Annotated in this window: 185 protein-coding genes and 6 tRNA genes (1 of these 191 running past the window's edge); 133 read left to right on the forward strand and 58 right to left on the reverse strand. The window is 38.7% G+C overall.

The annotated features are described in order from the left end of the window. The 5 genes from ZA06_RS10125 to ZA06_RS10145 form a co-directional block, all read right to left on the reverse strand. On the reverse strand, positions 1 to 310 hold the 5' portion of the coding sequence (locus ZA06_RS10125) for a lycopene cyclase domain-containing protein (protein WP_053977358.1). Its footprint begins 398 nt before the window's first position; the window shows 310 of its 708 coding nt (coding positions 1–310); its start codon is at positions 308 to 310; its stop codon lies off the left edge, out of view. Then, positions 310 to 768 carry a sterol desaturase family protein gene (locus ZA06_RS10130; RefSeq protein ID WP_053977359.1) on the reverse strand — a complete coding sequence of 153 codons (459 nt, stop codon included), beginning with the start codon at positions 766 to 768 and terminating at the stop codon, positions 310 to 312. The genes ZA06_RS10125 and ZA06_RS10130 overlap by 1 nt, the downstream gene beginning before the upstream one ends. An 11-nt stretch (positions 769 to 779) precedes the next feature. Then, on the reverse strand, positions 780 to 1,616 hold the full coding sequence (locus tag ZA06_RS10135) for a phytoene/squalene synthase family protein (protein WP_053977360.1): 837 nt from the start codon (positions 1,614 to 1,616) through the stop codon (positions 780 to 782). Continuing rightward, positions 1,613 to 3,082, reverse strand: coding sequence for a phytoene desaturase family protein (locus ZA06_RS10140; protein ID WP_053977361.1), 1,470 nt, complete (start codon positions 3,080 to 3,082; stop codon positions 1,613 to 1,615). Before ZA06_RS10140 ends, ZA06_RS10135 begins: the two co-directional genes overlap by 4 nt. Positions 3,083 to 3,198: 116 nt before the next feature. After that, the gene (locus ZA06_RS10145; RefSeq protein WP_053977362.1) at positions 3,199 to 4,224 is read right to left on the reverse strand and encodes a fasciclin domain-containing protein; all 1,026 of its coding nucleotides are present in this window, start codon (positions 4,222 to 4,224) and stop codon (positions 3,199 to 3,201) included. 161 nt (positions 4,225 to 4,385) lie between these two features. Here ZA06_RS10145 and ZA06_RS10150 point away from each other — a divergent pair, with 161 nt between their 5' ends. Further along, a complete protein-coding gene (locus ZA06_RS10150; protein ID WP_053977363.1) occupies positions 4,386 to 5,273 on the forward strand; it encodes a MerR family transcriptional regulator in 888 nt (295 codons plus the stop codon). 6 nt (positions 5,274 to 5,279) lie between these two features. Here the strand turns inward: ZA06_RS10150 and ZA06_RS10155 are convergent, their stop codons facing one another. Together ZA06_RS10155 and ZA06_RS10160 are read right to left on the reverse strand one after the other, a co-directional pair. Next, positions 5,280 to 5,723 carry a hypothetical protein gene (locus ZA06_RS10155; RefSeq protein WP_157503218.1) on the reverse strand — a complete coding sequence of 148 codons (444 nt, stop codon included), beginning with the start codon at positions 5,721 to 5,723 and terminating at the stop codon, positions 5,280 to 5,282. A gap of 54 nt (positions 5,724 to 5,777) precedes the next feature. Continuing rightward, positions 5,778 to 6,326 (reverse strand): dihydrofolate reductase family protein, encoded by a 549-nt coding sequence (locus tag ZA06_RS10160; RefSeq protein ID WP_053977365.1) that lies wholly within the window; start codon positions 6,324 to 6,326, stop codon positions 5,778 to 5,780. Positions 6,327 to 6,500: 174 nt separating this feature from the next. On the opposite strand from ZA06_RS10160, the gene ZA06_RS10165 reads away from it, so the two are divergent. Beyond that, a complete protein-coding gene (locus tag ZA06_RS10165; RefSeq protein WP_157503220.1) occupies positions 6,501 to 7,697 on the forward strand; it encodes a T9SS type A sorting domain-containing protein in 1,197 nt (398 codons plus the stop codon). Positions 7,698 to 7,701: 4 nt separating this feature from the next. On the opposite strand, the gene hutF is transcribed toward ZA06_RS10165, so the two are convergent. Next, positions 7,702 to 9,078 carry a formimidoylglutamate deiminase gene (gene hutF, locus ZA06_RS10170; RefSeq protein ID WP_053977367.1) on the reverse strand — a complete coding sequence of 459 codons (1,377 nt, stop codon included), beginning with the start codon at positions 9,076 to 9,078 and terminating at the stop codon, positions 7,702 to 7,704. After that, a complete protein-coding gene (locus tag ZA06_RS10175) occupies positions 9,078 to 9,986 on the reverse strand; it encodes an N-formylglutamate amidohydrolase (protein WP_240472238.1) in 909 nt (302 codons plus the stop codon). The genes hutF and ZA06_RS10175 overlap by 1 nt, the downstream gene beginning before the upstream one ends. On the opposite strand from ZA06_RS10175, the gene era reads away from it, so the two are divergent. The 4 genes from era (at position 9,981) to ZA06_RS10195 (ending at position 13,071) form a co-directional block, all read left to right on the forward strand. Next, positions 9,981 to 10,862 (forward strand): GTPase Era, encoded by an 882-nt coding sequence (gene era / locus ZA06_RS10180; protein ID WP_053977368.1) that lies wholly within the window; start codon positions 9,981 to 9,983, stop codon positions 10,860 to 10,862. The genes ZA06_RS10175 and era overlap by 6 nt on opposite strands. A 107-nt stretch (positions 10,863 to 10,969) precedes the next feature. Further along, positions 10,970 to 12,277, forward strand: coding sequence for a ribosome biogenesis GTPase Der (der, locus tag ZA06_RS10185; RefSeq protein WP_053977369.1), 1,308 nt, complete (start codon positions 10,970 to 10,972; stop codon positions 12,275 to 12,277). Positions 12,278 to 12,407: 130 nt separating this feature from the next. Then, the gene (locus ZA06_RS10190; RefSeq protein WP_053977370.1) at positions 12,408 to 12,881 is read left to right on the forward strand and encodes a hypothetical protein; all 474 of its coding nucleotides are present in this window, start codon (positions 12,408 to 12,410) and stop codon (positions 12,879 to 12,881) included. Then, a complete protein-coding gene (locus ZA06_RS10195) occupies positions 12,871 to 13,071 on the forward strand; it encodes a helix-turn-helix transcriptional regulator (RefSeq protein ID WP_053977371.1) in 201 nt (66 codons plus the stop codon). The genes ZA06_RS10190 and ZA06_RS10195 overlap by 11 nt, the downstream gene beginning before the upstream one ends. A gap of 81 nt (positions 13,072 to 13,152) precedes the next feature. Here ZA06_RS10195 and ZA06_RS10200 read toward each other — a convergent pair whose 3' ends face one another. The 5 genes from ZA06_RS10200 to ZA06_RS10220 are packed head-to-tail and all read right to left on the reverse strand — an operon-like array spanning position 13,153 to position 16,348. Next, on the reverse strand, positions 13,153 to 13,983 hold the full coding sequence (locus tag ZA06_RS10200; RefSeq protein WP_082332003.1) for a TPM domain-containing protein: 831 nt from the start codon (positions 13,981 to 13,983) through the stop codon (positions 13,153 to 13,155). Further along, a complete protein-coding gene (locus ZA06_RS10205; RefSeq protein WP_053977372.1) occupies positions 13,983 to 14,423 on the reverse strand; it encodes a TPM domain-containing protein in 441 nt (146 codons plus the stop codon). The genes ZA06_RS10200 and ZA06_RS10205 overlap by 1 nt, the downstream gene beginning before the upstream one ends. Before the next feature lie 6 nt (positions 14,424 to 14,429). Then, on the reverse strand, positions 14,430 to 15,029 hold the full coding sequence (locus tag ZA06_RS10210) for a LemA family protein (protein ID WP_053977373.1): 600 nt from the start codon (positions 15,027 to 15,029) through the stop codon (positions 14,430 to 14,432). An 11-nt stretch (positions 15,030 to 15,040) separates the two neighbouring features. Beyond that, a complete protein-coding gene (locus ZA06_RS10215; RefSeq protein ID WP_053977374.1) occupies positions 15,041 to 15,370 on the reverse strand; it encodes a MerR family transcriptional regulator in 330 nt (109 codons plus the stop codon). A 6-nt stretch (positions 15,371 to 15,376) separates the two neighbouring features. Continuing rightward, positions 15,377 to 16,348, reverse strand: coding sequence for a M23 family metallopeptidase (locus tag ZA06_RS10220; RefSeq protein WP_053977375.1), 972 nt, complete (start codon positions 16,346 to 16,348; stop codon positions 15,377 to 15,379). A gap of 230 nt (positions 16,349 to 16,578) precedes the next feature. Between ZA06_RS10220 and alaS the strand changes: the two genes are divergently transcribed. Then, complete coding sequence (gene alaS, locus ZA06_RS10225) at positions 16,579 to 19,191, forward strand: alanine--tRNA ligase (protein WP_053977376.1); 2,613 nt, start codon at positions 16,579 to 16,581, stop codon at positions 19,189 to 19,191. Between the two features lie 4 nt (positions 19,192 to 19,195). Then, the gene (locus ZA06_RS10230) at positions 19,196 to 20,146 is read left to right on the forward strand and encodes a GSCFA domain-containing protein (RefSeq protein WP_053977377.1); all 951 of its coding nucleotides are present in this window, start codon (positions 19,196 to 19,198) and stop codon (positions 20,144 to 20,146) included. Positions 20,147 to 20,253: 107 nt separating this feature from the next. Here the strand turns inward: ZA06_RS10230 and ZA06_RS10235 are convergent, their stop codons facing one another. The 3 genes from ZA06_RS10235 to ZA06_RS10245 form a co-directional block, all read right to left on the reverse strand. Beyond that, positions 20,254 to 20,568, reverse strand: coding sequence for a rhodanese-like domain-containing protein (locus ZA06_RS10235; RefSeq protein ID WP_053977378.1), 315 nt, complete (start codon positions 20,566 to 20,568; stop codon positions 20,254 to 20,256). 402 nt (positions 20,569 to 20,970) lie between these two features. Then, positions 20,971 to 21,426: a pantetheine-phosphate adenylyltransferase gene (gene coaD, locus ZA06_RS10240; protein WP_053977379.1), complete on the reverse strand. Its 456-nt coding sequence runs from the start codon at positions 21,424 to 21,426 to the stop codon at positions 20,971 to 20,973. Between the two features lie 42 nt (positions 21,427 to 21,468). Then, on the reverse strand, positions 21,469 to 22,455 hold the full coding sequence (locus ZA06_RS10245; RefSeq protein ID WP_053977380.1) for a D-alanine--D-alanine ligase: 987 nt from the start codon (positions 22,453 to 22,455) through the stop codon (positions 21,469 to 21,471). Between the two features lie 149 nt (positions 22,456 to 22,604). Here ZA06_RS10245 and ZA06_RS10250 point away from each other — a divergent pair, with 149 nt between their 5' ends. The 4 genes from ZA06_RS10250 to yaaA all read left to right on the forward strand — a co-directional run bounded on the left by ZA06_RS10250 (position 22,605) and on the right by yaaA (position 25,511). After that, positions 22,605 to 23,162 carry a PASTA domain-containing protein gene (locus tag ZA06_RS10250; protein WP_053977381.1) on the forward strand — a complete coding sequence of 186 codons (558 nt, stop codon included), beginning with the start codon at positions 22,605 to 22,607 and terminating at the stop codon, positions 23,160 to 23,162. Between the two features lie 6 nt (positions 23,163 to 23,168). After that, the gene (locus tag ZA06_RS10255; RefSeq protein ID WP_053977382.1) at positions 23,169 to 24,215 is read left to right on the forward strand and encodes an RluA family pseudouridine synthase; all 1,047 of its coding nucleotides are present in this window, start codon (positions 23,169 to 23,171) and stop codon (positions 24,213 to 24,215) included. Positions 24,216 to 24,281: 66 nt separating this feature from the next. After that, on the forward strand, positions 24,282 to 24,650 hold the full coding sequence (locus ZA06_RS10260; protein ID WP_168155216.1) for a VOC family protein: 369 nt from the start codon (positions 24,282 to 24,284) through the stop codon (positions 24,648 to 24,650). Positions 24,651 to 24,752: 102 nt separating this feature from the next. Further along, positions 24,753 to 25,511, forward strand: coding sequence for a peroxide stress protein YaaA (yaaA, locus tag ZA06_RS10265; protein WP_053977383.1), 759 nt, complete (start codon positions 24,753 to 24,755; stop codon positions 25,509 to 25,511). Position 25,512: 1 nt separating this feature from the next. Here yaaA and ZA06_RS16785 read toward each other — a convergent pair whose 3' ends face one another. Further along, entirely contained in the window at positions 25,513 to 25,644 is a 132-nt protein-coding gene (locus tag ZA06_RS16785) for a 30S ribosomal protein THX (RefSeq protein ID WP_082332004.1), read from the reverse strand. A gap of 66 nt (positions 25,645 to 25,710) precedes the next feature. Between ZA06_RS16785 and ZA06_RS10270 the strand changes: the two genes are divergently transcribed. The 3 genes from ZA06_RS10270 to ZA06_RS10280 all read left to right on the forward strand — a co-directional run bounded on the left by ZA06_RS10270 (position 25,711) and on the right by ZA06_RS10280 (position 28,035). Further along, positions 25,711 to 26,379, forward strand: coding sequence for a uracil-DNA glycosylase family protein (locus ZA06_RS10270; RefSeq protein ID WP_053977384.1), 669 nt, complete (start codon positions 25,711 to 25,713; stop codon positions 26,377 to 26,379). A gap of 118 nt (positions 26,380 to 26,497) precedes the next feature. Then, positions 26,498 to 27,802, forward strand: a complete 1,305-nt coding sequence (locus ZA06_RS10275) for a DEAD/DEAH box helicase (protein WP_053977385.1) — start codon at positions 26,498 to 26,500, stop codon at positions 27,800 to 27,802. 11 nt (positions 27,803 to 27,813) lie between these two features. Beyond that, a complete protein-coding gene (locus tag ZA06_RS10280; protein ID WP_053977386.1) occupies positions 27,814 to 28,035 on the forward strand; it encodes a VF530 family protein in 222 nt (73 codons plus the stop codon). 14 nt (positions 28,036 to 28,049) lie between these two features. Here ZA06_RS10280 and ZA06_RS10285 read toward each other — a convergent pair whose 3' ends face one another. Beyond that, on the reverse strand, positions 28,050 to 28,748 hold the full coding sequence (locus ZA06_RS10285) for a class I SAM-dependent methyltransferase (RefSeq protein ID WP_053977387.1): 699 nt from the start codon (positions 28,746 to 28,748) through the stop codon (positions 28,050 to 28,052). Positions 28,749 to 28,811: 63 nt separating this feature from the next. Between ZA06_RS10285 and ZA06_RS10290 the strand changes: the two genes are divergently transcribed. The 3 genes from ZA06_RS10290 (at position 28,812) to ZA06_RS10300 (ending at position 31,083) form a co-directional block, all read left to right on the forward strand. Continuing rightward, entirely contained in the window at positions 28,812 to 29,306 is a 495-nt protein-coding gene (locus tag ZA06_RS10290; protein WP_053977388.1) for a YkgJ family cysteine cluster protein, read from the forward strand. A 66-nt stretch (positions 29,307 to 29,372) separates the two neighbouring features. Further along, positions 29,373 to 30,218, forward strand: a complete 846-nt coding sequence (locus tag ZA06_RS10295) for a sterol desaturase family protein (protein WP_053977389.1) — start codon at positions 29,373 to 29,375, stop codon at positions 30,216 to 30,218. Beyond that, the gene (locus tag ZA06_RS10300; protein WP_240472239.1) at positions 30,205 to 31,083 is read left to right on the forward strand and encodes a glycerophosphodiester phosphodiesterase family protein; all 879 of its coding nucleotides are present in this window, start codon (positions 30,205 to 30,207) and stop codon (positions 31,081 to 31,083) included. The genes ZA06_RS10295 and ZA06_RS10300 overlap by 14 nt, the downstream gene beginning before the upstream one ends. Positions 31,084 to 31,086: 3 nt before the next feature. Here the strand turns inward: ZA06_RS10300 and ZA06_RS10305 are convergent, their stop codons facing one another. After that, a complete protein-coding gene (locus ZA06_RS10305) occupies positions 31,087 to 32,334 on the reverse strand; it encodes an exo-beta-N-acetylmuramidase NamZ family protein (RefSeq protein ID WP_053977390.1) in 1,248 nt (415 codons plus the stop codon). A 9-nt stretch (positions 32,335 to 32,343) separates the two neighbouring features. Between ZA06_RS10305 and ZA06_RS10310 the strand changes: the two genes are divergently transcribed. From ZA06_RS10310 to ZA06_RS10445, 28 genes are all read left to right on the forward strand, one after another. Continuing rightward, complete coding sequence (locus tag ZA06_RS10310) at positions 32,344 to 33,582, forward strand: ABC transporter permease (RefSeq protein ID WP_053977391.1); 1,239 nt, start codon at positions 32,344 to 32,346, stop codon at positions 33,580 to 33,582. 59 nt (positions 33,583 to 33,641) lie between these two features. Beyond that, on the forward strand, positions 33,642 to 34,622 hold the full coding sequence (locus tag ZA06_RS10315) for a PLP-dependent cysteine synthase family protein (protein ID WP_053977392.1): 981 nt from the start codon (positions 33,642 to 33,644) through the stop codon (positions 34,620 to 34,622). 71 nt (positions 34,623 to 34,693) lie between these two features. Continuing rightward, a complete protein-coding gene (locus ZA06_RS10320; protein ID WP_053977393.1) occupies positions 34,694 to 35,965 on the forward strand; it encodes a DUF2851 family protein in 1,272 nt (423 codons plus the stop codon). Between the two features lie 96 nt (positions 35,966 to 36,061). Beyond that, positions 36,062 to 37,288 carry a S8 family serine peptidase gene (locus tag ZA06_RS10325; protein WP_205625708.1) on the forward strand — a complete coding sequence of 409 codons (1,227 nt, stop codon included), beginning with the start codon at positions 36,062 to 36,064 and terminating at the stop codon, positions 37,286 to 37,288. Between the two features lie 78 nt (positions 37,289 to 37,366). Further along, a complete protein-coding gene (locus ZA06_RS10330) occupies positions 37,367 to 37,594 on the forward strand; it encodes a PspC domain-containing protein (RefSeq protein ID WP_053977394.1) in 228 nt (75 codons plus the stop codon). A 3-nt stretch (positions 37,595 to 37,597) separates the two neighbouring features. After that, a complete protein-coding gene (locus ZA06_RS10335) occupies positions 37,598 to 38,620 on the forward strand; it encodes a potassium channel family protein (RefSeq protein WP_053977395.1) in 1,023 nt (340 codons plus the stop codon). 106 nt (positions 38,621 to 38,726) lie between these two features. After that, on the forward strand, positions 38,727 to 40,352 hold the full coding sequence (locus tag ZA06_RS10340; RefSeq protein ID WP_053977396.1) for an alanine/glycine:cation symporter family protein: 1,626 nt from the start codon (positions 38,727 to 38,729) through the stop codon (positions 40,350 to 40,352). An 11-nt stretch (positions 40,353 to 40,363) separates the two neighbouring features. Beyond that, the gene (locus ZA06_RS10345) at positions 40,364 to 41,230 is read left to right on the forward strand and encodes a ComEA family DNA-binding protein (protein WP_053977397.1); all 867 of its coding nucleotides are present in this window, start codon (positions 40,364 to 40,366) and stop codon (positions 41,228 to 41,230) included. Between the two features lie 18 nt (positions 41,231 to 41,248). Beyond that, a complete protein-coding gene (locus ZA06_RS10350; protein WP_053977398.1) occupies positions 41,249 to 42,415 on the forward strand; it encodes an acyl-CoA dehydrogenase family protein in 1,167 nt (388 codons plus the stop codon). 6 nt (positions 42,416 to 42,421) lie between these two features. Continuing rightward, positions 42,422 to 43,840: a carboxypeptidase-like regulatory domain-containing protein gene (locus ZA06_RS10355; protein ID WP_053977399.1), complete on the forward strand. Its 1,419-nt coding sequence runs from the start codon at positions 42,422 to 42,424 to the stop codon at positions 43,838 to 43,840. 88 nt (positions 43,841 to 43,928) lie between these two features. After that, positions 43,929 to 44,123 (forward strand): 30S ribosomal protein S21, encoded by a 195-nt coding sequence (gene rpsU, locus ZA06_RS10360; RefSeq protein WP_053977400.1) that lies wholly within the window; start codon positions 43,929 to 43,931, stop codon positions 44,121 to 44,123. Positions 44,124 to 44,230: 107 nt separating this feature from the next. Then, a complete protein-coding gene (locus ZA06_RS10365) occupies positions 44,231 to 45,127 on the forward strand; it encodes a tyrosine-type recombinase/integrase (RefSeq protein WP_053977401.1) in 897 nt (298 codons plus the stop codon). Positions 45,128 to 45,268: 141 nt separating this feature from the next. Next, positions 45,269 to 45,571 (forward strand): ribosome hibernation-promoting factor, HPF/YfiA family, encoded by a 303-nt coding sequence (gene hpf, locus ZA06_RS10370; protein ID WP_053977402.1) that lies wholly within the window; start codon positions 45,269 to 45,271, stop codon positions 45,569 to 45,571. Between the two features lie 100 nt (positions 45,572 to 45,671). After that, positions 45,672 to 45,745 (forward strand) — tRNA-Thr (locus tag ZA06_RS10375). Between the two features lie 44 nt (positions 45,746 to 45,789). Beyond that, positions 45,790 to 45,871 (forward strand) — tRNA-Tyr (locus tag ZA06_RS10380). Between the two features lie 29 nt (positions 45,872 to 45,900). Beyond that, positions 45,901 to 45,973, forward strand: a tRNA-Gly gene (locus ZA06_RS10385). A gap of 11 nt (positions 45,974 to 45,984) precedes the next feature. Then, a tRNA-Thr gene (locus ZA06_RS10390) sits at positions 45,985 to 46,056 on the forward strand. Between the two features lie 58 nt (positions 46,057 to 46,114). Next, the gene (tuf, locus tag ZA06_RS10395) at positions 46,115 to 47,302 is read left to right on the forward strand and encodes an elongation factor Tu (RefSeq protein WP_053977403.1); all 1,188 of its coding nucleotides are present in this window, start codon (positions 46,115 to 46,117) and stop codon (positions 47,300 to 47,302) included. A 65-nt stretch (positions 47,303 to 47,367) separates the two neighbouring features. After that, a tRNA-Trp gene (locus ZA06_RS10400) sits at positions 47,368 to 47,440 on the forward strand. Positions 47,441 to 47,509: 69 nt separating this feature from the next. Continuing rightward, entirely contained in the window at positions 47,510 to 47,704 is a 195-nt protein-coding gene (gene secE / locus ZA06_RS10405) for a preprotein translocase subunit SecE (RefSeq protein ID WP_053977404.1), read from the forward strand. Between the two features lie 11 nt (positions 47,705 to 47,715). Further along, the gene (nusG, locus tag ZA06_RS10410) at positions 47,716 to 48,273 is read left to right on the forward strand and encodes a transcription termination/antitermination protein NusG (protein WP_053977405.1); all 558 of its coding nucleotides are present in this window, start codon (positions 47,716 to 47,718) and stop codon (positions 48,271 to 48,273) included. A gap of 72 nt (positions 48,274 to 48,345) precedes the next feature. After that, on the forward strand, positions 48,346 to 48,786 hold the full coding sequence (rplK, locus tag ZA06_RS10415) for a 50S ribosomal protein L11 (RefSeq protein WP_053977406.1): 441 nt from the start codon (positions 48,346 to 48,348) through the stop codon (positions 48,784 to 48,786). 11 nt (positions 48,787 to 48,797) lie between these two features. Further along, a complete protein-coding gene (gene rplA, locus ZA06_RS10420; RefSeq protein ID WP_053977407.1) occupies positions 48,798 to 49,487 on the forward strand; it encodes a 50S ribosomal protein L1 in 690 nt (229 codons plus the stop codon). 19 nt (positions 49,488 to 49,506) lie between these two features. After that, positions 49,507 to 50,028, forward strand: coding sequence for a 50S ribosomal protein L10 (gene rplJ / locus ZA06_RS10425; RefSeq protein ID WP_053977408.1), 522 nt, complete (start codon positions 49,507 to 49,509; stop codon positions 50,026 to 50,028). 60 nt (positions 50,029 to 50,088) lie between these two features. Next, entirely contained in the window at positions 50,089 to 50,466 is a 378-nt protein-coding gene (gene rplL / locus ZA06_RS10430) for a 50S ribosomal protein L7/L12 (protein WP_053977409.1), read from the forward strand. Positions 50,467 to 50,588: 122 nt separating this feature from the next. Beyond that, positions 50,589 to 54,401 (forward strand): DNA-directed RNA polymerase subunit beta, encoded by a 3,813-nt coding sequence (rpoB, locus tag ZA06_RS10435; protein WP_053977410.1) that lies wholly within the window; start codon positions 50,589 to 50,591, stop codon positions 54,399 to 54,401. 66 nt (positions 54,402 to 54,467) lie between these two features. Next, positions 54,468 to 58,769 (forward strand): DNA-directed RNA polymerase subunit beta', encoded by a 4,302-nt coding sequence (rpoC, locus tag ZA06_RS10440; protein ID WP_053977411.1) that lies wholly within the window; start codon positions 54,468 to 54,470, stop codon positions 58,767 to 58,769. A gap of 57 nt (positions 58,770 to 58,826) precedes the next feature. Further along, entirely contained in the window at positions 58,827 to 59,144 is a 318-nt protein-coding gene (locus ZA06_RS10445; RefSeq protein ID WP_053977412.1) for a DUF3467 domain-containing protein, read from the forward strand. Positions 59,145 to 59,203: 59 nt separating this feature from the next. Here the strand turns inward: ZA06_RS10445 and ZA06_RS10450 are convergent, their stop codons facing one another. Together ZA06_RS10450 and ZA06_RS10455 are read right to left on the reverse strand one after the other, a co-directional pair. Further along, positions 59,204 to 59,434 carry a (4Fe-4S)-binding protein gene (locus ZA06_RS10450; RefSeq protein ID WP_053977413.1) on the reverse strand — a complete coding sequence of 77 codons (231 nt, stop codon included), beginning with the start codon at positions 59,432 to 59,434 and terminating at the stop codon, positions 59,204 to 59,206. Positions 59,435 to 59,583: 149 nt separating this feature from the next. Then, entirely contained in the window at positions 59,584 to 61,173 is a 1,590-nt protein-coding gene (locus ZA06_RS10455) for a peptide chain release factor 3 (RefSeq protein ID WP_053977414.1), read from the reverse strand. 237 nt (positions 61,174 to 61,410) lie between these two features. On the opposite strand from ZA06_RS10455, the gene idi reads away from it, so the two are divergent. The 5 genes from idi to ZA06_RS10480 all read left to right on the forward strand — a co-directional run bounded on the left by idi (position 61,411) and on the right by ZA06_RS10480 (position 63,815). After that, entirely contained in the window at positions 61,411 to 61,935 is a 525-nt protein-coding gene (gene idi / locus ZA06_RS10460; RefSeq protein ID WP_053977415.1) for an isopentenyl-diphosphate Delta-isomerase, read from the forward strand. Then, positions 61,932 to 62,342: a 6-pyruvoyl trahydropterin synthase family protein gene (locus ZA06_RS10465; protein WP_053977416.1), complete on the forward strand. Its 411-nt coding sequence runs from the start codon at positions 61,932 to 61,934 to the stop codon at positions 62,340 to 62,342. The genes idi and ZA06_RS10465 overlap by 4 nt, the downstream gene beginning before the upstream one ends. A gap of 3 nt (positions 62,343 to 62,345) precedes the next feature. Continuing rightward, the gene (locus tag ZA06_RS10470) at positions 62,346 to 63,317 is read left to right on the forward strand and encodes a type I phosphomannose isomerase catalytic subunit (RefSeq protein WP_053977417.1); all 972 of its coding nucleotides are present in this window, start codon (positions 62,346 to 62,348) and stop codon (positions 63,315 to 63,317) included. Between the two features lie 96 nt (positions 63,318 to 63,413). Then, positions 63,414 to 63,683, forward strand: a complete 270-nt coding sequence (locus ZA06_RS10475) for a hypothetical protein (protein WP_053977418.1) — start codon at positions 63,414 to 63,416, stop codon at positions 63,681 to 63,683. 58 nt (positions 63,684 to 63,741) lie between these two features. Next, a tRNA-Thr gene (locus ZA06_RS10480) sits at positions 63,742 to 63,815 on the forward strand. Between the two features lie 45 nt (positions 63,816 to 63,860). Here the strand turns inward: ZA06_RS10480 and ZA06_RS10485 are convergent. The 10 genes from ZA06_RS10485 to ZA06_RS10525 form a co-directional block, all read right to left on the reverse strand. Further along, the gene (locus ZA06_RS10485; protein ID WP_053977419.1) at positions 63,861 to 66,170 is read right to left on the reverse strand and encodes a transglycosylase domain-containing protein; all 2,310 of its coding nucleotides are present in this window, start codon (positions 66,168 to 66,170) and stop codon (positions 63,861 to 63,863) included. Between the two features lie 111 nt (positions 66,171 to 66,281). Further along, positions 66,282 to 67,010: a DUF4369 domain-containing protein gene (locus ZA06_RS10490; protein ID WP_053977420.1), complete on the reverse strand. Its 729-nt coding sequence runs from the start codon at positions 67,008 to 67,010 to the stop codon at positions 66,282 to 66,284. 48 nt (positions 67,011 to 67,058) lie between these two features. Next, positions 67,059 to 68,273 carry a DUF819 family protein gene (locus tag ZA06_RS10495; protein WP_053977540.1) on the reverse strand — a complete coding sequence of 405 codons (1,215 nt, stop codon included), beginning with the start codon at positions 68,271 to 68,273 and terminating at the stop codon, positions 67,059 to 67,061. 552 nt (positions 68,274 to 68,825) lie between these two features. After that, on the reverse strand, positions 68,826 to 69,011 hold the full coding sequence (locus ZA06_RS10500; protein WP_053977421.1) for an Arc family DNA-binding protein: 186 nt from the start codon (positions 69,009 to 69,011) through the stop codon (positions 68,826 to 68,828). Further along, a complete protein-coding gene (locus ZA06_RS10505) occupies positions 69,004 to 69,531 on the reverse strand; it encodes a hypothetical protein (protein ID WP_053977422.1) in 528 nt (175 codons plus the stop codon). Before ZA06_RS10505 ends, ZA06_RS10500 begins: the two co-directional genes overlap by 8 nt. A 39-nt stretch (positions 69,532 to 69,570) precedes the next feature. Then, complete coding sequence (locus ZA06_RS16930; RefSeq protein WP_157503222.1) at positions 69,571 to 69,729, reverse strand: DUF4177 domain-containing protein; 159 nt, start codon at positions 69,727 to 69,729, stop codon at positions 69,571 to 69,573. 1 nt (position 69,730) lies between these two features. Beyond that, positions 69,731 to 70,591: an SPFH domain-containing protein gene (locus ZA06_RS10510; RefSeq protein WP_053977423.1), complete on the reverse strand. Its 861-nt coding sequence runs from the start codon at positions 70,589 to 70,591 to the stop codon at positions 69,731 to 69,733. Between the two features lie 196 nt (positions 70,592 to 70,787). Then, positions 70,788 to 71,516 (reverse strand): outer membrane beta-barrel protein, encoded by a 729-nt coding sequence (locus ZA06_RS10515; protein WP_157503224.1) that lies wholly within the window; start codon positions 71,514 to 71,516, stop codon positions 70,788 to 70,790. 142 nt (positions 71,517 to 71,658) lie between these two features. Then, positions 71,659 to 72,540: an alpha/beta hydrolase gene (locus ZA06_RS10520; protein WP_240472240.1), complete on the reverse strand. Its 882-nt coding sequence runs from the start codon at positions 72,538 to 72,540 to the stop codon at positions 71,659 to 71,661. Positions 72,541 to 72,976: 436 nt separating this feature from the next. Next, positions 72,977 to 73,576 carry an alpha-ketoglutarate-dependent dioxygenase AlkB family protein gene (locus ZA06_RS10525; RefSeq protein ID WP_053977426.1) on the reverse strand — a complete coding sequence of 200 codons (600 nt, stop codon included), beginning with the start codon at positions 73,574 to 73,576 and terminating at the stop codon, positions 72,977 to 72,979. Between the two features lie 31 nt (positions 73,577 to 73,607). On the opposite strand from ZA06_RS10525, the gene ZA06_RS10530 reads away from it, so the two are divergent. Next, positions 73,608 to 74,288, forward strand: coding sequence for a M15 family metallopeptidase (locus tag ZA06_RS10530; RefSeq protein WP_053977427.1), 681 nt, complete (start codon positions 73,608 to 73,610; stop codon positions 74,286 to 74,288). A 9-nt stretch (positions 74,289 to 74,297) separates the two neighbouring features. On the opposite strand, the gene ZA06_RS10535 is transcribed toward ZA06_RS10530, so the two are convergent. The 3 genes from ZA06_RS10535 to ZA06_RS10545 form a co-directional block, all read right to left on the reverse strand. After that, positions 74,298 to 75,287 (reverse strand): peptidase associated/transthyretin-like domain-containing protein, encoded by a 990-nt coding sequence (locus ZA06_RS10535; RefSeq protein ID WP_053977428.1) that lies wholly within the window; start codon positions 75,285 to 75,287, stop codon positions 74,298 to 74,300. After that, positions 75,287 to 77,086 (reverse strand): DUF885 domain-containing protein, encoded by a 1,800-nt coding sequence (locus tag ZA06_RS10540; protein ID WP_053977429.1) that lies wholly within the window; start codon positions 77,084 to 77,086, stop codon positions 75,287 to 75,289. The genes ZA06_RS10535 and ZA06_RS10540 overlap by 1 nt, the downstream gene beginning before the upstream one ends. 124 nt (positions 77,087 to 77,210) lie before the next feature. Then, positions 77,211 to 77,552, reverse strand: a complete 342-nt coding sequence (locus tag ZA06_RS10545; RefSeq protein ID WP_053977430.1) for a DUF6249 domain-containing protein — start codon at positions 77,550 to 77,552, stop codon at positions 77,211 to 77,213. Positions 77,553 to 77,694: 142 nt separating this feature from the next. Here ZA06_RS10545 and ZA06_RS10550 point away from each other — a divergent pair, with 142 nt between their 5' ends. Together ZA06_RS10550 and ZA06_RS10555 are read left to right on the forward strand one after the other, a co-directional pair. Then, complete coding sequence (locus ZA06_RS10550; protein WP_053977431.1) at positions 77,695 to 78,273, forward strand: RNA polymerase sigma factor; 579 nt, start codon at positions 77,695 to 77,697, stop codon at positions 78,271 to 78,273. Next, positions 78,263 to 78,673, forward strand: a complete 411-nt coding sequence (locus tag ZA06_RS10555) for a hypothetical protein (RefSeq protein WP_053977432.1) — start codon at positions 78,263 to 78,265, stop codon at positions 78,671 to 78,673. Before ZA06_RS10550 ends, ZA06_RS10555 begins: the two co-directional genes overlap by 11 nt. Here the strand turns inward: ZA06_RS10555 and ZA06_RS10560 are convergent, their stop codons facing one another. The 6 genes from ZA06_RS10560 to htpG all read right to left on the reverse strand — a co-directional run bounded on the left by ZA06_RS10560 (position 78,674) and on the right by htpG (position 85,181). Continuing rightward, entirely contained in the window at positions 78,674 to 79,540 is an 867-nt protein-coding gene (locus ZA06_RS10560) for an alpha/beta hydrolase (protein WP_053977433.1), read from the reverse strand. It abuts the gene before it with no gap. 21 nt (positions 79,541 to 79,561) lie between these two features. Beyond that, positions 79,562 to 80,803, reverse strand: a complete 1,242-nt coding sequence (locus ZA06_RS10565) for a DEAD/DEAH box helicase (protein ID WP_053977434.1) — start codon at positions 80,801 to 80,803, stop codon at positions 79,562 to 79,564. A gap of 137 nt (positions 80,804 to 80,940) precedes the next feature. Continuing rightward, on the reverse strand, positions 80,941 to 81,315 hold the full coding sequence (locus tag ZA06_RS10570; protein WP_053977435.1) for a hypothetical protein: 375 nt from the start codon (positions 81,313 to 81,315) through the stop codon (positions 80,941 to 80,943). Between the two features lie 87 nt (positions 81,316 to 81,402). After that, entirely contained in the window at positions 81,403 to 82,404 is a 1,002-nt protein-coding gene (locus ZA06_RS10575) for a transglutaminase domain-containing protein (RefSeq protein ID WP_053977436.1), read from the reverse strand. A gap of 15 nt (positions 82,405 to 82,419) precedes the next feature. Continuing rightward, positions 82,420 to 83,100 (reverse strand): carboxypeptidase-like regulatory domain-containing protein, encoded by a 681-nt coding sequence (locus ZA06_RS10580; RefSeq protein ID WP_053977437.1) that lies wholly within the window; start codon positions 83,098 to 83,100, stop codon positions 82,420 to 82,422. 173 nt (positions 83,101 to 83,273) lie between these two features. Next, positions 83,274 to 85,181, reverse strand: coding sequence for a molecular chaperone HtpG (gene htpG / locus ZA06_RS10585; protein WP_053977438.1), 1,908 nt, complete (start codon positions 85,179 to 85,181; stop codon positions 83,274 to 83,276). A gap of 235 nt (positions 85,182 to 85,416) precedes the next feature. Between htpG and ZA06_RS10590 the strand changes: the two genes are divergently transcribed. After that, on the forward strand, positions 85,417 to 86,427 hold the full coding sequence (locus ZA06_RS10590) for a 3-oxoacyl-ACP synthase III family protein (protein WP_053977439.1): 1,011 nt from the start codon (positions 85,417 to 85,419) through the stop codon (positions 86,425 to 86,427). A 644-nt stretch (positions 86,428 to 87,071) separates the two neighbouring features. On the opposite strand, the gene ZA06_RS10595 is transcribed toward ZA06_RS10590, so the two are convergent. After that, on the reverse strand, positions 87,072 to 89,456 hold the full coding sequence (locus ZA06_RS10595) for a TonB-dependent receptor domain-containing protein (protein ID WP_053977440.1): 2,385 nt from the start codon (positions 89,454 to 89,456) through the stop codon (positions 87,072 to 87,074). Between the two features lie 98 nt (positions 89,457 to 89,554). Here ZA06_RS10595 and ZA06_RS10600 point away from each other — a divergent pair, with 98 nt between their 5' ends. Next, positions 89,555 to 89,917: a CoA-binding protein gene (locus ZA06_RS10600; protein WP_053977441.1), complete on the forward strand. Its 363-nt coding sequence runs from the start codon at positions 89,555 to 89,557 to the stop codon at positions 89,915 to 89,917. Here the strand turns inward: ZA06_RS10600 and ZA06_RS10605 are convergent. Continuing rightward, complete coding sequence (locus tag ZA06_RS10605) at positions 89,888 to 91,336, reverse strand: sodium:solute symporter (RefSeq protein WP_053977442.1); 1,449 nt, start codon at positions 91,334 to 91,336, stop codon at positions 89,888 to 89,890. The genes ZA06_RS10600 and ZA06_RS10605 overlap by 30 nt on opposite strands. 126 nt (positions 91,337 to 91,462) lie before the next feature. Between ZA06_RS10605 and recR the strand changes: the two genes are divergently transcribed. From recR to ZA06_RS10675, 15 genes are all read left to right on the forward strand, one after another. Then, on the forward strand, positions 91,463 to 92,080 hold the full coding sequence (gene recR / locus ZA06_RS10610; RefSeq protein ID WP_053977443.1) for a recombination mediator RecR: 618 nt from the start codon (positions 91,463 to 91,465) through the stop codon (positions 92,078 to 92,080). Between the two features lie 10 nt (positions 92,081 to 92,090). Next, positions 92,091 to 93,197 carry a glycosyltransferase family 2 protein gene (locus ZA06_RS10615; RefSeq protein WP_053977444.1) on the forward strand — a complete coding sequence of 369 codons (1,107 nt, stop codon included), beginning with the start codon at positions 92,091 to 92,093 and terminating at the stop codon, positions 93,195 to 93,197. 80 nt (positions 93,198 to 93,277) lie between these two features. Further along, positions 93,278 to 94,621, forward strand: coding sequence for a dihydrolipoamide acetyltransferase family protein (locus ZA06_RS10620; protein ID WP_053977445.1), 1,344 nt, complete (start codon positions 93,278 to 93,280; stop codon positions 94,619 to 94,621). Positions 94,622 to 94,793: 172 nt separating this feature from the next. After that, on the forward strand, positions 94,794 to 96,605 hold the full coding sequence (locus ZA06_RS10625; protein WP_053977446.1) for a hypothetical protein: 1,812 nt from the start codon (positions 94,794 to 94,796) through the stop codon (positions 96,603 to 96,605). Positions 96,606 to 96,652: 47 nt separating this feature from the next. Beyond that, on the forward strand, positions 96,653 to 97,591 hold the full coding sequence (gene nadA / locus ZA06_RS10630; RefSeq protein ID WP_053977447.1) for a quinolinate synthase NadA: 939 nt from the start codon (positions 96,653 to 96,655) through the stop codon (positions 97,589 to 97,591). Positions 97,592 to 97,616: 25 nt separating this feature from the next. Next, on the forward strand, positions 97,617 to 99,170 hold the full coding sequence (gene nadB, locus ZA06_RS10635; protein ID WP_053977448.1) for an L-aspartate oxidase: 1,554 nt from the start codon (positions 97,617 to 97,619) through the stop codon (positions 99,168 to 99,170). An 84-nt stretch (positions 99,171 to 99,254) separates the two neighbouring features. Then, a complete protein-coding gene (locus tag ZA06_RS10640; RefSeq protein WP_053977449.1) occupies positions 99,255 to 100,031 on the forward strand; it encodes a 3'-5' exonuclease in 777 nt (258 codons plus the stop codon). Positions 100,032 to 100,060: 29 nt separating this feature from the next. Further along, the gene (locus ZA06_RS10645) at positions 100,061 to 100,672 is read left to right on the forward strand and encodes a fumarylacetoacetate hydrolase family protein (RefSeq protein ID WP_053977450.1); all 612 of its coding nucleotides are present in this window, start codon (positions 100,061 to 100,063) and stop codon (positions 100,670 to 100,672) included. Beyond that, the gene (locus tag ZA06_RS10650) at positions 100,673 to 101,014 is read left to right on the forward strand and encodes a hypothetical protein (protein WP_053977451.1); all 342 of its coding nucleotides are present in this window, start codon (positions 100,673 to 100,675) and stop codon (positions 101,012 to 101,014) included. Then, the gene (locus ZA06_RS10655; RefSeq protein WP_053977452.1) at positions 101,014 to 102,264 is read left to right on the forward strand and encodes a competence/damage-inducible protein A; all 1,251 of its coding nucleotides are present in this window, start codon (positions 101,014 to 101,016) and stop codon (positions 102,262 to 102,264) included. The genes ZA06_RS10650 and ZA06_RS10655 overlap by 1 nt, the downstream gene beginning before the upstream one ends. 88 nt (positions 102,265 to 102,352) lie before the next feature. Next, entirely contained in the window at positions 102,353 to 102,589 is a 237-nt protein-coding gene (gene rpmB / locus ZA06_RS10660) for a 50S ribosomal protein L28 (protein ID WP_053977453.1), read from the forward strand. A 26-nt stretch (positions 102,590 to 102,615) separates the two neighbouring features. Continuing rightward, the gene (gene rpmG, locus ZA06_RS10665; protein WP_031444791.1) at positions 102,616 to 102,798 is read left to right on the forward strand and encodes a 50S ribosomal protein L33; all 183 of its coding nucleotides are present in this window, start codon (positions 102,616 to 102,618) and stop codon (positions 102,796 to 102,798) included. Between the two features lie 9 nt (positions 102,799 to 102,807). Next, complete coding sequence (locus ZA06_RS16790; protein ID WP_076663445.1) at positions 102,808 to 102,960, forward strand: DUF4295 domain-containing protein; 153 nt, start codon at positions 102,808 to 102,810, stop codon at positions 102,958 to 102,960. Between the two features lie 167 nt (positions 102,961 to 103,127). Continuing rightward, the gene (gene ftsY, locus ZA06_RS10670) at positions 103,128 to 104,084 is read left to right on the forward strand and encodes a signal recognition particle-docking protein FtsY (RefSeq protein ID WP_053977454.1); all 957 of its coding nucleotides are present in this window, start codon (positions 103,128 to 103,130) and stop codon (positions 104,082 to 104,084) included. A gap of 84 nt (positions 104,085 to 104,168) precedes the next feature. Next, on the forward strand, positions 104,169 to 105,815 hold the full coding sequence (locus tag ZA06_RS10675) for an amidase family protein (RefSeq protein WP_053977455.1): 1,647 nt from the start codon (positions 104,169 to 104,171) through the stop codon (positions 105,813 to 105,815). Here ZA06_RS10675 and ZA06_RS10680 read toward each other — a convergent pair. Further along, the gene (locus ZA06_RS10680; RefSeq protein ID WP_053977456.1) at positions 105,812 to 106,891 is read right to left on the reverse strand and encodes a serine hydrolase domain-containing protein; all 1,080 of its coding nucleotides are present in this window, start codon (positions 106,889 to 106,891) and stop codon (positions 105,812 to 105,814) included. The genes ZA06_RS10675 and ZA06_RS10680 overlap by 4 nt on opposite strands. Before the next feature lie 119 nt (positions 106,892 to 107,010). Between ZA06_RS10680 and rimO the strand changes: the two genes are divergently transcribed. Further along, a complete protein-coding gene (gene rimO / locus ZA06_RS10685) occupies positions 107,011 to 108,315 on the forward strand; it encodes a 30S ribosomal protein S12 methylthiotransferase RimO (RefSeq protein WP_053977457.1) in 1,305 nt (434 codons plus the stop codon). Between the two features lie 49 nt (positions 108,316 to 108,364). Here rimO and ZA06_RS10690 read toward each other — a convergent pair whose 3' ends face one another. Then, positions 108,365 to 110,863: a M14 metallopeptidase family protein gene (locus tag ZA06_RS10690; protein ID WP_053977458.1), complete on the reverse strand. Its 2,499-nt coding sequence runs from the start codon at positions 110,861 to 110,863 to the stop codon at positions 108,365 to 108,367. 112 nt (positions 110,864 to 110,975) lie between these two features. On the opposite strand from ZA06_RS10690, the gene bshC reads away from it, so the two are divergent. From bshC to ZA06_RS10715, 5 genes are all read left to right on the forward strand, one after another. Beyond that, entirely contained in the window at positions 110,976 to 112,580 is a 1,605-nt protein-coding gene (bshC, locus tag ZA06_RS10695; RefSeq protein ID WP_053977459.1) for a bacillithiol biosynthesis cysteine-adding enzyme BshC, read from the forward strand. Positions 112,581 to 112,583: 3 nt separating this feature from the next. Further along, positions 112,584 to 113,954 carry a pyridoxal phosphate-dependent decarboxylase family protein gene (locus ZA06_RS10700; protein WP_053977460.1) on the forward strand — a complete coding sequence of 457 codons (1,371 nt, stop codon included), beginning with the start codon at positions 112,584 to 112,586 and terminating at the stop codon, positions 113,952 to 113,954. Positions 113,955 to 114,005: 51 nt separating this feature from the next. Further along, positions 114,006 to 115,541 (forward strand): glutamine-hydrolyzing GMP synthase, encoded by a 1,536-nt coding sequence (gene guaA, locus ZA06_RS10705; RefSeq protein ID WP_053977461.1) that lies wholly within the window; start codon positions 114,006 to 114,008, stop codon positions 115,539 to 115,541. A gap of 49 nt (positions 115,542 to 115,590) precedes the next feature. Further along, on the forward strand, positions 115,591 to 117,504 hold the full coding sequence (locus ZA06_RS10710; RefSeq protein ID WP_053977462.1) for a PBP1 and LysM peptidoglycan-binding domain-containing protein: 1,914 nt from the start codon (positions 115,591 to 115,593) through the stop codon (positions 117,502 to 117,504). 157 nt (positions 117,505 to 117,661) lie between these two features. Beyond that, on the forward strand, positions 117,662 to 117,892 hold the full coding sequence (locus ZA06_RS10715; RefSeq protein WP_053977541.1) for a DUF3820 family protein: 231 nt from the start codon (positions 117,662 to 117,664) through the stop codon (positions 117,890 to 117,892). A 5-nt stretch (positions 117,893 to 117,897) separates the two neighbouring features. Here the strand turns inward: ZA06_RS10715 and ZA06_RS10720 are convergent, their stop codons facing one another. Then, a complete protein-coding gene (locus ZA06_RS10720) occupies positions 117,898 to 118,194 on the reverse strand; it encodes a chaperone modulator CbpM (protein ID WP_053977463.1) in 297 nt (98 codons plus the stop codon). A gap of 2 nt (positions 118,195 to 118,196) precedes the next feature. Next, positions 118,197 to 119,093 carry a DnaJ C-terminal domain-containing protein gene (locus ZA06_RS10725; RefSeq protein ID WP_053977464.1) on the reverse strand — a complete coding sequence of 299 codons (897 nt, stop codon included), beginning with the start codon at positions 119,091 to 119,093 and terminating at the stop codon, positions 118,197 to 118,199. Between the two features lie 226 nt (positions 119,094 to 119,319). Here ZA06_RS10725 and ZA06_RS10730 point away from each other — a divergent pair, with 226 nt between their 5' ends. The 9 genes from ZA06_RS10730 to ZA06_RS10770 all read left to right on the forward strand — a co-directional run bounded on the left by ZA06_RS10730 (position 119,320) and on the right by ZA06_RS10770 (position 130,179). Next, on the forward strand, positions 119,320 to 120,960 hold the full coding sequence (locus ZA06_RS10730) for a CTP synthase (protein WP_053977465.1): 1,641 nt from the start codon (positions 119,320 to 119,322) through the stop codon (positions 120,958 to 120,960). 78 nt (positions 120,961 to 121,038) lie between these two features. Continuing rightward, the gene (gene yidC, locus ZA06_RS10735; protein ID WP_053977466.1) at positions 121,039 to 122,940 is read left to right on the forward strand and encodes a membrane protein insertase YidC; all 1,902 of its coding nucleotides are present in this window, start codon (positions 121,039 to 121,041) and stop codon (positions 122,938 to 122,940) included. 117 nt (positions 122,941 to 123,057) lie between these two features. Further along, entirely contained in the window at positions 123,058 to 123,762 is a 705-nt protein-coding gene (locus ZA06_RS10740; protein ID WP_082332006.1) for a toxin-antitoxin system YwqK family antitoxin, read from the forward strand. A 106-nt stretch (positions 123,763 to 123,868) separates the two neighbouring features. Then, entirely contained in the window at positions 123,869 to 125,056 is a 1,188-nt protein-coding gene (gene mnmA, locus ZA06_RS10745; RefSeq protein WP_053977467.1) for a tRNA 2-thiouridine(34) synthase MnmA, read from the forward strand. Positions 125,057 to 125,087: 31 nt separating this feature from the next. After that, positions 125,088 to 126,704 (forward strand): S8 family serine peptidase, encoded by a 1,617-nt coding sequence (locus tag ZA06_RS10750; protein WP_053977468.1) that lies wholly within the window; start codon positions 125,088 to 125,090, stop codon positions 126,702 to 126,704. Beyond that, on the forward strand, positions 126,705 to 127,652 hold the full coding sequence (locus ZA06_RS10755; protein WP_053977469.1) for an NAD(P)H-dependent flavin oxidoreductase: 948 nt from the start codon (positions 126,705 to 126,707) through the stop codon (positions 127,650 to 127,652). It begins immediately after the preceding gene. A 338-nt stretch (positions 127,653 to 127,990) separates the two neighbouring features. After that, entirely contained in the window at positions 127,991 to 129,376 is a 1,386-nt protein-coding gene (locus tag ZA06_RS10760) for an MATE family efflux transporter (RefSeq protein WP_053977470.1), read from the forward strand. A gap of 6 nt (positions 129,377 to 129,382) precedes the next feature. After that, on the forward strand, positions 129,383 to 129,610 hold the full coding sequence (locus ZA06_RS10765) for a hypothetical protein (RefSeq protein ID WP_053977471.1): 228 nt from the start codon (positions 129,383 to 129,385) through the stop codon (positions 129,608 to 129,610). 2 nt (positions 129,611 to 129,612) lie between these two features. Then, entirely contained in the window at positions 129,613 to 130,179 is a 567-nt protein-coding gene (locus tag ZA06_RS10770; protein WP_053977472.1) for a phosphatase PAP2 family protein, read from the forward strand. Here ZA06_RS10770 and ZA06_RS10775 read toward each other — a convergent pair. The 3 genes from ZA06_RS10775 to ZA06_RS10785 are packed head-to-tail and all read right to left on the reverse strand — an operon-like array spanning position 130,166 to position 133,129. Next, entirely contained in the window at positions 130,166 to 131,800 is a 1,635-nt protein-coding gene (locus ZA06_RS10775) for an ArnT family glycosyltransferase (RefSeq protein ID WP_053977473.1), read from the reverse strand. The genes ZA06_RS10770 and ZA06_RS10775 overlap by 14 nt on opposite strands. Further along, complete coding sequence (locus ZA06_RS10780) at positions 131,778 to 132,416, reverse strand: lipid-A-disaccharide synthase N-terminal domain-containing protein (protein ID WP_053977474.1); 639 nt, start codon at positions 132,414 to 132,416, stop codon at positions 131,778 to 131,780. Before ZA06_RS10780 ends, ZA06_RS10775 begins: the two co-directional genes overlap by 23 nt. Further along, positions 132,413 to 133,129 (reverse strand): glycosyltransferase family 2 protein, encoded by a 717-nt coding sequence (locus tag ZA06_RS10785; RefSeq protein ID WP_053977475.1) that lies wholly within the window; start codon positions 133,127 to 133,129, stop codon positions 132,413 to 132,415. Before ZA06_RS10785 ends, ZA06_RS10780 begins: the two co-directional genes overlap by 4 nt. Positions 133,130 to 133,229: 100 nt before the next feature. Here ZA06_RS10785 and ZA06_RS10790 point away from each other — a divergent pair, with 100 nt between their 5' ends. Next, positions 133,230 to 134,171 carry an NAD-dependent epimerase/dehydratase family protein gene (locus tag ZA06_RS10790; protein WP_053977476.1) on the forward strand — a complete coding sequence of 314 codons (942 nt, stop codon included), beginning with the start codon at positions 133,230 to 133,232 and terminating at the stop codon, positions 134,169 to 134,171. A 101-nt stretch (positions 134,172 to 134,272) separates the two neighbouring features. On the opposite strand, the gene ZA06_RS10795 is transcribed toward ZA06_RS10790, so the two are convergent. Beyond that, entirely contained in the window at positions 134,273 to 134,848 is a 576-nt protein-coding gene (locus ZA06_RS10795; protein WP_053977477.1) for a DUF2911 domain-containing protein, read from the reverse strand. 291 nt (positions 134,849 to 135,139) lie between these two features. Between ZA06_RS10795 and ZA06_RS10800 the strand changes: the two genes are divergently transcribed. The 4 genes from ZA06_RS10800 to ZA06_RS10815 all read left to right on the forward strand — a co-directional run bounded on the left by ZA06_RS10800 (position 135,140) and on the right by ZA06_RS10815 (position 138,629). Further along, entirely contained in the window at positions 135,140 to 135,691 is a 552-nt protein-coding gene (locus tag ZA06_RS10800) for an RNA polymerase sigma factor (protein ID WP_053977478.1), read from the forward strand. Beyond that, positions 135,675 to 136,247: a hypothetical protein gene (locus tag ZA06_RS10805; RefSeq protein WP_053977479.1), complete on the forward strand. Its 573-nt coding sequence runs from the start codon at positions 135,675 to 135,677 to the stop codon at positions 136,245 to 136,247. The genes ZA06_RS10800 and ZA06_RS10805 overlap by 17 nt, the downstream gene beginning before the upstream one ends. 3 nt (positions 136,248 to 136,250) lie before the next feature. After that, positions 136,251 to 137,876, forward strand: a complete 1,626-nt coding sequence (locus ZA06_RS10810) for a hypothetical protein (protein WP_205625709.1) — start codon at positions 136,251 to 136,253, stop codon at positions 137,874 to 137,876. 63 nt (positions 137,877 to 137,939) lie between these two features. Continuing rightward, entirely contained in the window at positions 137,940 to 138,629 is a 690-nt protein-coding gene (locus tag ZA06_RS10815; RefSeq protein WP_053977481.1) for a peptidoglycan DD-metalloendopeptidase family protein, read from the forward strand. Here ZA06_RS10815 and ZA06_RS10820 read toward each other — a convergent pair. From ZA06_RS10820 to ZA06_RS10850, 7 genes are all read right to left on the reverse strand, one after another. Further along, a complete protein-coding gene (locus tag ZA06_RS10820; RefSeq protein WP_053977482.1) occupies positions 138,607 to 139,629 on the reverse strand; it encodes an SMP-30/gluconolactonase/LRE family protein in 1,023 nt (340 codons plus the stop codon). The genes ZA06_RS10815 and ZA06_RS10820 overlap by 23 nt on opposite strands. 164 nt (positions 139,630 to 139,793) lie before the next feature. Beyond that, a complete protein-coding gene (gene secA / locus ZA06_RS10825; RefSeq protein ID WP_053977483.1) occupies positions 139,794 to 143,147 on the reverse strand; it encodes a preprotein translocase subunit SecA in 3,354 nt (1,117 codons plus the stop codon). A gap of 176 nt (positions 143,148 to 143,323) precedes the next feature. Continuing rightward, positions 143,324 to 143,545: a DUF2795 domain-containing protein gene (locus tag ZA06_RS10830; protein WP_010177336.1), complete on the reverse strand. Its 222-nt coding sequence runs from the start codon at positions 143,543 to 143,545 to the stop codon at positions 143,324 to 143,326. Between the two features lie 171 nt (positions 143,546 to 143,716). Further along, on the reverse strand, positions 143,717 to 144,292 hold the full coding sequence (locus ZA06_RS10835) for a cob(I)yrinic acid a,c-diamide adenosyltransferase (RefSeq protein WP_053977484.1): 576 nt from the start codon (positions 144,290 to 144,292) through the stop codon (positions 143,717 to 143,719). Positions 144,293 to 144,368: 76 nt separating this feature from the next. Then, the gene (locus ZA06_RS10840) at positions 144,369 to 145,055 is read right to left on the reverse strand and encodes an ABC transporter ATP-binding protein (RefSeq protein WP_053977485.1); all 687 of its coding nucleotides are present in this window, start codon (positions 145,053 to 145,055) and stop codon (positions 144,369 to 144,371) included. A gap of 84 nt (positions 145,056 to 145,139) precedes the next feature. Beyond that, positions 145,140 to 145,997 (reverse strand): O-methyltransferase, encoded by an 858-nt coding sequence (locus ZA06_RS10845; RefSeq protein WP_316931777.1) that lies wholly within the window; start codon positions 145,995 to 145,997, stop codon positions 145,140 to 145,142. Further along, the gene (locus ZA06_RS10850) at positions 145,963 to 147,834 is read right to left on the reverse strand and encodes an ABC-F family ATP-binding cassette domain-containing protein (RefSeq protein ID WP_053977487.1); all 1,872 of its coding nucleotides are present in this window, start codon (positions 147,832 to 147,834) and stop codon (positions 145,963 to 145,965) included. The genes ZA06_RS10845 and ZA06_RS10850 overlap by 35 nt, the downstream gene beginning before the upstream one ends. Positions 147,835 to 147,936: 102 nt before the next feature. Between ZA06_RS10850 and ZA06_RS10855 the strand changes: the two genes are divergently transcribed. From ZA06_RS10855 to ZA06_RS11060, 42 genes are all read left to right on the forward strand, one after another. Further along, positions 147,937 to 148,731, forward strand: coding sequence for a polysaccharide biosynthesis/export family protein (locus ZA06_RS10855; RefSeq protein ID WP_053977488.1), 795 nt, complete (start codon positions 147,937 to 147,939; stop codon positions 148,729 to 148,731). Between the two features lie 3 nt (positions 148,732 to 148,734). Beyond that, positions 148,735 to 151,212: a polysaccharide biosynthesis tyrosine autokinase gene (locus ZA06_RS10860; protein WP_053977489.1), complete on the forward strand. Its 2,478-nt coding sequence runs from the start codon at positions 148,735 to 148,737 to the stop codon at positions 151,210 to 151,212. Continuing rightward, on the forward strand, positions 151,213 to 151,806 hold the full coding sequence (locus ZA06_RS10865; RefSeq protein WP_240472242.1) for a sugar transferase: 594 nt from the start codon (positions 151,213 to 151,215) through the stop codon (positions 151,804 to 151,806). Then, a complete protein-coding gene (locus ZA06_RS10870; RefSeq protein ID WP_053977491.1) occupies positions 151,803 to 153,095 on the forward strand; it encodes a nucleotide sugar dehydrogenase in 1,293 nt (430 codons plus the stop codon). The genes ZA06_RS10865 and ZA06_RS10870 overlap by 4 nt, the downstream gene beginning before the upstream one ends. A 346-nt stretch (positions 153,096 to 153,441) precedes the next feature. Next, positions 153,442 to 154,206, forward strand: coding sequence for a glycosyltransferase family 2 protein (locus tag ZA06_RS10875; protein ID WP_082332007.1), 765 nt, complete (start codon positions 153,442 to 153,444; stop codon positions 154,204 to 154,206). An 87-nt stretch (positions 154,207 to 154,293) separates the two neighbouring features. Next, positions 154,294 to 155,259: an SDR family oxidoreductase gene (locus tag ZA06_RS10880; RefSeq protein WP_053977493.1), complete on the forward strand. Its 966-nt coding sequence runs from the start codon at positions 154,294 to 154,296 to the stop codon at positions 155,257 to 155,259. Between the two features lie 441 nt (positions 155,260 to 155,700). Then, a complete protein-coding gene (locus ZA06_RS10885; RefSeq protein ID WP_168155219.1) occupies positions 155,701 to 156,540 on the forward strand; it encodes an ABC transporter permease in 840 nt (279 codons plus the stop codon). A gap of 119 nt (positions 156,541 to 156,659) precedes the next feature. Next, positions 156,660 to 157,010, forward strand: coding sequence for a four helix bundle protein (locus tag ZA06_RS10890; protein WP_053977495.1), 351 nt, complete (start codon positions 156,660 to 156,662; stop codon positions 157,008 to 157,010). Between the two features lie 165 nt (positions 157,011 to 157,175). Then, on the forward strand, positions 157,176 to 158,381 hold the full coding sequence (locus ZA06_RS10895; RefSeq protein WP_053977496.1) for an ABC transporter ATP-binding protein: 1,206 nt from the start codon (positions 157,176 to 157,178) through the stop codon (positions 158,379 to 158,381). Continuing rightward, on the forward strand, positions 158,374 to 159,186 hold the full coding sequence (locus tag ZA06_RS10900) for a sulfotransferase domain-containing protein (RefSeq protein ID WP_157503226.1): 813 nt from the start codon (positions 158,374 to 158,376) through the stop codon (positions 159,184 to 159,186). Before ZA06_RS10895 ends, ZA06_RS10900 begins: the two co-directional genes overlap by 8 nt. Further along, on the forward strand, positions 159,186 to 159,929 hold the full coding sequence (locus ZA06_RS10905) for a class I SAM-dependent methyltransferase (protein ID WP_053977498.1): 744 nt from the start codon (positions 159,186 to 159,188) through the stop codon (positions 159,927 to 159,929). Before ZA06_RS10900 ends, ZA06_RS10905 begins: the two co-directional genes overlap by 1 nt. 2 nt (positions 159,930 to 159,931) lie before the next feature. Beyond that, positions 159,932 to 161,278: a capsular polysaccharide export protein, LipB/KpsS family gene (locus ZA06_RS10910; RefSeq protein WP_053977499.1), complete on the forward strand. Its 1,347-nt coding sequence runs from the start codon at positions 159,932 to 159,934 to the stop codon at positions 161,276 to 161,278. Next, positions 161,275 to 162,414 carry a glycosyltransferase family 4 protein gene (locus tag ZA06_RS10915; RefSeq protein WP_053977500.1) on the forward strand — a complete coding sequence of 380 codons (1,140 nt, stop codon included), beginning with the start codon at positions 161,275 to 161,277 and terminating at the stop codon, positions 162,412 to 162,414. Before ZA06_RS10910 ends, ZA06_RS10915 begins: the two co-directional genes overlap by 4 nt. Further along, on the forward strand, positions 162,411 to 163,283 hold the full coding sequence (locus ZA06_RS10920; protein WP_053977501.1) for a glycosyltransferase family 2 protein: 873 nt from the start codon (positions 162,411 to 162,413) through the stop codon (positions 163,281 to 163,283). The genes ZA06_RS10915 and ZA06_RS10920 overlap by 4 nt, the downstream gene beginning before the upstream one ends. A gap of 9 nt (positions 163,284 to 163,292) precedes the next feature. Beyond that, positions 163,293 to 164,288: a glycosyltransferase family 2 protein gene (locus tag ZA06_RS10925; RefSeq protein WP_053977502.1), complete on the forward strand. Its 996-nt coding sequence runs from the start codon at positions 163,293 to 163,295 to the stop codon at positions 164,286 to 164,288. Between the two features lie 16 nt (positions 164,289 to 164,304). After that, positions 164,305 to 165,504, forward strand: coding sequence for a glycosyltransferase (locus ZA06_RS10930; RefSeq protein WP_053977503.1), 1,200 nt, complete (start codon positions 164,305 to 164,307; stop codon positions 165,502 to 165,504). 62 nt (positions 165,505 to 165,566) lie between these two features. Continuing rightward, a complete protein-coding gene (locus ZA06_RS10935) occupies positions 165,567 to 166,526 on the forward strand; it encodes a glycosyltransferase family 2 protein (RefSeq protein ID WP_168155220.1) in 960 nt (319 codons plus the stop codon). Positions 166,527 to 166,674: 148 nt separating this feature from the next. After that, entirely contained in the window at positions 166,675 to 167,412 is a 738-nt protein-coding gene (locus ZA06_RS10940) for a class I SAM-dependent methyltransferase (RefSeq protein ID WP_053977505.1), read from the forward strand. A 30-nt stretch (positions 167,413 to 167,442) separates the two neighbouring features. Next, a complete protein-coding gene (locus ZA06_RS10945; RefSeq protein WP_168155221.1) occupies positions 167,443 to 168,543 on the forward strand; it encodes a polysaccharide pyruvyl transferase family protein in 1,101 nt (366 codons plus the stop codon). A 1-nt stretch (position 168,544) separates the two neighbouring features. Then, complete coding sequence (locus ZA06_RS10950) at positions 168,545 to 169,690, forward strand: glycosyltransferase family 4 protein (protein WP_053977507.1); 1,146 nt, start codon at positions 168,545 to 168,547, stop codon at positions 169,688 to 169,690. 11 nt (positions 169,691 to 169,701) lie between these two features. Next, positions 169,702 to 170,739, forward strand: coding sequence for a glycosyltransferase family 4 protein (locus ZA06_RS10955; RefSeq protein WP_157503230.1), 1,038 nt, complete (start codon positions 169,702 to 169,704; stop codon positions 170,737 to 170,739). Between the two features lie 73 nt (positions 170,740 to 170,812). Then, on the forward strand, positions 170,813 to 172,204 hold the full coding sequence (locus tag ZA06_RS10960) for an asparagine synthase-related protein (protein ID WP_053977543.1): 1,392 nt from the start codon (positions 170,813 to 170,815) through the stop codon (positions 172,202 to 172,204). Then, entirely contained in the window at positions 172,201 to 173,193 is a 993-nt protein-coding gene (locus ZA06_RS10965; protein WP_053977509.1) for a glycosyltransferase family 2 protein, read from the forward strand. Before ZA06_RS10960 ends, ZA06_RS10965 begins: the two co-directional genes overlap by 4 nt. Then, on the forward strand, positions 173,193 to 173,768 hold the full coding sequence (locus ZA06_RS10970; RefSeq protein ID WP_205625710.1) for a serine acetyltransferase: 576 nt from the start codon (positions 173,193 to 173,195) through the stop codon (positions 173,766 to 173,768). The genes ZA06_RS10965 and ZA06_RS10970 overlap by 1 nt, the downstream gene beginning before the upstream one ends. After that, complete coding sequence (locus ZA06_RS10975; protein ID WP_053977511.1) at positions 173,761 to 174,867, forward strand: glycosyltransferase; 1,107 nt, start codon at positions 173,761 to 173,763, stop codon at positions 174,865 to 174,867. Before ZA06_RS10970 ends, ZA06_RS10975 begins: the two co-directional genes overlap by 8 nt. Beyond that, positions 174,854 to 175,708: a sulfotransferase domain-containing protein gene (locus ZA06_RS10980; RefSeq protein WP_053977512.1), complete on the forward strand. Its 855-nt coding sequence runs from the start codon at positions 174,854 to 174,856 to the stop codon at positions 175,706 to 175,708. Before ZA06_RS10975 ends, ZA06_RS10980 begins: the two co-directional genes overlap by 14 nt. Next, a complete protein-coding gene (locus ZA06_RS10985) occupies positions 175,695 to 176,711 on the forward strand; it encodes a sulfotransferase family protein (protein ID WP_053977513.1) in 1,017 nt (338 codons plus the stop codon). The genes ZA06_RS10980 and ZA06_RS10985 overlap by 14 nt, the downstream gene beginning before the upstream one ends. 9 nt (positions 176,712 to 176,720) lie before the next feature. Beyond that, positions 176,721 to 178,157, forward strand: a complete 1,437-nt coding sequence (locus ZA06_RS10990; RefSeq protein ID WP_053977514.1) for an MBOAT family O-acyltransferase — start codon at positions 176,721 to 176,723, stop codon at positions 178,155 to 178,157. An 11-nt stretch (positions 178,158 to 178,168) separates the two neighbouring features. Next, on the forward strand, positions 178,169 to 179,089 hold the full coding sequence (locus tag ZA06_RS10995) for a hypothetical protein (RefSeq protein ID WP_053977515.1): 921 nt from the start codon (positions 178,169 to 178,171) through the stop codon (positions 179,087 to 179,089). A 15-nt stretch (positions 179,090 to 179,104) separates the two neighbouring features. Then, positions 179,105 to 180,532 carry an MBOAT family O-acyltransferase gene (locus ZA06_RS11000; protein WP_053977516.1) on the forward strand — a complete coding sequence of 476 codons (1,428 nt, stop codon included), beginning with the start codon at positions 179,105 to 179,107 and terminating at the stop codon, positions 180,530 to 180,532. Further along, a complete protein-coding gene (locus ZA06_RS11005; protein WP_053977517.1) occupies positions 180,533 to 181,459 on the forward strand; it encodes a hypothetical protein in 927 nt (308 codons plus the stop codon). 176 nt (positions 181,460 to 181,635) lie between these two features. Beyond that, positions 181,636 to 182,811: a glycosyltransferase gene (locus ZA06_RS11010; protein WP_053977518.1), complete on the forward strand. Its 1,176-nt coding sequence runs from the start codon at positions 181,636 to 181,638 to the stop codon at positions 182,809 to 182,811. Positions 182,812 to 182,956: 145 nt separating this feature from the next. Beyond that, the gene (locus ZA06_RS11015; RefSeq protein WP_053977519.1) at positions 182,957 to 184,174 is read left to right on the forward strand and encodes a glycosyltransferase; all 1,218 of its coding nucleotides are present in this window, start codon (positions 182,957 to 182,959) and stop codon (positions 184,172 to 184,174) included. Between the two features lie 115 nt (positions 184,175 to 184,289). After that, positions 184,290 to 185,033 (forward strand): class I SAM-dependent methyltransferase, encoded by a 744-nt coding sequence (locus tag ZA06_RS11020; protein ID WP_053977520.1) that lies wholly within the window; start codon positions 184,290 to 184,292, stop codon positions 185,031 to 185,033. Then, positions 185,026 to 185,895, forward strand: coding sequence for a sulfotransferase (locus ZA06_RS11025; protein ID WP_053977521.1), 870 nt, complete (start codon positions 185,026 to 185,028; stop codon positions 185,893 to 185,895). The genes ZA06_RS11020 and ZA06_RS11025 overlap by 8 nt, the downstream gene beginning before the upstream one ends. Positions 185,896 to 185,966: 71 nt before the next feature. Further along, the gene (locus ZA06_RS11030; protein ID WP_240472243.1) at positions 185,967 to 187,223 is read left to right on the forward strand and encodes a glycosyltransferase family 2 protein; all 1,257 of its coding nucleotides are present in this window, start codon (positions 185,967 to 185,969) and stop codon (positions 187,221 to 187,223) included. Between the two features lie 203 nt (positions 187,224 to 187,426). Further along, positions 187,427 to 188,503: a glycosyltransferase family 4 protein gene (locus tag ZA06_RS11035; RefSeq protein ID WP_053977523.1), complete on the forward strand. Its 1,077-nt coding sequence runs from the start codon at positions 187,427 to 187,429 to the stop codon at positions 188,501 to 188,503. Between the two features lie 165 nt (positions 188,504 to 188,668). Further along, positions 188,669 to 189,829 carry a glycosyltransferase gene (locus ZA06_RS11040; RefSeq protein WP_053977524.1) on the forward strand — a complete coding sequence of 387 codons (1,161 nt, stop codon included), beginning with the start codon at positions 188,669 to 188,671 and terminating at the stop codon, positions 189,827 to 189,829. Between the two features lie 117 nt (positions 189,830 to 189,946). Then, positions 189,947 to 190,750: a transglutaminase-like domain-containing protein gene (locus ZA06_RS11045; RefSeq protein ID WP_053977525.1), complete on the forward strand. Its 804-nt coding sequence runs from the start codon at positions 189,947 to 189,949 to the stop codon at positions 190,748 to 190,750. A 67-nt stretch (positions 190,751 to 190,817) separates the two neighbouring features. Continuing rightward, positions 190,818 to 192,182: an O-antigen ligase family protein gene (locus tag ZA06_RS11050; RefSeq protein WP_240472244.1), complete on the forward strand. Its 1,365-nt coding sequence runs from the start codon at positions 190,818 to 190,820 to the stop codon at positions 192,180 to 192,182. After that, positions 192,133 to 193,146 (forward strand): glycosyltransferase family 4 protein, encoded by a 1,014-nt coding sequence (locus tag ZA06_RS11055; protein WP_053977526.1) that lies wholly within the window; start codon positions 192,133 to 192,135, stop codon positions 193,144 to 193,146. Before ZA06_RS11050 ends, ZA06_RS11055 begins: the two co-directional genes overlap by 50 nt. Positions 193,147 to 193,202: 56 nt before the next feature. Beyond that, entirely contained in the window at positions 193,203 to 194,603 is a 1,401-nt protein-coding gene (locus ZA06_RS11060; RefSeq protein ID WP_053977527.1) for a sugar transferase, read from the forward strand. Positions 194,604 to 195,562 lie beyond the last annotated feature (959 nt).

The following is a 195,562-nucleotide window of genomic DNA, read 5'->3' on the forward strand; positions in this document are numbered from 1 at the left end:
GATTCCTTGCAACCAGTGAGTTTAGGGCGAAATAAGTAAATACGCAGGCAAAGGGAATACAGATGAAAAATAGGATTTCTTCAATAGGTAAATCGGCAATATTTATTATTAGTAAATAGTCGCTGTTAAATCCCCAAACGCCAATATTGGTGAAATACCAATCCCAGATTAAAAATAATAAGGTCACAATTACATTGCCTTTAAAAAAGGCTTTCCAATCTTTATAAAAAGGATATTTCCTGTAGAAGCTGGCAATAAGAGGAATAAGGATACAGGTAAAATTTACAAGTAGATAGGTGTAGGGCTTCATTATGCTTTGAACTGTTTATGAAACTTTTTAGGAACCCATAGCATTCCGAAGCACTCACCGTCTTCCTTGTCCAAATGTTTGTGATGTACTTTATGGGCTTTTCGTAGCCCAATGAGGTATTTATTCTTAATATTCTTGAACCATTTAAAGCGTTGGTGGATTAAAACATCATGGATTAAGAAGTAAGCAATGCCATAGAAAAAAATGCCCAATCCAATAAAGAACATAAAGTTTAATTTTGGAACGGCACCAAAATAGAAAAGCGCTATACTGGGGATGGCAAAAATGATGAAAAATGCATCGTTTTTTTCAAATACATGAGGGTATTTAGGTTGGTGGTGATCTTCATGGAGATACCATAAAAATCCATGCATGATATATTTATGGGTAAACCACGTAACCAATTCCATAAAGGAGAATGTGAGAACGGTAATTGCTATGTACAATAGAATTTCCATACCAATATGTTTTATATAAAGTTTAATTTAAAGCGTATGTAAGCCTTTGTTAAGATAAGAATTTTTAAAGGGTTGGAGATTCTAATGCGTTCATTTAATATATGTTTAGAATCCAATCTCTTTAATTTCTTCAATAAATTTAAATAATATTTATAGGCCAAATACACGCCCAATCTACTTTCAAGGGGCAACACCACAATACCTTTGAAGGCTTCACGAAAATCATTTTCAATATCTTCAATAATGTCTTTTTTGTTGAGTTCAGATAAGGAATTGTTGTTTACATTAGGAAAGTAGGAGCGACCTAGTATTTCCATATCGTCTTTAAAATCCCTTAAGAAATTGACCTTTTGAAACGCCGAACCCAAGTATTGTGCTGGTGTTTTTAAAAGCTGAAACATGTCTTCGTCATTATTGGTGAAAACCCTTAGACACATAAGTCCAACTACATCGGCGGATCCATAAATATAATTTTCGTAGGCTTCTTTGGTGGTATAGTCTTTTATTTTTAAATCCATTTCCATTCGCTTCAAGAAATCATCGGCATAAGTATGCAGGTCATATTTCCACGCTACTTCTTGAAAGGCGTTTAATATTGGGTTCAAACTAATTTTTCGCTCTATGGCTTTTTTGTATTCCTCTTTAAACTCTTCAAATAACACCTCTTGATCGTACTCGTGAAAGGAATCCACAATTTCATCGGCATAGCGTACAAATCCATAGATGGCATAAATGGCAGGTCTAATGGAAGGCGCAAAAAGTTTAATGCCCATGGAAAAGGAAGTGCTGTACTCTTGGGTTACAATTTTGCTGCATTTGAGGCTAGAAGTATCAAAAAGTGCTTTCATAGTTTGGTGTGTTTTTGAATCAGTTCACTAACAATTTTTCCTGAAATAAGAGAAGGTGGTACTCCGGGGCCCGGTACGGTAAGCTGTCCGCAGAAATAGAGGTTGTTAACTTTTTTGCTTTTTAATTTAGGGCGTAATACATGGGTTTGCATGAGGGTGTTTGCCAAGCCATAAGCATTCCCTTTATAGGCATTATAGTCCTCTTTGAAATTGTTGATACAGTAGGATTCCTTAAAAAGAATATGGTCAAAAAGTGGTTGGTCCGTTAGGTGTTCCAAACGCTCTATAATTTGCTTGAAGTAATGATTTCTAATAAGTTCATTGTCTTCTAAATCTGGTGCTAATGGAATTAAGAAAATGCCAGCCTCTTTACCTTCGGGAGCAGTTGTGGCATCTGTAATACTAGGGAAACTTGCATAAAAGAGAGGATTGTCAGGCCATTCTTTGGTGTTGTATATGGTTTTTGCATGATTCTCAAAATCACTGTCAAAACAAAGAGTATGATGAGAGACGTTGCTAAGTTTTTTGTCGAAACCTACGTAAAACAATAGCGCTGAAGGGGCGAAGGTTTTCTTGTTCCAGTAGGCTTCCGAATATTGTCTGTACTGTTGTGGTAGCAAGGTTTCGGTATGATGGTAATCGGCGCCGCTTAAGAGGATGTCGCAAACATATTCTTTGGAATTTGTTTTGACAGAGGTCACGGAATTCTTTTCAATATTTATTGATTCCACCGGGCTATTGGTGAGTATGTTCACTCCTAGGCTTTCGGCTAAATCTTTCATAGCTTTAACCACCATATACATGCCGCCTTCAGGATGCCAAGTTCCCAATTTAAAGTCGGCATAGTTCATGAAATTGTAAAAGGATGGAGTGTTGCTGGGTTTGGCACCTAGGAACAGCACGGGGAATTCTAATATTTGCTGCAGCTTTTCATCTTTTACATAGTGGGAAATATCCTTTTTGATACTGGTAGCAAATCGATTTAATTTAGTGACAGTTTTTAGAGTCACAATTTCAGCAACGGATTCTCCTGGTTGATATACCAAATCCTTAATGGCAAGGTTGTAGTTGTCTTCAGACTTATCTATAAACTTTTGTAAGGAGTTGCCACTTTGGGGTTCTATGTTTTCGAAAGTTGCTTTAATACCTTCAAAATCGGCCGAAATTGAAACGCTATCTTTTGGTCCAAAATATATTTGATAGGCTGGATCCAATTTTTTTAGGTTGTAGAAATTGGAAGGATGCGTATTGAAATCTTCAAAAAAACGTTCAAAAACATCTGGCATCCAATAGAAGGTTGGACCAATATCAAACGTAAAGCCATCACGCTTTAGCTGTCGGGCTCGTCCCCCAACCGTGTCGTTTTTCTCCAGAATAGAAACGTCAAAACCAGCCTGAGCCAAGTAACAGCTGGCAGAAAGGGATGAAAATCCTGAGCCTATAATAATTATTTTCTTCTTGGCCATCTTATTAAAGTTAGTGTTTTTTTCTTACATACAAAACCGGTAACCATTTGTAGATTACCGGTTTCCAACCAATTAACCAACCAACGTAAAAACGTACATCATGAGTACGTGCTATATTAATTAGGCAATAGTACTTGGTCAATAATGTGGATTACACCATTGCTAGCAGTTATATCTGCTGCTGTCACAGAAGCCGCTGCTCCTGTTTCATCAATAATGAATACACCCCCATCCAAATCGACCGTAAGCATACCGCCTTGAGCTGTTTCAACCATTTGTCCATCCGTTAAATCTGTAGAAAACACTGCGGCGCCTGCAACTACATGATAGGTGAGCACAGTTGCTAGTAGTGCTTTCTCTTCTTCGGTGTCAAAATCTTCTAAACTATTATAGTCTGGTCCTAAAGTTTCCAATAGGACTGCAAAGGCATCGTTTGTTGGTGCGAATACCGTAAATGGACCATCTGTTTGAAGCAATTCTACCAATCCTGCATCTGCTTGTATCAATGCGTCTACTAAAAGGCTTAGATTTTCGTTTCCAAGAGCAATTTCAACTATGTTTTCTTCATTGATAGCATCAATTATTTCTTGAGGGAGCAATACTTTATCTATAATATGTATTACACCATTGGTAGCTTCCACATTCGCTGTAATAACATTGGCCTCTGTGGAAGTGGCGTCACTTATGGAAACCCCTCCATCTATATTAACGGTGATACTTTCTCCCTGTAGGGTAGTTATGGTTTGTCCGTCGGATAAATCGGATGACATTGCTGCTGCTCCGGCAATCACATGATATTGAAGGATTGTTCCTAATAACTCACGTTCTTCTTCGGTGTCGAAATCGGAAAGTGAATTAAAATTGTCCAAGGACCCTAACAGGTCTGAAAATGCGTCATTTGTTGGTGCGAATACTGTAAAAGGCCCATCTCCACTTAAGGCACCGATTAAGTCGGAGTCGGCATTCTGATCTGCAACGGTAAGTGCTGACACCAAACTACTTAAATCGTCATTTGAGGCCGCTGTTTGAACAATGTTTAAGGTTGGTCCTGAGGGGATGTCGTTAGAGTCGTCATCATCACTGCAGGAGGTGTTGAAGGTCACTAAGAAAATAAGTGTAGCAAATTGAAGTATTTTTTTCATGTCTAACAATATTTTGATTAATGTTATACAAATATATGTAAAATATTTTAATTGTCTAACTTTGGTTTAAAATAAGTTTTACATTTTCAAATTGGTATTTTTCAGGGTTTTAAGTTTTTTCTCATAAATTTTAATTAAGTTTGTTACATAAATTACTTGAAATGGGGAGCTATTCAATGGCACAGGTGGTGTCAATTACGGGGATTAAATCGCATACATTACGCAAGTGGGAGAGTAGATATAGTTTTTTAACTCCCATGAGAACTGAGACGAATATTCGGTATTACACTGAAGAACAGTTGAAGGCACTTTTGAATATTGGAATTTTAACCAGGAACGGATATAGAATTTCTCAAATAGACAAAATGTCGCCAGAGGCTATCTATGAAGCGGTTTCACAGACCATGACATCTGGTTCAAAGGAAGACGAAATAAACGCCTTGATTGTTGCCATGATTAATTTTAACGAAGCTGAGTTTGATAAGATATTCAAATCTGAGATTGTTAAAGCAGGATTAGTTTCTACCATTACGAACTTAATTTACCCATTCCTTAGGCAGGTTGGAGTTTTGTGGGGCAGTAATAAAGTCATGCCCGCTCAGGAGCATTTCATTTCAAATTTAATCCGTAGGAAGATGTTCCATTCTGTGGAACTCTTGGCTCCATGTAATAAGAACGCTCCCAAGATGGTCTTGTTTTTGTCGGAAGGCGAATGTCATGAAATAGCTTTGTTATTGGCTTATTACATCACAAGAAGTTCTGGTTGGAATGTGTTTTATCTAGGGCAGAGTGTACCTTATGAAAACTTAGAAAAGGTGGTAAATGCTGTGAAGCCAGATTTGTTGATGACCATATATACTTCCAATGATTTGGAGAGAACAGAAGGCAGTATTCAAACCATCCTTGAAATGACAGATATTCCTTTGGTGGTTTCTGGTGGTCCTGTGATTACAGAAAATCAGGTGGAAGCTTTAGGTCAAAATGCTTCGTATCTCAAGGGACCAGGAGATTTAGTACAATTTTTACAAAACTTCCAGGTTGAAGCTTAATTCCTTCTAGTAGGTATATAATATTTGGTCTCCCGAATTAACAATATTGAGGTACACTTGAGTACCTTCTACTTGAAGATCGGAAACATCGAAGGAAATTGTCTTGGAGATGACGGCATCGCAAAGCTCAAGGTTTAAAAGCGAAAGTCGAAGGTTTCTTTGAGGAGGATCGGATTCAAGGATGGCTCCTGAGTCAATAAGCTTAAGATCCCAAGTACTGCCATCGCATCCGCTAGAGTAAAAACTAATTTGCAAACAAGCATTATCAATTTCTAAGCTCTCAATAATCAAAGGATCGGCCGCTGCGTTTACGAATTCATCAGAACTTAATATCGTTTCTTGGTCGCAATTGGAAGGTGTTTCACTATTGTCATCATCGTCATTGCAGTTGGAAATCATCCCAAATACAAAAACAAAAGAAAATAGGATTATCGAGAAATTACGTTTCATGATTCTTTTTGTTTAAGATGTAAACTTAGCTAATTGGTTGCGTTACTTTAATGCCTATTTTTTTAGCCTTTTATAATGATTTTGTGAAAGGCTATTGGTAAATCTTTTCGAGCTTAGGCATTCAAATTGTAAGGATTTGTCCAAGCTAGAAAATAAGGGGATGCCGTCTCCCAATAAAATTGGGATGGTTGTAATGATGAGCTCATCAATTAAATCTTCTCTTAAAAAGCTTTGAATGAGTTTTCCGCCGTCTATGTAAAGACTGTGTATGTCTTTTTCATGGAGCTGCTTTAAGGCATCTTTCACCGTACCCCGTAACAATTGAACATTCGTTTGGTATAACTTGGGAATGGCTTCTAAAGTATTACTGATTACAAATACAGGGACTTTATAGGGCCATGGAATATCAAAACTGCAGACGGTATCAAAGGTATTTCGACCCATAACAATGGCATCGGTTTCGGCCATAAATGCTTCGTAGCCCATATCGTCGTTCTCGGGGTTCGGAATACTTTCCAACCATTCAATCCCTCCGTTTTTGTCGGCTATATAGCCATCCAAACTTGTGGCAATATAAACTCGGTTTTTTTTAGGTGTGTCCATTATTGAAGTTTAATTTTCTGAAAGATATAGGATTTGGATGAATATGATGGTTGAAGGAAAGAACAATTGTTAACAAGTTGGTTTTAAAGTGTTGATTTTGAGTTATTTAAAGCGTTTAAAATCAATACTTTTGAAATTATTGATTGGATGGTGTGTGTTATGGGATTTAAAAAGTTGATTAAATTAGCAATTGTTTTTTTATGGTTTGGACAGGTTTTCGGACAAACAGGTTGGACAGAACCGTTGGCTAATAATTATGATTCTGAAGCCATACAAAATGATGGCAGTTGTACTTATGATGAAACTATTCTAATTCCTGAAAGTAGTGTCTCGTTGGAGGAGTCCATGAGAGAAACCTCTGGGTTGATATATTGGATGAATTCCTTATGGACGCATAATGATAGTGCCGATTCAAATTTGTATCAAATTAATCCCGCAAACGGTCATCTCTTATCAAGTGTCGCTTTAAATTCTGTTGAGAATATCGACTGGGAAGATATCGCTCAGGATGAAAATTATGTGTATTTGGGGGATTTTGGAAACAATCTACATGGTAACCGCACTGACCTTAGAATTATTAGGATTGAAAAGGCTTCTTTGGTACGAAAGCTTCCCCAATTGGATTTTATTAATTTTTCCTATTCAGATCAAACTGATTTTACCTCGCAAGAATTTAATAACACCGACTACGATTGCGAGGCTTTAATTGTTTATGGCGATGCTATTTTTCTGTTCACCAAGGAATGGGTAAGTCATAGAACCAAACTTTATAAACTGCCCAAAACACCCGGTACTTATGTGGCACAATTGGAAGATAGTTATGATGTACAAGGTATGATAACGGGTGCTGAAGTGAATGAAGATACCATTGTACTTTCGGGTTACAATGATTTGGTAATGCCTTTTCTGTTCCTGTTGTATGATTTTGATGAGGAAGACTTTTTTGGAGGCAATAAGCGTAAGTTGGAATTAAGTTTATTTTTACATCAGGTGGAGGGCATCGCAACTTCAAATGGCTTGAATTATTATATCACCAACGAGCAGGTTGCCATTTTGGGAATTGATCCACAGTTACATTCACTGGATCTTACACCTTACTTAGAAAATTCAACTTTGGGTTTGGATAGCCCTAATGTGAAAAACAATTTGGAGATTGTGCCCAATCCAGGAACGTCTAAAGTTGAAGTCATGGGGTTGGAAAATGATTACCCCATCACATTCCAAATTGTAGATATGATGGGGCAAGTACTTCAAAAAGGAGAGTTGGAATTACAACAACCCTTTATTGATATTTCCGAATTGAGTGTGGGGGTCTACGTGCTAATGTTTCCTAAAGCAAATAACCAGTCCCTACTCTTGGTCAAGAAGTAGTCAATTATAATCTGGAGCCAAGTTCCTTCATGGTGTTGACAAAACTAGATGATATGTCTTCTAAATTGTTATGAATACCTTGTTTTGCAACCCATTTTCCATTGATGATCGTTCCTGAAATATTCGATACATCACTTGTGTACACAAAGGTATTGCAAAGGTGTTTTGTTGAAGCCGTGGCGACTAATGGTGATTTTGCATCCATAACTACCGCATCAAAAGATTTCCCTACTTTAAAAAAATTGTCTAGATGTTCTCCCATGGCTCTTTTTCCAGCTTTCCAAGCCATTTCAATAGCGTTAAATCCGCTATCTCCGGAATTGGGTTGGAAATAGGTATTGCGTTTATGGGTGGTTAAACGTTGTCCATAGTCTAAAATACGGAGTTCCTCAAAGGGGTTCAATCCTACGTGGCTGTCGGTACCAATACTCCATTGACCGTTCAAATTTTTAAAATCGTTGAATCGGAAAAGACCATCACCCAAATTGCCTTCCGTGGAAGGACAAAGTACTACATTGGCTTTTGTTTGGGCAATGCCGGCAACTTCACGATCGTTTAAATGCGTAGCATGTACCAAGTGGAAATTTTCGGTCATTGAGCAATTATCCAATAGCCATTCTACAGGGCGTTTTCCGTGAAATGCCATGCAATCCTCAATTTCTTTCAATTGCTCAGACACATGAATGTGAAAAGGCAAATCGTTGTTGTAATCTTTGCAAACACTTATAATATCATTTGGGTCTACAGCTCTTAAGGAGTGAATGCCTATTCCTAAGGACGCATTTTTGTATGTTTTGGTAGCTTGGTTGGAGCTTTCCAAAAGTTTGTAATAGTCTTCAATAGTTGGAGAAATAAAGCGTTTTTGTTTGTCTTCAGCAGGTGTTCCAAAGCCACCTTTTTGATAAAACATTGGCACCAAAGTAATGTTGATGCCTGCTCTTTCGGCCGCAGCAATAAGTCGCTCACCATGTTCTGCCAAATTGGAATAAGGCATACCATTGATGTCGTGATGTAAATAGTGAAACTCTGCAACGGCGGTATACCCGTGACGAACCATTTCGGCATACAACATCGCTGCAATATCTTCTAAATGTTGAGGGGACATACTTAGGGCCAAATTGTACATAGCCGTTCTCCAGCTCCAAAAATCGTCAGGGACTCCGGTGCCTTCATGGAGCTCGGCCAAACCCGCCATGGCATATTGAAAGGCGTGGGAGTGGGCGTTTTGAAATCCAGGTAGGGCATAACCGTTCACGTTTTCTCCTTCTGCAGTAGCTTCGGAAGAAATGGATTCAATAATTCCTTGGTCATTAACCGTGACAGCTGCATTTTCAAGCCAACCTTCAATGGTCAATAATCCTTTAAAAATATATGTGGGCATTAGAGTGTGTTTATAAGATTTTCAAATAATAGTTTTAAGGTTGCTCTTGTGGCATTGGCGCGTTCTTCATGGTAAGCAGTTTCGCTATCGTCCATGTAGTTGGTCTTGGCCATTTCCAATTGAAGCGCGTGAATGTTATTGGCAGGATTTCCAAAGGAACGAGTAATGTGCCCACCTTTAAAAGGGTGGTTATGCTCCAAATCTTTATTGGCGGTTCTCAAGGCACTCATTGTAGCTTCTATGATAGTTTTGGAAGCTGAGGTTTCATCATTGTCACCCAAAATCAAATCGGGGAAAGCTTCTTTTCTGATTCCAGGAACCACTTTTCTGATGGAATGGGCATCAAATAAAAGGGCTCTTCCAAATTTTTGCTTCGTGTCTTCCAGTAAATCCGCTATTTTTTGATGATAAGGGCGATAGTAGTTTTCAATTCTATAGGCGATGTCTTCCTGTGTAGGTAATTCATCTCTGTATAGAGGATCTCCATTGAAATTGGTAGTGGTCACTAACCCCGTAATTACGCGGCCATCATTATAAAGCGGAATGCTTTCCGGTGTTCTGTTGAGGTCAATGACCCAACGACTGTAGTTGGCCGTAATCATGGTAATGCCCATGGCAGGAGCAAAGTCGTATAATTTGTCAATAAACCAATCGGTATCATCTGGATTATTGACTTTTTCTGGATATAATTTTGAGGCAATAGCTTCTGGAAAAAATGTTCCGGAGTGTGGCGAACTAATGATGATAGGAACCCGCTCCGCCGTAGGTTCAATAATATTATAAAGTGTCATAAAAATGAGATCGTTGTCATTTGGAGATACAAAAATACAAGTAATGGCGGAATTTGGCGAAATAAACAGTGGAAGGTCGTAACTTTGCCAAATAATTATTACATTGATAAGATGCATAAAGCAGGTTTTGTAAATATCATAGGAAATCCAAATGTGGGGAAGTCTACCCTCATGAATGCCTTTATAGGAGAGAAATTGTCAATTATCACTTCCAAGGCGCAAACTACAAGACACCGTATTTTGGGGATTGTAAATGGGGAAGATTTTCAGGTGGTGTTGTCGGACACGCCGGGAATCATTAAACCTGCCTATGAGTTGCAGGAATCCATGATGGATTTTGTGAAGTCCGCTTTCGAAGATGCCGATGTGCTTTTGTATATGGTGGAAATTGGAGAGCGCGAATTGAAGGATGAAGCGTTTTTCAAAAAAATTCAATCGTCAAGCATTCCTGTATTGTTATTACTGAACAAAATCGATAAGTCCGATCAAGGGCAATTGGAAGAGCAGGTGCAATTGTGGGCCGAAAAGGTGCCAAATGCGGAAATCTATCCTATTTCGGCATTGGAAGGTTTTCAGGTGAAGGAGGTCTTTGATCGTATCATTGAATTGTTGCCAGAATCACCACCGTTTTATCCAAAGGATCAGTTGACTGATAAGCCGGAACGTTTCTTTGTGAATGAAACCATTCGTGAGAAAATTTTACTTCACTATAAAAAAGAAGTGCCTTATGCCGTTGAAATTGATACAGAAGAATTCTTCGAAGATGAGGATATCATCAGGATGCGTTCTGTAATCATGGTAGAGCGCGATACCCAAAAAGGAATTATCATTGGGCATAAAGGATCGGCGCTTAAGCGAGTGGGTATAGAGGCAAGAAAGGATTTGGAGAAGTTTTTCGGGAAACAGGTACATCTGGAATTGTATGTGAAAGTGAATAAAAACTGGAGGACTAATCAAAAGCAGCTCAAGCGTTTTGGATATAATCAGAAATAAATAAACAGCACTTTAGGGTGCTTTTTTTTATAGTTTTAAAAACCTACAAAATATCATAGCAAAAACTGTTAATTTAATAGTATCTTTGCAAACTTAAATTTTTACAAATGAGTAATATAGTAGCCATAGTAGGACGTCCAAATGTTGGAAAATCAACGTTTTTTAATCGTCTGATTCAGCGTAGAGAAGCTATTGTTGATGCCGTAAGTGGTGTGACAAGAGATAGGCATTATGGAAAAACGGATTGGAACGGTAGAGAGTTTTCGCTAATCGACACTGGTGGTTACGTTGTAGGGAGTGATGATATTTTTGAGGCTGAAATTGACAGACAGGTAGAATTGGCCATTGATGAGGCTGATGCTATCATTTTCATGGTTGATGTAGAATCTGGAATTACGGGGATGGATGAAGACGTGGCCAATTTGTTGCGTCGTGTGGACAAGCCTGTGTTTTTAGCCGTAAATAAAGTTGATAATAACAAGCGCGCCGAAGATGCTGTTGAGTTTTATGCTCTAGGTTTAGGCGACTATTATACTATTGCCAGTATCAACGGTAGCGGAACTGGAGATTTGTTGGATGCTGTTGTAGCAGCGCTTCCTGAAAAGGAAGAAGTGGTAGAGGAAAATGAGTTGCCGCGTTTTGCTGTGGTTGGAAGACCAAATGCGGGAAAGTCGTCGTTTATCAATGCTTTGATAGGCGAGGATCGTTATATCGTAACCGATATTGCTGGAACTACCAGAGATGCTATTGATACCAAATACAACCGTTTTGGTTTTGAATTTAACTTGGTGGATACCGCTGGTATTAGAAGAAAATCCAAGGTTAAGGAAGATTTGGAGTTTTATTCGGTGATGCGAAGTATTCGTGCTATTGAGCATTGCGATGTGTGTTTATTGGTATTGGATGCTACAAGAGGATTTGACGGGCAGGTGCAAAATATCTTTTGGTTGGCAGAACGCAACCGTAAAGGAATCGTGATCTTGGTTAACAAGTGGGATTTGGTTGAAAAGGACACTAAAACAGTCAAAGAATTTGAGCGTGTTATCAGAAAGGAAATAGAACCTTTTACTGATGTGCCAATTGTGTTCATTTCTGTTTTGAACAAACAACGTATTTTTAAAGCCATTGAAACGGCGGTTGAGGTTTATAACAACCGCTCCAAAAAAATCAAAACAAGTAAGCTGAATGAAGTGTTGTTGCCAATTATAGAGCACACACCACCTCCTGCTTACAAAGGAAAATATGTTAAGATTAAATACATCATGCAGTTGCCAACGCCGCAACCGCAATTTGCATTTTTCTGTAACTTACCGCAATATGTAAAGCCTCCTTACAAACGCTTTTTGGAAAATCAGCTGCGTGAGCATTTCGATTTTCATGGGGTGCCGGTAACGGTTTACATGCGTAAAAAATAACAAGTTTTTAGCGTTATAGATTAATTTACACCGAATTAAGGTGTAAATTATTTTGGACTTAATGTCAATTATATTTTACTTTTTGATAAAAATAATTTACATTTATGATGTAATTTTAAATAATTAAGTCATGGAAGCAAATTATTTATTGCCTCATCGGTTTAAAACCATAGGCTGGATCCTGTTAATTGTCGGCCTTATTATCGGGGCTGTGTTATTGTGGTTTGGATATGAATCAAATCTATTAACGGTCAAAGTACTTTCTATCTACAATGAGGATTCTATTCTTAATGAGACTAAAGGCTTTTTTAAATTGGTTGATAATAGTATTGTCGATGAATTGGCGGCATTAATGATTATTGTCGGAGGCTTGTTTGTGGGCTTTTCAAGAGAAACGATTGAGGATGAATTCATCTATAAATTAAGAAGTGAATCTTTGGTATGGGCTGTTGTTTTTAATTTCGTCATCTTGATTCTTGCCATATTGTTTGTCTACAATTTTACTTTTTTTCACGTGCTGGTGTTCAATATGTTTACACCGCTAATCTTTTTTATTGTTCGCTTTAATTTCCTAAAGCATAAATCGGTGGATTATGAAGAATAACATCAAAGTAGAACGAGCAAGGCATAACATGACCCAATCCGATTTGGCTAGAGCCATAGGTGTGAGCAGGCAGTCTATTAATGCCATAGAGCAAAGTAAATATGTGCCTTCTGCGGTATTGGCCCTTAAAATTGCAAAACTGTTTAAAGTGCCTTTTGAGGAATTGTTCTTTTTGGAAGAAGGTGAATAGTTAATTCTGAACTAGAAACAAACAAGCAGCCTTTTGGCTGCTTATTTTATTTATAGTAAAAATGTTTTTATAATTGGAAAACTACCAGCTACCTCCAGCACCACCTCCGGAGAAGCCTCCTCCTCCAAAACCGCCGCCAAAGCCACCGCCTCCTCCGAAGCCGCCACCACCAAAACCTCCTCCAGAACCAAAGCCACCACCGCCACGGTAATTGCCTCGACCCATTTGACTCAAGATAATGGCATCCCAAATATCAAAGCCGCCACGGTTGCCTGGACCACGTCCAGAGCCTCCGCCTCCCCGTCTGTTTTTTGAGATAGCAATCAAGAAAATGATAAAAATAAGAAGCATGAAAAGGATAAAGCCAAAGGGAATTTCTTCACCTGTGTCCTGCTGTCGGGTACCTTTAAATTCCCCATTTAAGGCCATAAAAATGGCGTCGCTACCTTTATCAAGACCACTGTAATAATCTCCTTTTTTGAATTCAGGGATAATGATGTTTCTCGTGATTTCTCCAACGACCCCTGCCGTTAGCATAGGCTCGACGCCATAGCCTGGGGAAATCCAAATTTTACGATCGTCACGTGCCAACAGAATAAATACCCCATTGTCCTCCTTCGCTTGTCCAATACCCCATTCATGACCCCATCTAGGAGCCAATAATCCAATGTTTTCTCCTTTGGTAGTAGCAATGATAGCGACGACTATTTGGGTGGATGTGGTGTCGGAATATTTGACGAGTTTACGTTCTAGGTTGCTTTTTTGATTAGGCGACAAAAGGTTGACATAATCATAGACACTGGTTTGAAACTCTGGCTTTGGAGGAATATCGAATTGAGCGAAGGTTGTTAAAGTACAAAATACACTCAATAATAGACCAAGGCTGATATGTTTGATTTTGAGAAGCTTCACTATCCTCGGGATATTTCGTTAGGTAATTCGTTAATATCATCGTCCTCAACCGGAAAGTGAACTTTCAGTTCGTGGCCGGCTTTTAGGATGCCATCTATAATTCCTTGCTTAAAATTTCCTTCTTTAAATCTGGATTGTATGGCGTCTCGTGTAGTGTCCCAAAAATTTTCGGGCACTACCGCATCAATGCCTTTATCTCCGCAAATAACGAAGTTGTGGTCGTCTACAGCAACATACAGAAGTACCCCGTTGCTTAGTTTGGTGTTGTCCATTTTTAGAAGGTGAAAGACTTCCTTGGCGCGTTCGAAAGGTGTTTCGTCCTTTGAACTACGTTCTATATGCACACGGATTTCGCCCGAGGTATGGTCTTCAGCAGTCCTAATGGCCTCAATAATATCCTGTTCCTCTTCAGCACTAAGGAAATCTTCAATATTGGACATAGCGATTTATTTAAAGTCGAATTCTACATCCACTGGCTTTTCAGCACCTGGTTCGGCGTCAAAGTATGGCTTGCCTTCAAAGTTAAACCAACCAGCCAAGATGGAATTTGGGAATTTCTTTACGTGGTTGTTATAAGGCTTAATGGCTTCATTATAGCGTGTCCTTGCCGTTTGAATGGTGTTTTCAGTACTGGCCAATTCGTCCTGTAACTTCAGGAAGTTTTGGTTGGCTTTCAAGTCTGGATAGCGTTCAACCGCCACCAATAATCGTGAAAGGGCACTGCTCAAGCCTCCTTGGGCTGCATTGAACTGCTCCAATTGCTCAGGTGTAATGTTGGTAGGGTCAATGGTTGTTGAGGTTGCCTTGGCACGTGCCTCAATAACATCTGTAAGGGTTCCTCGTTCAAAATCGGCAGCACCCTGTACTGTTTTTACCAAATTGCCAATAAGGTCATTTCGACGTTGATAGGCTGTTTGTACATTTCCCCAGGCTTCAGCTACATTTTCGTTAAGTTGTATGGCAGTATTGTTAAATCCTACTGCCCAATTGTAAAGGCCAAAACCAATTACGGCTATAATAATTACCGGAATAAGCCACTTTTTCATAATAGTGTGTTTTAAAGTTGATTTTTGATTTTTATTAGTTGGGCTTTGATACCCTCTAATTTACTAATTATTTCAAAGGTACTCAGGGATTTTTGACGTTCTTCTTTCAAATGGGTTTTGGCGCCTTCCAATGTAAAGCCGCGTTCTTTCACCAAATGGTAGATAAACTTGAGGTTATTGATGTCTTCAGGGGTGAATTTACGGTTGCCCTTGGCATTCTTTTTAGGCTTAATAACATCGAATTCCTTTTCCCAAAATCTAATTAAAGAGGCATTTACATTGAAAGCTTTGGCGACTTCACCTATACTGTAGTAGCGCTTTTCAGGAAGATTGATATGCATAATATATTAATCTAAAGATTGGTTTTCCAAAGAGGCTTTCTCCAGAAGTTTGTTGTATTCTTCTGCAGACAAGTTACCATAATAGAAGTTGATAGGGTTGATACGGTCATCATCCTTAAACACTTCATAATGTAGGTGGGGCGCTTCAGACCTTCCGGTACTTCCCACAAATCCTATCAAATCACCACGTTTTACCTTTTGGTTTTTGCGAACGTTGTATTTGTAAAGGTGGGCATATAGGCTTACATAGCCATAGCCGTGGTCTATTCTAATATGGTTTCCATATCCGGTTGAGCGGTTATCCGCACGTATTACAACACCATCTCCCGCAGCATAAATAGGAGTTCCTCTAGGAGCGGTAAAGTCCATTCCAAAGTGGAACTTACGCACTTTGGTAAAAGGATCGGTACGATAACCGTAACCTGAGGCCATACGCGTTAAATCGGAATTGTTGATAGGTTGTATGGCAGGAATAGAAGCTAAAAGCTTTTCTTTATCGGCCGCCAATTCGGCAATTTCATCCAAAGACTTTGATTGTACTACGATCCGCTTTTGAAGCATATCCATGCGTTGACTGGTTTCTTTTATCAACTTGGAATTGTCAAAACCTTCAAGGCCTTTATAGCGGTTGACCCCTCCAAAACCTGCTTTGCGCTGTTCATCCGGGATTGGGTTGGCTTCAAAATATAAGCGGTAAATGGTATTGTCGCGCTCTTCAACATTGGCAAGTACCTTTTCGGTTTCGTCCATTTTTTTGTTCAGAAGCTGAAATTGTAACTGCATATTTTGCAATTCGCGGGTAAGCGCACGTTCCTTTGGCGATTGAAAAAATTGGGAAGCGATAAAGTTTGAGATGAATCCAAAAAGGCCAGCAGCCAAAAGAAACACAAGGGCGTACTTAAAGGTTGTACGTTTTTTGCGCTCTATCTTACGGTACGAAAGGGTTTCTGGATCGTAATAATATTTTACCTTACTCATGTCGCAATTTATAGTATTTTTGCAGTTGAAAAATGCCCCTTCATGGAGCATTTTTATTAAGGAACGAACAAACCTACAAAAATATTTCCATTGTAAAATTATAAAAACAATTGCGAATATTTTCAGACGGTGAGCCTCAGGGCCTTAATTTAACAATATATTTGCAAGTAGTGTCACGGCCATTTTGTGGGCTGGACTGAATTAAAAAATAAGATTATCAATTTACATACATGAAATCTCAAGATATCCGTTCGAAGTTTTTAAGTTTTTTCGAAAATAAACAACATGCCATCGTGCCCTCTGCTCCCATGGTTTTAAAGGATGACCCTACCTTGATGTTTGTCAATGCCGGAATGGTGCCTTTTAAGGAATACTTTTTGGGAAATGCCAAAGTGAAGGAGTCCCGTATAGCCGATTCGCAAAAATGTTTACGTGTATCTGGTAAACACAACGATTTGGAAGAGGTAGGATACGATACGTATCACCATACCTTGTTTGAAATGTTGGGAAACTGGAGTTTTGGAGATTATTTCAAGAAAGAAGCCATTGCTTGGGCTTGGGAACTGCTTACAGAGGAATTTGGGGTTGATAAGGACATCTTGTATGTAACCGTTTTTGAAGGAAGCGAGGACGACAATTTGCCGATGGACCAGGAAGCTTACGATTTCTGGAAAGCCATTGTTCCTGAAGACCGCATTTTAATGGGGAATAAAAAGGATAATTTCTGGGAAATGGGAGATCAAGGGCCATGCGGACCTTGTAGTGAAATCCATGTTGATATTCGTTCGGCAGAAGAGAAAGCAAAAGTGTCAGGAAGAGACTTAGTGAATATGGACCATCCACAAGTGGTGGAAATCTGGAACCTGGTGTTCATGCAGTACAACCGTAAGGCCAATGGTAGCTTGGAAAACTTGCCGAACAAACACATCGATACGGGAATGGGCTTTGAGCGTTTGTGTATGGTATTGCAAAACGTACAGTCCAATTACGATACTGATGTGTTCACTCCAATAATTAAAGAGATTGAAACGGTTACAGATAAAGCTTATGGTAAAGATGAAAAGATAGATGTTGCTATTCGTGTGATTGCCGATCACGTGAGAGCCGTGGCCTTTTCCATTGCCGATGGACAGTTGCCTAGCAATACAGGAGCAGGGTATGTAATTAGAAGAATTTTACGTCGTGCTATTCGCTACGGATTCACCTTTTTAGAGCAGAAAGAACCATTTATATATAAATTGGCCGAAACGTTGAGCCATCAAATGGGAGAGGCTTTCCCAGAAATTAAGGCTCAAAAACAACTGGTTTACAACGTGATTCGTGAGGAAGAACAATCTTTCTTAAGAACTTTGGAGCAAGGATTATTGCTGTTGGATAAGGTTGTAGAAGAAACCAAAGGAGATGTGGTGTCAGGAGCTAAAGCTTTTGAATTGTATGATACCTTTGGATTTCCATTGGATTTAACCCAATTGATTGCCCGTGAAAAGGGATATAGCATTGATGAGGCTGGTTTTGCCGCCGAAATGGAAAAACAAAAAAGTCGTTCCAGAGCCGCTTCTACAGTAGAGGCTTCAGATTGGGTGATTTTATTGGAAGACGAAGCTGAGGAGTTCATTGGATATGATACGCTGAGTGCTGATGTAAGATTGACGCGTTATAGAAAAGTTACTACCAAAAAAGATGGAGAGCAATACCAATTGGTATTCAATATGACGCCGTTTTATCCAGAAGGAGGAGGTCAAGTTGGAGATCAAGGATATATTGAAACTCCTAATGGTGATGTTATTTACGTAACCGATACCAAAAAGGAAAATAGCTTAATTATCCATTACGCAAAGACGCTTCCAAAGCATTTAGATGCCACTTTTAAAGCGGTTGTAGATGCAGAATTGAGACAGCTATCTGCTTCCAATCACACAGCAACTCACTTGCTGCACCAAGCATTGCGTACTGTGTTGGGAACTCATGTAGAGCAAAAAGGGTCTTTGGTAAGCCCAAAATATTTACGATTCGACTTTTCGCATTTTGCGAAGGTAGACAGAGAGCAGTTGGATGCTATTGAAGAATTTGTAAACGCGCGTATTCAGGAGAATCTTAAGTTAGAAGAAAAACGAAACATTCCAATGCAGCAGGCTATCGATGAAGGAGCTATTGCCTTATTTGGTGAAAAGTATGGTGATGCCGTACGTGCCATTCGTTTTGGGAAATCTATGGAGCTTTGTGGTGGTACGCACGTAGCGCAAACAGGCGATATTTGGTATTTCAAGATTAATTCGGAAAGCGCTGTAGCGGCAGGTGTACGTCGTATTGAGGCGATTACCAATGTAGCGGTGAAAAACTATTTTGTGGATGTGGATAAGGATTTTGATACCTTAAAGCAAACACTTAAAAATCCGAAGTCAACGGTGAAAGCTGTAGAAGGTTTGTTGGAAGAAAATACTGCCCTTAAAAAACAGATTGAACAATTACTAAAAGATAAAGCCAAGAACCTAAAAGGAGATTTGATGAATGAGCTTAAAGAGGTGAATGGTATTCAGTTTCTGGCTAAGGAAGTTGATTTGGATGCAGCCGGAATTAAGGATGTGTCTTTTGAATTAGGTGGGCAATTTGATAATTTGTTCCTATTGTTTGCAACAAAACAGGAGGGTAAAGCCTTATTGTCTTGCTATATTTCCAAGGAAATCGTTGCCGATAAAGGCTTAAACGCAGGGCAAATTGTTAGAGAACTTGGAAAGCATATCCAAGGTGGTGGTGGTGGACAACCATTTTTTGCTACTGCGGGAGGAAAGAATCCTGATGGTATTGCAGCAGCTTTGGAAGCTGCCGCGGAGTACCTGAACTAGATATATGAAACTACAAACAGAAATACCTTTAAAACCCCAACAGCACAATCTGATAGATTACAACTCTAGATTGATTCTGTTGGGGTCTTGTTTTGTTGAAAATATAGGGGAGAAGTTAGCGTATTATAAATTCCAGAATTCCTTAAATCCTTTTGGAATTCTGTTCCATCCTTTGGCAATTGAAAGTTTGCTGCTCAACGCTATTAATGACAAAGAATACACAGATGAAGATGTGTTTTTTCATAATGAGCAATGGCATTGTTATGCAGCACATTCCAAATTGAGTGCCTCTTCAAAGGACGATTTGTTACAAAATTTGAACCTAGCTATTCAACAAACAAAACAAGCTCTTGAAGTATCCTCTCATATTGTCATTACACTTGGAACCGCTTGGGTATACCGCTTGATAGAAAGTGATGAAGTGGTAGTCAATTGCCATAAGGTACCTCAAAAGAAATTTAGTAAAGAATTATTGTCAATAGATGCTATTGCTGAATCGTTGCAGGCAATGGTGGCTTTGGCTAAAAGTGTGAATCCAAAAGTGTCCGTTATTTTTACAGTGTCCCCTGTAAGACATTTAAAGGATGGCTTTGTAGAAAATACTCAAAGTAAGGCGCATTTGATAAGTGCGGTGCATCAAGTGGTAGAGCCAAGAAGGCAGACCTGCTATTTTCCTTCATATGAAATTTTGATGGATGAATTGCGCGATTACCGATTTTATGCAGAAGATATGGTGCATCCTAATCCTACAGCTATCAACTATGTGTGGGAGCGGTTTAAGAAGGTGTGGTTGGATGACAGTACAGGAGCCACAATGAAGACTGTAGATACGGTTCAAAAAGGAATGTTGCACCGGCCTTTCAATCCAAATTCGGAAGCACATCAAGGGTTTTTAAAGGTTCTTAAAGAAAAAAAGGAAGAACTTGTGGCTCAGTATCCTTTTATGGAATTTTAAATGGTTTTGAAAAATACATAATAAAAAAAAGCCCGAGTCAATCATCCCTCGGGCTTTTCCATCAATCAAAATCATTTATCAAACATGTAATCAATCAAGTTTTCTTTTTATACAAGGTCCAATTTTCTGCTCAAGTTCAACCAGCCTCCACCGTTGACAACTTCAATACCATGACTTTTTAAAACACTTGCCGCAGAACCAGAACGCATACCACTAGCGCAACAGGTAATAATTGGTTTGTTTAGTTTTTTGATGTCCTTAACTTTGGTAGCTATTTGAGGTAGCGGGATGTTTTTAGATCCTGGAATGGCACCGCCATTGTATTCTCCAACGCTTCTTACATCAATAATTATTGCTCCATTTTCATAAAGCGATTTTAATTCATCAGATTTATTTCCGAATAGCATATCTAGTATTCCCATAATCATATTTGTTTTGTGCAAAGTAACGCATAGTTTTTCATCGAGAAGGTAACTAAGGTTACATCAGTTGCTTGAAAATGAAAATATTACAAGATGCGTTTTGATGTGTAATATTCTCTTATCGAGAGAATTGTATGGCTTTTAAAATGCGTTTATTGGGAGAATTAACCAATTTTATCGGTGAACTGCAATATTCGATTTGTAGGATTACGCTTAATCTTTTTTAATTGCTTCTCGTCGAAAAAACTTAAGGTTGAGGGGATTATGTTATATATTAGTATTGCTATTAATCAATTTTTTAAAAAGGCGTCAGTTATACTTTTTGCGTGGCAAGAATGATCTGATGCTTTTTTTTGTTCCAAATCCAAAACCAACCAGCTAAATTTTTTTAAGTGTATTTGGTTACTTCAGTTTCACGCTGTCTGGTACCAAAACTGTGTAATCTCCATGATTTCTAATGACGTCTCTTACAATAGATGAAGAGATGAAGGAGGTTCTTGCCGAAGTAAGTAAAAATACCGTTTCTATTCTCGAAAGTTTTCTATTGGTATGGGCAATGGCCTTTTCAAATTCAAAATCGGCTGGGTTGCGAAGGCCTCTCAAAATAAATTGCGCATCTATTTCTTTTGAAAAATCAATCGTGAGACCTTCATAGGTAACTACTTTTACTTTTGGCTCGTCTTTAAAAGCTTCCTCAATAAACTGCTTGCGTTCTTCCAGTGAAAACATATAGGACTTATCGGAATTGATTCCTATGGCTACGACTACTTCGTCAAAAAGTTTGACACCTCTTAGAATAATGTCGTAGTGTCCAAGGGTAATTGGATCAAAAGAACCAGGGAAAATTGCGCGTCTCATTACAGTTGTTAAGCGGTTACAGCATCAAAGATACTTAATAATTTAAGAGTGTTGGGTTTTAAGGCTTTCCTCAATGGCATTTTCAAACAGTTCGCCTAAGCTGATACCTGCGACAGCGGCTTGTTGCGGCAAGATACTGGCTTTGGTAAGGCCTGGCACTGTGTTGACTTCCAAAAGGTGTGGTTCTCCGTCTTTAAAGATATATTCACTTCGACTAAAGCCTTTCATCTTCAGAATTTCGTATACTTTTTTGGCTAGGGTTCGTACTTTTTCGGCCTGTTCTTCCGATAGGCGGGCCGGGGTAATTTCCTGAGATTCGCCAAGATATTTGGCTTTGTAGTCAAAAAAGTCGTTGTTGCTAACTATTTCGGTAATAGGAAGTACGGTAACCTCACCTTTATAGGTAATCACTCCAACAGATACTTCAGTACCATCCAAAAAGGATTCAATGATAACTTCATCATCTTCCTTAAAGGCAACTTCAAGCGCGTTTTGGAATTCCTTTTTTTTGTACACTTTGCTCACCCCAAAGCTACTACCTGCTTTATTGGCCTTTACAAAGCAGGGAAGCCCAACCTTGGCTATTATTTCATCTTCATTTACAGAGTCTCCTTGATTGAGGTAATAGGAGGTGGCGGTTTTAATTCCGTAAGGTTTTAGGGTGCTAAGGCAGTCTCGTTTGTTAAAGGTAAGGGCTGCTTGGTACATGCCACAACTTGTATGTGGAATTTTCAACAACTCCAAATACCCTTGCATATAGCCATCTTCTCCAGGGGTGCCATGAATGGCATTGAACACACAATCAAACTGGATTTTTTTTCCTTCAACCATTATGCTGAAGTCATTTTTATCCACAGGAAATTCCGTGTTGTTTTCGTCAACATACATCCATTTGTCCTTAAAGATGTGGATGCGGTAAGCCGTGTAAAGTTCTGGGTTCAAGGTTTCGTAAACCACTTGACCACTCTTAAGGGATATTTCATATTCGCTGGAATATCCGCCCATTATAATGGCAATATGTTTCTTCATGATAGTACCCCGAAGGGAAGGAAATTCTTTATAAATAATCTTTAAACGCTCATAGAACGTATGTAATATTAGGAAAGCTAAATTAGCATATTAAAGGAAAAGAAAAAACCTTTGAGTTTTATATATTTGCCCTAACTTAAAATCATTACATGAGTCTTGTAAAGTTTCTTACCAGTAAAGTTTTTTTAAAACAATTAGCACTAGCCTTAGCCGTAATATTTTTGATGTGTTTTTTAATCTTGCAATGGTTGAAAAGTACCACCAATCACGGTGAATTTATTGAAGTACCTGAGTTGAAGGGGAAAACTTTGGAGACTGTTGAGATCCAATTGAATGATCGCAGTTTGCGTATGGAAATTCAGGATTCGGCCAATTACAATCCAGATTACCCAAAATATTCGGTAATTGAACAATATCCATTGGCAGGTACACAGGTAAAGGAAAACCGAAAGATTTATGTAATATTGAACCCATCTGGTTACCGTAAGGTCGCTGTGCCGGATATTGTAAGACGTACGTTTCGTCAAGCCAAACCTACTTTGGAAGCTTTAGGGTTTGAAGTTGGAAAGATTAGGTATGTGGACGATTTGGGTAAAGATGAAGTAATTGATGTAGAATTTGAGGGACAACCTCTTAAAGCAGGAGACATGTTGCCATTGACTTCCAAGATTGACTTGGTGTTGGGTAACGGAAACAGGGCAGAATAAAAGATTATGACAGACCAATATACGCCTATAGACGAGAATGATGATGAGTTGTATGAGCACCACGCGTTTACTGTAAAAACTGGCCAACAACCTCTTCGCATCGATAAATATTTGATGAATTTTATTGAGAATGCCACTCGTAATAAAATTCAATCTGCCGCGAAAAATGGGAATATTCACGTCAACGATGTGCCTGTAAAAGCCAATTACAAAGTGAAGCCTTTAGATAGGATTCGTGTGTTGTTTGAGTATCCTCCCTATGAGGAACTTTTAACACCAGAGAACATTCCTTTGGATATTGTATTTGAAGACGATCAGCTGTTGGTTGTCAATAAACCTGCTGGTTTGGTAGTGCATCCTGGGCATGGGAATTATTCGGGGACTTTAATCAATGCCCTTATTTATCATTTTGAAAACTTGCCAAACAATTCCAGTAACCGTCCTGGATTGGTTCACCGCATCGATAAAGACACCAGTGGTTTGTTGGTCGTGGCCAAGACAGAAGAGGCTATGGCTCATTTAACGAAGCAATTTTTTGACAAAACCAGTGAGCGTGAATATGTCGCTTTGGTTTGGGGAAATGTGGAAGAAGATGAAGGCACTATTGAGGGTAATATTGGTAGACATCCGAAAAACCGTTTACAGAATACAGTTTTTGAAGGAGAGGATGAAGACAAGGGAAAACCAGCGGTAACCCATTATAAAGTGTTGGAGCGTTTCGGCTATGTAACCTTGATTTCCTGTAAGTTGGAAACAGGCCGTACTCACCAAATTCGTGTGCATATGAAACACATTGGGCACACCCTTTTTAATGACGAACGCTATGGTGGCGAACGTATTTTGAAAGGGACTACATTCACAAAATACAAACAGTTTGTAGAAAACTGTTTTAAGGTGCTTCCTAGGCAGGCTTTGCATGCTAAAACGCTGGGTTTTAGTCATCCAACGACTGGGGAGTTCATGCATTTCAATGCTGAAACTCCAGAAGATATGCTTCAATGTATTGAAAAATGGAGGGTTTATGCCAAACACCAAAATTTGGATATTGAATAGGTTCCTTCGGTAAATTAATAGATCTTTTTTAGTAAATTCATAGGGTAATTCAAACCAATTATCCGTATGAAATTGTATAACCTTGTGCCAATGCTGTATACTGAAGATGTGGAAGCCACAATTCAGTTTTATACAAGTCAATTGGGCTTTGTTTGTGATGCCTTTGACGAGGCCACAAAATGGGCCTCCATACACCGGGACGGTGTAGAATTGATTCTTACCAAACCAAATGATATGGTGCCCTTCAATAAAGCTGAGTTTACGGGGTCTTTTTACATAAGGACGGTAAACGTAGATACACTTTGGCAAACGGTTAAAGACAATGTAGAGGTATGCTATCCCATAGATAATTTCCAGTGCAGTATGCGCGAATTTGCCATTTACGACAACAACGGTTATGTATTGCAGTTTGGGGAGGAATTGACACTAAACTAATGCTTATAATTACTTTTGCTTATACTATTATAGAAAATATAAAATCCCAAAATTGAAAAATAGATATGGTAATTGTAATTTTGGGACAACAAAAACCAAAGCATGAAATTAGTTATATCACCTGCAAAATCATTAGACCTTGAAAGTCAACTGCCTACGCGACAATTCACAGAAGCCTGTTTCCTGAAACAAGCAGAACGCCTAAACAAATTATTGAAGAAGAAATCGGCTAAAAGCTTATCTCAGCTGATGAAGATTTCCGATAATTTAGGTCAGTTGAATTATGAGCGTAACCAAGAATGGGAATTACCGTTTACAGTTGAGAACGCAAGACCGTCGGTGTATGCTTTTAGCGGTGATGTATACAGAGGATTGGATGCCTATACCATTCCTCAGGATAAAATAGAAAAACTTCAAAATACGGTTCGCATTCTTTCGGGATTGTACGGAATTTTAAAGCCTTTGGATTTAATGCAGCCTTATCGTTTGGAGATGGGTACAAAATTTCCTGTAGGTAAGAACAAAAACCTATACGAATTCTGGAAGAAGGAAATCACTCAAGCTTTGAATGATGAATTAGAAGAGGGTGAATTGTTTGTAAATCTTGCCAGCAACGAATATTTTAAGGCCATTGATACCAAAGCTCTAAAAGTGCCTGTAATTACTTGTACATTCAAGGATTTCAAAAATGGAGAATACAAAATGATCATGACCTTTGCAAAATTGGCCAGAGGGTACATGACGCGTTACATTATCGATACCGATGCCAAGACCTTGGATGATTTAAAAGGCTTCAATTATGAAGGCTATGGGTATAGTGAAGCCATGTCATTTGAAACTGAATTGGTATTCACCAGATAGGCTAACCCCTGGCTTTTTTGTTTACATTGATTTTATCCTCGGTTTTTTGACGTTTCTTGATTTTAGGACGCAGGACACCGTGGGTGCCTCGATGGATTTTGCCTCGTTTGGTTTTCAGGTCACCTTTTCCCATAATATTCAGATTTTAAGGTTAATGGATTTTCTTTTATATTACAATAAAAACCTCTGAAAAGCAAATTTGTTTCTGCACCAGCATCCATACCCACCGTTCATTTTCGAAGATACTACCAAGCTCATTGTAGGCACGTTGCCGCCACCACGCTTTTCCATGGGTGAGTTGTTGGAAAAGGATGTTGATTTTTGTTACGGCAGTTATTACAACTCTTTGTGGTTGTATATAGATGCGATTCATAATTTGAATCTTCGTTATGACAATTCCCGTGCAGCTGTAGAAGAGCGCAAGCAGTTCTTGCATAAACACAAAATAGGGGTTTGCGATATAGTGGAAAGTGCCCAACGGGAAAAAATAGACGCTTCAGATTTGGGTATGACCAATATCAAATTGAGGGATGTAATTGGCTATCTACAAAAATATCCCAATATCAACACATTATTGTTTACAGGAGGCAATAGCAAGAACGGCCCAGAATATTTCTTCAGAAGGCATTGCAAGGAATACGGTATTAAACTACAGCCTGTAGAAACCGAAGTGCCACGCATCCATTCATTTCAATTAAAAGATAAAAATGAAGAAGTTCGGGAGATTAAGACGGTTTCCTTGACTTCAGCATCGGGATCGGCCAACAGAGCTATTGGGAGTATGCCTCTTTATCAACAACTCAAAGCTAAAAATCCAGACTTTACCACTTTCGATTTTAGGGTGCTGCAGTATCGCGAGTTTTTTTAGGATTTATATTCTTTACCAAATTCTTGTAGAGGAATAGCATTGTAAAAATTAGCGTACCTTTGCGGCTTGTTAAAAAGAATGACGCTACACTATAGATTGTCATTTCCAAACAATTTATATGTCATTTAAAGCACTCGGGCTAACAGAAGCCATCTTAAAAGCGGTAGATAAAAAAGGGTATACCGAACCGTCTCCAATTCAACAAAAAGCAATTCCATCCATTTTAGAAGGGAAAGATGTCTTGGCATCGGCACAAACCGGAACCGGAAAAACCGCAGGGTTTACTTTGCCAATGTTACACTTATTGTCTCAAGAGGCTCCTTTAAGAAATCGCCCAATTCGTGCCTTGGTGTTGACGCCTACGCGGGAATTGGCGGCTCAAGTACATGACAACGTGAAGGAGTATAGCACGTTTCTTGATATTAAATCTGCAGTTATTTTTGGAGGGGTTAACCAAAATCCACAAGTGGCAACCTTAAGAAAAGGAGTTGACGTATTGATTGCTACTCCAGGGAGATTGATGGACTTGCACAATCAAAAGTTGTTGTCTTTGGCTAAAGTGGAATTCTTTGTATTGGATGAAGCTGACCGAATGTTGGACATGGGGTTTTTACGCGATATTGAAAAAATCATGAAAATGATTCCTGCCAAGCGTCAAAACTTATTGTTTTCGGCTACCTTTTCCAAGGACATCAAAAAGCTGGCCCATAGTATTTTGAGCCATCCTGTTCAAGTGGAGGCAACCCCTGAAAATTCAACAGCCGAAGCGATTAATCAAAAAGTCTATCGCGTTGCCAAAGGCAAAAAAACAGGCTTGATCATAAAGTTGATTAGTGAAGGCAACTGGAAACAGGTCTTGGTCTTTACTCGTACCAAGCATGGCGCCAACAAACTTACCAAAAAGATGATCTCTAGTGGCATTACGGCAGCGGCAATCCACGGCAATAAAAGTCAAGGTGCCCGTACCAAAGCTTTGGCAGGCTTTAAGGATGGAAGCATCAATGTGTTGGTGGCAACGGATATTGCTGCCCGCGGATTGGACATTCCTTTATTGCCGCATGTGGTGAATTTTGAACTGCCCAACATTTCTGAAGATTATGTACATCGTATAGGAAGAACTGGTAGAGCTGGTGCTAGTGGTGAAGCCATTTCTTTGGTAAGCGCCGATGAAACCACCTATTTGAAGGATATAGAAAAGTTGGTGGGAGAGAAGATTCCTGTGGAAATATTGGAAGGCTTCGAGCCTGATCCCAATGCGTCTACAGAGCCCATAAAACCAGGGCAAGGGAATAGAAATCAGAAATCACGCCGACCAAAAACTGGCCAAGCGAATTCTAAAAGTGAAGGATCAAAGAATACCACATCCAAAAATAAAAAGCCAAAACGTTATAGAGGAAGACGATCTAACGAGCCTCGTAACTAATTTTTGAAATCATGGAGCAGCCCAATAACCCATTACACGGCATCACCTTAAAACAAATGGTGACTGAACTTCACGAACATTATGGTTGGGAGTACATGGGGTATATGGTCAATATTCGCTGCTTTACACATAATCCTTCCATTAAATCCAGTTTGACATTCCTTAGACGAACACCTTGGGCTAGGACTAAAGTGGAGGAATTGTATTTGGAAATGTTGCAGAATAGGAGATAAAGCTTTGAATATGATTACAGGCTAAGCCTTGCCAAATAATCAAAGTGGGCTCCTTCCTTTACGAGTTCACATTTTAGTCCAACAGAAGTGCAGGCAGTGTAGAGCGTATTGAAGTCAAGGTACAGCCATTTCATTGGAAGTTCTTCTTCTCCTTTATAGCTTAAAAAGTAATCCAGTTCGCCGTAATAATTGGCATTGGTGTCAATCCACAAACCACCATCTTCGTCTTCATACATGTATTTGATATCTGAAGAGTCGATTAAAATTTGCCCATTTGGATTCAATAGGGACTTTAAATGGTTTAGGTAGGTAGCTACTTGGGAAAGTTCTTGGAAGATTCCAGTGCCGTTCATCAAAAGCAAAATGGTATCGAATGTTTGGGCTTCTTCCAGAACGGGAAGAACTTCAGCATTTATAACACCTCTATCTTTGGCAACGGTAACGGCTCCTTCAGAAATATCGATGGCTTTAACTTTTAGTCCTTTTTCCTGTAAATACAGACTATGGCTGCCTGCACCGCAACCTACATCCAAGACCTTTCCTTTGGCAAGTTGAAGTGCCTTTTGTTCCAATTTGGGCATGTCCTTATAACTTCTAAAAAGATAGGGAAGCGGCAGTTCATCTTCCTCCGAAATATTGGTAGAGGTTTTCAAATCTTCCGTGTAATTACCTTGGTGGTAATCCAAAAGGGCTTGTCCAAATAAATCTTTCATGGCAGTACTGTTAATAGTTGGGTGCTTGGTGATGGTATCTTAGGAGTTTCTTATTTTTGCAGCATGGAAGACATCATCAAAAATCTACCAAAACAGGCCAAAGATAAACATAAGGAAAACAAAACCTTCTTTGCCAAGCTTAAAAAAAAACCACCTAAGCAATTGGACTATATCATGCAGGAGTTGCACGAGGAAGAGTTTCAGCGTACCAATTGTTTGGAATGTGCCAATTGCTGCAAAACTACGGGACCTTTGTTTACGGATAAGGATGTGGATAGGATTGCAAAGCATTTCCGTATGAAACCATCCAAATTTATCGATGAATTTTTAAGGGTAGATGAGGATAATGACTACGTGTTGCAAAGTGTGCCTTGTACGTTTTTGGGAGCAGACAATTATTGTTCGATTTATGAAGTAAGGCCCAAAGCTTGCAGGGAATATCCTCATACCGATAGAAAAAAGTTTCAGCAAATCTCCAATCTCACGTTAAAGAACGTGGCCATTTGCCCAGCGGCTTTCAATATTGTGGAAGAAATGAAAAAGCGTATTAAGCTTTAGGCGATTCTCAACAAAAGGAAGTTTAGGAGAACGCATTTTTAGTATCTTTAGTCAAAACTTTTCTCCTTGGAATCTATTATTGATTACTTCGAAACCATCCCTTCGCTCCACCGAAGCATTATTTTGGTTGGAGGGATTGCCTTTTTTTGGATGTTGGAGGGCGCTGCGCCTTTATTTCAATTCAAGTACCACAAATGGCGACATGCCATCCCCAATTTGTTTTTTACGTTAACTACGGCTTTGGTCAATTTATTTTTGGCCTTTTTGTTGTTCAAAACAGCCAATTGGGTCCAAGAGCATAACTTCGGAATTCTGAATTGGCTGCCAGAGATGCCGCTTTGGTTGTATGCGCTTTTGGGAGTGTTGTTGCTGGATTTCTTTGGTGCCTATTTGGCTCATTATGTAGAACACAAAGTAAAACCCTTGTGGATGGTGCATCTCGTTCACCACACCGACCATAATGTTGATACCACTACGGCCAACCGTCACCATCCCATAGAAAGTGTCATTCGGTTTGTGTTTACCTTGTTTGGGGTGGTGGTCATTGGTACTCCCATTGCTTTGGTGTTTATTTACCAATCGCTTTCGGTGGTGTTTACCCAATGGACACATGCTAATATTAAAATGCCCAAACGTTTGGATACATTCTTAAGTTATTTTTTTGTGTCTCCAGATATGCATAAGGTCCACCACCATTATATGTTGCCTTATACGGATTCCAATTATGGAAATATTTTTTCTATTTGGGACCGTTTGTTAGGGACTTATATGGAGTTGGATAGAGATAAATTGGTGTACGGCGTGGATGTATTTCCAAATGAAGAGGAGAATGGCAATTTGGGAAATTTGTTGACACAACCTTTTCAGAAATATAAAAAGCCCACAATTTTACCAGTCAATGAAGATTTATAAAGCCGCATGTTATTTCTTACTTATCGCAATTATGACCAATTGTAATTCCAAACAGTTTATCTGGGTGCAGGGCCACAGAGGCTGCAGGGGGATGCTTCCCGAAAATTCACTGCCAGCATTTCAAAGAGCCGTAGAGGTTGGTGTGCAAACTTTGGAAATGGATGTGGTGGTGTCCAAGGACCGAAAGGTCGTGGTGTCCCATGAGCCTTTTATCAGTAGGTTTTATTGTTTGGATCCCTTTAGCAATGAAATTCCCCTTGTAGATGATATGGCATATAACCTTTATGAAATGACCTATGATTCCATAAGGCAATTCGATTGTGGGAGCAAACAACATCCAAGATTTCCGGAGCAACAAAATATGCGAACTTTTAAGCCGCTTATGACAGAAGTGTTTGATTTGGCGGATAGTTTAAATAAGCATATTGCCTATAATATTGAGTTGAAAGCAAGACCGGATTATGATGTGCTGTACACTCCAGAGCCAGCAGATTTTGTGCAATTGGTGTTGACGGATATTGAAGAAAAGCAGGTGTTTGAGCGTTGCAACTTACAGTCCTTTGACGTGAGAATTCTAGAAGAAGTGAAAAAACAAGCGCCCGAAATGTCCGTCGCGCTTTTGGTAGATGAAACGGAATCCATTGAAGAGAAACTTAAAGAACTCAGTTTTCAACCAGAAATCATCAGTCCGTATTTTGAACTTCTTTCAGCGGAAACTGTAGCTAATTATCAAGCTTTGGGCTATAAAATCATTCCGTGGACGGTTAATGAAACCGCCCACATCCAAAGAATGATTGATTATAGGGTCAACAGTATTATTACTGATTATCCGTTACGTGCGCTTCAACTTTTAAATCGGGAATAGTCCTTACTTATAAATAAGATAAGGCTGGCGCATTTGGTCGTAGGCTTTTAGACCACGCACCCAAGTTTTTTTGATTTCGTCTGCCGTGTGGCGCTTTTCAATTTGCTTTTGTAAGGTTTTGGTTCCTGCCAATTTGGTGAAAAAGTCGTTGAAAAAGATAGGTTTATCTATCGTGTTTTGGTAGGCATTAATCAAATAATTCAAATCTAAACGCGCTAAGGTTGGAGAGTCACTTAGGTTTTCCCCATAGCATAACATCCCTTTATGCTTAGGTTGTTTGGAGCCAGCATTGGGTTGTGGTAAAAACTTAAATGTGTATATGCTTTTATCTAAATATGGACTTCCGTAGATTTCGAATGGTTTAGGAGTCCCACGTCCAGCACTTACATTGGTGCCCTCAAAAAAGCAAAGACTAGGGTATAGGTTAATGGCTTTATCGGAAGGTAAGTTTGGAGACGGCGCAATGGGAAGACTATAGCTTCTTTGATGGGCATAATTCTGAACCGGAATTACCGCCAAATCACACGTAACTCCATTGTCCAGCCAATGTTCGCCATTGATCATTTTGGCATATTCCCCAATGGTCATTCCGTGTACCACCGGTACAGGGTGCATGCCTACAAAACTTTTGTATTCCTTTTCTAAAATAGGGCCGTCTATATAATGTCCGTTAGGGTTAGGGCGATCCAAAATCAGCACAGGGATGTTTTGTTCGGCACAAGCTTCCATGACATAATGTAAGGTTGAGATGTAGGTGTAAAAGCGAGCCCCCACATCTTGGATGTCAAATATCACTAAATCTAAACCTTCCAATTGAGTTGCTGATGGCTTTTTGTTGCTTCCATAAAGAGAAATGATTGGTAATTTGGTTTTGGAATCGATGCCGTCTTTTACATGTTCTCCGGCATCGGCAGTGCCTCTAAAACCATGCTCGGGTGCAAATACTTTTACAACATTTGTTTTTAAGGCAACTAAAGAATCCACCAAATGGGTGTAACCTTTTTTATGAAAGATCACAGAGGTTTGATTGGCCACAATCCCAATTTTTTTTCCTTGTAATAAAGGTAAGTAGGCTTCGGTTTGGTTGGCGCCAACTGCAATGGGAGCATCAAGGTCAACTTCCTTGGAGGTATAACTAAAGTCTGAAAAATTGGAAGCGTTGGCACCAGCTTCGGAAGTGGCAATGTTTCCACATGAAAACGCTATTAAAACAAATAATAAAACTGTATTTTTGAAAACGGTTAATCGCATAAAAGTATTTTGAATTACGAATTTTTCTTAGCTAAACGCATTATTGGCAGTAAAGCGTATAAAAGTAGTGTTTCGGCCCCAATTATAAAAATTGGCATTACCGCCATAGCCATAGGAATAATAGTTATGCTTATTGCCGTGGCCACTGGGTTGGGCCTTCAAAAAAAGATACGCGATAAAGTTGTGGCCTTTAATGGGCACGTCACCATTTCCAACTATGATACCAATGTCTCTGATGAGTCAGAAATACCGGTATCTTTAAATCAAGAGTTTTATCCCGAATTTAAAGGAATAGAGGGCATTTCGCATGTACAAGGCGTGGCCAAGAAGTTTGGGGTCATCCGCACCGAAACCGATTTTGAAGGGGTGGTGTTGAAAGGTGTAGGGCAGGATTACAATTGGAAATATATCCAGGATTTTTTAGTTGAAGGACGTTTGCCAGAATTTGGTGAGCAGATGGGGAATGAGGTGTTGATATCTCAATACATTGCCAATAGGTTAAAGTTTGAGGTAGGAGATTCTTTTCAGATGGTGTTTGGAAAGGAGGATGCCAATCAAATTCCAAATATCAGAAAGTTTACGGTGGTAGGAATTTATAATTCCGGGTTTCAGGATTTTGACAAGACCTTTATTATTGGTGACTTGAAGCAGGTTCAAAGGCTTAACAAATGGCAATCAGATCAAGTTGGAAATTTTGAGGTATTTATTGATGATTTTGATAAAATTGAAGAAAAGGGACTAGAGATTTATGAGGCAACACCTTCCAACCTTAATGCGGAAACCATTACCGAGAAATACATTTCAATTTTTGAATGGATAAATATTTTCGACAATAATACCTATGGGGTTATTGGAATCATGATTATCGTGGCGGGGATCAATATGATTACGGCGCTCTTGGTATTGATTTTGGAACGTACTCAAATGATAGGTATTCTAAAAGCTTTAGGAAGTTCCAATTGGAGCATTCGAAAAGTGTTTCTCTACAACGCTACATACCTAGTAGGTTTGGGATTATTCTGGGGAAATTTAATTGGGCTGTCACTTTTGGCTATCCAATATTATTTTGGTGTTTTGCAATTCCCAAACCCTGAACAATACTATATGACGACCATTCCAGTTTACGTGAGTTTTAAAAATATATTGTTGTTGAATATAGGTTGCTTCTTGGCCTGTATGCTCATGTTGTTGGTGCCTTCATATATTGTTACTAGAATTTCTCCAGTCAAAGCCATCAGGTTCGAATAATTAGAAGAAGGTGACATCTTTAACTTTTGCCATTTGTTTATTTATGGTAATTTTAAAGCATGGACTACGCAGAAAATATCTTAGGAACCATTGGGAACACCCCTATGGTGAAACTCAATAAACTTACCGCAGAATTGCCTTGTTTGGTATTGGCGAAATACGAAACATTCAACCCGGGAAATTCTGTAAAGGACCGAATGGCCTTAACGATGATAGAAGATGCCGAAGCAGATGGAAGACTGCAGCCTGGAGGCACTATTATTGAAGGAACTTCCGGAAATACAGGAATGGGATTGGCACTAGCAGCCATTGTAAAAGGTTACAAATGTATTTTTGTCATCAACGACAAACAGTCCAAGGAAAAAATGGATGTACTTAGGGCGATGGGAGCAGAAGTAGTAGTGTGCCCAACAGCTGTGGCTCCTGACGATCCCCAAAGTTATTATTCCGTAGCGAAGAGGTTGGCAAAGGAAATTCCAAATTCGTGGTATGTCAATCAATATGATAATCCTAGTAATACCAAAGCACATTACGAAAGTACAGGACCTGAAATCTGGAAACAGACGGATGGGAAAGTAACCCATTTTGTGGTGGGAGTAGGTACTGGAGGAACAATCTCAGGTGTAGGGCGTTATTTAAAGGAGCAAAATCCCAATATTAAGGTCTGGGGAATTGATACCTATGGCAGTGTTTTTAAAAAATATCATGAAACGGGTATTTTTGATGAGAAGGAAATCTATCCTTACGTCACAGAAGGAATAGGGGAAGATATTCTACCAAAAAATGTAGACTTTAGTATTATTGATGGATTTACCAAAGTCACCGATAAGGATGCAGCCATTTACACCCAATTATTGGCAAAAGAAGAAGGAATGTTTCTCGGGAATTCTGCTGGAGCAGCCGTAAAAGGACTGCTACAGTTGAAGGAGCATTTTACCAAGGATGATGTGGTAGTGGTACTGTTTCATGACCATGGAAGCCGCTATGTGGGGAAAATGTACAATAATGACTGGATGAGGAAAATGGGGTATATTGAGTAAAGAATGTAAGATTATTTTCTTGTGTTTGTTTTTCAGAGTGTTGCGTTGTAAATATTTCTTATTTTTAAGAGATGCAAGAAGATTTTCTACATTATCTCTGGAAATATAAAATCCGCAAGGCACAGAACCTGAAAATCACTTCCGGGGAAACTGTGGCCCCATTGCATGTAGGGCAGCATAATACAGATTCCGGCCCCGATTTTTTCAATGCACAGATTAAAATTGGGGAGCAGTTGTGGGCGGGTAATGTTGAGGTGCATGTAAAATCTTCCGATTGGTATGTACATGGACATGAACAGGACCAAGCTTACGACAATGTGATTTTACATGTGGTATGGGAACATGATACCGAAATTTTCAGAAAAGATAATTCCGAAATTCCCACTTTGCAATTAAAGGACACAGTAGACAAAATGTTGCTGAACACCTATTCCGAACTATATTCCAAAGGGAATAAATGGATTTATTGTGAAGACAATCTGTCCAAAATTGATCGGTTTGTTTTAAACAATTGGTTGGAGCGTCTATATATAGAACGTTTGGAGCAGAAGCACCAAACTATTGAGAAATTGCTTTCAAATTCCAAAAATGATTGGGAGGCTGTATTGTTCAAAATGTTGGCCAAAAACTTTGGATTGAAAGTCAATGGCGACGCATTTTTCAGTTTGGCACTGTCAGTTGATTTTTCCGTAGTCAGAAAATTGCAGAGCAACCAATTTGGATTGGAAGCACTTTTCTTTGGGCAGTGCGGTTGGTTGGACAGTGAATTGGAAGATGTTTACTATTTGAAACTTCAAAATGAGTATGGATTTCTGAAGCGGAAATTTCAGCTTTCCAATGTGTCTGTTTTAGCACCGCAATTTTTTAGGTTGCGGCCACCAAATTTTCCGACTATCAGATTATCGCAGTTGGCAAGTCTATATGCAAATGAAAAGCAATTGTTTTCAAAACTTATGGAACTCAACTCCCTTGAAGATTATTATAAGGTTTTGGATTGTGAAACGTCACTGTATTGGGAAACCCACTATTCTTTTGGCAAAAGCTCCAAGCCGTCTAAAAAACGATTGACCAAAACCTTCGTCGACTTACTTCTTATCAATACTATTATCCCAATAAAATTTGCCCATTGCAAAGCCAATGGAAAGGAGATTGATAATGTGGTGCAATTGGCGCAACAGATTCATGCAGAAAGTAATAGTTTGCTTTCTGCCTTTGCCAATTTGGGGATAAAATGTCAAAACGCGCTACAATCCCAAGCCTTAATTCAGTTAAAGAGGAACTATTGTGAAAGGCAAAAGTGTCTTGACTGTGCGATTGGCGCCAATATTCTACAGTTGGTCTAATAGCTTAATGTTTTAAGAATTTATTTTCTTCGTTTTCGGCTTAAAAATTTAAATTGTTAAATAAATTAACATTTGAATGAATAAAAATTAAAAAAGATGGAGCTAAAATCAATTATTAAGTATTCTTTAATGGGGACTTTAGGTTTGACAATTTTTAATTGTCAACCAGATTCAACCGATCAAGTAGATGAAGAAATAGAAACGGTGTCTTTTATGGAGTCAAAAGTGATTCCTGGAAGTTATATTGTAGTGTATAATAACGCCAACCAAAGAATGGCACCTTTGCCAAAGGTGAAAACACTTCAGGAATATACCTCGCAAATGAATGGGTTAAAACGTTCGTTTTTAAATGAGTTTGAAGCAATAGGGTTGGAGGATTCCAATATTACTGCAACCTTTGGCCATGCTGTAAATGGTTTTGCTGCCAATTTATCTGAAGCCCAATTACAAAATTTACAGAACGATCCAAGAGTTTTGAGGATTGAGCAAAATTTCACCATGAGCATTTCTCCCTATAAAGGAAAACCAGGAGGAGGAAATACAGGGACTAGCGATACACAACAAATACCTTACGGAACTACTAGAGTTGGTGGTGGAAACACAGCTTCAAGCCATACGGCATGGGTTATTGATTCGGGTATAGATTTGGACCATCCCGATTTGAACGTGGATGTTTCTAGAAGTGTCTCGTTCTTATCTGGTTCTGGGGCAAACAGTGCCGATGATCAAAATGGTCATGGAACCCATGTGGCAGGAACCATTGCAGCTTTGGATAATAATTTTGGTTCTGTAGGTGTTGCACCTGGGACAACGGTTGTGGCGGTTCGTGTATTGGACCGTCGCGGAAGTGGCAGTTTGTCAGGAGTTATTGCGGGTGTGGATTATGTTAAGGCTGAAGGAGAAGCAGGTGATGTTGCCAATATGAGTTTGGGCGGAGGTGTATCTCAGATTTTGGATAATGCGGTTATTGCGGCAGCAGCAGAATCGGGTGTGAAGTTTGTGTTGGCGGCAGGAAATGAATCAAACAATGCCGATAGTCATTCACCAGCAAGAGCCAATGGAGCTAATATCTATACCATTTCGGCTATGGATTCTGATGATAATTGGGCGTACTTTTCAAACTACGGCAATCCTCCAGTAGATTATTGTGCGCCTGGAGTAGGTGTTTATTCTACATGGAAAAATGGTGGTTATAATAGCATAAGCGGAACTTCCATGGCGGCACCACATGCAGCAGGAGTTTTATTGTTAGGTAATCCTTCCGCAGATGGAACCGTTAACGGTGATCCAGATGGGAATGCAGATGCTATAATTCATCTCTAAACGGAATATATAGTTTTAAAAAGCCACTTTTTCGAAAGTGGCTTTTTTTTGTAATTTAAAATCATCAAATTTGTTTTAATGAATATATTCTACAAGATATTACTGCATTTTCAGAAACACGGCTATTATGTGTGTCAACGTATTGCCGACCGTTTGGGGATTAGGGCCAAAGTGGTAAGGACGTCCTTTATTTACTTGACCTTTGTAACCCTTGGTTTTGGTTTTGCCCTGTATTTGATTCTTTCCTTTTTAATGCGTGTCAAGGACTTACTCTATACCAAACGTTCTTCGGTTTTTGATCTATAATATATGAACAGCACCTTACTTCGTCTTTCCAAATCCAAAACAACCATCGCTATATTGCTGTTGGCTTTTTTGGTCTTTTCGGGAATGATTGGGTTTAGAATCATTTCTGGTTATAATTGGATTGATGCCCTCTACATGACGGTTATTACCATTACTACGGTGGGGTTTGGAGAGGTGCGTCCGTTGGATGATCAATCCAAAATTTTTACGGTGTTTTTGATTTTGACGAGCATAGTAATTGTGGGGTATGTAATAAGTGTATTGACAGAGTATTTGCTAAGCCAAAATAGTTTTGAAGAATTAAAACAAAAGAATATGCAAAAGCGAATTGACCAACTTCAGGACCATATCATTATATGTGGGTATGGCCGAAACGGGACACAGGCGGCCAAAAAGTTGATAGCGTACAATAAGCCATTTGTAGTCGTTGAGCAGAATAAGGAACTTATTGATAAGTTTGAAAGTGAACTGGTAAATTTCATTCACGGGAATGCCAATGAAGATGAGGTGCTCCACAGGGCAGGTATTAATAGAGCAAGCACGTTGATTTCGGCGTTGCCAAATGATGCCGATAATTTGTTTGTGGTACTTTCCGCGAGGCAAATTAATAAGAACTTGAGAATCATTAGTAGGGCTTCACAGGAGACAACCTATAATAAATTGAAATTGGCAGGGGCAGACAATGTCATTCTTCCCGATAAAATTGGAGGGGACCATATGGCTTCCTTGGTCGTGGTTCCAGATTTGATTGAGTTTATAGACAACCTTTCCATCGTAGGAAGGTCGCATGTGAATATTGAAGAAATTGAAGTGGCAAAGCTTTGCAGTGATGCCGATGAAAAGACCATTCGAGATTTGGATTTGCGCAATAAAACGGGATGCAATATCATCGGGTTTAAAAATGGCGCCGGGGAATATATTGTAAATCCAGAGGCTGAAATGAAGTTGGGAGTTAACTCCAAGATCATTGTTTTAGGGCGTCCGGAGCAGATTCAAAAACTGAATTCGGTCTACAATATCAGGTAGTTAATTTTTGATTTTAACAACCAAGGCTTTATTAGTTCAATTTTTTTTAGCATCTTGGCGACCCTAACAATAATTAATTAAGAAATAACTAAATTTAAAATTCCATATGAAGAAATATCTTCTATCGTTACTTTCAGTTTTATTACCAATTTTAACTTTTGCCCAAGAGTCAACTTCCGAAAAAATCGATGCCTTTTTTAAGGACTATACCGGATGGTTTGTAGAGTGGATTTTCAAGGAAATTCCCTTTTCAGAGACCTACAGTATTCCGTGGGTGCTTATTGTGTTGATAGGAGGTGCTATATATTTTACCGTTTATTTCAAATTCATAAATATTACAGGTTTCCGTACGGCAATTAGAGTGGTACAGGGGAAATATGAAGATATCGAAAAGCATGGAGCCGATACTTTGTATGGGGATGTGACGCCTAACGATCATGAAAATATCATTGAAACCTTAAGGGATGATAGTGCGGAAGGAGAAGTGTCCCACTTCCAGGCCCTTACAGCTGCACTTTCTGCCACTGTAGGTTTGGGAAATATTGCTGGTGTGGCCGTAGCCTTGTCTATCGGTGGTCCAGGGGCAACCTTTTGGATGATTATGGCTGGACTTTTAGGGATGGCTTCTAAATTTGCAGAATGTACCTTAGGGGTGAAGTATAGAGACGTTGGAAAAGATGGAACCGTTTACGGAGGACCAATGTACTACTTGACGAAAGGTCTTAAGGAAAAAGGAATGGCTGGCTTTGGAAAGATATTGGCAGTTTTATTTGCTGTATTTGTAATTGGTGGTTCTTTTGGAGGAGGAAACATGTTCCAAGCCAATCAAGCGGCAGCTCAATTTATTAAGTTGTTTGAATTGCAAGACGTTTCCAATGCTGGTATGTACTTTGGTATTGTAATGGCGGTTATTGTAGCCGTAGTGATTATTGGAGGAATCAAAAGAATTGCTTCTGTAACGGAAAAAATTGTACCGTTCATGGCTGGGATTTATGTGTTGGCAGCCTTGATTATTTTAGGAGCTAACTTCACACTTATCGATGATGCTTTTGCGTTGATTTATGATGGAGCCTTTTCAGGACTGGGAATCGCGGGAGGTCTTGTAGGAGTGATGATCCAAGGGATTCGTCGTGGTGCATTTTCCAATGAAGCAGGTGTTGGTTCGGCAGCTATTGCTCACTCGGCAGTAAGAACTAAGTATCCAGCCTCTGAAGGAATTGTAGCGCTTTTGGAACCATTTGTAGATACCGTGGTTATCTGTACTATGACTGCTTTGGTGATTGTAATTACTAATTTCAATGGGCAATTTATGGAATACGGAGTGCCAATTAAGGAAGGTGTAGAGTTAACAGCCATTGCGTTTGACTCTGTGATTCCTCATTTCTCTGTTGTGTTGACCTTAGCAGTAATCCTATTTGCATTTTCTACTATGATTTCTTGGTCTTACTACGGAATGCAAGGTTGGGTGTTTTTGTTTGGGAAAGGAAAAACATCAGATTTAGTATATAAGATTTTATTCTTGTTTTTTGTGGTTGTAGGATCGTCCATCAGCCTTGGAGCTGTTATTGATTTCTCCGACGCCATGATTTTTGCCATGGTAGTACCAAACATTATTGGTGTGGTAATCTTGGCTCCAATTATTCGTAGAGAGCTAGGGAAATATATGGAAGCCATCGAGGTGAAACATGATGCATTGGAAGAAGGTGCAAAGGATTTGACCGAGCATATGTAAAAACAAATCAAATGAAAAATATAAAATCCCATTTCGTGTTTACCAAACAACAACGGAATGGGATTTTGTCTTTATTGAGCCTAATTGTTATTCTTCAATTGGTGTATTTCTTTGTAGATTTTCCAAGGAAGGAAATTGATTTTGACAATGAAAGTCTTGAGAAATTTCAAAAGGAGATCGATTTTCTTAAAGCTGTTGAAATCGAAAAACGCCAACCAAAAATCTTTCCATTCAACCCAAACTTTATTACGGATTACAAAGGCTATACTTTAGGGATGAGCAATGAAGAAATTGACAGATTACTTCATTTTAGGGAACAAGGGAAATGGGTGAATTCCAAAGAGGAATTCCAACAGGTCACAATGGTTTCAGATTCATTGTTGAATGCTATGGCGCCTTATTTTAAATTCCCAGATTGGGTGACGAATACTTCTGAAGCAAAACCGAAATCCAATAAAGTAAATTCTCCAATAACAAAAATAGATTTAAATAAGGCGAGTCAAGAGGATTTAAGGAAAGTGAACGGTATTGGAGAAGTGCTTTCCAAACGGATCATGGATTATAGAAAAACATTGTCTTCAGGCTTTATATCGATGGTACAGTTGCAGGAGGTATATGGTCTGTCACCTGAGGTCATCGAGCGCATGTCCGAACTATTTTTTGTGAAGGAACCGGAGAATTTAAGTAAGGTAAAGTTGAACACAGCTTCCCGAGATGAGCTGGTGACCATTAAGTATATTGACTATGAAATTGCCCATAAAATCATTGAAGAACGGACGCTTCGAGAGGGGTTTAAATCGCTGGAGGAATTAACAAAAGTAAAAGACTTTCCGGTTCATCGGTTTGAGATAATTAAGCTATATTTGACGCTTAATTAACTCTAGAATACTATATTTATGAATAGCATGTACTTCACTGAAGAACATCAGCTTTTTCGCGAAAGCCTTAAGGAATTTTTAAAAAAAGAAGTCGTACCACATATAGATAAATGGGAAAAAACCGGAACTATAGAACGGTTTATTTGGGAGAAGTTTGGCGAGATGGGATACCTTGGATTGCCTTATCCTGAGGCCTATGGAGGACTTGATTTAGATTTGTTTTATACCGTGATTCTTTTGGAAGAATTACAGAAAGTGAATTCAGGAGGATTTGCTGCAGCCATTTGGGCGCACACCTATTTGGCCATGACGCATTTGAATAAAGAAGGCAACCACGATATTAAAAAGAGATATTTGGAACCTAGTATTGCTGGAACCAAAATTGGAGCCCTTTGTGTAAGTGAGCCTTTTGGAGGAAGTGATGTGGCAGGAATGCGAACTACAGCGGTTAAAGAAGGAGATTCTTATGTAATTAACGGCTCAAAAACATTTATCACCAATGGTTATTACTGTGACTATATGGTGGTGGCTGCCAAGACAAACCCAGAATTGGGGAATAAAGGTATTAGTATGTTTGTGATTGATAAGGATACCCCAGGAATCTCTGCTTCTAAATTGGATAAATTGGGATGGAGAGCTTCAGATACTGCGGAAATTGCTTTTGACAATGTGGTGGTGCCAGCTTCTAATTTAATGGGAGAAGAAGGTAAAGGATTCCCTTATATCATGCAGCACTTTGCTTTGGAAAGATTGATTATGGGAGTGAACGCCCACGCTAGAGCAGAGTATGCTTTGGAGTATGCGCTTCAATATATGTCTGAAAGAAAAACTTTCGGTAAATCCATAGATCAATACCAAGCCTTAAGACACAAGTATGCCGATATGTACAGTTTTATGGAATTGTGCAAGGAGTACAATTATTCTGTAGCCAATAGACTGAATAAAGGAGAGTATGTGGTTAAGGAAGCGACCATTTCCAAACTGCAATCTACCAAGATGGCGGATGAGGTAATCTATGGTTGTTTGCAGTTTTTAGGTGGGTATGGTTATATGGAAGATTATCCACTGGCTCGCCTGTTAAGAGATAGTAGGCTAGGGCCTATTGGAGGAGGTACTTCCGAAATTCTTCGTGAGATCATTTCCAAAATGGTAATCGATAAAAAAGATTATAAACCAGCAACTTAATATTTTATGAGAAGTCCCCATTTTAAGGTTCTATTTGCTATGGCTATCGGCTTTTGTGTTATGCCTTCCTTTGCGCAAAAGGAGCTCAAAAATAAAATTGTGGATTTTGCAACATTGATGCCTGTAGAAAGTGCCAGTATCTATGTTCAAAACACAACAATTGGTACGGTAAGTAACGCCGATGGAAAGTTTGTCCTTTTGGTTCCTAACGAGTTTGCAAAGGACACCTTGGTAATATCTTCCATTGGGTATAAGAGTTATAAAGTGCCAGTTGGTGAATTTGACAACAGCATGGAAATTTATTTGGAGGAAGATATTGCTTCCTTGGATGAGATTCTTTTGGTGGCTGAAACAAGACCAGAAACAGGAAACGAAATTGTGGAGCGGGCCTTGGAGAAATTGGGGGACAATTTCCCTGAGGAACCATATGTTCAAAAAGGTTTTTTAAGACATAAGGAACGAAACAAAAAGGAATTCAAGTGGCTCATAGAAAGCGCTATTACCCTGTACGATTCCAGTTTTACTTCCGATGCCGACGTAAACTTAAAGATTAATGTAGATGAAATGCGCAAGAGTTATGATTTGCGCGATGTAGATAGTTTGTTGGCCTATACAGCTTATTTGAAGCAGGAAAAGAAGCTTAGAAACCTAAGGGCTAAAAACCTAAGACGCGATACCATTGCAACGGCTTCCTTGGTTAAAGCTATAAAATGGAATGATAGAAGGACCAATGGTTTGGAGCATTTGTTTCAGGGGAAATTGAATTTACTTAGAAACACTAATTCCAATAAAGCACTTTTTGGTGATCACATGTTAGAAAACCATCAATTTGAATTGGATACTGTTTTGGTGGATAATGGTAGAAAGATTTATAAAATTAAGATTGATGCTAGTACCGATTTTGTGAATCTGGAAACACCTGGAATTTATAACGACGGTTATGTGGCCAATGGTTGGATTTACATTTATTGGGACAATTACGCGGTGAAGAAAATAGAATACGAATTGGTAGCGTCTTCCCCTCAGCAAAAGAGTAGAAGTAAAAATTTGTTCGGGACACAGGTAAACCATAAGTTGGTAATGACCTATATGGAGTATAATGATAAAATGTATCCTAGTTACATTTATTATGAAACTCCAAAATTGGTCAATGTGGGCGCAAAGGTTTCTTCCAAAGATGAAAATGAAGCTTACGATCCAAATGAACGCTATTATTATTCGGTACAGGAAATCCTATTTACGGAGATTATTGTAGATCCAGAAGCGATTGCATTGGAAGTTCAGAAGGATTGGAATCCGGATATCTTTTCTGTGAAACAATATAACAAGGAATTTTGGAAAACCTATAACACCTTGTTGGAGAGTGAAGAAGATGAACAATTGATTCAGGATTTAACGAAAAGGTCGTCTTTATATAAGGAGTAAATATTTTTTTTCATTTTAGTTGCAATTAATGGATTACTTCTTATATTTGCCAACCGAAAAATTCTAAAAGAGAGGAGGTTAAGACACTATGTTAATTATACCAATTAAAGAAGGAGAAAATATAGATAGAGCGCTAAAACGTTACAAGCGTAAATTTGATAAAACAGGTACAAAGCGTGCATTGCAAACTAGAAAGCAGTTTACTAAGCCATCAGTAGAGCGTAGAGCTCAAATTCAAAAAGCTCAATATATCCAGACTCTTAGAGATCTAGAAAACATCTAAGAATTAATATATTCTTAATTAAAATCCTGCAATCGCAGGATTTTTTTTTGCCGTTACTTAAGTAAATAATACTTTGTAATTTTAATGATATTCATTCCATAGAGAATATGTCCATAATAGCTTTTACAGATTACCTACTGCACGAAAAGAAATATGCCCTACTTACTATAAAGGCATATTCTAAAGATTTGGGAGACTTTCAAGAATTTATCGCTTCGGAATACGGAGAACAGTCGTTACAGGATTTAGAGTATCGACAAATACGAACCTGGATTGTTTTCTTGGTAGAAAAGGGAATAAGTAACCGCAGTATCAATAGAAAGGTATCGTCCTTGAATTCCTATTATAAGTTTATGGTGAAGATAGGGGAGATGGAAAGTAATCCATTGGCTAAACATAAGGCGCTAAAAGCTCCAAAAAAGGTACAGGTTCCTTTTTCCGAAGACGAGATGAATTCGGTAATCACGGCACTGCAATGCGAAACCGATTTTGAAGGTCTGCGTGACCGTTTGATCATAGAGCTGTTTTATGCAACTGGTGTAAGGAGGATTGAATTGGTACAGTTGAAGGTGGCTGATTTGGATTTAGCTAATAAAACGTTAAAAGTTCTAGGGAAGCGAAATAAAGAGCGTATCATCCCGTTAATAGATTCTGTGGTGCAAACAACCAAGCAGTACCTTGAGGTAAGAAGTTCTTTAGATAATATTGTGGATGAAACGTTTCTTTTTTTGACAAAAAAAGGTGTGAAAATTTACGAAACTCTTGTTTACAGAATTATAAATGATTATTTTAGTAGGGCATCTACAAAAGTAAAAAGGAGCCCTCACATATTGCGGCACTCGTTTGCCACACATTTACTAAGTCAAGGTGCAAATATGAATGCAGTAAAAGAACTTCTTGGGCATTCCAGTCTTGCAGCAACACAGGTTTATACCCACAACAGTATAAACGAGTTGAAAAAGGTGTATTCAAACGCACATCCAAGAAGTAAAAAACACGAATAGATAATTGTTCAATGTCTAACCATTAAGAATGAAGGATTGCATCCATACCTATAGCAGAATTTAATTTTTTAAATAGGAATTTGAAAAATTAAATTTTTTTTATGGGCAGCGGTCTTACATTCTTTTTAAATTTTTAAACATATGAAAGTAAACACACAGTCAGTCAACTTTAATGCAGACAAAAAGTTGATAGCGTTTATCCAAAAGAGAATGGATAAATTAGATTTATTTTATGACAGGGTTATCCAGTCTGACGTATTTCTGAAAGTGGAAAATACTAGTGCTAAGGAGAATAAAATCTTCGAGGCCAGGGTAAGTGTTCCCGGAGATAGTCTTGTCGTTAAAAAACAATGCAAGACATTTGAAGAAGGGGCCGATAGTGCCGTTTCATCCTTGGAGCGCCAACTCAAAAAGCGAAAAGAAAAATTAAGAACACATATATGACAAAATTTTTCAAAAAATGTTTTGAATAAAGAAATAAATATATACATTTGCAGTCCGTTAGAAATAGCGGACTTTTTTGTTGTACAAAAAGGCATCAAAAGCCGATATAGCTCAGCTGGCTAGAGCAGCTGATTTGTAATCAGCAGGTCGTGGGTTCGAGTCCCTCTATCGGCTCAAGTTCTTTAAGAGAAATGATCTAAAATATTGTAAAAACCATTGGGGAGATACTCAAGCGGCCAACGAGGGCAGACTGTAAATCTGCTGACTATGTCTTCGCAGGTTCGAATCCTGCTCTCCCCACTTTTTTACTCTATTTAAATTTTTAAAAAGCGGGAGTAGCTCAGTTGGTAGAGCGTCAGCCTTCCAAGCTGAATGTCGCCGGTTCGAACCCGGTCTCCCGCTCTTTTTAAAAAGCCGGTGTAGCTCAGGGGTAGAGCGTTTCCTTGGTAAGGAAGAGGTCACGGGTTCAAATCCCGTCATTGGCTCATATTACAGTGAATTAAATTTGAACACTAATATAAATTAAGATTAAATAAATTAAACATGGCAAAGGGAACTTTTGATCGTTCGAAACCACACTTAAACATTGGTACTATCGGACACGTAGATCACGGTAAAACAACTTTAACTGCCGCTATTACAAAAGTATTAGCTGATGCGGGTTTATCTGAAGCAAGATCATTCGATCAAATTGATAACGCTCCGGAAGAGAAGGAAAGAGGTATTACAATTAATACATCTCACGTAGAGTATCAGACTGCAAATCGTCACTACGCACACGTAGATTGTCCTGGTCACGCCGATTACGTAAAGAACATGGTAACTGGTGCTGCGCAAATGGATGGTGCTATCTTGGTGGTTGCTGCAACAGATGGTCCTATGCCTCAAACTCGTGAGCACATCCTTTTAGGTCGTCAGGTAGGTATTCCTCGTATCGTTGTTTTCATGAACAAAGTTGATATGGTTGATGATGAGGAGCTTTTAGAGTTAGTAGAAATGGAAATCAGAGATTTGTTGTCTTTCTATGAGTATGATGGAGATAACGGTCCTGTAATTGCTGGTTCTGCTCTTGGTGCACTTAACGGTGAGCAAAAGTGGGTTGATACAGTAATGGAATTGATGGAAGCTGTTGATGCTTGGATTGAAGAGCCAGTACGTGATATGGATAAGCCATTCTTGATGCCTATCGAAGACGTATTCTCTATTACAGGTCGTGGTACTGTTGCAACTGGACGTATCGAAACTGGTGTTGCTAAAACTGGAGATCCTGTAGAGATCATCGGTATGGGAGCTGAGAAATTGACTTCTACTATTACTGGTATCGAGATGTTCCGTCAAATCTTGGATAGAGGTGAGGCTGGAGATAACGCAGGTATCTTATTAAGAGGTATCGATAAAAACCAAATCTCTAGAGGTATGGTAATCGTTAAGCCAGGTTCTGTAACTCCACATAAAAAATTCAAAGCTGAGGTTTATATCCTTAAGAAAGAAGAAGGTGGACGTCACACTCCATTCCACAACAACTACCGTCCACAGTTCTACGTACGTACAACTGACGTAACAGGAAACATTAGCCTTCCTGATGGAGTTGAGATGGTAATGCCTGGAGATAACCTTACTATTACTGTAGAATTGATCCAACCAATCGCGATGAACGTAGGTTTACGTTTCGCTATCCGTGAAGGTGGACGTACAGTAGGTGCTGGTCAGGTAACTGAAATCTTAGACTAATAATATTTATAGTTTATAAATTAAGGTGTCTTGTACATTTTAGCAAGACGCCTTGATTTATATTTACGGGTTTAGCTCAGTTGGTAGAGCACTGGTCTCCAAAACCAGGTGTCGTGAGTTCGAGTCTCGCAACCCGTGCAAATTTTTAGATTACATTTTTTTAACGTAAGTTGCGAGTTTGTAATCTGATAAAAACTTTTAAGTCAAATGGCAGGAATTGTTAATTATATAAAGGAATCCTTTGAGGAATTAAAGAATAATGTGTCATGGCCTACTTGGGCAGAAGCGCAAAGCTTAACTGTTCTTGTGGCTGTTTTCTCTATTGTTTTTGCATTGGCTATTTGGGGAGTGGATACTGTTTTTAGTAAAGTTATTAAACAATATTTTGATTTAATCAGCTAAAACACTTTTGAATGTCTGAGACAAACACAAATAAGAAATGGTACGTTGTTAGAGCCGTAAGTGGTCAAGAAAACAAAATCAAAACCTACATCGAGAATGAAATTACGAGATTGGGTCTTGAGGATTTTGTTGACCAAGTATTGGTTCCTACAGAAAAGGTGATTCAAATACGTAACGGGAAAAAGATACACAAGGAACGTGTGTATTTTCCTGGTTATATAATGATTCAAGCTAATTTAAGTGGAGAAATTCCACACATCATCAAATCCATTACCAACGTAATTGGATTTTTAGGTGAAACAAAGGGAGGTGATCCGGTGCCTTTAAGGCAATCTGAGGTAAACAGAATGTTAGGTAAAGTGGATGAGCTTACGGTAGATGCCGATGCTAATGTAGCAATCCCTTACACCATTGGTGAGACAGTAAAAGTAATTGACGGTCCATTTAATGGATTTGATGGTACTATCGAAAAGATCAATGAAGAGAAGCGTAAACTTGAGGTTATGGTGCGAATTTTTGGAAGAAAAACACCATTGGAGTTGAGTTATATGCAAGTGGAAAAAGTTTAATAATTGTTACCAGATATATCGTATGTCTTTTTGCTTCCATATTAAGAGACATGCAAAACTAAATTTATTAAAATGGCAAAAGAATTAAGTAAAGTAGTTAAATTACAAGTTCGGGGAGGTGCTGCGAATCCGTCGCCACCAGTTGGACCCGCTTTAGGTGCTGCTGGAGTTAATATCATGGAGTTCTGTAAGCAATTTAATGCGAGAACCCAAGATAAAGCTGGTAAAGTATTACCAGTAGTTATCTCTGTTTACAAAGACAAATCTTTTGATTTTGTAATCAAAACTCCTCCAGCTGCTGTACAATTAATGGAAGCGGCCAAAGTAAAAAAAGGATCTGGAGAACCGAACAGAAAGAAAGTAGCTAAAATAACTTGGGATCAAGTTAGAGCTATTGCAGAGGACAAAATGCAAGACTTGAATGCATTTACAATTGAGTCTGCTATGACAATGGTTGCAGGTACTGCAAGATCAATGGGAATCACTGTTAAAGGCGGGGAAGCTCCTAACTAAAAATTTTTGAAATGGCAAGATTAACAAGAAAGCAAAAAGAAGCAAGAGCTAAAGTTGAGAAAAACAAACTTTATTCTCTTGAGGAAGCTTCAAACTTATTAAAGGAAATTACTTATACTAAATTTGATGCTTCTGTAGATATCGCTGTTCGTTTAGGAGTAGACCCACGTAAAGCTAACCAAATGGTTAGAGGTGTAGTTTCTCTTCCTCACGGAACAGGTAAAGATATGAAAGTATTGGCCTTGGTAACTCCTGACAAAGAAGCTGAAGCTAAAGAAGCTGGAGCTGATTATGTAGGTTTAGACGAGTACCTACAAAAGATCAAGGACGGTTGGACAGACGTAGACGTTATCGTTACAATGCCTAGCATTATGGGTAAATTAGGTCCATTAGGTAGAATTTTGGGACCTAGAGGTTTAATGCCTAACCCTAAAACTGGTACCGTAACTATGGATGTGGCTAAAGCTGTTAGTGAAGTAAAAGCAGGTAAGATTGATTTCAAAGTAGACAAAACTGGTATCGTTCACGCTCCAATCGGGAAGGCGTCTTTTAGCGCTGACAAATTGGTAGGTAACGCACAGGAATTACTTTCTACATTGATGAAATTGAAGCCTACTGCAGCTAAAGGTACTTACGTGAAAAGTATTTTCATTTCTAGTACTATGAGTCCAAGTATTGCAGTAGATACAAAAATAAACTAAGTAGTTAAACTTTTATATTATGACAAGAGAAGAAAAATCACAAGTTATTGAAGAGTTGACTGCTCAGTTAGCAGAGAATCCAAATATTTATTTAGCAGATATTTCTGGATTAAATGCAGGAAACACTTCAGAGTTACGTCGTGCATGTTTTAAAGCAAACGTACAATTAGCTGTAGTAAAGAATACATTATTGGCTAAAGCCATGGAAGCTTCTGAGAAAGATTTTGGAGAGCTGCCAGGTGTACTTAAAGGAAATACGTCAATTTTGTTTTCTGAAACAGGAAACGCGCCAGCAAAGGTTATTAAAGCCTTCCGTAAAAAATCTGAAAAGCCGTTGCTTAAAGGAGCTTTTATTGAAGAAGCAATTTATGTTGGGGACGATCAATTAGATGCATTGGTTGACATCAAATCTAGAGAAGAGCTTATTGGGGATATCGTGGCATTGCTACAATCGCCAGCTAAGAACGTTGTGTCAGCTCTTAAGTCTGGAGGCGGTACATTGGCCGGTATCATCAAGACGTTATCCGAGAAAGAAGGATAATCCAAATAAGTACGCACTTAAACAAATATATTTTTAAAAATTTTATTAAAACGATAGAAAATGGCAGATTTAAAAGATTTCGCAGAACAATTAGTTAATTTAACAGTTAAAGAAGTAAACGAATTAGCTACAATATTAAAAGACGAGTACGGTATTGAGCCAGCTGCTGCTGCTGTAGCAGTTGCTGCAGGTGGAGCTGCTGCAGGTGGAGACGCTGCAGAAGAGCAAACTGAATTCGACGTAATCCTTAAAGCAGCTGGTGCTTCTAAATTAGCAGTTGTTAAATTGGTTAAAGAATTAACTGGTTTAGGATTGAAAGAAGCTAAAGAATTAGTTGACGGTGCACCTAGCACAGTTAAAGAAGCTGTATCTAAAGATGAAGCAGAAGCTTTAAAAGCTTCATTGGAAGAAGCTGGAGCTGAGGTTGAGCTTAAGTAAGCTTAACTAACCTACAAAATATGGTTTAGGTCTAGAGGTAACCTCTAAGACCTAAACCCTTTTGTGTATATAACTGTTATATACATCCTTTATATTATTTTTAATCAAAATCTCGTTCATCGATGTTAGCAAAAACAGCTGAAAGATTAAATTTCTCTTCTATTGTAAATAGAACGGAATATCCCGATTTCTTGGATATTCAAATAAAGTCCTTTCAGGATTTTTTCCAGTTAGAAACAAAATCGGAAGAAAGAGGGAATGAAGGTCTATACAACACCTTCATGGAAAATTTCCCAATCACAGACACGCGAAACCAATTCGTCTTGGAATTTTTGGATTATTTTATCGATCCACCAAGATACACAATTGAGGAATGTATTGAAAGAGGTTTAACATACAGTGTACCATTAAAGGCAAGGCTTAAATTGTACTGTACAGACCCTGAACATGAGGATTTCGAGACCATTGTCCAGGATGTGTACTTAGGAACTATTCCTTACATGACACCTAGTGGTACCTTTTGTATAAACGGTGCTGAACGTGTTGTAGTTTCTCAATTACACCGTTCTCCTGGTGTATTCTTCAGCCAATCTTTCCATGCAAATGGAACCAAATTATATTCAGCAAGAGTTATTCCATTTAAAGGATCATGGATTGAATTTGCTACAGATATCAATCAAGTAATGTATGCCTACATTGATAGGAAGAAAAAATTACCTGTAACCACATTGTTTAGAGCTATTGGTTTTGAACGAGACAAAGATATTCTTGAAATATTTGACCTTGCTGAAGAGGTTAAAGTTTCCAAATCAGGTTTAAAGAAAGTTTTAGGACGTAAGTTAGCCGCTCGTGTATTGAATACTTGGCACGAAGATTTCGTAGATGAGGATACAGGAGAGGTGGTATCTATCGAGCGTAACGAAATAGTATTGGATCGTGACACTATTATCGATAAGGATAACATTGAGGAAATCCTTGATGCAGGTGTTAAGACCGTACTTTTACACAAAGAAAATGCACAGCAAGGAGATTATGCCATTATTCATAATACCCTTCAAAAAGACCCTACAAACTCTGAAAAAGAAGCTGTAGAACATATCTATCGTCAATTACGTAATGCCGAGCCGCCAGATGAGGAAACTGCTAGAGGTATTATTGAAAAATTGTTCTTTAGTGACCAACGTTACTCTTTAGGAGAAGTTGGACGTTATAGAATGAATAAAAAATTAGGTTTGGATATTGGAATGGACAAGCAAGTGCTTACCAAAGAAGATATCATTACCATTATTAAATATTTAATCGAGCTTATCAACTCTAAAGCAGAGATTGATGATATCGATCACTTGTCTAACCGTCGTGTGCGTACGGTAGGAGAGCAGTTGTCAGCCCAATTTGGTGTTGGTTTGGCGCGTATGGCTCGTACTATCCGTGAGCGTATGAACGTTAGGGACAATGAGGTATTTACCCCTATCGATTTGATCAACGCGAAGACTTTATCTTCTGTAATCAACTCGTTCTTTGGTACAAACCAGTTGTCTCAATTTATGGACCAAACCAACCCATTGGCAGAGATCACGCATAAGCGTCGTCTTTCGGCATTAGGGCCCGGTGGTCTTTCTAGAGAGCGTGCCGGATTCGAGGTTCGTGACGTTCACTACACGCATTATGGACGTCTTTGTCCTATTGAAACTCCAGAAGGGCCAAACATTGGTTTGATTTCTTCATTGTCAGTTTACGCCAAGGTAAACTCCATGGGATTCATCGAAACTCCTTACCGCGAGGTTAAAGAAGGTTTGGTGGACATCAAAGGAGAGCCAATCTATTTAAGTGCGGAGGAAGAAGAAGAGAAATTGATTGCTCAGGCAACTGTTAAGGTGGATGACGAAGGAAAGATTTTACACGATAAGGTAATTGCCAGAATGGAAGGTGATTTCCCTGTAATTGAACCGGAAAATGTACACTATACAGACGTAGCGCCTAACCAAATTGCATCTATTTCTGCATCTTTAATTCCATTCTTGGAGCATGATGATGCGAACCGTGCCTTGATGGGATCTAACATGATGCGTCAAGCAGTACCATTATTACGTCCTCAAGCACCTATTGTTGGAACTGGATTAGAGCGTCAAGTAGCTTCAGATTCTAGGGTATTGATCAATGCAGAAGGAGCTGGTACAGTTGAGTATGTAGATGCCAATGAAATCGTAATCAGATACGAGCGTACTGAAGAAGAAGCTATGGTAAGTTTTGATAGCGATACTAAAACTTATCCATTAATTAAATTTAGAAAAACTAACCAAGGTACATCTATTAACCTTAAGCCAATTGTAACTAAAGGAGACAAGGTTAAGAAAGGACAAGTACTTTGTGAAGGATATGCAACAGAAAATGGAGAGCTTGCATTAGGTAGAAATATGAAAGTGGCCTTCATGCCATGGAAAGGGTACAACTTCGAGGATGCGATTGTGATTTCTGAGAAAGTAGTACGCGATGATATTTTTACATCTATCCACATCGATGAGTATTCGTTGGAAGTTAGAGATACCAAATTGGGTAACGAAGAGTTGACCAATGATATCCCTAACGTATCGGAAGAGGCTACTAAAGACCTTGACGAAAACGGTATGATTCGTATTGGTGCAGAGATCAAGCCAGGAGATATTCTTATTGGTAAGATTACACCAAAAGGAGAAAGCGATCCTACTCCAGAAGAAAAATTATTGAGAGCAATCTTTGGTGACAAAGCTGGAGATGTTAAAGATGCATCTTTGAAAGCTTCACCTTCGTTACATGGTGTTGTTATCGACAAGAAGTTGTTCTCTAGAGCTATAAAAGACAAACGTAAGAGAGCTAAGGACAAGGAGGATATCGATGCACTAGAAAGCGTTTACTACAGAAAGTTCGATGAACTTAAAGATGTATTGGTTGAAAAATTATTCAACATTGTAAACGGAAAAACTGCACAAGGTATCTTTAATGATCTTGGTGAAGAAATTATTCCTAAAGGGAAAAAGTATACCCTTAAGATGTTAAATGCTGTAGACGACTATACGCACTTAACTTCAGGAACATGGACTACAGATGATCACTTAAATGAACTTGTAGCGGATTTGATCCACAATTACAAAATCAAAGAAAATGATTTACAAGGATCTTTACGTCGCGAGAAATTTACAATCTCTGTTGGAGATGAGTTACCATCTGGTATCATAAAACTAGCTAAGGTTTATGTTGCTAAAAAACGTAAACTTAAAGTAGGTGATAAAATGGCGGGACGTCACGGTAACAAAGGTATTGTTGCACGTATCGTTCGTCAGGAAGATATGCCATTCTTGGAAGACGGAACTCCAGTTGATATCGTGTTGAACCCACTAGGGGTACCATCACGTATGAACATCGGGCAGATTTATGAAACGGTTCTTGGATGGGCTGGTCAAAAATTAGGTCGTACTTATGCAACCCCTATTTTTGACGGTGCAACTCTAGACCAGATCAATGAACTTACCGATGAGGCGGGAATCCCAAGATTTGGACACACTTACTTATATGATGGTGGAACAGGAGATCGTTTTGACCAACCTGCAACTGTAGGGGTTATCTACATGATCAAACTAGGCCACATGATCGACGATAAGATGCACGCACGTTCTATCGGGCCATACTCATTGATTACGCAACAGCCACTTGGAGGTAAGGCTCAGTTTGGAGGTCAGCGTTTCGGAGAGATGGAGGTATGGGCACTTGAGGCTTATGGAGCATCAAGCACACTACGTGAAATCTTAACAGTAAAATCTGATGACGTTATAGGTAGAGCTAAAACTTACGAGGCAATCGTAAAAGGAGAGCCGATGCCAGAACCAGGACTACCTGAATCTTTCAACGTATTAATGCACGAATTGAAAGGATTAGGTTTAGATATTAGATTAGAAGAATAAAAAAGTTTACAGTATTCCGGTAAGTGAGTATCACTTACCGGAAACTGATAAAGACTACAAAGTATTATGGCTAGAAAACAAGATAAGAATACAGTACAGAGATTTAATAAAATCTCGATTGGTTTAGCATCGCCAGAGTCTATATTGGCGGCATCTCGTGGTGAGGTTCTGAAACCTGAAACTATTAATTATCGAACTCATAAACCAGAAAGAGATGGTTTATTCTGTGAGCGTATTTTTGGTCCCGTTAAGGATTTTGAATGTGCTTGTGGTAAATATAAAAGAATCCGTTACAAAGGAATTGTTTGTGATAGATGTGGTGTTGAAGTAACAGAAAAGAAAGTACGTAGAGATAGAGTAGGACACATTAACCTTGTTGTGCCAGTAGCACATATTTGGTATTTCCGTTCTCTTCCAAATAAAATTGGTTACCTATTAGGATTGCCATCCAAGAAATTGGACATGATCATCTATTACGAGCGTTATGTGGTAATTCAACCAGGTAATGCAAAAGGAGTAGAAGGTGACCCATTACAAAAATTGGATTTCTTGACAGAAGAGGAATACTTAACCATTTTGGAATCCCTTCCACAAGAAAACCAATATTTGGACGATACAGATCCTAACAAATTCATCGCTAAAATGGGAGCCGAGTGTTTGATCGAGCTTTTAGCGAGAATTGATTTGGATGAATTGTCTTATGACCTACGTCACAAAGCCAACAACGAAACTTCTAAACAACGTAAAACCGAAGCGTTAAAACGTTTACAGGTTGTTGAGGCGTTTAGAGATTCCAATGCTAACCGTGAAAACAGACCAGAGTGGATGATCATGAAGGCTATTCCTGTTATTCCACCAGAATTACGTCCATTGGTGCCATTGGATGGAGGTCGTTTTGCAACGTCAGATTTGAATGATTTGTACCGTCGTGTAATCATCCGTAACAACCGTTTGAAGAGATTGGTAGAAATCAAGGCTCCAGAAGTAATCTTACGTAATGAAAAACGTATGTTACAAGAGTCTGTAGATTCATTGTTCGATAACACACGTAAGTCGTCTGCTGTGAAAACAGATTCTAACAGACCACTTAAGTCATTGTCTGATTCCTTAAAAGGTAAGCAAGGACGTTTCCGTCAAAACTTACTTGGTAAGCGTGTTGATTACTCTGCACGTTCGGTAATTGTTGTTGGACCAGAATTGAAATTATTCGAATGTGGATTGCCAAAGAACATGGCAGCGGAATTATACAAGCCTTTTATCATCAGAAAATTGATTGAAAGAGGTATTGTTAAGACTGTAAAATCTGCTAAGAAAATTATAGATAGAAAAGAGCCAGTTGTGTGGGACATCTTGGAAAACGTATTAAAAGGACATCCAGTACTTTTGAACCGTGCTCCTACGCTTCACAGACTTGGTATCCAAGCTTTCCAGCCTAAGTTGATCGAAGGTAAAGCTATCCAGTTACACCCATTGGTATGTACGGCGTTTAACGCGGATTTCGATGGTGACCAGATGGCGGTACACTTACCATTAGGACCAGAGGCTATTTTGGAAGCGCAATTGTTGATGTTGGCATCACACAATATCTTGAACCCTGCTAACGGATCTCCGGTAACCGTACCTTCTCAGGATATGGTACTTGGTCTTTACTACATGACCAAGGAGCGTTTAACTACCGAAGATGTAACGGTTAAAGGTGAAGGATTGACATTCTACTCTCCAGACGAGGTAACTATCGCTTACAACGAGAAAAGAGTAGACTTGAATGCCCGTATCAAGGTAAGAACAAAAGACTTTAATGAGGCAGGTGAATTGACCACCCAAATCATTCAAACTACTGTTGGACGTGTACTTTTCAACGAAAAAGTACCAGCTGCAGCAGGGTATATTAACCAAGTTTTGACTAAGAAATCGCTTAGAGATATTATTGGTAACATTCTTAAAGTTACTAGTGTACCTGAAACAGCAGCTTTCTTGGACGACATCAAAGGTTTAGGATATAGGTTCGCATTCCAAGGAGGATTGTCTTTCAGTTTAGGTGATATTATTATCCCTGCTGAAAAACACAGCATGATCGATAAAGCCAATACTTTGGTAGATGGTATCATGGCCAACTATAACATGGGACTTATTACTAACAACGAACGTTACAACCAGGTAATTGATATTTGGACGTCTACGAATGCTGAATTGACAGAGTTGTCTATGAAGCGGATCCGTGAGGACCAACAAGGATTTAACTCTGTGTACATGATGCTTGATTCTGGAGCTCGTGGATCGAAAGAGCAGATTCGTCAGTTGACCGGTATGCGTGGTTTGATGGCAAAACCTAAGAAATCCAATGCTGGAGGTGGTGAAATTATTGAAAACCCAATTCTTTCTAACTTTAAGGAAGGACTTTCAATTTTGGAATACTTTATCTCTACGCACGGTGCTCGTAAAGGTCTTGCGGATACCGCTCTTAAAACGGCCGATGCGGGTTACTTGACGCGTCGTTTGGTAGACGTTTCTCAAGATGTTATCATTTACAGTGAAGACTGTGGTACATTAAGAGGTATTGAAGTAGCGGCCTTGAAGAAAAACGAGGAGGTTGTTGAGAAACTTGAAGATAGAATTGTTGGTCGTACTTCATTGAACGATGTTTACGATCCTATTACAGAAGAATTATTGGTAAAAGCTGGAGAGCATATCGATGAGCCTATCGCTAGAGCAATCGAGAACTCTGCGCTTGAAACTATAGAAGTACGTTCACCATTAAGTTGTGAGGCTAAACAAGGAATTTGTGCTAAGTGTTACGGTAGAAACCTTGCCACTGGTAAAATTGTACAAAGAGGTGAAGCCGTTGGTGTTGTAGCAGCGCAGTCTATTGGAGAGCCTGGTACACAGTTAACATTGCGTACCTTCCACGTAGGGGGTATTGCAGGTAACATCTCTGAGGAGAACAAGTTAATCGTGAAGTACGACGGTATTGCAGAAATCGAAGATTTAAAAACTGTTAAGACCGTTGATAATGAAGGTAAGGAAGTAGATGTTGTTATTTCCAGAACTTCAGAAATGAAACTTGTAGATGCCAAAACAGGTATCACTTTAAGTACAAACAACATTCCTTACGGATCGTTTGTATATGTAAACAGTGGAGATGCTGTTAAGAAAGGTGATGTAATCTGTTCTTGGGACCCTTATAACGGTGTAATTATTTCAGAATTTGCCGGTAAGGTACGTTATGAAAACATCGAGCAAGGTATGACTTATCAAGTTGAGATCGATGAGCAAACAGGATTCCAAGAAAAAGTAATTTCTGAATCTAGAAACAAGAAATTGATTCCAACACTTCATATTGAAGATTCAAAAGGTGAAACTATCCGTTCATACAACTTACCGGTAGGTGCTCACTTGATGATTGACAATGGAGAGAAGATTAGTGTAGGTAAGATTTTGGTTAAGATTCCTCGTAAATCTGCTAAGGCAGGGGATATTACAGGAGGTCTTCCACGTGTAACCGAGTTGTTCGAAGCTCGTAACCCGTCTAACCCAGCTGTAGTAACTGAGATTGATGGTGTGGTATCCTTCGGTAAGATTAAGAGAGGTAACCGTGAAATCATTATCGAGTCTAAACTTGGAGAGGTTAAGAAATACTTAGTGAAGTTATCTAACCAAATCCTTGTTCAGGAGAACGATTACGTTAAAGCTGGTATGCCATTGTCTGACGGATCGATCACGCCTACAGATATCTTGAACATTAAAGGACCATCTGCAGTACAACAATACTTGGTGAACGAAGTTCAGGAAGTATACCGTTTACAAGGGGTGAAAATCAACGATAAGCACTTTGAGGTGGTCGTAAGACAAATGATGCGTAAAGTTCAGATTATTGATTCTGGAGATACTATCTTCTTAGAAAACCAATTGGTACACAAATCTGACTTTATTGAAGAAAACGACAAGATCTTCGGAATGAAAGTAGTAGAGGACGCAGGAGATTCTGCGAAATTGAAGGCAGGTCAAATCGTGACGCTTCGTCAGTTAAGAGATGAAAATTCTATCTTGAGAAGAGAGGATAAAGCTTTAGTATCGGCTAGAGATGCTAGTCCAGCTACAGCTACTCCAATCCTACAAGGTATTACGAGAGCCTCTCTACAGACTAAGTCATTTATCTCTGCGGCATCGTTCCAGGAAACTACAAAAGTTCTTAACGAAGCAGCAGTAAGTGCAAAAATTGATGCTCTTGAAGGCTTGAAAGAAAACGTAATTGTTGGACATAGAATTCCAGCCGGTACAGGTGTTAGACGATACGATAGTATTATCGTAGGATCTAAAGAGGAGTTCAATGAAATGATGAAAGCCAAAGAAGAAATGAATTATAACTAAAAAGAATTCCCGCGTAAGCGGGATTCTTTTTTTACATTAATTTGAATAACATAACATATGGCAGACGAAGAAAAGAAAAGGAAACAAGGACAGATCAATATTGAATTGGATGAAAAAATTGCTGAAGGAACTTATTCCAACTTGGCAATCATTAACCATTCAGTTTCAGAATTTGTTGTTGATTTTGTTAGTATAATGCCTGGAACTCCAAAAAGTAAGGTGAAGTCTAGAATTATTTTGACTCCACAGCACGCCAAAAGACTATTAAAGGCATTGGGGGATAATGTTCATAGATTTGAGCAAGCTCATGGTGAGATAAAAGATTATGAGCAACCACCAATTCCATTAAATTTTGGACCAACGGGACAAGCATAAAAGAAAAAGCCTTTGATGATTATCAAAGGCTTTTTTTATGGTATTGAATTGAAAGTTTTTTAAGCAAACTCTGCAACTTTTGCTTTATAGCTTAAGGCCCCAGAAGGACACTTTTCAATTTGTTTAATGATTTTTTCACTTGGAGCTCCATCCAAATCAACCCAAGGAATAACAGAATGCCTGAAGACACTTGAAAGTTCTTTGGCACATCGTTCTGAGTTGATACATTGGCAAGGATCGAAAGATACAGTAATGTCTCCATTACTGAATTGGTTAGCTTGGATTTTCATAAGTAGACGATTTTGGGGTTATCTTCACAGGTTGAAATTATCAAAATGCCGAATCTTTCAACAATATTTTCGATAAGCGACAACAAATAAGTGGCAAACCCTTTCGTTTGTATTTAATTTCTTACTAAAACGATTGAAATGTTAATTTATTACTTGAATTCTGAAGTAAAGTGGAACTTAATTGACGGGTACTTTTGCTGTGTCATTTGCAATGAAAATGCTGAATCAGCCAAAAATACAAGTTGTCCTTGCTTGTCTTTAGCCAAGTAGCGTTGCTTCACACGTAAAAATTCTTTGTACTCTTCATTTTTGACATCTTCAGGATCTACCCAACAAGCCTTAAAAACATTTAGGTTTTCGTAGGTACATTTGGCTCCGTATTCGTGCTCTAATCTGTATTGGATTACTTCATATTGAAGGGCTCCAACAGTACCGATTACTTTACGTCCATTGAGTTCCAGTGTAAATAACTGAGCAACCCCTTCGTCCATCAATTGGTCAATTCCTTTGAATAATTGTTTCGACTTTAATGGGTCTGCATTATTGATGTATCTAAAGTGTTCCGGAGAGAAACTTGGAATTCCTTTGTAATTGATGGTTTCACCTTCGGTAAGCGTATCTCCAATTTTAAAGTTACCCGTATCATGAAGTCCAACAATATCACCAGGGTAGGAGATATCTACGATTTCCTTTTTCTCTGCAAAAAAGGCATTTGGACTTGAGAATTTCAATTTCTTGTTATTTCTAACGTGAAGATAAGGCGCATTACGTTTAAATTCTCCGGATACAATTTTAATGAATGCCAAACGGTCACGGTGGTTGGGGTCCATATTGGCATGGATTTTAAATACAAAACCGGTAAATTTTGATTCATCTGGATTTACCAAACGCTCTTCACTTTGTTTTGGTCTTGGAGAAGGCGCTATATCCACAAAGCAATCCAACAATTCCCTTACTCCAAAATTGTTCAAGGCAGAACCAAAGAATACAGGTTGTTGTTGACCACTTAAATAATCCTCCTTACTGAATTCAGGATAGATACCCTGTACCAATTCTATTTCCTCTCTAAGGGTATCCGCTGCTTTATCACCTACCAATTTGTTCAGTTCTGGCGATTCCAAATCGGAAATCTCGATAGTTTCCTCAATATTCTTTCTGCTATCGCCGCTAAATAGGTTGATGTTCTTTTCCCAAATGTTGTAGATACCTTTAAAGTCATACCCCATACCAATTGGGAAACTCAATGGTACTACACTTAAGCCTAATTTTTGTTCGATTTCATCCAAAAGATCGAAGGCATCTTTTCCTTCACGGTCCAATTTATTGATAAACACAATCATTGGAATGTTTCGCATTCTACAAACCTCTACCAGTTTTTCGGTTTGCTCCTCAACTCCTTTGGCTACATCAACTACAACAATAACACTATCCACAGCGGTCAAGGTTCTAAAAGTGTCTTCGGCAAAGTCCTTGTGACCTGGTGTATCCAAGATATTCACTTTTATACCATTGTACTCAAAAGCAAGTACAGAAGTAGCTACAGAAATCCCTCTTTGGCGTTCAATTTCCATAAAGTCACTAGTAGCTCCTTTTTTTATTTTATTGCTTTTTACGGCACCGGCCTCTTGAATGGCCCCACCAAAAAGCAAGAGTTTTTCTGTTAAAGTAGTCTTTCCGGCATCAGGGTGAGAAATGATACCAAACGTACGTCTTCTTTTGATTTCGTCTTTAAAATTCATGCGCTTAAATTGGACGGCAAATATACGTCTTCTTCAGGCATGTTACAATTAAGGATTCCACTTTTTAAACGCTTCACTTGCAGAGGATATAGTATAAACGTTACTTTTTGATGACTTATGTATAATTAACTTTAATCAATTTCACTTAAAAGTATTCAACTTTGTTTTTGTGATTTTTCAGGCAACAATTAGGGTAAGGATTATGTTCATTTGAAATTTGATTGGTATTTTTACGGTATGATTGAAGAACAAGTCATTTTAGTTAATGAAAACGATGAGCAAATTGGTACAATGGCCAAGATGGAAGCTCACGAAAAAGCATTGTTGCACAGGGCATTTTCTGTGTTTGTGTTCAATGATAAAAATGAATTGATGGTGCAGCAACGTGCACTTCATAAATATCACTCACCAGGGTTGTGGACCAATACCTGCTGCAGTCACCAACGTGTTGGGGAAACCAATATTCAAGCGGGGAAAAGACGATTGCAGGAGGAAATGGGCTTTGTAACTGATTTGAAAGATACCATTTCCTTCATTTATAAAGCACCTTTTGACAATGGGCTTACAGAACATGAATATGACCATATATTGGTGGGACATTACAATGAAGAACCTGAAATAAACCCAGACGAAGTAGCTGCTTGGAAATGGATGGGATTGGAAGAAGTAAAGACCGATATGGTCACACACCCAGAAGTTTATACGGCGTGGTTTAAGATTATTTTTGAAAAATTCTACCAACATATAAATATTTCAAAATGATAGTCACTGTAAGTAGGAGGGCCCATTTTAATGCGGCACATCGGCTTTATCGGAAAGATTGGTCGGACGAGCAAAACTTAGAGGTATTTGGAAAATGCAGTAATCCCAATTACCATGGTCACAACTACGAATTATCAGTGAGCGTCACGGGACGGATCGATAAAGAAACAGGCTATGTTATAGACCTTAGGGTCTTAAAGAATATTATTAGGGAAGAAGTGGAGGAACCTTTTGATCATAAAAACTTGAATTTGGAGGTCGAAGAATTTAAGGACCTAAATCCCACTGCCGAAAATATTGTGGTGGTGATCTATAACAAACTCAAGGCCCGATTGGACTCCAAACTCGATTTGGAAGTTACCTTATATGAAACGCAACGAAATTATGTAACCTACTCAGGACAGTAAGGCATGAACGAATTATTATACCCCATAAAATTTGACCCCATTTTGAAAGATAAAATTTGGGGAGGTGAAAAACTTAAAAAAGTACTGCATAAAAAAGGAACTTCAAAAAATGTAGGTGAGAGCTGGGAAATTAGTGATGTGGAAGGAGACACTTCAGTAGTGGCTAATGGAGCCTTAAAAAGTAAAACCTTAAAGCAATTATTACATACTTACAAGGATAAGCTTATAGGGCTAAACAATTATAAAATCTTTGGTGATAAATTTCCCTTGCTTATCAAGTTCATCGATGCCAGGGAAGATTTGTCCATCCAATTGCACCCCAATGATGAATTGGCTCTAAAGCGCCATAATTCATTCGGTAAAACCGAAATGTGGTATGTCATGCAGGCAGATCAAGGCGCTAATCTTATTGTTGGTTTCAACCAAAAGGTAACTCCAGAGATGTACTTAAAGCATCTAGAAAAAAAGACCTTGACCAAAATATTGAACTTCGATAGAGTAGGCACAGGAGATACTTATTTTATTGAAGTAGGGCGTTTACATGCCATTGGGGCAGGGGTGCTTTTGGCAGAAATACAACAAACCAGCGATGTTACTTATCGGGTGTATGATTGGGATAGGGTAGACAGCAATGGTAACGGAAGGGAGTTGCACAACGATTTGGCAATTGATGCGATAGATTTTGATATGCCAGACAACTTTAGGGTAGAGTATCCTACTGATGCAAACAAATCTAATGAAATGGTAAGCTGCCCATATTTTACTACCAATTATTTAAAAGTAGATTCCAAACTTGAAAAGAAGAACACTCACGATTCTTTTATTATTTACATGTGTGTGGAAGGAAAAGCTACCATAGAAACTGAAGGGGCTAAGGAAACCTTGGTGAAAGGTGAAACCGTATTGATGCCATATGCTATTGATACGTTTACTATAGATGCCAAGGATGCCACACTTTTGGAAGTTTACGTTTAAAACTGCAAAGCCTTTACTAAGCTTTGTATTTAGAGGAAGGACCTCACTTTATTTCAATTAATTACTTACTTTTGTAGCAAATTAAAATTACAAATTATGGCAAATGTTAGAAACCTAAAAAAGGACATTAACTACGTTTTAGGTGATATTATTGAGGCTGTGTATGTATGGGAATATAACAATACAGACAAGGACACAAAGAAGAGCGAAGCAATTATTGACGAAGCAATTGAAAAATTTGATGCTTTAATTGCAAAGGTGAATGACAAGAATGTAGAAGACAAAAAAGCTCATTTTAAGTCGATTAACCAAGAGCTGGAAGAAAGCGCAGAAACACTGATTGAAAAAATTAACGCTTTAGGATAATTTCTTTTAAAAAAATGTTTGCAAATATAGTTTTCAGGATTATATTTGCACTCGCTTTGCCGATATAGCTCAGCTGGCTAGAGCAGCTGATTTGTAATCAGCAGGTCGTGGGTTCGAGTCCCTCTATCGGCTCTAAAAAGCCTCTCAGTTTTGAGAGGCTTTTTTTATGCTTTTTAATTAATTATCCTTTTTGCGCTTCAGCCATGAAAAAATCCCTTTTTTCTTTTTCTTCTTAAATTCTCTTTGGTCCTTTTTGTTGCCAAGTAAACGTTGTAAAAAGTTGTCTTCTTGGACAGGTGGACAATCTAAACTCGCCAAGACCTCAAAGGAAGGAGATTCAAAGCGAGCTCTGGTATAACGGTTGAACCTAGAATCTTGGTTAAGCAGTTTTAAGTAATTGGCAAAAATGGGTAATGCCGAATTGGCGCCTTGACCCATTCGGGTACTTTGAAACCCAATTTGCTGGTTGTCGTTTCCAACCCAGGTAATGGTGACCAAGTTTGGCATTAGGCCAACAAACCAACCGTCCTTATTGTCCTGGGTGGTTCCGGTTTTTCCTGCTAAATCATTTCTGAATTTATAAGAAGTGCGCAAGCGCTGTGCAGTACCTTCGTTAACCGTAGCTTTCAAGAATTCCAACATGATTTGTCTAGTATTGTCGCTAAAGGCCTTATCTGCAGTTTTTGGACTTTTATAGAGGTCTTCGTAACTGGCAATGACATTACCATTCTTATCTTCAATTTTAGTGATAAATATGGGCGTTGACGGTAGGCTATTGTTGACATAACTGGAATAGGCTTTGGCCAGTTCCAATAATCTAAGATTTGAAGAACCCAAGGCAATGGAAGGCACATTTTCAATTTCAGAAGCAATTCCCATTTTATGGGCCATGGAGATCACATGATCGATACCCGTTTCGTACAATACTTTTACGGCAATGGTGTTGACAGAATTGCTTAAAGCCTTTTGAAGCGAATAGTTAAGGTTTTCGTCTTCTTCTTTTGAGGCGTTTGTAGGCGTCCAATTGTCCACATCGGTATAGGTAATGGCTTTTAAAGGGAAATAAGTACATGGAACCATACCGTTTTCAAGTGCGGCCGTATAGACAATAGGTTTAAAAGTAGAACCAACCTGCCGTTTACTTTGGGCCACGTGGTCGTACTTAAAAAAACTATAATCGATTCCTCCTACATAAGCCTTGATAGCTCCTGTTTTTGCTTCTACAGAAACCATTCCTGTGTTTAGAAATTTGGAGAAGTATTCTAAACTATCCAATGTGGATAGAGAGACAATACTGTTGTCATTCCATGAAAAAAGTTCCGTGGATTTTTTCTTGTTTAAAGAGTCTTGAATAGCTTTTTCATCCAAACCTAAATTTTTTAAACGCTTGTAAGTTGGTAACCTTTTTTTGGCAGCAAGAAAAGCAGATTTGTTCTTTAACCAAGGAGCATTGTTCCCATAAGCTTTTTCAAATTGCTTCTGAAGGTTTTTCATATGCTCTTTCATGGCTCTTTCAGCATATTGTTGCATGGTATTGTCCAAAGTAGTATACACCTTAAGGCCGTCATGGAAAATATTATAGGGTTCTCCATTGGAGTTTCTAAACTGTTTTTGTTTGAGAATAAAGTCCAACTGTTTTTTTACTTCAGCCCTAAAATAGGGAGCTAAACCTTGATTGGGAGCGTAATACTGATAATCTAAGTTAATGGGAGTTTCAGTAATGTTGTCAACGCTAGATTGTGGAAGATAGTCGTATTTTACCATCTGGTTGAGCACAACATTCCTTCTTTCCATCGAATTTTCAGGGAATAACCTAGGGTTATAGCTGTTATTTGCTTTTAAAGAACCAATAAGTGTAGCTGCTTCCAAAAGGTTTAAATCCTTGGCGTGTTTATTAAAGAATTTTTGAGAGGCACTTTCAATACCATAAGTATTGTCCGGAAAGGGAACAGTGTTAAGGTACAGTGTCAGGATTTCCTCTTTGGAATATAGATCCTCAATTCTTTTGGCCACGATACTTTCCCTTATTTTATTTACCACAATACTTATGGCGCCATAATCTTGTCTCCCAAACAAATTTTTAGCCAATTGTAAAGTGATGGTACTACCGCCTCCCGAAGATTTATCGGCCATTAGAATGGTTTTGAAAAAGACTCTTAAAAGACTTTTGTTGTCAATTCCATGATGCTCGTAAAACCTTGAATCCTCTGTAGCGATGAGGGCATCGATAAGGTGTTGCGGAAATTCGGTAAAAGGAATGGATTGCCTGTCGTACACATATAACTTGCCAATAAGTTTGTTGTTGCTGTCAAGTAGCTGAGTTGCTTGGCTTTGTTTGAGACTAGAGAGTTTATTTTTGCTTGGAATTTCTCCCCAAGCACCAAAGTAAATACTGTAATAAAAGCAAATTAGAAGAGCTGTTAGAAGTAGTAGACCATAACCAATTCGTTTTCCCCATTTTCGTAAGCGTTCCTTGTTCAAAATCATAAAATTAACTTCTCTACAAGGTAACGAAATTATTACAGAAGTATTATGTCATTACTGTAAACAAGAAAGCCAGCATATTGCTGGCTTTTTTGTTGATGATAGATTCGAAATTTATTGTTGAGCGTTTTCTGTATCTGTAGTAACAGTTGTGGAATCTGCTTTTCTAACTTCTATTTTAGCTTTTAATTTTTTACCATAAAGAGATGTTTTGATGTTATCATTTAGAGCATCGTAAATGGTTTCTAAGTATTTAACCGATGTATTTGGGATTTCCGTTAGGGCTAAATATGGAGATACTTCACTGTCTTTATGGTTTACAGCAAAGTTAATCGTATACAAATATTTACGTTTTATAAGCGTGTTGTATTGAGTTTCGAAATCAAAGCTGGTAGAATCATTGCTTTTTTCCGATTCGAAATGTTCTTTGATCAAATCCAAATTCTTGTTATTGAACTTAGACATCATCAATAGGTATTCCTCCAAAACCTCCTGTTGTTTCGATCCCTTGATAGAGGCATCAAAATTAAAGTTCTTTAGGGTTGTGTTGATTTCAGTAATACCCTTGTCCGCAAAAAAAGAAATGTAACGATCGTCATTGTCATTTTTGTTCAGTTTTATTGACAAAACTTGAGGTTCATTTAAGCTGCTGTGCAACTGAAATTCGGGATTGCCATTTACGACAACCGAATCTACAACTACAAAAGTTGAATCCTGCTGCTGCTCAAGGTAAACGGTTCCTTTTTTTAAACCGTCAACACGAACTTTAACTGTTAAATCGTGAGAATCCGTTCCACAGGAAATTGCCAAAAAGGCAAGGGCTACTATTAATGCGTTCTTCATTTTAAAAAATTATTGGATGGCAAATATCTTATAAAAAAAAATTAAAAACTAACCGGCCGAAGCGATTCTCATCAACTCGGCACATAGGAGGGCTCCATAGGTTCCCACCACATAACCAAATACTGCTAAAAGGGCACCAACCGTTGCAAGGGAAGGGTGGAAAGCAGCGGCCACAACAGGCGCCGATGCGGCACCTCCAACATTCGCTTGGCTTCCAACAGCCATGAAAAAGTAAGGAGCTCTAATAAGTTTGGCAACTAAAATAAGCAGGCCAGCATGGATGGTCATCCAAACCAAACCAATTAAAATTAATCCTGGATTTTCAAAAATTTTGCCAAGGTCCATTTTCATTCCGATAGTGGCTACCAAAACGTAGATGAATACACTTCCTATTTTGCTGGCACCAGCACCTTCGTAATTCTTAGCTTTGGTAAATGACAATAAAATACCAATTAATGTAGCTATGGAAATCAACCAGAAAAACTGACTTCCAAAAGAGGAAAGGGCACTTTTTGGGTTGCTTACAGCTTCAAAATTGTCTGATAAAAACGTCGAAATTTTATCCGCAGAAAAATGAGCAATTCCAACTGCTGTAAAGGCAAACATCAAAATAACGATTAGGTCTGTGAGTGTTGGGTTTCTGGTAATCTTTTCACTGAAATTTTGAACTTTTTCCTGTAGTTTGTCAATGGCGCTGTTATCAGCTTTTAGCCAATTGTCAATTTTGTTTCGCTTGCCAATTCCCAATAACAGGACTGCCATCCAAATATTGGCCACAACAATATCTACCAATACCATACCTCCGTAAAGTTCTTGGTTGAATTCATAGATTTCCAACATAGCTGCCTGGTTAGCACCACCCCCAATCCAGCTTCCGGCCAAAGTGGCTAAACCTCTCCAAACCGCATCGTGGCCAACGCCACCAACTGTTTCTGGAGAGAAGGTAGAAATAATTAAAATAGCAATTGGACCACCAATTACAATACCAATGGTACCCGTAAAGAACATCATCAAAGCTTTCCAACCTAAATTGAAAACGGCTTTAAGGTCAATGCTAATGGTCAATAAAACTAAGGACGCTGGCAGTAAATAGCGACTGGCTACATAATAAGTTTTGGAAACGTCGGCAGAGATTAATCCGAAGGAGTTGAAGACTGCAGGAATAAGATAACACATTAACAAGCCTGGGACATATTTATAAAATACTGGCCAGAATCCCTTTTTTTGCGATTCGGTGTAGAACACAAATCCTAGTGCTAACATTAGTAATCCCAATACAATGGCGTCATTTTTAAACAATACAAATTTATTGACGGTACTATTTTCTATTTTGGAAGCTACTTGAACAACGTTGCCTGCATGGTCAAATTGAGCTTTGTCAATAGTAAGTAGCTGCGCGTCTTTATAACGTCCTTGCGTGTGCGCTTTTATGTTGAATAAAGCTTGTTTTTTGGCTATAGCGACTGGAGCATTTCCTGAATATTTTATGATATAGCTTCCATTGTTATCAGAAAAACTTAAGGAACCTTGGGATAGTTTTTTGTTGAGAATAACTTGCTCCAGTTTTAGGGCTGAATCCGTAGGCGTGATGGTTAAAGAGAAATTACTGAAGTTAATAGAGTCTACTGCAACAGGTATTTCAAAATCTTCTGAGTAAGCGCTTTCGGGTTTGCCAACATAAACGGTTTGTGCATGGCTGTTTTGGATTGAAAAAAACATTGATAAACAGCTAATGACGCAATAAATAAAATATCTCATGGGTAAGTGAATTGAGTTGCAAAAGTGACAAAATTATTCCATAAAAAAAAGCGACCTCTAAGTGTCGCTTTCTTCATTTGAATCTGTATTCTTTTTTGGTGCTCTATTGTGGTTTTTAAGACTTTGCATCAGCATCCATTCAATTTGGCCATTGGTGCTTCTGAACTCATCCGAAGCCCATTTTTCAATGGCCTTGAGCATCTCTTCATTAATCCGTAATGCAAAAGCTTTCTTTTTAGACATAATTTTCTTCTATAAATTCTGGATTATATGTTTCTGATTTAAACTTCTTTAAGGTATCATAAAATTCATTGGCCTTTGAGGTACTTATAAGAAGTGGCTTTTTGGCATCATAAATAATCTTTACAACTTTGTCTGTTCCAGTTGTGGTTATAACATCTTCTTTTGAAAATAGGTTCCATTTGGCAACGGCATAACCTCCATTAAGGCTTGAATAGTTTTCAATTTGAAAATCTGTAACTTGTTTTAATTGTATGGTTTTCCATTTTCTACAAAAGGGAGGGTAGCGGTAATGGATGCCTTCTTTGTTAATCTTTGTGTAAATTACAGATTTTTGAATAAAAAGAATGATAAGTAAATTTATGATTAAAATAGAGCCAATATCAAAAAGTGTACTGTCTAAATCGGCTATTCCTTTTTTATATTTTTTGAATAGGAATAGAGTGGCTACCATAAAATCTACTACAAGAAAGATGTAAATCCAGTTGCCTATTTGTTGTTTTTCAAAAAACTCCTTTTCCATATTTGCTTTGTATAAAAGGTACTTCTTAAAGAAGTGATTTTATCTAAATTTTTCACGCTCAAAAACTATGGTTGTCATGGATGCATTAATGTGTATCACCTTCCAACCTTCACGAGCGTGTTGGTTGAGGTGGTCCTCAAGTTTTTGGCTAGGATTTCGTAGTCCTATAGATCTAGAGCTTACTTTGTATTCTTTCATATTAATGATTTAGGGTTCCTGTATTTAATACTGGAGAAGCATCTTTGTCGCCACAAAGAACAACCATGAGGTTGCTAACCATAGCGGCTTTGCGTTCTTCATCCAATTCTACAATTTCTTTTTTGTTGAGTTCTTCCAAGGCCATTTCCACCATGCTTACCGCTCCTTCCACAATTTTATGTCTGGCCGCAACAATGGCAGTAGCTTGTTGGCGTTTTAACATGGCATTTGCAATTTCTTGGGCATAGGCTAGATAACCAATTCTTGCTTCCAAGACTTCTATACCGGCGATGGAAAGACGTTCGTCAATCTCTTTTTCAAGAGCATTACTAACTTCGTTTACACTGGAACGTAATGTAATGTCTTCGTCATGACCTTCGTCTGCAAAATTGTCATAGGGGTACATACTTGCCAGCTTTCTTACAGCGGCATCGGTTTGCACTCTTACAAAGTTCTCATAATTGTCTACATCAAATGCGGCTTTGTAGGTGTCCTGTACACGCCAAACCAATATGGTGCTAATCATTACTGGATTCCCCAATTTGTCATTTACCTTAAGACGTTCGCTATCAAAATTACTAGCTCTAAGTGATATTTTCTTTTTGGTATAAAAGGGATTCACCCAATAGAAACCATTCTTTTTTACAGAACCTTTGTATTCTCCAAACAGCAATAAAACTCTAGAGTTATTAGGTTGAACCATTATAAAACCTAAAGCAATTGGGATAGCCAAAATTATGGCAAATACAAACCAAGGGGTTTGGAATACAGCGAAAGTCGCAATACCTCCAAAAAATAGGACAAGAAATAGAAACAGCATAAGATAGCCATTGGCAGGAACGATAATTTTTTCTTCTTTCATCTTTGATTGATTTATAGTGATATTAAAATGATATCATAAAGATATGTGAAAATTTAATCATGACAAAATTGTTTTTGGTATGACTATTGGAAATTATGCAATCGTAATAGTAATATTACATTTGGTTGGTTAATTAGTTGAAATGAAAAGCACCCTTTTTAGAGGGTGCTTTTCTTCATTTATATAGGGAGATAATTTAATTATAAGGACAATGGCATTTGTTGCTCTTGAATAGGTTTGAGAAAAAGCCATCGAGATCATCGGGGTTGGTACGGAAAATATCTATAAAAACACTTAAACGTAGCATGTTGGGTTTATAGGATCTTAGATCTGCTAAGTTGACTCCGTAATCACTATAAACAATGTCCAGTAATTCTTCTTGTGTTTCTTTCATCCCTTGCTCGTACCTTAGGTCTACTCCAAATCTACCAAAACGTACCATAACCCCAAAACTGAAGTTTACCGTGGTTGTATCCAAATCTGGACCTCCATCACTATAGGACGTTACTTGAACGCCATCAAGTGTGGTGTCATTATAAAAATTGAATCCAGGTCCAAGATAAATAGACACAGGATCAAAAATTTCAAAACCGACCAAAACGGGCACTTCTATTCTTGAGGTTTTCCAGTAAGCTTTTTTATCTGGAAACTCATAACTGTTTTTGGAGGACAAATAAACTATTTCAGGTCTTAGAAAGAACTTGCCATATTCAGCAATAAAATAACCTCCAAACTGATAACCTAATTCCTTGTTTGGGGAGAATAATTCATCAGGGTGACCTGTTTGAAATGATCCTCCTCTAGAATTGATATCGCCTATAGTGTAGTAATTTAATCCCCCTTTGGCTCCTATGGCAAATTCCTGGGCTTTGGAGGAATATATTCCCAATAGGCAAGTGACAAGTAGTAAAATTGTTGCTCGCATTGTTAATTAGTGGGATTGGTAATACTATTAAAACTAATTTAACACAACTATACGTACACAATTTATTCGATTAGCAACCTTATTTTTCGTTAATCTTGTTAAAATATTTGAAAATGAATATTTTAACATGAATGTGTCTAGGTTAATTTGATTTTATAAAAGCCGAAATACTTTCCACTAAATCTTGAGAAATAGGAAGAGAGGTATCATTGTAAGTTTTAAAATTTTCAAGTTCGTTGTCATCCACTTCTATAAATACATGATTCATTTTATCTATGATTTTCAATTGGGCATTTGGCGCAGCACTTTTCAATAGCCCCGCATCTGCCTCGGAAATTTGTAAATCATTGGTGCCATTTAGAATTAAGATAGGCATGTCCAGCATAGCAATACTAGCTTGTGGATCATATCGCATCCAATTAATCATAAAGGGCTGGATGTCTAAATTGAAAATGGAGTTTAGGGCAGGGGAGTACTCTGTAGTGGTTTGACCAGACTTTAAGATATCGATAACTCTGTTGCTTTCTTCAGAAAATTGAGGTGCGCTTTTAGCAATCTGCTCTTTTAAAACTTCATCGATACCTTTACCTGGTCCTGCCAACGAGATAAACCCATTGGCATTGTCTTTGGCTGCCAACATGCCTATAAGGCTACCTTGGCTATGTCCTATGATGTAAATCTTGGAAAAGGCCTTTTTCTTTTTGAAATATTGTAGTACATCCGAGGCATCAGTTACAAAGTCGTCAAACATGATTTCTTCGTCTAACTTTCCAGTTTGTAATAATTTAACCGAACGCTTGTCATATCTAAATGTAGCAATACCCTCTTTGGTTAAAGCTTCAGCCAATTTTTTTAGTGAATTGTTTTTAGCAAAATTTTGATTTCCATTTCTATCTGTTGGACCAGATCCAGCAATTAAAATTGCCAATGGCGGTTTTTGAATGCCGTTGGGTATTAATAAGGTGCCATCAATAATTTCATTTACAGAGATATTTTCAGAGATGAAATTTGCTTCCTGTGCCATTAAACTAAAGTTGACACAAACAAAACAGGTTAAAAGGAAAAAAATAGATTTCATAGCTGGTCCTTGGTTTATTTTCAAATTTAAACAAAAGTACCCATCATTCTATTTGGGAAACGCTTTCTCTGTTAAATTGTTGCTTTTTCAGATGAGAAAATTGAAAATTTCAAGATGCATTTTGTCGGTAAAACGTGTGTTTTTGTCTTTAAATGTTAAAATTATGTGTATTTCATCGATTTATTATGTATTTTAATCGATGGAATAAAATATTGTTTTACATTTGAAGTGTACTAGAAATTTAGTTTTTAGTTCAATGGATTAATTAATTAATATTTGCATTATGTTGTTGGCTTTAGAGACCCTAAATCTACACATGTAAAACAGCAAATTAGGAAAACCGAGATTGAGGGATCTCGGTTTTTTCTTTTTATAGGGTTTTTTAAATCAACTTTCTAAACGTTAAATTGATTCTTGGGTCAACCTTTCGTTTCGTTTTTGCAATTTGATGCAACCAATGTTTCTGCATAGCGCCTTTCATAATCAATAAACTTCCGTGCTGTAATAGCACTTTATGTCGCTCATTTTTTAATTGACGATGTTTAAAATGAAAATAGCGCTCTTCACCAAAACTTAGCGAAGCAATCACAGGATGGATGCCTAATGAAGCCTCATTGTCCGCATGCCAACCATTACTGTCATTGCCATTTCTGTAGAGGTTTAAAAGCACGGAGTTAAAATGATGTTGGGTTTCCTCTTCAACCTTAGTTTTGATTTCCAAAAGATCTTTGGAGAACGGATTAGGATGCATCGTAATACCTGAATAGCTGTAAGGTGTATTGCTTTCACCATATAAAGCAGTTAATCTTGGTTGTTGATAGGTTTTTCCGAATACTTTTATTTCATCCTGCTGCCATTTAATATCATCCAAAAGCCTTTCAAAGTAATAAGAAGCTTCTTGGTTTGAGAAGAAATTTGCGATGTAAATAAGTTCTGCATCAGGTAATTTCCAAACCAGTTTTTCCTCAGAAAATAAATCCATAGCCTTAAATTTTCTAAATTAGCTTAACATTATGAAGAACAAAATACTGATAATACTATTTATAATAGTAAGTCTTGCTTTTAAATTACAGGAGACAAATACCTTGCCCGAAGGTTTTGTTTATGCCGATTCTGTTATTCCAGATATTGAGGTGGAACTTCGATACTATAGCTCCCATAATTTTGTTGGAGATACCATTACAGGTTATCAAGCCAATAGGTTGATATTGACCAAACAGGCAGCAGAAGCCTTGAAGTTGGTGCAAGATGATCTGCAACAGCAAAACTTGTGCTTAAAGGTGTATGATGGTTACAGGCCACAACGAGCTGTTAATCATTTTATGGAATGGGCACGTAATTTGACGGACACGATTAAAAAACAAGAATTCTATCCTAATGTCAATAAGAAATATTTATTTCGTGATGGCTATATTGCGACGCGTTCTGGACACAGTAGGGGGAGTACCTTGGACCTTACCATTGTAGATGCCGAAACTTTAGAGCCATTGGACATGGGAAGTCCTTACGATTTTTTTGGAATACCTTCTTGGGTATCTTATGAAGGGATTACTAAAGAACAAAAGGAAAATCGGCAATTACTGCAAAAGGTTATGAATAAGCATAACTTTAGGAGTTATTCAAAGGAGTGGTGGCATTTTACCTTGCGTTGGGAGCCATTTCCAGACACTTATTTCGATTTTCCTGTGAAGTAAATGTACTTTCTAATCCTCTTTAAAAACTTTGTAAGTTACTCCAATACCGTAATTGGTAAGGTTGGATTTTAATAGGGAGGATTCTATCCCACTTCCTTTTTCAAACCGAACCCATTCATTATCATTTAGGAATACCCGCTTTATGTAAGTGTTGTTTTCTGCAATTTCATCTGTGAATGGTAACAGCGGTCTAAAATTGGTTGGGATTTTTAAAACACCATCCCTAGACTTTACTTCTTTGTATTTTTTGTTAGGAAGTAATTTTCCGTTTTTATCGGTATAACCCAATACTTGAAGCGATACAAAAAAACCATTGTCGGGGATATCCAATTCATGTTCGGTTACATCAAGTTCAAAAACATCGCCGTGTTTTTCGGTTGCTACAAAAACGATGTTTTCATAGGTGAGTACGTCTCCAGGAAAACCTTCCTTATTCTCGTAAAATTTTACTTTAAAAAGTGTCGAAAAAGGATGTTTGTCGGCATTGGCCTTTTTACGCTTTTCCCAGTCTTTGGATTCCAAAGTAATTGGGAAATGAATGGTAGCTATTTCTTTGTCTTGAGAGGTTTCATTTGGGAAAAATACGGCAATTTCAGATTCTATGGTTGGTAACCAACATTTATAATAATCATCGTCCAAATAGGGTTTTTGAGTTTCCTTTTTGAATTTTCGGTCCTCTTTTGGCGCATTTACATTTAAAACCACTTCTTCCAATTGGTCAATATGAGGTTCTAAAAGCAAGATTTTGGGAAGATTTTCAGTAGAAACTCCTAAGTCCTTATATCCTAAGGCCGAAATGAAAAGAGAATCAATATCCGGATATAGCTTTTTGGTGAAAATGAACATGCCTACATCATCAGCAAAAATACCGTTGCCATTCCCGAAGGAAATAGTGGCGTATGGAATGGGTTCATTTGTGCTTCCATCCTTGATGGTGGTTTGGGCAATTGCCAAACCACCACAAAATAGGATGCTTATATAGAATAAGATGTGTCGCATTATTTATTAGCGTTTATCCAAGTATTTATTTTGGTTTCCAAATAGGCCAATGGCATATTTCCAGACTCCAATACTTGGTTGTGGAATTCAGAAATACTGAATTTTTCACCTAGTTCCTTTTCTGCTTTGGCTCTCAATTCCAAAATCTTCAACTGACCAATTTTGTATGAAAGTGCTTGTCCCGGAATGGCCATGTAGCGCTCCACTTCAGAGATGATGCTTGATTCACTTTCTGCTTCATTCTCCAAGGAATATTGAATAGCCTGCTCTCTTGACCAGCCTTTAGTATGAATTCCTGTATCGACTACCAATCGGATAGCGCGGTGCATTTCGGCACTTAACATTCCAAAATATTGGTAGGGATCTGAGTAAAGTCCTAATTCTTTTCCAAGGGATTCCGTGTACAAAGCCCATCCTTCGCCATAGGCACTGTAATATAAGGTTTTTCTAAAGCTCGGTAACTCTTCATTTTCCTGTTGCAATGAAATTTGGTAATGGTGCCCTGGAATGGCTTCGTGTAGGAATAATGATTCGTCCATAAAGTTGTTGTATTCTGTAGCATTTGGAACTGGTACATAAAAAATACCAGGCCTTGTTCCGTCAACAGAACCTGGACTGTATTCTGCACTTGCCGAAGCTTCCCTGAATGCCTCAGTACGTCTTACTTCAAAAGGGGTTTTTGGTTTTAAATCGAACAATTTCTCCAATTGCGGTTGCATTGTTGCATGGATATTGTTGAAGTGATCAATCACTTGTTGTGCCTCTGTATAAGGCATCAGTTCTTTATTGTTTCTCACAAAATCAAAGAAACTTTTTAGGTCTCCTTCATAACCAACTTGAGCCTTCACTTTTTCCATTTCAGAAGAAATACGAGCAACTTCACTCAATCCCAGTTGGTGAATTTCATCCGCCGTCATGTTGGTCGTAGTGTACTGCTTAATCGCAAAAGCATAGTAATCTAGTCCAGTTGGAATTTCTGAAATACCACTTGTAGTCCTTCCAGCTTCCAAATAGTCTTTGCTCATATAATCCAACAACTTTTTGTTGGCAGGCACTATTTTAGTTTCGATAAGGTTTTTATAGGCTTCAGTCAATTTGGTTTTGTCTTCCTCTGTAAAATCTTCAGGGAAATTTTTAATAGGAAGGAAAAACAAATGCTCTTCGGTGGTAGCGCTGGTTAGGGCTTCCAATTGAGGAAGCACTTTTGTGATCAATGATTTTGGAAGGGTATAGCCTTTGGAAACGCCTTCCTTCATTTTTTCTTCTGCAGAGGCCATCCATTCCAAATAACCCTCTACACGAAGTAACCAGTTATTGTAGTCTTCTACAGTATTGAAGGGTTGCGAACCAGCACCACTGGCCAATTGGCCAATCATTAAAGGTAGGGACCAAAATTGATTGATAGGCATTAAGTCTTCTCTAAACGTAAGGCGTTCCAAATTGATATCGCATTCCCAATTTAGGATGGCTTTTGAAAGTTGTTGGCTCTCGTTTAATTGAGCATCCTGGAATGCATTTACTTGCTCTTTATAGTTGGTATAATGAGCTTTCGTTTTTGCCATAAAGTCATCCGATAGCATGTTCGGGAGCAAATCGTTGTATCTGTTGTCTCCCTCGGCAGTGGCATTTAAAGGATTCAGTTGCAAGGCATCTTGATAATAAGCTTCCAATACTTTGTCAAATTCGGCATTGGGCATATTCGCATTGATTGTTTGAGAATCTGTTTCGGTGGGTTTGGTCTCATTTTTACAAGCAATAAACGTTGCAATTAGACCAGCAGCTATTAATAATTTCTTCATTAAAACAATAAAATTTTATTTAAAGTTTTAAAGATACGGATTCCATACAGTTTCTAAAGCATAAAAAAACTGCCATCGACGAATGGCAGTTAACGGTGTTGAGGTAATAAATTAGGCTTGTAATTTATTCCTTATCCAAATTTTGAGTCATTTTAAAACCTATGAATAGGCCAATTCCTGCCATTAAGAAGATGGTTCCTGGCATGGCGATATCTTCGTCTATTCCTATAGATACCAATATCTGTGAGACAAAAATGCCGACACCAATACTCATTAGTAAAAGTGCTAGGTTTAAAATGATGACTTTCCAAATGGGGGCCGTGTGCTGTCTGCCCATTGCAAAAATGCTGGCATCCGCGCCTTTTTCAATTAAGGCCAAACGTTCTTTGTTTCTGGTGGATAAAAAAAGGTAGATTACCCCGAAAACGGCCAAGAAAAAGCTAATAGGTATTAATATTTCTTCCATGATACTTGTTTTTTAATTGATTACTTTTAATATGTTTTTATCTTATGACGATACGTTTTCCATTGAGGTTACAAAAAGATGGAAAAAAAATTTATAGAAAAAGTTGTAACCTCAAATGTTATCGAGTCGTCCTATTTGTCACATGGCCATCGAAGAGCATATAATCATCAACCAAATTATTGAAGGGGACACTAGTGCATTTTCCACATTGGTAGACCGTTACAAGGATATGGTCTTTACTTTGGCGCTTAGAATGTTGAAAAATAGGGAAGAAGCAGAGGAAGTGGCTCAGGATACTTTTATAAAGGTGTATAAATCCTTGACGAAGTTTAAAGGAGATTCTAAATTGTCGACTTGGATTTATAAAGTGGCCTACAACAGTTGTTTGGACAGCATTAAAAAGAACAAAAAATATCAGGCAAATGTACCTGTAGATGACATCACAATGCCCCAAATAAAAACATTGGACAATGCTTTGGATGGTATTTTGGAATCGGAAAAATCTCAGCTTATCCAAGATTGTTTAAAGCAGCTTCCTAGTGAGGATAGTTTTTTGTTGACCTTGTTTTATTTTGAAGAACAGAGTTTGGAGGAAATCTCTAAAGTGGTTGGCATTACTCCCAATAATGTCAAAGTGAAATTATTTAGAAGCCGAAAAAAGTTGGCTTCCATATTAAAAGCACAATTAGAACCTGAAATGATAGCGCGTTATGAAAAGTGAACACGATAAAGAGTTAGAGCAATTGGTTGAAAAGTTCATGGAGAATTCTCAAACCGAATCACCGTCGTTTGAGTTTACTTCAAAAGTGATGCAGGAAATTAATCAGTTATCTGTGTCAAAAAGCATCGCCTACAAACCTTTGATATCAAAAACAGTGTGGTGGCTGCTTTCGGCTGGTTTATGCGCTTTGGTGCTTTATATTGCATTTATTGCACCTTCCCAGTCAAAAGGATTGGGATTAACTCTTCCTTTGGGAAATTTAAAAATCCCTAATTTGAATGTGTTTTCGGGAATTAAATTTTCACAGTCTACAATGTATGGAATGGCTATGTTGGCGCTAATGGTGATGGTACAAATCCCTTTATTAAAACATTATTTCAACAGCCGACTTAAAGTGTAATTATTCTTCCTTTTTAAAAATGGTTTGAAGGCCTTTGTAGGCGGCTAAATGTAAAATGTCTGCATGGTTTTGTTCTTCGAATAATTCAAAATTGGTGGTGATGGCGCTATTTTCGCTACCCTGTAAAAGAGTGAATAAGGCTTTGGCTTCACGTTTCATAACGTCATCTTCTTGTCCTCCTACCGCAATGAAAATATTCTTTGCTACTTTGTAATTAGCATGGATGATAGCTGGCTGTTTTTTCAAAATAGCTTCTTCATCCCACCAAAGACTTGGACTTACAATAAGATAATTATTGAAGAGATGAGGTTTGGTGAATAAAATTTCGGTAGCCAAAAGTCCTCCTAAGGATTGACCAATAATGGTCTTGGTTCTGGTGGTTCTGTAGCTTTTTTCAATGTAAGGCTGTAATTCCATCTCAATGAAATTGATGAATTTTTCAGAACCTCCTGCCGTTGGGAAATTTTGTGAATGGTCTGCTACACTAGGAGGAAACGTGAAATCGCGTTTTCTATCTATGTTGGCAATACCTACAACGATGGATTCAGGAACCATGTCGATCCATAAAAAAGAGGCAAACTGCACCAGTCCTGAAATATGGATAAAATCTTCATCCCTTGCTCCGTCCAAAAGGTAAATTACGGGGTAATCTTTATGTGTTGCCTTTGAATAGCTGTTAGGTAAATAGACGTTGATAACACGGTCTTCGTCCAAAACAGAAGAATACATGGTAACCTGATCTCCAATTTCGAAGGGTATGGTAACGGCCATTTCACTTGGCTGAGTGTCGTGATGCAACAAGTCAATTTGAGCAAAACCTTGTGTTGTAAATACGGAAATAATTAAAAATATACCGAAGTATTTCATTGTTTGATTGAGGATTAACTATTAATACCAGCGTTTCTTTTTCTTTTTGGAACCTTCTCCTTTTCTCCCTTTTTTATGCTTGCTGCCTGTTTTTTTTGAGCGATGAACCTCTGGCTTTGCTTTAGGATCTAAAGGATAGGGATGATCTTCCTCTACTGGTATTTGTACATTAATTAATTGTTGAATGGATTTAATATATGTTTTTTCGTCGGCGGAACAAAGGGAATAGGCGTGGCCAATATTACCAGCTCTACCTGTTCTTCCTATTCTGTGCACATAGGTTTCTGGCACATTTGGTAAATCAAAATTGATGACTGCATCCAGTTCATTAATGTCAATTCCACGTGCGGCAACATCTGTGGCGATTAAAATGTTTACATAGCCATTTTTGAACTTCTTCAAAGCTTCCTGTCTGTCATTTTGAGTCTTATCTCCGTGAAGGGTTTCAACTTTATAACCATTTTTGAGAAGGGTCTGCTCCAGTTTGTCCACACCAAATTTGGTACGTCTAAAAATTAGAATACTCCCTTTGATGGTGTTACGAAGCAAGTGCAAACAAAGTTCAATTTTATTGCGTTTAGGAACATAGTAAAGGACTTGGCTGATATCTTTCGCCGCGGACGAAGTAGGCGTTACTTCAATGCGTTGTGGTGATTTTAAAATGGTATTGGCCAACTGTTCCACCTTAAATGGCATGGTGGCCGAAAACAGCAAAATCTGTTTGTCCTCAGGACACAGGCGTTCTATTTTCTTCACGTCATCAATAAATCCCATGTCTAGCATTAAATCGGCTTCATCCAAAACCAAGGTCTCAACATAATCCAAATTAATGACGTCCTGTTTATGAAGGTCCAGTAAGCGCCCAGGGGTTGCAATTAAAATATCCACACCTTTGTTGAGCACATCAATTTGTGGTTCGATGCCCGTACCTCCGTAAATTACGGTAGATCTAAGATTGGTGTACGTGCTGTAAGTTTTAAAGTTTTCACCAATTTGAATGGCTAATTCCCTTGTAGGACTTACAATCAAAGCTCTTATTTTTTTGCCTTTTTTAGGCGCATCCTGCTTGTCAAACAACAGTTGCAGTATGGGAAGTGCAAACGCCGCTGTTTTTCCGGTTCCCGTTTGTGCAGAGGCTATTAGGTCGTTTCCTTCCAATACAACAGGAATGGTTTTTTCCTGAATAAGGGTAGGATCGTTATAACCAGCTTCGGCGATGGCTCTTAAAAGGGGTTTGTTGAGATTTAAGTCTTTAAATGACATAAGGTTTTATTTACAGCAAATATAGGGCAAAAGTTAGAGCTTAGCCCTGTTTTGTGAATGGATTAACGAATGAAATATGCCATGGATGAACGAGATGTTTTAAGGGAGATACATGGGGCTATGTATCTGCAATCAGTTTAATCCGATTTTTTATTAAAGTGGGGAGAGATGTCTTTATCTACGGCGGTTACAAAGTATTTGGTGTCGCCCCAAAATGCTAAGGTTGTGTAGCGTTCAATATAAGTTACCTTCACATAATTGCCCTGAAGTTCATTGAGTTTCTGAATGACATCCTTGTCCTTGTCCAGAACAGAAAACTTAAATATTTCTGCGCCACTAATCCCTTGGCTGATTTCTCCTTCCCAAGTTTTAAAAACAACACCTTTGTTGCTCACTTTAATGAGTTCTCCAGATCGGGTGCCTTCACTATAGGGCACATAATATACAAAGGCAAAGTAGGCTGCCAAAAGCAGCACTAAACTGATGATGAAAATGGTTAGAATTTTTTTCATATTGGAAAAGATAAAGACTTACGTAAGATTAAAAATACTAGTTTTTTTGTTGATATACAATTTCTTACGTTTGGCTATTGCAGGTTTTTACCTTGTGACTTCAATAGTGTAAGTCGCCACAATGTCCTTTCCGATTTTTAGATGAGCGTCATAAATTCCTTTGTGGTTAAAGTTGGTTTTAAAGGAAATGTACCCGTTTTGGTTTTTAAGGTCGTAAATTTTTAAAGTCTGTTCCTGTGAGCTGGTAAAATAGACCAGTGAAATATTGTTGTTTGTAATTTCCTTGGGGCTTTTAAAGCTGAAGTTGAGGTCTTCCTCTTTTTTTATGGACGTATTTAAATTACTCGGAGTTACCGATTGTATTTGGTGCTGAAATGTTTCTCCATAAACTATAGGAGAAGAGGTGAAATCTTCTCGAGATACGGTGTCTGTCAATACCCATTGTTGGTCAACAGGAAAGTGGTTTTTTGCAAACAAAATCGGGTCGGTTAAAAAGTACCCATCGTTATAATCTTTTACAAAAGTATAGCCCATCGTGTAGCCACTGGACCAAGTGGCATCACACAAATACCATTTGCCGTTTAGGTTTACAGCATTCCAAGAATGGTTGGTCATTTCCAGTTCCTCAACATTGGAGTTAACAGTCCTGCCATAACCGTCAATAATTTTACATTCAATATTTGCCAAAAAACAAAGTTCCTTAATTAAATAGGCATAACCAGTACACATGGTTTTTTTGTGCTTCAATAACTTTTTAAAGGCAATTTTTTTGTACTCTTCATTCCACATGGAATAAGCTGCGCTATCACCATGCATTTTTTTGCGCTTTCTGTCAACTTTGGTGTGTTGATTGCTGTCTCCATTGATATTGTGGCATACCCAAAAGTAAATAGCTCTAAATTTTTCAACGTCGGTGGAAAGATTTGCAGTAAGTTGATGGGCAAGCAAGCCAAGGTTTTTCAAATCTGCTCCTTGTTGAAGTTTAGCCGTATTATCTGCCTTTGTGAAATCGATATGGGCAAAATCCGATAGTTGAGCTTTAGAGCTATTTATATAGAAAATTGAAATTAAAAGAACTAGGTGTTTCATATAAAGCAGATTGGGCTAACGTCTTTTTGATTTATAAGCTTTTTTTACGGCCACTTTGCCTAAAATCATGCATTCAGTCATTGACATGTTTACTTTTAAGGTTACGTTAGAAGTTGTTTGGTCATCGGTAATTACCAACTTCTGCGATTCCATGCCCACATAACTGAACACTAAAACATCTCCTTTTTTTAGTTTGATGGGGAATTCAAAATTGCCATCAAAATCTGTGCTAATGCCTATAGAGGTGCCTTGCAATACCACATTCACTCCTGGTAATGGCGCTTCATTGTCAGACACAGTTCCCTTTACTACAAAAGTCTTTTGAAACGACGAATCCTGGATTTTGGAAGGAGGGTTTTTCGAAGTTGTAGTTCTTGGCTGAATGGTTTGTGACTGTGCAGAGTTGAGTGCAAATAAGGATAAAAAGACAAAGGCCAATCCATTTAAAAGGTGAGATGTTCTTTTGATTGGGATTGTAGGTTGGTGGGCCGTCAATTGCGAGCTTTTGAATCTGCCACAAACGTTTTGGGTTGTATTGTTTTTGAAATAATCTGTGATTTCTTGGGAGTCCATTCTAGTGAAATCTACCACCTCTGTTTTGCAGGACTTGCAAAATCCGCCGTTGCAGGTAGGAGAAAATTCATTGTAGTTTTCTTGACAGGGATTTTCAATGCTTAAGTTGAATTGCTTGTTCATGATGTTAGATTTAAAAGTTAATACTTCAAACCTACTAGGCAATCCATGATTTTAAAAAGAGAACTTAGTAAATGGGACTGTTTATTGAGTAAACGGTGTTTTTTGAAAAGGGTATAAAAACAAAAACCTCCCTGTAAGTGCAGGAAGGTTTTGCAAATATTATATAATTACTATTATTTGATCATTTGGTAGCTTCGTTTGATGAAGTTAGTAAGTTCTTCACCTTTTAGAAGTCCTTGTGACAATCTTGCCAAATCCAAGCTTTGGTTGATCAAACGCTCTTGTTCATCTTTAGCTTCGGTATCCAAAATTTGGCCTACCAATTCAGAGTTGGTATTTACCACCAAATTGTACATTTCTGGCATATTGCCCATTCCAAACATACCGCCACCAGTAGCTTGCATCTCTTTCATACGGCGCATGAACTCTGGTTGTGTAATCATGAATGGAGCAGCATCACTATCCATAGCTTCCAATTGCACCATGAATTTTTCTGCTGGAATCGTTTCTTTCAACAAGGTGTCTAAAGCAGTTTTTTGCTCTTCAGAAAGTTTAGAGATTTTTGTGTCTTCTTTCTTGATCAAGTTGTCAATATGGTCTGCATCTACACGTGAGAATGAAATGTTCTCTTTAGAGGTTTCCAACTTTTGCATCAAGTGGCTCACGATTGGAGAATCCAATAACAATACCTCGTAACCTTTGGCTTTGGCGCTTTCAATATAACTGTGTTGCTCGTCTTTGTTGGAAGCATAAAGAATCACTGTTTTATTGTCCTTATCCGTTTGGTTGTCCTTGATTTTATCAATCAATTCTTGGTAAGTGTAGTAAGTGCCATCCACGGTTGGGTACAAAGCAAAAGCTTCTGCTTTTTCAAAGAATTTTTCCTCAGAAAGCATTCCGTACTCAATCACAATCTTGATATCATCCCATTTTTTCTCAAAGTCTTCACGGTTGTTGTTGAACAATGATTTCAACTTATCAGCCACCTTACGGGTGATGTATGATGAAATCTTTTTCACCGCACCGTCTGCCTGTAAATAACTACGTGACACGTTCAATGGAATGTCTGGAGAATCGATAACCCCTTTCAACATCGTTAAGAATTCAGGAACAATTCCTTCTACATTGTCCGTAACAAACACTTGGTTTTGGTACAATTGGATTTTATCCTTTTGAATACTTAAATCGTTGGTCATTTTAGGGAAATACAAAATCCCAGTTAGGTTGAACGGATAGTCAACATTTAAATGGATATGGAATAAAGGCTCCTCAAATTGCATTGGATACAATTCTCTGTAGAAGTCTTTATAATCCTGGTCTTCCAAATCGGTTGGCTGCTTGGTCCAAGCTGGATTTGGATTGTTGATGATGTTGTCTACAGTAATTTGTTTGTGAGGCTCTGTAGTTTCCTTGCCGTCTTTATCGGTAGTTGTTTTAGGCGTGAAATCTGGATCGTTTACTTCCTTGGTTCCAAACTTAATTGGAATAGGCATAAACTTGTTGTATTTCAACAATAACTCTCTAATTCTGGATTCTTCCAAGAATTCGGTTGAATCGTCTGCAATATGAAGAATGATTTCTGTACCTCTTTCCGTTTTGTCATGAGGCTCCATTGTAAATTGAGGCGATCCGTCACAAGTCCAATGAGCAGCAGGCTCATCTTTAAATGATTTTGTGATGATCTCAACTTTCTCGGCTACCATAAAGGCAGAGTAGAACCCAAGACCGAAATGCCCAATGATTCCAGAGTCTTTTGCTGAATCTTTGTATTTGTCCAAAAACTCTTCGGCACCAGAAAAAGCCACTTCGTTAATGTACTTTTCAACCTCTTCGGCTGTCATACCAAGACCTTGATCTATAATGTGAAGTTTCTTGGCATCTTTATCAATTTTTACTTCAATTTGTGGGTTGCCATATTCAACTTTCGCTTCACCAATATTGGTAAGATGTTTAAGTTTTAGGGTAGCGTCCGTCGCATTACTGATTAACTCGCGTAAAAAGATTTCGTGATCGCTGTATAAGAATTTTTTGATCAACGGAAAGATGTTTTCAACCGAAACATTAATATTTCCTTTTGCCATGATATCTAAATTTTATGTTTTTACAATTTTCTTGGAACAGGACAAAAAAAGTACCAAGACCAAAAAGATGACAAACTGACATTGTTAATAGGAAATAATGCCTATGTGCGGAAGAAATCTTTTAGGGGTTTAGTTTAATAAAGATGGAATAATGATTAAATTTACACCTTGTTTTTTGTCATTTATTCAAAAATGGCAGTGAAGCAGTTCGATTTGATTAAAATAATAAGGATTTATGTACAATTCAAAAATAGTTGGTTTAGGTTATTATGTGCCCGATAATGTGGTGACTAATGACGATTTATCCGAAATGATGGATACCAACGACGCCTGGATTCAAGAGCGTACAGGTATTAAGGAACGTCGTTGGGTTGAAGACAAAACAGGAGATACCACCTCCACAATGGGTGTTAAAGCGGCTGAAATAGCCATAGAACGTGCCGGAATAGATAAAAACGATATCGATTTTATTGTATTTGCCACATTGAGCCCAGATTACTATTTTCCTGGACCTGGGGTTGCCGTTCAAAAAGCTTTGGGCATTAAAACTGTGGGGGCCTTGGATATTAGAAACCAATGTTCGGGATTTGTATATGGAATTTCCATTGCCGATCAATATATCAAAACAGGGATGTATAAAAACGTTTTGGTGATTGGTAGTGAGGTGCATTCAAGAGGTTTGGATAAAACCACTAGGGGAAGAGGCGTTTCTGTAATTTTTGGAGATGGAGCTGGAGCTGCCGTATTGAGTAGAGAAGAAGATCCAACAAAAGGAATATTGTCCACCCATTTACATTCTGAAGGGGAGCATGCTGAAGAATTGAGCTTGATTGCCCCAGGGATGGGAAAACGTTGGGTAAGCGACATTTTAAGGGACAACGATCCGGACGATGTTAGTTATATGCCACATATGAACGGGCAGTTTGTATTCAAAAATGCCGTAGTTCGTTTTAGTGAAGTGATTATGGAGGGATTGATGAAGAATAACCTGCAGGTTTCCGATATTGATATGTTGATTCCACATCAGGCCAATTTGAGGATTTCACAGTTCATCCAGAATAAATTTAAGTTGAATGACGACCAGGTGTTCAACAACATTCAAAGTTACGGAAACACGACAGCAGCTTCCATTCCTATTGCTTTAACCGAAGCTTGGGAACAAAACAAAATTAAGGAAGGTGATTTAGTCGTGTTGGCCGCTTTTGGAAGTGGCTTTACTTGGGGAAGTGTGGTTATTAAATGGTAATCACTTTTCAATAACATTAATGACCATTCATAAAATAAAAAGCCCGTGATTGAGAATCACGGGCTTTTCAGCTATTAACCAACCTTACTAACACTAAAACTATAAAAATACTTCTGTTGATTAACTTTAAAACTTATCACTACACTATAGACGTTGAAATTTCAATTTTATTTCATTAATTAACACTTTTAACGTTAATTAACATTTAAGCTAAAACCCAGGGCCTAAGCACCTGGGTTTTTAAAATCCAACATTTACCAAATCAACGAATTGTAATTGATGAAGGCTAATTCAAATTAATTAAAATCAGTTGAGGAGCTGTGTATAAAAAAGACGGTTTTGAAAATGGTTTGTTACAGTTTTTGGAAGAAAAAAAGACCCCAAAAAATTGAGGTCTTCGAGGTTGATTATTCCTTGGGTTTTTCAATTGATGAAGGCTAATTCAAATCAATTTAAACATGCAGAAGTAATCGATTACAAAGATACCCTTGGATTTGGAGAAAATTAACACATTCTTAAAATAATAACATTATTTTAACAATAGCGAAAACCCGAGGCCTAAGACCTCGGGTTTTCTTATTTAGTAACCAAACATTAACACTAACCATCAACTATTGTATGGGTTACTAAATATGTCATTTTTGTTACATGAATCCACCGCTACCTTGGGTTTCATTATTGTCTCTTTGTTTTCTATTTAAAGCTTTGTATTTACCTCCTCCAAAACGATAAGTAAGGCCTATACGCCATTGGTTACTTTCCCAGTTAAATTCACCTTCGCTAGGGAAAGGTCTGTCGCGTTCAAAAGCAAATTTCATGGTGTTGAAAATGTCATTGTAGCTAAAGCTGAAGGTAGCTCTGTCATCTTCCAAGAAGCTATAACGTAATCCTGTATTTACCATCACCATAGGTTTTCTTTTGTGCTGAAGGTTTTCATCTTGTCCGCGGTACGTTCCAAAAAGCGAAAAGCTCAAGCTTTTAGTCGCTTTAAAGTTGTTGTTCATACGTAAATTGAAGGTGGAATTTTTGATTTCCAGATTTTCCTGCTCCACCACACCTCTTACGGTCTTAAAATAATATTCGACACTGGCATTAAAATTCCACCATTTAGTTGGTCTGTAATTACTGGAAGCTTCAAAACCAAAAGCATTATTGCGGTCAAAATTGTCATAGGTTAATATCACACGATCTCCTGCAGGGTCTTCCGGGTCCATAAATACAGAACGATTGATTTCATCGTTGATAATTCTGTAGAAAGTCCCCGCAGTAATATTACCGCCTTTCACATTTTTGGTAAGATTCAATTCTAAGGAATTGGTAAACTGTTGTCTCAGTTCCGGGTTTCCAATAGAGGTTACCCTAGGCGAACTCCATTCCCTGATCGGGTTGATTTGTCCTAGTCCAGGTCTGTCCACACGTCTGCTATAGCTTAATTGTAAAGATGTTTTTTCTGAAGTGTTATAGGTTAAAAATGCAGAAGGATAAATGCTGAATTGCTCGTCATTGAAAGTTGAGGTTTCTTGCGTAACTTGTTCAAAAATGGCTTCCACTTCATATTGCTCAATCCTTGCACCTACTTGATAGGACCACTTGTCAAAAGTTTGCCCATAAGTAGTGTAGAAGGAATAAATGCTTCGGTTGTATTCGTAATCAGAATCGTAAAGATTGGCATTGGTGGTGTTGTAAAAATTATCGGCATTGTTGGCTCTATATTCTGCACCAATTTCCAACTTAGAGGTTTCCGAAAGTGGATTCACATAATCCAAATTGATCAAAGTATTATCGCGTTTGTTGTTTACAAGGTCTCGGTAAGAACTATTGTCTGTAAAAGAGAAGTCGGCAATTTCATCACTGTCAAAAGTGCTGTAATCTACTTCCAAACTAATGTTGTGACCTTCTTTTTTAAAATCGTGCTTAAAGGCTGCATTATATGAGGAAGTGGTGTTTTCATTTTCATTGTCTAAATACTGACGGAAATTTGGATTGTCATTCAGAAGATAAATAATGTCTGTACTGTTACTTCTCTTTCCGTCGTAAAGGTTTTGATTGGTATACACCGAAAACACATTGTTGTCATTTATGTAATAGTCAATCCCAAGTTTATACAGATGAGATTTGTTGTTGTTCCAGTTCTTGAAAATTTGTTCGGTATTGTCATCAAATCGGTCTATTTTTCCACCGCCGGTACTCTTACCAATGTTGTTTCCATAGTTGCCATAGAAGTTAAGTTTACCGTTTCGGTAGTTCATGTCTATAGAACTATTAAAGTTTGGACTGATTTCTTTAGCAAAGCCAACGTTGAGGTTTCCGTTGAATCCCACATTGGCATTTTTGTGTAGTATGATATTGATGATACCACTCATTCCTTCAGGGTTATATTTTGCCGAAGGATTGGTGATCAATTCCACACTTTTAATGGATGTGGAAGGAATTTGCTTGAGCAATTGTGCCGCCGGAACGTTGGTAGGTTTCCCGTCCAACAGAACACGTACATTTTCATTGCCTCGAAGGCTAATGTCTCCACTTTGACTGTCTACGGTAACTGAGGGAAGGTTGTTCATGATTTCAGAAGCAGACGCTCCTGTGGTGGTAAGGTCTTTTCCTATGGTAATGACTTTTCTGTCTACCTTTTGTTGCACAGAAGACACTTCGGCTACCACGGTAACTTCATCCAAGCTGGCAATGTCTTCTTCCAGTAAAATGTTTCCTAAGTCTATTTTATGCTTACCATTGCCAATAACCAATGGTTTTGATACGGTTTTGTAACCCATATATTGAATGTTGATTACATTTTTTCCTTCTGGAATGTGTTTGATTTCGAAGTAACCTTGGTCATCGGTAATTCCGCCAGTAATGGTTTCTCCTGCTTCGTTTTTAATAATTATATTTACGTAGGGTAATGCTTGGTTCAGGTTGGCATCTATCACTGTTCCTGTAACCGAACCGTCCCTTGGTGCGCTTTCTGAATCGGTTTTTGCGTATAGCGTTGACAATGATAGAAATGCAATAAAAAGTAAAATGTGTTTCATCAAAAAATATGTAAGTTAGCGTGATAATGTTTGGAGGATAGACGTCCCCAAAAGTGATGTGTTACTTAATTTAACACACCTTAACACCTTTTTAACAGATGAACAAAAAGACCCTAGTTTTTGGAGCTTCCTTGAATCCTTCCCGATATTCCAATTTTGCCATAGGAAGATTGTTGGCTCACGGCCATGAAGTAGTAGCCTATGGAATTAAAAAGGGAAGCGTTGCTGGTGTTGATATTGATGATGAATTGTTGAATTATGATCATGTTGATACCGTGACATTATACCTCAATCCGCCACGGCAAACCGCGTATTATGACTATCTGGTGTCCTTAAGTCCAAAACGTATTATTTTTAATCCAGGGACAGAGAACCCTGAGTTTTACAAAATTTTGGAGGCTAATGCTATCGCTTATGAGGTGGCTTGCACTTTAGTTTTGCTTTCTACGAATCAGTATTAATCCTAGAAATGTGAAAAGACCATTGATTATTAAAATTTCAAAACCTATTTGGTAACCACCTAACAGCTCTTCAGAATAGGTGTTTAATAGGTAAGAAACTATTGGAGAAACTATGGCTACAATCCAAACTAATTTGTCTTTGATTTGGAATTTGGTATAGATTCCAAAAGCAAACAATCCTAGAAGTGGGCCATAAGTATAGCCTGCTGCGGTAAACAATTCCCAAATTACAGAAACATCCGTAAAGAGAACATCAAAGATGAGGATGACAATTATAAGTACGATACTGGTCCCTATATGCACTCTTTTTCTGGTCTTTTTTTGTTGTTCCTGCGGTTTTTTGTCCAATTCAATAATGTCAATACAGAAGGAAGTAGTCAAAGCTGTCAAGGCAGAATCTGCACTGGAGTAGGCGGCTGCAATAAGTCCCAATAAAAAGAAGGCAGAAGTCATGATGCCTATTTCTGGAAGCATGGCAATGGTAGGGAACAAATCGTCCTTTTTTGCTGTAATACCATATTGTTGGGCATACTGAGTCAATAAAAGCCCTAAAACCAGAAATAGAATGTTTACAAAAATCAATACAATACTAAAGGAAATCATGTTTTTTTGAGCTTCCTTTAGGTTTTTACAGGTTAGGTTTTTCTGCATCATATCTTGGTCCAATCCCGTCATGGTGATGGTAATGAACATTCCCGCCAAAAAGCTCTTAAAAAAGTATTGAGGATCATTAATGTTTTCAAAGAAAAACGTCTTGCTCAAGGAGCTTTCGCTTACGGTTGTATACACATCAGTAAAACTGTGAAGATCTAAGGCAGAAGCTAAAAAAGTAATGGTCACCACTACGGAAACCAACATGAAAAAGGTCTGTAGTGTATCCGTAAATATGATGGTTTTAATGCCGCCTTTAAAAGTGTATAGCCAAATTAGGGCTATGGTAATTACCACGGTAACGGCGAAAGGAATGCCGAATTCATTAAAAATAAGTAACTGAAGCACTTTGGCTACCAAAAACAATCTAAAGGCAGCACCAACCGTCCTGGAAACCAAAAAAGCCACCGAACCTGTTTTGTAGCTTATAATTCCAAAGCGGGTTTTTAAATAGGTGTAAATGGAGGTGAGGTTCAGTTTGTAATAAATAGGTAATAGAATATAAGCAATGGCCAAATAGCCCAAAAAGTAGCCGAACACGACCTGTAAATACCCAAATTGTTTGGTTTCTACCGCTCCTGGAACAGAGATGAACGTGACCCCAGATAGAGAAGCACCAATCATTCCAAAAGCCACCAAATACCATGGCGCCGATTTATTCGCTTTAAAAAAGGCTTCGTTGCTGTCTTCCTTTCCAGTGAAAAATGAAATAAGGATTAATACTACAAAATAACCTAGAATTAAAAGCGCAATGGTAACCGGGGTCATAGGTGAGAATTTAGGATGATTTTAAAAATCAGAATGTTACTTTTCAATTGTTATGGTAGACAATAATAAGTAATTTAATAAGAACCCCATAATTAAATAGTCCGTAAATTATAGTAAATTCGCAGCATGGAATTTTCTTCAAAACTTCTGGAAAAAGCAGTTAATGAAATGTCCCAGTTGCCTGGGGTTGGCAAGCGTACGGCCTTAAGATTGGTCCTGCATTTGTTAGGGCAACCGCAGGAACGCACCCAATTGCTTTCGGAAGCACTGAGCACCATGCGCAACGAAATTAAATTTTGTAAAAGTTGCCATAATATTAGCGATACAGAACTTTGTGAAATTTGTTCCAACCCAAATAGAATGGAAGATGTTGTTTGCGTGGTGGAAGATATTAGGGATGTCATGGCTATAGAAAATACCAGCTCGTTTAAAGGTTTGTATCATGTGCTGGGAGGCAAGATTTCTCCCATGGATGGTGTAGGTCCAAACGATCTTAATATTGAATCGCTTGTAGAAAAAGTAAAGGAGGGCAAAATAAAGGAACTTATTTTTGCGTTAGGCTCTACGATGGAAGGAGACACAACCAACTTTTATATTTACAAACAAATTCAGGACTTCAATATTGTAACCTCTACCATTGCCCGAGGCATCTCGGTTGGTAATGAACTCGAGTATACCGATGAGATTACCTTAGGAAGAAGTATCATCAACAGAATTCCTTTTGAGGTGTCCTTAAAGTCCTAGTCTCTTTTTAGTGAAATTATCCGTTGTCATATTAAATTATAACGTCCGTTATTTTTTGGAGCTTTGCCTAAGAAGTGTCGTTGAAGCTACTAAAGGCATCGAGTCGGAAATTATTGTTGTTGACAATCATTCTGCCGATGACAGTTGTGAAATGGTCAAGGCACTGTTTCCCGAAGTTATTTTAATAGAAAATAAGGATAACGTCGGTTTTTCCAAAGGAAACAATCAGGCGGTTCGTAGTGCGAAAGGGGAATATCTCTGCATTTTAAATCCAGATACTGTATTGCCAGAAGATGTTTTTGTACAATTGTTGGCTTTTGCAGATGCAAGGGAAAATGTCGGGATTGTAGGCTGTAGATTGGTGGACGGTACAGGCCATTTTCTTCCCGAAAGTAAACGCAACATTCCAACCCCATATGTCTCTTTAAAAAAGGTGACAGGATTTACAAAGGAATACTATGCTAATCAATTGGGCGAACATGAGATAGGCAAAATTCCGGTATTTGTTGGGGCTTTTATGTTGATTAAAAGAGCAGTTTATAATGAAGTGCAAGGTTTTGATGAGGACTATTTTATGTATGGTGAAGATGTGGATTTGTCCTACAAAGTCCTTGAAGCAGGCTATAATAACTACTATAAAGGTACCATCACAGCAATTCATTATAAAGGTGAAAGCACCTTAAAAGATGCCGTTTACGCCCGCCGATTTTACGGGGCCATGCAAATTTTCTACAAGAAACATTTTAAAAAGAACATCCTATTCAACCTAGCCGTTTGGTTGGGAATCCGGATGGCTTATGTGGCCAGTAGAGAACCTAAACCAGCCAATCCAAAGGTAAATCATTACATATTGGTTTCTGATAAAATGGCAGAAGGCTTGGAGAAAGCACTGGCCAAAAAAGTTTCCGTCGTTGATGAGATACAGCAAGTGAAACCGCACACTGAAATAATATTTGACGCTAACCTATTGAGTTTTAAAAAAATCATTCAGTATATGTGCGACAATCAAATAAATAGAAACGCAAAATTTAAAATTCTTTCAAAAAACTCTACCTTTATCCTCGGAAGTAACAGCTCAAAAAACAGAGGAAAAGTGATTTTGTTAGAACAGAATTAATTGAAAAAATCTTAAAGAACACATTGATTTTTTATTAATTTTGCAGACGAAAAATAAAAACAGATCTTTTCATTATAGATATGGCAAAATTTGAATTAAAGCTCCCTAAGATGGGGGAAAGTGTTGCGGAAGCAACAATAACATCATGGCTAAAAGAGGTAGGAGATACTATCGAGATGGATGAAGCGGTTTTGGAAATTGCTACAGACAAGGTAGATAGTGAAGTGCCTAGTGAGGTTGATGGCGTTTTGGTTGAAAAGCTATTCAATGTAGATGATGTAGTTCAAGTAGGGCAAACAATAGCTATTATTGAGACGGATGCCGATGTTGCAGATACTCAAGCTGCACCACAGGCAGAACCGGTGAAGGAGGAAGTTGAAGCAGAACCAGCTGCTGTGGCCCAAGTAGCAGAAACGGTACAGGCTGCACAAGAAGCTGTAGCGCCTGTAGTATCTACAGAAGGTAGATTTTATTCGCCATTGGTGAGAAACATTGCCAAAGAAGAAGGTATCAGCCAAGCTGAACTTGATAAAATCTCAGGAACAGGAAAAGAAGGTCGTGTGACCAAAAATGATATTTTAGCCTACCTTGAAAACAGAGGTAGCCAACCAGTTCAGGATGCGGTAGCGACACCACAACCAGCTAAAGTTGACGTTCCTCAAGTTAATGGAACCCAGCAAGCCAAGCCTGCAGCAGCTCCTGTTGTGGCTAGTGGTGAAGACGAGATCATCGAAATGAGCCGTATGGGGAAATTGATTGCACACCATATGGTGGAATCGGTACAGACTTCCGCTCACGTACAAAGTTTTATAGAAGCCGATGTTACCAATATCTGGAACTGGCGTAAAAAAGTTAAAGACGGATTCGCAAAACGAGAAGGTGAAAACTTGACCTTTACTCCAATCTTTATGGAAGCTATAGCCAAGGCGCTTAAAGATTTCCCTATGATGAACATTTCGGTTCAAGGAGATAAAATCATCAAGAAAAAGCATATCAATTTAGGGATGGCGGCGGCCTTGCCAGATGGTAACCTAATTGTACCAGTAATCAAGGATGCCGATCAGTTGAACTTGGTTGGAATGACCAAAAAGGTAAACGACTTGGCTAATAGAGCTAGAGTTAATAAACTGAAACCAGATGAAATCCAAGGAGGAACTTACACAGTGACCAATGTGGGAACATTTGGTAGCATTATGGGAACACCAATTATCAATCAGCCGCAAGTAGGGATTTTGGCCTTAGGTGCTATTAGAAAAGTGCCTGCGGTAGTAGAAACTCCAGAAGGTGATTTCATTGGAATTCGTTACAGAATGTTCTTGTCACATTCATATGACCATAGAGTAGTGAATGGTGCACTGGGAGGACAATTTGTAAAAGCTGTTAAAGATTATTTAGAAGCTTGGGATGTAAATAGAGATATTTAATCCTTAAAGCCTATAATATATAAAGCCTTAACTTTTCAGTTAAGGCTTTTTTTGTGCTCTAATTCTACGTAAAAATGCATCGTCCTGCAAGGATACTTATATGACATATATCATAATTCTTGCAAGTTCAAATCGATACATTTGAGGTTTGCAATTTTAAAAACAACATAGAATGAATAATAAAGCGCATTCATTTCATATTCCGGTTATGGGGATTGGCTTTACAATCGATTCACCTTTAAAGGTAGCGCAATATGGCATTGATTCCGTGATTTCTTTGGTAGACGATATGCTTATTGAGAAATTACGAAAAATGTACAGCGAAACTTTTGAGTTGCCTTATCAGGAAATTACCAATAAGGTAGACGATTTTCGGGCAAAGCGCATTACCTCATACCTTAATTTGATAAATGAAGTAGTCGATCAAAAAATAGAAGCTGTGAAGCAAGCAGCTCTTGACACGGGGGATAGTTTTAAGGCCTATCTCGATATGCTGCCTTCCAATGCTCACCTTAGAGAAGAGTTTAAAAAGCTTACAGAAAAAGGCGAAGGACTATCGGAGCTAAAGTCTTGGTTAAACCAACATTTGGTAAAGGGAAGTATTGATGTGAACATCATGACTAAGGTTGATAAGGACAATTACAACAAAGATGAAAAACTCCCTGTGGCCTATAATGATGCACATGCCGCCTTGCGTGGTTTTGCCAATAGTAACTTAAATGGTTCTGTAGTGCTTTCGGCAGGGATGAATCCTCGCTTGTATGCCTATATGAGTGAGTTTGATGATTTTTATCCAACTTCAGAAGGGACTTTTAAAAAGCGAATCATTTTAAAGGTAAGCGATTACCGTTCGGCATTGATTCAAGGGAAATTCTTGGCCAAAAAAGGACTTTGGGTATCTGAATATAGAATTGAATCTGGATTGAACTGTGGAGGTCACGCCTTTGCCACCGATGGGTATTTGTTGGGACCAGTATTGGCAGAGTTCAAGGAGAAACGCGAGGAACTGAGAGTGTCTATTGAAGAAGTTTTGAACAAGGAATTGGAGGCTCAAAATAGAGCGATTTCAAAGGAACCTTTGCAAATAAAAATCACGGCTCAAGGTGGAGTGGGAACTCACGAGGAACACGAATTGTTGTTGGATGCCTATCAGTTGGATTCTGTAGGATGGGGAAGTCCATTTTTATTGGTTCCGGAAGCAACAACCGTAGATGAAAAGACTTTGGAGAAATTGGCTTCCGCCCAAGAAAAGGATTTGTATTTAAGCGATATTTCTCCATTGGGAGTGCCTTTCAATAATCTTAAGGAAAACACCAAAGATTTAGAGCGTGATGCTTTGATTGATAAAGGAAGACCAGGTAGTTCCTGTCCTAAAAAATATGTGGCCTTGAACAAGGAATTTAAGGAAACAGGGGTGTGTACTGCGTCTCGGGAATATCAGCATTTCAAAATTAAAGCCTTGGATGCTCAAAATCTTTCAAAAGAAGCTTATCAATTGGAATTGAACAAGATTACCGAAAAATCATGCACTTGTGTAGGTTTGGGGACTTCGGCCTTGTTGAAATATAATTTGGATACCAAGAAGGAAGGTGAAGGCGTGTCTATTTGCCCAGGGCCAAATATGGCTTATTATTCCAAAGTGATGAGTTTGAAAACAATGGTGGATCACATCTACGGACGTGACAATGTAATTTCTAGAACCGATCGTCCAAACATGTTCATTAAGGAATTGTATATCTATATCGATTACCTGAAAAATAAATTGGAAACGGCTAAAGTTGAAATGACCAAAAAGGAACAGAAATATTTGGCAACGTTTGCAGAGAATTTAAAGTCAGGAATTGCGTATTACAACAATTTCTTTTTGGAACTGAAACATAATTTTGAAGACAGTAAAAACGAAATTTTTAATATGCTCAACCAAGGAGAACTGCTTTTGAACAATTTGCAGTTGGAAATTGCCAATGTTGAGGTTAAAAATTAGGGAGATGATCTGTTGATTTAGAATTTGTGAATGAAAATGGTGAAGTTATGAGTGAGACAATAGATTTAGTAAAAGAGATAAATCGCCTAAAGAAGGAAAAGAATGCTGTAATCTTGGCACATTATTATCAGGTGCCGGAAATACAAGATATAGCCGATTATGTAGGAGACAGTTTGGGATTGTCCCAAAAAGCCGCCGAGACAGATGCCGATATTATTGTGTTTGCTGGGGTGCATTTTATGGCAGAAACAGCCAAAATATTAAACCCAAACAAAACAGTGGTTTTGCCAGATTTAAATGCGGGGTGTTCCTTAGCCGATTCTTGCCCGCCTGAAAGTTTTGACGCCTTTATTAAGCAGCATCCTAACCATGTGGTGATTACTTATGTCAACTGTTCAGCGGAAATCAAAGCTTTGAGTGACATTGTGTGTACGTCTTCAAATGCTTTGAAAATAGTGGAGTCTATCCCCAAGGAAACGCCCATTATTTTTGCACCCGATAAGAATCTTGGTCGCTATATCATGAAGGAAACAGGAAGGGATTTGTTGCTTTGGGATGGTAGTTGTGTGGTACACGAAGCTTTTTCGATGGATAAATTGATCGAGCTGCATAAAAAGCATCCGGACTATAAAATTATTGCACACCCAGAGTCGGAGTCTCATATTTTGGATACGGCCACCTACATCGGGTCCACTGCTGGGATAATTAATTTCGTGAAGGAGCATCCAAACGAAAAATTTATTGTGGCTACCGAAGTTGGAATTCTTCATAAAATGCAAGAGGAAATTCCAACAGCCAAGTTGATTCCAGCACCAGCCTTGGAAGATAATACCTGTGCTTGCAGCGAATGCCATTTTATGAAAATGAATACCATGCAAAAACTGTATGATTGTTTGTTGAACGAGTCGCCACAAATTGAAGTGCCCGGAAATATTGTTGAACGTGCCTTGCTACCAATAGAGCGCATGTTGGAACTGTCTAAATAAATGTTGTTTAATCTCGAGTGAAATTATGATGACCGCAGATTATTTGGTGATTGGTTCTGGAGTTGCAGGATTGACCTTTTCCGTGAAGATTGCTGAGAAGTTTCCTGATAGGAATGTTATTATTGTAACCAAAGCCAATGAAGAAGAATCTAACACCAAGTATGCCCAAGGAGGTGTTGCCATTGTGTTGGATAAGCAAAAGGATTCATTTAAAAAGCACATAAAGGATACTTTAATTGCCGGGGACGGACTCTGTGAGGAAGATGTAGTTAAGATGGTTGTCGAGGAAGGTCCGAAGCGCATGGAAGAATTGTTGCTTTGGGGCGCCAATTTTGATTTGGATGCCAAAGGAAAATTCGATTTGGGAAAGGAAGGAGGGCATTCCGAATATCGAGTGGTACACCATAAGGATATAACAGGCTATGAAATTGAGCGCGCCTTGTTAAAGCGGGCGCATCAATTGGCCAATATTTCTATTCTGCCTCATCATTTTGCAATAGATTTAATTACCAATCATCATATAGAGGGAGCAGATCTAGAAGAGCTGAAATGCTACGGTGCATATGTGTTCAATCAAAAAACAGGGGAGATTTCAACCATAAAAGCGAATAGTACCTTACTAGCTTCGGGAGGTATTGGGTATGTGTATGGCCATACCACCAACCCTATTATTGCTACAGGTGATGGCATTGCCATGGCCTATCGTGCTAAGGCGCGCATTAAGGATATGGAGTTTGTGCAGTTTCACCCAACGGCATTGTATGGTGCCAAAGGGGAGTCTTCTTTTTTGATATCGGAAGCTGTTAGGGGCTTTGGTGCTTACCTAAGAAATAAGGATGGTGAACGTTTTATGTTGAAGTATGATGAGCGTGCCGAATTGGCCTCAAGGGACATTGTATCGCAAAGCATCGATAGCGAATTGAAAAAATCGGGGGAGTCCCATGTGTTCTTGGATTGCACCCATTTGGATTTCGAAGGTTTTGTCAAGCATTTTCCAAATATCTATCAAAAGTGTTTGGATAGTCATATCGACATCAAAACCGATTGGATTCCTGTGGTGCCGGCATCGCATTACTTGTGTGGAGGCATTCAAGTGGATAAATTAGGAAAAACTACAATTGACAATTTGTTTGCCTGTGGGGAATGTTCCAGAACAGGTCTGCATGGTGCTAATCGATTGGCTTCAAATTCTTTGTTGGAAGCCTTGGTGTATGCACATAACATTTTCAAATATCACGAAACACATGAAAGTGTTCCTGCTAATGTTGACATTCCAGATTGGGATGACAAAGGCACAAGCATCACCAAAGAGCATGTTTTAATTCAGCATAACTTAAAAGAGTTACAGGCATTGATGCACAATTATGTGGGGATTGTAAGAAGTAATGAGCGCTTGGAAAGAGCTAAAAAACGCTTGGATCTCATCCATAGGGAAGTGGAGGATTTTTATAAAGCATCAAAAATTACGACCTCGCTTTGTGAACTTCGGAATATGATTAATGTGGCACATTTAATCGTGAGCCAGTCTTTGGAACGGACAGAAAACAAAGGCGGTTATTTTAATATTGATAATGTGTAGGTTTCAATCAGACCTTATAAAAAAGCCTTAATTTAGTTTAAGGCTTTTTTTATTCTCGTTATCTTAGCCCAAAATTTGATAAAAATGAATCTTAATCTTACAAAACCAATTTGCTTTTTTGATCTGGAAACCACTGGAGTAAATATTTCAAAAGATAGAATTGTTGAAATTTCCATTTTAAAGGTATACCCAGACGGAAAGGAAGAAAGCAATACTTGGTTGGTAAATCCAGAAATGCCTATTCCGCCAGAAGTAACCGCAATCCATGGGGTGTCTGATGAAGATGTCGCAGACAAGCCTACATTTAAGGAATTGGCAAAAGAGATTCATAACATTATCAAGGATTCCGATTTGGGAGGTTTCAACTCCAATAGATTTGATATTCCATTATTGGCAGAGGAAATGCTTCGTGCCGAAATGGATTTTGATATGAAAAGCCGTGTCGCTATTGATGTGCAAACCATTTATCACAAAATGGAACAGCGTACCTTGTCGGCAGCCTACCAATTTTACTGCAACAAAAATTTGGACGGGGCACATAGCGCAGAGGCTGATACCAATGCTACTTACGAAGTATTGAAAGCTCAGGTGGCGAAGTATGACGAGTTGGAAAATGATGCTAAGTTTTTGGCGGAATTCAGCTCCAGAAAGAAATTTGCCGACTTTGCAGGCTTTATAGCTTTCAATAAAGAGGAAGAGGAATGCTTTACCTTTGGAAAGCACAAAGGAAAGCGTGTTCAAGATGTATTGAATGATGAACCGGGATATTTTGGTTGGTTGTTGAATGCCGATTTTCCTTTGTACACCAAAAAAGTGCTCACCGCCATTAAATTGAGAGCGTTTAATAATAAATTGGACTAATTAGTTGTATTGCTAATTGTTTTAGGACTATGAAACTTATCTGCATAGGTAGAAATTACACAGAGCACATCGAGGAGCTTGAAAATGAAAGGCCAGAAGAACCGGTTGTATTTCTGAAGCCCGATACTGCCATATTATTAAAGAAACAACCGTTTTTTATCCCAGATTTTTCAAACGATGTACACCACGAAGTGGAAGTTTTGGTACGAATCAATAAGGTTGGGAAGTATATCGATAAGAAATTTGCCCATAAATATTATGATCAAATTGGTTTAGGAATCGATTTTACGGCAAGAGATCTTCAAGCAAAGTTAAAGGCTAAAGGACTTCCTTGGGAAAAAGCAAAATCTTTTGATGGAGCAGCAGTAATAGGCAATTGGTTGCCGAAAACTAATTTTGAAGATGTGAACAACATTAACTTTACTTTGGAGAAAAATGATGAGCTTGTGCAACAGGGGAATACCAATTTGATGCTTTGGAAAATTGATGAAATCATCGAATATGTCTCAAAATATTTCACTTTAAAGATAGGAGATATTATCTTTACAGGAACGCCTGCCGGAGTAGGCAAGGTAAATGCAAATGACAAATTGGTTGGGGCTATAGAAGGGACCCCTTTGTTTTCAATAACTGTAAAATAAATGGAACAGCATTATAAATTATATAGAGTAAGAGAGTTGGCCGATAACGACGAGGATTTTATCGTGGCTTTGGTGGCAGCTTTCTTGGAAGAAGTACCCGAGGATGCGGCAAGATTAAAAGAAGCCGTAGCAGAGAAGGATTATTTTAATACCTATCAAGCGGCCCATAAAATGAAACCAACCATAGATCTGTTCGAACTTGGTGTTTTGGAAGATTTGATCGTGGTTCAGGATTGGGGGAAATTTGAGAAGAAAGAAGAAGACGTTTCGGATAAATTGGACCTTGTGCTAACAGCCATCGAAAATGCATCCGAAGAATTAAAAAAGGATTATAACCTATAATGCAAGCCGAAATCATTACAATTGGCGATGAGATTCTCATAGGTCAAATTGTAGATACAAATTCAGCATTTATCAGTAAGGCCCTAAATAAAATTGGGGTCTCTGTGTATCAGATCACTTCTGTTCAGGATGATAAGGAGCATATTTTGAAGGCCTTTAAGGAGGCTGAAGACAATGCCGATATCATTATAGTTACTGGAGGTTTGGGACCTACCAAAGACGATATCACCAAGAAAACCATCGCAGAATATTTTAACGATACGCTAGTGCAGAACCAAGAGGTGTTGGCGCATATCAAATACCTTTGGGAGCATTATATCAAGAAACCTTTGGTGCAGGTTAATATCGATCAGGCTTTGGTGCCCTCAAAAGCACAGGTTTTGATGAACGTTAACGGAACTGCTCCAGGCATGTGGATGGAAAGGGATGGAAAAGTATTCGTTTCATTACCTGGGGTGCCGTTTGAAATGGAAGCTTTGATTGAAAATGAGGTCATTCCTAAACTCCAAAAGGCATTTAAATTCCCATATATCAAACATAAAACCATTCTAACCTATGGCATGGGCGAAAGCAATTTGGCTGCCCGTATAGAAGACTGGGAAGACAATCTGCCAAAGTTTATCAAGTTGGCCTATTTGCCCAATTTAGGGAAAGTGAGGTTGCGCTTGACCGGAAAAGGAATGGATAGGGAAGTTGTGGAAGCTGAAATAGATAGACAAGTAAATGCCCTCTTGCCTCAGATAGAAGATATTTTTGTGGGATTTGAAGAGGATGAATCCCTAGAAGCTATTATAGGAAGGCAATTGACCCTTATGGGGAAAACGCTAGCCACTGCTGAAAGCTGTACAGGAGGGAAAATTGCAGAGAGCTTTACCTTACATCCTGGGGCTTCCAAATATTTTAAGGGAAGTGTGGTTAGTTATACTAAGGAAGCTAAGATGAATGTACTGCACATTTCAGAAGCCCTAATTGATCAATATTCCGTGGTAAGTGCCCAAGTGGCTGAAGCTATGGCGACCGCAGCCTTGAAAATGTTCAATTGTGATTATGCCATAGCGACCACAGGTAATGCAGGGCCTACCACAGATGATACAGATGAGGAAGTAGGCGTGGTATTTATTGCAATCGCCTCTAAAAGTGGTGTGTATAGTGAAGAATTTAACTTTGGGAACCACCGCGTAAAGGTGATAAATAAGGCGGCCAACAAGGCGTTTGAGATGCTTCAAAAAGAAATTTTAAAAAAGATTTGAAAAAGAAGTGAATTAAGTTTGTTGATATATAATCTTTTTTCTAAATTTGCAGCCTGTTTTGAAATAACATAATTTAAAGTTAGAAAGAATGTCAAGAGTTTGTGAACTTACTGGAAAAAAGGCGATGGTTGGAAACAACGTATCTCACGCTATGAATAAGACTAAGCGTAAATTTGATGCAAATTTGATCAAAAAACGCTTTTATATTCCTGAAGAAGATAAATGGGTAACTCTAAAAGTTTCTACCTCTGCGTTGAAGACTATCAATAAAATTGGTATCTCTGCTGCAATCAAAGAAGCAAAATCTAAAGGATTTTTAAAATAATAGCATAACAGTTAAAGGCACGTACAATGGCAAAGAAAGGTAATAGAATTCAGGTTATATTGGAGTGTACAGAGCACAAGGAGTCTGGGATGCCAGGAACTTCACGTTACATCACTACCAAGAATAAGAAAAACACGCCGGATAGAATGGAGATTAAGAAATTTAATCCAATCTTGAAGCGTATGACAGTTCATAAAGAAATTAAATAATTAGGAATCATGGCAAAGAAATCAGTAGCAACTTTACAAACAGGATCTAAAAGATTAACAAAAGCCATTAAGATGGTGAAGTCTCCTAAGAGTGGTGCTTACATGTTCGTAGAATCTGTTATGGCTCCAGAATTAGTGAACGACTTTTTAAACAAAAAATAAATTATATTTGTTCATAATTTAATTGTAACTGCTTTCATTTGAAAGCAGTTTTTTTATATCTATATTTGATAGGTTTTTCTGCCAAAATTGCAGATTGCAGTTTAAGGCAGGGAATTTGTAAAGTGCTTTTTGGCTTTTTGAAAGGCCAAAACTAACACCAATTAAACATGAGTTTTTTTAAGAAAATATTTTCTTCGGAAAAAAAGGAAACCCTAGACAAAGGGTTGGAAAAATCCAAAACATCATTCTTCACAAAGCTGAACAAGGCTGTAGCTGGAAAGTCAAAAGTCGATGATGAGGTATTGGACAACCTAGAGGAAATTTTGGTGACCAGTGATGTCGGGGTGGATACTACCTTAAAAATTATTGAGCGCATCGAAGAGCGTGTGGCACGTGACAAATATTTGGGAACTTCCGAACTCAATAAGATTCTTCGTGAAGAAATTGCGGGGTTGTTATCGGAAATTGATGCCGGTAACGCGACTGAATTCACGGTGCCCTCCAATAAAAAGCCTTATGTTATGATGGTGGTGGGTGTCAATGGTGTTGGAAAAACGACGACCATTGGGAAGTTGGCACACCAGTTCAAGCAACAAGGATTAAAAGTGGTACTTGGGGCGGCAGATACCTTTAGGGCGGCGGCAATAGACCAATTGCAGGTTTGGGCAGATCGTGTAGACGTGCCTATCATCAAACAATCTATGGGAAGTGATCCTGCTTCTGTGGCTTTTGATACGTTGCAAAGTGCGGTGACTTCAGATGCTGATGTGGTGATTATCGATACTGCAGGACGTTTGCATAATAAGGTGAATTTGATGAATGAGCTCACCAAAGTGAAACGCGTGATGCAGAAAGTGGTAGAAGATGCGCCGCATGATGTGTTATTGGTGTTGGATGGTTCTACAGGTCAAAATGCTTTTGAACAAGCTAAACAGTTTACAGCAGCCACTGAAGTAACGTCATTGGCGGTTACCAAATTGGATGGAACTGCTAAAGGTGGCGTTGTGATTGGTATTTCAGATCAATTTAAAATTCCGGTGAAATATATTGGGGTTGGTGAAGGTATTGAAGATCTTCAGGTATTCAATAAATTTGAATTTGTAGATTCTTTCTTCAAAAACTAATTCCACAACCATATAAATGATACAAGAAGCTTACCTTAATCGGTGAGCTTTATTTTTTTAGTATTTTTAGTAAAAATACTAACCATGAGATTCTTAGCTTTCACTCTATTGTTGCTTCTGTTTTCTTCCTGTAAACAGCATAATTCCCAAAGTCCTATACAATCAAAATCTGATTCCACAGATATCAGTGATATCTCTACCAAAGAATTCACGGAGTTCAAGGTTTTAGACTCAAAATATATGGATATCGAACAGTTATGGGAACCTTTCAATGCTGAATTGGCTTCCTTTTCAGAAACAGATTATAATAATTTGAAGCCACTTGTTTTGGAGCAGGATATTCCAAGCTTACAGAAATATGTGCAAGAGGGAAAATTGTCCTATGAATTACTGACCAAATTTTACCTTTATCGCATTAGAAAATATGACAGAGCTAATCCGAACTCTTTAAATTCTGTCATTGCCTTAAACCCAAAAGTGATAGAAGAAGCACGAAAGTGTGATGAACTTATAAAAACACATGGCTTGAAGCATCCCATTTTTGGAATGCCAATATTATTGAAGGATAACATTGATGCCTCCGGTATGCCTACCACAGCGGGGGCTGTTGCTTTAAAAGACAATTTCACAGAAGATGCTTTTATTGTAAGGCAACTAAAGGCTAATGGAGCATTGATGTTGGGAAAGACCAATTTAAGCGAATGGGCCTATTTCTTTTGCGGCGATTGTCCGAGTGGGTATAGTGCCATTGGAGGTCAAACCTTAAACCCTTATGGAAGAAAAGTTTTGGATACCGGTGGTTCCAGTTCAGGTAGTGGGGTAGCAGTGGCTGCCAATTTTTGTGTGGCAGCGGTTGGTAGTGAAACCTCTGGATCTATTTTGTCGCCTTCAAGTCAAAATTCTAATGTAGGGTTGAAGCCAACTATTGGCCTTTTGAGTAGAAGTGGAATTGTACCTATTTCGTCAACTTTAGATACGCCGGGCCCTATGACCAGGAATGTTATAGATAATGCTATTTTACTTCATGCCATGTTAGGAAAAGATATGGACGACTTCAAAGCAACCGATGGTATTTCAAAAAATACTTTTGATTTAGATAATTTTAAAGCTGGGGATTTACTGGGGAAAAAGTTTGGATGTTTCGCAAGTCTAAAAGAAGACCCTTTATACTCCAAAGCCTTACAGGATTTGGAGAATCTTGGAGCTGAAATTATAGAAATTGAAGCACAGGAAATACAACTCCCAGATTTTATAAGGTTGCTTAACCTTGATATGAAAAAGGATTTACCAACTTATTTGAAACATTACGCAGATAATAATGTTAAGGTAACCTCGGTTGAAGATGTTATTGTGTTTAACAGGGAAGATTCCATCAATAGAATGCCCTATGCACAAAAGCTGTTTGAAGGCATAGTGGCCGATAAAGGAACTGAGAAGGACTTGGAAAACATCAAATCAACACTTAAAACAAATGGAAAATTGTTTTTGGACACTCCAATGCAAAAGTATCAACTAGATGCCATATTGTCTATTAATAATTTCCATGCAGGATTTGCCGCGGTTGCCGAATACCCTGCGATTACGGTTCCCATGGGCTATACTGCTGATAGTGGAGAACCCAAAGGCCTTACCTTTATCTCGAAACCTTTTAGGGAAATACAACTATTACAATGGGCTATGGCCTATGAGCAGGCCACAAAACTGAGAGAAATGCCTAAAGGTTATAATTAATTGATGAAAGCATTGATGTAACTCCAAAGCTCGTTGTCGAAATTGGAGAGGGCAAAGTTTTCTCCGTCGGCGGCTTCTCCCATCCTAATCACGACCAATTTTTCATTGGGCGAGATGTAAATTTTCTGATCGTTTTTCCCCAATGCCGCAAACATGTCAGATGGCGCATTTGGGATTAATGACCCGTTAAATTCATATTGGGTTTGTGGTAAATGAAAAGAGGATTTACCATTTAGCCACCATAAATAGCCGTAAGCTTCATTAATGTTTTGAGAGGTGTTGGTCGCTTCATTTAGAAATTCTTCAGAGACGATGGTAGTATCTTCCCACTTACCGTTAGCGTAAATAAGCAGGCCAAAGCGAGCCATGCTTCGGGTGTTGCTGAAATACACACTAAGGTCTCCAAGATTGGTCCAAGTGCCATTTGCAGACATGCCTATTTTTGAAGCCAATTTCGTTTCAAAGTAGCTGTCCCAAGTTAAGTCGCTAGCTTCTGCAATAACATCCTGCATTTTAACATATACATTATGGTAGGCCCATCGAGTGCCGGCATCGGCTAGATATTGCAAATTTTCAGGGGAGACATCATCGCCTAAGCTGTCGTCCAATCCAGAATCCATTGACAATAGGTTTTTACAGGTGATTAAATTCTCCTTTTCCAATGGGGCAGATGTCCAGCCTTCTCCCAAATAATCAGAAACTTTGGATTGAATGTTGAAAAGACCTTCATCTTGCGCAATCCCGGCAACTGTTGATGTTAATGTTTTTCCGGCACTTGCCCAATACCATAAGGAAGAGGAAGAATGCCCATTAAAATAGTCTTCCACGACAATTTTACCGTCATAAAGAATCATAAAACTTTTGGAGTTCTTGGTTTGCAAATAGTCCAATAAAGGCTGGAGTTCACTCTCATTCCAATCTAATTCCGAAGGAGAAATAGTTTCCCAATTGTTGGAATTCATAGGAGGGAAATAGATTTCGGAAGTTATGGGGGAGTTATCAGTTTGGTCATCTTTTGAGCATCCGGATAGTGCGAAAATTAATAAAACGAGTGCAGTAAAATAAGTAGGTTTCATGGCCTTGGGATGTTTTTAGTGTTCTAAAGATACGAAAGCTTTCCATAGTCATTCTAATTTGTTAATGTCATACGGTAAATCGTTAAGCATTACGTATCTTTGCAGCCTGAATTTTTGATATGAGAACAAAATCACTTAAAAAGAACAAAATCAATGTGGTAACCCTAGGCTGTAGTAAGAATGTTTACGACAGTGAGGTGTTGATGGGGCAGTTAAAAGCTAGTGGCAAGGACGTTGTTCATGAAGAGGAAGGAAATATTGTGGTGATCAATACCTGTGGTTTTATCAATAATGCCAAGGAGGAGAGTGTGAACACTATTTTGGAATTCATGCAAAAAAAGGAGGCAGGTGATGTAGATAAGGTATTTGTGACAGGGTGTTTGAGTGAGCGTTATAAACCGGATTTAGAAAAGGAAATTCCTAACGTAGATCAATATTTTGGAACTACAGAGCTACCTGGGCTGTTAAAGGCATTGGGAGCAGATTATAGACATGAGTTGATAGGGGAGCGTTTAACAACAACTCCTAAAAACTATGCCTATTTGAAGATTGCTGAAGGTTGCGACCGTCCATGTAGTTTTTGTGCTATCCCTTTGATGCGTGGAAAACACAAAAGTACACCTATAGAGGAGTTGGTAATTGAAGCTGAAAAATTGGCGGCCAATGGTGTGAAGGAGTTGATTTTGATTGCTCAGGATTTGACCTATTACGGTTTGGATTTGTACAAGAAGCGTAACCTTGCCGAATTATTGGAGGCCTTGGTGAAAATAGAAGGTATAGAGTGGATTCGTTTGCATTATGCCTTCCCAACAGGATTCCCAATGGATGTGTTGGACGTGATGAACCGAGAGCCGAAAGTGTGTAATTATTTGGATATTCCGTTGCAGCACATTTCTGATTCCATTTTGAAAAGTATGCGTAGAGGAACTACCAAAGCCAAAACGACCAAACTAATTGAAGAGTTTAGAAAGGCAGTTCCAAATATGACCATTAGAACGACCTTAATTGTAGGATATCCAGGTGAAACCGAAGAGGATTTCCAAACACTAAAAGAATGGGTTCAAGAAATGCGTTTTGAGCGTTTGGGATGTTTTACCTATTCGCATGAGGAAAATACCCATGCCTATAATTTGGAAGATGATGTGCCTGAAGATGTAAAACAGGAACGAGCAAATGAAATTATGGAAATCCAATCGCAAATTTCTTGGGAGTTGAACCAAGAAAAAATCGATCAAGAGTTTAAAGTGGTCATCGACCGTAAGGAGGGTAACTATTTTGTAGGGAGAACCGAGTTCGATTCCCCAGATGTGGATAATGAAGTTTTGATTGATGCCACATCAACTTACTTGAAAACTGGAGAATATGTGACTGTAAAAGTAATAGAAGCAGAAGATTTCGATTTATATGCGGAAGTGGTAAAATAAGCCCAGAAGCAACAAGATAAAAAAAGCAGCACATTGTGCTGCTTTTCTTTTATAAGGTAAATAGGTTGTTATTGACAAAGAAGACGGCATTCACCAGGAATAGCTTTCCGTTTTCCCAAAAACTTCGGAACATGACATTATCTGTCATATAGACGATGCTTCCTTCGCCGATGCGTTCTTCTCCAAATATTAAAGAGTTTTCTAGGGTTTCAAGAGCATCGGTTCCTGTAAAGCCAGAAACACTTTTTGGGTTCTCTCCAATATGCACCACATTATAGCCATCCTCCAATAACTCATAGGAATCATTGCCCAGTTTTAATGTATAATAGGTGTCTGAATATCCAAAAGCTAATGGATGGGTGTCGTCCACTTTTGTTTTAAAAACAGCTCCTGTAATAAGTTTTTTGATACCTTCACGTTCACGATCGGCATAGGAAATCAGCTTCTTGTCAATAGAAATGGAGTCCTTAACTTCATGGGCTTTTAAGCTGAATCCTTTTTTATCAGCAAAGCTTTTTAGGGCACCGTCAATGACAATCAGTTTGCCCCCCTTTTGAATCCATGCTTGCAGATTTTTTAAAGCACCATTGTCCAATACCTTGGCATAGTTGCCATCGGGTACAATCAATACGTTGTACTTTTTCAAATCGTACATTTTAAAATACTTTGTGTTTAAAGAAGTCACAGGGAATTGTAATTGTTGCTCAAAGAAGTGCCATAATTCACCATAACCATATGGAGATGTAGATTCGCCAGAAAGTAACGCAACTTTAGGCGTATTGACCAATTTTACATCTGGCGATCCAAAATCTGGCCCAGACTTTGAAAAACCACTCATCACCGCAATTGGATTCTTGTTGAATTTTTTAGCGGAAGCCATCACTTTGGTGTCAAAGTCTTCCACAGATTGATTGTCTCCTCTTATGATAATCAAGGAACCACGATCAAATGTTTGCTCAGGAGCACTGGTGGAAATGGGTTTTTCGGTAAAGCGTACCTTAATTTTTTGTTTCATTAAGTCCACCAAGAATTTGGCATCAGTAATATGGTTCCATTTGGCCATATAGGCGGTGGCTTTAGTGTCTATTTTTGGTGTTGGGGTAGAGGTTGCAGCTCCTGCTTTTGCCGGAATCAATTTGGTACTGGCCAAGGCGTCCAATCCAAAGGCAAATGGAGCACTCCAAGCAGTGATATCGTAAGTCAAGGAATCACTCAAGCTTACATTGGGTTCAAATAGAACTTGCACCATTTTACCTTTTGGCTGGTTGGTGCTTATAACCAAATCGGAGGAGGTGATGTCCATTGAACCTTTGTCTCCTTTGTTGTATAGATAGCCGTTCACCTTAGTATTAGAACCATTATAATAGCTAATACCATGTTGGTCTAATAACTGTTTTAAGCTTTCAATTTTATCTTGTTCTCCACTTAAAACATAACTCTGATAATCCACATCACTGTTCTCGAAGAATTTTTTGAATTCGGAGTTTAGCTTCGCCGCATTTTTGCTGGCAACTTCTACCGTAGATAGACCTGTAGTGGTATGGTGGGCAATACGATCCTTAAGAGTTAACTCGGTGCCTTCATCATTCATAATCCCCAAGCCGCCACGGCCGTGACCGGCCTGTTCGTAGGTCATACCAATGGCTCCCATAAATGTTGGGTAGGTGTCCCCGTAACTTGGGTATAGCAAATCAAAACGTTCTCTTGTAAAATACAGCCAACCGTTGGAATCAAAATATTTGGCGTGATTTTTTCCTATTTGTGTTTGAAAGTCTTTTTGCCAATCGGTGATGATTTCATGGAATGGTTCTGCTGCTGGAGCAAAATAATAAGGGTTATTGATTCCTTGTTCATGGAAATCCACATGAATATGTGGAAGCCATTTGTTGTAGATTTTTAATCGCGACTGACTTTCAATTTGTGTGGCCCAAGCCCAATCTCTATTCAAATCAAACAAATAATGATTAGGTCTACCACCTGGCCAAGGCTCTATGTGCTCGCTGGCTTGTTGGTCGGTGTCGTAAGGAGTACTGGAGGTTTCATTATACCAATTCACATAACGATCTCTTCCGTCGGGATTGATACAAGGATCTATAATTACCACGGTGCTTTTAAGCCATTCCTGTTTTTCGGTCAATAAAGTATAGAGGGTTTTCATAGCGGCTTCGGTACTGGAAGCTTCATTACCATGAACATTATAGCTTAGCCACACTACAGCTACTTCATTGGAAGTTGTGCTGCCATCCAAAACACCTGCATTTTTAAGGTTGTTCTGGCGAATCGTTTCAAGATTTCTCAGGTTTTCTTCCGAAGAAATATAAGCAACATACAATGGGCGTCGCTCATAAGTATCTCCATAATGTTCCAATTTCACTTGACCGGGCAGTTGCTGGCTTACATATTTAAAGTAATCTACCACTTGATGGTGTCTGGAAAAATGGGAACCTAATTCATATCCTAAAAAGCTGTCGGGAGATTGTAATTCCTGTCCAAATGAGAAAATTGAACAACAGAATACAGTAACTATAAAAACAAATATTTTTTGCATAGCGCTGGTTTAGGTGATAAAAATAATGATATAAATTGAATATGAATTAACTAAAATTTAGGACATAAAACAGTTTTGCGCTGTATATTTACGTCAGAATTGAATAGTGACTATGCCAACAGACTGTATTCCGTTTAAAGACACCAACTACTTCTCACAACTTATCTGTGATTATCTAGAAGAAAATCAAAATCTAAAGCCTTTTTACCACAGGTTTCCAACAGTGGAGGCCTTCAAACAACAGATAGAGGAAAAGCAACCTCAAGTTTCTTTAGCAAACCGAAAGGTTTTGGTGGAAACTTTGGAACAGCAATGTCAGTCTTTGGGACTTTCCGAAAGCACGCAACAGAATATTCAATCTTTAAAAGAAGAAAATACATTTACCATAACTACAGGGCATCAGTTGAATCTGTTTACTGGTCCTTTGTATTTTTTCTACAAAATCGTCTCTGCCATCAATCTTTGCAAGGAATTAAAGGAAGCGTATCCCGAATACAATTTTGTGCCAGTATATTGGATGGCAACGGAAGACCATGATTTTGAAGAGATCAATTATTTCAATTTCAACGGAAAGAAAATAAAGTGGAGCAGAGACTCATCAGGTGCAGTTGGCGAGTTGGATTTGGAAGGTTTGGATGTGGTGGAAGAAGTGTTTGCTTCCCAATTGAATGCCGGTAACAATGCCAAACGTTTAAAGGAACTTTTCAAAAAGGCATATTTAGAACATGCAAACTTAACAGATGCCACTAGATTTTTAGTGAATGAATTGTTGGGGGAGTATGGTTTGGTGATTGTAGATGGCAACGACCATAACTTAAAGGAGCTGTTTGTAACTTACATGGAGGATGAATTGTTGCAGCAATCGTCTTTTAAAAATGTATCGGAGACCAATGCCCAAATCAATGCATTGCCCGAAAACTACAAAATACAGGTCAACCCTAGAGAAATCAATCTTTTTTATATAACCGAAGGTTTGCGAGAACGCATCGTAGAATTTGATGGGAAGTATAGTGTTTATGGAACGGAGATTACTTGGAACAAAGAAGAAATCGTTAAGGAATTACATGAGTACCCGAAACGTTTTAGTCCTAATGTGATTATGCGACCTTTATATCAGGAGGTGATTTTGCCTAACCTTTGCTACATTGGTGGAGGCGGTGAATTGGCTTATTGGTTTCAGTTGAAATCGAATTTCGAAGCCCATAAAGTCACCTTCCCAATATTGTTGCTAAGGAATTCGGTGTTATTGGCATCAGAAAAGCAGCAGGAGAAATTGGAGAAGATGAAACTATCCATGGCCGATTTATTTTTAAGCCAAGAGGAGTTAGTTTCCAAAGTAACCAAATCCATTTCTGAGGTTGATATCGACTTTAGCACTCAAAAAAAACACCTCGAACTACAGTTTAAGGACCTGTATAAACTTGCGGAAAAAACCGATCCCACATTTTTAGGAGCCGTTGGTGCTCAAGAACGCAAACAAATCAAAGGTTTGGAACATTTGGAAAAACGTTTGCTCAAGGCGCAAAAGCGGAAATTGAGTGATCATTTGGACCGTGTTGTGCAACTTCAAAACAAATTATTTCCGAATCAAAGTTTGCAGGAACGCAATACCAATTTTTCTCAATTTTATTTAGAGTTTGGAGACCAATTAATTCATCAGTTAATAGTAAATTTGCAGCCCCTTAAAAAAGAGTTTATAATTCTAAATTTAGAGTAGCAAATGCATAAGATAGATATCGACTTGGTAGAAATGACATTGGATGTCATGAAATACGTTATCGATAGAGTTTCCGCGACTGAACGCCAAATAGGTAAACCCAAAAAAGCAGAAGAGTTAAAAGCCTTGGTAGGTGAGACCATCACCCCAAAAGGAGTAGGAGGCGAATACGCCTTCGACCTTTGGAAAAAACACTTGGCTAATACCAATGTTCCAGTAGATCATCCCCGTAATTTGGCTTTTGTGCCAGCATCTCCAACAAGAGCAGCTATTATGTTCGATTTGGTGACTTCGGCATCAAGTATTCACGGAGCCTATTGGATGGAAGGTGCCGGAGGTATTTTCTGTGAAAACGAAGCAATGAAATGGATTGTGTCCTTAACAGGCTTGCCAGAAGGTGCTTTTGGTGTGTTTACCAGTGGAGGAACTTCTGCCAACTTATCGGCCATCGTAACAGCGCGTGAACATTGGAGACAGGACGATGCTTTTAAAAGAGAAAAAGGATTGATCATTACGTCAATTGGTGCCCATTCGTCCGTAAAGGCGATGGCAAAAGTAGCCGATGTGGATATCTTATTGGTGGACTCTGAAGAATGTTTGACAGGAGAAGACTTGAAGAAGACCATTGCAACCTTAACGGAGCACGAGCGCAAATGTTTGTTTGCTGTGGTGGCTACGGGAGGAACTACCAATGCCGGAATTATAGATGATTTGGAAAGCATTGCAGAGGTGTGTGAAGCTGAAAATCTTTGGTTCCATGTAGATGCCGCTTATGGAGGAGGTGCTTTGGTAGCAGATTCCGTAAGACATCAATTTAAAGGTATTGAACGTGCCGATAGTATCACCATCGACCCGCATAAGTGGATGTTCTCTCCTTACGACTGTGGAGCGGTAATCTATAAAAATCCTGAGTTGGCCAAAAATGCACACTCGCAACAAGGTTCTTATTTGGATATTTTTAAGGATGAAGGCGCGCACGGCTTCAACCCAACCGATTATCAAATACAATTAACACGACGTGTACGCGGTTTACCTTTATGGTTCTCTTTGGCGACCCACGGTACCGATAGATATAAGGAAGCGGTAGAACGAGGTATTGAATTGGCACAGATTGCAGGTAAATTGATCACAGAGCACGATAAGGTGGAATTGGTAAGAGATCCAAGTTTATCTTGTGTATTGTTCAGAAGAAAAGGATGGAGTCCAGAGGATTATACCGAATGGACCTACAGAAACCATAAGTCGGGCTTTGCTTTGGTAACGCCAACTAAATGGAAACAAGGTGATACTTTTGAAACGGTGTCCCGTTTTTGTTTTATCAATCCAGATACTACCGAGAAGGATATTGAAATGATTTTAGATTCAATGAATTGATATTTTTTCAATTTTCAATATATAATTTCCTATTTAATTTTAATTTTGCACATGCAACACGATAAGATACTCATTTTAGACTTCGGTTCGCAGTACACGCAACTAATTGCAAGACGAGTTAGAGAGCTCAATATTTACTGTGAAATCCATCCATTCAACAAAGTTCCATCAACGGTAGAAGAGTACCAAGCGGTAATTCTTTCTGGTAGTCCATTTTCGGTTCGTGCCGAAGATGCCCCTCACCCAGATTTATCAAAAATCCGTGGTAAAAAGCCTTTATTGGCTGTTTGTTATGGAGCGCAATATTTAGCACATTTCTCAGGAGGTGAAGTAGCGCCATCCAACACCCGTGAATACGGAAGAGCAAACCTATCATTTGTTAAGGGAGGAGAATCCTTTTTCGAAAATATTTCAGAGGGAAGCCAAGTGTGGATGAGCCATAGTGACACTATCAAGCATTTACCAGAAAATGGAGTGTTGTTGGCGAGTACGCATGATGTTGAAAATGCGGCTTATAGAATTGAAGGGGAATCAACTTATGCTATCCAGTTCCACCCAGAAGTATACCATTCTACAGATGGTAAGCGCTTATTGCAAAACTTTTTGGTGAACATTGCAGGAGTAAACCAAGACTGGACGCCACAATCCTTTGTAGATGAAACAGTGGACGAGCTGAAAGCTCAGTTAGGAAATGATAAAGTTGTTTTGGGATTGTCAGGAGGCGTAGATTCTTCTGTAGCGGCTATGCTGTTGAACAAAGCAATTGGAGAAAATTTATATTGTATTTTCGTAAATAATGGCTTACTTCGTAAAAACGAATTTGAGGATGTACTAGATCAGTACAAGCACATGGGCCTTAATGTTAAGGGAGTAGATGCTTCGGCACGCTTTTTGGATGCTTTGGCAGGAAAGAGCGACCCTGAGGAAAAACGTAAAACCATTGGTCGTGTGTTCATTGAAGTGTTTGATGATGAAGCCCACCAAATTCAGGATGTAAAATGGTTGGCACAAGGAACCATCTATCCAGACGTTATCGAAAGTGTATCGGCAACTGGAGGACCTAGTGCAACTATCAAGAGTCACCACAACGTGGGAGGATTGCCAGATTTCATGAAGCTGAAGGTGGTAGAGCCATTGAAAGCGTTGTTTAAGGATGAGGTAAGACGTGTTGGAGCTTCTATGGGAATGGAGCCAGCTCTTTTAGGACGTCACCCTTTCCCGGGGCCTGGTTTAGGAATTAGAATTTTAGGTGATATTACGGCTGAAAAAGTTCGTATATTACAAGAGGTAGATGCTGTATTTATTAACGGATTGAAGTCCTGGGGACTTTATGACGATGTATGGCAGGCAGGTGCCATCTTGTTACCAATCAACAGTGTTGGGGTAATGGGAGATGAGCGTACCTATGAGCAATGTGTGGCCCTTAGAGCCGTTGAAAGTACCGATGGTATGACCGCTGACTGGGTAAATTTACCATACGAGTTCTTACAGAAAACCTCAAATGAAATAATAAATAAAGTAAAAGGCGTTAATAGAGTAGTGTATGACATTAGTTCTAAGCCGCCAGCAACCATAGAATGGGAATAGTATAGTGAACGATTTATTGCCCCATAAACGTAAACAATAATTTAACCATATGAAAAAACTTGTTTTAATTACCCTGTTTACTCTAGCAAGCATTTGCTTTGTACAGGCTCAAAATTTTAAACAACATAAAGTAAAACAAGGAGAAACGATAGAGGAGATTGCCAAATTATATTTGGTAACTCCTTTTGACATTTATGCCCTTAACCCAGATGCCAAAAAGAAGCTAACGGTTGGCACAGTGTTAATTATCCCTACTTCCAAAATTCGTCCAGATGAAGCTGTAACCGAAACCAAAGAGGTAACTGGGTACCAATACCATCGGGCTAAGAAAAAGGAAACTTTGTACAGTATCGCGAAGCAGTACAATGTAACTGTTGACGATATCAAAAAATACAATACCTACTTGTATGCCAATAATCTGCAAAAGGGAGATAAAATTAAAATCCCAAAATTCAAAACAGTTGTCGCTAAAGCTGAGGTAAGCAATACCCTAAAAAAGTATACGGTACAGCCTAAAGAAGGAAAATGGCGTGTGGCCTATAAGTTTGGGATTACAGTTCCTGAGTTGGAAGCACTTAATCCAAATATGGGTGAAGTATTGCAACCGGGAGATGTCTTGAATGTTCCAAACATAGCCGATAACGAAGAGAAAGCTATCGAGGAAAATTACAATTACTACACGGTACAGAAGAGTGAAGGCTATATGGCTTTGAACCGTAAGTTTGGTGTCACCCAAGAAGAATTGGAAGTCTTTAATCCTGAGTTGAAGGAAGGTGGCTTGAAATTGGGAATGGTAATCAAAATTCCTGGTTCGGCAAATACGGTTATGGGTAGTGATGAGTTTGAAAACACCGATTTGACCAAAACTAACTTTGAGAATCTAAAGACCAAGCGTTTGGCTTTGATGTTGCCTTATAGATTGAATAGAATTGATGTAGATTCTGTACAAGAAGCTAAAAGCGCTATTAAAAACGACACACGATTATCCATTTCTTTGGATTTTCATGTGGGAGTGGAAATGGCCTTGGATTCAGCTAAGCAGTTAGGGATTTCTACAAACTTAAAGGTGTTTGATACTAAGGACCAATTGTCTGAGGTGTCCAATATTTTAAAGAACAATGATTTTTCAACTTACGATGCCATCATCGGACCTTTGTTTCCAAAGAATTTGGAAAGGGTAGCGGCTAGTGTTAAAGGCGATCACATTCCCGTGATTTCTCCTTTTACGACGCCAGAAAACTTGTACGACAATGTTTTTCAAACCGTACCTTCAAGTGAATTGATGCAAAAGGAAATGATTCGTTTTGTGAAAAGGGATTCTTTGCCAAAGCATATAGTAATCATTGCCGATGCCAAAAACAAGGTGGTTAGCGATCAATTGAAATCCGAGTTTGTGGCTGCAAAACAAATCTTCTCCAGAAAGGATAAGGATGGGAAGGATAGTAATTACATCATGATTTCTGATTTGGAGGATATGTTTATAGATGGGGAAAATATCGTGTTTTTGGAGACCCAAAACGAGGCTTTTGCTTCTAATGTAACCAGTATGTTGAATGGTTTGAGCAATGAGGAACAGCATATTGTGTTGATGACTACCCAAAATAGCTCGGTATTCTTGGAAGGAAAGAACATTTCAAATTATCACTTGTCTAATTTAAAATTTACTTATCCATCGGCAAACAAAACAATAATTACACCTACAACCAATGGGTTTATTACAAAGTATAAAAGTTTGTATGGTGTAGAACCAAATAGGTATGCTATTCGAGGTTTCGATTTGACGTTGGATATTTTGTTGCGCTTGGCTTCCAAAGAAAACTTGTATGAGGCAGCAACTCCTGAGTTGGAAACCGAATACTTGGAAAACAAGTTTAGATACGTTAAAAAGTATTTTGGAGGTTACTATAATGAAGCGGTTTATATTGTAAAGTACGACGACTTAACAATTGTGGAAGCGGAATAGTTTTCAAAACAAAATACAACATTGACATAATCCCTAAAACGTTGCGTACACATAACGGGTATGGAACTTTAAGGGATTTGTTGTATCAAGAGGTTAGTATTCCTTTGTCAAGTTAGGAACAGCTAAGGTACCTTGAAGATTATAAATGAAAGACAAAATGTTAGGACAAGACAAAGATTTTTTGATAAAATTGGCACATACCAAAATGCCATTTGGAAAATATGAAGGACGCGATCTAATCGACTTGCCAGAATACTATGTGGTGTGGTATCACAACAAAGGTTTTCCGAAGGGGAAATTAGGAGATATGCTACAAATGGTCTATGAGCTAAAGGTCAACGGCTTGGAAGATTTGATTAGAAATATCAAAAAAAGGTATCCAAAATAAAATTCTTAGTCGTGTTCATAAAGCCTTAAGCGGTTTTGTAGATTACTGAGTTCGGCTTGAAGGGCATCTACTTTTTGAAGTAGGTTGAACACAATATCGATTCCTTCTATGTTGAGGTTGAGCTCTCGCTGCATTCTTAGTATTTTGTCCAAGGAGCCAACGGCATCGGTGTCCATATAATATTGTTTTTCAATGTTGATAATGGAAATAAGACCAATGTCCTCGAGCTCTTCCAAAAAGGAAATGGTTACATTATAGGAGCTGCAAAGCTTGGAAATGGGTATAAAATGAGTAGTGTCCATCGCTATCGTAATTTTGCTAATTCTTCAAATAGTGCTTTTTCTTTTTCAGAAAGGTTGGTGGGTGTTTTAATGTGATAGGTCACATAAAGATCTCCAAATTCCCCCTCTTTTTTATACACAGGAAACCCTTTGCCTTTTAATTTCACTTTAGTGCCATTTTGAGTTTCTGGTTTCACCTTTAGCTTTAGTTTGCCATCAAACGTGTCAATAATGACCTCGCCTCCCAAAACTGCTGTATATAGATTTAGGTCCAAATCGGTGTACAAATTGTTATGATCTCGCTTAAATTTACTGTGGTTGTTAATGGAGAACTTAATATGAAGATCGCCTTTGGGACCTCCATTGATACCTTCTCCTCCATAACCTTTTATTTTTATAATCTGTCCGTTCCTTACACCTGCAGGAATGGTAAGCCTAATGTTTTTTCCGTCGACGGTTAAGGTGCGTTTGTGGGTTTTGTACACGTCTTCCAGTTCTAAATGCAATTCGGCATTATAATCTTGACCTCTAAATTTTGGTTGCCCATGGCCATGACTACTTCTAAAACCACCGCCACCACCAAACATGGAACTGAAAAAATCAGAGAAATCTTCCTCTGAGAATCGGCCGGAGGAACTTTGGTAATGCCCTCTTTGGGATTGTTGTTGACGCTGTGCTTCTTCAAAGGCTTCCGAGTGTTGCCAATCCTTTCCGTATTTGTCGTATTTCTTACGATTTTCTGGATGGCTCAACACCTCATTAGCTTCATTGATTTCCTTGAATTTCTTTTCGGCTTCCTTGTCGTTGGGGTTAAGATCCGGATGGTATTTTCGAGCCAGTTTACGGTAGGCCTTTTTGATGTCGCTGTCCGAAGCGTTTTTGTCGACACCAAGTATCTTGTAATAATCTATAAATCTCATACAGTGTGAGTTTTAAAAAAGCCAATGCTTTGCAATACAATGATAAATCCTAATGGAGATTAACTAATTTCGGGTATTTTTTTTAAAATATCAAGCAGGACTCTGTTTAAATGAAAACCATTGTGTAAAGCAAATGCCAATTTGCTAAAAGCGTCCCAAATAACTGAAAAACTATGTGCCATAACTATTTAAATTTTGTAAATTTGCCTGCGTTTAAAAGCGCAACATGACAACTGATACAAAATACATCTTTGTAACCGGAGGGGTTACATCTTCACTAGGAAAAGGAATTATTGCGGCATCACTAGCCAAATTGCTTCAGGCACAAGGTTACAGGACAACTATTCAAAAATTAGATCCCTACATTAACGTGGATCCTGGTACCTTGAACCCATATGAGCATGGAGAGTGCTATGTGACTGATGATGGAGCTGAAACCGATTTGGATTTAGGACATTATGAGCGTTTTTTGAATGTACCTACAAGCCAGTCCAACAACGTAACTACAGGTAGAATTTACCAAAGCGTGATCCAAAAGGAGCGTCGTGGTGAATTTCTTGGGAAAACCGTACAGGTAATTCCTCATATCACAGACGAAATCAAACACCGAATCCAGATTTTAGGAAACTCGGGAGATTATGATATCGTGATCACTGAAATAGGTGGAACAGTAGGGGATATTGAGTCTTTACCTTATGTGGAAGCTGTACGTCAATTGCGTTGGGATTTGGGTGAACAAAACGGAATCGTGATTCACCTTACCTTGGTGCCATATTTATCGGCAGCAGGGGAATTGAAAACAAAACCAACTCAACATAGTGTAAAAACGTTAATGGAAAGTGGGGTACAGGCCGATATTTTAGTGTGCCGTACCGAGCACGAATTGCCAGAAGATTTAAGAAGAAAATTGGCATTGTTCTGCAACGTAAGGGAAGAGGCTGTGATTCAATCTATTGATGCGTCTACCATTTACGATGTTCCAAACTTAATGTTGGAGCAAGGCTTGGATAAAGTAGTCTTGAAAAAATTAGGATTGCAAAGCGATACGCCAAACTTAGAGCGTTGGAATCAATTCTTGAACCGTCATAAAAATCCAAAGGAAGAAGTGACGATTGGATTGATTGGAAAATATGTGGAATTACAGGATTCCTATAAATCTATTTTGGAAGCCTTCATTCATGCAGGTGCCGAAAATGAAGTGAAAGTTAGGGTAGAATCTATCCATTCTGAATATTTGACTCCTGAAAGTGCAGCGAAACAATTGGCACATTTAGATGGGGTATTGGTAGCGCCTGGTTTTGGAGAGCGTGGTATTGAAGGGAAAATTGAAGCGGTAAGATATGTACGTGAAAACAACATTCCGTTTTTAGGAATCTGTTTAGGAATGCAAATGGCCGTTATTGAATATTCCAGAAACGTTTTAGGATTGGAAAATGCCAATTCTACCGAAATGGACCCAGCAACGCCTCATCCTGTAATTGACCTTATGGAATCGCAAAAAACAATTACCGATAAAGGAGGAACCATGCGTTTGGGAGCTTGGGATTGTGAATTGATGGAAGGAAGTATTGCCAAAGAGGTATATGGCTCCAGCCAAATCAAGGAACGTCACAGACACCGCTACGAGTTTAACAACGATTTCAAATCACAAATCGAGGACGCCGGTATGAAAGCAACTGGATTTAACCCAGATACAGGGTTGGTAGAAATTGTGGAAATTCCAGAGAACAATTGGTTTGTGGGCGTACAATACCACCCAGAATACAAGAGTACAGTGGCCAATCCACACCCATTATTTGTGGCCTTTGTTAAGGCAGCCTTGAGCTTCAAAACAAATAAAAAAGGTGCCAGTGTGTCACAAAACTAAAAAGTGGACAACGTTTTGTGTAGCTTGTAAAAGTTAATAATGTAATTATCCAACCAATAGGACATTTAGATATCATACATGGAAGAAAAGAAAATTGACGTGAATTCCATAATAGGCTTTGTGCTTATTTTTGGAATATTATTGTACATGCTTTGGACAAACCAGCCTTCTCCAGAAGAGGTTGCTGAACAAGAAAAAGCAAAGCAAGAACAAGTTGAGGCAGAACAAAAAGCAAAGGCTAAGGAAGATGCCTTTGTAACTTCCGCCGAAGATTTTTCAAATACAGGGGCTTTAGATTCTGTAGCCCTTCAGCAATTAAAAGTTAAGTTAGGGGCATTTGCATATGCTTCGTCTTTACCTTCAGCAAAGGATGAGTTTACCTTGATTGAGAACGGGGTATTGGCTTTAAAATTCAGCAACAAAGGAGGATATCTTTCTGAAGTTAAGTTAACGCAATTTGTAGATTACGATTCTGTACCAATTTATATGGTGAAGGATGGCAATACGCAATTCAATATCAATTTTGGAACTTCAGACAATAGAATCCTTAACACACAAGATCTTTATTTTCAACCAACAATTACCAAAAATGGTGAAAACACGGTAGTTTCCATGAGGTTGAAAGTATCTGAATCCAAATATTTGGAATACAGATATGAATTGAAACCAAACGACTATATGGTTGGTTTCTCTGTGAAGTCTCAAGGTTTGGGAGATGTGTTCAACAGTTCCCAACCAATAGATTTGACTTGGGGATTGAAGGGAATGCGTCACGACAAGAGTATTCAATATGAAAACCGCTATACCCGTTTAACCTATAAGTTTGATGGGGATAAAATCGATAAATTGGCCCAAACAGGTGAAGACGACGAAACCGAAGAAAATGTAGAGTGGATCTCGTTCCGTCAGCACTTCTTTAGTTCTATTTTGGTTGCAGATGTGCCATTTAAATCGGTTCAGTTAGAGTCTGAAAATTTGGTTGAAAATGATGATGTAGATACACTTTACACCAAAAAATACTTGGCCAAATTGCCTTTGGAATTTAAAGGTGGCGAGTTGACTGAAAATATGAACTTGTACTTTGGACCTACAGATAGCAAAGTATTAAAGAAATACGATAGAGGTTTAGAGAAGAGTATTCCATTAGGATGGGGAATTTTTGGATGGATCAATAAATCCGTATTCATTCCATTATTTGGATTCTTGAGTTCTTTCTTGCCATATGGTATTGCCATTATAGTCATGACTATTTTGGTAAAGATTTTATTGTCATTTGTACAGTACAAGCAGTTCTTGTCTCAGGCGAAGATGAAAATCCTAAAGCCAGAAATGGACGCTATTAGAGAGAAGTACAAAGACAACAAAATGAAAATCCAACAGGAAACCATGAGCTTGCAAAGCCGTGCAGGCGCAAGTCCATTGAGTGGTTGTTTGCCTGGTTTGATGCAAATTCCTGTGTTCTATGCCTTGTTCATGTTTTTCCCATCTGCTTTCGATTTACGTCAAAAGAAATTCCTTTGGGTAGATGACTTGTCATCTTATGACGTCATTGCAGAATTACCGTTCAAGATTCCATTCTATGGAGACCACGTGAGTTTGTTCCCAATTCTTGCGGCTATTGCCATTTTCTTCTACATGAGAATGACCACGGGGCAACAAATGACAGCTCAGCCAGTGGAAGAAGGGATGCCAGACATGCAGAAAATGATGAAGGTGATGTTGTATATTTCTCCTCTAATGATGTTGGTATTCTTTAACCAGTACGCATCAGGATTGAGTTTGTATTACTTTATTTCCAACTTGATTAGTATTGGAATTATGTTGGTAATCAAAAACTTTATCATTGATGAAGACAAGGTGTTGGCTAAAATTCAGCATAAAAAGAAACAGCCTAAAAAAGAAAGTCGTTTCCAAAAGAAAATGAAGGAAATGATGGAGCAGGCTGAACAGCAAAAAAATGCGCAACAGCGTAGAAAATAAAACTAAAAGCTGCCTACTTAAAGGCAGCTTTTTTGTTCTATAACATTTGTATTATATTTTCGTTTAATATTGCAAAAGCAATAATCTCTTTAACAGGAAGCTCAAATTTTTTTCTCTATGAAATTGAAGTACATTCAAATGGTCCTATGTTTTTTGGCAACTTCTGTGGTTCTAGCCCAACAGATCAACCAATTTGACAGCAAAGGATTGCGACACGGTATTTGGCGCAAAAATTTCCATGAAACCAAAGAATTGCGCTATGAAGGCGAGTTCAATCATGGTAAGGAAATTGGTGTGTTTAAATATTATACTTTAAATAATAAAAAGAGTGTGTTGAGTGCCACTAAAACCTTCAATCCAAATAATGATATTGCCGAGGTGAAGTTCTTTTCTTCTACAGGAAAACTTATCAGCGAAGGAAAGATGAATGGGAAACTGTATATGGGCAAATGGGTGTATTATCACAACAAAACGAATGCTATCATGTCTACCGAAACCTATAATGACCAAGGAAATTTGGAAGGAGAGAAATTGGTGTATTATGACAATGGACAGATTGCCGAAAGAGTGAACTACGTGAATGGAAAAATACAAGGTGTGTCCAGATGGTATTCGGAAACAGGAGTGGTATTGAAGGAGTTTCATTATGTGAATGATGAACTTCACGGAGAAGCCAAATATTACAATGACGAAGGGCAATTACTTGCCGAAGGAAGCTACAAGCACGACAGTAAGGATGGTATTTGGAAATACTACAAAGACGGCAAGCTTGAAGAAGAAAAGGACTTTACCAAAAAGAGCAAAAACCCTTACAAGCAATAGGTTAAAGCTATCAAGGCTATAATGTTTTATAATGGTAACTTTAAGAGGTTACCATTTTTTATTTTGTAATTTTGCAACGTATAATCAAATTCAATCGCTTACATAAATGAAACGAGTTATCGTAGGCCTTTCAGGAGGTGTAGATTCCAGTGTGGCAGCCTATTTGTTAAAGGAACAGGGCTATGAGGTCATTGGGCTTTTTATGAAAAATTGGCATGACGATTCGGTGACGATTTCCGATGAATGTCCATGGTTGGACGATAGCAATGATGCCATGTTGGTTGCCGATAAATTGGGAATTCCTTTCCAAACGGTAGATTTGAGTGAGCAATACAAAGAACGTATTGTAGATTATATGTTTGATGAATACCAGCGAGGCCGAACTCCCAATCCGGACGTACTCTGTAATCGTGAAATCAAGTTTGACGTCTTCATGAAAATTGCCTTGGATTTAGGAGCCGATTATGTGGCAACAGGGCATTATTGTAGAAGAGGAACGATTCAAAAAGACGGAGAAGAAATTTATCAGTTGTTGGCAGGTGTAGATGGCAATAAAGATCAGTCCTATTTCTTGTGTCAATTGTCTCAAGAGCAATTGTCGAAAGCCCTTTTTCCGATTGGAGAATTGACAAAGCCTGAAGTTAGGGAAATTGCGACAAAATTAAATTTGGTTACCGCTGATAAAAAGGATTCTCAAGGATTGTGTTTTATTGGTAAAGTGCGACTTCCAGAATTTTTGCAACAAAAATTGATGCCGAAGGAAGGCGTCATTGTAGAGATCCCTTCTGATAGGGAAGTGTATTTAAATGGGACTTCTAATTTCGATTCCAAAGAGGAAGAACTTCAATATTTAACAAAAAAAGTAGACTATCATATCACTGACGGAAAGGTGGTTGGAAAGCATCAAGGTGCTCACTATTTCACAAAAGGCCAGCGTAAAGGTCTTGGTGTTGGGGGGACTGTGGAGCCATTGTTCGTTATCGATACGGATGTGGAAGAAAATGTCATTTATACAGGGCAGGGGAAAGACCATCCTGGCTTGTTAAAACGCGCCCTTTTTGTAGCTAATGATGAAGTGCATTGGATTCGTGAAGATTTGGAACTCCACCAAGGCGAAACTATGGAAGTGATGGCGCGCATTAGGTACAGACAGCCGTTGGAACCAGCAATTTTGTACAAAGTTGACAATGGACTTTACGTGGAATTTCAAAACTTACAATCGGCTATTACCGAAGGGCAATTTGTAGCTTGGTATCTAGGAGAGGAATTGGTAGGATCGGGAGTAATTTCTTAAATTGCACCAACCGATTCCCAAACACAACTAGATGTTCAAAAAAATATTGCTGTTTGGCATACTTGCCATAAGTTATTTGGGCCATGCCCAAGAAGATGCATGGGTATATCTTACCGATAAATTGGATGTTGAGGCATCCATCAACAATCCCATTTCCATTTTATCACAGGCTGCCATCGATCGAAAAAATGCCCATGGTATTCCTATTGACAGTCGCGATGTTCCCGTTAACGAAGCTTATATTTCAACGCTTAAAACCCAAGCGGGCATTACTGTTTTGGCAAAGTCCAAATGGTTCAATGCGGTGCATGTTAGGGGAGCCCAAACAGATATTTCGGCATTATTGGACTTGCCTTTTGTAGACAGTATCGACTTTGCCGATAATAGCTTGGACCTTTCTTCAGGAAAAATGGCTGCCATTCAAAATAAATTCAGTTTAGAAGAAATCACCTCCGATTTTGTTTATGGAAATGCCCAAAACCAAGTTGAAATGCTCAATTTGGAAACCTTACATCAACTCGATTTTACAGGTGAAGGTATTGTAATTGCGGTATTGGATGCAGGATTTCCAAATGTCAATACGATGGCTGGATTCCAAAGATTACGAGACAATGATGATTTATTGGATGGCTATGATTTTGTGAACAGGACAAATGATATCTATGTCTATTCAGATAATGATCATGGTACACGGGTATTAAGCACTATGGCAGGTTATGTGGAAGAACAATTTGTAGGAACCGCTCCAGATGCCTCCTATTATCTTTTTAGAACTGAAGATGCGGGAAGTGAAAATCCTGTAGAGGAAAGTTATTGGGTGGAAGCTGCCGAGCGAGCCGATAGTTTGGGAGTACACATTATAAATTCATCTTTGGGATATAATGAATATGACAATCCAAATTATAGTTATACCACTGCAGACATGAATGGCAACACGGCCTTTATTTCAAAAGGAGCTAACATTGCTTTTGAAAAAGGCATTTTGGTAGTGTCTTCCGCGGGAAATTCCGGGGCAACCACATGGCAAATTGTTGGAGCACCGGCTGATGCTGCTAATGTACTTTCTGTAGGCGCTGTAGATTCGGAAGGGAATTATGCAGCTTTCAGTTCTCAGGGAAATGAAACGCAGCCTACCCAAAAACCAGATGTTGTGGCTCAAGGAGCTGGAGCGTCTGTTATTAGTCCGAGCGATGCTTTGGTGTCCAATAGCGGGACTTCCTTTAGTGGTCCAATTATAGCTGGTGCTGCGGCTTCCTTATGGCAGGCTTTTCCATTGGAAACGAATGCAGAAATTAAGCAGCGGATCCAATCATCTTCCTCTCAATATGATTCGCCTGATAATTTGTTGGGCTTTGGCATTCCAGATTTTGGATTGGCCTATGATATGCTTTTGTCCGTGCATGAGATGAGTTTAGATGAAATTCATATGTATCCCAATCCTGTTAGAGAAGAATTGACCATTCAATTGGGAACGCTTTATGAGGAAACAACATATTCCTTGTGTAATCTCCAAGGGAAGGAATTACAATCAGGTACACTGACCCAACAGTTGGAAGATATTAGTGTTTCTGGCTTGGCTCAAGGCATGTATGTACTTTCTTTGAAAACGAAAACACAAATCAAATCTATAAAACTTATCAAACTATAAATGACAAATAGAATTACAACACTTTTTGATATAGAATACCCCATAGTTCAAGCAGGAATGATATGGAACAGCGGCTGGAGATTAGCCTCTGCAGCCAGTAATGCTGGTATATTGGGATTGATTGGCGCAGGCTCTATGTATCCAGAAGTACTGCGAGAACACATCCAAAAATGTAAAAAGGCAACAACAAAACCTTTTGGGGTGAACGTTCCAATGCTGTACCCGAACATTGAAGAAATTATGGATATCATTGTGGAGGAAGGTGTAAAAATTGTCTTCACTTCGGCGGGAAATCCCAAAACGTGGACGTCTTGGCTGCAAGAGCGAGGCATTACAGTTGTGCATGTAGTAAGCAGTGTGAAATTTGCGTTGAAAGCCCAAGAGGCAGGAGTGGACGCTATTGTTGCCGAAGGTTTTGAGGCAGGAGGACACAACGGGCGAGATGAAACAACTACGTTGACTTTAATCCCAATGGTAAAAGAGCAATTGCAAATTCCATTGATTGCAGCAGGAGGCATTGCTACGGGAAGAGGCATGTTAGCCGCGATGGTTTTGGGTGCTGATGGTGTTCAGGTAGGAAGCCGTTTTGTGGCAAGTGAAGAATCTTCTGCTCACATGGCCTTTAAAGAAGTGGTGGTAAATGCCAAAGAAGGGGACACACAATTAACTTTAAAGGAACTGGCGCCAGTGCGTTTGGTGAAAAATAAGTTCTTCAATGATATCCAGGAACTGTATACCAAAAGTCCTTCGGTGGAGGATTTGAAAGCGCTTTTGGGAAGGGCAAGAGCTAAAAAAGGCATGTTTGAAGGGGATTTGGAAGAAGGAGAATTGGAAATTGGCCAGATTGCAGGTTTGATCCACGATATCAAGCCCGTTCAAGACATTGTAAGTGAGATGGTACAGGAATTTAGAGAAGCCCATGCCCAACTAATAGGATTAAAAATTTAGGGATTTTTATCAGAGAAAGGAAGCCAGTTTGCCAACTGCCAACTGAAACGGTAAGCCATAAAATAACAAAAAGGAGATCTTGTCTCCTTTTTGTTTGAAACCATTCACGACTTAATCTTTAAAATCCCTCAAAAATTATGGCGTAAAAAGTTTCAACTAGAACTAACTCAAATAATTACTTAAATTTAGGAATTAAATGCTTTTGTTAAAAGGAATTCCTAAAGGAGTTATTAACAATTTTAAATGTAATTAATTGATTTGTAATTAAATACACTGTTTCGGCTTCTTCTTTACTATACGTTATAAAAGCATATCTTTGTCGCATTAAAAAGAATAACGTGAATCTTTCCCTTTATACTAAAGAGTTTAAATACAATTGGAAGTTGGCAGCCCCCGTGATGTTAGGGATGTTGGGCCATACTTTTGTGAGCTTTGTAGACAACGTTATGGTGGGGCAGTTGGGGACCGCCGAATTGGCTGCAGTGTCCTTGGGGAACAGTTTTATGTTCATCGCCATGTCCTTAGGAATAGGCTTTTCTACGGCCATTACGCCTTTGGTTGCGGAAGCCGATGGTGCCGAGGATTTTCAACAAGGAAAATCAGCTTTTAAACACGGTTTGTTTTTGTGCACGCTCTTGGGCATTTTGTTGTTCTTGGTGGTTTATTTTTCCAAACCGTTAATGTATTTGATGAAGCAACCTGCAGAGGTTGTGGAATATGCCATGCCTTATTTGGATTTGGTGGCATTTTCCTTGATTCCTTTAATCGTGTTTCAGGCTTTTAAGCAATTCAGTGATGGTTTGTCCATGACCAAATACCCAATGTACGCTACCTTATTGGGCAACATCGTAAATGTCGTTTTGAATTATATTTTCATTTTTGGAAAGTTTGGATTTCCAGAACTGGGAATTGTTGGTGCTGCTTACGGAACCTTGGCATCCAGATTTATAATGGTGGCCTTTTTATGGATGTTGCTAATGAAAAAAGAAAAATCCAAGGCCTTTGTAACCCATATTAAAATATTTGTACTCGATAGATTGATGCTGCGCCAGCTTTTAAAACTGGGAACCCCCAGTGCCATGCAAATGTTTTTTGAAGTAGCCATTTTTACGGGGGCTATTTGGTTAAGTGGTTTGTTGGGTAAAAATCCCCAAGCGGCCAATCAAATTGCATTAAACCTATCTTCAATGACCTTTATGGTTGCCACAGGTTTGAGCGTAGCAGCTATGATTAGAGTAGGAAACCAAAAAGGACTTCAAAATTATACCGAATTGAGACGAATTGCCTTCTCCATCTTTTTAATGGGTTTTATCTTTGCGGTGATTTTTGGACTGTTTTTTTACGCTTTCCACGGAAGTTTACCAAAACTATATGTCGACTTTAATGATGCTAAAAATGCCATGGATAATGCCGAAGTGGTTGGCATAGCTTCAACTTTGCTCATTGTTGCGGGATTTTTTCAGATTAGTGATAGTATCCAAGTGGTGATGTTGGGAGCCTTGAGAGGTTTACAGGATGTAAAAATACCAACAATCATTACTTTTATATCTTATTGGGTCATAGGGTTTCCTGTTTGTGTGTTTTTGGGGAAGGAAGAAGCCTATGGCAGTTTTGGAATTTGGATAGGCCTTTTGGCTGGTTTGACCGCAGCGGCCATTTTATTGTACATCAGGTTCAATTATTTGACCAATAAATTAATAGAAACAAACAAATTAGATTCATAATACACGATGGAATTACCAAAATTTTTATTGGGAGACAACACCGATTTCCCTGAAGCCATTTATATTATACATACCGATTTTCCTAGGTTCATCATCAATTTGGAAAACGATGATATTGAATGGTTGGAAGAGTTCGACGAACACGATCAAAAGGAAGTGGAGGCTGAAATTGAAAATTTGATTAATGCAGCTACCGACTTTTATGACCGTGAGGTGGCACGTTACGAAGAGTAGGCATGGAGCAACTCATTCAGTATGACACCGATTTATTTTTATGGTTAAATAATTTGGGCAATCCTACATGGGATGGCTTTTGGTTGGCGGTCACCAATAAATTTACCTTTATACCTTTGTATGGGGTATTACTGTATTTGCTTTACAGAAAAATGGGAGCCAAGTCATTGCTAATTTCTGTAGTCGTGATTGCTTTTATGATTGCTTTTACAGACCAGATTAGTAGTTTGTTTAAACATGGTGTGCAACGTCCTAGACCTTGTAAAGAAGCTGACTTAATGGAGCAAATGCGATATATTGCAGAACGTTGTGGACGCTACGGTTTCTTCTCCGCACATGCAGCCAATTCTATGGCCATAGCGGTTTTTACAGGTTTGTTATTGAGACCCTATTATAAATCCTTGATTTTTGCACTATTGTTTTGGAGTGCTTTTGTGGCTTATAGCAGAATTTATGTGGGCGTGCATTATCCTTTGGATATTATCTGCGGAATGACATTTGGAGCCATGTCTGGTTTTTTGTTTTACAAACTCAAACAAAAGGCTGATTCCCGATTTATTTCTTCCTAAGAATATAATACTCGTTTACCAACCTACCATTATGTTTTTTGGAGTTTTTTTCTGCTAAGTTCAAATCGAAAGTGGTTTGAAACTCCATCTCGTATTGATTGGATAATAAGACTTTATCTTCCTTGGATAATTTTTGGGTTAGGAGTCCGAATGCATCTGTTTCTGGAAGCTGAAATGTACCTTCTTCGGTTTTTAATGAAGGAATTTTGTCTCCAAATTGCCATATCACTTCAGGAGAAACGTAGCCCAATCCATAAACCTGAAGTTGCTCTTCATCTGCTTCGGCCTTTAAATTTGAAACTGGGTTGTAATTGGAGCCTTTTAAGGCATTGGCCAAAGTCAACCCTGTTAGGAATAAAGAAGCGAAAAACAGGACTGTAAAATAAAATACTTTAGGGAAATCTTTCTTTTTCAATTGTATGATAATTCCAATACCTAGCCCCAATACAGTAAGAGAAGTGAGTATATAAGGAAACCAATAGTTGGTAATGTTGGAACCTAAAAAGAAGTAAGCCGCAATGGGAAATGCCACTCCAATTAAAGCAATCAATCCAAAATTGAAATACACAGGAATAGTTTCTCTTTTATCTTTTAGATCCTTAAAGCTTCTAAACAGATATTCAATATAAAATCCAGTGTTAATTGCCAATGGAATAAGCACAGGCATTAAGTATCTTGACTTTTTTTCTGGTACAATAGACAACAGAACCACGGCCAAAATTGTCCAATAAAAACTAAAACGGTAGGCTTTTAAGTTCGATACTCGTGTTTTCAGATACGGATATAACAATCCAATAAAAGCTGGAATAGTCCAAATGCCGCTTTGGGTGAAAAAGCTCCAATAGTAGTAAAACGGTCTTACGTTGTAACTTCCCCAATTGCCAGTTTCTCTTTCTGCAATTTTGGCAAACGTACCGGGATCATTTAGTCTAACATACAGGTACCACCATCCCCCAATAAGGAGTCCTGTAACAAGGAACAGCAAAAGTGCAGGGATTTTTTTTGTAATGGCTTTGTATTTGTAAACTATACCGTAAGCTATAAGAAAGGGAAGCAATAGTGCATAAAAGGAAACGGGACCTTTGCAAAGAATGGAGCCTCCCAACATAACCCCTGCAATGATGACATATTTGTAGTTGGCGTTTGGGGCTTGAAAAAATTGAAACAGAAAATAAATCCCCATAAGCATAAAACCATGGGTGAAGATATCCCAGGGCGCTTCCATAGTAATGCCGATGACATAGAAAGACGTTACTACAATCAAGGCATTTATAAAGCTGTGTTTGGTGTTTTCCGTAAGCTGTTTTGAAAGCAAAAATGTGAAAATTCCTGTAAGGGCAATAAAAATAATGGCAGGAAACCTGAGGGCTGTTAATTTTGTAATTCCAAATATTTGAGCGAAAATGGCCGTAAACCAAGTAGGTAATGGTGGTTTTTCGTAACGAGCTTCCCCGTTCATGGTAGTCAAAAGCCAATTGCCGTCGGTTAACATTTCTCGGGCTGTAATAAAATTACGGGCTTCCATAATGCTAACTGGAAGGTAGTGAATCGTAAATCCTAACATCAACACTACAAATAAAAGCAGTACAATGATAGGGTTATGCTGAAGTTTTTTGAGCATTTGATTTTCTTATTAAAAGTAAATTTCGGGCATAGATAAACGATCCCAAACTATGGCCGGTAAAAAGAACAGGGTCTTTTCTTATAATGGCATAGGTTAAAATGAGCAAGGAACCTATAAGGCTCAAAAGCCAAAATCCAAATGGTAATTCCGATTGTTTTCTTCGTTCGGAATAAATCCATTGGTACACAAACCGAAGGGTGAATATCACTTGGGACACAATTCCCAATAGCAAGAGCCAGAATGGAATGGCTTCGTTTTTAAACAGCAGTTCCCTATCGATAATATTGTTGTTGTAATAATAGACTACAATAAGCACAGGAAACCCCAATAAAAAATATTGCAGGGGTTTGAATAGTTTTTGCCATTCTCCTTGTAGCTGCAGATTACGGATGTAAATATAATAGGTAAGACCCTGCCCAAGCATGATGGCAAAATCGTTACGTAAATAGCCATACACAAACAATAAAAAGGAAGCGATCAAGCTAAGTGACCAAAACAGGGTAGGAGTGATGACTTTTTGTTGTTTTTCCGAGGTGACCCATTGAATGATTAACCTGGAGGAAAACAAGGTTTGGGCGATAAACCCAATACTATATATTAGCCAATCGCTCATTTACTTGATTTGGAAACCGTATAGTTGATGTATTTTTTCTTCATCCATAAGTAGGCGAAGCAGTCCATTAAAGGACCGAAAAGTCTATTCCAAAGTCCAAATTTTGCGGTTCCGGCAATTCTAGGAAAATGCTTTACAGGTACTTGCAAAATCTTTCCGTTTTGCAATAAGATCATTGCAGGTAAAAAGCGGTGAAGGCCTTTAAACATTGGAATTCTTTTGGCATAGTCGGCTTTAATGACTTTTAAAGGGCAACCTGTATCGTCCATCCCATCGTGGGTAAATGCTCTTCTGATACCGTTGGCAATTTTGGAAGACATATTTTTTACAAAGGAATCTTTTCTGTCTGCCCTTACGCCGGTAACAAGATCGTATTCGCCAATGTGTTCCAAGAGTAAGTTGAAATCCTGAGGATCGGTTTGTAAATCGGAATCGATATAGCCCACCAATTCCGTATCAGCATAATCAAAACCAGCTTTAATGGCTGCGCTTAAACCTCTGTTTTCCTTAAAGAGAATGTAATTAAAAGCGTCGTTTCTATTGCAAATGGTTTCAATAAGTTGCTGGCTATTGTCTTTGGAACCGTCGTTTACAAATAACACGCAGCTTGGGACGCTTGCAATTTTGGTATAGGCCAATAATTCCTGTTCCACGCGTTCTAAATTATCTTCTTCATTGTAAACAGGAACAATTATGGTAAATTTGTAATGCATCTAAAATGTATTAGGTGGTACAAAAATATTCTTTTTTAAGTAAATCGAAATTATTCTTATTGATATAATAGTTGTTACTTTGTCTAAAATTGTGTCACAAATGAAAATACTTGTTACGGGAGCCGCCGGATTTATTGGATCCCACACAGCAGAACGTTTGCAGTCCTTGGGACATGAAGTGATTGGAGTGGATAATTTTTGTCCTTATTATAGTGTAGCTTCCAAGGAAATAAATGCCGAAGCACTTGCTAAAAAGGGGATCTCAATTATCAAGAAGGACCTTAGGGATGAGGCACTTTCAGAGGTGTTGCCTACAGATGTAGACTATATTTTTCATTTTGCAGCACAGCCAGGTATTTCTACCACGTCCACCTTTGAAGATTATTTAAGCAACAATATTTTGGCTACAAAGCAACTTGTGGATTATGCTTTGGAATGTCCCAACCTTAAATTGTTTGTAAATATTGCTACGTCTTCTATTTATGGTTTGGAAGCTACTTTTACAGAGGATGTCGCGCCAAAACCAGCTTCACACTATGGAGTGACTAAGCTGGCGGCTGAACAAATGGTACTTCAAAAAAGTAGAGAACAATTGTTTAAGGCGTGTTCATTGCGTTTGTACTCGGTGATAGGGCCAAGGGAACGTCCTGAAAAAATGTACACGAAACTTATAGAATTAGGAATTAAGGGTGAAGCCTTTCCTTTATATGAAGGCAGCGATACGCACTTAAGAAGTTTTACCTATGTAGGTGATATTGTCGACGGGATTGTAAGTGTTGTTGGAAAAGAAGACAAGGTGAATGGAGAGGTTATCAATCTGGGGACTGAAGTGGAGCACACCACACAGGATGGTATTGATGCCGTTGCAGAAGTATTGGGTAAACCTATAGCCATTAATGTGATTCCTAAGCGTCCTGGAGATCAATTGCGTACCAAGGCCAATATTGATAAGGCACGCCGTTTATTGGATTACAATCCACAAACCTCCTTGTTGGAAGCGGTAAAAGCCCAAGTGGCATGGTATAAGGAAACGTTTTTATAAAGAGATTTAACAGATATTGAAAAAATGAAGGGTACACATTGTGTACCCTTTATTTTTTATGTCGAAACTTGAAATGGAGTTTCAATTTAGATCTATAAATCTTAAGGTAACGTATCCTTCTTAACAGAAATAGGTACCGCAACTTTGGTTTGGTCCCAAGCCATAGTCAAGTCTAAATTGCCAGTAGTATTATCAAATCCAATGGTGAACTGTTCCACAGTATTGTTCAAGGATTCTACTGGAACTTCTATTTCCAAAATATCGTATTGCGGCTCACGCATAGGTTTCATTTGTTCATCCACACCCCAGGGATAAAGTTTGGTATTCAAAATCACGTTCCAAGAACTATCGCTTGGAATGGTCCAAAGGGTATAAATACCTTTAGGAATGGCAATTCCTTGAATGTAAAGCGGTTTGTTAGTTTCAAAAGTTGTAGCTTCGTTTGCCCCAGTACGCCATACTTGGTCATAAGGCACCAAGCCCCCAAAAATTTCCCTTCCTTTTTTGTAAGGACGGTTGTATTGTACTTTTAGGTCCAGATCGTTCAGGGTAAACTCTATAGTGTCCTTCGGACTTAAACGTTTCGAGAAGATGTTTTCAACAAAAAAAGAGTATAAAAAAAGACCAATTGCAACCACCAACAGTACCCATAATACCCATTTAAAAAATCTATTCATTCGCCATCTAATTTGAAGTGTAAATATAAGGATATTGAAAAGCTTTCAAAACAGCAGAACGTTAATTATACAGGCTTTAGTATGCCATGACAAATGGAATTCAATTTTAAAGGAATTCCCGTAATTTTATAACAGATAGAAAGTTGTAAAGCGTGTTTAAATGCTACTTTGTATTTCAAATACATAAAAATGACCTTGTAGGCAGAAAAAAATAACACCATTTGTCACACTTTATTTTTTTAGACGTCTTTAAGAAGAACTTAACCGAGTAACCAAAAAGTTTCGAAGCGAATGTTTCAAATTGACCTTATTGAGAAATGCAAGCACAACAACCGTGCGGCACAATTGCAGTTGTACAAGCAATATTGCGACGGCATGTTTGTGGTGGCCATGCGTTTTGTGAAGGACTCCATGGAAGCTGAAGATATCGTACAGGAGTCTTTTATCAAAGCCTTTACTAAACTGCACCAATATAAGGCAGAAGTTACTTTTGGAGCTTGGTTAAAACGTATTGTCATCAACAAAAGCATCGATCTTTTAAAATCCAAAAAGGAACATTTGTTGCAATTGGAAGAGGTGCACCTCAAGGTAGTCGATGGTCCAGAAGATGACAATTGGTTGGTAGAAGATTCCCTTGGCTTGGAAGATGTTAAGGCGGCTATTCAAGAATTACCGGAAAGGTATAAATATGTGGTGATGTTGTATTTGATGGAAGGTTATGACCATCAGGAGATTTCAGAAATCCTCAACATTACCGAAGTGGCCTCCAGAACCCAACTCTCAAGAGGGAAGACTAAATTAAAAGAACTATTAATACAAAGGAACAATGGCACAAGATATTAGAAATCTGTTTAAGGAGGAATCCAAGGTGTCCAATCAAGTAATGCCTAAAGGGCACGAAGCCCGTTTTTTGGAGAAATTGGAAGCCGAACTACCACAACAAAAGCACTCCCGTCCAATGTTTAGGATAATTAGTATGGCGGCGAGTATTGTGGTTATGCTTGGGTTGGCAATTGGAGCTTACACCTTTTACGAGGGGAAAGAAACCGTAACTCCCGATAAAACAAAAGAGATGGCTTCAAACCTGAAATCTTTGGGAGATATTTCCCCAGATTTAAAAAAGGTGGAAGATTATTATCTGGCCAACATTAACTTGGAACTGTCCAAAGTGGAGTTGAATGACGATAATAAGGAGCTGTTTGACAGCTATGTGGTACGCCTTGAGGAATTGAATAAGGAATACCAGCGTCTGTCGGTGGAATTGACCCAGTCAGGTCCCAATGAGTTGACCGTAAGCGCCTTGATAGATAATCTGAAATTGCGCCTTAACCTATTGTATCGATTAAAAGAACAATTAAAAGACCTAAACGATTCCGAGTTTGGTCAGGACAATGTATAACAAATGAAAACAACAATGACACATACCTATAAACGCCTGTTAGGGCTATTGTTACTCGTCGTAACGTTCAGCGTATCGGCACAGCAGAAACTTAATAAAGTATCGCAGTCCATAAAAGTGGCCGATGATGTCACCATCGATTTAAATACCAGTCATGTTCAGATTGAAGTAGATACTTGGAACCGCGATGTGGTAGAAATTGAAGCTTATGTTGAAAGTGATAAACTCTCCGCCGCAGAATTGGAAGCCGCCATGAAGGCTTGGAAGTTGACTGTTGATGGTTCTGGAAATTTGATCACGATTCATTCCAAAGAACCAGGAACCAGTTGGAATGGGGTTTATGTAGGCGATTTCGATTTCGACTATAATTTTGAATTCGATGCCATCCGGGATCTAGAGTTTGAGTTGGCGCAGTTGCCAGCACTTCCCGAGCTTCCAGAATTACCTGAGATGCCCCCTATGCCTGAACTTCCAGATATGGCTATGCCAGAAATGCCCGCGCTTCCAGAGTTGCCAGAACTTCCCGAAGGGATCCATAATGTACATTTTGATACAGAAGTCTATAAAAAGGAGGGAGAGAAATATTTGGAAGAATGGAGTAGGGAGTATGAAAAAAAATACGGTAAAGCTTACAAGGATAAAATGAAAGCTTGGGCCAAGGAAATGAGTAAGGTAGATTTCAAGGCTTATGAAGAGCAAATGAAAGTTTGGGGAGAAGCCTTTGGAAAACAGTTTGGTGAAGAATACCAAATGAAAATGGAAAACTGGAGTAAACAGTTTGATGAAGAATGGGGCAAAGCCTATGAAGAAAAGATGCGTGAATGGGAGAAGCGTCACGAAAAGGAGTTAGAAATGCACACTCGAGAATTAGAAAGACGTCAAGCACAACAGGAACGTCGTCAGGCTGAAATGGAAAAACAGTTGGAACAGCGTATCGAGGCCCAACAACGCAGGGAGGAAGAACGAATGAAACGTTTTGAAGAGCGCCAACAGTTTCATGAACAACGTCGTGAAGAACTGGAGCGCTCCATGGAAGCCAAACAAAGCAAGGTGAAAAGGGTGATTAAGATAAAAATGCCCAAAGATGCCAAGCTGAAAATGAATGTGCGACATGGAGAATTGAAACTCTCTTCAACCATAAAAAATCTTAAGGGTGAATTGTCTTATGCCACTTTATTGGCCAATCACATTGATGGAAAGCATACTTCCATCAATGTGGCCTATTCGCCAATTTGGGTGGATGTTTGGGATATGGGAGAACTCAAATTAAATTATGTGGAGGAGGCTCACATCAAGTCGGCCGATAGATTGGTGCTTAGTTCCAATTCCTCTAATATTAGCATTGAAGCCTTAAAGGGAAATGCGGTAATCAACGGAAGTTTTGGCGACTTGACCATCGATAAAATAGACGATTCCTTTCAAAACCTTAATGTCGTTCTAGAAAATAGCGATGCTATTATTAATCTGCCCAAAACAGAACATAACCTGCAGTACAATGGCAATCGCTCAAGATTTAGTCATCCCCAAAAGGCCCCTTCACAAAATATGTCTTCCTTTACCAATAATTTGTTAAGTAGCAATAAAAGTATTGTGATCAATGCCAAATTTAGCCATGTTACTATGCGATAATATCTGAAGTCATTTGGAGATTATCTTAATAGAGAATGCTATTTTTGAAGAAACATTGAGACAATGACAGCTACGGAGTTTTCCCAGTTACTTACAGGTTTAGGCAATTCAAAATCGATGGTTTTGGATACGAATATTTCTAGGGAAAGCTATGTGTTATTGGACCTTTCCAAAAACAATGCATTACTTCAATCCGTTGATGTTTCCAATAGCTCAAAATTGGAAGCATTTGTCAATTCCCATTTAGAAATTCATAATGCTAAAGTGGCTTTTGGAGGCTATTTGGAAGAACGCAATATTTACCAGAGGAGCACACATTTTAAACCTAAGGATGGTGATTTGGAACGTTCCATTCATCTGGGGATGGATTTTTGGGCAAAAGAAGGAACAGGGGTTTGCTCGCCTTTAGCTGGACGTGTACATAGCTTTCAAAACAATACTAATTTTGGAGATTATGGCCCTACAATTATTTTGGAACATAAGGTTGGAGAGGCAATTTTCTATACTCTATACGGTCATCTAAGTTTGGAGTCTTTGAAATCCGTATCAGTTGGGAAGCCTATAGAAAAAGGAGAGGTGTTTGCATCATTGGGGGCTGCAGCCGTTAATGGCGATTATCCTCCACATTTGCATTTTCAGATTATTAGGGATTTGCAGGGAAAGGTAGGGGACTATCCAGGGGTATGCCATAAATTGGAAGTAGACTTCTATCGAAATAATTGTCCGGATCCTAATTTTCTACTGCAGTTATAATGTTTTGTTCGGCTTTAAAAAACGGACTTTTTACTCCTTTTACACCGGGCACCGCCATAAAGATAGAACCTGCCAAAGGATAAGTGCCATATTCATCTGTAGTCATGTCTTGACTGGAAGTTGTGATAAAAAGGGTTTCCAAATTCTCGCCTCCAAAGGCGCAAGAGGTCACGTTATGGGCAGGTACCTGTATTTTAGAAAGCACCTCGCCACTTAAAGGATCGAAGCGAATCACTGCATTACCATTCCACATTCCAACCCATAGCTTGTCTTCTTCATCAATGGTCATGCCATCAGGAAAACCTAAGGAATCTGGAACTTTAACAACCACGCGTTCGTTTGAAATTTCAGCAGTTGTATCATCGTAGTCATAGGCCTTGATTTCTGCTGTAGGCGTGTCTATATAGTACATGGTGTGTTTGTCTTTAGTCCAAACAATACCATTTGAAATGGTTACGCTATCTTTCTTCAGTTGGGCATTGCCTTTTTGGTCTATCATGTAGAGTTTAGCATCATGAGGGCGTTGTTCCAAGCCCATGGAACCTACCCAAAGGCGACCTGAAGGATCACATTTTCCATCGTTAAAGCGATTGCTTGGGATATTTGCCTCAACATCCGACAATAGGGTGAAAGTTTTGGTGTCTATTTGTAAAATATAAATACCGTCCTCCAGGGCTACCACAGCTCTATTGGCATCTACGGGCACTACTGTACCTATTTTAGTTGGCGTTTCAATAGATTTATCGGCTTTTGATTTTGGATTGTAAATGTGCAGAGCCTTGCCGTCAATATCTACCCAGTATAATTCTTGGCTTTCGTGGTTCCAAAAGGCACCTTCTCCCAATTGGGCTTTAATTTTATATTCAAGGGTGGCTTGTGTTTTTAGAGCCATATCCGTTGGCTTTTTATGCTGTTTAATGTTACAGCTCCATGCAGAAAGAAGCAGCGTCAACAGGGCGCAAGAGTAAATTTTGGTCTTGACTTTAGAAACCGATAGCATAGGTTAAGTTCTTTGATGGAGAATAAAAGTAATAAAATCGGATTTAAAATCAATATAAATAATTGAAAAAGCGATTTTTATAGTCCGAAAGCCCTATAAACACTATAAAAAAAGCTCCTGATGTTTTATCAGGAGCTTTAAGAATATAGGTTAGTAATTGTGGTTTATTCTTCAATAATTACCCAATCACCCTTGGCCAATAAAGGCTCAGCTTGTTTGAATTTCATGGTTTTGTTTTCACCGCTCATGACATTTTTGATGGTAACCTTGTCGTTACGGCCAATTTTTGGTTTGTCCCTCACAACGGTTTCTACAGCTTCGGGCTGGCTTTGGGTATTCCCGGCAGCACGACTTTGAGCAGCTCGCTCATCCATATTAGGAATTTCTTCTTTAGTCGTTTCCAGTTTTTCTGCACGTTTGGCACGAGCTTCTTGAATGGTGCTTTGGGTTTCTGTAGGTAATTCCCCTTTGAAAAGGAACGAAATTACATCCTTGTTCACTGAATCCAACATGCGCTTGAACAATTCAAATGCTTCGAATTTATAGATCAATAACGGATCTTTTTGTTCGTGAACTGCCAACTGTACAGACTGTTTCAACTCGTCCATTTTGCGTAAGTGAGTCTTCCAAGAGTCGTCCACAATGGCCAAGGTAATGTTCTTTTCAAAGTCATTGATAAGTTGCTTACCATTGGTTTCGTAAGCCTTTTGAAGGTCCGTTACTACTTGAAGTGTTTTTACACCATCGGTAAATGGCACTACGATACGCTTAAATTTGTCCCCTTGATTTTCAAATACATTTTGAATTACTGGGAAGGCCAATTCTGCGTTGCGGTTCATTTTTTCACGATAGTGCTCAAATGCTGCTTTGTAAACTTTACCAGCGATTTCCTGTACCGATTGTTTTCCGAATTCAGCCTCAGTAATCGGAGAGCTCATTGAGAAATAACGAATCAATTCAAACTCGAAGTTTTTAAAATCGTTGGCTCCTTTGTTGGATTCAGCAATGGTTTCAGCTGTATCATAAATCATGTTGGCCAAATCCACACGTAAACGTTCTCCAAATAGGGCGTGGTGACGACGCTTATAGATGACTTCCCTTTGGGCGTTCATGACATCATCGTATTCCAATAAACGTTTACGAATTCCAAAGTTGTTTTCTTCTACTTTTTTCTGTGCACGTTCAATGGATTTGGAAATCATGGAGTGTTGAATTACTTCTCCTTCTTCCAATCCCATTCGGTCCATCATTTTAGCTATACGCTCACTACCGAACAAACGCATTAGGTTGTCTTCAAGCGATACGTAGAACTGTGAGCTACCTGGATCTCCCTGACGTCCAGAACGACCACGCAACTGACGGTCCACACGACGAGAATCGTGACGCTCGGTACCAATAATGGCCAAACCACCCGCAGCTTTCACGGCTTCGGTTAATTTAATATCGGTACCACGACCAGCCATGTTGGTAGCGATGGTTACCTGACCTGGTTGTCCTGCTTCAGCAACAATGTCGGCCTCTTTTTTATGAAGTTTCGCGTTCAATACATTGTGAGGAATCTTGCGAATGCTCAACATTTTTCCTAAAAGTTCACTGATTTCCACCGAGGTTGTACCAATCAATACAGGACGCCCTGCTTGTGATAGTTTGGTTACTTCGTCGATTACAGCATTGTATTTTTCACGCTTGGTTTTATAGACTAAATCTTCGCGATCATCACGCGCAATTGGTCTGTTGGTCGGAATTTCCACAACATCCAATTCGTAGATTTCCCAGAACTCCCCAGCTTCGGTTACTGCTGTACCTGTCATTCCTGAAAGTTTGCGGTACATTCTGAAATAGTTTTGAAGCGTAATGGTAGCAAAGGTTTGGGTAGCGTCCTCAATTTTTACATTTTCCTTGGCCTCGATAGCTTGGTGCAATCCGTCGCTGTAACGACGCCCTTCCATGATACGTCCCGTTTGCTCATCTACAATCATTACCTTGTTGTCCATGACCACATATTGAATATCTTTCTCGAATAGGGCGTAAGCTTTCAACAATTGGCTAAGCGTATGGATACGCTCTGACTTTACACCAAAATCCCTAAACAGTTCTTCTTTTGCATCAGCTTCATCTTCTTTAGAAAGGTTTTGGGCTTCGATTTTGGCAATTTCCACACCAATTTCCGGCATGACGAAGAAATTAGGATCATCATTTCCTGAAAGATATTCTACTCCTTTATCGGTAAGTTCTACCTGATTGTTTTTTTCATCAATTACATAGTACAGTTCCGCATCAATTTTCGGCATTTCGCGGTTGTTGTCTTGCATGTAGAAGTTTTCAGTTTTCTGAAGCAACATTTTGATTCCTTCTTCACTCAAAAACTTAATAAGTGCCTTGTTCTTTGGCATCCCACGGTATACACGTAATAATTGGAATCCTCCTTCTTTCGTGTCACCGGAAGTAATCAATTTTTTAGCTTCGGCCAACACTCCCGTCAAAAATTGACGTTGGGTAGCAACGATAGAATCAACTTTAGGCTTTAATTCTGTGAATTCATGACGGTCTCCTTGTGGGATTGGTCCAGAAATGATCAATGGGGTACGGGCATCGTCAATCAATACCGAGTCCACCTCATCCACGATAGCGTAGTGGTGTGGGCGCTGTACCAAATCGTCTGGCGAATGGGCCATGTTATCACGTAGGTAGTCAAAACCAAATTCGTTGTTGGTACCATAAGTAATATCGGCATTGTAGGCTTTTTTACGAGCAGCAGAGTTAGGTTGGTGGTAGTCGATACAATCCACGCTCATTCCGTGGAACTCAAACAACGGCGCCATCCACGCGCTATCACGTTTTGCCAAATAGTCGTTTACGGTTACCAAGTGCACCCCTTTCCCTGCAAGGGCGTTAAGGTATACTGGTAGGGTAGCCACCAAGGTTTTCCCTTCCCCTGTTTGCATTTCAGCAATTTTTCCTTGGTGCATGGTGATACCACCTATCAGCTGTACATCATAGTGTACCATGTCCCAAGTAATGGCTTTTCCTGCGGCATCCCATGAGTTGGCCCAAACTGCTTTATCGTCTTCAAGCACCACATATTCTTTGGAACCTGATAGTTCACGATCGAAAGCGTTGGCCGTTACTGAAATGGTTGTATTGTCCTTAAAACGTTTTGCAGTTTCCTTAACTACAGCGAAGGCTTCAGGAAGGATGTCGGTTAAAACGGTTTCGGTAACCTTGTAGATTTCGTCTTTGATACCGTCGATTTCTACATATATATCTTCTCTTTTGTCAATGTCTTCAGTGGCTTCAGCCTCTTTTAATAAGGCTTCCATTTTATCGTTCAATGGCTGTCTCGCTTCTGCAATTTGCGCTTTGAAAGCAGCTGTCTTGGCACGCAATTCATCATGTGACAGTTGTTCTAGGGCGCTTTCAAAGGACTTTATTTTATTGACTATGGGTGTAATTGCTTTGACATCCTGTTTGGATTTGTCGCCAACAAATACTTTTAATACTGAATTTAAAAAACTCATGGTGTGTTGTTTAGCTTGTCGTTGGTGGGATGCCAACGTATATGTTATTAAATATGTTGTTGCCTTTGCAAGCGTTTAAAGGCTTCCAAAGATAAGGTTTGTGCAATGTTTATTAAAGTATAGCGTATAAAAAAAGTCTCTATGTTGAGACTTTTTAACTATTCTTTCTGATTTATTTAGTATTCGTCCTCGTTCCAGAGGTAATCTTCGTCTGTTGGATAGTCTGACCAGATCTCCTCAATAGAATCGTACGAATCACCTTCATCCTCAATGGCCTGTAGGTTTTCAACTACTTCCAATGGCGCTCCTGTACGGATAGCATAATCTATTAATTCGTCTTTAGTGGCTGGCCACGGAGCATCACTTAAATAAGATGCGAGTTCTAAGGTCCAATACATTTCTTATAGATTTAGAATTTTCTGCAAAAATAAATTTTTAGTTGAAAAAGTCAAGAAAAAAATGAATTATTTCAATGTTAACTAATCATTAATAAAAAGAGCGTCCTTTTTTTGTGAAATTCCTAACTTTCTGTCTAGGATACTACAAAAAAGTTGCACTTCCAAAATTTATTAAGATTCTTTTTTAGGAATCCATTTAATTTCTTCGGCTTGCAAGTCGTAGGACAACTTTCGTGCCAATACAAACAGATAGTCTGAGAGACGGTTTAAATACATTAAAGTTTCTGGTTGAAAGGGGCTGATCTCGTTTAAAGCAGAGGCTAAACGCTCAGCTCTACGGCATACACAGCGTGCAATGTGACAGAATGACACGGTTTGATGGCCTCCGGGCAGGACAAAGTGTGTCATAGGTGGTAAACTGTCGTTCATTTGGTCTATGGCTGTTTCCAAAATTTGAATGTCAGCTTCAGATATTTTTGGGATGTTGAGACGTTCTTTGCCGTTTTTTAAGGTCCATTTTTCTGGGTCGGTGGCCAAAATGGCACCTACGGTAAACAAATGGTTTTGGATATCTACCAATAAGGCTTTGAATTCCGCAGCCATGTCTTGGTCCCTTAAAAGTCCGATATGGGAATTGAGTTCATCTACGGTGCCGTAGCTTTCAATGCGTATATGGTGTTTGGGAACGCGGGTGCCGCCAAATAAGGCTGTACTCCCTTTGTCTCCAGTTTTGGTGTATATTTTCATGGGTTTAAAATCTATATTACTAAGGTCAAAGGTACTGTATTTTAGATGGTTTGTACAGTGTCCTTTGGTAGGGTTTTTATTTAAGTCTGGTGTCACTTTCAATCATCCCGTCCCGTAAACGGATGATACGGTGGGCGTGGGCGGCAATGTCCTCTTCGTGGGTTACTAAAATCACCGTATTGCCTCGTTGGTGGATGTCATCAAAAAGGGCCATGATTTCCACGGAAGTTTTGGAATCCAGGTTTCCTGTAGGCTCATCGGCTAGAATAATGGAAGGCTTATTAACCAAAGCTCTTCCAACGGCCACACGTTGGCGTTGCCCTCCTGATAGTTGGTTGGGGCGGTGATCCATGCGGTCGGCCAATCCTACATCGGTTAGGACTTCTTCGGCACGTACGTCGCGTTCTTTTTTGGAGGCACCGGCATACACCATAGGTAGCGCCACATTGTCCAAAGCGGTGGTTCGGGGTAACAGGTTAAAGGTTTGAAATACAAACCCGATTTCCTTATTACGAATATCGGCCAGTTCGTCATCAGTCATTTGGCTTACATCCTTACTGTTCAAAATATAAGAGCCGCTAGTAGGGGTGTCTAAACATCCCAGTAAATTCATTAGGGTGGATTTTCCTGAACCTGACGGACCCATAATGGCAATATAGTCGCCGCGTTCTATATCCAGGTCGATGCCCTTTAATACGTGAACGGTTTCTTGTCCTAATTGAAAATCCCTAGTAATGCTGCGAATTTGAATGACATTGTCCATAAAAAAGATAAAAGCTAAGTGGGTTTGGATTGCTTCTGCAAGATAGCAGAATTCTTTCAATAGGACGTTGCCAAAGCGAAGTTGTTACACCCTAATGGAGAAATGTTCTTTCCTTTGTTCGGTTCTAAAAAATACCATGCCCCAATAAAAGGTATCGATGGTGACGGTGACCTTTGGGTGGGCTTTAATTTCTTCCCAGGCTTCGGTCATGTCTTTAGACCAGTGAATGTCGTCCAAGATGATTATGGTGTCGTTATGGACCGTATCCAAAAGCTCTGAAAAGTAATATAGGGTGGCTGTTTTTTGGTGGTTGCCATCCATGTAAATAAGGTCGTAGGTTTGGTTGTCCAATTGCTGTATTGCAGGAGTGAAGTCGGCAATAATAGAGTTGATGTTATTCAATTGAAATTGTTGGAACTGTTTTTGGGCTACAGCGGTAGTATTGGGACAGCCTTCAATGGTAGTGATTTGCGATTCTTGATGTCCAATTGCCATAGCAGTGGTGCCCATACCGAGGGAAGTGCCTAATTCCAAAATATGTGTTGCTTCTAAATGGCCAACGAGTCTGTTTAAAAGTTTGGCACGTTTTGAAGTGATACCAGAGGTTTTGGCAATTTTGGACACTTTCCGAGTATTGTTTTTAAAAATTCTACTGCCTGCGCCTAAATCGGTTATTGAGATTGGGGAATGGTTACGATAGAGGGCTTTTCGGTATTGCTTTAAAAGCGGGTAGCTCTCATACTTTTTTCGGTCGTAAAAACACAGGGTGACCAACTGGTATACAAAAGGGGAGTGGACGCCATGTTGGTTGGTGGAGCGCCAAAGGAATTTGAAATATTGTAGGAGTTGGTACATGTTGTGGCAAAAATAGGATTCTAAACGAACGATGAAAAAGGTTGGGTTTTTGTTAAGCTTCTCCTTCCAGTTTTTCTGAAAGTTCAAACCAGCGGGCTTCTTTTTCGGCAATGTTCTCCATTAGGGTTTGAAGTTCTTGGGATAGTTTGTTGATGGCTTCCGTGGAAAGACTTTCATCCAGAAACTTTGCTTCCAATGCTTTTTTGTCCAATTCCAAGGAACGGATCTTGCTCTCTAAGTTCTTGAGTTCCTTTTGTTCGTTATAGCTTAGTTTTTTGGCTTCGTTTTGTTTGGACGCCTCTGTAGTTTTGGAAGTGTTCTCCTTAGGGCTTTCGGCAGGAGGCGTGGATTGTTCATAGATGCGGTAATCTGTATAGTTGCCGGGGAAATCCTGAACTTCACCTTCGCCTTTAAATACAAATAAGTGATCTACAATCTTGTCCATAAAGTAACGGTCGTGGGACACTACCAAAAGACAGCCCGGGAAATCCAACAGGAATTCCTCCAAGACGTTTAGGGTTACGATGTCCAAATCGTTGGTTGGCTCATCCAGAATTAAAAAGTTAGGGTTCTGGATCAAAACAGTACAGAGGTATAGGCGTTTTTGTTCCCCTCCACTTAGTTTTTCCACGTAGTCGTACTGCTTTTTGCGGTCGAAGAGGAAGCGTTCCAATAATTGTTGGGCACTTATTTGACGGCCTTTTTTCAACGGAATATAGTCGCCAAATTCCCTAATGACTTCAATAACTTTTTGTTCTGGTTTGATAGTAATCCCGCCTTGGGTGTAATACCCAAATTTTACGGTATCACCCACTACCACTTTTCCCGCGTCTGGTTTGATGGTTTGGGTGAGCATGTTGAGGAAAGTGGATTTACCAGTTCCATTTTTTCCTATGATCCCGATGCGTTCCCCTTTTTTGAAAACGTATTCAAATTGATCGAGTATAACCTTGTCCTTGTACGCTTTGGAAATTTTGTGGAGCTCTACAATTTTGCTGCCCAAACGTTCCATGTTCAATTCCAATTGCATGACATGGTCCTTGCGGCGTTGGTGGGCACGGGCCTTGATATCGTGGAAATCGTCGATACGCGACTTGGATTTGGTGGTGCGGGCCTTGGGTTGGCGGCGCATCCATTCCAATTCCTTTTTATATAGTTGTTTGGCTTTGCCTGTTTCGATGGCTTCTGTGGCGATACGGTTTTCCTTCTGTTCCAAATAATAGGAATAGTTCCCTTTATAGGTGAAGAGTTGTCCGTGGTCCAGTTCTATAATTTCGTTGCAGACGCGCTCCAAGAAGTAACGATCATGCGTTACCATGAAGATGGTGAACTGTGCTTTGGCAAAATACTGTTCCAGCCATTCAATCATTTCCAGATCCAAGTGGTTGGTAGGCTCGTCCAAAATAAGTAAATCAGGGTGGCTGATCAGAACCTGAGCCAAAGCCAAACGCTTTTTTTGCCCTCCGGAGAGGGTGCTGATTTTTTGCTCGAGGTCTTCCAGTTTTAACTGTGACAGGATTTGCTTGATCTGCAATTCAAATTCCCAGGCATTGTGACGCTCCATGGCTTCGAAGGCCACTTGATAGGCTTCGGTATCCTCAGGGTGTAACAGGGCCTTTTCGTATTGGTCGACTATTTTTAGGATGGGTAAATCGGCATTAAAAATGGTACTGTTGATGGTGGCGCTTTCATCAAACTCGGGCGTTTGGGATAAAAAGGCCGTTCGTAGGCCTTTGCGCATCACTACCTGTCCCGCATCTGGAGCGTCATCACCAGAAAGGATGTTTAATATAGAGGTTTTTCCACTTCCGTTTTTGGCCACAAAGGCAATTTTTTGGTCTTTATGGATGCTAAAGGAGAGGTTGGAAAAGAGCTCTACTTCTCCATATGATTTCGATATTGCTTCGACGTTTAGGTAGTTCACGGTATTTTTTTTGCAAATAACGGAAATAAACCAAAAAAAGAACCAATAGTTTTGATATTCCTGTTGATGGTCTATATTTGTCTGTTAAGAACGTTGCTTTACATGAAATATACACTCCTTGTTGCCATCCTTATTTTGGGTGTCATGACTTCCTGTGTGCCCCATAAGGACATGTTGTACCTTCAGGACAAATCCACGGCTACCGATTCATTACAGCTGATGGTGGAGACCCAAAAACCTTACCGCGTACAGATCAATGATATTTTGAGTATCCGTATCAAGGTGTTGGACCAGGACAATGTGAGCATTTTCAATCCCATTGCCGATGCCGCCGATTTGAATGCCTCTTCCAGTGAGCGTGCCTATTATGATGGGTTTACTGTAGATGTGCACGGGAATATCCGTATTCCTGTTTTAGGCGAAGTGAATGTATTGGGACGTACTACCGAGGAAATCCAGGAGCTTTTGGAGCAACAATTATTGGAAGAACAGTTTAAGGAAACCGCCAATATTTTTATTACGGTCAAGCTTTCCGGTTTGCGATATACCACCTTAGGGGAGTTGGGAAGTACTGGGTCAAAAGTTCTGTTCCAGGAGCGGGTGAATATTTTTGAGGCCATCGCCAACTCTGGGGATATTCCAGTGATTGGAGATCGACAGCATGTACAGATTATCAGACAGTACCCGCAGGGGCAGGAGATCCATGAGATTGACCTGACCGATAAGAATGTGATGCAATCGCCCTATTATTATATACAGCCCAATGATATGATTTATGTGAAGCCTTTAAAGCAGAAGGCCTGGGGAACAGGGACCTCTGGACGTGAGGTGCTGACTTCTGTAGTTGCTGTTGTCTCGTTATTGACCACCACCTTATTGTTAATTAATCGCCTATAACCAATGTCCAGAGAAGAATTTAATGATATAGACAATTCTGACCAAAGAGGTATTACCTTTGATTTTAAAGGGTTTTTATTTAAGGTGCTTAATCTGTGGAAATTGGTTTTGGTTTCCATAGGGATTGCAATGTTAATAGCCTATTGGATTAACGTTAGAAAGCAAAATGTCTACATGCTGTCTTCTCTAGTTTCTGTGGAGAGTGAGCAAAACCCTTTTTTCACGGCTAACACTAGTATTTCCTTTAATTGGGGAGGGGTGTCAGGTAAGGTAGGAAAGATTTTGACTACGGTTAAGACACGGAGCCATAATGAGCTGGTGGTAGATTCCTTAAAATACTATATGGATTATTTGGTAGAAGGGAAATATCGTTTGCAAGATATTTATACCGCAGCTCCATTTGTTGTTGACTTAGATAAGACTAAAGGTCAGATGTTGGGGCAAACTATAGGAATCCATTTTATTAATGAAATGGAGTTCGAATTGTTTGCCGATTTTGAAAGTGCGACTAGGAGTGTACAGCGGTATGATAATAAAACAATTTTAAGTACGAAGGTGCCTCTGGGAAATTTTAAACAAGTATTTCGATTGGGGCAACCCATAAGGTTACCATTTTTTAATGGTACCATTAGGCTTCGAGAAGGAAAGCGTTTAATTGGGGGGAAGACCTTTTTTATACGCTTTTTAAATTTTGACAGTGTAGTCCACAAATATGAGAATGCTATAAAAATTAAACCTATTTCTTCATCCTCTTCTGTGTTGGAATTATCATTGTCTGGTACCAATAAGGCCAAAATAGTAGATTATTTAAATACAACTACCGCAATTTTAAGTGCGACCGAATTGGCGCGCAAGAACCAATATGCCACTAATACCATTAGGTTTATAGATAGTAGTTTGGCTGCCGTAAATGCCAGTTTAAAGGAGGTGACCGATGAAATGAACCGTTTCCGAAAAGAAAATAAGGTGTTTGATATTAGTGAAGAAATGTCTTTGACATCCGAAAAGCTTAAGGGGTTGGATTTGGAAAAGGATAGGGAACAGGCTAAACTTAATTATTTAGAGTTCCTTGAGGCTTATTTGCGCACTAAAACTGATTATACCAAAATTGCAGCCCCAACCTCTGTAGGTATTGAAGAAGGGAATATTATAAGTAGTGTTAAGACCATTACGAGTTTGGCGATAGAACGACAGAATTTAGAATATACCGTTAAGGAGGGGAATATCCTTTTTAAAGACCTTGATAGAAAGATTGATGCAGAAAAGAATGTATTGTTGGAAACCATTACGGCTACTAGGAGGACGATTGAAGCTAATTTGAGTAATATTACCTCTAAGATATTGCGTTTGGAAGCTGAGTTGAGCAATTTACCAGAGGATGAACAGGATTATCTTAAAATTCAAAGGAAATTGAATTTAAGCCAACAGGCTTATGATGTGTATTTGGCTAAACGTAGTGAAGCAGCTATTGTTAAAGCAGCGAATGTCTCGGATATCACTCCCATTGATGCTGCAAAGGATATTGGTAATGGGCCTATAGGCCCCAATAAAAGCCTTAATTATATGATGGCTTTGATGATGGGGGGCTTTGTTCCTTTGATGTTGATTTTTGTTATCTTTTTGATGGATCATACCATTCATGGATCGGACGAAGTGGAGCTGTTGTCCAATATTCCTATTTTGGGTTTGATTGGTAAATACAACTACAAGAACAATTTGGTAGTATATGAAAAACCCAAGGCGGCTGTTTCGGAGTCTTTTCGTTCCATTCGTTCCAGTCTTCAATTTTTACTGAAACAAAGAGGAGCTAAAGATCAAGGTAAGAGTATTATGATTACTTCTTCGGTTAGTGGAGAAGGGAAAACTTTTACTTCCATTAATATTGCTACAGTATATGCTCTTTCGGGGAAGAAAACCATTCTTCTAGGTTTGGATCTTCGCAAGCCCAAGATTTTTGGGGATTTTAATATTACCAATGATAATGGGGTTGTGAATTATTTAATAGGGGATCGGAGTTTAGGAGAGGTGGTATTCCATTCGCAAATCGAAAATTTGGATGTGATTCCTTCTGGACCAGTGCCGCCCAACCCCTCAGAATTGCTGATGGGAGATGCTATGCCGAAGATGATGAATACCTTAAGAGAGACTTACGACATCATTATCTTGGATACGCCTCCTTTAGGTTTGGTGACAGATGCCTTGGAGTTGACTCAATACGCCGACACTACCATTTTTATGGTGAGGTTGGACTATACCAAAAAGGGAATGTTAGCTTTGGTGAATGCCAAACACCGCGCGGGAGAACTTAAGAATATTAGTTTTGTGCTTAACTTCTACAAACATAAAACCAACCACAACTATGGTTATGGTTATGGTTATGGTTATGGCTATGGTTATGGTGTTTATGGAGATGCTTATCATGAGGATCCCAATAAGAATAGAACACTTAAAAAAGTACAGAACTTTATAAAACGCATTTAGGTGCTGTCAACGTCCCAGAAGATTTTGAAGAGAAGCTTTGACCTTATGTTGAGTGCGCTGTTGCTCCCTGTTTTTATTTTGCCTATAATTTTATTAGTCTTGTTGGCGAGTTGGGATACCCGACAATGGGGCGTGTTTTCTCAGCAACGTGTGGGGCAATATGGAAGTTTGTTTCCTATTTATAAAATACGAAGTTTAAGGGGGGGTAATCATGTGTTGGGACACTTGGAACAGTATGCTAGTCCTTTTGGGCGTTGGTTGCGCCGGCATAAATTGGATGAATGGCCACAATTGTTCAATGTGCTCTTCGGGCATATGAGTTTTGTAGGTCCAAGGCCTGATGTAGAAGGCTTTGCCGATCTTCTGGAAGGTGAGGACCGGGTGGTTTTGGAGGTGAAGCCAGGGATTACGGGGCCAGCTACCCTTAAGTATGCCAATGAAGATGTGTTGTTGAGTCAACAGATTGACCCTGAAGCTTATAACGTCTCTGTTATATGGCCGGATAAGGTAAAAATCAACAAAAAGTATGTACATAATTGGCACTTTTTTGTAGATTTGACATACATTTTTCAATCATTTCAAATCAACCTATGAGCACGCACCCTAAAATTGCCATCATCGGATTGGGCTATGTTGGCCTTCCTTTAGCCGTTGAATTTGCCAAGCAGTTTCCTGTCGTAGGCTTTGATATTAATACCAAACGTGTTCAGCAGTTGTTGGAAGGTGTTGATACCACTTTGGAAGTGGAATCCAAAGACTTGCAAAATGTTATTGTTGGATCTACTGAAAACGGTATGGGGTTGTTTGTAAGTAGTGATCCTGCTGATATGTCTGATGCCAATATCTATATTGTGACGGTGCCAACCCCTACAGATGCTTTGAACAAGCCGGTATTTAATCCTTTGGTGAAGGCTAGTGAAACGGTAGGAAAGGTGTTGAAGAAGGATGATATCGTTATTTATGAGTCGACTGTTTATCCCGGGGTGACCGAGGATATTTGTGTACCTATTTTGGAAACGCACTCCGGACTTGTGTTCAATACCGATTTTTATGCAGGGTATTCACCTGAACGTATCAATCCGGGTGACAAAACCCATACGGTGACCAAGATTTTAAAAGTAACTTCTGGATCGACTCCTGAAGTGGCGGAGGTGGTTGACCGTTTGTACCGCTCTATTATTACTGCAGGAACCCATAAGGCGCCCTCGATTAAGGTGGCCGAAGCGGCCAAGGTGATTGAGAACTCCCAGCGGGACATTAATATCGCCTTTGTGAATGAGCTTTCTAAAATCTTTCGTTTATTGGATATTGATACACAAGCAGTTTTGGAGGCTGCGGGTACCAAGTGGAACTTTATCAATTTTACCCCTGGTTTGGTGGGTGGGCATTGTATCGGGGTAGATCCTTACTATTTGGCCCAAAAAGCTATTGAGACCGGTTATAATCCTGAGATTATTTTGGCGGGACGGAAGATGAACGATAGTATGGGGCAGTATGTTGCCCAAGAGACCGTTAAGATGATGATCAAAAATGGAGCCCGTATTAAAGGGGCCAAGGTCTTGGTATTGGGGATTACCTTTAAGGAAAATTGTCCGGATATACGCAATTCACGCGTGATTGATATTATCAGGGAGTTTGAGACCTATGGGGTGGAAGTGGGTGTGTTTGACCCGTGGGCTTCTGCCGAAGAAGTACATGAGGAATACGGCTTGGACTTAATCTGTTGTGCCGATCAATTGCAAGCGCAATATGAGGGGATTGTGTTGGCCGTGTCCCATAAGGAGTTTTTGGAGCTGGATATTCAGGTGTTGAAATCGGAGGACTGTGTGTTATTTGATGTGAAGTCTTTGTTGCCTAAAGGGATGGTAGATGCGAGGTTGTGATAGAGGTTGGAGACATTATTTGTGATAAGTTTGTTATATTAGCCCTGATTCGGTTAAGGAAATTTTGGTAGTATTGAAATTATTCAAATTGTATTAGTTGCATAGAAAGCCTTGATTTATTTTCGATCCTTTTTCTAAATACAAGGTTAATTTAAAAGGCATGCTGCTTAGTAGGAAATTATCTGGTATGTTGCATACAAATTTGGACTTATTGGATATCGAGCGCTTCATTTGAAAATCTTAAATATTTTTATTTTGATGATATGATAGCAAAGCTGGTTTTAGTGCTGATTATTGGCGCTATGTGATATAAATAAAGAAGTTTTACAATTGACACAAACATCCATTGAGTAAGTTAATATCCATAATCACCATAAATTTAAATAATAAAGTAGGTCTTAAGAAGACTATTGAGAGTGTCAAAGTGCAGACATTTCAAGATTATGAGTACATTATCATTGATGGCGGCTCTAATGATGGGAGCAAAGCCTTGATTGAAGGGGAAACTGAGCATATTTCTTATTGGATTAGTGAGTCTGACCGGGGTATTTATAATGCCATGAATAAAGGTGTTAAAGCTGCTAATGGGGACTTTTTATTGTTTTTAAATAGTGGTGATGTATTTTATTCCAATGAGGCTTTAGGCTATTTAGCGGAAGCCTGCCAGTGTGATCCTAGCAAGGGGTTTATTTATGGAGATCTAGCTTTTGTGGATGGGCAAAGAGAATGGGTTAAGATTTACTCGGGCACTTTAAATGCCCGATATTTTTTATACGATTCCTTACCGCACCCTGCTACCTTAATTAAAAAGGAATGTTTTGAAAACGTTTTGTATGACGAATCTTTAAAGGTGGTTTCTGATTGGAAGTTTTTTATGCTAGGAATTGCTAAGGCCAAATATTCCTATCGCCATATCCCTAAAGTAATTTCGAAGTTTAATATGGAAGGTGTTAGTAATAGTATGCCCCAATTGATAGCAAAAGAGCGGTCGATGGTTTTGAAAAAGTATTTTCCTTGGTTGTATTGTTATGCCGAATATGTGAAATTTAAGGAACAATTGAAAGGGAAGTTTTATAAAACAAAACCAGAGAATTCGTATATCTCAAAGTAATATCATTACTTCAGTTATTGGATAGTAGATTTTTAATATTAAGGTCTGTTGTAAAAGGATTACATTTACTTGACAATTTTTAAGGATATGGGGACAGAAGATATTGCAAATTACAGTTATTTGGTTACAGGAGGGGCTGGGTTTATTGGTTCTAATTTGGTAGGACATTTGTTGGCACAGGGAGCTAAGCAGGTGCGGGTGCTGGATGATTTTTCGAATGGGTACCGTGAGAATCTTGAGGAGTTTTTTGGGCATCCTGCCTTTGAATTGATGGAAGGAGATATTAGGAGTTTGTCGATCTGTAAGGCGGCTATGGAAGGGATGGACTATGTGAGCCATCAGGCGGCTTTGGGGTCGGTGCCACGGTCTATCCACGATCCTATTACCAGTAACGAGGTGAATGTGTCGGGGTTTTTGAATATGTTGGTGGCTCTTAAGGAAAGTCCTAGTGTGAAGCGTATGGTGTATGCAGCCTCCAGTTCTACCTATGGGGATAGTCAAAGTCTGCCCAAAGTGGAAGAAGTTATTGGGAAGCCTTTATCGCCTTATGCGGTGACCAAATATGTGAATGAGCTGTATGCCGAAGTGTTTGGTAAAACCTATGGTACCGATGTGATTGGACTGCGGTATTTTAACGTGTTTGGACCGAAGCAGAGTCCTAATGGGGCCTATGCTGCCGTGATTCCGTTGTTTATACAAGCTTTGAAGGGCGACATGCCAGCTACCATTAATGGGGATGGAGGGCAGACCCGTGATTTTACCTATGTGGGCAATGCGGTGCAGGCAAATGTGAAGGCCTTTTTTGCAAGGCCTGAAGCGGCCAACGAAGTGTTTAATGTGGCCTGTGGGGAACGTATTAGTGTGAATCAGTTGTGGGCAGCTTTACAGGAGGCGGCTGGTTCGGAGTTGGAGCCCAACTATGGGCCTCCGCGGCAAGGGGATGTTCGGGACAGTTTGGCGGATATTTCGAAGGCGGAACATTTGTTGGGGTACCGTCCGGAAGTGAGTGTTGCGGAGGGGTTGCGGTTGACTTGGGAATCGTTTAATGGATAGTATTGAGTAGCGTGAAGCATGAAGTACGAAGCGTGGAGTGTGGAGGCGTTGGGGAACCAAGAGTAAGGAGCAAAGAGTGAGTAGAGAGTAGTGAGAGGCTTCTCGATACAATGTTATTTCACTACGTTGCATAACATCACTCGAAGAGACGGTTGGAGTGTTTAGTAGTAAATAGTGAATAGTGAGTGGTGTCCTTCAATCCTTTGGCTTTGCACTGGACAGACTTTCTTGGGCTGACAAAAATTCTGTGGTTTAGTGGTGAGTGGATTTTTTACTTTTTCACGATTCACTTTGTAGTAGTGAGAGGTTAGATGATTGGTGTGTGTCGAATGGAGGGGTTTTGTAAATATTGGGTTGTTTGATATAGTCTGCTGAAAGTGTTATGGTTTTACGCACTATTTGTTATCTTCGCCTAGAGCTAACCAGAACATATTCTTTTTATTGGAAACCCGTACGTATCGAAAAGACAATCAATTACAATTGGGGCGTCTCTTGCAAGCGAGTTTGCGAGACCTTTTTCAGTCACGGTTTTTGGCTACCCAATTGGCAGTCCGTGATATTAAAGCGCAATACCGGCAATCTTTTTTAGGGATTTTATGGGCCTTTATTACGCCTTTAATGACGGCTTTGGTGTGGATTGTTTTGAGACAGACCGGTACCGTAGCTTTGTCGGATACCGGAATTCCTTATCCTGTTTATGTGTTTTCTGGCACTTTGATTTGGTCTATTATTATCGAGGCCATTAACTCTCCGATAAGCAGTACCAATTCTGCGAAGTCTATTTTGACCAAAATCAACTTTCCTAAAGAGGCCTTGTTGGTTTCTGGTATTTTTAAATTACTCTTCAATAGTTTTGTGAAAGTTATCCTGTTGGTGGTCTTTATCCTTTTTTATGGGATGGGGTGGCATTGGAGTATGTTGCTATTTCCTTTGGGAATGTTAGGGGCCGTTTTTGTGGGGACCACTTTGGGCCTATTGTTGACCCCAATAGGCTTGCTCTATAAAGATATTAATAAACTGATTTCATTTGGGATGCAGTTTTTGATGTATGCCAGTCCGGTGGTTTATGCTGTTCCAAAAAGTGGACTTATGCATACTATTATGAGTTATAACCCGGTGACGCCTTTGGTAACTGTACCCCGAGATGTTTTAACGGGCGTATTTCCTGAGTTTTTAGGGTATTATGGCCTGGTGCTTTTAGCCTGTATTCCACTCTTGTTTTTTGGGTTGGTGTTATACCGGTTCTCTATTCCTATTGTGGTGGAACGATTGAGTGCGTAGGGGAGTAGTGTAATAGTGAGTAGTGTCCTTCGACCCTTCGGCGATGCTCAGGGCAGGTTGAGCTCAGGATGATGGAATGGGGGCATAGTGAGTGGTGAATTGTATAAAATTGTATAGTTATGGATCATAAGGATTTGGATGTTTGGAAAAAGGGAATGGACTTAGTTGAGGTGGTTTATAATTGGACTCAATATTTACCTGAGCATGAAAAATTTGGTCTGATTTTCCAAATGAGACGCGCGGCTATTTCAGTACCTTCCAATATTGCTCAGGGTAGTGCCAGAGAAAGTGATAAGGAATTGCTCCAATTTTTAAATATAGCCATTGGATCTGTAGCTGAATTAGAAACACAATATTTAATTGCTGTTCGTTTGGAATTGGTAGAAGCAGCCCATAAGGATTTGGAAATGCTTATGGAAGACGTTAAGAAATTGTTGTTGGGGTATCGGAATTATGTGAGGAGTAAGTAGTGTAGTGGTATGTAGTGAGTATTGAAAAGTGTCCTTCGACAAGCTCAGGATGACGAAAACGAGAATGGGGAATGATGAGTAGTATAAAAGTGAATAGTGTAATAGGAGTGGATTTTTACGATTCACAATTCACGACTCCCGATACACTAGTTATATAAAATTAAAATGACAAAGCAAACAGACATAAAAGATAGCAACGAAGTGCTGGTAAGGGTTGAGGGGCTTAGCAAGAAGTTTTGCAAGGACCTGAAGACCAGTTTGTGGTATGGGGTGAAGGATCTGGCCAATGGGATGTTGGGGCGCGGGTATGAAAGCAGTTTGCGACCTAAAGAGTTTTGGGCTGTGAAGGATGTGAGTTTTGAGTTGCGCCGCGGGGAGTGTTTGGGCTTGATTGGGCATAATGGTGCAGGAAAGAGTACGCTTTTAAAAATGCTAAATGGATTGATCTACCCTGATGGAGGACAAATAGACATTACTGGCCGTGTGGGAGCATTGATTGAATTGGGCGCTGGGTTTAACCCTATCTTGACAGGCCGTGAAAATATTTATAACAATGGGGCTATTTTAGGCTTTAGCCGGCAGGAAATTGCTGACAAGTTGGAAGCCATTATTGCCTTTGCCGAGCTGGAGGAGTTTATAGATATGCCCGTACAACATTACAGCAGTGGGATGAAGGTGCGTTTGGGCTTTGCCGTAGCCGCCCAAATGGAGCCCGATGTTTTGATTATAGATGAGGTGTTGGCGGTAGGCGATGTAAGTTTTCGAGCCAAGTGTTATGAGCGTATTTCGGAGTTGATGCAAAATTGCTGTGTTATTTTGGTAACCCACTCTATGCCACAGGTGTCTAAAATATGTACAAGTGCCCTGCTTATGCATAAGGGCCAGCTAAAGGCCCAAGGGGATAACGGTACTGTGATAGAAGCGTATTATGAGGATAATACTGTAAGCAGTGATGCAACTATAATTTATGCCAAGGTGTGTAGTTTAAGCTATTTTAAGACAGATGGAAGTGAATTTAGAGGGATGCAAAAAAGTTTTAAAGTTTATATAGGCATACAATCTGACCGAAAGATTACTGGTGTTGAGCTTAATTTGTTGATTGCAAGTAGAGAGTTGACACCCATTTGTCAAGGAAGTTCAAAATTTGACAAACAAAGTATTAATCTAGAGCAGGGATTGAATGAATTTGTGTTTGAAGTGAACGATTTATTTCTAAATACAGGTATTTACAAATTTGCACTAACAATTGATGATTTAAAAACTGGAGAAAAACATTTGTGGTTGCAAAACTTAAACCCAATTAAGTTTATAAATGATTTTACAGGTGTTAGTCCTGTAGTTCTAAATGGGAGGTGGTATAGTAATGATTGAATTAATAAAAAAGAATAAAATTTATCATATGGCCAGTATGGCACGTAGCGGAGAAACCTTAATGCTGAAGATTCTTGCTGTACATCCAGATGTTAGGGTAATTCATAATCTTGATAAAGAAGATGACTTGCATAGCGTAAAGGCTTTTGAGTTTATTAAAAACTTTGAGCCTAAACAGATTTCTAGACGGCATAAGTTGATGCAGCCATATCATTTAAAAAGAAATCAAATTATTCTTATAAAGCAGGGGGTTTGGAAACACCAATACCCGTTTGACGGTTTTATTCTTTCTAGAAATCCCGTGTCTATTTATTCGAGTTTAAAAGCTTATGATAAAAAGGCAGAAGGTTATGATGAGGCAACTAATTTTTGGTTTGGAAATGTAGAAAGGTTTAAACGATGGTTAAATGGCATTCAACCTGAAATTATAGAAGAATTGATTGCAAAGTCTCCTATAGAGCAGTTTGTAGATTTTTATAACTTAAGAATGGGGGAATTGTTAAATACTGATATTCCCATTGTAAAATATGAAGATTTAATAGTTAATACAGAGGATACTTTGCGAAAAGTTTGTAGTTATATCGGGATTCAAATGGATGACTCTCTTTTAAATTCACATAAATTTTACAAAAATGGTCTTGAGGGACATGGACAAAATGATTTGTCCAAGCCAATAGATGCTTCTTCTTTGCATAAGTACAAACTGAATGTGACAGAGGAAGAGTTTAATTTTATTAAGGAAAATACTTTAAATGTGCATAAGGGATATGGCTATGAATTACATCAAGGAGAAGTAAATTATTAATGAAAAAAGGAATAAAGAAAATTTTAGCTCATTTTGGCTATCAATTAGTACCAATTCAATCTTTATCTTCAAAGAGATTGGATACTAGAACCACTTATGATGTTTTGAAGGGAGCTGCCAATACACCATTCAACAGTGTGCCTTTTGCAGCTGAAACTCTTGAGTATTTGGTAAGTAATTATGAATTTGATTCGGTTCTGGATGTTGGAAGTGGTGAAGGAAAGCATAGTGATGTACTTAGGGAGGTAGGAAAGCAGGTTACCTCTATAGATTTTGGCACGTCTGTATATTATAACAAGCGGTCTGAAAACCAAATAAATATATTAGGAGATTATTACACCTATGAATTTGATGAGCCGTTTGATGCTATTTGGGCATCGCATGTATTGGAACATCAGCCAAATCCCAATTTATTCTTAAAGAAATTACATAAAGACTTGAAAGAAGGGGGCGTGTTGGCTATAACAGTACCTCCCTTAAAACATGAAATTGTTGGAGGGCATGTAAGCCTTTGGAATGCAGGATTGTTACTGTATCAATTGGTATTGGCAGGATTTAATTGTAAGGAGGTTGCAATTAAGGCTTATGGCTATAATATTAGTGTGGTTTTAAGAAAACAATGTATAAAAGAGTATCCAGAATTAAGTTATGATAGTGGTGATATAATGAAAATGAAAGCTTTCTTTCCCAATGGTTTTGGGGAGCCTTTTAACGGTGATATTAAACAGTGGAATTGGAGGTGAACATGAAAAGCTATGTTTTAATTTATGTTTATAATGGGGTTTCCGATGAGGAGCTGAACTTTTGGGAAGCCGTGCACAAGGTATTGCTAGCAAGAGGGGTTGAACTGTATATGTTGCTGCAAATACGGCCCAAAAGACCCGTGACTTTTTCGTTTAATACTTTTACGGAGCGTTTGGACGATGTTGAATTTCCAAAGTCACTTAGAAGGCATGTTAAGGACATAGATTTTACCGCCTATTTGGAGCGAGAAGCTACTTGGTACGGAGTTTCAGAAAAGGATAGATTGAAAGCGGCCCAATATCAATATATAAAATATAAAGCGCTGATCAACGAACTTAACCCTTGCTTGGTAGTTTTGGGCAATGGACAGCATGCAGGTGAACTTATTTTAAAGAAGGTTGTTAAGGATAAAGGGACGCCACTTATGTATATTGAAAGGGGCTCTTTACCCAATTCCTGGCATTTGGATGCTTATGGTATGACGGCAGGAACTGAGATAGCAAGAAAGCGTTTAGAAGATTTGCCTTTGGATGGCATACAATCCTATTTAAAGTACAGGAGTTATTATTTAAATAGAAGGGAGACCTGGTGGCCTCAACCGGAGTTAAACAATGCGGTATCGATTAGGGAAAAGTTTCAAATAGCAGAGGACGAAAAATTAATATTGTTTGCCAATCAATTGGATAATGACACATCCAATTTTTTATATAATCCTTTTTTTGAGACCAATGCAAAGGCCTTTGAGTGGTTTTGCAAGCGCTTGAAGCAAGAAGGGCATAAATGTTTTGTTTTGGCCAAAAAGCATCCTCATTATAGGGGCGATGAATTTGTGTTTGCCCAAATATTGGAGCATACCGGCCAAAGAGGTGCCTGGGTAGAGGATATTCCATTGTTTGAATGCATGAATGAGAGTGATTTGGTTTGTGCGGTTAATTCAACCATGCTTTTTGAGGCCATGATTTATGAAAAGCCTGTATTGCAGATGGGAGATTCTATATTGAATGAAAAGGCCCTGGTCTATCAACTAAAAGGGTATGATGATACCATTGTGGATGATTGGTATAAAGCGAAGGGATTTGATGCTATGTTGGAATCCTATAAAGCGTTTATGAGTTGTTTGATTGATACTGAATTGGCCTTTTATTTTAAAGGAGTTGAAGCGATGGGGTTAAATTATGTGGATTTTTTTGTCGCTAAGTTGTTGAATTCTGTAGACGGGGAAAGGAAAGGAGACTATCCTAGTGCTTATGACAAACTTAATAGCTATAAAAGACCTTTAAGTATGGCGCAAAGAGTTAAAAAGAAGACCAAGAAATTATTGTCTAAAATTAATGTTTTAAACAAATGAGAGTTCTTTTTATCACTCACGATGCCTCTAGGTCTGGAGCCCCTATGGTGCTATTGCATTTTTTGAAATGGCTTAAGATACATCACTCGCAAATAAAAGTTGATGTACTGGCTTTAAGAGGCGGGGCATTAAAGCAGCAGCTTGAAAGGCATTGCGATACCTATTTTGATTGGGAGTTATTTACAAAACAAGAGCCTTTAACCTTACGAAAACGTGTTCTAAAGAATCTAGGTTTTTATAAAATTTCTAACAAGAAGGATTTGTTGATTGATGAATTGGCAGCCAATGCCTATGATGTGGTATACGCAAATACAGTAGTTGCTATGCCGTTAGGCAAGGAAATTACTAAGTTGTCTCCAAATAGTAAGTTGATAGTGCACGTTCATGAGTTGGAGGTGATTATTAGACAGTTGTTGCCAAATATAGCAAGCTTTGTAGTATCTGTTGATCATTTTATCGTCCCATCGGAGCTAACAAAACAAAATTTGGTAAGTAATTTTGAAATTCCTGCAAAACAGATAACTAAGGTTTATGAATGTTCAGAAGTAACCCCGGGGAGGGGGAAAAGAAAGCCAAGCAAAAAGATTTTTACAATTGGAGCTTCGGGAACCGCACATTGGCGAAAAGGGAGTGATTTGTTTTTGCTATTGGCAAATTACATACTTTTTCAATACCCCGAGGCCAAGGTTCAATTTGTTTGGGTTGGGCAGGTACCATTCCATGAGCAGGCAATTTTGGATGCTGATATCAAAAAACTTGGGTTGGATAAAAATGTTATTTTTACGGGGGAAGTAGAGGATCCTTCTGTATTCTATAGTGATTTTGATGTATTTGTATTGCCATCTAGAGAAGATCCTTTTCCTTTAGTATGTATTGAAGTAGGAATGTTGGGAATACCAATTATTTGTTTTGATAAGGCTACTGGAATCCAGGAGGTATTGGAACAGGAGGGAGGAGGTTTTGTTGTGCCTTATATAGATATTCAAGCTATGGGGGATAAGATTATGGCCTATTATGACAATTCAACTTTGCTGCTTGAGCATGGAAACTTAAATAGGATATCTTTTTCTAAATTTACACCAGACCATATTTGTCCCCAATTATATTCCGTAATAGATAAACAGCTTAGTATTTGAACCCCTTAGTTTCCATTTGTATCCCGACCTATAATGGTGCCCAGTATCTTGAAGAGGCTTTGATTTCAATAGAGTGTCAGACCTATAGAGATTTTGAGGTTGTGGTCAGCGATGATGCTTCTACCGATGCTACGATGGCCTTGGTGGAAGCCTTTCAACAGCGCAATGTATTTCCGGTTAGGATTGTGAGGCATGAACCCAAAGGTATTGGAGCCAATTGGAACCACTGTGTTGCACATGCTAAAGGAGCCTATATTAAGTTTTTGTTTCAGGATGATGTGATGGAACCTTCTTGTATTGAAAAAATGGTAGCCATGATGGAGTCTTCTGATAATGTAGGATTGGTGTACTGTAGAAGGTCTATTATATATGGGTCTCTTGGAGGTTATGAAAAGCATTGGCTTAAATCTTTTGAAGTACTCCACAATGCCTGGGATGAAGTAAGCGTGGTTGATGGTGTCCAAGAGGGGATTTGTTATTTGAGTGATAGGAATTTAATGCAGCATCCCCTGAATAAAATAGGGGAACCCACAGCCAGTTTGATTGCCAGGAGTTGTTTTGATAAGGTTGGTTTTTTTAATGAGACCTTGGAGCAGGTTTTGGATGTTGAGTTTTGGTTACGGTTATTCCCCTTTTATAAAGTTGGATTTGTAGACGAAGCCTTAGTTGGTTTTAGGTTGCATTCCAATCAAGCCTCTCAAATTAATGCCCAAAAAAAGATAGATGGTGTTGAACTTAAAACTTTACAAGGATTGTTGTGGAAGCATCACTTTTTGCATTTACACCCTTCAGTGCAACTTTATTTGATAAAAGTGGGCTTGAACCTAGGGAGGATAAAACGGTATTTTAAGCAATTGTTAACTCATTAGAATTGTAGTATGGCAAAAGTATCCGTTATTATTCCCAATTATAACCATGCGTCTTATTTACAGCAGCGTATAGATAGTGTTTTGAATCAAACTTTTCAAGATTTTGAGGTAATTTTGCTGGATGATGCCTCTACCGATGGAAGTCAAGACTTATTGAAGCTGTATGAAAAACATCCTAAGGTTTCTCATCTGATTTTTAGTCAAGTTAATTCTGGGAGTCCATTTAAGTCTTGGAAGAAGGGAATTGAGTTGTCTAGAGGTACATATGTTTGGATAGCTGAAAGTGATGATTTCGCAGACCTTGATTTTTTAAAGTTTACTGTAGCTATTTTGGATGCTAAGCCATCTGCAGGCCTTACGTTTACAAATTCCGTTATAGTGGATGGACAGGGGAATGAAACCTTATTATTGCAAAATGGTAATAGGTACCAAATCCCTTTTGATAAGCCTTATTGTATATTGAATCATGATTTGCATTTCTTTAGCTACTATGTCCATGATTTGGTTATTGGTAATGCTAGTTCTGTTTTGTTCAGGCGACAGTTATTGACCCAAGTGGATCAAGATTTAATGTCGACTTTTAAAAATGCAGGGGATCTTTATGTGTATTTAAGTATGGCTTTGCAAAGTGATATAATTTTTACGAACAAACCGCTTAATTATTTTAGAAAACATGTAGCCAATACCACAAAATTAAATGCAGCAAACGGTTTTTTGTATCAAGATAGAGTGCGGATTTTAACTCAGCTATCTGGTGACTTACTTAGTTTTAAGGACTCCGATAAGGAGTTACAACTGTTTTTAAAACGTCATTATTTAGTTTGCTCTGATTTTGGGTTTATTCCAGAACTTAAAGCTTTATTAAAGGTATTGCACAAACACGATGTTTTAACAGGTTTGAGCTATTGGCATTTACGAGGCTTTTGTTTTTTTAAGCTAATAGTAGCACATGAGCCGCCCTATTTTTATAGGAAATTTATTAAAAAGCAGTTGGAAAGCTTATAAAGTATGAGATTTGGTAATGGCTAAAAAAGTACTCATATTGCCTTCATGGTATCCAAACACCTTAAACGCCCATGGTTCCTTTTTTAGGGAGCAAGCGGCACTTCTTAACAGGAATGGGTATGATGTGAAGGTTTTGATGGTTCAGGAATTGCATACGAAAAATTTTTACTTTCAAAGGTTAAAGAGCAGGCAAAAAGGGGTACGCTTTGCGCTTAGCCATGATTTTTTATTACAAGAACCAGATGCCTATTCGTATCCCGTCATCATACAAAAAAGTTGGAGTACCGAACGAAAGTTGCAAGCAATAGACAAGGCATATTTAAAGGCTTTTAAAATCCTTATTTCAAGTCAAAATTGGTTTCCAGAAATTATTCACCTACAAGGTATGTATCAATTGGGCTTATCTTCCTATTTGATAGCAGAAACATACCAACTCCCATTGGTTGTTATAGAACATTCTCCTTTTAAGATCAATAATTATAGGCCAGAGTACCAAGAGCGTATTAGGAATATATTTAAGACAGCTAAAAAGGTGGCAGGGGTTAGCTATTTTCATAAAACTTGTTTGTCAAAGGTTGATGCTACTTCAGCTGTAGAAGTGGTTTGGAATTTTATGGATGAAGCACGGTTTACTTATGTGCCTTCTTTAAAATTGGAAGATAAATTTATTATCACCACTATTTTGAGAGTTTCTGCAGTAAAAGATCCTGTTACTTTTTTTGATGCTGTCTCTAAGTTTGTACAGGTTTGTAAAGGTAACCGATCTATAGAGGTTCATGTGGTTGGTTTGTCCTGCATAGAGGATTTAACAAGTCTGAGAGAGGTTGATGAACACTTTGTTGCCAAATACAATGGTATAAGTAAACTATTAAGATTTCATCCTTGGTTGGATCGCGAGGACATCAGGGCATTGCATCAACGGTCTTCTGTTTTTGTGTCTACCAGCATTGATGAGCCTTATGGAGTTGCTGTTAGGGAAGCCATGCTTTGTGGCACTCCTGTTGTAAGTACCAAAAGTGGAGGACCCGAAGATACGATAGGTAAGGAGAATGGACTGCTTGTGCCGATAGGCGATTCAGGAGGTGTTGCTTTGGCGCTCCAAGCCTTATATGATCATACTGTGGCGTTTAAGGGGGAAGACTTAAGAGTCTCCGTTATTACCCAAAGTGGACATCGAGCCTTTTTAGCACGTATGGAAGCGTTTTATAAGAACTGATTTTCAGGGAAAAAAATATCAAAGACAAGGAATTATTAACATTCAAAAACAGAAACAATATAGTGAAACAGCCTTTAGTTAGCATCTGCTTAAGAAGCTATAACAATCAGGAATTTATCTTAGAGGCTTTACAGGGCATTTTAATGCAGCAGGTGAATTTTGATTTGGAGTTGATTTATTCTGATGATGGCTCCAGTGACAAGTCTTTTGAATTGGTTGCTGATGCCCTAAAAAATCAGCACCCATTTGTTAATGTGCATTTGATAAAGCAGCCTAGAAATTTGGGAGTCACAGGGAGTCTTCTATATGTTTTGGATGCCTCTCAAGGTAAGTATATAGCATTGTGTGATGGAGACGATTATTGGAGTGATCCCCTAAAGTTGCAAGCACAAGTAGATTTTTTGGAAGCCCATCTGGACTATGAAGTTTGTTTTACCAATGTATGTACCATTGACGAGCATGGGAGTATAAAGAAGGACCAACTTATTCCAAGCGATCGGAGGACCGATTATGCCATGGAGCATTTGCCTACTTGGTCACCTGTTTCAGCTCGAGTTTTTCGCAAGCGAGACTTTGGGGCCATTAGTAGAACCGTTCCAGGCGAAGATACCTATATGTTGTTGTATCAATCTAGATATGGCAAGATCAAATTTTTAAATACAGTAGCAGGAGCCTATCGGTATCAGAGTGGGAGTGTTTACTCGTCAATGGCTGTTTCAAAGAAGAAGGATGCCATCCTTAAAACTCATATGGAATGTATGGACTTGGTAACGAAAACACTATACCCCAAATACCAAAAGCTTATATTAAAGAAAATTGTAGAGTTACGCCATTTGGATACTACTTTGTATTTAGAACGGCTAAAGGATTTTAAGACATTTAGGAAGACATATCCTGAACGGTTTTCAAGATGGGAATCCTTGAAAATCAATTCGGTGGTTAGGGTATTGCGTCTGATGGACTTTATAGGGATATCTGGGAGACAGGGTTTCATGTTAAGAGTCATCAATAGGATGATTTAATTGTTGTATATTTTATTAGCTAATAAATAGGTTTAGGAATAGGTTACTTATTAAAGTTCTAGTTTTCTTGAAAAGAAAGGTATCATTTTATTCCCTTTTTAGCTATAATCATTTATTTAGAGCGAGTATTAACATACATTGGTTTTATATGATTACACTATTTAAAAATATTATTCCCCTATCCGCTAAAAAAGTGTATTGGAGGTATCTTAAAAAGCAAAAAAAGGCAAAAAGAAGGCGGGTTAAATTCGATGGGAAAACAGCTAAAGAAACATTTACTTATATTTATGAAACCAACCATTGGAGTGGAAAAGAAAGTATATCTGGGGGAGGATCTGATCCTTGGCATACTAGGGTTATTGTTGAAAAAGTGAGTGGCCTAATTGAAGATTTACAAATAAACTCTGTGCTAGATTTGCCTTGCGGGGATTTTGCATGGGTAAAGGATGTGGACTTAGGTGATGCCAAATATGTAGGGGGGGATATCGTTGCTCCTTTAATATTGAAGAACAATGAGGTCTATGGAGCAAGGCCTAACGTAAGTTTTACGGAGCTAGACCTCCTTAAGGATTCTCTTCCAAAGATGGATTTGTTAATCAATAGAGATTGCTTGGTCCACCTTTCGTTTTCGGATATTGCTTTAGCTTTAAGGAGGATAAAATCTTCAGGCTGTAAATATTTGTTAACAACCACTTATCCTGATCATGATAATAAGGATATCACGACAGGGGATTGGAGGCCTTTGAATATGGAAAAAGCCCCTTTTAATTTTGGAAGGCCCGTAAAGCTTATAGATGAGCAATTAAATAAAACAGGACTTAGAGATAAATCTTTAGGTTTGTGGGAAGTTTCAAATATTGATGTATTTGAATTTGAAAAGTTTTAAGTGATAGTTGTGAGAAGGATAACATATTTTTTGGTAAAAATAAAAGCCGAAATTAATTTCTTGCCAAACAATATAAAGTATCATTTTACAAAGAAAAAAAGGGTAGTTTATGTGGGGTGCACAGAACAAGGTAATTTGGGAGATGATGCCATATTTGATGCAATTAGGTTAATGCTTAAAGAAGATATGTGTCTTTATCCAATTTCTTATGCTCAACCAGCTTCTGGTGGGTTTTTTAGGCAAATTTTTTTTAAGAATCCCGACTATATAATTTTAGGAGGAGGAACCATCATAAAGAAGGGAAAGGAAGAAAGTTATTTAAGATTATTAATGCAATGGCATAATTTATTTCCGGATTCGAAAATGGCAGTGTTAGGCCCAGGGGTTGTTAATCCTAAATTTTCAAATGATATAGGTTTTCCTATTGATATTGACGCATGGAAAGAAACTCTTGAAAAGTGTACGTTTATATCAGTTAGAGGGCCACTTTCAAAAGCAGAGTTAGATTGTTGGGGGATGAATAAAAATATCCATGTTTTTTATGATCCAGCGCTTTGGTACGTTAAAAAAGAATTCAAGACCAAGAAAGAACAAAAGAAAATTGCAGTGAATTTTGCCAATATAAAAAATAGAATTCATGGGGGAGACTCTACTTTAATTGAAAAGTTTGCGTTTTCTATTGTGAGGAAATTAGTATTGTCTGGATGGGAGGTTTATTTATATCCAACAACCAAATCGGATAATCATTATATGTTGGAGACAATAGGGTTAAAGGCTATTAATGGGATACATGTTTATAGTAATTTTATGAATATATATGAGTCGACTGATTTTCTTGAATCGATGGATCTTTTATTGGGGCAGCGATTACATTCTGTTATATTTTCAGCTTGTGTTGCGACACCTTTTATAGCGTTGGAGTATGAACCTAAAACAAATGATTTTTTGCAAAGTATTGGAATGGCTGATTATTCCTATAGAGTAGATAATCTAGAGCTCCGTATAATTTATGAGCATCTAATTGATATATATGGCAATATACATGAAGAGCAACGTAAACTAAGTGAAAAACTAAAAACAGCGAAAAGAGAACAAATGAGGTGCGTGGAATTATTTTTAACTACAAAATAGTATGAGGATAGCTATTGTACATCCGTTTACACCAAGTGCAGCAGGTGTGGTTGAGAAAAGTGTTCCTACGTATCATAGTCAACCACATCTTAAAGCTCTTGAATATCTTTCTGAGCGGTGTCATGTTGAATGTGAAATGGGGTATTTTACGAATAATCTTTTTGATTATTCATTGAAGCAACGAGGAATTACATTTAAATTTTACCCAGTAAATTTTACTTTAAATGGGGACCACAGAAAGTGGAAGAAACAGGGCTCTAAAAAATGTTTAAAAGCATTTAAAAAAGACCCTCCCGATGTAACCATCATAAATATGTCTGGTCATTCAAGTCCATTTTCATATGAGTTGTCTAAAGTTATTTTGGATAAAGGAAAGACCTATATTGCAATGTTAGGAGGCCAACACTATACTGATAATTTAAGGAACAGAGAATATTATGCCAATGCACATCATATTTTAGTGCATACTATCATGCAAAAAAAGGAGATGGAAAATATGGCTCTTTTTAAAGGAATAGATATTAGGGTTTTTCCATTGGGTGTTGATTGTGATGTCTTTAGGCCATTAAAGGGTGTTGAATTAGCTAGTAAATCAGAGGCTAAATTGCTATATGTTGGCAGAATTGTTGAATGGAAAAGAGTGCATTTAGCCATAAAGGCGGTTAAAACTTTAGTAGAGCATGGCTTTAAAGATGCTCATTTAAATATTATTGGTCCCGTAATTTCAAAAGCATATTTTGATAAGCTTGAATTAATGATAAAAAAGTTAGAGTTGAACAAACATGTTACTTTTTTGGGACATAAGGAACATGAAGAGTTGCCTCCGTTTTTTCAAGAAGCCGATTTGTTTACATTACCAAGCTTTAAGGAAACATTTGGTATGGTTATGATTGAATCAATGGCATGTGGAACACCTGTAGCGGGGATGAATTGTCCTGGAGGTCCTGCAGATGTTATAGATAATGGTGTTGATGGGATTCTTTCTACAGCAGAGGATTATGATAAGGATATTTTAAATTATTTTGAAAATAACACCCTCCAAAGGAAAATGTCTGTTAATGCAAGAAATAAAGTTTTGGACACCTTTAGTTTAGATGCAACTTATGGAGTTTTAAAAAACTCAATAGAATCTTTAATGCCCAAATAATAAATTGTAGTTTGATAAATACCTTATTTGTTCAACACCGTTCACCGCATCATGCCAAAAATTCAGGCTACGATCGGCTTATAGATTATTACCATCACGCCAAGGCGGTTTCTGGAGTTTCAAGAATGCCTTATAAATTAGCTAAGGTACTTTCCAGTATGGTCAGTCAAAAAGCTGGATTATACAATTCGGATAGTGTTTATAAAGAGCTTGAGTTATTTGGTTTGTTAAAAGCTAAAAATCAGTCTATTGTGCATTATTTGAATGCGGAACGAGATGTGCGCTTTGCAATAAAGTATAAGCGTTTGTTTAACAATCCAATTTTTTTAGGCACTTTCCATAAGCCAGCAAGTATTTTGGATTGGCGCATTCAAAATACAGCCTATGTTAATTCTTTAAATGGCGCCATCGCTGTAGGGGTTAACCAAGTAGATTATTTAAGGGAACGTTTTAAGATACCACATGTTACTTATATTCCGCACGGGGTAGATACCCAATTTTTTTTCCCAGATTTGACTAAAAGAAAGGCTAATAGGCTATTGTTTGTTGGGCAGCATTTAAGAGATTTTAAGGCATTAAACTACTGTATTCCTCGAATAGCGGAACATGTTAAAGATTTGAGTGTTCAGGTTATTATACATCCTGGCTATATAGACAAAGTAGTTTTTCATAAAAGTATTACGATTTTAAGTGGTTTGGATGATGTTGGATTGCGACGTGCCTATCAAGAAGCCAGTGTTTTGTTTTTGCCCATGTTGGATAGTACGGCCTGTAATTCTATTTTGGAAGCTATGGCCTGTGGACTTCCTGTAGTCACCAATGCTGTAGGGGGAAATATGGAATATCTCAAGGATACGGATAGTTTTCTTATGCCAATATTGGAATATGATGGATTAATAGAGGAGGTTAAGAGGCTTCTATCGGACACCTTATCATTGGAGAGGCTTTCAAGATTAGGAAGGGAGAAGGCCTTAAATTATGACTGGGAGGAGGTTAGCTCTCAGGTTTTGAAATTTCATAAATCCTTATTATTAGAGCAGGGTATTTAAGTTACCTTGTGAATTATTTTATCTTTACCTTTTTTACAAGAGACTCCTTGGAAACTAATTAAGAATGCTATTTATGTCTAGGACGCTAAGCAACTCTATACTTCCTTCTCATCAAAACTTTGCTAAAACTAGAGCAAAACACTCTTTGCATTTGGAAGCCATTTGTGTGTTTGTAGCCACTGGTTTTTTTATGGGTGATGATAGCTATTGGAAGGATGAGGTATGTTTATTGCCTGCTCGTGATTATGTTTTCGACGATGAAGGCTATGTTCAATCCAGCACTTCCAATTTTGAATGGTATTATGCTCCCGAGGAACGTTCGTTTAGCGATGTGCTAGAAGAATATATTTCTTTATTGACAAAGATCATCCTAGAGCAGGTAGGGACTGGTCCGGTGATCTTGCCCTTGTCAGGAGGCTTGGACAGTCGCAGTCAAGCCATGGTGTTACAAGGACTTGAGAGTCCTGTGAAGGCCTATAGTTATGCCTTTGAAGGAGGCTATCCGGAGCAGCACATTGCTAAGCAAATTGCGGGTGTTTGTGGTTTTGATTTTCAATCGTTTTGTATTCCCAAAGGGTATCTTTGGGGGGATATCGATGAGTTGGCCAGTATCAATGGTTGTTATTCTGAGTTTACACATCCAAGACAGATGGCTGTTTTGCCTCAGTTACGGCAAATGGGGGGCGTATTTTCATTAGGACATTGGGGGGATGTGCTGTTTGACAGTGGGGCTCCAAGGGCCCTAAAAGAAAGCGATGTTGTTCCTTTTTTACTGAAAAAGATGGTGAAGCCCACTGGTTTGGAGTTGGCAGAGGCCTTATGGCGTACGTGGGGCTTGGAAGGGGATTTTAAATCCTACCTTATAAGCCGAATAGAAACAGCCCTTTCTGATATACAAATAGATGATCTTAGTGCTAAAGTACGCGCCTTTAAGACAAGCCAATGGGCCCATAGATGGACGACCACGAATTTAAGTGTGTTTGAAGTGGCGGGGCCTATCACATTGCCCTATTATGACGATAGAATGTTGGAATTTATCTGTCGTGTTCCGGAAGCTTATTTGGCCGATAGGCAGTTGCAAATTGCGCATATTACACAGGATCCAAAATTAGCAGCCATTACTTGGCATGCACAAAAGCCCTATAATCTAAATAATTTTTCAAGAAATAAAGCCCCTTATAATCTTCCCTATCGCTTCGTCAGTAAATTACAACGGACAGGGCAGGCACTGTTGGGTAAGCCCTATATACAGCGCAATTGGGAATTACAATTTGTCGGGGACAATAATGAGGCACAGTTACAATCGTATTTATTTGAACCTGGGTTTCAGGATTGGATACCGGAGAGAATTGTTCGGGATATGTATTCCAAGTTTCAAACGGTGGATCCTGTGCAGTATGCCCATGCCGTGAGTATGTTATTAACCTTGTCTGTTTGGCATCAACAACAATCAGTTTCTAAATGAAATTATCTGTAGTCATCCCGGTATATAATGGTCAAGATTTTATACAGAAATCTTACGATTCAATATTGTATCAAGGTATCTCAGATTTTGAGATTGTTTATGTAGACAATAATTCTGAGGATGATTCGGTGATTGCAATTGAGCGTCTAATTGCTTTGGATTCCAGGGTGTCTTTATTGTTTCAGCCCAAACAAGGGGCTGCATCGGCCAGAAATATGGGGATCGAGCATGCCAAGGGGGACTATATTTATGTATTTGATGTGGATGATGAGATTTATGAGGGGGCTTTGCAACGGATGATCCAAGTTTTGGATACCTACCCCAACGTATCTGCAGTTTTTGGTAAAATGGTAAAATCGTATCAAGGTATTGCTACTACACCTAAACCCACCGATGAAAGTCATAAGGTTATCTTAAAAGCTGCTCCCCATTGGGGGCTGTATTGGTTTGCCAATCTGAAACATGTTGTTGGGCCGCCAGCATTCTTGTACCGACGTAATGTTTTTGTAAGCATTGGCCTTTATAATGAAGGAATTCGGAATAACGAGGATACCGCTTTGGATATTAAGTTAGGAATGACCAGCAATATTGCTTTTTTGGATACTTATGTATACTTGTATTACAAACATGCCAGTTCTACCATTGAAACTGCTAAGCGAAAGATGCCTCGAGCTTTTATGATTTGGCCCCGTTTGGTGAAAGAGCATTTGCCTTTTTATATGGCCCATCCGGTGCCCGAAGCCTTTAAGCGTTTATTGTTTACCCAGTTATATCAATCTATGGGGCGGCAGTTGGTGTATACCAAGACCTATTCCGATAGAAGGGGATTGCGGCGTGATTTGTTGCAGGACTTAAGCGTTGTTAGTTTACCAATGGCCATTCAACTGTATTTACTTATCTTAGTAGCCTTACCTTTTGAAGTGTTTAGAAAAGTGTATGGCTACTATGTGGTGCCCTTTGTTGTTAATCATCAAATTTCTAAGTTGTAATGCGGTTTTTAAAACGTGTCATTAGGCGGCTACTATTGCCGTTTTTATTTAAGCGTTATGTTGTCCATAATGCCCTCATTCAATCGGATGTTATTCAAACTTTAATAGTAAGAGGCAGTAAGGCTTCTAGCAAACCCTTAAGAGACCAATTTAACCATGTGATGTTATACTATCCAGAGTTTGCCATGATTTTCTTTTGGCGTTTGAAGCGTCGTCCATGGTACCATGGTTTGTTTACCAAGGACTTTCATTGTAAAATTTTTAAAAGTACCCCAATAGATGGAGGCATGATGTGCTACCATCCTTTTGCTACTGTGATCAATGCTAAGTCTATAGGCAAGAACTTTCAATTTAGGAATGGATTGACCATAGGCAATAAGGCTAATGACAATTCTTTGATCCCTACTATAGGTAATGATGTCACCGTAGGTTCTAATGTGGCCATTATTGGAGATATAAGCATAGGGGATCATGTTATTATTGGAGCGGGGTCAGTAGTTGTTAAGGATGTGCCCTCCAACGTGGTTATTGCCGGTAATCCGGCCAAAATTATAAGAAGCTTAGCCCATGGGTAGACCACTGCGCATTCTTTTTACCACTTCTAATTTTGATACCGCCGGTAGCGGTAAGGTGATTTATGACTTGATTAAAGGATTGGATCGTAACAAATTTGCCATTGAAATAGCTTGTGGTAATGCTAAGGGGGCTTTTTTTAAAACAATAGCCTCCTTGGGGGTACCCATTCATGTGTTTCCAACCAAAACGGCCTATAGGCCCTATTATTCCTTGTTGTTTCGTGCATGGGAGATTGCTAAGTTTTATAAACAGCAGGAGTATGATTTGATTCATTCCTGGCAATGGAGCAATGATTGGACCGAAGCCTTGGCTGCCCGTATGGCAGGGGTGAGATGGATGTACACCAAAAAAGCGATGGGGTATTCCAGTAAACATTGGCATATTAAAAGTTATTTGGCCGATTATATTGTTACCATCAATGAGGAGATGCGAGGGTATTTTCCAAACAAAAAGCAGCAACAATTGATTCCGTTGGGATTGGATACCAATTATTACAGCCCAGAGCAGTATCAAAGGAAGTGGGAAGGCTCTATTTTTCAGGTTATTACGGTTGCTAATTTAGTGCCGGTGAAAGGCTTGGAAGTGTTGCTTGCCGCTATTCAAACATTTTCTAGTCAAGAGGTCCATCTCACGGTTGTGGGGAAAGACGATACTACTTACGGGGTTGAAATGAAAGCCCATGTTAAACGTTTAGGGCTGGAAGAACAGGTTCAATTTGTAGGGAAACAAATGGACGTGCGGCCTTATTTGGCGGGGGCCGATCTATATGTGATCCCCACTTTGGATGAAGGGAGGAAGGAAGGGATGCCCATGGCTTTGGTAGAGGCTATGAGTATGGGGATTCCCGTATTGGGATCGGATATCACGGGGATCAACTTTGTTCTTAAAGACTTTCCACAATGCCGTTTTAGGGCGGGCGATGTAACAGCGTTGGTTGAGGCAATCAAAGAGCTACGCACTTTGTCTGCCCAAGACCGCTTGGCCTTAGGAACAGCCTTGCGTAGGTATTGTGAAGCGCATTTTTCTATGGAGGGATTTATCAAGGCCCATGAAGATTTGTATCATCGTTTATTAAAATATAGACATGTTTCAGCCTAAATATCAAAAACATCTGATAGTAGTTGGTTCTGCCAGAAGTGGCACTAGTTGGCTTTCCGAAACCTTGGCCCAACAAAGACGTTATAGAATGCTTTTTGAACCAGAGCATGATACCCGAACCAAGGATGGTATTTTGCTTTGTGACCAATGGATTTCGAAGAAGGAGGACTATAAAGCGGCTACGAGGTATTTAAGACGGATTTTGAACAATCGGGTTGATTGTGATTGGATTGCACAGCATAGTAACCGAAGCTTTAAAAGGCATTTGTGGCCTTTTGTTCCAAAAAAATACATCATCAAATTTGTACGGGGGAATTTAATGGCGAAGTATATCCATGCCCATTTTGGTGTTCCAGTGATCCATTTGATACGCAATCCGTATGATGTTTTGCAGTCTCAAAAGCGCGCTAATTTTCCTTGGCTTATCAATTTAGAGTATTTTGTCCAACAAGAACATTTGGTTGCCATGATACAAGAGCGGTTTAATTTTGATATTAGAACGTATAAGTCTCTTTCCTATATAGAATGCTTGAGTTTGCGTTGGTGTATTGAAAATGTGATTCCCTTGGAAGTGGATGCCTATGGAAGTAAACAGATTAGTGTGGTTAGGTATGAGGACTTAATTACAGATATGGGCTTATTTTATACCTTGTGTCAGCAGTATGCTATTAGGCCCATTGATGATTTAGAGCGTTTTTATAAACTTCCTTCTTCCAAAACGCATAAAAAAAGTGCCGTAAGAACCCAAAAACCTAGGCAGCGTTTGTTGACACGGGAGGAATTGGATGGTATTAACCGTATATTGGATCTTTTTAACTGTAATTTGTATGCACGACAATAAACATCATTCATTAGCCATAGAAAGGTCACCTTGGTGTTCGGAAACTCCAGAGTGGCTTCCAGATTTTATCATTGGAGGGGCGATGAAATCGGGGACCACGACTTTGCACGCTATTTTGAATAGCCATCCAGATGTGGGGATTGCCCATGAGGAGTTGGGTTTTTTTGATATGGATAGCATCTTGCAGCATCCCGATTTTGGGTTTTATAAAGGAACGACACAGCAGTGGACCTCACAATCCATGGCGTATGGCGCTGAGCGCATGTGGGATTGGTATACTAAGCAGTTTAAAGACTTGATAGGTAGCTATAAAATGGTGGGTGAAGATTCTACTACCTATTTGACCTCGGGGTTGGCTGCCAAGCGCATTGGGATGCAGGAAAAACCCATTAAAATGATTTTTATACTACGGCACCCTACAGAGCGTTGCATTTCGAATTACTTACATTTACTAAAGTCTGGGCGAGCCATTTATAGTTTGGAAGATACGTTGCGCTTTAACCCAGACAGCATTATCAAACGCAGTTTGTATAAATCGCAGTTGGAAGCTTATTACAAATATCTTCCTTTTGAACGGATTCAAGTGGTGACTTTTGAAGCCTTACGAGAGCGGCCCAAGGAGGTCTGTGACCTATTATGTCATTTTTTGGAACTTGATCCTTCAAAATTGGATGTCGATGCTTTGACAACCCATAGAAATAAGACCAAGGTTCCGAAATACATTAAACTACAGCTCTTAAGAAACCATCTGTTACGAAAACGGGGGGATTATCGATATTCCAACAATGTGCCTTTTCCTCCAGACATCACTTTTGATATGCCCTTCAAGTATCGGATTCTACACAAATTGCACGGTTATATTAATCCTTTGCGGGAAGATGGTGCCTTTGAAGTATCTCCAGGGACAAGGGCCTACTTGGATGTTTTTTTTAAAACGGAACTGGAGGGCTTGGACGCTTTGGTGAAGCAGCCCTTAATGGCCCAATGGTTTCCAACGAACTAATTATACAATATGTTATTTAACTCTTTGACCTTTGCAGTGTTCCTACCCATAGTGTTTATGCTCTATTGGTTTGTTTTTAAGCGTTCCCTTAAAAGGCAAAACGTTCTATTGCTGTTGGCGAGTTATGTGTTTTATGGTTGGTGGGATTGGCGTTTTTTGGGTTTGATCCTTTTGAGTACGCTTGTTGATTTTTTTGTAGGGCTTCAATTGCACAAGACAGAAGCCCCCAAACAGCGGAAGTTTTATTTGTTATTCAGTCTGTGTGTGAATCTAGGCTTGTTGGGCTTTTTTAAATACTACCATTTTTTTATAGAAAGTTGGATTGATGCTTGGTCCTTTTTTGGGATACAGATGCATGCTTCTACCTTGGAGATCATACTTCCGGTAGGGATTAGTTTTTATACGTTCCAGACCTTGAGTTATACCATTGATGTGTATAGAAAACAGTTGGAAGCTACCCGTGATTTTGTTCAGTTTGCAACCTTCGTGGCTTTTTTTCCGCAATTGGTGGCAGGGCCCATAGAGCGTGCGTCCCATTTATTACCTCAGTTTTCAAGAGAAAGGAAATTTGACTATTCCAATGCGATGAACGGATTGCGCCAAATTTTATGGGGGCTATTTAAAAAAATTGTTATCGCTGATAATTGTGCGCGATATGTCAATATCATTTTTGAGGGGTATGATTCTTATTCTGGCAGTACTTTGTTTGTAGGGGCTATTTTATTTTCTTTTCAAATCTATGGTGATTTTAGTGGGTATTCTGACATTGCCATAGGAACTGCAAGATTATTTGGGTTCGATTTGAAGCAAAACTTTGCTTTTCCTTATTTTTCAAGAGATATTGCTGAGTTTTGGAGGCGTTGGCATATTTCTTTGTCTACGTGGTTTAAAGATTATCTTTATATTCCTTTGGGAGGGTCGAGAGTTGCATTGTCCAAAATAGTGAGGAATGTATTTGTGATTTTTGTGATTAGTGGCTTATGGCATGGAGCTAACTGGACTTATATTGTATGGGGCCTTTTAAATGCTCTTTACTTTTTACCTTTGTTAGTTTTGAAACGGAACAAAGTTCATATAGGTATTGTTGCAGAAGACAGGATATTACCTTCAATTCATGATTTTAGAAAAATGGCCGTAACATTTATATTAATCACGTTTGCTTGGATTTTTTTTAGATCAAAATCTGTTTTTGATGCTTTTCAATATCTTAAAGGTGTTTTAAATGAAACTTTATTTACCATACCTGAAATACGGCCTACATTTTTGTTTGTATTGATAATGATTTTTGTTTTGATTGAGTGGATGGGGAGAAGGGGACTTTACGGTATTGAATCATTATGGGGTAACTATCCAAAAGGTGTAAGATGGGGTGTTTATTATGTTATTACAATGATTATCTTTCTATTTGGAGCAAAACAGCAGGAATTTATCTATTTTCAATTTTAAACTTAACTTTTATGATCAAGACATTTGTTATAAACGTATCGCTATTCGGTTTGTTGTGTCTTGTTAGTTTTGTTTTTGTCTATTTCTTGGCAGATGGTTCTACGGATGCTAACTATTTAAGATTTACCACAGGTAAACAAAGTTCCTTGGTTATTGGTGGGTCAAGAGCAGCGCAAGGTATTCAGCCCTATGTTATAAATAGGAATTTGAATAATGTAAAAATGTACAACTATGCATTTCAAAACCCGAGTTCTCCATATGGTGAAATATATTTAAACAGTATTAAAAGAAAAATAAGGAGAGGTAATGATATTGGGGTGTTTATTTTGGAAGTGAATCCATGGAATTTAATGAATTACAGAAGCCGTAAATCATTACAGGAAGCTAATAGTTTTATAGCTAAAACCACTTTTGTAAACTTTAAGCCTAATTTTGAATATTTGATAGAGTCTTTCGCGGAAAGGAACTTGAGTATTTTGGAAAATAAGATTAGGAAGGGAAATAATATGACCTATTATTTGAATGAAGATGGTTGGTTAGAAGTTACTTTGGATGAGCCAAACGAAATGGTAAAGTTGCATCGTAAAAAGCATAAGATTGAAAAATACAAAAGTAGGATTAATGATTCTGAAGGACTTTCAAGTTATCGTCTTCAGTTTTTAGATAGTACTATTGCTTATTTGAAATCATTTGGAGAGGTATATTTGGTAAGGATGCCTGTTTCCGTAGAGATGCAAGAAAATGAAAAAAAATTATGCCCTGATTTTGATAAGGTAATGGATTCGATTTCCCTAAAATCTAAATCTATTTATTACAATTTTTTAATTAATGGAGATGAGAATTCTGATTTTACAGATGGTCATCATTTAGATAAAGAATCGGGAGCTTGTTTTACATTACAGTTGTTGGATTCGATAAAAACAAGGTTATAAATATTTATAAGTTTTATGCTATTTAATTCTTTGACCTTTGCAGTGTTCCTTCCCTTAGTGTTTATGCTCTATTGGTTTGTTTTTAGACATTCCCTTAAAAGGCAAAACGTTCTAGTGCTATTGGCGAGTTATGTGTTTTATGGTTGGTGGGATTGGCGGTTTTTGGGATTGATCCTGTTAAGTACGCTTGTTGATTTTTTTGTTGGGCTCCAATTGCGTAAGACAGAGACTCCCAAACAACGGAAGTTTTATCTGTTATTAAGCTTATGTGTGAACCTGGGCTTGTTGGGTTTCTTTAAATACTACCATTTTTTTATAGAAAGTTGGATTGATGCCTGGTCCTTGTTTGGGATACAGATGCATGCTTCTACCTTGGAGATTATCCTTCCGGTAGGGATTAGTTTTTATACGTTCCAGACCTTGAGTTATACGATTGATGTGTATAGAAAACAGTTGGAGGCTACTCGTGATTTTTTGCAATTTGCAACTTTTGTGGCCTTTTTTCCGCAATTGGTGGCAGGGCCTATAGAGCGGGCTTCTCATTTATTGCCACAGTTTGCAAACGCAAGACGGTTTGATGCAGACTTTGCCTATAGTGGTATCTCTTTGATTATTTGGGGATTGTTTAAAAAGGTTGTGGTGGCAGACAATTGTGCGTTTTTTGTCAACCAAATTTTTGAGGGGTATGGGCATTTGAATTCTGCGGAACTATTTTTAGGAGTATTGTTGTTTGGGATCCAAATTTATGGAGATTTTAGTGGGTATTCGGATATTGCCATAGGGGTGGGGCGTTTGTTTGGGTTTTCATTACAGACCAATTTTGCCTTTCCTTATTTTTCAAGGAGTATTTCAGAATTTTGGCGCCGTTGGCATATCTCTTTATCTTCATGGTTTCGGGACTATGTGTATATTCCCTTGGGTGGTTCCAGAGGCTCTTTAGGGATGCATGCCCGAAATATATGCGTCGTGTTTTTGGTGAGTGGCCTATGGCATGGTGCCAATTGGACCTTTTTGGTTTGGGGCGCTGTGCATGCTTTTTTGTTTCTAGTGCCTTTGTTGTTTAAAGTGTCTCAGAACCATGGCCGAGAAACCCAACTTGCCGGGTATCAGTTTCCATCTATGCTATTGACCTTTTTAATGGTGTGCTTGGCCTGGGTTTTTTTTAGGGCTGATAGTGTGCCCATTGCCTGGGATATGTTAGGTAAGATTTTTAGTTTTGAAGGACATTCTTTGGGGGTGTTTTATAAAAACTCCAAAAGTTTGTTGTTTGCGGTTATTACCGTAGTTGGGATTTTTGTATTATGGCTTTATGAGTTTTTAGCAGTGCAAGGGAATCAGCAGGAAGTGCGCTTATCAAGATACCACGCCATTTTTATTGGCGTATTGATTGTGTTTATGGGGGTGTATAAAAACCCATCGGATTTTATTTATTTTCAGTTTTAAATGACAGCATTTCTAAAACGTATAGGGATTATTGTATTGGGGATTTTCGGCGTGTCCATGTTGGTTTCTATGGGGAGTTTATGGGCGTTACGTGAGGGGGATTTTTATAAGCCTTCCTTTTTGGTTAATGGTGTGAGTACTTCGGATTTTGATTATATCGTACTTGGGGCAAGTACGGGATTGACCACTTTAAATACTAAAGTGATTGATTCTGTTTTACATATTGAAGGGATTAACTTATCTATGGATGACACTTCTATATCCAGTCAGTATTTGATGTTGGAACACTTTTTGGCAAGTGGAAAACATGCCGACATATGCGTACTTGCTTCGAGCGCTTCAAGTTATGATGCCATCTCAATACATATCAGCGATAATGATTATCGGTTTTTGCCTTATGTGTCTCGAGGTTATATTTCGGATTATTATGCCTCTTTTTCGGGGACTGCAGCGGGTGTTTCGGGGCTTTCTAAATGGTTGCCTATGGCAGGGGTTGGCTATTATAATGCCGAATTGTTTTATCCATCCCTTATTAGTTTGGTTGCTCCGCAACATCGTAACCGTTTTGATTCCAAAGGGAACTATACGTACCCTGTAGGATCAGGTGCTTCTAAAAGGATTTTATCGAGACACCCTAAAACTATTTATTTTAAAAATACGTATCTCGCTAAAATTAAAGCGTTGTGTGATTCGCATGATATTCAATTGGTTTGTTATGTATCTCCTCTTGAACAACAAGAAGCTATATTGGAGCAGACTTCCTATGACGTTATCAATCATAGTACCTTGTTAAAAGATTCCCGATATTTTTATGATGCCATTCATGTGAATACTTTAGGAAGGCATGTGGCGAGCTTGCAATTTTCGGAGGATTTTAGGTCTTATGTAATTAGTGAGTCCTTCGACAAGCTCAGGATGACGGAGTAGTGAGTAGAATATGAATAATGAAGAATGAAGGGGATTGTAGAATCATGAGAAAAGAGTCAAGAGCAAAGAACAAAGAACAAAGAACAAAGAACAAAGAGTGAATCATATAGAAAACAGGATGGGAGCTGTTCTTATGATTGCCATGTAGTATTAATTAAGATTTTAAAATTTCATTATTGGAAAGACCTTTGAAAATTGCGATTTATTCTGGAGAGATTCCGAGCACGACTTTTATAGAGCGACTTATCCAAGGACTTTCTAGGGAGGGGGTAGCCGTGTTGTTGTTTGGGGTTTTAAAACATGCTCCTAAATATCCAGAATCGGTTCGGGTATTGGGATATTGCAGTTCCCGATTTTATAAGTTTATGTATTTGTTGCGTTATAGCCTGTTGTTAGGTTTGTTTAGGAACCAGGATAAACGCCGTCTGGATGCCTTTTTGAGAGCGTATGGACGCAGTGATTTGTATAGCAAGGTAAAGTGTTATCCTGTATTGTGGCAACGGCCCGATGTGTTTCATGTGCAATGGGCGAAAGGATTGGAAGATTGGTTATGGGTACAGGATTTTGGAATAAAGCTCGTTTTGAGTTTGCGTGGGGCGCATATCAATTATTCCCCAATTGCGGATCCCGAGGTGGCCGCCATGTACCGTAGGTGTTTTCCAAAAGTGGATGGTTTTCATGCGGTGTCCAAAGCTATTGGACTTGAAGCAGAGCAGTATGGCGCTAGGCCGGAACGCGTGCATGTTGTTTATAGCGGGTTGGACTTAAAGTCTGTTGATACGCCTATTTCTTCAGAAGATTCCAAAATTTTACGGTTGATTTCAGTAGGGCGTTCCCACTGGATAAAAGGCTATTCCTATACTTTGGATGCCTGTAAATTGTTGAAAGATTCAGGCATGGGTTTTAAGTATTTGATTGTTGGAGGTGCCAATATGATTGAATATCAGTATCAAGTACATGATTTGGGGTTGGAGCTGGAGGTAGAACTTTTAGAAGGGCAATCATATGAAGCGGTGCAACATTTGATAGGGCGTGCAGATCTGTTATTGTTGCCGAGTGTTAAGGAGGGAATTGCCAATGTGGTTTTGGAAGCCATGGCCTTGGGAACTTTGGTGGTTAGTACCAATTGTGGCGGAATGGCTGAGGTGATTAGGGATGGTGAGAATGGGTTTTTAGTGCCGATTAGGGATTCACAGGCTATTGCCGAGGCTGTAATGCGTGTTCAAAGTTTGCCGGAATCCAAGTTGGAAGCTATTAGGGCGAAAGCACAAGCTACTATTACTGCTCAACATGATGAGGCTATTATGGTTAAGGGAATGTTGGCGCTTTATAGGGAGGTGAGTAGTGAGTAGTGAGTAGTGAGTAGTGAGTGAAAGCAGATTATGAAGTATGTGAAGATATGCAGAAATAAAGAATAGAGAGAAAAAAGAAAAGCGTGAATGATAAGGTATAGATAATGGTAGATGTGTTTAAAAAATCATATTTGATATCATATTTATGGGGACTGGACCAATAAAGCAAATACAACGGATAGGGTTGGTATTATCTGCGGCACCTGGGTATTCGGAGACCTTTTTTCGCAATAAAATAGAAGGACTTCAGGCTCAAGGGTTTGAAGTGGTATTGTTTATTGTGGAGGGATCGAAGAAGGAACCTATTGATATAAGGTGTGATGTGGTTTCGGCCCCTAAATTTAAAGGTTCCGCATTGCAGGTATTTGTACAGAGTGTTTTTGTGTTTTTTAAGGCCTTATTGGCGAGTCCGCGTGTAAGTTTTCGGCATTTTCAATTGGATATAGGTAAGGGTTTTCCTTTAGGGCAATGTATTAAGCGGCTTCTGCAAAATGCGTTTATGTTTGGTTACCCATTGGATTGGTTGCATTTTGGTTTTGGGATGCTCGCGGTTGGACGGGAACATGTTGCTGAAGCTATAGGGGCCCAAATGGCGGTAAGTTTTAGGGGCTTTGATCTGTATCTTTCTCCTTTAAAACATCCCGATTGCTATGCGTTACTTTTTATCACCAAAGTTCGTTATCATGTCCTGTCGTATGAGATGAAACAAGATTTGATGGTGCATGGTATTCCAGAGTCTGCTATTTATGTTATTAGTCCAGCCATTGATGTACAATTTTTTAAGGACTCAACCGGAAGTTTTGAGAGCAAGACACTGGTTGCTTCCAAAGTTTTACAAATTGTTACCGTAGCACGTCTACACTGGAAAAAAGGATTGGAGTACAGTTTGGAAGCTATGACAATCTTAAAAAAACAAGGTGTTCCTTTTCATTATACTATTGTAGGGGATGGACCAGAATATGAGCGTTTGGTTTTTGCAGCCCAACAATTAGGGATTAGGGAACAGGTGACGTTTGCCGGTTCTTTGTCTCCCGATTTGGTGAAAGAACATTTGGAAGCTGCCGATGTGTATGTACAATACAGTATTCAGGAGGGATTTTGTAATGCGGTTTTGGAGGCGCAAGCCATGGGGGTGCTTTGTGTGGTCTCTGATGCCGAAGGCTTATCGGAAAATGTTTTGCATAAGGATACGGGGTGGGTGGTACCCAAGCGGCAGCCCCTGCTATTGGCTGGGCAAATACAATTGGTTGCAAATTTGGATCCATTGGTAGCTAAGGAGATTCGATGTGCTGCCATTGATCGGGTGCAGAGAGGGTTTAATTTGGAGGAGCAACAGAGGGCATTTGTAGGATTTTATTTGTAGTATTGCTTCTCTTTATTACTGCAAATGAGTAGGTGTTGAAGGTCTATTGTTGACAGGTGCCTCCTTTTTGTTTTTGTAGTAATTATTATAGGAGTTGATTTAATTAAATGGATGTATGACATTTTACGAATTTAAGCGTTGGGTGACCTACCCGTTAATGACCACTCATTTGGTGACCGTACGACAGGATTTAAAACGTTTATTAAAAGGAGGAGGACATCCTTCACTTTTGGATGTGGGGGGAAGAAAATCGCCCTATACTATTAATTTGCCAGCCGCTATCACTTTGTTGGATGTGCCTCAGGAGGCAGGTACTAAGGCCGAATTGAATTTGGGGTTTACCCGTTCTATTTTGGATACGATCAAATCGCAACGCAGCAATATTAAAAATGTTGTTATTCAGGATATGACACAATCGACCTTGGCAGCGCATAGTTATGATGCCGTGGTGTGTGTTGAAGTTATAGAGCATGTAAAAGAGGATGAGGCTTTTGTTAATCATATATCCAAGGTTATTAAGCCTGGAGGTTGGGCTTATTTTACGACTCCAAATGGGGACTATATTAAAAATGAAGGCCCCGAGAGAAATCCAGATCATGTTAGACATTATACCCGAGTAGAATTGCAACAATTATTGGGACGTTATTTTGAAACCGTAGATGTGCATTATGCAGTAAAGACGGGCCGATATCGGGTAAAGGGCTTGCGGGGGTATACATTAAAAAAACCTTTACAAACATTGGATTCTATTTTCTCCAATGTCGTGAATCGTTTTCAATCTGTTGGTATGGCATCCTGTGCCGTGGAAACAGCGCATTTAGTTGCTGTAGTCCATAAAAATAAAAACAGCAGTGAATAGAGTTATTATTTTACTAGGACAACGTGTGAGAAGTGGAACTAATTTTGTTGGGTCTACCTTATTACAGCATCCTAAAGTTGTTACTTTACCCCGAGGAAAGTCATTTGGAGAGTTTAATTTATTTAATGATAATGCCATTGTTACGGAAGTATTTGATAGGGTGATTGAGAGGAGTTTTGGAATGAGGCTGTCAAAGGAATGGTTGCCTACTTTTTTAGAGAATTACGGTAAGAATTGGTTGAGTTTGCTACAAGCAAAATATGAGATTCCAAAGGATGCCGTGTTATTTTTTAAGTCTCCAAGAATTGATCAAATAGATTTATGGTTACAGGCATTTCCTGAAGCTCAAATATTAGTAGTTTGTCGAGATGGAAGGGATAATGTAGTTTCTTCGGTTAAAGCTTCCAATGATAAACGAAGCTGGTATACATTTTTCATTATACTAAAAAAGTTTATAAATTATTATTCAGGGCGATCTTTTGTAAACCATGCTAGGGAATGGGCTGAAACAGCAGATTATGTTATAGATGTAAAACAAAGCTTAGGAAGCAGGGTTAAAGTACTGCCGTATGAGTCGTTATTGAATTCAAGACAGGGGATAAGTGATTTGCTTGATCATTTTAAATTGGATATTAATGAGAATATATTAAAGGCATGTATGGAGGCTCCCGTGATAGGAAGTTCTCAAGGTGTCCATACTAGTAACGTAAAAAAGACCAATTGGCAACCTGATTACAACAAGTCAAAGTACATGTTCACAAAAAAATGGAGACATTGGGGGGTGCTTAAGAAAATTGTTTTTAAAACTATTGCTGGTAAACAATTAGTTGCATTGAATTATGAAAAAAACTCGACTTGGTAATGCCCTTTAGATTTCTCAGCTATTTACAGTCTACACATTATTTTCGTCTTTTAAGGAGTAATGGTCACTTCATGTTTCCAATATCAGATGAGTTGCCCAAGGATGTCATAGAGCAATTGGATTTGGATACAGGGTATTCTTCTAAGCTGGCGCAGGCCTATGATTTGTCGTGGCAGGCTATTCAACGGGGCTATATAGGCAATGCAAAAGCCTATGCCGAGTTTCAGGAATTAGCTGTTACTGATGAATATCGGTTTATTCGCAAGTATTTTCATTCGGCTTGGGTGTTGTATGTACTCGTATTGCGCTTATTTTCTTTTAAAAATCCCTTGATGGAGCTTAAGGCATGGTTTGGGACACAATCTGTTTCCAGAGTATCCTATTCTCCATTAGTTTATTCTGAATGGAGCAGTGTTAGTTCTGAGTTGATTGCGAAATTACCTTTTGTTAGTGTGGTGATTCCTACTTTGAACCGTTATGAGTATTTGGATGCTATTTTGAGAGATTTGGAACAGCAGACCTATCCTCATTTTGAAGTCATTATAGTGGATCAATCTGATGCTTTTCAAGCGGACTTTTATTCCCAATATCAATTGGATATTCAATTAGTACGACAAAAGGAAAAGGCCTTGTGGTTGGCTCGTAATACGGCTATACAAAGAGCTAAAGGCTCATTGATTGCTTTGTCGGAAGATGATGTAAGGGTGGCTCCCGATTGGTTGGAGAGCCATTTACGCTGTTTGGATTTTTTTAATGCGGAGGTGTCTGCAGGAGTGTTTCATCCGGAAGGCCAACAGATTCCTCAGGATAGGTCCTTTTTTGCGGTGTCCAGTCAGTTTGCAACCGGAAATGCCGTGTTGTATCGAAAGGTTTTTAAAGAAGTAGGGCTATTTGATCGGCAATTTGAAAAGCAGCGTATGGGGGATGGTGAGTTTGGCTGTAGGGTGTATTTAAGTGGAGTGAGAAGTGTTTCAAATCCTTTTGCCAGTTGTGTTGACGTTAAGGCAGGGGTTGGAGGCTTACGGGAGATGGGCAGTTGGGATGCCTTTAGGCCTACCAATTTTTTTGCTCCTAGGCCTATCCCCAGTGTGCTGTATTATTTTAGACGCTATTACGGTAATAAAATGGCTCGATTGGCAATATTGCGCACGGTGCCTTTGTCTGTTTTTCCTTATCAGTTTAAACAACATAAACTATTATTGGTGGTAGGGTTTTTTGTTAGTATTCTTTTGTTGCCATTGGTCTGTTATCAAGTATGGCGTTCATGGCGTTTATCGTCCCAAAAACTTAAAGAAGGGCCGATTATTGGGAGATTGAAAAGTGAGTAGTTAGTTTTTGCTAAGAATTAGAATGAAAAGAGAGATGGACACTATTAGAGCTATGCGAAAAGTGATATCATATAAGACTGAATAAAATAGTTGTTTAGAATTACAGTGAGAAGAAATTTAAGAAATACTTGTGCCCTGAGGTATTAAGTGTTTATTTTGAACCAATCATTTAAAGTGCTTTGGCAACAACCTCCATTCTTATTATGACTTCGGAATTTCCTCCTTTGCCTGGAGGAATTGGTAACCATGCCTATAATTTAGCAAAGCATTTGGAAGAGTTAGGGTATCAGGTTATTGTGATTACCGATCAACGAGCTTTAGATGCTGAAGAAGAACATTTGTTTGATGCTGGGCAGGCATTTTTTATAAAACGCGCAGCATTGCGACAGTTTCGTTGGTCTATGTACGTTAAACGCTTACAATTACTGTTCCGGTATGTGAAGCAAACAGAGGTGGTATTTGCAACGGGTAAATTTTCACTCTGGAGTGTAGCTTTGTGTACGCTGTTTTTTAAACGTAAATATATCGCCATTGTTCACGGCAGTGAGGTTAATTTTAAAACTTTTCTTTTAAGACGTTCTGTACAGCTCGCTTTAAAACGTTTTGATAGGCTTATAGCTGTATCTAATTATACTAAGGGATTGGTGACTTCTTTTCATGGAAATATAGAAGTCATTCCAAATGGGATTGCTTTATCGCAATGGAGGCCTCCGCAGACAGAGTTATTTTTGAAGGGGAGCCCTATATTAACTACAGTAGGCCGTGTGAGTTCAAGGAAAGGACAGTTGCAGGTAATTGGACTGTTACCAGAGCTCATTCAAAGTTTTCCGGAATTACACTATCATTGTATAGGGATTCCAACCGAGGCAAAGGCCTTTAAGGAAGAGGCCCAGCGATTAGGAGTTGCCGACCATGTTACTTTTCACGGAGCTTTGAATGATGAGGGACTCCGTGGTGCTTTAGTAGCGACGGATGTTTTTGTGATGTTAAGTAAAGAAAGTGTTATCGGAGATGTTGAGGGATATGGTATTGCCATTTTGGAAGCCAATGCTATGAGCAAACCAGCAATTGGGTCAAAAGGTTGTGGTATTGAAGATGCTATAGACGATGGAAGATCCGGCTTATTGGTTACTTTAGATGATGTAAGGGGATTTAAAGCAGCGTTAACGTTTATACTAGATCATTATGATCAGTTTTCGGAAAATGCCAAACAATGGGCAGAGGTACACGATTGGAGACATATTATAAAAACTTATGACGCTGTGATAAGTAGTGAGTAGGAAATCGAAAATTTTTAGGATTTAATCGTATGGTCAATAATGAAAAATAAGAGGGGATATTTGTTGTTGGATAGTAAAGGAAAACGAACTATCAGTAAAATAGTCTTTGAGAGAGTAGGCCTCAAACATAATAATTTATATATCATTAATATATTCTAGTGAATTTTGAAATTGGCAATTATCTCACATACGGAACATTATATCAGGGAAGATGGTGTACTTGTAGGGCTAGGTTCTACAGTTACCGAAATCAATCACTTATTGTCTGTATTTGACGAGATTATACATGTTGCTATGTTGCATTCAGGGGATGCTCCTGCAAATGCTCTACCTTATGTGTCGGACCGTATACGTTTTCAGCCTATTTCTGCAGTTGGAGGTCCTGGTTTTATAGATAAATTAGCTGTTTTAAAGGAAGGTCCCAAGGTGTTGCGAACTGTTTCTAAAGCTTTAAGGCGTAGCGATGTTTTTCAATTTCGAGCTCCCACGGGGATTGGAGTTTTTGTGATTCCTTATTTGATGTGGTTTGTTTCAAAGCCCGGTTGGTTTAAATATGCCGGTAACTGGCATCCAAACAGAGCACCTATTGCCTATGCTTTTCAAAAATGGCTTTTAGAGCATCAAGACCGAAAGGTGACGATTAATGGGCAATGGCCTGAGCAAGCCAAACACTGTTTGACTTTTGAGAACCCTTGTTTAACAAAAGAGGAGATTGAGGAAGGGGAGCAGGTAACAAAATTGAGAAGCAAAACTTCTGATGGGCTGCATTTTTGTTTTGTTGGACGTTTGGAGGCTGAGAAGGGTATTTCATTGTTGTTGGAAGCTTTTTGTTTGTTGAATGAGAACGAGCAATCCCATATTGCAAGTATTCATGTTGTTGGGATTGGGAAACAACAAGGTTTTTATGAGGTGAAAGCTAAAGAGAGTGACCTTCCTATTAAGTTTTATGGGCATTTGTCGAGGGCTGATGTGCATGCGATATATCAAAGCTCGCATGCTATCGTGTTGCCTTCAGCATCGGAAGGATTTCCTAAGGTTGTTGCTGAGGCCATGAATTACGGCTGCCTTCCCATTGTATCGGATGTATCTGCTATTAGCCAATATGTGATGCATGGGCAGAATGGCTTTTTGTTAGAGTCTCTGGATGCGGAAGGGGTGGCAGTTGGTATTCGGAATCTGATATGTCTTACAAATGAGGACTATCAAAAGATGGTGATTTTTACACGGGAGAGGATTGAACGGTTTAGCTATCATCACTACAATACTCGTTTGAAAGAAGTTCTTGAAGTTTCGAAGCATGATTCAATTGGAGATTGGATGAAATAGGAGTCTTGAAAATATCTATTTTCATTGGCTTTTGTGATATCTTTATGATTCTTAAGTGAGGTCTGAAAAAAAAACTTATTTTAGATTCCTTAAAACAAAAAAAGCGCTATACTCTTCATGGTTTTTAAAAAGCTTTTATGGACTTTTAAACGGCATCCTGCTTTATACAAAGCCAGGTTTAGACTGCTATCCAAAAATTCAAGTATCGAGGATATTGCTGGCTATGATTATAATGAGGTGAATCCTCGTGAAGATATGCCCTTTTATTTTGAGGAGGTCAATACGAGAATTTTTAAAGATGGGAAACCAGGCGATGATTTGGATAGGGTTAAGGCTATCAGTGTTTGGTTGAACGCCCATATTAAAGGAGGCCCTGGTTTGAGTGAGGCCTCAGAGCATGCATTGAAGCTTATGTTGGAGGGTAAAGGAGGGGTTTGTAGCGATATGACCCAGATTTTTAATAATTTTTGTGTGTTGAATGATTTGCAAGTGCGGGAATGGGGAGTAACTAGAGCTCCTTTTGATAAGGATTATGGAGGACATTCGTTTAATGAAGTGTATTGTAAAGAATTTGGGAAGTGGGTGTTGATTGATCCCTCGTGGGGATTTATTTTTTATGATGCCTATGGAACCCCTTTATCTGTTTTAGATGTCTATCATTTACGTGGACAAGAGGAACTTGTTTTTAAATCTTTTTTAGAGGGCGGGGAGGTCGATGTCGATAATTTGTATAATAATTATTTGGATGCTCGCAATGTCCCCTTTTTGATCTGTAATTACAGTAATAAAACCTATGATACCTTTTTAAAGGTTGCTCGCCCTTTTGTACCCGTATTTATCTTGCATTTTACTGTTTTTATGTTACAGAAAAGTTATCATTACCGGTTTCCAATGGATGATTATAAACGTATATTTTTATAAATATTATAAGGTTGAGAATTTAATGTTATTTTAGCATACTCATTCTATCTATACTATTTTTTATCAAGTGAAAACCAATATTACCTATCTCATCGCCATAATCTTGCATGTAGCTATAGGGGTGTTGGTGTATTTTAATGAGTCCTTGGCAAAATTGTATTTTGTAGTGATTACGGGATATTTTATGTTTCGAATTATTACTGTGCCCCACCATTTGAAATCTTTTGAGGTTTTAAAGGCATGTGCCTATTTTGTAGGGGCCGAGGTTTTCTTAAGAGCTACCCATGGTTCCATTTCTTATGAGGCAGGGAAGTATTTGGTGATTGTTTTTGTGATGATGGGAATTTTTTATAGGGGGATGTCAGGGAAGGCATATCCATACTTTATCTATATCATGTTTTTAATTCCCTCAATATTTGTGGCATCTACAACTCTAAGTTTTGATGCAAATTTTAGAACCAATATTGCCTTTGTGTTGAGTGGGCCTATATGTTTGGGATTGGCGGCTTTGTTTTGTTATAAGCGGCAGGTAAGTTTTGGACAGATGAACCAAATTTTACTATTTATGGTATTGCCCATTATAGCTCATACCGCTTATATCTATTTATATGTGCCCAATTTACAAGATGTGTTGACAAGTACTGCATCTAGTAGAGCGGCCGCAGGAGGTTTTGGAGCCAATCAGGTATCCGCAATTTTAGGACTGGGGATGTTTGTGATGGCCATTAGATTGTTTACCAAATCGCCATCTTTGGGTTTGAAACTTTTGAATGGGGGTATTTTATGCTTGATTTCCTTTAGGGCAGTGACTACGATGAGCAGGGGGGGGGTTATTGCCGCTATTTTGTCTCTTCTTGTATTTTTAATGTTTTATTATTTGAAAGCTTCCTATAGAAAAAAGCATGAGATTTTTTTGGTTCTTTTATTTCTTGGTTTTAGTTTGAGTGTGACTTGGGTGATTGGGGTGCAACAAACTAGGGGACTCCTTAATTTAAGGTATGAAAATAAAGATCACCTGGGCCGAGAAAAGGAGGATTTGACGACAGGTAGGGGGGAGTTGTTGATGGATGAATTGGAAGGGTTTGTATCACAACCTTTTTTAGGGATAGGTTCCAGTCGTGCCAAGGATATGCGCTACGAGATAGAGGGGCAGGGGGTAACATCGCATAGTGAATTTAGTCGTACCTTAGCAGAGCATGGTATTTTAGGAGTTATTATTTTATTGATATTGTTGTTTAAGCCCTTGGATGTGCGCTTTACCAATAGACAAAACTATTACTTTTTCGCATTTTTGGCATTTTGGTTTCTTACCATTAACCATATGTCTATGCGGATAGCCATGCCGGCTTTTATTTATGCTTTAGCATTATTACACGTTACCCATGATCAACGTCCTTTATATAGGCAACAACTTACAGCGCTCGAACGCTAATATATCGGCCATACAAATCTTAGGACCAGCCTTTGTAAATGAAGGCTATCAGGTATATTATGCTTCTTCAAAATCGTTGAAAGTATTTCGTTTTTTTGATATGTTGCGTCAGGTGTTTTGGCGTCGTAAACAGGTGTCCATAGTGTTGATAGATACCTATAGTACTCAGAATTTTTATTATGCCTTTGGGGTGAGTCAGTTATGTAGAGTATTAAAATTACCTTATATCCCTATTTTGCATGGAGGGAATTTGCCTTTGCGTTTGAAAGATTCTCCGAAATTATCGGCTATGATTTTTCAGCATGCCAAACACAATGTGGCTCCATCTCTGTATTTGAAGGAGAGCTTTTCGAAATTCGGGTATGCGAATGTGGTTCACATTCCTAATAGTATTCGATTAGCAAATTATCCATTAAGCAGCCGTAATTATGAAAGTATAAATCTTTTGTGGGTTCGCTCTTTTTCAAAAATTTACAACCCCCAATTGGCGGTTAAGGTTGTTTATGCCTTAAAACAAAAGGGTTATGATGCTTCTCTTTGTATGGTGGGACCCGATAGTGATGGGAGCTTGGAAGACGTAAGCACCTTAGCAGCGGATTTAGATGTTTCCGTTCGTTTTACTGGGAAGCTAAGCAAGGTTGAATGGATTAAATTAGCCAAGGAGTATAATATTTTTATCAATACAACCAATTTTGACAATACTCCAGTGAGTGTGATTGAAGCTATGGCTTTGGGGATACCTGTGGTGAGTACTAATGTAGGGGGGATGCCTTATTTGATTGCTGATGGAGAGAACGGTCTGTTGGTTCCACCCAGAAATGTAGATCCTATGGTTACCGCTATAGAAAGGGTCTATGGGAATAGAGAACTTCGAGAGCATTTGACTCATAATGCCCGGTCTGTAGTAGCAGAATTTGACTGGGAACTGGTCAAACAACGATGGAATGCCGTATTACATCCGTAAGACCTGCTTTTCTGTTAAATATCTTTATATATTTACGGCAAAATTCCAACTAACACATGGGAGGGCCAACCAAGGATATACATTTTGAGATTTCAGAACGTAAGGTATTGCTGCGTTTAATGGATTTGGGTATGGTCCTGTTAGGACTCTGTGTGTTGGAATATGGCTTTGGATTTAGGTACCTAACCATCGATCAAGAACATACAGTGCCTTTGGCGGTGTTGGGACTGTACATTATGGTATTTGGAACGGTGTTTGAGATTTACGACCTGCATAAGTCAAGTAAATTGGATACGACCTTCCGTAATGTGGTATTGACTGCTTCCACAGTGGTTTTGTTTTATCTGTTAACCCCTTTCTTTACGCCTTTTCTTCCGGAAAAGCGTCTTCAGATTGTTTATTTTTATATTGCCTTGATTGTGGGCATTTTTTTATGGCGTGTGGCTTATACCACTTTTGTGTCCTCTCCCAGATTTAATAAGAAAGTGCTGTTGGTAGGGGAAATTTCTAATATGGAAAATATTGTCCGCCCCCTGAAGGATTCTGATCCTAATTATCGCATTATCGGGTTTATCAATTGTGAAGCAGAGCAAGATGATCCCGTGAGGTTTAAAGGATTAAAGGAATATCGCCCAGAAGATTTGATTCCCGTGATTATTGAGGAGCGGGTGTCGGAGGTTTTAGTGGCTAGCTTTAATGCGGAAACCATTATGCCTGAGATTTATCATGATTTGATGATGCTTTTGGAACGAGGATTTACCATACGAGAATATACCCAGGTGTATGAAGAGGTGACCCATAGGGTACCCATTCAATTTATAGGTAAAGATTTTTATAAGTATTTTCCATTTAGCCGAAGCAATCAAAATGCCCTGTATCTCTTTTTTCATCGCAGTTTTGATTTGGTATTTGCCTTTTGTGGACTATTGATAGGCGTTTGCTTTTTGCCATTTGTTCTGTTAGGGAATGCTTTAGGGAATCGCGGTCCGTTATTTTATAAGCAAGAACGGGTAGGAAAAAATGGAGTTCTCTTCCATATTGTGAAATTGCGAAGTATGGTGGTAGATGCTGAACGACATTGTGGTGTGAAATGGGCTGATAAAAATGACGCTCGTATTACACGGTTTGGACGGTTTTTAAGACGGTCGCGTATAGATGAGATTCCTCAGTTTTTTAACGTATTGAAGGGAGACATGAGTATTATTGGTCCCCGTCCAGAGCGTCCTTATTTTGTGAATGAGCTGTCTCAGGTTATTCCTTTTTATGAAACACGACATGTGATTAGGCCGGGACTCACAGGTTGGGCGCAGATTAATTACCGCTATGGGGCTACTATCGACGATAGTTTGATCAAGTTGCAATATGATTTATATTATATTAAACACCGTAGTTTCTTCTTAGATTTCAATATCATTTTAAAAACCTTGAGTACCATTGTGTATTACAGAGGGCAGTAGTGAGGCCTTCAGCAAGCTCAGGATAGTTGGGGAATAATGATAGTGAGTTCCTTGACCCTTAAACGCTTCAACTTCAACAAGCTTAGAACAGGTTTGCTCGGTATGATTATTTGCGCAATAGCAATGGGATTTGTAGGTATTTTACTGTTTGTGACCTATTTGTTGTAAGGTAAATCGTGATTTGTTGATAAGTAGGTGTATAAGGTGTTTATAAACTTATTTGTAAGTTGTTGAAAACCATGTGTATAACTAAGTGTATGATATCTTGTTTGAGCGTTTTTTATGTCTACCTTAGTATCAGTTAATAGCAGTATCTTCAAAAAAAGCCTTTCCGGTATTCATTTTATAGAGGTTGATTAGTGTTCGGAAGGGCTTTCTTGTTTTTGGAGGTACTGATTTCTTAGATCCTTTGGAGATGCTTAAGTCTGGCTTGCTCAGAGTAGTGTGTACTGAGTAGTGAGCTCTTAGACAAGCTCAGGGTGACATGATAATAGGACCATGAAGTAAGACTTAAGAATTGGTGGGTGGTTCTCTTGGATTCTTCGGTGATGCTCGGGACAGGCTTGCTCAGGGTGACATAGTGGACTTACTTTACCTATATTGGTTCACTTTCGATGAGGAACTTGTTTTCATAGCTGGTTTGGATTTATATATTGAGTAAAAGGCATGCCTTGAGGTATGTCTTTTTTGTTTAGGATATCCTTTATATATATGACAAATGGATATTTTGAATTTATTCCTGTGGTATACCCTATATATAATAGTAGCATGAATATGCATATAAGGAAAGCTCAACCCCCTATTTCCTATAAGCCATAAAATAATTCCAAAGCCAAACGCTTCAATTCCAGCCCTGTAAATTCCTTGTTTCAAAATATTTTCCAAAAACCGCAAAAAAGGCTTGCAGATATCCAAAAAGGCGGTATATTTGCAGCCGCAAAAACAGCGAGTGCTGCGAA

This window comes from Mangrovimonas xylaniphaga, from assembly GCF_001280435.1.
In the GTDB taxonomy this organism is placed as follows: domain Bacteria; phylum Bacteroidota; class Bacteroidia; order Flavobacteriales; family Flavobacteriaceae; genus Mangrovimonas_A; species Mangrovimonas_A xylaniphaga.

Coding starts and splice junctions, on each gene's coding strand:
- ZA06_RS10550 (WP_053977431.1), top strand. CDS start 77,695: ATGGCCATCGAAGAGCATATAATCATCAACCAAATTATTGAAGGGGAC.
- ZA06_RS10700 (WP_053977460.1), top strand. CDS start 112,584: ATGCATAAGATAGATATCGACTTGGTAGAAATGACATTGGATGTCATG.
- nusG (WP_053977405.1), top strand. CDS start 47,716: ATGTCTGAGACAAACACAAATAAGAAATGGTACGTTGTTAGAGCCGTA.
- ZA06_RS10985 (WP_053977513.1), top strand. CDS start 175,695: ATGCACGACAATAAACATCATTCATTAGCCATAGAAAGGTCACCTTGG.
- ZA06_RS10515 (WP_157503224.1), bottom strand. CDS start 71,516: ATGCGAGCAACAATTTTACTACTTGTCACTTGCCTATTGGGAATATAT.
- ZA06_RS10990 (WP_053977514.1), top strand. CDS start 176,721: ATGTTATTTAACTCTTTGACCTTTGCAGTGTTCCTACCCATAGTGTTT.
- ZA06_RS10675 (WP_053977455.1), top strand. CDS start 104,169: ATGAGATTCTTAGCTTTCACTCTATTGTTGCTTCTGTTTTCTTCCTGT.
- ZA06_RS16785 (WP_082332004.1), bottom strand. CDS start 25,644: ATGGGAAAAGGTGACCTGAAAACCAAACGAGGCAAAATCCATCGAGGC.
- ZA06_RS10245 (WP_053977380.1), bottom strand. CDS start 22,455: ATGAAGAAACATATTGCCATTATAATGGGCGGATATTCCAGCGAATAT.
- secA (WP_053977483.1), bottom strand. CDS start 143,147: ATGAGTTTTTTAAATTCAGTATTAAAAGTATTTGTTGGCGACAAATCC.
- ZA06_RS10145 (WP_053977362.1), bottom strand. CDS start 4,224: ATGAAAAAAATACTTCAATTTGCTACACTTATTTTCTTAGTGACCTTC.
- ZA06_RS10725 (WP_053977464.1), bottom strand. CDS start 119,093: ATGAGATTTATAGATTATTACAAGATACTTGGTGTCGACAAAAACGCT.
- ZA06_RS10275 (WP_053977385.1), top strand. CDS start 26,498: ATGTCATTTAAAGCACTCGGGCTAACAGAAGCCATCTTAAAAGCGGTA.
- ZA06_RS10655 (WP_053977452.1), top strand. CDS start 101,014: ATGCAAGCCGAAATCATTACAATTGGCGATGAGATTCTCATAGGTCAA.
- ZA06_RS16790 (WP_076663445.1), top strand. CDS start 102,808: ATGGCAAAGAAATCAGTAGCAACTTTACAAACAGGATCTAAAAGATTA.
- secE (WP_053977404.1), top strand. CDS start 47,510: ATGGCAGGAATTGTTAATTATATAAAGGAATCCTTTGAGGAATTAAAG.
- ZA06_RS10590 (WP_053977439.1), top strand. CDS start 85,417: ATGTACAATTCAAAAATAGTTGGTTTAGGTTATTATGTGCCCGATAAT.
- ZA06_RS10870 (WP_053977491.1), top strand. CDS start 151,803: ATGAGCACGCACCCTAAAATTGCCATCATCGGATTGGGCTATGTTGGC.
- ZA06_RS10815 (WP_053977481.1), top strand. CDS start 137,940: ATGACAGCTACGGAGTTTTCCCAGTTACTTACAGGTTTAGGCAATTCA.
- ZA06_RS10235 (WP_053977378.1), bottom strand. CDS start 20,568: ATGGGAATACTAGATATGCTATTCGGAAATAAATCTGATGAATTAAAA.
- ZA06_RS10330 (WP_053977394.1), top strand. CDS start 37,367: ATGAATATATTCTACAAGATATTACTGCATTTTCAGAAACACGGCTAT.
- ZA06_RS10860 (WP_053977489.1), top strand. CDS start 148,735: ATGTCCAGAGAAGAATTTAATGATATAGACAATTCTGACCAAAGAGGT.
- ZA06_RS10895 (WP_053977496.1), top strand. CDS start 157,176: ATGACAAAGCAAACAGACATAAAAGATAGCAACGAAGTGCTGGTAAGG.
- ZA06_RS11005 (WP_053977517.1), top strand. CDS start 180,533: ATGACAGCATTTCTAAAACGTATAGGGATTATTGTATTGGGGATTTTC.
- ZA06_RS10500 (WP_053977421.1), bottom strand. CDS start 69,011: ATGTCTAAAAAGAAAGCTTTTGCATTACGGATTAATGAAGAGATGCTC.
- ZA06_RS10490 (WP_053977420.1), bottom strand. CDS start 67,010: ATGAAGAACGCATTAATAGTAGCCCTTGCCTTTTTGGCAATTTCCTGT.
- ZA06_RS10495 (WP_053977540.1), bottom strand. CDS start 68,273: ATGTTAGCACTAGGATTTGTGTTCTACACCGAATCGCAAAAAAAGGGA.
- ZA06_RS10580 (WP_053977437.1), bottom strand. CDS start 83,100: ATGAACAAGCAATTCAACTTAAGCATTGAAAATCCCTGTCAAGAAAAC.
- ZA06_RS10620 (WP_053977445.1), top strand. CDS start 93,278: ATGGCAAAATTTGAATTAAAGCTCCCTAAGATGGGGGAAAGTGTTGCG.
- ZA06_RS10280 (WP_053977386.1), top strand. CDS start 27,814: ATGGAGCAGCCCAATAACCCATTACACGGCATCACCTTAAAACAAATG.
- ZA06_RS11055 (WP_053977526.1), top strand. CDS start 192,133: ATGATCAACGTCCTTTATATAGGCAACAACTTACAGCGCTCGAACGCT.
- guaA (WP_053977461.1), top strand. CDS start 114,006: ATGCAACACGATAAGATACTCATTTTAGACTTCGGTTCGCAGTACACG.
- rplK (WP_053977406.1), top strand. CDS start 48,346: ATGGCAAAAGAATTAAGTAAAGTAGTTAAATTACAAGTTCGGGGAGGT.
- htpG (WP_053977438.1), bottom strand. CDS start 85,181: ATGGCAAAAGGAAATATTAATGTTTCGGTTGAAAACATCTTTCCGTTG.
- rpmB (WP_053977453.1), top strand. CDS start 102,353: ATGTCAAGAGTTTGTGAACTTACTGGAAAAAAGGCGATGGTTGGAAAC.
- ZA06_RS11030 (WP_240472243.1), top strand. CDS start 185,967: ATGTTTCCAATATCAGATGAGTTGCCCAAGGATGTCATAGAGCAATTG.
- ZA06_RS10975 (WP_053977511.1), top strand. CDS start 173,761: ATGGGTAGACCACTGCGCATTCTTTTTACCACTTCTAATTTTGATACC.
- ZA06_RS10830 (WP_010177336.1), bottom strand. CDS start 143,545: ATGTATTGGACCTTAGAACTCGCATCTTATTTAAGTGATGCTCCGTGG.
- ZA06_RS10910 (WP_053977499.1), top strand. CDS start 159,932: ATGAAAAGCTATGTTTTAATTTATGTTTATAATGGGGTTTCCGATGAG.
- ZA06_RS10640 (WP_053977449.1), top strand. CDS start 99,255: ATGAATCTTAATCTTACAAAACCAATTTGCTTTTTTGATCTGGAAACC.
- ZA06_RS10505 (WP_053977422.1), bottom strand. CDS start 69,531: ATGGAAAAGGAGTTTTTTGAAAAACAACAAATAGGCAACTGGATTTAC.
- ZA06_RS10715 (WP_053977541.1), top strand. CDS start 117,662: ATGTTAGGACAAGACAAAGATTTTTTGATAAAATTGGCACATACCAAA.
- ZA06_RS10305 (WP_053977390.1), bottom strand. CDS start 32,334: ATGCGATTAACCGTTTTCAAAAATACAGTTTTATTATTTGTTTTAATA.
- ZA06_RS10680 (WP_053977456.1), bottom strand. CDS start 106,891: ATGAAACCTACTTATTTTACTGCACTCGTTTTATTAATTTTCGCACTA.
- ZA06_RS10950 (WP_053977507.1), top strand. CDS start 168,545: ATGAGGATAGCTATTGTACATCCGTTTACACCAAGTGCAGCAGGTGTG.
- ZA06_RS10215 (WP_053977374.1), bottom strand. CDS start 15,370: ATGCATATCAATCTTCCTGAAAAGCGCTACTACAGTATAGGTGAAGTC.
- alaS (WP_053977376.1), top strand. CDS start 16,579: ATGAAATCTCAAGATATCCGTTCGAAGTTTTTAAGTTTTTTCGAAAAT.
- ZA06_RS10540 (WP_053977429.1), bottom strand. CDS start 77,086: ATGAAGAAATTATTAATAGCTGCTGGTCTAATTGCAACGTTTATTGCT.
- ZA06_RS10575 (WP_053977436.1), bottom strand. CDS start 82,404: ATGAAACACCTAGTTCTTTTAATTTCAATTTTCTATATAAATAGCTCT.
- ZA06_RS10355 (WP_053977399.1), top strand. CDS start 42,422: ATGAGAAGTCCCCATTTTAAGGTTCTATTTGCTATGGCTATCGGCTTT.
- ZA06_RS10600 (WP_053977441.1), top strand. CDS start 89,555: ATGAACAAAAAGACCCTAGTTTTTGGAGCTTCCTTGAATCCTTCCCGA.
- ZA06_RS10150 (WP_053977363.1), top strand. CDS start 4,386: ATGGGGAGCTATTCAATGGCACAGGTGGTGTCAATTACGGGGATTAAA.
- ZA06_RS10320 (WP_053977393.1), top strand. CDS start 34,694: ATGCAAGAAGATTTTCTACATTATCTCTGGAAATATAAAATCCGCAAG.
- ZA06_RS10155 (WP_157503218.1), bottom strand. CDS start 5,723: ATGAAACGTAATTTCTCGATAATCCTATTTTCTTTTGTTTTTGTATTT.
- ZA06_RS10755 (WP_053977469.1), top strand. CDS start 126,705: ATGACAAATAGAATTACAACACTTTTTGATATAGAATACCCCATAGTT.
- ZA06_RS10545 (WP_053977430.1), bottom strand. CDS start 77,552: ATGGAAGAAATATTAATACCTATTAGCTTTTTCTTGGCCGTTTTCGGG.
- ZA06_RS10285 (WP_053977387.1), bottom strand. CDS start 28,748: ATGAAAGATTTATTTGGACAAGCCCTTTTGGATTACCACCAAGGTAAT.
- ZA06_RS10560 (WP_053977433.1), bottom strand. CDS start 79,540: ATGAAATACTTCGGTATATTTTTAATTATTTCCGTATTTACAACACAA.
- ZA06_RS10350 (WP_053977398.1), top strand. CDS start 41,249: ATGAATAGCATGTACTTCACTGAAGAACATCAGCTTTTTCGCGAAAGC.
- ZA06_RS10290 (WP_053977388.1), top strand. CDS start 28,812: ATGGAAGACATCATCAAAAATCTACCAAAACAGGCCAAAGATAAACAT.
- ZA06_RS10805 (WP_053977479.1), top strand. CDS start 135,675: ATGGCACAAGATATTAGAAATCTGTTTAAGGAGGAATCCAAGGTGTCC.
- mnmA (WP_053977467.1), top strand. CDS start 123,869: ATGAAACGAGTTATCGTAGGCCTTTCAGGAGGTGTAGATTCCAGTGTG.
- ZA06_RS10530 (WP_053977427.1), top strand. CDS start 73,608: ATGAAGAACAAAATACTGATAATACTATTTATAATAGTAAGTCTTGCT.
- yidC (WP_053977466.1), top strand. CDS start 121,039: ATGGAAGAAAAGAAAATTGACGTGAATTCCATAATAGGCTTTGTGCTT.
- rplJ (WP_053977408.1), top strand. CDS start 49,507: ATGACAAGAGAAGAAAAATCACAAGTTATTGAAGAGTTGACTGCTCAG.
- nadB (WP_053977448.1), top strand. CDS start 97,617: ATGATGACCGCAGATTATTTGGTGATTGGTTCTGGAGTTGCAGGATTG.
- ZA06_RS10980 (WP_053977512.1), top strand. CDS start 174,854: ATGTTTCAGCCTAAATATCAAAAACATCTGATAGTAGTTGGTTCTGCC.
- ZA06_RS10210 (WP_053977373.1), bottom strand. CDS start 15,029: ATGAAAAAGTGGCTTATTCCGGTAATTATTATAGCCGTAATTGGTTTT.
- ZA06_RS10300 (WP_240472239.1), top strand. CDS start 30,205: ATGAAGATTTATAAAGCCGCATGTTATTTCTTACTTATCGCAATTATG.
- hutF (WP_053977367.1), bottom strand. CDS start 9,078: ATGCCCACATATATTTTTAAAGGATTATTGACCATTGAAGGTTGGCTT.
- ZA06_RS10520 (WP_240472240.1), bottom strand. CDS start 72,540: ATGGCACAGGAAGCAAATTTCATCTCTGAAAATATCTCTGTAAATGAA.
- ZA06_RS10315 (WP_053977392.1), top strand. CDS start 33,642: ATGGACTACGCAGAAAATATCTTAGGAACCATTGGGAACACCCCTATG.
- ZA06_RS10205 (WP_053977372.1), bottom strand. CDS start 14,423: ATGTCCAATATTGAAGATTTCCTTAGTGCTGAAGAGGAACAGGATATT.
- coaD (WP_053977379.1), bottom strand. CDS start 21,426: ATGAGACGCGCAATTTTCCCTGGTTCTTTTGATCCAATTACCCTTGGA.
- ZA06_RS10250 (WP_053977381.1), top strand. CDS start 22,605: ATGAGTCTTGTAAAGTTTCTTACCAGTAAAGTTTTTTTAAAACAATTA.
- tuf (WP_053977403.1), top strand. CDS start 46,115: ATGGCAAAGGGAACTTTTGATCGTTCGAAACCACACTTAAACATTGGT.
- ZA06_RS10190 (WP_053977370.1), top strand. CDS start 12,408: ATGGAAGCAAATTATTTATTGCCTCATCGGTTTAAAACCATAGGCTGG.
- ZA06_RS10335 (WP_053977395.1), top strand. CDS start 37,598: ATGAACAGCACCTTACTTCGTCTTTCCAAATCCAAAACAACCATCGCT.
- recR (WP_053977443.1), top strand. CDS start 91,463: ATGGAATTTTCTTCAAAACTTCTGGAAAAAGCAGTTAATGAAATGTCC.
- rimO (WP_053977457.1), top strand. CDS start 107,011: ATGAGAACAAAATCACTTAAAAAGAACAAAATCAATGTGGTAACCCTA.
- ZA06_RS10765 (WP_053977471.1), top strand. CDS start 129,383: ATGGAATTACCAAAATTTTTATTGGGAGACAACACCGATTTCCCTGAA.
- rpoB (WP_053977410.1), top strand. CDS start 50,589: ATGTTAGCAAAAACAGCTGAAAGATTAAATTTCTCTTCTATTGTAAAT.
- ZA06_RS10960 (WP_053977543.1), top strand. CDS start 170,813: ATGTCTAGGACGCTAAGCAACTCTATACTTCCTTCTCATCAAAACTTT.
- ZA06_RS10970 (WP_205625710.1), top strand. CDS start 173,193: ATGCGGTTTTTAAAACGTGTCATTAGGCGGCTACTATTGCCGTTTTTA.
- ZA06_RS10730 (WP_053977465.1), top strand. CDS start 119,320: ATGACAACTGATACAAAATACATCTTTGTAACCGGAGGGGTTACATCT.
- ZA06_RS10345 (WP_053977397.1), top strand. CDS start 40,364: ATGAAAAATATAAAATCCCATTTCGTGTTTACCAAACAACAACGGAAT.
- ZA06_RS10260 (WP_168155216.1), top strand. CDS start 24,282: ATGAAATTGTATAACCTTGTGCCAATGCTGTATACTGAAGATGTGGAA.
- ZA06_RS10625 (WP_053977446.1), top strand. CDS start 94,794: ATGAATAATAAAGCGCATTCATTTCATATTCCGGTTATGGGGATTGGC.
- ZA06_RS10195 (WP_053977371.1), top strand. CDS start 12,871: ATGAAGAATAACATCAAAGTAGAACGAGCAAGGCATAACATGACCCAA.
- rpsU (WP_053977400.1), top strand. CDS start 43,929: ATGTTAATTATACCAATTAAAGAAGGAGAAAATATAGATAGAGCGCTA.
- ftsY (WP_053977454.1), top strand. CDS start 103,128: ATGAGTTTTTTTAAGAAAATATTTTCTTCGGAAAAAAAGGAAACCCTA.
- ZA06_RS10485 (WP_053977419.1), bottom strand. CDS start 66,170: ATGATTTTGAACAAGGAACGCTTACGAAAATGGGGAAAACGAATTGGT.
- ZA06_RS10770 (WP_053977472.1), top strand. CDS start 129,613: ATGGAGCAACTCATTCAGTATGACACCGATTTATTTTTATGGTTAAAT.
- ZA06_RS10710 (WP_053977462.1), top strand. CDS start 115,591: ATGAAAAAACTTGTTTTAATTACCCTGTTTACTCTAGCAAGCATTTGC.
- ZA06_RS10445 (WP_053977412.1), top strand. CDS start 58,827: ATGGCAGACGAAGAAAAGAAAAGGAAACAAGGACAGATCAATATTGAA.
- ZA06_RS16930 (WP_157503222.1), bottom strand. CDS start 69,729: ATGAAAGAATACAAAGTAAGCTCTAGATCTATAGGACTACGAAATCCT.
- ZA06_RS10465 (WP_053977416.1), top strand. CDS start 61,932: ATGATAGTCACTGTAAGTAGGAGGGCCCATTTTAATGCGGCACATCGG.
- ZA06_RS10475 (WP_053977418.1), top strand. CDS start 63,414: ATGGCAAATGTTAGAAACCTAAAAAAGGACATTAACTACGTTTTAGGT.
- rplA (WP_053977407.1), top strand. CDS start 48,798: ATGGCAAGATTAACAAGAAAGCAAAAAGAAGCAAGAGCTAAAGTTGAG.
- ZA06_RS10900 (WP_157503226.1), top strand. CDS start 158,374: ATGATTGAATTAATAAAAAAGAATAAAATTTATCATATGGCCAGTATG.
- ZA06_RS10470 (WP_053977417.1), top strand. CDS start 62,346: ATGAACGAATTATTATACCCCATAAAATTTGACCCCATTTTGAAAGAT.
- ZA06_RS10605 (WP_053977442.1), bottom strand. CDS start 91,336: ATGACCCCGGTTACCATTGCGCTTTTAATTCTAGGTTATTTTGTAGTA.
- rpmG (WP_031444791.1), top strand. CDS start 102,616: ATGGCAAAGAAAGGTAATAGAATTCAGGTTATATTGGAGTGTACAGAG.
- ZA06_RS10840 (WP_053977485.1), bottom strand. CDS start 145,055: ATGGACAATGTCATTCAAATTCGCAGCATTACTAGGGATTTTCAATTA.
- ZA06_RS10255 (WP_053977382.1), top strand. CDS start 23,169: ATGACAGACCAATATACGCCTATAGACGAGAATGATGATGAGTTGTAT.
- ZA06_RS11000 (WP_053977516.1), top strand. CDS start 179,105: ATGCTATTTAATTCTTTGACCTTTGCAGTGTTCCTTCCCTTAGTGTTT.
- ZA06_RS10175 (WP_240472238.1), bottom strand. CDS start 9,986: ATGCATCTTATCAATGTAATAATTATTTGGCAAAGTTACGACCTTCCA.
- ZA06_RS10525 (WP_053977426.1), bottom strand. CDS start 73,576: ATGGATTTATTTTCTGAGGAAAAACTGGTTTGGAAATTACCTGATGCA.
- ZA06_RS10160 (WP_053977365.1), bottom strand. CDS start 6,326: ATGGACACACCTAAAAAAAACCGAGTTTATATTGCCACAAGTTTGGAT.
- ZA06_RS10880 (WP_053977493.1), top strand. CDS start 154,294: ATGGGGACAGAAGATATTGCAAATTACAGTTATTTGGTTACAGGAGGG.
- ZA06_RS10750 (WP_053977468.1), top strand. CDS start 125,088: ATGTTCAAAAAAATATTGCTGTTTGGCATACTTGCCATAAGTTATTTG.
- ZA06_RS10535 (WP_053977428.1), bottom strand. CDS start 75,287: ATGCGACACATCTTATTCTATATAAGCATCCTATTTTGTGGTGGTTTG.
- ZA06_RS10565 (WP_053977434.1), bottom strand. CDS start 80,803: ATGTCATTTAAAGACTTAAATCTCAACAAACCCCTTTTAAGAGCCATC.
- ZA06_RS10325 (WP_205625708.1), top strand. CDS start 36,062: ATGGAGCTAAAATCAATTATTAAGTATTCTTTAATGGGGACTTTAGGT.
- ZA06_RS10450 (WP_053977413.1), bottom strand. CDS start 59,434: ATGAAAATCCAAGCTAACCAATTCAGTAATGGAGACATTACTGTATCT.
- ZA06_RS10810 (WP_205625709.1), top strand. CDS start 136,251: ATGAAAACAACAATGACACATACCTATAAACGCCTGTTAGGGCTATTG.
- ZA06_RS10645 (WP_053977450.1), top strand. CDS start 100,061: ATGAAACTTATCTGCATAGGTAGAAATTACACAGAGCACATCGAGGAG.
- ZA06_RS11020 (WP_053977520.1), top strand. CDS start 184,290: ATGACATTTTACGAATTTAAGCGTTGGGTGACCTACCCGTTAATGACC.
- rplL (WP_053977409.1), top strand. CDS start 50,089: ATGGCAGATTTAAAAGATTTCGCAGAACAATTAGTTAATTTAACAGTT.
- idi (WP_053977415.1), top strand. CDS start 61,411: ATGATTGAAGAACAAGTCATTTTAGTTAATGAAAACGATGAGCAAATT.
- era (WP_053977368.1), top strand. CDS start 9,981: ATGCATAAAGCAGGTTTTGTAAATATCATAGGAAATCCAAATGTGGGG.
- ZA06_RS11015 (WP_053977519.1), top strand. CDS start 182,957: ATGGGGACTGGACCAATAAAGCAAATACAACGGATAGGGTTGGTATTA.
- ZA06_RS10595 (WP_053977440.1), bottom strand. CDS start 89,456: ATGAAACACATTTTACTTTTTATTGCATTTCTATCATTGTCAACGCTA.
- der (WP_053977369.1), top strand. CDS start 10,970: ATGAGTAATATAGTAGCCATAGTAGGACGTCCAAATGTTGGAAAATCA.
- ZA06_RS10915 (WP_053977500.1), top strand. CDS start 161,275: ATGAGAGTTCTTTTTATCACTCACGATGCCTCTAGGTCTGGAGCCCCT.
- ZA06_RS10780 (WP_053977474.1), bottom strand. CDS start 132,416: ATGAGCGATTGGCTAATATATAGTATTGGGTTTATCGCCCAAACCTTG.
- ZA06_RS10220 (WP_053977375.1), bottom strand. CDS start 16,348: ATGAGTAAGGTAAAATATTATTACGATCCAGAAACCCTTTCGTACCGT.
- ZA06_RS10930 (WP_053977503.1), top strand. CDS start 164,305: ATGGCTAAAAAAGTACTCATATTGCCTTCATGGTATCCAAACACCTTA.
- ZA06_RS10135 (WP_053977360.1), bottom strand. CDS start 1,616: ATGAAAGCACTTTTTGATACTTCTAGCCTCAAATGCAGCAAAATTGTA.
- yaaA (WP_053977383.1), top strand. CDS start 24,753: ATGAAATTAGTTATATCACCTGCAAAATCATTAGACCTTGAAAGTCAA.
- ZA06_RS10800 (WP_053977478.1), top strand. CDS start 135,140: ATGTTTCAAATTGACCTTATTGAGAAATGCAAGCACAACAACCGTGCG.
- ZA06_RS10995 (WP_053977515.1), top strand. CDS start 178,169: ATGATCAAGACATTTGTTATAAACGTATCGCTATTCGGTTTGTTGTGT.
- ZA06_RS10795 (WP_053977477.1), bottom strand. CDS start 134,848: ATGAATAGATTTTTTAAATGGGTATTATGGGTACTGTTGGTGGTTGCA.
- ZA06_RS10555 (WP_053977432.1), top strand. CDS start 78,263: ATGAAAAGTGAACACGATAAAGAGTTAGAGCAATTGGTTGAAAAGTTC.
- ZA06_RS10140 (WP_053977361.1), bottom strand. CDS start 3,082: ATGGCCAAGAAGAAAATAATTATTATAGGCTCAGGATTTTCATCCCTT.
- nadA (WP_053977447.1), top strand. CDS start 96,653: ATGAGTGAGACAATAGATTTAGTAAAAGAGATAAATCGCCTAAAGAAG.
- ZA06_RS11035 (WP_053977523.1), top strand. CDS start 187,427: ATGACTTCGGAATTTCCTCCTTTGCCTGGAGGAATTGGTAACCATGCC.
- ZA06_RS10790 (WP_053977476.1), top strand. CDS start 133,230: ATGAAAATACTTGTTACGGGAGCCGCCGGATTTATTGGATCCCACACA.
- ZA06_RS10785 (WP_053977475.1), bottom strand. CDS start 133,129: ATGCATTACAAATTTACCATAATTGTTCCTGTTTACAATGAAGAAGAT.
- ZA06_RS11045 (WP_053977525.1), top strand. CDS start 189,947: ATGGTTTTTAAAAAGCTTTTATGGACTTTTAAACGGCATCCTGCTTTA.
- ZA06_RS10775 (WP_053977473.1), bottom strand. CDS start 131,800: ATGCTCAAAAAACTTCAGCATAACCCTATCATTGTACTGCTTTTATTT.
- hpf (WP_053977402.1), top strand. CDS start 45,269: ATGAAAGTAAACACACAGTCAGTCAACTTTAATGCAGACAAAAAGTTG.
- ZA06_RS10650 (WP_053977451.1), top strand. CDS start 100,673: ATGGAACAGCATTATAAATTATATAGAGTAAGAGAGTTGGCCGATAAC.
- ZA06_RS10965 (WP_053977509.1), top strand. CDS start 172,201: ATGAAATTATCTGTAGTCATCCCGGTATATAATGGTCAAGATTTTATA.
- rpoC (WP_053977411.1), top strand. CDS start 54,468: ATGGCTAGAAAACAAGATAAGAATACAGTACAGAGATTTAATAAAATC.
- ZA06_RS10835 (WP_053977484.1), bottom strand. CDS start 144,292: ATGAAAATATACACCAAAACTGGAGACAAAGGGAGTACAGCCTTATTT.
- ZA06_RS10690 (WP_053977458.1), bottom strand. CDS start 110,863: ATGCAAAAAATATTTGTTTTTATAGTTACTGTATTCTGTTGTTCAATT.
- ZA06_RS10940 (WP_053977505.1), top strand. CDS start 166,675: ATGATTACACTATTTAAAAATATTATTCCCCTATCCGCTAAAAAAGTG.
- ZA06_RS10855 (WP_053977488.1), top strand. CDS start 147,937: ATGAAATATACACTCCTTGTTGCCATCCTTATTTTGGGTGTCATGACT.
- ZA06_RS10230 (WP_053977377.1), top strand. CDS start 19,196: ATGAAACTACAAACAGAAATACCTTTAAAACCCCAACAGCACAATCTG.
- ZA06_RS10455 (WP_053977414.1), bottom strand. CDS start 61,173: ATGAATTTTAAAGACGAAATCAAAAGAAGACGTACGTTTGGTATCATT.
- ZA06_RS10820 (WP_053977482.1), bottom strand. CDS start 139,629: ATGCTATCGGTTTCTAAAGTCAAGACCAAAATTTACTCTTGCGCCCTG.
- ZA06_RS10720 (WP_053977463.1), bottom strand. CDS start 118,194: ATGGACACTACTCATTTTATACCCATTTCCAAGCTTTGCAGCTCCTAT.
- ZA06_RS10740 (WP_082332006.1), top strand. CDS start 123,058: ATGAAATTGAAGTACATTCAAATGGTCCTATGTTTTTTGGCAACTTCT.
- ZA06_RS10510 (WP_053977423.1), bottom strand. CDS start 70,591: ATGAAAGAAGAAAAAATTATCGTTCCTGCCAATGGCTATCTTATGCTG.
- ZA06_RS10890 (WP_053977495.1), top strand. CDS start 156,660: ATGGATCATAAGGATTTGGATGTTTGGAAAAAGGGAATGGACTTAGTT.
- bshC (WP_053977459.1), top strand. CDS start 110,976: ATGCCAACAGACTGTATTCCGTTTAAAGACACCAACTACTTCTCACAA.
- ZA06_RS10570 (WP_053977435.1), bottom strand. CDS start 81,315: ATGAAAAAAATTCTAACCATTTTCATCATCAGTTTAGTGCTGCTTTTG.
- ZA06_RS11060 (WP_053977527.1), top strand. CDS start 193,203: ATGGGAGGGCCAACCAAGGATATACATTTTGAGATTTCAGAACGTAAG.
- ZA06_RS10365 (WP_053977401.1), top strand. CDS start 44,231: ATGTCCATAATAGCTTTTACAGATTACCTACTGCACGAAAAGAAATAT.
- ZA06_RS10340 (WP_053977396.1), top strand. CDS start 38,727: ATGAAGAAATATCTTCTATCGTTACTTTCAGTTTTATTACCAATTTTA.
- ZA06_RS10905 (WP_053977498.1), top strand. CDS start 159,186: ATGAAAAAAGGAATAAAGAAAATTTTAGCTCATTTTGGCTATCAATTA.
- ZA06_RS10130 (WP_053977359.1), bottom strand. CDS start 768: ATGGAAATTCTATTGTACATAGCAATTACCGTTCTCACATTCTCCTTT.
- ZA06_RS10925 (WP_053977502.1), top strand. CDS start 163,293: ATGGCAAAAGTATCCGTTATTATTCCCAATTATAACCATGCGTCTTAT.